This is a genomic window from Streptosporangium sp. NBC_01810 (assembly GCF_035917355.1).
Taxonomy (GTDB): domain Bacteria; phylum Actinomycetota; class Actinomycetes; order Streptosporangiales; family Streptosporangiaceae; genus Streptosporangium.
Map to the genome: position 1 here is coordinate 854461 of NZ_CP109070.1, position 230686 is coordinate 1085146.

Annotated in this window: 190 protein-coding genes, 4 tRNA genes, 2 rRNA genes and 1 pseudogene (2 of these 197 running past the window's edge); 123 read left to right on the forward strand and 74 right to left on the reverse strand. The window is 69.1% G+C overall.

Features of this window, described 5'->3' with window-relative positions:
• The 21 genes from OIE13_RS03975 to OIE13_RS04075 all read left to right on the forward strand — a co-directional run.
• Positions 1-389: ribosomal RNA gene (locus tag OIE13_RS03975) — 23S ribosomal RNA — on the forward strand (it extends 2737 nt beyond the left edge of the window).
• 71 nt (positions 390-460) lie between these two features.
• Positions 461-577 (forward strand): 5S ribosomal RNA (gene rrf / locus OIE13_RS03980).
• A 240-nt stretch (positions 578-817) separates the two neighbouring features.
• Positions 818-2110: a bifunctional folylpolyglutamate synthase/dihydrofolate synthase gene (locus tag OIE13_RS03985; RefSeq protein ID WP_326646867.1), complete on the forward strand. Its 1293-nt coding sequence runs from the start codon at positions 818-820 to the stop codon at positions 2108-2110.
• Between the two features lie 52 nt (positions 2111-2162).
• Positions 2163-2501, forward strand: a complete 339-nt coding sequence (locus tag OIE13_RS03990) for a DUF4233 domain-containing protein (RefSeq protein WP_326642775.1) — start codon at positions 2163-2165, stop codon at positions 2499-2501.
• Between the two features lie 11 nt (positions 2502-2512).
• A complete protein-coding gene (locus tag OIE13_RS03995; RefSeq protein WP_326642773.1) occupies positions 2513-4360 on the forward strand; it encodes a hypothetical protein in 1848 nt (615 codons plus the stop codon).
• Positions 4361-4451: 91 nt separating this feature from the next.
• Positions 4452-4862, forward strand: coding sequence for a nucleoside-diphosphate kinase (gene ndk, locus OIE13_RS04000; protein WP_326642771.1), 411 nt, complete (start codon positions 4452-4454; stop codon positions 4860-4862).
• Between the two features lie 191 nt (positions 4863-5053).
• Positions 5054-6085, forward strand: a complete 1032-nt coding sequence (locus OIE13_RS04005) for a rod shape-determining protein (protein WP_030924806.1) — start codon at positions 5054-5056, stop codon at positions 6083-6085.
• A complete protein-coding gene (gene mreC, locus OIE13_RS04010; protein ID WP_326642767.1) occupies positions 6085-6993 on the forward strand; it encodes a rod shape-determining protein MreC in 909 nt (302 codons plus the stop codon). Before OIE13_RS04005 ends, mreC begins: the two co-directional genes overlap by 1 nt.
• A gap of 4 nt (positions 6994-6997) precedes the next feature.
• Positions 6998-7525 carry a rod shape-determining protein MreD gene (mreD, locus tag OIE13_RS04015; RefSeq protein WP_326642766.1) on the forward strand — a complete coding sequence of 176 codons (528 nt, stop codon included), beginning with the start codon at positions 6998-7000 and terminating at the stop codon, positions 7523-7525.
• Positions 7526-7585: 60 nt separating this feature from the next.
• Positions 7586-9649 (forward strand): penicillin-binding protein 2, encoded by a 2064-nt coding sequence (gene mrdA, locus OIE13_RS04020; RefSeq protein WP_326642764.1) that lies wholly within the window; start codon positions 7586-7588, stop codon positions 9647-9649.
• An 88-nt stretch (positions 9650-9737) separates the two neighbouring features.
• Positions 9738-10892 (forward strand): rod shape-determining protein RodA, encoded by a 1155-nt coding sequence (gene rodA / locus OIE13_RS04025; protein ID WP_326646865.1) that lies wholly within the window; start codon positions 9738-9740, stop codon positions 10890-10892.
• Positions 10893-10947: 55 nt separating this feature from the next.
• Positions 10948-12858: a TIGR03960 family B12-binding radical SAM protein gene (locus OIE13_RS04030; RefSeq protein WP_326642762.1), complete on the forward strand. Its 1911-nt coding sequence runs from the start codon at positions 10948-10950 to the stop codon at positions 12856-12858.
• A 104-nt stretch (positions 12859-12962) separates the two neighbouring features.
• On the forward strand, positions 12963-13742 hold the full coding sequence (locus OIE13_RS04035) for a TIGR03936 family radical SAM-associated protein (protein ID WP_326642761.1): 780 nt from the start codon (positions 12963-12965) through the stop codon (positions 13740-13742).
• A 97-nt stretch (positions 13743-13839) separates the two neighbouring features.
• Entirely contained in the window at positions 13840-16611 is a 2772-nt protein-coding gene (locus tag OIE13_RS04040; RefSeq protein ID WP_326642759.1) for an Rne/Rng family ribonuclease, read from the forward strand.
• A gap of 334 nt (positions 16612-16945) precedes the next feature.
• Positions 16946-17248 carry a 50S ribosomal protein L21 gene (rplU, locus tag OIE13_RS04045; protein WP_030924785.1) on the forward strand — a complete coding sequence of 101 codons (303 nt, stop codon included), beginning with the start codon at positions 16946-16948 and terminating at the stop codon, positions 17246-17248.
• Positions 17249-17267: 19 nt separating this feature from the next.
• A complete protein-coding gene (gene rpmA / locus OIE13_RS04050) occupies positions 17268-17525 on the forward strand; it encodes a 50S ribosomal protein L27 (RefSeq protein ID WP_030924780.1) in 258 nt (85 codons plus the stop codon).
• A 105-nt stretch (positions 17526-17630) separates the two neighbouring features.
• Positions 17631-18983, forward strand: coding sequence for a GTPase ObgE (gene obgE, locus OIE13_RS04055; protein WP_326642753.1), 1353 nt, complete (start codon positions 17631-17633; stop codon positions 18981-18983).
• Positions 18984-19040: 57 nt separating this feature from the next.
• A complete protein-coding gene (proB, locus tag OIE13_RS04060) occupies positions 19041-20165 on the forward strand; it encodes a glutamate 5-kinase (protein ID WP_326642751.1) in 1125 nt (374 codons plus the stop codon).
• An 18-nt stretch (positions 20166-20183) separates the two neighbouring features.
• Entirely contained in the window at positions 20184-21473 is a 1290-nt protein-coding gene (locus OIE13_RS04065; protein ID WP_326642749.1) for a glutamate-5-semialdehyde dehydrogenase, read from the forward strand.
• Positions 21474-21708: 235 nt separating this feature from the next.
• The gene (locus OIE13_RS04070; protein WP_326642747.1) at positions 21709-21900 is read left to right on the forward strand and encodes a hypothetical protein; all 192 of its coding nucleotides are present in this window, start codon (positions 21709-21711) and stop codon (positions 21898-21900) included.
• A gap of 222 nt (positions 21901-22122) precedes the next feature.
• The gene (locus tag OIE13_RS04075) at positions 22123-23931 is read left to right on the forward strand and encodes a serine/threonine-protein kinase (protein WP_326829538.1); all 1809 of its coding nucleotides are present in this window, start codon (positions 22123-22125) and stop codon (positions 23929-23931) included.
• A gap of 237 nt (positions 23932-24168) precedes the next feature.
• Here OIE13_RS04075 and OIE13_RS04080 read toward each other — a convergent pair whose 3' ends face one another.
• Positions 24169-25194, reverse strand: a complete 1026-nt coding sequence (locus OIE13_RS04080) for a M48 family metallopeptidase (protein WP_326829539.1) — start codon at positions 25192-25194, stop codon at positions 24169-24171.
• Positions 25195-25268: 74 nt separating this feature from the next.
• Here OIE13_RS04080 and nadD point away from each other — a divergent pair, with 74 nt between their 5' ends.
• From nadD to OIE13_RS04100, 4 genes are all read left to right on the forward strand, one after another.
• Entirely contained in the window at positions 25269-25877 is a 609-nt protein-coding gene (nadD, locus tag OIE13_RS04085; protein ID WP_326642741.1) for a nicotinate-nucleotide adenylyltransferase, read from the forward strand.
• A gap of 406 nt (positions 25878-26283) precedes the next feature.
• On the forward strand, positions 26284-26691 hold the full coding sequence (rsfS, locus tag OIE13_RS04090) for a ribosome silencing factor (RefSeq protein ID WP_030924760.1): 408 nt from the start codon (positions 26284-26286) through the stop codon (positions 26689-26691).
• On the forward strand, positions 26688-27320 hold the full coding sequence (locus OIE13_RS04095; RefSeq protein ID WP_326642737.1) for a histidine phosphatase family protein: 633 nt from the start codon (positions 26688-26690) through the stop codon (positions 27318-27320). The genes rsfS and OIE13_RS04095 overlap by 4 nt, the downstream gene beginning before the upstream one ends.
• Before the next feature lie 125 nt (positions 27321-27445).
• Positions 27446-27518, forward strand: a tRNA-Ala gene (locus tag OIE13_RS04100).
• Positions 27519-27604: 86 nt separating this feature from the next.
• On the opposite strand, the gene OIE13_RS04105 is transcribed toward OIE13_RS04100, so the two are convergent.
• The 3 genes from OIE13_RS04105 to OIE13_RS04115 form a co-directional block, all read right to left on the reverse strand.
• Entirely contained in the window at positions 27605-27871 is a 267-nt protein-coding gene (locus OIE13_RS04105; RefSeq protein ID WP_326642736.1) for a hypothetical protein, read from the reverse strand.
• A gap of 120 nt (positions 27872-27991) precedes the next feature.
• Positions 27992-28669, reverse strand: coding sequence for a response regulator transcription factor (locus tag OIE13_RS04110; RefSeq protein WP_326642734.1), 678 nt, complete (start codon positions 28667-28669; stop codon positions 27992-27994).
• A gap of 494 nt (positions 28670-29163) precedes the next feature.
• On the reverse strand, positions 29164-29661 hold the full coding sequence (locus OIE13_RS04115; RefSeq protein WP_326642733.1) for a DUF523 domain-containing protein: 498 nt from the start codon (positions 29659-29661) through the stop codon (positions 29164-29166).
• 136 nt (positions 29662-29797) lie between these two features.
• Between OIE13_RS04115 and OIE13_RS04120 the strand changes: the two genes are divergently transcribed.
• The 5 genes from OIE13_RS04120 to OIE13_RS04140 all read left to right on the forward strand — a co-directional run bounded on the left by OIE13_RS04120 (position 29798) and on the right by OIE13_RS04140 (position 34034).
• A complete protein-coding gene (locus OIE13_RS04120) occupies positions 29798-30160 on the forward strand; it encodes a hypothetical protein (RefSeq protein WP_326642731.1) in 363 nt (120 codons plus the stop codon).
• Complete coding sequence (locus tag OIE13_RS04125) at positions 30157-30537, forward strand: hypothetical protein (protein WP_326642729.1); 381 nt, start codon at positions 30157-30159, stop codon at positions 30535-30537. Before OIE13_RS04120 ends, OIE13_RS04125 begins: the two co-directional genes overlap by 4 nt.
• A 524-nt stretch (positions 30538-31061) precedes the next feature.
• On the forward strand, positions 31062-32291 hold the full coding sequence (locus OIE13_RS04130) for a CynX/NimT family MFS transporter (RefSeq protein ID WP_326642727.1): 1230 nt from the start codon (positions 31062-31064) through the stop codon (positions 32289-32291).
• A gap of 220 nt (positions 32292-32511) precedes the next feature.
• A complete protein-coding gene (locus OIE13_RS04135; RefSeq protein WP_326642725.1) occupies positions 32512-33942 on the forward strand; it encodes an MFS transporter in 1431 nt (476 codons plus the stop codon).
• A gap of 19 nt (positions 33943-33961) precedes the next feature.
• Positions 33962-34034 (forward strand) — tRNA-Ala (locus tag OIE13_RS04140).
• Positions 34035-34335: 301 nt separating this feature from the next.
• Here OIE13_RS04140 and OIE13_RS04145 read toward each other — a convergent pair.
• Positions 34336-35535, reverse strand: coding sequence for a serine hydrolase domain-containing protein (locus OIE13_RS04145; RefSeq protein WP_326642723.1), 1200 nt, complete (start codon positions 35533-35535; stop codon positions 34336-34338).
• A gap of 337 nt (positions 35536-35872) precedes the next feature.
• On the opposite strand from OIE13_RS04145, the gene OIE13_RS04150 reads away from it, so the two are divergent.
• Genes OIE13_RS04150 through OIE13_RS04200 form a run of 11 tightly spaced genes read left to right on the forward strand, consistent with a single transcriptional unit; the run spans position 35873 to position 48442 of the window.
• Positions 35873-38548 carry a family 78 glycoside hydrolase catalytic domain gene (locus OIE13_RS04150; RefSeq protein WP_326642721.1) on the forward strand — a complete coding sequence of 892 codons (2676 nt, stop codon included), beginning with the start codon at positions 35873-35875 and terminating at the stop codon, positions 38546-38548.
• On the forward strand, positions 38545-39540 hold the full coding sequence (locus OIE13_RS04155; protein WP_326642719.1) for an ABC transporter permease: 996 nt from the start codon (positions 38545-38547) through the stop codon (positions 39538-39540). Before OIE13_RS04150 ends, OIE13_RS04155 begins: the two co-directional genes overlap by 4 nt.
• Entirely contained in the window at positions 39537-40409 is an 873-nt protein-coding gene (locus tag OIE13_RS04160) for an ABC transporter permease (protein ID WP_326829540.1), read from the forward strand. Before OIE13_RS04155 ends, OIE13_RS04160 begins: the two co-directional genes overlap by 4 nt.
• Positions 40406-41416, forward strand: a complete 1011-nt coding sequence (locus tag OIE13_RS04165) for an ABC transporter ATP-binding protein (RefSeq protein WP_326829541.1) — start codon at positions 40406-40408, stop codon at positions 41414-41416. The genes OIE13_RS04160 and OIE13_RS04165 overlap by 4 nt, the downstream gene beginning before the upstream one ends.
• A complete protein-coding gene (locus tag OIE13_RS04170; protein WP_326829542.1) occupies positions 41413-42372 on the forward strand; it encodes an ABC transporter ATP-binding protein in 960 nt (319 codons plus the stop codon). Before OIE13_RS04165 ends, OIE13_RS04170 begins: the two co-directional genes overlap by 4 nt.
• Before the next feature lie 38 nt (positions 42373-42410).
• The gene (locus tag OIE13_RS04175; protein ID WP_326829543.1) at positions 42411-44012 is read left to right on the forward strand and encodes an ABC transporter substrate-binding protein; all 1602 of its coding nucleotides are present in this window, start codon (positions 42411-42413) and stop codon (positions 44010-44012) included.
• 38 nt (positions 44013-44050) lie between these two features.
• Positions 44051-44887: an SDR family NAD(P)-dependent oxidoreductase gene (locus OIE13_RS04180; protein ID WP_326829544.1), complete on the forward strand. Its 837-nt coding sequence runs from the start codon at positions 44051-44053 to the stop codon at positions 44885-44887.
• On the forward strand, positions 44884-45813 hold the full coding sequence (locus OIE13_RS04185; protein WP_326829545.1) for an NAD(P)-dependent oxidoreductase: 930 nt from the start codon (positions 44884-44886) through the stop codon (positions 45811-45813). The genes OIE13_RS04180 and OIE13_RS04185 overlap by 4 nt, the downstream gene beginning before the upstream one ends.
• Positions 45814-45817: 4 nt before the next feature.
• A complete protein-coding gene (locus OIE13_RS04190; protein ID WP_326829546.1) occupies positions 45818-46762 on the forward strand; it encodes a zinc-dependent alcohol dehydrogenase in 945 nt (314 codons plus the stop codon).
• Position 46763: 1 nt separating this feature from the next.
• Positions 46764-47546 carry a hypothetical protein gene (locus OIE13_RS04195; protein WP_326829547.1) on the forward strand — a complete coding sequence of 261 codons (783 nt, stop codon included), beginning with the start codon at positions 46764-46766 and terminating at the stop codon, positions 47544-47546.
• A complete protein-coding gene (locus OIE13_RS04200) occupies positions 47543-48442 on the forward strand; it encodes an aldo/keto reductase (RefSeq protein ID WP_326829548.1) in 900 nt (299 codons plus the stop codon). The genes OIE13_RS04195 and OIE13_RS04200 overlap by 4 nt, the downstream gene beginning before the upstream one ends.
• Here the strand turns inward: OIE13_RS04200 and OIE13_RS04205 are convergent.
• The 4 genes from OIE13_RS04205 to OIE13_RS04220 all read right to left on the reverse strand — a co-directional run bounded on the left by OIE13_RS04205 (position 48424) and on the right by OIE13_RS04220 (position 52470).
• Positions 48424-49281: a fumarylacetoacetate hydrolase family protein gene (locus OIE13_RS04205; protein ID WP_326829549.1), complete on the reverse strand. Its 858-nt coding sequence runs from the start codon at positions 49279-49281 to the stop codon at positions 48424-48426. The two genes, OIE13_RS04200 and OIE13_RS04205, sit on opposite strands and share 19 nt — an antisense overlap.
• A 15-nt stretch (positions 49282-49296) precedes the next feature.
• Positions 49297-50076 (reverse strand): IclR family transcriptional regulator, encoded by a 780-nt coding sequence (locus tag OIE13_RS04210; protein WP_326829550.1) that lies wholly within the window; start codon positions 50074-50076, stop codon positions 49297-49299.
• Positions 50077-50214: 138 nt separating this feature from the next.
• Complete coding sequence (locus tag OIE13_RS04215) at positions 50215-51789, reverse strand: acyl--CoA ligase family protein (protein WP_326829551.1); 1575 nt, start codon at positions 51787-51789, stop codon at positions 50215-50217.
• Between the two features lie 183 nt (positions 51790-51972).
• Positions 51973-52470, reverse strand: a complete 498-nt coding sequence (locus OIE13_RS04220; RefSeq protein ID WP_326829552.1) for a hypothetical protein — start codon at positions 52468-52470, stop codon at positions 51973-51975.
• Positions 52471-52843: 373 nt separating this feature from the next.
• Here OIE13_RS04220 and OIE13_RS04225 point away from each other — a divergent pair, with 373 nt between their 5' ends.
• The 3 genes from OIE13_RS04225 (at position 52844) to OIE13_RS04235 (ending at position 54344) form a co-directional block, all read left to right on the forward strand.
• Positions 52844-53281 (forward strand): SRPBCC family protein, encoded by a 438-nt coding sequence (locus OIE13_RS04225; protein WP_326642692.1) that lies wholly within the window; start codon positions 52844-52846, stop codon positions 53279-53281.
• An 87-nt stretch (positions 53282-53368) separates the two neighbouring features.
• Entirely contained in the window at positions 53369-53530 is a 162-nt protein-coding gene (locus tag OIE13_RS04230; RefSeq protein ID WP_326829553.1) for a hypothetical protein, read from the forward strand.
• 61 nt (positions 53531-53591) lie between these two features.
• On the forward strand, positions 53592-54344 hold the full coding sequence (locus tag OIE13_RS04235; protein WP_326829554.1) for an SDR family oxidoreductase: 753 nt from the start codon (positions 53592-53594) through the stop codon (positions 54342-54344).
• A gap of 77 nt (positions 54345-54421) precedes the next feature.
• Here the strand turns inward: OIE13_RS04235 and OIE13_RS04240 are convergent, their stop codons facing one another.
• Positions 54422-54880 carry a serpin family protein gene (locus OIE13_RS04240; RefSeq protein WP_326829555.1) on the reverse strand — a complete coding sequence of 153 codons (459 nt, stop codon included), beginning with the start codon at positions 54878-54880 and terminating at the stop codon, positions 54422-54424.
• Positions 54881-57674: 2794 nt separating this feature from the next.
• Positions 57675-59444 carry an asparagine synthase-related protein gene (locus tag OIE13_RS04245; RefSeq protein WP_326829556.1) on the reverse strand — a complete coding sequence of 590 codons (1770 nt, stop codon included), beginning with the start codon at positions 59442-59444 and terminating at the stop codon, positions 57675-57677.
• A gap of 241 nt (positions 59445-59685) precedes the next feature.
• On the opposite strand from OIE13_RS04245, the gene OIE13_RS04250 reads away from it, so the two are divergent.
• Together OIE13_RS04250 and OIE13_RS04255 are read left to right on the forward strand one after the other, a co-directional pair.
• The gene (locus tag OIE13_RS04250) at positions 59686-61197 is read left to right on the forward strand and encodes a vWA domain-containing protein (RefSeq protein ID WP_326829557.1); all 1512 of its coding nucleotides are present in this window, start codon (positions 59686-59688) and stop codon (positions 61195-61197) included.
• 161 nt (positions 61198-61358) lie between these two features.
• Positions 61359-61431, forward strand: a tRNA-Ala gene (locus OIE13_RS04255).
• 58 nt (positions 61432-61489) lie between these two features.
• Here OIE13_RS04255 and OIE13_RS04260 read toward each other — a convergent pair.
• A complete protein-coding gene (locus OIE13_RS04260; protein WP_326829558.1) occupies positions 61490-61759 on the reverse strand; it encodes a DUF3224 domain-containing protein in 270 nt (89 codons plus the stop codon).
• On the reverse strand, positions 61744-63480 hold the full coding sequence (locus OIE13_RS04265; RefSeq protein ID WP_326642675.1) for an ABC transporter family substrate-binding protein: 1737 nt from the start codon (positions 63478-63480) through the stop codon (positions 61744-61746). The genes OIE13_RS04260 and OIE13_RS04265 overlap by 16 nt, the downstream gene beginning before the upstream one ends.
• A gap of 352 nt (positions 63481-63832) precedes the next feature.
• Between OIE13_RS04265 and OIE13_RS04270 the strand changes: the two genes are divergently transcribed.
• The 5 genes from OIE13_RS04270 (at position 63833) to OIE13_RS04290 (ending at position 69291) form a co-directional block, all read left to right on the forward strand.
• On the forward strand, positions 63833-65110 hold the full coding sequence (locus tag OIE13_RS04270) for an MFS transporter (protein ID WP_326642672.1): 1278 nt from the start codon (positions 63833-63835) through the stop codon (positions 65108-65110).
• A gap of 131 nt (positions 65111-65241) precedes the next feature.
• Positions 65242-66246: a hypothetical protein gene (locus OIE13_RS04275; RefSeq protein WP_326642670.1), complete on the forward strand. Its 1005-nt coding sequence runs from the start codon at positions 65242-65244 to the stop codon at positions 66244-66246.
• A gap of 214 nt (positions 66247-66460) precedes the next feature.
• Positions 66461-67054 carry a Maf family protein gene (locus OIE13_RS04280; RefSeq protein WP_326642668.1) on the forward strand — a complete coding sequence of 198 codons (594 nt, stop codon included), beginning with the start codon at positions 66461-66463 and terminating at the stop codon, positions 67052-67054.
• 111 nt (positions 67055-67165) lie between these two features.
• On the forward strand, positions 67166-67966 hold the full coding sequence (locus tag OIE13_RS04285) for an EI24 domain-containing protein (protein ID WP_326642666.1): 801 nt from the start codon (positions 67166-67168) through the stop codon (positions 67964-67966).
• 143 nt (positions 67967-68109) lie between these two features.
• Positions 68110-69291 (forward strand): DUF4192 domain-containing protein, encoded by a 1182-nt coding sequence (locus tag OIE13_RS04290; protein WP_326642664.1) that lies wholly within the window; start codon positions 68110-68112, stop codon positions 69289-69291.
• On the opposite strand, the gene OIE13_RS04295 is transcribed toward OIE13_RS04290, so the two are convergent.
• Positions 69258-69596: a hypothetical protein gene (locus OIE13_RS04295; RefSeq protein WP_326642662.1), complete on the reverse strand. Its 339-nt coding sequence runs from the start codon at positions 69594-69596 to the stop codon at positions 69258-69260. The two genes, OIE13_RS04290 and OIE13_RS04295, sit on opposite strands and share 34 nt — an antisense overlap.
• Before the next feature lie 145 nt (positions 69597-69741).
• On the opposite strand from OIE13_RS04295, the gene OIE13_RS04300 reads away from it, so the two are divergent.
• On the forward strand, positions 69742-70389 hold the full coding sequence (locus tag OIE13_RS04300) for a DUF1707 and DUF4870 domain-containing protein (protein WP_326829559.1): 648 nt from the start codon (positions 69742-69744) through the stop codon (positions 70387-70389).
• 31 nt (positions 70390-70420) lie between these two features.
• On the opposite strand, the gene OIE13_RS04305 is transcribed toward OIE13_RS04300, so the two are convergent.
• Complete coding sequence (locus OIE13_RS04305; RefSeq protein ID WP_326642658.1) at positions 70421-71947, reverse strand: ATP-dependent DNA ligase; 1527 nt, start codon at positions 71945-71947, stop codon at positions 70421-70423.
• Between the two features lie 244 nt (positions 71948-72191).
• A complete protein-coding gene (locus OIE13_RS04310; protein WP_326642656.1) occupies positions 72192-72566 on the reverse strand; it encodes an FKBP-type peptidyl-prolyl cis-trans isomerase in 375 nt (124 codons plus the stop codon).
• Between the two features lie 182 nt (positions 72567-72748).
• On the opposite strand from OIE13_RS04310, the gene OIE13_RS04315 reads away from it, so the two are divergent.
• The gene (locus OIE13_RS04315; protein ID WP_442816038.1) at positions 72749-72940 is read left to right on the forward strand and encodes a family 1 glycosylhydrolase; all 192 of its coding nucleotides are present in this window, start codon (positions 72749-72751) and stop codon (positions 72938-72940) included.
• 9 nt (positions 72941-72949) lie between these two features.
• Positions 72950-73408: a LacI family DNA-binding transcriptional regulator gene (locus OIE13_RS04320; RefSeq protein WP_326829560.1), complete on the forward strand. Its 459-nt coding sequence runs from the start codon at positions 72950-72952 to the stop codon at positions 73406-73408.
• Here the strand turns inward: OIE13_RS04320 and OIE13_RS04325 are convergent.
• Together OIE13_RS04325 and OIE13_RS04330 are read right to left on the reverse strand one after the other, a co-directional pair.
• Positions 73392-74390 (reverse strand): LacI family DNA-binding transcriptional regulator, encoded by a 999-nt coding sequence (locus OIE13_RS04325; protein WP_326829561.1) that lies wholly within the window; start codon positions 74388-74390, stop codon positions 73392-73394. The two genes, OIE13_RS04320 and OIE13_RS04325, sit on opposite strands and share 17 nt — an antisense overlap.
• Entirely contained in the window at positions 74387-75766 is a 1380-nt protein-coding gene (locus OIE13_RS04330; protein ID WP_326829562.1) for a GH1 family beta-glucosidase, read from the reverse strand. The genes OIE13_RS04325 and OIE13_RS04330 overlap by 4 nt, the downstream gene beginning before the upstream one ends.
• A gap of 193 nt (positions 75767-75959) precedes the next feature.
• Here OIE13_RS04330 and OIE13_RS04335 point away from each other — a divergent pair, with 193 nt between their 5' ends.
• From OIE13_RS04335 to OIE13_RS04345, 3 genes are all read left to right on the forward strand, one after another.
• Complete coding sequence (locus OIE13_RS04335; protein ID WP_326829563.1) at positions 75960-77315, forward strand: ABC transporter substrate-binding protein; 1356 nt, start codon at positions 75960-75962, stop codon at positions 77313-77315.
• Between the two features lie 82 nt (positions 77316-77397).
• Positions 77398-78372 carry a carbohydrate ABC transporter permease gene (locus OIE13_RS04340; protein WP_326829564.1) on the forward strand — a complete coding sequence of 325 codons (975 nt, stop codon included), beginning with the start codon at positions 77398-77400 and terminating at the stop codon, positions 78370-78372.
• 46 nt (positions 78373-78418) lie between these two features.
• Positions 78419-79369: a carbohydrate ABC transporter permease gene (locus tag OIE13_RS04345; RefSeq protein ID WP_326642644.1), complete on the forward strand. Its 951-nt coding sequence runs from the start codon at positions 78419-78421 to the stop codon at positions 79367-79369.
• Here the strand turns inward: OIE13_RS04345 and OIE13_RS04350 are convergent.
• The gene (locus tag OIE13_RS04350) at positions 79359-79655 is read right to left on the reverse strand and encodes a hypothetical protein (RefSeq protein WP_326830341.1); all 297 of its coding nucleotides are present in this window, start codon (positions 79653-79655) and stop codon (positions 79359-79361) included. The two genes, OIE13_RS04345 and OIE13_RS04350, sit on opposite strands and share 11 nt — an antisense overlap.
• 1184 nt (positions 79656-80839) lie before the next feature.
• On the opposite strand from OIE13_RS04350, the gene OIE13_RS04355 reads away from it, so the two are divergent.
• The 6 genes from OIE13_RS04355 to OIE13_RS04380 all read left to right on the forward strand — a co-directional run bounded on the left by OIE13_RS04355 (position 80840) and on the right by OIE13_RS04380 (position 92242).
• Positions 80840-88291: an RHS repeat-associated core domain-containing protein gene (locus OIE13_RS04355; protein ID WP_326829565.1), complete on the forward strand. Its 7452-nt coding sequence runs from the start codon at positions 80840-80842 to the stop codon at positions 88289-88291.
• 35 nt (positions 88292-88326) lie between these two features.
• Positions 88327-88803, forward strand: a complete 477-nt coding sequence (locus tag OIE13_RS04360) for a hypothetical protein (protein ID WP_326642640.1) — start codon at positions 88327-88329, stop codon at positions 88801-88803.
• Between the two features lie 96 nt (positions 88804-88899).
• Entirely contained in the window at positions 88900-90393 is a 1494-nt protein-coding gene (gene tnpC / locus OIE13_RS04365; protein ID WP_326829566.1) for an IS66 family transposase, read from the forward strand.
• Between the two features lie 202 nt (positions 90394-90595).
• A complete protein-coding gene (locus tag OIE13_RS04370; RefSeq protein ID WP_326829567.1) occupies positions 90596-91177 on the forward strand; it encodes a helix-turn-helix domain-containing protein in 582 nt (193 codons plus the stop codon).
• A complete protein-coding gene (locus OIE13_RS04375) occupies positions 91174-91728 on the forward strand; it encodes a transposase (RefSeq protein WP_326829568.1) in 555 nt (184 codons plus the stop codon). Before OIE13_RS04370 ends, OIE13_RS04375 begins: the two co-directional genes overlap by 4 nt.
• Before the next feature lie 10 nt (positions 91729-91738).
• A complete protein-coding gene (locus OIE13_RS04380) occupies positions 91739-92242 on the forward strand; it encodes a DUF4265 domain-containing protein (protein ID WP_326829569.1) in 504 nt (167 codons plus the stop codon).
• A 34-nt stretch (positions 92243-92276) separates the two neighbouring features.
• Here the strand turns inward: OIE13_RS04380 and OIE13_RS04385 are convergent, their stop codons facing one another.
• Positions 92277-92624: an IS66 family transposase gene (locus OIE13_RS04385; protein ID WP_326829570.1), complete on the reverse strand. Its 348-nt coding sequence runs from the start codon at positions 92622-92624 to the stop codon at positions 92277-92279.
• 534 nt (positions 92625-93158) lie between these two features.
• Here OIE13_RS04385 and ltrA point away from each other — a divergent pair.
• Complete coding sequence (ltrA, locus tag OIE13_RS04390) at positions 93159-94538, forward strand: group II intron reverse transcriptase/maturase (RefSeq protein WP_326829502.1); 1380 nt, start codon at positions 93159-93161, stop codon at positions 94536-94538.
• Between the two features lie 188 nt (positions 94539-94726).
• Here ltrA and OIE13_RS04395 read toward each other — a convergent pair whose 3' ends face one another.
• Complete coding sequence (locus OIE13_RS04395) at positions 94727-95671, reverse strand: IS630 family transposase (RefSeq protein WP_326829571.1); 945 nt, start codon at positions 95669-95671, stop codon at positions 94727-94729.
• Positions 95628-97028, reverse strand: a complete 1401-nt coding sequence (gene tnpC / locus OIE13_RS04400; RefSeq protein ID WP_326829572.1) for an IS66 family transposase — start codon at positions 97026-97028, stop codon at positions 95628-95630. The genes OIE13_RS04395 and tnpC (OIE13_RS04400) overlap by 44 nt, the downstream gene beginning before the upstream one ends.
• A gap of 96 nt (positions 97029-97124) precedes the next feature.
• Here tnpC (OIE13_RS04400) and OIE13_RS04405 point away from each other — a divergent pair, with 96 nt between their 5' ends.
• Positions 97125-97259 (forward strand): hypothetical protein, encoded by a 135-nt coding sequence (locus tag OIE13_RS04405; RefSeq protein WP_326642634.1) that lies wholly within the window; start codon positions 97125-97127, stop codon positions 97257-97259.
• A gap of 19 nt (positions 97260-97278) precedes the next feature.
• Here the strand turns inward: OIE13_RS04405 and OIE13_RS04410 are convergent, their stop codons facing one another.
• The gene (locus tag OIE13_RS04410) at positions 97279-98631 is read right to left on the reverse strand and encodes a helix-turn-helix transcriptional regulator (RefSeq protein WP_326829573.1); all 1353 of its coding nucleotides are present in this window, start codon (positions 98629-98631) and stop codon (positions 97279-97281) included.
• Between the two features lie 176 nt (positions 98632-98807).
• Between OIE13_RS04410 and OIE13_RS04415 the strand changes: the two genes are divergently transcribed.
• Positions 98808-99254 carry a hypothetical protein gene (locus OIE13_RS04415; protein ID WP_326829574.1) on the forward strand — a complete coding sequence of 149 codons (447 nt, stop codon included), beginning with the start codon at positions 98808-98810 and terminating at the stop codon, positions 99252-99254.
• A gap of 28 nt (positions 99255-99282) precedes the next feature.
• Positions 99283-99774, forward strand: a complete 492-nt coding sequence (locus tag OIE13_RS04420) for an ATP-binding protein (RefSeq protein WP_326830262.1) — start codon at positions 99283-99285, stop codon at positions 99772-99774.
• A 136-nt stretch (positions 99775-99910) separates the two neighbouring features.
• On the opposite strand, the pseudogene OIE13_RS04425 reads toward OIE13_RS04420, so the two are convergent.
• Both OIE13_RS04425 and OIE13_RS04430 read right to left on the reverse strand, forming a co-directional pair.
• Positions 99911-100237, reverse strand: a pseudogene (locus OIE13_RS04425) (general stress protein); the annotation flags it as partial.
• A 13-nt stretch (positions 100238-100250) separates the two neighbouring features.
• Positions 100251-101690, reverse strand: a complete 1440-nt coding sequence (locus OIE13_RS04430) for a GuaB1 family IMP dehydrogenase-related protein (RefSeq protein WP_326642628.1) — start codon at positions 101688-101690, stop codon at positions 100251-100253.
• A gap of 134 nt (positions 101691-101824) precedes the next feature.
• Between OIE13_RS04430 and OIE13_RS04435 the strand changes: the two genes are divergently transcribed.
• Positions 101825-102292, forward strand: coding sequence for a GyrI-like domain-containing protein (locus OIE13_RS04435; protein ID WP_326642626.1), 468 nt, complete (start codon positions 101825-101827; stop codon positions 102290-102292).
• A gap of 129 nt (positions 102293-102421) precedes the next feature.
• On the opposite strand, the gene OIE13_RS04440 is transcribed toward OIE13_RS04435, so the two are convergent.
• Positions 102422-103555, reverse strand: coding sequence for a CaiB/BaiF CoA transferase family protein (locus OIE13_RS04440; RefSeq protein WP_326829575.1), 1134 nt, complete (start codon positions 103553-103555; stop codon positions 102422-102424).
• A 228-nt stretch (positions 103556-103783) separates the two neighbouring features.
• Between OIE13_RS04440 and OIE13_RS04445 the strand changes: the two genes are divergently transcribed.
• The 4 genes from OIE13_RS04445 to OIE13_RS04460 all read left to right on the forward strand — a co-directional run bounded on the left by OIE13_RS04445 (position 103784) and on the right by OIE13_RS04460 (position 108432).
• Entirely contained in the window at positions 103784-105463 is a 1680-nt protein-coding gene (locus tag OIE13_RS04445; protein ID WP_326829576.1) for a serine/threonine-protein kinase, read from the forward strand.
• A 1-nt stretch (position 105464) separates the two neighbouring features.
• Positions 105465-105689: a hypothetical protein gene (locus OIE13_RS04450; RefSeq protein WP_326642621.1), complete on the forward strand. Its 225-nt coding sequence runs from the start codon at positions 105465-105467 to the stop codon at positions 105687-105689.
• A 110-nt stretch (positions 105690-105799) separates the two neighbouring features.
• On the forward strand, positions 105800-107158 hold the full coding sequence (locus OIE13_RS04455; protein ID WP_326642620.1) for an FAD-binding oxidoreductase: 1359 nt from the start codon (positions 105800-105802) through the stop codon (positions 107156-107158).
• Positions 107159-107172: 14 nt separating this feature from the next.
• Positions 107173-108432 (forward strand): cyclopropane-fatty-acyl-phospholipid synthase family protein, encoded by a 1260-nt coding sequence (locus OIE13_RS04460; protein WP_326642618.1) that lies wholly within the window; start codon positions 107173-107175, stop codon positions 108430-108432.
• A 211-nt stretch (positions 108433-108643) separates the two neighbouring features.
• Here the strand turns inward: OIE13_RS04460 and OIE13_RS04465 are convergent, their stop codons facing one another.
• Entirely contained in the window at positions 108644-110176 is a 1533-nt protein-coding gene (locus OIE13_RS04465; protein WP_326642616.1) for a long-chain-fatty-acid--CoA ligase, read from the reverse strand.
• Positions 110177-110342: 166 nt separating this feature from the next.
• On the opposite strand from OIE13_RS04465, the gene OIE13_RS04470 reads away from it, so the two are divergent.
• From OIE13_RS04470 to OIE13_RS04480, 3 genes are all read left to right on the forward strand, one after another.
• The gene (locus OIE13_RS04470) at positions 110343-111908 is read left to right on the forward strand and encodes a GMC family oxidoreductase (RefSeq protein ID WP_326829577.1); all 1566 of its coding nucleotides are present in this window, start codon (positions 110343-110345) and stop codon (positions 111906-111908) included.
• A 142-nt stretch (positions 111909-112050) separates the two neighbouring features.
• Positions 112051-112185, forward strand: a complete 135-nt coding sequence (locus tag OIE13_RS04475; protein ID WP_326642612.1) for an alpha/beta fold hydrolase — start codon at positions 112051-112053, stop codon at positions 112183-112185.
• A gap of 51 nt (positions 112186-112236) precedes the next feature.
• Entirely contained in the window at positions 112237-113469 is a 1233-nt protein-coding gene (locus OIE13_RS04480; protein ID WP_326642610.1) for a cytochrome P450, read from the forward strand.
• Positions 113470-113626: 157 nt separating this feature from the next.
• On the opposite strand, the gene OIE13_RS04485 is transcribed toward OIE13_RS04480, so the two are convergent.
• The gene (locus tag OIE13_RS04485; protein WP_326829578.1) at positions 113627-116113 is read right to left on the reverse strand and encodes a hypothetical protein; all 2487 of its coding nucleotides are present in this window, start codon (positions 116111-116113) and stop codon (positions 113627-113629) included.
• Between the two features lie 556 nt (positions 116114-116669).
• Here OIE13_RS04485 and leuS point away from each other — a divergent pair.
• Complete coding sequence (gene leuS / locus OIE13_RS04490) at positions 116670-119141, forward strand: leucine--tRNA ligase (protein ID WP_326646863.1); 2472 nt, start codon at positions 116670-116672, stop codon at positions 119139-119141.
• A 247-nt stretch (positions 119142-119388) separates the two neighbouring features.
• On the opposite strand, the gene lexA is transcribed toward leuS, so the two are convergent.
• On the reverse strand, positions 119389-120099 hold the full coding sequence (gene lexA / locus OIE13_RS04495; protein ID WP_326642606.1) for a transcriptional repressor LexA: 711 nt from the start codon (positions 120097-120099) through the stop codon (positions 119389-119391).
• A gap of 706 nt (positions 120100-120805) precedes the next feature.
• On the opposite strand from lexA, the gene OIE13_RS04500 reads away from it, so the two are divergent.
• From OIE13_RS04500 to OIE13_RS04530, 7 genes are all read left to right on the forward strand, one after another.
• A complete protein-coding gene (locus OIE13_RS04500; protein ID WP_326829579.1) occupies positions 120806-121078 on the forward strand; it encodes a LysM peptidoglycan-binding domain-containing protein in 273 nt (90 codons plus the stop codon).
• Between the two features lie 411 nt (positions 121079-121489).
• Positions 121490-121951 (forward strand): transcriptional regulator NrdR, encoded by a 462-nt coding sequence (gene nrdR, locus OIE13_RS04505; RefSeq protein ID WP_326646862.1) that lies wholly within the window; start codon positions 121490-121492, stop codon positions 121949-121951.
• Positions 121952-122033: 82 nt separating this feature from the next.
• Entirely contained in the window at positions 122034-126176 is a 4143-nt protein-coding gene (locus OIE13_RS04510) for a vitamin B12-dependent ribonucleotide reductase (protein ID WP_326642602.1), read from the forward strand.
• A gap of 274 nt (positions 126177-126450) precedes the next feature.
• Positions 126451-126720: a hypothetical protein gene (locus tag OIE13_RS04515; protein WP_326637189.1), complete on the forward strand. Its 270-nt coding sequence runs from the start codon at positions 126451-126453 to the stop codon at positions 126718-126720.
• A gap of 184 nt (positions 126721-126904) precedes the next feature.
• The gene (locus tag OIE13_RS04520; protein WP_326828604.1) at positions 126905-127996 is read left to right on the forward strand and encodes a tyrosine-type recombinase/integrase; all 1092 of its coding nucleotides are present in this window, start codon (positions 126905-126907) and stop codon (positions 127994-127996) included.
• On the forward strand, positions 127993-128313 hold the full coding sequence (locus tag OIE13_RS04525; RefSeq protein WP_326637185.1) for a helix-turn-helix domain-containing protein: 321 nt from the start codon (positions 127993-127995) through the stop codon (positions 128311-128313). Before OIE13_RS04520 ends, OIE13_RS04525 begins: the two co-directional genes overlap by 4 nt.
• Positions 128310-130628 (forward strand): hypothetical protein, encoded by a 2319-nt coding sequence (locus OIE13_RS04530; RefSeq protein ID WP_326637182.1) that lies wholly within the window; start codon positions 128310-128312, stop codon positions 130626-130628. The genes OIE13_RS04525 and OIE13_RS04530 overlap by 4 nt, the downstream gene beginning before the upstream one ends.
• Positions 130629-130919: 291 nt before the next feature.
• Here the strand turns inward: OIE13_RS04530 and OIE13_RS04535 are convergent, their stop codons facing one another.
• Positions 130920-131075, reverse strand: coding sequence for a hypothetical protein (locus OIE13_RS04535; protein ID WP_326642600.1), 156 nt, complete (start codon positions 131073-131075; stop codon positions 130920-130922).
• 807 nt (positions 131076-131882) lie between these two features.
• On the opposite strand from OIE13_RS04535, the gene OIE13_RS04540 reads away from it, so the two are divergent.
• The 4 genes from OIE13_RS04540 (at position 131883) to sthA (ending at position 138653) form a co-directional block, all read left to right on the forward strand.
• A complete protein-coding gene (locus OIE13_RS04540; protein WP_326829580.1) occupies positions 131883-135422 on the forward strand; it encodes a WD40 repeat domain-containing serine/threonine protein kinase in 3540 nt (1179 codons plus the stop codon).
• Between the two features lie 36 nt (positions 135423-135458).
• The gene (locus OIE13_RS04545) at positions 135459-136733 is read left to right on the forward strand and encodes a serine/threonine-protein kinase (protein WP_326642596.1); all 1275 of its coding nucleotides are present in this window, start codon (positions 135459-135461) and stop codon (positions 136731-136733) included.
• A 57-nt stretch (positions 136734-136790) separates the two neighbouring features.
• Positions 136791-137036 (forward strand): hypothetical protein, encoded by a 246-nt coding sequence (locus OIE13_RS04550; RefSeq protein ID WP_326642593.1) that lies wholly within the window; start codon positions 136791-136793, stop codon positions 137034-137036.
• A 213-nt stretch (positions 137037-137249) separates the two neighbouring features.
• The gene (gene sthA, locus OIE13_RS04555) at positions 137250-138653 is read left to right on the forward strand and encodes a Si-specific NAD(P)(+) transhydrogenase (RefSeq protein ID WP_326642591.1); all 1404 of its coding nucleotides are present in this window, start codon (positions 137250-137252) and stop codon (positions 138651-138653) included.
• 220 nt (positions 138654-138873) lie between these two features.
• Here sthA and OIE13_RS04560 read toward each other — a convergent pair whose 3' ends face one another.
• The gene (locus OIE13_RS04560; RefSeq protein WP_326829581.1) at positions 138874-139659 is read right to left on the reverse strand and encodes a DoxX family protein; all 786 of its coding nucleotides are present in this window, start codon (positions 139657-139659) and stop codon (positions 138874-138876) included.
• Positions 139660-139738: 79 nt separating this feature from the next.
• On the reverse strand, positions 139739-141298 hold the full coding sequence (locus OIE13_RS04565; protein ID WP_326642586.1) for an MFS transporter: 1560 nt from the start codon (positions 141296-141298) through the stop codon (positions 139739-139741).
• Between the two features lie 262 nt (positions 141299-141560).
• On the opposite strand from OIE13_RS04565, the gene OIE13_RS04570 reads away from it, so the two are divergent.
• The 6 genes from OIE13_RS04570 to OIE13_RS04595 all read left to right on the forward strand — a co-directional run bounded on the left by OIE13_RS04570 (position 141561) and on the right by OIE13_RS04595 (position 150494).
• Positions 141561-141893: a hypothetical protein gene (locus OIE13_RS04570; RefSeq protein ID WP_326829582.1), complete on the forward strand. Its 333-nt coding sequence runs from the start codon at positions 141561-141563 to the stop codon at positions 141891-141893.
• Between the two features lie 200 nt (positions 141894-142093).
• Positions 142094-144457: an AAA family ATPase gene (locus tag OIE13_RS04575; RefSeq protein ID WP_326829583.1), complete on the forward strand. Its 2364-nt coding sequence runs from the start codon at positions 142094-142096 to the stop codon at positions 144455-144457.
• 123 nt (positions 144458-144580) lie between these two features.
• Entirely contained in the window at positions 144581-145564 is a 984-nt protein-coding gene (locus tag OIE13_RS04580) for an ABC transporter permease (RefSeq protein WP_326642580.1), read from the forward strand.
• Positions 145565-145571: 7 nt separating this feature from the next.
• Complete coding sequence (locus tag OIE13_RS04585) at positions 145572-146480, forward strand: ABC transporter permease (protein WP_326642579.1); 909 nt, start codon at positions 145572-145574, stop codon at positions 146478-146480.
• A gap of 85 nt (positions 146481-146565) precedes the next feature.
• Positions 146566-148731, forward strand: coding sequence for an ABC transporter ATP-binding protein (locus OIE13_RS04590; protein WP_326830263.1), 2166 nt, complete (start codon positions 146566-146568; stop codon positions 148729-148731).
• A gap of 56 nt (positions 148732-148787) precedes the next feature.
• On the forward strand, positions 148788-150494 hold the full coding sequence (locus OIE13_RS04595) for an ABC transporter family substrate-binding protein (RefSeq protein WP_326829584.1): 1707 nt from the start codon (positions 148788-148790) through the stop codon (positions 150492-150494).
• 178 nt (positions 150495-150672) lie between these two features.
• Here OIE13_RS04595 and OIE13_RS04600 read toward each other — a convergent pair whose 3' ends face one another.
• From OIE13_RS04600 to OIE13_RS04620, 5 genes are all read right to left on the reverse strand, one after another.
• The gene (locus OIE13_RS04600) at positions 150673-151563 is read right to left on the reverse strand and encodes a biotin-dependent carboxyltransferase family protein (protein ID WP_326642575.1); all 891 of its coding nucleotides are present in this window, start codon (positions 151561-151563) and stop codon (positions 150673-150675) included.
• Positions 151560-152183 carry a 5-oxoprolinase subunit B family protein gene (locus OIE13_RS04605; RefSeq protein ID WP_326642573.1) on the reverse strand — a complete coding sequence of 208 codons (624 nt, stop codon included), beginning with the start codon at positions 152181-152183 and terminating at the stop codon, positions 151560-151562. The genes OIE13_RS04600 and OIE13_RS04605 overlap by 4 nt, the downstream gene beginning before the upstream one ends.
• A gap of 10 nt (positions 152184-152193) precedes the next feature.
• On the reverse strand, positions 152194-152949 hold the full coding sequence (locus tag OIE13_RS04610) for a LamB/YcsF family protein (protein WP_326642571.1): 756 nt from the start codon (positions 152947-152949) through the stop codon (positions 152194-152196).
• A gap of 7 nt (positions 152950-152956) precedes the next feature.
• Positions 152957-154468: a hypothetical protein gene (locus tag OIE13_RS04615; protein ID WP_326646860.1), complete on the reverse strand. Its 1512-nt coding sequence runs from the start codon at positions 154466-154468 to the stop codon at positions 152957-152959.
• Between the two features lie 208 nt (positions 154469-154676).
• The gene (locus tag OIE13_RS04620) at positions 154677-154919 is read right to left on the reverse strand and encodes a hypothetical protein (protein ID WP_442811634.1); all 243 of its coding nucleotides are present in this window, start codon (positions 154917-154919) and stop codon (positions 154677-154679) included.
• 546 nt (positions 154920-155465) lie between these two features.
• Here OIE13_RS04620 and OIE13_RS04625 point away from each other — a divergent pair.
• The 3 genes from OIE13_RS04625 to OIE13_RS04635 all read left to right on the forward strand — a co-directional run bounded on the left by OIE13_RS04625 (position 155466) and on the right by OIE13_RS04635 (position 160548).
• The gene (locus tag OIE13_RS04625; RefSeq protein WP_326642569.1) at positions 155466-157559 is read left to right on the forward strand and encodes a SpoIIE family protein phosphatase; all 2094 of its coding nucleotides are present in this window, start codon (positions 155466-155468) and stop codon (positions 157557-157559) included.
• Between the two features lie 244 nt (positions 157560-157803).
• The gene (locus OIE13_RS04630) at positions 157804-159459 is read left to right on the forward strand and encodes an RNA polymerase sigma factor (protein WP_326642567.1); all 1656 of its coding nucleotides are present in this window, start codon (positions 157804-157806) and stop codon (positions 159457-159459) included.
• Between the two features lie 168 nt (positions 159460-159627).
• Positions 159628-160548, forward strand: a complete 921-nt coding sequence (locus tag OIE13_RS04635; protein ID WP_326642565.1) for a hypothetical protein — start codon at positions 159628-159630, stop codon at positions 160546-160548.
• 87 nt (positions 160549-160635) lie between these two features.
• Here the strand turns inward: OIE13_RS04635 and OIE13_RS04640 are convergent, their stop codons facing one another.
• Positions 160636-161376 (reverse strand): YaaA family protein, encoded by a 741-nt coding sequence (locus OIE13_RS04640; RefSeq protein ID WP_326830264.1) that lies wholly within the window; start codon positions 161374-161376, stop codon positions 160636-160638.
• A gap of 45 nt (positions 161377-161421) precedes the next feature.
• On the opposite strand from OIE13_RS04640, the gene OIE13_RS04645 reads away from it, so the two are divergent.
• Complete coding sequence (locus tag OIE13_RS04645; RefSeq protein ID WP_326642563.1) at positions 161422-161799, forward strand: GNAT family N-acetyltransferase; 378 nt, start codon at positions 161422-161424, stop codon at positions 161797-161799.
• Positions 161800-161816: 17 nt separating this feature from the next.
• On the opposite strand, the gene OIE13_RS04650 is transcribed toward OIE13_RS04645, so the two are convergent.
• Positions 161817-162047, reverse strand: coding sequence for a DUF7455 domain-containing protein (locus tag OIE13_RS04650; protein WP_030920243.1), 231 nt, complete (start codon positions 162045-162047; stop codon positions 161817-161819).
• A gap of 241 nt (positions 162048-162288) precedes the next feature.
• On the opposite strand from OIE13_RS04650, the gene OIE13_RS04655 reads away from it, so the two are divergent.
• Positions 162289-164361 (forward strand): DNA gyrase/topoisomerase IV subunit B, encoded by a 2073-nt coding sequence (locus tag OIE13_RS04655; RefSeq protein WP_326642559.1) that lies wholly within the window; start codon positions 162289-162291, stop codon positions 164359-164361.
• Positions 164362-164581: 220 nt separating this feature from the next.
• On the opposite strand, the gene OIE13_RS04660 is transcribed toward OIE13_RS04655, so the two are convergent.
• Complete coding sequence (locus OIE13_RS04660) at positions 164582-165076, reverse strand: beta-class carbonic anhydrase (RefSeq protein WP_326642557.1); 495 nt, start codon at positions 165074-165076, stop codon at positions 164582-164584.
• Positions 165077-165243: 167 nt separating this feature from the next.
• On the opposite strand from OIE13_RS04660, the gene OIE13_RS04665 reads away from it, so the two are divergent.
• Positions 165244-165561 carry a hypothetical protein gene (locus OIE13_RS04665; protein ID WP_326642555.1) on the forward strand — a complete coding sequence of 106 codons (318 nt, stop codon included), beginning with the start codon at positions 165244-165246 and terminating at the stop codon, positions 165559-165561.
• Positions 165562-165756: 195 nt separating this feature from the next.
• On the opposite strand, the gene OIE13_RS04670 is transcribed toward OIE13_RS04665, so the two are convergent.
• Together OIE13_RS04670 and OIE13_RS04675 are read right to left on the reverse strand one after the other, a co-directional pair.
• Entirely contained in the window at positions 165757-168249 is a 2493-nt protein-coding gene (locus OIE13_RS04670; protein ID WP_326642553.1) for a DNA gyrase/topoisomerase IV subunit A, read from the reverse strand.
• 240 nt (positions 168250-168489) lie between these two features.
• A complete protein-coding gene (locus OIE13_RS04675) occupies positions 168490-169074 on the reverse strand; it encodes a GNAT family N-acetyltransferase (protein WP_326642551.1) in 585 nt (194 codons plus the stop codon).
• Positions 169075-169319: 245 nt separating this feature from the next.
• Between OIE13_RS04675 and OIE13_RS04680 the strand changes: the two genes are divergently transcribed.
• Complete coding sequence (locus OIE13_RS04680; RefSeq protein WP_326829585.1) at positions 169320-169769, forward strand: TauD/TfdA dioxygenase family protein; 450 nt, start codon at positions 169320-169322, stop codon at positions 169767-169769.
• A gap of 18 nt (positions 169770-169787) precedes the next feature.
• Entirely contained in the window at positions 169788-171857 is a 2070-nt protein-coding gene (locus OIE13_RS04685; protein ID WP_326646856.1) for a RecQ family ATP-dependent DNA helicase, read from the forward strand.
• Positions 171858-172029: 172 nt separating this feature from the next.
• Here OIE13_RS04685 and OIE13_RS04690 read toward each other — a convergent pair whose 3' ends face one another.
• Complete coding sequence (locus OIE13_RS04690) at positions 172030-172920, reverse strand: carbohydrate kinase family protein (RefSeq protein ID WP_326642547.1); 891 nt, start codon at positions 172918-172920, stop codon at positions 172030-172032.
• 207 nt (positions 172921-173127) lie between these two features.
• Here OIE13_RS04690 and OIE13_RS04695 point away from each other — a divergent pair, with 207 nt between their 5' ends.
• Positions 173128-175746 (forward strand): bifunctional acetate--CoA ligase family protein/GNAT family N-acetyltransferase, encoded by a 2619-nt coding sequence (locus tag OIE13_RS04695; RefSeq protein WP_326642545.1) that lies wholly within the window; start codon positions 173128-173130, stop codon positions 175744-175746.
• A 106-nt stretch (positions 175747-175852) separates the two neighbouring features.
• On the opposite strand, the gene OIE13_RS04700 is transcribed toward OIE13_RS04695, so the two are convergent.
• Positions 175853-176407 carry a hypothetical protein gene (locus OIE13_RS04700; RefSeq protein ID WP_326642543.1) on the reverse strand — a complete coding sequence of 185 codons (555 nt, stop codon included), beginning with the start codon at positions 176405-176407 and terminating at the stop codon, positions 175853-175855.
• Between the two features lie 236 nt (positions 176408-176643).
• On the opposite strand from OIE13_RS04700, the gene OIE13_RS04705 reads away from it, so the two are divergent.
• On the forward strand, positions 176644-177234 hold the full coding sequence (locus OIE13_RS04705; RefSeq protein ID WP_326642540.1) for a DUF5998 family protein: 591 nt from the start codon (positions 176644-176646) through the stop codon (positions 177232-177234).
• The gene (locus OIE13_RS04710) at positions 177231-178346 is read left to right on the forward strand and encodes an alkaline phosphatase family protein (RefSeq protein WP_326829586.1); all 1116 of its coding nucleotides are present in this window, start codon (positions 177231-177233) and stop codon (positions 178344-178346) included. The genes OIE13_RS04705 and OIE13_RS04710 overlap by 4 nt, the downstream gene beginning before the upstream one ends.
• A gap of 9 nt (positions 178347-178355) precedes the next feature.
• Here OIE13_RS04710 and OIE13_RS04715 read toward each other — a convergent pair whose 3' ends face one another.
• Genes OIE13_RS04715 through OIE13_RS04730 form a run of 4 tightly spaced genes read right to left on the reverse strand, consistent with a single transcriptional unit; the run spans position 178356 to position 183031 of the window.
• On the reverse strand, positions 178356-180869 hold the full coding sequence (locus tag OIE13_RS04715) for a CHAT domain-containing protein (protein WP_326642537.1): 2514 nt from the start codon (positions 180867-180869) through the stop codon (positions 178356-178358).
• Entirely contained in the window at positions 180870-181334 is a 465-nt protein-coding gene (locus OIE13_RS04720) for a hypothetical protein (RefSeq protein ID WP_326642535.1), read from the reverse strand.
• Positions 181331-181942 carry an RNA polymerase sigma factor gene (locus OIE13_RS04725; RefSeq protein ID WP_326642533.1) on the reverse strand — a complete coding sequence of 204 codons (612 nt, stop codon included), beginning with the start codon at positions 181940-181942 and terminating at the stop codon, positions 181331-181333. Before OIE13_RS04725 ends, OIE13_RS04720 begins: the two co-directional genes overlap by 4 nt.
• A gap of 21 nt (positions 181943-181963) precedes the next feature.
• Positions 181964-183031 carry a S8 family peptidase gene (locus OIE13_RS04730; protein ID WP_326642531.1) on the reverse strand — a complete coding sequence of 356 codons (1068 nt, stop codon included), beginning with the start codon at positions 183029-183031 and terminating at the stop codon, positions 181964-181966.
• 205 nt (positions 183032-183236) lie between these two features.
• Between OIE13_RS04730 and OIE13_RS04735 the strand changes: the two genes are divergently transcribed.
• Positions 183237-183731 carry a DUF3145 domain-containing protein gene (locus tag OIE13_RS04735; RefSeq protein ID WP_326642529.1) on the forward strand — a complete coding sequence of 165 codons (495 nt, stop codon included), beginning with the start codon at positions 183237-183239 and terminating at the stop codon, positions 183729-183731.
• Positions 183732-183970: 239 nt separating this feature from the next.
• Entirely contained in the window at positions 183971-185779 is a 1809-nt protein-coding gene (locus OIE13_RS04740) for a WD40 repeat domain-containing protein (protein WP_326829587.1), read from the forward strand.
• A 67-nt stretch (positions 185780-185846) separates the two neighbouring features.
• Here OIE13_RS04740 and OIE13_RS04745 read toward each other — a convergent pair whose 3' ends face one another.
• From OIE13_RS04745 to aceE, 11 genes are all read right to left on the reverse strand, one after another.
• Positions 185847-187268, reverse strand: a complete 1422-nt coding sequence (locus OIE13_RS04745) for an acyl-CoA carboxylase subunit beta (protein ID WP_326642525.1) — start codon at positions 187266-187268, stop codon at positions 185847-185849.
• Between the two features lie 12 nt (positions 187269-187280).
• On the reverse strand, positions 187281-188513 hold the full coding sequence (gene fabF, locus OIE13_RS04750; protein ID WP_326642523.1) for a beta-ketoacyl-ACP synthase II: 1233 nt from the start codon (positions 188511-188513) through the stop codon (positions 187281-187283).
• A 50-nt stretch (positions 188514-188563) separates the two neighbouring features.
• Entirely contained in the window at positions 188564-188803 is a 240-nt protein-coding gene (locus OIE13_RS04755; protein WP_030920149.1) for an acyl carrier protein, read from the reverse strand.
• Between the two features lie 65 nt (positions 188804-188868).
• Positions 188869-189825, reverse strand: coding sequence for a beta-ketoacyl-ACP synthase III (locus tag OIE13_RS04760; RefSeq protein ID WP_326642520.1), 957 nt, complete (start codon positions 189823-189825; stop codon positions 188869-188871).
• A gap of 7 nt (positions 189826-189832) precedes the next feature.
• On the reverse strand, positions 189833-190744 hold the full coding sequence (locus tag OIE13_RS04765) for an ACP S-malonyltransferase (RefSeq protein ID WP_326642518.1): 912 nt from the start codon (positions 190742-190744) through the stop codon (positions 189833-189835).
• A 117-nt stretch (positions 190745-190861) separates the two neighbouring features.
• Positions 190862-191971, reverse strand: coding sequence for a PucR family transcriptional regulator (locus OIE13_RS04770; protein WP_326646855.1), 1110 nt, complete (start codon positions 191969-191971; stop codon positions 190862-190864).
• Positions 191972-192264: 293 nt separating this feature from the next.
• A complete protein-coding gene (locus OIE13_RS04775; protein WP_326642516.1) occupies positions 192265-192756 on the reverse strand; it encodes a DUF350 domain-containing protein in 492 nt (163 codons plus the stop codon).
• A 22-nt stretch (positions 192757-192778) separates the two neighbouring features.
• Complete coding sequence (locus OIE13_RS04780; RefSeq protein WP_326642515.1) at positions 192779-193939, reverse strand: glutathionylspermidine synthase family protein; 1161 nt, start codon at positions 193937-193939, stop codon at positions 192779-192781.
• A gap of 10 nt (positions 193940-193949) precedes the next feature.
• Positions 193950-194378 (reverse strand): hypothetical protein, encoded by a 429-nt coding sequence (locus OIE13_RS04785; protein WP_326642513.1) that lies wholly within the window; start codon positions 194376-194378, stop codon positions 193950-193952.
• A gap of 172 nt (positions 194379-194550) precedes the next feature.
• Positions 194551-196107, reverse strand: a complete 1557-nt coding sequence (locus OIE13_RS04790; protein ID WP_326829588.1) for an alpha/beta hydrolase — start codon at positions 196105-196107, stop codon at positions 194551-194553.
• 93 nt (positions 196108-196200) lie between these two features.
• Positions 196201-198948: a pyruvate dehydrogenase (acetyl-transferring), homodimeric type gene (aceE, locus tag OIE13_RS04795; RefSeq protein ID WP_442811633.1), complete on the reverse strand. Its 2748-nt coding sequence runs from the start codon at positions 198946-198948 to the stop codon at positions 196201-196203.
• Positions 198949-199460: 512 nt separating this feature from the next.
• Here aceE and OIE13_RS04800 point away from each other — a divergent pair.
• From OIE13_RS04800 to OIE13_RS04845, 10 genes are all read left to right on the forward strand, one after another.
• Positions 199461-199868 carry a secondary thiamine-phosphate synthase enzyme YjbQ gene (locus tag OIE13_RS04800; protein ID WP_326829589.1) on the forward strand — a complete coding sequence of 136 codons (408 nt, stop codon included), beginning with the start codon at positions 199461-199463 and terminating at the stop codon, positions 199866-199868.
• A 123-nt stretch (positions 199869-199991) separates the two neighbouring features.
• On the forward strand, positions 199992-200420 hold the full coding sequence (locus OIE13_RS04805) for a DUF3052 domain-containing protein (RefSeq protein ID WP_030920118.1): 429 nt from the start codon (positions 199992-199994) through the stop codon (positions 200418-200420).
• An 82-nt stretch (positions 200421-200502) separates the two neighbouring features.
• Positions 200503-200961 carry a peroxiredoxin gene (locus tag OIE13_RS04810; protein ID WP_326642505.1) on the forward strand — a complete coding sequence of 153 codons (459 nt, stop codon included), beginning with the start codon at positions 200503-200505 and terminating at the stop codon, positions 200959-200961.
• Positions 200962-201023: 62 nt separating this feature from the next.
• Positions 201024-201335, forward strand: a complete 312-nt coding sequence (locus OIE13_RS04815) for a hypothetical protein (protein ID WP_326642503.1) — start codon at positions 201024-201026, stop codon at positions 201333-201335.
• A gap of 72 nt (positions 201336-201407) precedes the next feature.
• Positions 201408-202526, forward strand: coding sequence for an ROK family protein (locus OIE13_RS04820; protein ID WP_326829590.1), 1119 nt, complete (start codon positions 201408-201410; stop codon positions 202524-202526).
• A gap of 33 nt (positions 202527-202559) precedes the next feature.
• Positions 202560-202634, forward strand: a tRNA-Val gene (locus tag OIE13_RS04825).
• Between the two features lie 216 nt (positions 202635-202850).
• The gene (locus OIE13_RS04830) at positions 202851-203216 is read left to right on the forward strand and encodes a type II toxin-antitoxin system RelE/ParE family toxin (protein WP_326642499.1); all 366 of its coding nucleotides are present in this window, start codon (positions 202851-202853) and stop codon (positions 203214-203216) included.
• Complete coding sequence (locus OIE13_RS04835) at positions 203216-203524, forward strand: helix-turn-helix domain-containing protein (protein ID WP_326642497.1); 309 nt, start codon at positions 203216-203218, stop codon at positions 203522-203524. Before OIE13_RS04830 ends, OIE13_RS04835 begins: the two co-directional genes overlap by 1 nt.
• 185 nt (positions 203525-203709) lie before the next feature.
• A complete protein-coding gene (locus tag OIE13_RS04840) occupies positions 203710-204309 on the forward strand; it encodes a hypothetical protein (protein ID WP_326829591.1) in 600 nt (199 codons plus the stop codon).
• A gap of 843 nt (positions 204310-205152) precedes the next feature.
• A complete protein-coding gene (locus OIE13_RS04845; protein ID WP_326642494.1) occupies positions 205153-206046 on the forward strand; it encodes a slipin family protein in 894 nt (297 codons plus the stop codon).
• A gap of 152 nt (positions 206047-206198) precedes the next feature.
• Here the strand turns inward: OIE13_RS04845 and OIE13_RS04850 are convergent, their stop codons facing one another.
• Positions 206199-206369: a hypothetical protein gene (locus OIE13_RS04850; RefSeq protein ID WP_326642492.1), complete on the reverse strand. Its 171-nt coding sequence runs from the start codon at positions 206367-206369 to the stop codon at positions 206199-206201.
• Here OIE13_RS04850 and OIE13_RS04855 point away from each other — a divergent pair.
• On the forward strand, positions 206341-206739 hold the full coding sequence (locus OIE13_RS04855; protein ID WP_326830265.1) for a TetR/AcrR family transcriptional regulator C-terminal domain-containing protein: 399 nt from the start codon (positions 206341-206343) through the stop codon (positions 206737-206739). The genes OIE13_RS04850 and OIE13_RS04855 overlap by 29 nt on opposite strands.
• Here OIE13_RS04855 and OIE13_RS04860 read toward each other — a convergent pair.
• Positions 206717-206842 (reverse strand): hypothetical protein, encoded by a 126-nt coding sequence (locus OIE13_RS04860; RefSeq protein ID WP_326829592.1) that lies wholly within the window; start codon positions 206840-206842, stop codon positions 206717-206719. The two genes, OIE13_RS04855 and OIE13_RS04860, sit on opposite strands and share 23 nt — an antisense overlap.
• A 464-nt stretch (positions 206843-207306) precedes the next feature.
• On the opposite strand from OIE13_RS04860, the gene OIE13_RS04865 reads away from it, so the two are divergent.
• Both OIE13_RS04865 and OIE13_RS04870 read left to right on the forward strand, forming a co-directional pair.
• Positions 207307-207651: an MmcQ/YjbR family DNA-binding protein gene (locus tag OIE13_RS04865; RefSeq protein WP_326829593.1), complete on the forward strand. Its 345-nt coding sequence runs from the start codon at positions 207307-207309 to the stop codon at positions 207649-207651.
• 106 nt (positions 207652-207757) lie between these two features.
• Complete coding sequence (locus OIE13_RS04870; protein WP_326642488.1) at positions 207758-208021, forward strand: hypothetical protein; 264 nt, start codon at positions 207758-207760, stop codon at positions 208019-208021.
• A 95-nt stretch (positions 208022-208116) separates the two neighbouring features.
• Here the strand turns inward: OIE13_RS04870 and OIE13_RS04875 are convergent, their stop codons facing one another.
• The 4 genes from OIE13_RS04875 to OIE13_RS04890 form a co-directional block, all read right to left on the reverse strand.
• Positions 208117-209367 carry an amidohydrolase family protein gene (locus OIE13_RS04875; protein WP_326829594.1) on the reverse strand — a complete coding sequence of 417 codons (1251 nt, stop codon included), beginning with the start codon at positions 209365-209367 and terminating at the stop codon, positions 208117-208119.
• A 238-nt stretch (positions 209368-209605) separates the two neighbouring features.
• Positions 209606-209905: an NIPSNAP family protein gene (locus tag OIE13_RS04880; protein WP_326642484.1), complete on the reverse strand. Its 300-nt coding sequence runs from the start codon at positions 209903-209905 to the stop codon at positions 209606-209608.
• 1336 nt (positions 209906-211241) lie between these two features.
• A complete protein-coding gene (locus tag OIE13_RS04885) occupies positions 211242-212786 on the reverse strand; it encodes a serine/threonine-protein kinase (RefSeq protein ID WP_326642482.1) in 1545 nt (514 codons plus the stop codon).
• Positions 212787-212799: 13 nt separating this feature from the next.
• Entirely contained in the window at positions 212800-215937 is a 3138-nt protein-coding gene (locus OIE13_RS04890; RefSeq protein ID WP_326642481.1) for a type I restriction endonuclease subunit R, read from the reverse strand.
• A gap of 438 nt (positions 215938-216375) precedes the next feature.
• Here OIE13_RS04890 and OIE13_RS04895 point away from each other — a divergent pair, with 438 nt between their 5' ends.
• Positions 216376-218532, forward strand: a complete 2157-nt coding sequence (locus tag OIE13_RS04895; RefSeq protein WP_326642479.1) for a heavy metal translocating P-type ATPase — start codon at positions 216376-216378, stop codon at positions 218530-218532.
• A 281-nt stretch (positions 218533-218813) separates the two neighbouring features.
• Positions 218814-221780 carry an NACHT and WD repeat domain-containing protein gene (locus OIE13_RS04900; RefSeq protein ID WP_326642477.1) on the forward strand — a complete coding sequence of 989 codons (2967 nt, stop codon included), beginning with the start codon at positions 218814-218816 and terminating at the stop codon, positions 221778-221780.
• On the opposite strand, the gene OIE13_RS04905 is transcribed toward OIE13_RS04900, so the two are convergent.
• Together OIE13_RS04905 and OIE13_RS04910 are read right to left on the reverse strand one after the other, a co-directional pair.
• Positions 221735-222034: an NIPSNAP family protein gene (locus OIE13_RS04905; RefSeq protein ID WP_326642475.1), complete on the reverse strand. Its 300-nt coding sequence runs from the start codon at positions 222032-222034 to the stop codon at positions 221735-221737. The genes OIE13_RS04900 and OIE13_RS04905 overlap by 46 nt on opposite strands.
• A 69-nt stretch (positions 222035-222103) precedes the next feature.
• The gene (locus OIE13_RS04910) at positions 222104-224608 is read right to left on the reverse strand and encodes an ATP-binding protein (protein ID WP_326829595.1); all 2505 of its coding nucleotides are present in this window, start codon (positions 224606-224608) and stop codon (positions 222104-222106) included.
• A 160-nt stretch (positions 224609-224768) separates the two neighbouring features.
• Between OIE13_RS04910 and OIE13_RS04915 the strand changes: the two genes are divergently transcribed.
• Positions 224769-224993, forward strand: a complete 225-nt coding sequence (locus OIE13_RS04915) for a DUF6879 family protein (RefSeq protein ID WP_326829596.1) — start codon at positions 224769-224771, stop codon at positions 224991-224993.
• A gap of 9 nt (positions 224994-225002) precedes the next feature.
• Here OIE13_RS04915 and OIE13_RS04920 read toward each other — a convergent pair whose 3' ends face one another.
• From OIE13_RS04920 to OIE13_RS04940, 5 genes are all read right to left on the reverse strand, one after another.
• Positions 225003-225287: a hypothetical protein gene (locus tag OIE13_RS04920; RefSeq protein ID WP_326829597.1), complete on the reverse strand. Its 285-nt coding sequence runs from the start codon at positions 225285-225287 to the stop codon at positions 225003-225005.
• A gap of 100 nt (positions 225288-225387) precedes the next feature.
• Positions 225388-226068, reverse strand: a complete 681-nt coding sequence (locus OIE13_RS04925) for a hypothetical protein (protein ID WP_326642467.1) — start codon at positions 226066-226068, stop codon at positions 225388-225390.
• Entirely contained in the window at positions 226065-227279 is a 1215-nt protein-coding gene (locus tag OIE13_RS04930; protein ID WP_326642465.1) for an AAA family ATPase, read from the reverse strand. Before OIE13_RS04930 ends, OIE13_RS04925 begins: the two co-directional genes overlap by 4 nt.
• A 250-nt stretch (positions 227280-227529) precedes the next feature.
• Positions 227530-227769 (reverse strand): DUF397 domain-containing protein, encoded by a 240-nt coding sequence (locus OIE13_RS04935; RefSeq protein WP_326829598.1) that lies wholly within the window; start codon positions 227767-227769, stop codon positions 227530-227532.
• Positions 227760-228533, reverse strand: a complete 774-nt coding sequence (locus tag OIE13_RS04940) for a helix-turn-helix domain-containing protein (RefSeq protein ID WP_326829599.1) — start codon at positions 228531-228533, stop codon at positions 227760-227762. Before OIE13_RS04940 ends, OIE13_RS04935 begins: the two co-directional genes overlap by 10 nt.
• A gap of 132 nt (positions 228534-228665) precedes the next feature.
• Between OIE13_RS04940 and OIE13_RS04945 the strand changes: the two genes are divergently transcribed.
• On the forward strand, positions 228666-229127 hold the full coding sequence (locus OIE13_RS04945; RefSeq protein ID WP_326642460.1) for an ATP-binding protein: 462 nt from the start codon (positions 228666-228668) through the stop codon (positions 229125-229127).
• 72 nt (positions 229128-229199) lie between these two features.
• Here the strand turns inward: OIE13_RS04945 and OIE13_RS04950 are convergent, their stop codons facing one another.
• Both OIE13_RS04950 and OIE13_RS04955 read right to left on the reverse strand, forming a co-directional pair.
• Entirely contained in the window at positions 229200-230471 is a 1272-nt protein-coding gene (locus OIE13_RS04950) for a restriction endonuclease subunit S (RefSeq protein WP_326642458.1), read from the reverse strand.
• Positions 230468-230686, reverse strand: partial view of a type I restriction-modification system subunit M gene (locus OIE13_RS04955; RefSeq protein WP_326642456.1) — the 3' portion only. The gene runs 1794 nt beyond the window's last position; only the last 219 of its 2013 coding nucleotides appear in the window; its start codon lies beyond the right edge, outside the window; its stop codon occupies positions 230468-230470. The genes OIE13_RS04950 and OIE13_RS04955 overlap by 4 nt, the downstream gene beginning before the upstream one ends.

Genomic DNA, 230686 nt, shown 5'->3' on the forward strand with positions numbered 1-230686 from the left:
TCGTCGCATCCTGGGGCTGGAGTAGGTCCCAAGGGTTGGGCTGTTCGCCCATTAAAGCGGCACGCGAGCTGGGTTTAGAACGTCGCGAGACAGTTCGGTCCCTATCCGCTGCGCGCGCAGGAGACTTGAAAGGAGCTGTCCCTAGTACGAGAGGACCGGGACGGACGAACCTCTGGTGTGCCAGTTGTTCCGCCAGGAGCACGGCTGGTTGGCTACGTTCGGAAGGGATAACCGCTGAAAGCATCTAAGCGGGAAGCTCGCCTTGAGATGAGGTCTCCCACCCTGTGAGGGGGTAAGGCTCCCGGTAGACGACCGGGTTGATAGGCTGGAAGTGGAAGCGCAGTAATGTGTGGAGCTGACCAGTACTAATAGGCCGAGGACTTGACCACAAAGCAATTCTTGCTCGCGTCCACTAGGCAATTCTGAGACAGCAAACAGTGGTTTGTGTGTTTCATAGTGTTACGGCGGTTATGGCGAAGGGGAAACACCCGGTTACATTCCGAACCCGGAAGTTAAGCTCTTCAGCGCCGATGGTACTGCACCGGGGACGGTGTGGGAGAGTAGGTCGCCGCCGGACAATCTTTCATGTGAGGGCCCTCACCATTCGTGGTGGGGGCCTTCGTGTTTTCTGCCGGGAACCCGCACCGCCGGTTGGTGGGATTCTCATGTTTTCCAGGGGAGTCCCGAAACGGGACCGGCTTCGGGCCCTCGCCGGGTGGTGAGGGCCTTTTTTGCGTTGGGGGTACTCGTGTCCGGAACCTGACCGGGACGTCAGTAGGCTGGAGACGTGGACTATCGAGCGGTTGAACAAGCGATCATGCAGCGCGGGGTCGAGTGGAACTTCGAGCCCAGCCTCGACAGGATCGCCGCGCTTGTGGATCTGCTCGGTTCCCCGCAGCACTCCTATCCCGTCGTGCACGTGGCCGGTACGAACGGTAAGTCGAGCACGACCCGGATGATCGAGGCGCTTCTGCGCGAGCGCAATCTGCGTGTCGGCCGGTTCACCAGCCCGCACCTCGTCTCCATGCGCGAGCGTATCAGCGTGGACGGTGCTCCACTGAGTGAGGAACGCTTCGTCGAGGTCTACGAGGACATCGCGCCCTACCTGGAGATGGTCGACGCCCAGGGGCGACGGCTCTCCTTCTTTGAGACCCTCACCGCGATGGCGTTCGCGGCGTTCGCCGACGCCCCCGTGGATGTCGCGGTCATCGAGACGGGAATGGGCGGCATCACCGACGCCACCAATGTCGCGGACGGTGCTGTGGCGGTCATCACGCCCATCGCCCTCGACCACGTCGACTACCTCGGGCCCGATGTCGAGACGATCGCGGGAGAGAAGGCCGGCATCATCAAGGCCGGGGCGACCGCCGTGCTCGCGCAGCAGGAGCTTCCCGCGGCCGCGGTGCTGATGCGGCAGGCGGCCGACACGGGCGCCACCGTGGCACGCGAGGGGCTGGAGTTCGGAGTGCTGAGCCGGGAACTCGCCATCGGCGGGCAACTGCTCCAGCTCAAGGGCCTCAAGGGTACCTATGACGACATCCTGCTCCCCCTGTACGGTGCCCACCAGGCGAGCAACGCCGTCTGCGCGCTGGCCGCGGTCGAGGCACTGACCGGCGGGGACGAGCCTCTCGACGCCGAGCTGGTGCGGCAGGCTTTCCTGGGGGTGCGCTCGCCCGGCAGGCTGGAGGTGGTGCGCCGGGGACCCACGGTGCTTGTCGACGCCGCGCACAATCCGGCGGGGATGCGGGCCACTCTGGACGCGGTGCATGAGTCCTTCGACTTCGCGAAGCTCATCGGAGTGGTGGCGGTGTTCGAGGACAAGGACGTCGAGGGCATTCTGGAGCTGCTGGAACCGATGATGGACGAGATCGTGGTGACCCGGAACTCCTCGCCCAGGTCCATGGACGTGGACGATCTCGCTGCGCTGGCCGAGGAGATCTTCGGCCTTGACCGGGTGCACCAGGTCGAGCGGTTGGACAGTGCGATCGACCGGGCGATCGGCATTGTCGACGCTCTGGGGGAGTTCAGCGGGGCCGGGGTACTGATCACAGGCTCCGTGGTCACCGCCGGCGACGCGCGGCTCCTCCTCAAAGCGGACGAGACGCAGTAGTGAACGGCGAGTGCCAACGGCCGCCGACGGGGCGACTGAGAAGGAGTGAGAAATGATCACGGTCACTCCGGGCATGAGGCGTCTCTGCGCCAGCGTGCTCGGTATGGAGGCCATAGTCGTCGGGCTGTTCACGCCGGTGGCCATCAACACGCAGGGGATCGAACCGGCCGTCGCGGCCACCGTCGGGCTGGGCCTGGCGCTCCTCTGCGTGGTGGTCATCGGCCTGCTCAAGCGGCCTTTCGCCTACGTCGCGGGAAGTCTGATCCAGGTGCTCGCCATCGCCTCCGGCTTCATGGTCACGACCATGTTCTTCCTCGGAGCGATCTTCGCCGCGCTGTGGATCACAGCGATATTCGTCGCTCGCCGTGTCGAGGGCGTGACTTCTCGCTAAAGTCGGCCAACATGGCCGTCCCTCCCATTCAGCCGACTCGGGCGGTGGGCGCCGGGCCCACGGGCCTGGTGCGCGCACTCGGTGTCCCCTTGATGCTCGACGTCGTCCTCGGACTACTCGTCGCGGTAGTGCTGCCGTTGGCGATCGTCGCCATTCCCAACACCATCTCGGTGGTCGCCGCCCTCCTGCCGCCGGAGGTCTCGCAGATAGCGATGATCAGGGCACACGGGCTGGCGCTCCCCGCGATGGTCCTGACCATGCCGGTGGCCGCGGTACTGGTGCGCCGGGTGAGGGCGGCCCCGATGGTGGTCGCGGGGCTGACCCTGCTCGCCTTCGCGGACGCCGCCGGCGGCTATGCGGGGTCCACGGCGCTGGTGGGGATCCTGCGGGTCCTGCACGGTGTCGGCGCGGGCCTGCTGGTCCCCGCCACCCTGATGGCCGTCTGGGGGCGTTCCCCGTTCCTGCGGGTGGTGTGGGCGGCCACGCTGGCGGCCAGCCTCCTGGCCGCACAGGCGCTCGCGCTCTGGCCACTCGACCAGGTCGACTCCTGGCGCGTCACCCTCCAGCCGTACCCGATGCTCACCGGGGTGGCACTCGTGCTGGCCGCGCTCTACCTCGTGCTGTGGCTGAAGGACGGTGAGGGCGCTGCCGGCCCGGACCCGGGCGGCGCGGCGCGTGGGCGCACGCTGTGGGCGGTCGTGCCCGCCGCGGGCGTCGCGGCCCTCGCCCTGGGCAGCACGTTCGACTGGTCGGCGAGTCTCGTGATCCGCGCGGCCCTGGTGTCCGTCCTCGTGCTGCTCGCCCTGGCCTCCTCGGGTGCCTCACGGGGGGCCGTCGGCCGTGCGCCGGCCTACGCGATGGTCGCGGTCGGCGTCGTCGTCCTGCCCACCGCGGCTCAGGTCACCTACGTCGAGCTCGGTGGGCTGGGGGGTCCAGGTCTGTCCGGCCTGTGGTCGGCCTTCGCGATCGCCGCCGTGGTGGCTCTCCTGGCCGCCGCGCTGACGAACCGGCTGGGCGTCACGACCATGCCCATGGTCACCGCCGGTGGCCTGGTGGTGGTGGTCGCGGGCCTGTGTGCCGTACGGCTCTTCCTTCCCACCTCGGGCGGGCTCGCGCTGATCCTCCCGTTCGCGCTGCTCGCGGGGGGCACCTCGGTGGCCCTTACCGGCGCGCTGCGTTCCTGTGCCGAGGAGGCCGCGCTCCTGGCACTGTCGCTGTTCTTTCCTGCGGTGCTGGCGGGTTTCCTGCTGGGCAGCGGCGTTCAGGTCGCCCAGCTGCGGGAGGCCAGGACCCCGCAGGCACTGGTCGACGGGTTCGTGGGCGCTCTGCACCTGTGGACACTGGTCGGGGGTGGCCTGGTGCTCGTGGTGATCGTGCTCGCCGCCGTTCTGGCCCGTCTCCTGCCGGGGAGTCCGGACAGCCTGCCGGGGAGTCCGGACAGCCCGCCGGATGCCGGTACGGCGGACGTCTCGCCGATGGCGGGCCCCGCCTCCGGGCTGGTGCCCTCTCCCGCGGGGGAGGCCGATCCCGCCGGCGGAGCCTGGCAGGGAGCCGTCACGCGCGGACAGCCGGGGCCCACGGTGGTGCGGCCGCGCTCCGAGGCAGTGGCCGGTTCCCACACGCCGGCCCGCTCGAAGCCGGAGGCCAGGCCCATGAGCGGGTCCGTCGCCGCGGCCGGAGGAGGGACCGGGGCGGGCAAGGGCAACAGGTCCAGGCCTCGGCACGAGCCGGACCGCGTTCCCGAGAGCGACCCCGACACGGAGCCGGAGCCGGAGAAGGTGGTCGCGCCACCGGTGGTGGTGCCACCGCCCGCGCCCTCGCCGGAGGACGGCCCTGGGGGCGGCCCGGCCCTCCAGTGATTCCGTCGACCACGGGAAAGCGTGTGAAGGGCGGTAAACTTCGCGCGATTACCGCAGTCCGCGACCCATACATGTTCGAAGGAGAACTTCAGTGTCCGAGCGCACCCTTGTCCTGATCAAGCCCGACGGTGTGGCGCGTGGTCTCATCGGCGACGTGATCGCCCGTGTCGAGCGCAAGGGTCTGAAGGTCGTGGCGCTGGAGCTGCGTACCCTGGACGTCGAGACCGCCAAGACGCACTACGCCGAGCACTCCGAGCGGCCGTTCTTCGGTGAGCTGGTGGAGTTCATCACCTCCGGCCCGCTGGTCGCGCTGGTGCTCGAGGGGCCGCGCGCCATCGAGGCGTTCCGCTCCCTCGCGGGCCTGACCGACCCGGTCAAGTCCGCTCCCGGCACCATCCGCGGTGACCACGCTCTGGAGATCGGCGAGAACGTCGTGCACGGCTCGGACTCCCCCGAGTCCGCCGCAAGGGAGATCAAGATCTTCTTCCCGGATCGCTTTTAGGCGTCCGCTTTTATCGTGTTTGTCGGGCCCCGCCGTCCTTCTGGACGGCGGGCCCCGACGTATTTGGCTAACCCAAGATTTTGCTGCGGCAGGCCGGCTCATTGCGCTCAAGGGTGGGTGCGTCACGTTACGATTCGAGTGCGTTCCGTAGTTTTCGCCGACGACCTGACGGAAGGAGGCCGGCTTTCCTCATGGGCAGCAATCTTGCTTTTTTGGGCCGTGACATGGCAGTCGACCTCGGCACCGCGAACACCCTTGTGTACGTCAGAGGGCGCGGGATCGTGCTCAACGAGCCGTCCGTCGTAGCGATCAACAGCATCACCGGGAAGATCGTGGCCGTTGGCATCGAGGCCAAACGGATGATAGGCCGCACTCCGAGCAACATCATCGCCATCCGCCCGCTCAAGGACGGTGTCATCGCCGACTTTGATGTCACCGAGCGCATGCTGCGCTACTTCATCCAGCGGGTGCACAAGCGCCGCCATTTCGCCAAGCCGCGCATCATCATCGCCGTGCCGAGCGGGATCACCGGGGTCGAGCAACGGGCGGTCAAGGAGGCCGGGTACCAGGCGGGCGCCCGCAGGGTCTACATCGTCGAGGAGCCCATGGCCGCCGCGATCGGCGCCGGGCTCCCCGTGCACGAGCCCACCGGCAACATGGTGGTCGACATAGGCGGTGGCACCACCGAGGTGGCGATCATATCGATGGGCGGTGTGGTCACCAGCCAGTCGATCAGGGTGGGCGGTGACGAGCTCGATCAGGCGATCATCGCCTTCGCGAAGAAGGAATACTCGCTCATGCTCGGCGAGCGCACCTCCGAGGAGATCAAGATGGCCATCGGCTCCGCCTGCATGCTCCCGGAGGAGAGCCATGCCGAGATCAGGGGCCGTGATCTGGTCAGCGGCCTGCCGAAAACGATCGTGGTGTCGGCGGCCGAGATCCGCAAGGCCATCGAGGAACCGCTCAACGTGATCGTCGACGCGGTCAAGACCACACTTGACAAGTGCCCGCCGGAGCTCTCCGGAGACCTCATGGACCGGGGGATCGCCCTCACCGGGGGTGGGGCGCTCCTCAAGGGCATGGACGAGCGGCTGAAGGCCGAGACCGGCATGCCGATCCACCTCGTCGACAACGCACTCGACTCCGTGGCGTTGGGCACGGGCAAGTGCGTCGAGGACTTCGACGCCCTGCAGCAGGTCCTGGTTCCCGAGCCGCGGCACTGATGAAGGACACCCGCCGGGCACGGGTCAACCTGGGGCTGCTGCTGGCCGCCGCGCTCGTGTTCGTGACCATCGACCACCGTTCGGCCACGCAATCCCCGTTCGGGCCGCTCCGTACGGCCGGCACGACATTGTTCGGCACCGCGGAGAGTGTGGGGTCGGGGATCGTGCGGCCGGTCGGCGAGTTCTTCGAGACGATGGCCGAGGCTCCTTTGGCGCGTGGACGCATCGAGGAGTTACGCGCGGAGAACCAGCGGCTCAAGCGCGACCTGGCGGCGCAGAGCCTCGACCGGGGGCGATCGGAGGAACTGCGCAAGCTGCTCGGTGTCTCGGGCACCGGCGGCTACAAGATCCTGCCCACCCAGGTGATAGCTCGGCGCGGTGCTCCAGGTTTCGAGGAGGCCGTCGAGCTCGACGTGGGGCGCGCCGACGGGGTGCGCACCGAGATGACGGTGCTGAACGCCGACGGCCTGGTCGGCAGGGTGGTCCATGTGGGCCCGTCCACCTCGACCGTGGTCCTGCTCAGCGACCCCGCCTCGGCGGCCGGGGCCCGGCTGGAGGGAAGCAACGAGATCGGGGTGGTGCACGGGGTGGGGGAGAACGGCCGCCTGGTCCGTTTCCGGCTGCTCGACTCGACCGCGCCCATCATCCCCGGTCACCGCATCGTGAGTTTCGGTTCCCAGCGCGGCGCGCCGTACGTGGCGGGGGTGCCGATCGGAGTGGTGGAGCGGGTGGAGGCCACACCGGGTGAGTTGACCCGAATCGCGTACGCGCGGCCGTATGCCGACCTCACCGCGCTGGACGTGGTCGGCGTGGTGGTACAGGCGCCGCGCCGCGACCCGCGTGACACGGTGCTCCCCTCCGGCCGGGGAAAGGCGGCGGCTCCCCGCTTCCAGCGAGAGGGGCTCTGACGGGATGGGCCGCAACGCGATCTTCGTGACGCTGCTCCTGGGAATCATGATCTTCCAGGTGACCGTCGTCAACAGGTTGCCGCTGCCGGGACAGGCCGCGCCGGATCTGGTGCTGCTCGCCGTGGTGGGGTACGCGCTGGCCCGCGGGGCCGCGGCGGGGGCGGTCATGGGTTTCGCGGCCGGACTTCTCAGCGATGTGCTGCCGCCGGCCGCGCACCTGTTCGGGTACCACGCGCTGGTGCTCTGCCTCGTCGGCTTCATGGCGGGACGCGCGGTGGAGAGCCATCCGGGGGCGGGGCCGCTCGCGGCGCTGGCCTGCGCGGCCGCCGGTCCGGTGATCGCGGTGGCGGCCGGCGCCCTGCTGGGAGACCCGCGGACCGGCATGTCCATGCTCACGACGGCGCTGCCGCAGGCGGTGCTCTACAACCTGCTTGCCGCGTCGCCGGTGGTGTGGGTGGTGCGAAGGCTCGTCTGCGGGCCGGAGGCGCGCCCCGTCCAGGTGCTCGGATACGTCATGCGGAGCCGCTCGTGAGGCCGCGTACGAGGCACCTCGTGCTGCGGGACACGTGAGTGGCGGTGGGGAGGAACGGGCATGGGCCTGATGCGAGGGCGACTGGTCGTGGTGCAGTTACTGGTGGTGTCGATGCTGGCGCTGCTCGCCGTCCGGCTCTGGCAGGTACAGGTGGTGCGCGGCCCGGAGTACGTGGTGGCCGCCACCGAGACGCGCACGCGCGATGTCGTCGTTCCCGCGGTGCGCGGGCAGATCCTCGACTCGACGGGCCATCCGCTGGTGCGAAACCGGACCACACTGGTGGTCTCGGTCGACCGCACCCGCCTGAACCGGATGGAGGGCAACGGCAAGGAGGTGCTCGAGAAACTGGCCGCCGTGCTCGGCCGTCGCCCCGCCGAGTTGCGGGAGCGCATCAGGGCATGCGGGCCGGGGGTCACCCGTCCCTGCTGGCCCGGCTCCCCGTACCAGCCGATCCCCATCGACGCGGACGTCACCACGCGCGAGGCCCTGCAGATCCTGGAGCGGCAGGAGGAGTTTCCCGGGGTCACGGCCGAGGTGCAGGCGGTGCGGGAGTATCCGAGCCGGAGCGCGGGAGCACAGGCGCTCGGCTACCTGCAGCCGATCACGCAGGAGGAGTTGAACAGGCGCGACGGGCTCAGGGCGGCGTTCTCCGGGGTCGACCTGGTGGGCAGGGACGGCCTGGAGTCGGTCTACGACGTGTCCCTGCGGGGAACGCCGGGGATGCGGCGGGTGCAGGTCGATCGGCTTGGCAAGGTCACCGGGGTGGAGCAGCACGTGCCTCCGGTGCCGGGCGACACGCTCATCACCAGCATCGACTCCAAAGTGCAGGCAACGGCGGAGAAGGCGCTGGCCGAGGCGATGAAGGGCGCGCCCAGCGCCGACGGAGCGGCGGCGGTGGTACTGGACGTGAAGACGAGCAGGGTCGTCGCCCTGGCCAGCGCGCCGACGTACGATCCGGAGATCTGGACCGGGGGAATCTCCGAGGTGCACTACCAGCGCCTGCTGTCCGGCAAGGCGGGCAAGCCGCTGATCTCCCGGGCCATCAAGGGCGAGTTCGCGCCTGGTTCGACGTTCAAGGTGTCGTCGGTGGCGGCGATGCTCAAGGACGGCTACCCGCTGAACGGCCAGTACGACTGCCCGGGGTCCTTCATGGTGGGCGACCGGCCGTTCAACAACTTCCGGGGTATCGGGCTGGGAACGCTCACCCTGCACACGGCGCTGGTGAAGTCCTGCGACACGATCTTCTACCGGGCGGCCTACGAGCAGTGGCTGCGCGACGGCGGGCTCACCCCCAAGGCGAGGACCAAGGAGCCGATGGCGGCCATGGCGCGCGCCTATGGTTTCGGCCGCCCCACCGGTATCGACCTGCCGGGTGAGTCGGCGGGTCGGATCCCCGACCGGGCTTGGAAGAAGACGCTCTGGGCGGTGACCAAGGACACCAACTGCAAGCGGGCCAGGACCGGTTACCCGGAGGTGGCCAGGAGCAGTCCCAGCAGGGCCGCCTTCCTCAAGCGACTGGCGTACGAGAACTGCCTGGAGGGGTACCAGTGGCGGCCCGGTGACGCCGCCAACTTCTCCATCGGGCAGGGCGACGTGCTGGTGACGCCGCTGCAGCTGGCGGCGGCCTACGCGGCACTGGTCGGGGACGGCAGGCTGCGCAGCCCCCGGGTGGGCTGGGCGCTGGTGCGTCCCGACGGCACCAAGGTCAAGGAGATCGAGGTGCCGGTGGTGGGCAGGCTGCCGCTCTCACCGCGGGAGCGGGCCTACATCAAGGGGGCGCTGAGCGAGGTCGCCTCCGACGGCACCGCGGCCGGGGCCTTTGCCGGGTTCCCCATGGACAAGGTCAAGATCGGTGGAAAGACCGGCACCGCCGAGGTCTACGGCAAGGCTGACACGTCCTGGTTCGCCTCGTTCGCTCCGACGGACAAGCCGCAGTTCGTGATCGTCGCCATGGTGTCCCAGGGCGGGATGGGCGCCCAGACCGCGGCTCCGGCGGTGCGGAAGATCTACGAGGGCATCTTCGGGTTCAAGCCCGACGGCAAGCCGTCCTCCCCGATCCTGCCGAGCGGGCGCCCGGTGAGAGCGCTTCCGGTGATCGCGAAAGACGGGACGGTGGCGCGATGACATTCGCTGTGGCATCTGTGACACCGTCCGCGGTGAGGTCTGTGACGGCGTCGGCGGTGACGTCCGCCAGGAGGGCGGCGTGAACCGGATGGCGGCCTCGCCGCCCAGGGCGTCCCTGGCCGGCCGGATGGTGGCGGCGCTCTCCGCAGTGGGCCGGATGGACGGGATGATGCTGGTCGCCGTAGCCGCCCTGGGGGTGATCGGCACGATGCTGGTCTGGTCTTCGACCAGGACCTGGGCGGCCGGCTCCACGGGGCTGGTCAAGAAGCATATCCTCAACCTCGTCATCGGAGCCGTGCTGGCCGGTACGGCCGCGATGGTGGACCACCGGACGCTGAGAACCTTCGCGCCGCTGGTGTACGGCGTGACGCTGATCGGACTACTGCTGGTGATCACCCCCCTCGGCAGCACCGTGAACGGCGCACACTCGTGGATCATGCTGGGTGGTGGTTTCGCGTTCCAGCCCTCGGAGTTGGCCAAGCTCGGCCTGGTGCTGATGCTCGCCATGCTGCTCGCCCAGCCCGCCCGCGGCACCGACCGGCCGAGAAGTTTCGACGTCGTGATCGCGCTGGTGGTGGCCACCTTCACCATGGGACTGGTGATGCTCCAGCCCGACCTGGGAACCACGATGGTCATCGGGGTGATCACGGCCGGTGCGATCGTCGTGGCCGGCGCCCGCAAGCGCTGGATCGGCGGGCTCACCCTCGGCGTGCTCGGCGCGGGGGTCGCCGTGTGGTTCCTCGACATCCTGGAGCCGTACCAGATCGCCCGGTTCACCGCGTTCCTCAACCCGGCCAGCGATCCGCGCGGGGTCGGCTACAACAGCACCCAGTCGCTGATCGCGATCGGGTCGGGAGAGGTGTACGGCAAAGGGCTGTTCGGGGGTGGCCAGACCACCGGCCGCTTCGTACCCGAGCAGCACACAGACTTCATCTTCACGGTGGCGGGGGAGGAGTTCGGTTTCCTCGGTTCGGTCACCGTGGTGGCGCTGCTCGGGGTGATCCTGCTCCGGGGGGTGCGGATCGCGCGCGAGTGCGAGGATCGGTTCGGCGCGCTGGCGGCCGGATCGATCGTGTGCTGGCTGGCCTTCCAGTCGTTCGTCAACATCGGGATGACGGTCGGGATCATGCCGATCACCGGCCTTCCCCTGCCGTTCGTCTCCTACGGCGGTACCGCCACCTTCGCCAACATGATTGCCTTTGGGCTGCTTCAGGCGATTCACATGCGCCGACAGTCTTTCTAGCACCGGCATGGGCGACTGCCGATGGCACTCTCTCCAGGCGGATATTCTTGATGGCATGTCTGTCGAGTCGCTGTTTCCCCGCCTGGAAGCGCTCCTGCCCAAAGTGCAGAAGCCGATCCAGTATGTCGGAGGTGAGCTCAACTCGACAGTCAAGGACTGGGACGAGAGCACGGTTCGCTGGGCGTTGATGTATCCGGACGCCTACGAGGTCGGCCTGCCCAACCAGGGTGTCCAGATCCTCTACGAGATCCTCAACGAGCTGCCGGAGACGCTGGCCGAGCGGACCTACGCGGTCTGGCCCGACCTGGAGGCGCTCATGCGCTCCGAGGGCGTGCCCCAGTTCACGGTCGACGCACACCGGCCCGTACGGGCGTTCGACGTGTTCGGTCTCTCCTTCTCGACCGAGCTGGGCTACACCAACATGCTGACCGCGCTGGACCTGGCGGGCATCCCGCTGGAGGCGGCGGAGCGGGGCGACGACGATCCGATCGTCCTGGCCGGCGGCCACGCGGCGTTCAACCCCGAGCCGATCGCCGACTTTCTCGACGCCGCCGTACTGGGCGACGGGGAGCAGATCGCCATCGCGATCACCGAGGTCATCCGCGAGTGGAAGACCGAGGGCTCGCCCGGCGGGCGTGACGGGCTGCTGATGCGGCTGGCCGAGTCGGGCGGGGTCTACGTGCCGAAGTTCTACGACGTCGACTACCACCCCGACGGCCGCATCCAGCGTGTCGCACCCAACAGGTCGGGTGTGCCGTGGCGGATCCACAAGCACACGGTCATGGACCTGGACGAGTGGCCGTATCCGAAGAAGCCGCTGGTCCCGCTGGCCGAGACCGTGCACGAGCGGTTCAGCGTGGAGATCTTCCGCGGGTGTACCCGGGGTTGCCGGTTCTGCCAGGCCGGCATGATCACCCGTCCGGTGCGTGAGCGCTCGATCACCACGATCGGCGACATGGTCGAGGCGGGCGTGAAGGCCTCAGGTTTCAACGAGGTCGGCCTGCTGTCGCTCTCCTCGGCCGACCACTCCGAGATCGGTGAGGTCGCCAAGGGGCTGGCGGACCGCTACGAGGGCACCAACACCTCGCTCTCGCTGCCCTCGACCCGGGTCGACGCCTTCAACATCGACCTGGCCAATGAGTTCTCCCGCAACGGCCGACGCTCCGGCCTGACGTTCGCCCCCGAGGGGGGCTCCGAGCGGATGCGCAAGGTGATCAACAAGATGGTCACGGAGGAAGACCTGATCCGGACCGTCACCACCGCGTACACCCAGGGCTGGCGACAGGTGAAGCTCTACTTCATGTGCGGCCTGCCCACCGAGGAGGACGTCGACGTCGAGGGCATCGCCGACCTGGCCAAGAAGGTCATCAAGGCCGGTCGAGAGGCCACCGGGTCGCGCGACGTCCGCTGTACGGTCTCCATCGGCGGCTTCGTTCCCAAACCGCACACCCCGTTCCAATGGGCCGGCCAGGCCGACCACGAGACGGTCGACCGCAGGCTCAGGGCGTTGAAGGAGGCCCTGCGCGGTGACAGGGAGTACGGCCGGGCCATCGGCCTGCGCTACCACGACGGCAAGCCCTCGATCGTGGAGGGCCTGCTCTCCAGGGGGGACCGCCGGGTCGGGGAGGTCATCCGCGCGGTGTGGGCGGACGGCGGCCGGTTCGACGGCTGGAGCGAGCACTTCTCCTATCAGCGCTGGATGGACGCCGCCGCCAAGGTCGGCGTCGACGTCGACTGGTACACCACGCGTGAGCGCGAGGAGAACGAGGTCCTGCCCTGGGATCACCTCGATGCCGGCCTCGACCGCGAATGGCTCTGGCAGGACTGGCAGGACGCGGTCAACGACGTCGAGGTCGAAGACTGCCGATGGACCCCGTGCTACGACTGCGGTGTCTGTCCCACGATGGGGACAGAGATCCAGATCGGGCCCACCGGGAAGAAGCTGCTGCCACTGACGGTTGTCTGAGGTAGGCGGTGCGTGAGTACCGCCCACTGTAGAGATGACGACCACGACTTTGAAAGGACGACACCACCCTGAAACCCGCTCCTGACGGGCCGCCGCCCGCGCCAGTGGTGCAGCGCCTTCGTGTGCGCTACGCCAAGCGCGGCCGCCTGCGCTTCACCAGCCACCGCGACATCTCCCGGGCCCTTGAACGGGCGGTCCGGCGAGCCGATGTCCCGGTGGCGTTCAGCGCGGGCTTCTCGCCCCACCCGAAGATCTCCTATGTGGGAGGGGCCGCCCCCACCGGGGTGGCCAGCGAGGCCGAATACCTCGAGATCAGCGTGACTCGGGAGTGTGACCCGGAGTGGTTGCGAGCCGCTCTGGACGCCTCGCTGCCGCCCGGTCTCGACGTGCTCGACGTCGTGGAGGCGGGCCCCGCGAGCCTGGCCGACCAGATGGAGTGCTCGGCGTGGGAACTTCGGCTGCCTGAGGCCGATCTCGCCCTCACCGGGGTCGCGGTTGAGAAATTCGTCGCCACCGATCACGTCGAGGTCGAACGCCTTACCAAGAAGGGGATACGACGTTTCGACGCGCGGGAGGCGGTGCTGAGCCTCGCGGCATTTGAGGGCAAAGGGACAACAGCAGGTCAGGCGTCCAGTCGGCCATGTGTCATACTTCGCATGGTTGTACGGCACGCAACTCCTGCCGTTCGACCCGACGACGTTCTCACTGGACTGCGTCTTGTGGCTGACTTCGCGCCGCCGGTGCCCCCCGAGGTGACCAGGCTGGCGCAGGGCCCGCTGGACGTTCGCACCGGTGAGCCCGCTGATCCGTTCGGCCTGGACCGCGACATTACGCGCGGCGGCGAGACGGAACCGGTGGGCAGGCGCGTCGGCGGCGACATATAGGACTTGGCGCCGGGCTATGAGCCTGGCGGACAGTGAGAGACGAGAGCTCCCGCGCGGCGCGGAGACGCGCCCGGGAGCTGAACGGGAGAGCGCCCGCATGCTCGACAACGAGCCCAACGCCGAGGTCAACGGCCTCGGCGGGGATACGACAACAGAAGAGACGCAGCCACCGGCGCCCCGGCGCAGGGCCGCGAGCCGACCTGCCGGCCCTCCGCCGGAGGAGCCGGATTCGGTTCCCGAGGTCGTGTCGGCACCCGCACCTCGGGCGGCGTCCGACACCTCGCCGGAACCATCGCCGGCCGGTGCGGCCGTGCCCGCGGCGGAGTCCGCGGAGGCGGCGGCGGAGATGAAGGAGATGGCGCCCAAGCGCGCCATCAGGCGCAAGGCCGCCACGACGGACGGTGTCGCCACCACCGCGCGGCGTAGTCGTGCGAAGAAGGCGGCCGAACCGGTCGCCGAGCCTGTCGAGACGGGGATCGCCGGGGCGGAGCCCGCCGCCGTTCAGGAGCCCTTCGCCGAGCCCGCGCCGCAGGAGGCGCCTGCCGCCCCTGTCAAGCGCACTCGTACGCGCAAGAAGGCGGTCGTACGGGAGGCGCCGGCCGAGGCCGAGAAGGTCGCCGACAACGTGCCCACGGCCGTGGCGGAGGAGGTCGAGGCGGAGCTGCTGCTCGAGATGCCCGCCGACGAGCCGCTCGATGACGAGCCCGCCGGTGAGGACGTTGTCGAGGAGGTCGCCGAGGGACGGCGGCCGGGGCTGTTCGCCGACCCCTTCGGGCTGGTCGCCCAAGAACGTTCCGAGGTGCCCTCGGTGACCTTCCAGGCGCCCGCGGCGGTGTTCCAGCCGCTGTTCCAGGCCCCCGACCCGCAGCGGGCCACGCAGCCCGCCGCCCGGCCCGCGCCGGTCCAGCCTCCCGCGCCGCAGCCGGAGCCCGAGCCGGCCGTGGCGAAGGCCGAGATCGCCGAGGAGCCCGAGGACGACGACACGGACGGAGAGGACGACGACGCCGGTGGCCGTCGGCGTCGGCGCCGCAGGGGCGGTCGGGGCCGTGGCAAGACGCGCGACCTCGACGAGAGCGAGGAGACCGAGGCCGAGCCGGAGGAAGAGGACAGGCCCGAGGCCGAGCAGGACGACGACTCGGAGAGCGGCAGTTCGCGCCGGCGTCGCCGCAGGCGGCGCAGGGGCACCGATGAGACGGGCGAGGTCCCGGATGACCCGCCGAACACCGTGGTGCGCATTCGCGCGCCCCGCGCCGGGCGCAGCACCTCGGTGGACGAGGTGCAGAGTGTGCGCGGCTCGACCCGCCTGGAGGCCAAGAAGCAGCGCCGCCGCGAGGGGCGTGAGCTCGGCCGCAGGCGTCCGCCGATCATCACCGAGTCGGAGTTCCTGGCCCGCCGGGAGTCCGTCGAGCGCGTGATGGTGGTCCGTCGTACCGGCGGGCGCACCCAGATCGCGGTGCTGGAGGACGGCGTCCTCGTCGAGCACTACGTCAACCGCGAGGCGAGCCAGTCGTACGTGGGCAACGTCTACCTCGGCAAGGTGCAGAACGTCCTGCCGAGCATGGAGGCCGCGTTCGTCGACATCGGCAAGGGCCGCAACGCGGTGCTGTACGCCGGAGAGGTGAACTTCGACACCGCGGGGCTGGAGGGGCAGCCCAAGCGGATCGAGGTGGCGCTGAAGTCGGGCCAGTCGGTGCTGGTGCAGGTCACCAAGGACCCGATGGGGCACAAGGGCGCCCGCCTGACGAGCCAGATCAGCCTTCCTGGGCGCTACCTGGTCTACGTGCCCGACGGCTCGATGACCGGGATCAGCCGCAAGCTCCCCGACAAGGAGCGCACCCGCCTCAAGAGCATCCTCAAGAAGGTCATGCCGGAGAACGCCGGGGTCATCGTCCGCACGGCCGCCGAGGGCGCGTCGGAGGACGAACTGAGCCGCGACGTGGCCAGGCTGTCGGCGCAGTGGGAGAACATCCAGCGCAAGGCCAAGTCGGCCAGCGCGCCGGAGCTGCTCTCCTCCGAGCCGGACCTGACGGTCCGGGTGGTCCGGGACGTGTTCAACGAGGACTTCGCCTCGCTGGTCGTCGCGGGAGACGAGGTATGGGAGACGGTCGATGAGTACGTCCGTTACGTCGCCCCGCACCTGGCCGGCCGCCTCAGCAGGTGGGAGGAGGGCGGCGACGTCTTCGCCGCCTACCGGATCGACGAGCAGATCGCCAAGGCGATGGAGCGCAAGGTCTGGCTGCCCAGTGGTGGCTCGCTGGTGATCGACAGGACCGAGGCCATGACCGTGGTCGACGTCAACACCGGCAAGTTCACCGGCCAGGGCGGCAACCTTGAGGAGACCGTCACCCGCAACAACCTGGAGGCGGCCGAGGAGATCGTCCGCCAGCTCAGGCTGCGCGACATCGGTGGCATCATCGTCATCGACTTCATCGACATGGTGCTGGAGAACAACCGGGACCTGGTGCTGAGGCGGCTGCTGGAGTGCCTGGCCCGCGACCGTACCAAGCACCAGGTCGCCGAGGTCACCTCCCTCGGCCTGGTCCAGATGACGCGCAAGCGGGTCGGTCAGGGCCTCCTGGAGGCGTTCTCCACGGTCTGCGAGTGCTGCAACGGACGTGGCCTGCACGTCTCGGCCGAGCCGGTCGAGGGCAAGCCGGAGCCGCGGGGCACGCAGGGCAAGATGGCGGTCGAGAAGGCCGTCGCGGAGAAACTCGGCAAGGACGGTAGCCAGGCTGTGGCGGCCGGTGACCAGTCGGGTCGTGATACGGTGACCGATGCGCTTGACGGCGTCCAGAATGAGGACGGTCAGGCAGCACAGGCTTCTGGCCGGGGGCGGAGACGCTCCCGCAAGGCCAGGCCGGCCGAGTAGGTCCTGTCCCGCAGATCTTGCCGTGGCGAGGGTCTGCCGGGTGGTGTCTCGCAAGGCGGAAGAGGAGCTCATAGCGTGTTATGGGTGACGAAGCCGCCGCGGAGGCCCCGCCTGGGTGACCAAGGCAGGCAGAAGATCCAAGGAGCAGGACCTGGGGTCGGCACCCCCGACGTTCCGCCCGGTTCGACCAGGACACCGTCAATCCGGTACTCTGGTGAACCGGTGCGCTCATGGCGCGCCCTGTTCGCGCGCCTACCCGGTACGTCATCAATGACCATAGCCGGATGCGGGGCGCAGCATCCAGCGAGCAAGCAGTCAGAAGAAGGGTTCCGCGGTGTACGCGATCGTTCGTTGCGGCGGCAGGCAGCAGAAGGTCTCCGTCGGTGACGTCCTTGAAGTGGACAAGGTCGCCGGCGAGGTCGGTTCCACGGTTTCGCTGCCGACGGTCCTCGTCGTCAACGACGGCGACGTGACCACCGAGGCGGGCAAGTTCACGGTTGCCGCCGAGATTCTCGGTGAGACCAAGGGTCCGAAGATCCGGATTCTGAAGTACAAGAACAAGTCGGGGTACAAGAAGCGCCAGGGTCACCGCCAGCGGTACACCCAGGTGAAGATCACCGGCATCGACCAGGCCTGAGTTTCGGGAGTTTTGCGAGATGGCACACAAGAAGGGCGCGTCGTCCACTCGGAACGGCCGCGACTCCAACGCCCAGCGGCTCGGTGTGAAGCGCTTCGGTGGTCAGCTGGTCAACGCCGGCGAGATCATCGTTCGTCAGCGTGGCACCCACTTCCACCCCGGCGACAACGTTGGCCGTGGCAGTGACGACACGCTGTTCGCGCTGGCCGCAGGCCACGTTCTGTTCGGCGTCAAGCGCGGGCGCCGCGCGGTGAGCATCGTTCCGGTCGCGGAGTAGATTCGCACCGACAGACGTTGAGCGCAGGGGTGGATCGCATTCAGCGGTCCACCCCTGTTCGCGTTTTTCGTCGAAGTTCCCGTAGATAGAGGTAGGAAAGTAGACATGCCGGACTTTGTGGACCAGGTGGTCCTGCACATCAAGGCCGGTGACGGGGGAAACGGCTGCGCCTCTGTCCATCGGGAGAAGTTCAAGCCGCTGGGGGGCCCGGACGGGGGCAACGGCGGCCGCGGCGGCGACGTGATCCTGGAGGTGGACGCCAACACGGCGACGCTCCTGGAGTACCACCGCCGCCCGCACCGCAAGGCCGACAACGGCAAGCAGGGACATGGCGCCAACCGCGACGGCGCCAACGGTCCCGACATCGTCATCCCGGTTCCCGACGGCACCGTGGTCAAGGACGCCGACACGGGTGAGGTCCTCATCGACCTGATCGGCGCGGGCACCCGCTATGTGATCGCCGAGGGTGGGCACGGCGGGCTCGGCAACGCCGCGCTGGCCTCCACCAAGCGCAAGGCCCCCGGTTTCGCGCTGCTCGGTGAGCCGGGCGACGAGCGCGATGTGATGCTGGAGATGAAGAGCGTCGCCGACGTGGCGCTGGTCGGCTTCCCCAGCGCGGGCAAGTCCTCTCTCATCGCGGCGCTCTCCGCCGCCCGTCCGAAGATCGCCGACTACCCGTTCACCACGCTGGTACCCAACCTCGGAGTGGTCACCGCCGGCGCGACCGTCTTCACGGTCGCGGACGTCCCCGGCCTGATCCCCGGCGCCTCGCAGGGCAAGGGCCTGGGGCACGAGTTCCTGCGCCACGTCGAGCGTTGCAACACGCTGGTGCACGTGATCGACTGCGCCACGATGGAGCCGGGCCGTGACCCCGTCAGCGACTACGAGGCGATCGAGGCCGAGCTCGCGGCGTACGGCAAGCTGGAGGACCGGCCGCGCCTGGCGGTGCTCAACAAGTCCGACGTGCCCGACGCCCGCGATCTGGCCGACATCGTCGGGCCGATGCTCGAGGAGCGGGGGTTGCGGGTCTTCTCGATCTCCGCGGCCACCCATGAGGGGCTCAAGGAGCTGACCTACGCCATGGGGGAGATGGTCGCCGCGGCCAGGGCCGCCGCTCCGGTCCCCGAGCCGACCCGGCTGGTCATCAGGCCCAGGCAGCACGGGGACACGGGATTCGCCGTCCGCCGGGTCGACGAGGACACCTTCCAGGTCACCGGGGCCAAGCCGGAGCGGTGGATCCGCCAGACCGACTTCACGAACGACGAGGCCGTGGGCTACCTGGCCGACCGGCTGGAGCGGCTCGGCGTCGAGGAGGAGCTCACCAAGGCCGGGGCGAAGGCAGGGGCCGAAGTGATCATCGGTTCCATGGAGAACGGCTACATCTTCGACTGGCAGCCGACGCTCAACGCCGAGGCCGTGCGCCAGGGGCCGCGCGGATCGGACAACCGGCTCGGTTAGCGCGGTGCCGGGAACCCCGCTGTTCTTTCCAGTGATCGTCTTTGAAAGGTGCGTGTCGTGGACTCTGCGCGCGAACGGATCCGTACGGCTTCACGCCTCGTCGTGAAGGTGGGTTCGTCCTCGCTCACCACTCCGCAGGGAATGATCGACGTCGACCGGGTGGACGCCCTGGTGGACGTGCTCGGCGCTCGGCGGAAGTCCGGCACCCAGATCGTGCTGGTCTCCTCGGGTGCGATCGCGGCGGGCCTCGGCCCGCTGGGCCTGCCCGCCCGGCCACGCGACCTCGCCACCCAGCAGGCCGCGGCCTCGGTCGGCCAGGGCGTGCTGGTGGCACGCTACACCTCCTCCTTCGCCCGGTACGGCCTGCGGGTCGGCCAGGTGCTGCTGACCGCCGACGACATGATGCGCCGCTCGCACCACGTCAACGCCGAGCGCACGCTGGCACGCCTGCTTGAGCTGGGCATCGTCCCGGTGGTCAACGAGAACGACACCGTGGCCACCGACGAGATCCGCTTCGGCGACAACGACCGCCTCGCCGCCCTGGTCGCTCATCTGACCAGGGCCGACGCGCTGGTGCTGCTGTCGGATGTGGACGCTCTCTACGACGGCGATCCCCGCCGCCCCGGTGCCCGCCGGCTTACCGAGGTGCGCGGCCCCTCCGACCTCGTCGGGGTCGAGCTCGGCAAGGGCGGCGCGGTCGGCACCGGTGGCATGGTCACCAAGGTTCAGGCCGCCAAGATCGCCACAGGGGCGGGCGTTCCCGTGGTGCTGACCGCCGCCGCGCACGCGGCCCAGGCTCTCGCGGGAGCCGATGTCGGCACCTATTTCCATCCCGAGGGCCGCCACCCGGGCACCCGCCTGCTCTGGCTGGCTCACGCCACCACCGGCCGAGGCCGGCTCCACCTGGACTCCGGCGCCGTCGAGGCCGTGGTGAGCCGCCGCAAGTCACTGCTTCCCGCGGGGGTCACGGCGGTCGAGGGCGAGTTCGCGGCGGGCGACCCGGTGGATCTGTGCGGGCCGCTCGGCCAGGTGGTCGCGCGCGGCCTGGTCAACTTCGACGCGGGGGAGATTCCCGGACTGCTCGGCCGTTCCACCAGGGAACTGGCGGCCACCCTGGGGCCCGAGTACGAACGAGAGCTCATCCACCGTGACGACATCGTCATACTGGAATTCCACCACTAGTTCTTTTGGGAGCGCGAGATGTCCGAGGACTTCCTGAAGGTAGCCCTGGCGGCTAAAGAGGCCGCCGCCGAGCTGGCCCCGCTGCCGAGGGCGCCGAAGGACGCCGCGCTCCGTGTGATCGCAGACGCGCTCGTGGCCGGGTCCGCCGAGATCGTCGCGGCCAACGCGCTCGACGTCGAGAAGGCCAGGGAGAGCGGGATCTCCGAATACATGATCGACCGTCTCAGCCTTGACGAGGCCAGGATAGAGGCGATCGCCGAGGCGGTCCGCCAGGTCGCCGACCTTCCCGACCCGGTGGGTGAGGTGATCCGGGGCAACACGCTGCCCAACGGGCTGGAGCTGCGCCAGCTCCGGGTCCCGCTCGGGGTGATCGGCATCATCTACGAGGGCCGGCCCAATGTGACCGTGGACGCCGCGGCGCTCTGCCTCAAGAGCGGCAACGCCACCCTGCTGCGCGGCTCCTCCAGCGCGTACGAGTCCAACACGGTTCTCGTCAGGATCATGCAGGAGGCGCTGGCGGGCACCGAGGTGCCCGCAGGGGCCGTCCAGCTGGTCCCCGGATTGACCCGCGACTCGGTCAAGCAGCTCATCCGGGCCCGCGGCCTGGTCGACGTACTGATCCCGCGAGGCGGCGCCTCGCTGATCAATTCGGTGGTGGAGGAGTCCACGGTCCCGGTGATCGAGACCGGGGTGGGCAACTGCCACGTCTATGTCGACGCCGACGCCGACCTCGACCTGGCGATCCAGATCCTGATCAACGCCAAGGTCCAGCGTCCCTCGGTCTGCAACTCCGCGGAGACGTTTCTGGTGCACGCGGCCGTGGCCGACGCCTTCGTGCCGCGCGCGCTGGCCGCGCTGGCGGCGGAGGGGGTCACGGTGCACGGCGACGCCCGCGTCGCGGCGTACGGCGACGTGGTGCCCGCGAACGAGGAGGACTTCCGGATGGAGTATCTCTCGCTGGACATCGCGGCCGCCGTGGTCGACTCGCTGGAGGACGCGGTCGCGCACATCAGGAAGTACGGCTCGGCCCACACCGACGCGATCGTCACGCGCTCGGTCAGCGCCTCCCGCAGGTTCGTCGCCCTGGTCGACTCCGCGGCCGTGGCGGTCAACGCCTCGACCCGGTTCACCGACGGCGCGGAGTTCGGCTTCGGAGCGGAGATCGGCATCTCCACCCAGAAGCTGCACGCGCGCGGCCCCATGGGCCTGCCGGAGCTGACCTCGACCAAGTGGGTCTACACCGGCGAGGGCCATCTGCGCACCAGCGAGGGCACGGTCCTCGCCTCGGCCGAAACCGGCCCGAGATAGAGGGGGCCAGGTAGGCGACGGCCAAGCCCTGACCGTTTCAAACACGGGAACCGTAACCGGGAAGTGATTCAGCCGCCGGGTAAACCCGGCGGTCCCCTCGCTTCGCTGAACATGATGGTGAAGCCGGCATACCGGGGGGTTCGTCGGGGATCTCGTTCGGCGACCTCGGTGGTTGCCGAGCGTTACGGTGTGTCGCTCCGTGTGATAGCGGTCGCTTATGGTTTGACTGGGCTTCATGGAAATCGTAGTTGTATTCCTTTTCATAGCTTTTGTTCTTTTTGGCGTGGATCGGCTGCTGCTGTTTCTGGAGAGCCGCGGGCATGTCAACTGGCGCCGCACCCGGCGCCGCGACCTGTCGGCCGAACCCACCGCGAAGCTCGACAACCTGCTGGAAGACCCGGCCCGCGACCCCGGGCGCCGGCGCTGAGGTGCCCCGCCCGCGACCTGACCCGAGCCTGAGAATGCCGGCGGGGACGTGCGCGTCCCCGCCGTGCCGATCTTTTCGGGAGTCCGGCGTGCCATCGGGAAAACGTCACACTCGCCCGCTATGGTGTGGTCTCCTATGGCTGGACAGCAGGGAAGCGAGCGGTAGCGAGCGACCCGACAGGCGCAGCGGTCCCTGACCCATGTGGCCGACGCAGGAGGTCACATGGGTCGTCTCGGGCGGGTCGGTCCTTACACGTTGCTGGAGCGTCTCGGCCGAGGAGGCATGGGCGAGGTCTACCTCGCCACCTGCCGCCGTGGCGACAACGTCGCGCTCAAGGTCCTTCACGGCATGGTCGGCACCGACTCCGAGGCCCGGATGCGCCTGGAGCGTGAGGTCCGCGCCCTTCGCAGGGTCGAGAGCCCCTATGTGGCCCGAGTCGTCGACGCCGACCTCGACGGCGACCGGCCCTACCTGGTCATGGAGCACATCGAAGGGGAGACCCTGCTGGAGCGGGTGCGGCGCGGCGGTCCCCTGGAAGGCGGCCTGCTCACCCTCGCGCAGGGGCTGGCCACCGCTCTGTCGATCATTCACGCGGCCGGGGTCGTCCACCGCGACCTCAAGCCCGCCAACGTGCTGGTCAACGAGGACGACGAGCCCGTCCTCATCGACTTCGGCATCGCCCACGTCCTGGACGCCACCCGGCTCACCCTGACCGGCACCTTCCTCGGCACCCCCGGTTACGCCGCCCCCGAACTGTTCGCCGACGAGCCCGTGGGCGAACCCGCGGACGTGCACGCCTGGGCGGCCACCGTGGCCTTCGCCGCGACCGGCCGGCCCACCTTCGGCCGGGGCACGGTCGAGGCGCAGATGTACGCGATCCTCAACGGCCAGGCCGACCTTGAGGGGGTCCCGGCCGCGCTGCTGCCCCTGATCCGCGCGGCCCTGCACCGCGAGCCGGCCAAGCGCCCGACCGCGGCCCTCCTCGCCGGACGCCTCGGCCGCCTCGCCCGGGTGGTGCCGGGCGAGGCGGGGACCGCCCAGAAGGCGGACGACCCCGCCGGGGAGCAGCCCGGCCCGGCCAGGAAGCGGGAGAGCCGTTCCAAGCCCCGCGCCAAGGGCGACGAGTCCGCGAGGAGCGGCCGGCCGGCCAGGGCGGAGACAGGCAGGGGGAGGTCACCCGCCCCGGCGGACGGCTCCGCGGAGCCCGCGCGGGCCGTACGCTCTCCTGCCGCCTCGGAGGGCACGTCACGCGGCGGGCGGGCGGCGCTCGCCTCAGGCGAGGCGCCCCGCGCGGGGCGAGCGCTCCTCGCGGCGGGGGAGACGTCACGGGGTGGGCGTCAGGCTTCCCCGACCGCTGAGGTGCCCGGCGGCGGGCGTCCGGCCTCCGCGGCGGGGGAGGCCTCGCGGGGCGGGCGTCCCTCCTCCGCGGGCGGCAAGGCGACCCGGCGCCAGGCGGGCGGAAGGCGATCCGGCGGCGCGGCCGGGGAACTCCAGGCCCCGGGCCGGGCAGGGCCGCTGCCCACGGGTAACGCGGCACTGCTCCTGCTGGCCGTGCTGGCCGTGCCGTGCGTCGTGGCCACGGTCATCTGGCCGCCGGCCACCTTCGCCGTCACCGGCCTGTTCGCCACGCTGGCCCGCGCACTCTGGGCCGGGCACTGGCTGGTCAGGAAGCGCAAGTCGGCCAGGGTCCGGGTGGCCCTGCGGGTGCTGTGCTTCCCAGTGATCTTCGCCGTCTCGTTGCTGACCGTCCTGGTCTGGCCGGGGCTGCCGGCGGCCGCCCTCGCGGGTCTCGCGCTCTGGCTTACCCTCGGTGGCTCGCTGCCGCCGGAGTGGTGGCTGCACTCCGCCCCGGTCGCCGCCTCCGGGGTTGTGTTCGGCGTCGTCTGCGGCGGCCTACTCGGCAGGGAGATCGAGCGGATCGGCACCCGGCTCGTCGAGCTCCGGAAGGAGGGCCTGCGCGCGCTCGCCGTGCTGGGCGGCTTCGTCGCCCTGTGCTCCGCGGCCGTACGCGTGATCGCCCTTCTCGTGTAGGGGTCCGTCAGGGCCGTGTCCCGCCGCGTGGCCGGCGGTCACCGCGGCACGCCGCGGCTCCGTCCTCAGCCTCGCGAGGCGGCAGCCGACCGAACCTCGCCATGGCAGGATCCGTGGGACGGGGCCCAGGGACGGCAGGATCCGTGGGGCGGGGCCCAGGGTTCGGGGTCTCCACGCTCAGGGAAAGAGGAAAGGGTCCGGGGGCAGTCACCCGGACCCCGCTGGCGGAACCTTCCCTCAGTTTCCATCGCGGCGGGAGAAGCGGTTGAAGATGCGCTCCCCGGCGTTGACGGCACCCTCGGCCACGTCGCGCAGGACACCGATGAACGGGTCCTGGGACTGCGACCAGGATTCACGGTAGGAACGGGCGGCGGCCCTGACCTCTTCGGAGATCTTCGCGTTGGAGTCGTCGGTGCGGCGGGGGTATTCGCCGGCGACGATCGTGTCGTACTCGCCGCCGCGGCGCCACTTGTCGAGCTCGGCGACGCGGGAGACGGCGAACGGATGGGTGGTGCCCAGCAGGTTGAGGACCTTGAGCAGGCCGTCGCGGACGTCGCCCGCGGTGTCGTACTCCCGTGCCTGGTCGAGGAAGGCCTCGATGTTCATCTCGTGCAGGCGCGAGCCGCCGGCGAGCTTCATCAGGGCGCGCAGTGCCGCGTCGGGGTCCTGGCCGCAGAGCAGGCCGCCGCGGTCGGCGGAGAGCTCGGACTTGCGGTGCCACTCCTCCAGGCCGGCCACGATCGCGCGCAGGCCGATGTAGCCGAGCGGGATCCAGGCCACGCGCGAGGCCAGACGGGTCAGGACGTCGAGCATGGTGCGGTAGACCGCGTGACCCGACAGGATGTGGGCGGTCTCGTGGCCGATGACGAAGCGCTGCTCCTCTTCGTCCATCAGGTCGAGGAGGCCGGTCGTGACGACGATGAACGGGTCGTCGAAGCCGATCGCCTTCGCCTGCACCAGCGGGCTCTGCTGCACGTAGACCTCGGGAATGCGGTGGAGGTCGAGCGTGTAGGCCGCGTCGCGGCCCATGTCGTGCAGCGCTCGGAACTGCGTGTCACCGGTGCGTACGGCCGAGGCGAGGTAGATCAGGCGCAGGCGGCGCTCGCTGACCAGGCCGGACATCTGCTTGAGCACCGTGTCGAATCCGCTGAGCGATCGGAGGGCGACCAGCGCGGACCGGTCAGCGGGATGTTCGTAGGCGCGTGAGCTGATGCCGGGAAGCTGCACACGGTTGCGATCCGGGGTGGTGGTCATGTCCGGCATGCTACGTCGGGTCTGCCTGCCACGCGCGGGGGGTGATTAAAAGCTCTGTACGGCTTGCGCGTATGGTCCGTTTCATGATGAACGCGCCTACCGGGCAGGGGAAGCGGCGCCTGGGCGTCATGGGCGGGACCTTCGATCCGATCCACCATGGTCACCTGGTCGCGGCCAGTGAGGTCGCCCACCACTTCGACCTTGACGAGGTGGTCTTCGTGCCGACGGGACAGCCCTGGCAGAAAGCGGACAGGACCGTCTCCGCGGCGGAGGACCGCTATCTCATGACGGTCATCGCGACCGCCTCCAACCCTCGCTTCTCGGTGAGCCGCGTCGACATCGACCGCCCGGGACCGACCTTCACCATCGACACGCTCAGGGAGATCTCCTCCGCCTGGGGGCCCGACGTCGACCTCTACTTCATCACCGGCGCCGATGCCCTGGCCCAGATCCTGAGCTGGCGCGACGTCGACGAACTGTTCACCATCGCGCACTTCGTGGGTGCCACCAGGCCCGGCCACGTCCTGCACGACCCGGGCCTTCCTGAGGGCAAGGTCAGCCTGGTGGAGATCCCGGCGCTGGCCATCTCGTCGTCGGAGTGCCGCGAGCGGGTGGCCTCGGGCGAGCCCATCTGGTACCTCGTCCCCGACGGCATCGTCCAGTACATCAACAAACGTGGTCTTTACCATTGAGAGGGCGGCCGACCGGCGTTCGCATCATCCTTCCGCTGCCTTCGGGCATTTCCGGGAAGTTCGAGAGCCGCATTCATGATCGAATCCTCTCATCAGGTCGGATCCCGCTTGGATCAGGACGTGTTTCGCTGATTTTCGCTATGATTCGAGAAGTTTGCGTGGGACGAGTATCCGCAGCTCAACCGGCTTGATCGCTGAACGGTCCGGGCCCGTGCCCGTCCCACCGGAGATCGGCAAGCGCGGCCCCGACCGCGAAGGACGCCCCCGATCAGGCCGTCAATCCGTTTGCGGCACGGAATCGGGTGGCACACGATAGGCGTTGTTCAAACGGTGGCTCTTCAACGAGCGCCGAATCGGGCACCCTGATAGGTGACAGCGCCGACTAGCAGGAGGACTGACCCAAACCGTGACAGCAACCGACAGATCCATTCAGCTCGTCAGGCTCGCCGCCGAGGCGGCGGCGGACAAGCTGGCCGATGACATCCTCGCCTATGACGTGAGCGATCAACTCGTCATCACCGACGCGTTCGTGCTCTGCTCCGCCACCAACGACCGCCAGGTCCGCGCCATCGTCGACGAGATCGAGGACCGGCTGCGGATCGAGGCCGACGCCAAGCCCGTCCGCCGCGAGGGCGAGCGCGAGGGCCGCTGGGTCCTGCTGGACTACATCGACATCGTCGTGCACGTCCAGCATGAGGAAGACCGCACCTTCTACGCGCTTGAGCGCCTGTGGAAGGACTGCCCCTCCATCGCGCTGCCGGACAGCGTGACCCAGGTCGCCGCCCAGCGCGCCCGCGGGGCGGTAGCTGAGTGAGCCGTCGCGTCGTCTGTCTCAGACATGGTCAGACGCTGTGGAACGTCGAGCACCGCTTCCAGGGGCACAGCGACATCCCGCTCGACGAGACCGGGATCGCACAGGCCGCCCGCGCGGCCTCGCTGCTCGCCGCGCTCCGCCCGAGCATGATCGTTTCCTCCGACCTGCAACGGGCCTTCGACACCGCCTCGGCACTGGCCCGCGTCACCGGCCTGGACGTGGCGGTCGACAAGGACCTGCGTGAGCGGGGTGGAGGTCAGTGGGAGGGGCTCACCCGCCAGGAGATCTCCACCGGGTGGCCCCGGGAGTTCGCCGCCTGGGAGGCGCCCGGTGGTGAGGAGGTCGGCGACGTCGCCGACAGGGTGGCGTCGGCCGTGCGCCGCTGGGCGGCGCAGGTCGACTCCGACGGCCTGCTCGTCGTCGCCTCACACGGGGCGGCGATCCGGCTCGGCATCGCCAGGCTCATGAACCTGCCGCAGGAGTTCTGGCCCGCCCTGGGCGGCCTGGGAAACTGTTCGTGGTCGGTGCTGGAGGAGTCGCGCAAGGGCTGGCGCCTGCTGGAGCACAACGCCGGGACCCTCCCCGAGCCGGTCAGCAGCGACGACAGCCCCGAGGCCACCCAGGAGTGACCTCGTACGGTGCGGCTTGCGCCCCGGTGGCGGGCGCGGGCCGTGTGGCCGTCGATTAGGTGAACATGTCGGTGTCCTTATATGCTTCCCAAGCGCCGCGACGAGAGCACTCGAAGCGGTGACCAGGGGCTATGGCGCAGCTGGTAGCGCGCCTCCATGGCATGGAGGAGGTCTGGGGTTCGAATCCCCATAGCTCCACAGTTAAATGGCCTCTGACCTGCGCTTTGGTGCAGGTCAGACATCCCATGGCCGTTTGTGTCAAGCGGCCATGGGATGTGATGGCTTCACCATGCCGTCCGGTTCGCGCTCGCCGCGGATCTCGGCACGCCTCGCCGGGCCGACCGCGCGCCCGTGCTGAGCAGCGCGTGGGTCAACCGGGCCTCCTCGACGGTGATGGCCAGCACCGGGACCAGAGCCGACGCCTGCCGTTCGGCCTCGGCCATGGCCCGGCCGTGGGCGATCTCCCTGACGATGAGCCCGAGCGGGATCAGGAAGGCCAGGGCGATCATCGAGGTCCCGGCGACGGTGAGCAGGGCCAGGGTCCGTCTCACGGCGGTGTGATCAACATGACCCCCACACCGCGTACGGTGTGCAGGGCCAGGGTCCGTCTCACGGCGGTGTGATCAACATGACCCCCACACCGCGTACGGTGTGCAGGGCCAGGGTCCGTCTCACGGCGGTGTGATCAACATGACCCCCACACCGCGTACGGTGTGCAGGTAGCGGGGGGAGGACGCGCTCTCGCCGAGCTTGCGCCGCAGCCACGACAGGTGGACGTCGATCGTCTGGTCGTCACCGTAGGACTGTTGCCACACCTCGGTGAGCAACTCCTTGCGGGAGATCACCCGGTCGGTGCGGGCGGCGAGGTAGGCGAGGAGGTCGAACTCGCGTCTGGTGAGGGTGAGGGGGGCGCCGTCCAGGTGGGCCTCGCGCCGGTTCAGGTCCACCGACAGCGCGCCGACGCGCAGCAGCGGCGGTGGGGTCGCGCTCCGCGCCCGGCGCAGTACGGCGTCCAGACGGGCGTTCAGGTGGTCGCCGGAGAAGGGCTTCACCAGGTAGTCGTCGGCCCCCGCCCGGAGCAGGCGGACGATCTCCGCCTCGTTGTCCCTGGCCGTGGCGATGATGACGGGGACGCTGGATACGCTGCGGACCATCTTGAGAGCCTCCGCCCCGTCCAGGTCGGGGAGTCCGAGGTCGAGGACCACCGCGTCCGGGGGGTTCTGGGTGATCTCCCTCAGGGCGTCGAGGGCACGTCCCGCGCTGCGTACGGCATGCTGGCGCCTGCTGAGTTCCTGAATGATCGCGGATCGTACGTACTCGTCGTCTTCGACCACTAGAACTGTCGCCATGTCATGTAACGGTAGTGAATTATGGGACATATGACGCAATAATCCGTGACGTGCGGCAAACGCTGGGGTTTGTAGCGGTGTGGTGCGGGGCCACCGTCCTGGCGATCTCGGTCGCCTGGTTCGGCGTCCGCGACGTGCTCCGCAGCGAGGTCTTCGAGGACGCGAGCATCGAGCCCCTCAACGCCGTCGCCGGCCGTACCGGAGACTCCGGGCTCCCGCTGGGGGCGCCGACGGGCCGCAGACGGGGCCGCAGGTCGTCGGCGTTCCGACAGCCTCCTCGGCACCTGTCCGGACCCCGGCACCCCGTCTCACGCCGCCCGCGCGGGGTACCGCCAGGCCGCAGCCGGCCCGTTCCCCGTCGAGGACGGCCGCGCCGGTGCGCACGCGGGACACCGGGCTCTCCCGATCGGCGCCGTCCCCGTCGAGGCCCGGATCCGGCACGGCTCGGCGGTCTTCTGCATCGGTGGGGAGAGCCGCACGGACCTGTGGGAATACTAGGATTCGCCGATCTCGCGCAGCCGCGCGGCGGCCTCGGCGACACGATCCTCGCCGAAGACCGCGATGCCGTGCAGTTCGAGCAGGGCCGCGGTGACTCCGTGGCCGGGGACGCGCCGGCCACCGAAGGTGCCGTCGTAGACGGTCAGGCTGCCGCAGGAGGGGCTGCTCTCCTTCATGATCGCGACCTTCACGTCGAAGGACCTGGCGACGGCGAGTGCCGCCTGAGCGCCGGCGAGGAAGGCTGCCGTGACGTCGGTGCCCTCCGCGGTCAGCACCCGGGCCGCCCCCGAGAGCACAGCCGTGCCGCCGGCGCCGCCCTCGATCTCCGCGGCGGGACGTGGGACGGCCAGACCGCCCTCGACCTCCGGGCAGAACGGGATGAGCCGCCCCTGGCGCTGCCACGCGGCCAGCAGCGCGTCGCCGCTCGTCTTGGCGGCCCCGTCGTAGCGGACCTTCCGCCCCATCAGGCAGGCACTGACCAGGATCCTTTCCACGGCCTCAGAATAGGCGCCGCGAAAGGGAGACTGACCAGGATCCTTTCCACGGCCTCAGAATAGGCGCCGCGAAAGGGAGGGCGAGGGGGGCGGGCAGTAACCTACTGCCCATGCTTTTCGATCCCCTGAGGTCTCGATGATCGGCCCGCTCGCAACCGGTCTGATCCTGTTCTCTCTGGCGATCGGGCTGTTCAGCCTCCTGACCACCGCGCGGAACAGGGCGATGGGGAGAACGCTCCTCATCGCGCTCGGAGTGCTGGAACTCGGGCTGCTCGTCCAGGCCGGGTTCGTGATCGCCGCGATGGTGAGGGGCGAGGGGCCGGCGGGGACGGCCACGCTCATCGGCTACCTGGCGGGCAGTGTGGTGATCCCGCCGGTGGCGGCTTTCTGGGGGATCGGCGAGCGCTCACGCTGGGGCCCCGCGGTGATCGCGGTGGCGGGCTTCGCGATCCCCGGCATGGTCGGGCGGCTGCTCCAGATCTGGCAGGGACTGCCGTGAGCGAGCCGGCGATCGGCAGCGGACCCGGCCGCGCGCTGGTGGCGGTCTACGGTGTGTTCGCCCTGGCCGCGGGGGCCCGCGCCGTCGTACAGGTCGTGACGCGCCTTCAGGAGGCCCCGCTGGCCTACTGGCTGTCGGCGTTCGCCGCCGCCGTCTACATCGTGCTCACCGTCGCGCTGGCCAGGGGGAACCGGCCCCTGGCACTGGTCGCCTGCGGTATCGAGCTGGCCGGGGTGCTCATCGTCGGCACGCTCAGCATGGTCTACCCCGAGGCGTTCCCGCGCGCCACGGTCTGGTCGGGCTACGGAAGTGGATACCTCTTCATTCCGCTTGTGCTCCCGGTCCTGGGGCTTTACTGGCTTCTGCGGCGCCGCTAGTTAGATCCGGCCCGCACCGGGCAGGTCCGTCTCCCGAACCGACCAGACCGCAAGGGAGGCACGGTCGGCAAATACCTTCAGCGTGGAAACCTTGTCCTTGGGGATGGGAGGAAACGCGGCGCGGTGCCGCACGGTTCGGTATCGAGTCGCGCGGCGGCGAGACCGGTGCCTGGCGCGGGGATGTGCCGGGGCCGACACGAGCACTGCGTCCGTGTCGGCGGCACCGGCACGACAGGTCCGGGCCGTACGTCTGACGCAGGCTCGCCCGGTGTGACCCCAGGCATCCGGTGCCCGGACTGTCCGGGTTCTCTGGCATCGGAGCCGGAGTTGCGCCGGTGCGTGGGAGAGCCGGGCCACGCCCTGTAAAGGGGGGCGTGGCTCGGCTTTCACATTGTCAGCGGTTTCCGGTCACCTCCGGTCCGCCGCGCCGGTCAGGAACAAACAGCGGTTTCAGTCCTGTTAAAGTTGAGGTCAGCCAATCATCCTACGATTGGATGAAATCACGGAGAAGGACTGAAACCCGCATGAGCGTGCTAACCCATCAGACCAGGGGCCGCACAGGTGGAACGACAGGCTCGCTCGCCTGGCTGCTCGTGCTGGGAATCGTTCTCGCGGCGCTGAACCTGCGCACCGCCGTCACGAGCGTCGGGCCGGTTCTCGACCAGATAACCTCCGGCCTCGGCATGACCGCCCTCGGAGTCGGGCTGCTCACCACGCTCCCCGTGCTCATCTTCGCCTCGGTCGGCGCGCTGACCCCTGTGCTGGCCAGGAAGGTCGGCGAGCACCGCCTCCTGCTCCTCTCCCTCATCGTCCTGGGCGCCGGCCTGCTCATCCGCTCGATGGTGGACTCGGCCGAGGTGTTCCTCTACAGCAGTGCCCTGGCGCTGTCAGGCGGAGCGGTGGGCAACGTGCTCATCCCCAGCCTGATCAAGCGCCACTTCCCCGGCCGGGCCGGGACCATGACCACCGTCTACACCACGGCCCTCGCGGTGGGCACGATGCTCGCGGCCGCCGCGACCGTGCCCATCCAGCGGGCCACCGACGGCAACTGGCACGTTGCCCTCGGGGTGTGGGGGGCGCTCGCCGCCGTCGCCGCCATTCCGTGGCTTGCGCTCGCGCGCAGTGAGCCGGAACGGCGCGGCGCGGGCGAGGGAACGGGGGCCCGTGCCCTGCTCCGCAGCAGGCTGGCCTGGGCGGTCGCGGCCTACTTCGGCACCCAGAGCATGGTCGCCTACATCATGTTCGGCTTCCTGCCGAAGATCCTCATCGATGGTGGCTACACCAGCGGGCAGGCGGGTCTGATACTGGGCGTCTTCACCGCGATCGGTATCCCGGTCTCACTCATCGTGCCCTGGGTCGCGTCGAGGTTCTCCGACCAGCGGCCGGTGGTCGCCGCCTTCGTGGCCTTCTACACCGCCGGCTTCCTCGGTCTCTGGCTCGCGCCCGCCGGCCTGGCGTGGCTCTTCGCGAGCCTGGTCGGCGTCGGGATGGGATCCTTCCCGCTCGCGCTCACCATGCTCGCCATGCGCACCCGCACCCCCGAGGCGACGGCCGCGCTGTCGGCCTTCGGGCAGAGCACCGGGTATCTCATCGCGGGTGCCGGACCCCTGGTCATCGGCTTCACGCACGAGTCGACCGGCGGCTGGACGCTGCCGTTCCTGCTGCTGCTCGGGGTGGTCGCGGTGCAGTTCGTGGCCGGCTGGTATGCCGGTCGGCCGGCATACCTGGAGGACGAGCGGGTCCGCGCGCGCTGAGTCTCCTGTGCCGGTGCGGCTTGCGCCCTCTCGGGGGCGGCGCAAACCGCACCGGCATAGCGGTCAGGCGATCGAGTGCGGCTCCGGGGGCCCGCTCGCCGGATGGCCGCAGGGCGGATGACGTATTCACGGCCCTCCGGTGTGGCATAGCCCGGTAAACGGCTGTTTACTGCCGCGCTCTACCATGCGAGAGCAGAAGTCGGCAGCGAAGGAGCGTGCAGTGACGGGAACGATCGTCGCCGAACCGGACACCGCGCAGCAGGGCGGACATCTCTGGCTGACCCTGGTGGCGCTCTCCGCGGCAGGGATGGTCGTCTCCGTCCAGCAGACCGTGGTCATCCCGCTGCTGCCCCGGTTGATGGCCACCTTCGGTGTGTCGGTGGCCGAGGTCACCTGGGTCTTCACCGCCTCGCTGCTCGCCGCCGCGGTGGCCACGCCGCTGCTGTCGCGCCTCGGCGACATGTACGGCAAGAAGCGGATGATCCTGTTCACGGTCGGCCTGCTCGTCCTGGGCTCGTTGGTCTGCGCCCTGTCCGGTTCCCTCCCCGTGCTGATCGCCGGCCGGGCCCTGCAGGGCGCGTCGGCGGCGCTGGTCCCGCTGGCCATCGGCATGATCAAGGACACCTTCCCGCCCGCCAGGGTCATGACGGCCATCGGGGTGGTCAGCGCCACGATGGGCGTCGGCGGCAGCATCGGCATGATCGTCACCGGCCTGATCGCCGACCGCACCCCCAGCCACCACCCGGTCTTCTGGATCACCGCGGGGCTCGGCGTGACCGCGGCCGTTCTCATCGTGCTGAGTGCCCCCGGCGGCGGAACCGGTGCCGGAGGCCGCCCCGACCTCATCGGTGCGGCACTGCTGTCCGTCTGGCTCACCTGCCTGCTGCTGGCGATCTCCAAGGGCAACGACTGGGGCTGGGGTTCGGGAGCCGTCATCGGGCTGTCCGCGGGCGCGGGCGGATTCGGCGCCATGTGGGCCTTCAGCCAGCTGCGGCTCCGGGCGCCGATGGTACGGCTCCACCTGCTCGCCGGCCGCCACTCCCTCCCTGCCAACCTGGCCTCGCTGCTTCTGGGCTTCGCCATGTTCGGCTCCTTCACCCTGATCTCCAGCTTCGTCCAGACGCCCCCGTCCGCCGGGTACGGCTTCGGAGGGTCCGTCCTCGACGTGGGTCTCTACGCTCTGCCCAGCACCGTGACCATGCTGCTCTCCTCCTTCATGGCCGGCCGTCTCTCGGCCCGGTTCGGCCCCGCCTACTCCCTCGCCCTCGGCGCGGGCCTGTGCACGATCGGATTCGGCTGGTTCACCCTCTTCAACGACTCGGTACTCCAGTTGGTCGGTGCCAACGCGGTGCAGGGGCTGGGCTTCGGCATCGCCTACGCCGCGCTGGGCGCGCTCGCCGTGCAGCACGTGCCCATGGACCAGAGCGGTATCGCCAGCGGTATCAACTCCCTGGTCCGCTCCATCGGCGGCAGCCTCTCCGGCGCCGCCACCGCCGCGCTCCTCACCACCATGACCATCGCCGGCACCGCCGTCCCGTCCCGGGACGCGTACGTGATCTCCTTTGGCATCGTCACCGCGAGCGCCCTGGGGTCGGCGGCCGTCGCGCTCGTGTCCGGAATGATGGCGCGAGGGGTATCTGAAGTCGGTTAAGATTTCATCTGCATCGCAAGGGGCTATGGCGCAGCTGGTAGCGCGCCTCCATGGCATGGAGGAGGTCTGGGGTTCGAATCCCCATAGCTCCACAGTGGGCCGTTCTTGAGGCGGCGTGCAGGAAGTTGACGAGATCCCGTCCGGTCACCTCGACCGGACGGGATCTCGTTTTTCCGGGCCGGTGAGGCCGTCGGCGGGCTCGTCCGAGCGGGTGCGGCGACCGCGAAGAAGGGTGCCGGCGGTGTTCGGGAAACGATCATTCCTCGCACGGGAAGCGATCTTCCAGGGGGCCCGGTTCGGCCAGGTCACGCCCACTCGTGAACATCCCACAGTGTGATCGCGGGTCGGCAAGGGGCCCGGGATTTCCCCGAGGCCCTTTTTCGATCTTCCCGGTCAGTCCTCCAGCCCGGCGTGCAGAAGATGGCTGAGGAGGGTTCGGATGGCGGCGGTGTGGGGGGAGGGCAGGAGCTGGGTCAGGAAGATCACGGTCAGATGGTGACGGGGGTCGATGAGGAAGATCGTTCCGGCCGCGCCGGACCAGCCGTACTGGCCGGGGGCGCAGGTGATGCCGTGGGCGATCGGATCCAGGTCGGTGGAGAAGCCGAGGCCGAAGCCGAAGCCGTTGTAGCGGCCGGGGTCGGGGACCGTCACCGCGACCTGGGCGAGATCGACGCCGCCGGGCAGGTGGTTGGCGGTCATGAGGTTCACCGTGCGGCGGTCCAGCAGGCGGACGCCGTCGAGGGTGCCGCCGCCCAGCAGCATCTGGGTGAAGCGGTGGTAGTCGGCCATGGTCGACAGCAGCCCGCCGCCGCCGCACAGGAAACCGGAGCTCTTCAGCACCGTGTCCTCGGCGTGCTCGACCAGGTCGCCGCTCTCGTCAGGGGTGTACAGGCGGGCGAGACGGGCGCGCTGCGCCGTGGTCGGGGTGAAGGTGGTGTCGGTCATCCCCAGTGGCGCGAAGACGCGCTCGGCGAGGAAGGCGTCCAGGTCCTGCCCGGAGACGACCTCGATCAGGCGGCCGAGGACGTCGGTGGAGACGCTGTAGTTCCAGCGGGTGCCGGGTTCGAACAACAGCGGCAGCCCGGCCCAGGCGTCGGTGAGCTCGGCCAGGCCGCGGCCCGGCGGCTGCGGCGAGCCGAGGCCCCGGGCGCGGTACATCTCGTCCAGCGGGTGGTCCAGGAAGGCGCCGTAGGACAGGCCTGAGGTGTGCTGGAGCAGGTGACGGATCTGGATGGAACCCCGCGCGGGCTCGGTCTCGGGGGTGTCCGCGTCGCCGCCGGCGAAGATCCTCATGTCGTGGAAGGCCGGTAGGTAGCGCTCCAGCGGGTCGGCCAGGTCGAAGCGGCCTTCTTCGTGGAGGATCATCGCGGCGACCGAGGTGATGGGCTTGGTCATCGAGTAGATCCGGAAGATCGTGTCATCGCGGTCGTCCAGGCCGTGGGAGCGGCGGTGGACGACCTGCCCGTGCCGGCTCACCAGGAGTTGCCAGCCGGGCAGGACGCCGTGGTCGACGTACTCGCGTAGCCGCTCGTCGAGCGCGGTCAGGCTTGACGGGTCGAGGCCGTGGGAGGCGGGGTTCGCCGCGGTCTGCATGGGCCGGTTCCTCTCCGGGCGACGAGACGCGCCGTAATTGAAGCGATGTGCGCGATGCTGTCCCACAGCGCGGCACGAAGTCAAGAGTGTAGACGCATGTTCATATATGTGAACTAGAGAGCCCCTTTTATCTGCTTATGCCGCAAATCGGACATATGTGAAACTGATTATCAAAAATATGCATAGTAGATCAAAAGTGTACGGCAAGTTCATGTATGTGAACTTCGGTTCTCATGCTTGACAGTTCGGTGCGAGTTGGCGCACGATTCCGCTCGTGTGAACGGTGCGTTACCAGAGGCGCATTCCGGAGGGCCGTAAACCAGAAGGGCAGTTCGCGATGATGAGGCAGCAGACAGGCTCGGCGTTGAGTTCGCTGCGCACCGGGGGGCGCGTCGACCCGCTGGGGATGCCCGGCACACCGCCGCGCCTGTCCTGGTCGGTCGCACCGGACGCCGGGATCGATCCCGGCACGTTCTTCGAGGTGTCCGTCGCCGTCTCGGAGCGCGCGCTGCGGGACGGTTCGGTGCTGTGGTCGGGTGGCGGCGAGCGTCCCTGGGTGGGCTACGGCGGGCCGGAGCCCGCCGCGCGCCGGCGGCTGCACTGGATGGTCACCGCCTTGGATCGTTCCGGCCGGTCCCTGGCCAGCGACGTCGCGTCGTGGGAGGTCGGGCTGACCTCGGCCGCCGACTGGCGGGCTGAGTGGATCAGTGCCGAGCCGGTGGCGTTCCCACGCGAGAGCTGGGACCCCTGCCCGTACCTGCGGCGCGAGTTCGACGTCGAGGACGTGGGCTCGGTCCGGGTGTACGCGAGCGCGCTCGGCCTCTACCGCCTCTGGCTCAACGGCGTCGAGCTGACCTCCGGCGAGCTGTACCGGCCCGGCTGGACCGACTACGCCGTCCGCGTCCACCACCAGACCTTCGACGGCACGGCGGCGCTGCGGCGCGGGCGCAACACCCTCACCGCCGTCCTGGCCAAGGGCTGGTACGCGGGACGCCTCGGCCTGCTCCGCGAGCCCGGCTACTACGGCGACCGACCGGCCTTCCTGGCGCAGCTGGAGGTCGACGGCGTCCCCATCGTCGCCACCGACGGCGAATGGCGTACCGGGCACGGCGCGCTCCAGGCCTCCGACCTGCTGCGCGGCGAGATCCAGGACCTGCGGCAGGAGCCCGCGGGCTGGCACCTGAACGGGTTCGACGACAGCGCGTGGGCCCCGGCCCGGCCCTTCGCCGGGGCACCCGAACTGGTGCTGCCGCAGCCGCACGACTCGATCACCGGTTACCGGACGCACCCCGGCCGGCTGGTCCACGAGCACACGCGCGGCCCGGCCATCTTCGACTTCGGGCAGAACCTGGTCGGCTGGACCAGGCTCACCACGCCCTGCACGCCCTCGGTCGAGCTGATCGTGCGGCACGGCGAGATCCTCACGCCGGACCTGCTGGTCTACCGCGACAATCTGCGCGGTGCCTTCCAGGAGGACCGTTACACCGTTCCCGACCCGGGACCGCACCGCCTGGAGACCTCGTTCACGATGCACGGTTTCCGCTACGCCGAGGTGTGGGGGCTGCCGTCGACGACGCCGTACGGCGCGTACCAGGTGCTGCCGGAGACCTTGGTCGAGGCGCGTTCCGTCACCGGGCTGCCCAGCCGGACAGGCTGGTTCGAGTGCTCCGACGACCGGCTGACCCGGCTGGCGAGCAACGTGGAGTGGACCGTGAGGGACAACTTCCTGGAGGCGGCGACCGACTGCCCGCAGCGGGACGAACGGCACGGCTGGCTGGGCGACGCGGGTGTGATCGCCCCGACCGCCGCCTACCACTTCGACGTCTCCGCGTTCGTGGCCAAGTTCGCACAGGACGCGGCCGACACCCAGGACTCCGACGGGGGCATCCGCAACTACGCGCCGGCCGTGCCGCCGAGCACGTTGAGACCGGGCGCGCCAGGCTGGTCCGACGGCTTCATCCGGTTGGTGCACCTACTCGTCCAGCGATACGGCGAGCTGGCCGCCGCGCGGCGCCTGTTCGAGCCCATGGTGCGCTTCCTCGACCACGTCGACCGCGCCAACCCCGACGGCCTGCGGGTCAACCAGACCGGCGCGGACTTCGGGGACTGGCTGTCCCTGCCCGAGCGCGACGGGCTGGAGCGGCACACCGGGTTCGAATACACCGGCGCGTACTCGACCACGCCCCGGCCGATCGTCGGAACCGGGCACAGCTACCGTTCCTTCGTCCAGCTGTCCGAGATCGCCCATTGGCTGGGCGAGGACGGCGAGGCGGCCCGGCTGGCGGCCAGGGCCGAGCAGATCCGCGCCGCCTACCTGGAGGCGTTCCTGCTGCCGGACGGCAGCATCAAGGAGGCGACCCAGACCGCCTACGCCCAGGCCGTCGGGTACGGCCTGGTACGGGGCGAGGCAGCGTGGGCGATGGCCGACCGGCTCCGCGAGAGCATCGAGCGAATCGGATACGTGACCGCCGGGATCCACGGCGTCGAGCACGTGCTGCCCGTGCTGAGCGCCCACGGGCACGCGGACCTCGCCACCGGGCTGCTGCTCCGCGACCAGATGCCCGGCTGGCTCTACATGGTAGGCCAGGGCGCGACGACGATCTGGGAGAAGTGGAACGGCATCGAGCCGGACGGGTCGCTGGCCACTGCCGAGATGAACTCCTTCAACCACTGCGCCCTCGGTGCGGTCGGCCGCCACCTCTTCGAGGGCGTGGCGGGCATCGACGCCACCGAGACCACCTGGACCGGCGAGGTCGCCGTGCGCGCCCGCTACAGTCGCGAACTCGACTGGGTCAGGGCCGCCTACGACAGCCCGGTCGGCCCGATCCGCAGCCACTGGAAACGGTCCGGCGAGGTCGTCGAGCACGAGCTGGAGGTGCCCGGCGCCGCGTACGCGACCGTGCACGCACCGGTCGGTGCCGCGCTGGAGGCCGGGGGCGCGACCGCCGGCATCGGGCAGGTCCGGCTCGGCCCCGGCCGCCACACGGTCCGCGTGCACCTGGGTTCGCGATGAGGATGCGGACGGTCGTGCTGCGGCTGGCCCGGCTGGCGGCCGTGCTGATCGTGGTGTCGATGCTGTGCTTCCTGAGCCTCAACCTGCTGCCGGGAGACCCGGCCCGGGCGATTCTCGGCGAGTCGGGCACCCCCCAGTCGGTGGCGGCCCTGCGCCAGGAACTCGGGCTGGACCAGCCGCTGGCCGACCGCTACGTGAGCTGGCTGGGCAACATCCTGCAGGGCGACTTCGGCCGCTCCTACGCCAACCGGCAGCCGGTCGCCGACATCATCCTCCAACGGGCCCCGGTCACCGTCGAACTCATCGTCCTCAGCCAGATCATCGCGCTCGCGGTGGCGGTGCCCCTGGCCGCCGTCGCCGCGATCAAGCGGGGAACCGCGGTGGACCGCGGCATCAGCTCGCTGGTGTTCGTGGCCGTATCGGTGCCCTCCTTCGTCCTCGCGTTCGTGCTGATCTGGGTGTTCGCGATCAAGCTCGGGCTCTACCCGGCCAACGGCTTCATCCCGATCAGCGCCGGACTGGGGCAGAACCTCGGCTCGTTGTTCCTGCCCGCCCTCGCGCTCGCCGCCGGCCCGGCCGCGCTCTACCAGCGGGTACTGCGGGCCGACCTCGTCGAGACGTACGGACAGGAGTTCATGAACGTGGCCCGTGCCAAAGGGATCTCGCCGCTGCGGATGGCCGTGCGGCACGCCTTCCGGCCCAGCCTGCTCGGGCTCACCACCTCACTCGGCGTGGTGGTCGGCATGCTGATCGGGTCGAGCGTGATCATCGAGAACCTGTTCAGCCTGCCCGGTCTGGGGTCGATCCTGGCCCAGTCGGTCAGCGCCCGCGACTACGTCACCGTGCAGGGGGTCGTGCTGGTGGCCGCCACGTCGTTCGTGCTGATCAACGCGGCCGTGGACCTGTTGTACGGCTTCATCGATCCCCGGCTGCGGAAGACGCGGACGGTGGGCCGCCAGGTCAGGCGCGCACGGGAGGTGCCGGTCGCGTGAGCACAGGACTTCTCCCCGCAGTGGGCGCCGCCGGCACCTGGCGCCGGCGGTTGCGCGCCTGGCGGCTGACCGACGCGCTGTCGCTGACCTGGCTCGGGCTCCTCGCCCTCGCCGCGCTGGCGCTGCCGCTGTTCCTCCAGCTCGACACCGAGACCATGTCGGCGACCGAGCGCCTTGGCGGTCCCTCCGCCCAGCACTGGCTCGGCACCGACAACTACGGTCGCGACCTGCTCGCCCGTGCTCTGTCCGGGGCGCAGATCTCGCTCGGGATCGGGTTCGGCTCGGTCGCCGCGGCCGCCGTCATCGGGGTGCCGCTCGGCATGCTCGCGGGCTACCTGAAGGGCCGGGTGGACGCGGTCGTCTCCTTCGTGGTGGACGTGATCCTCGCCTTCCCCGGGCTGGTGCTGGCATTGGCGCTGGCCTCGTTCCTCGGGGCCTCGGTCGGCAACGTGATGATCGCGATCCTGGTGCCGATGACGCCGGTGTTCGTCCGGCTGGCCAAGGCGCAGACGATGTCGGTGGCCGGCCGGGAGTACGTGGAGGCGAGTCAGGTGATCGGCACCCGGACGTGGTCGATCGTGGTGCGCGACGTGCTGCCCAACATCCTCCAGCCCGTCCTGGCGTACGCGCTGGTCAGCGTGGGCTCGGCGATCCTCATCGAGGGCGGCCTGAGCTTCCTGGGGATGGGCGTGCCACCGGAGCAACCCTCCTGGGGAAGCATGATCAACAGCGGCCGGATCTTCATCAGCGAGGATCCGCGCCTGGTCGCGGTGCCGTCGATGTTCATGCTGCTGACCATTCTCGGCCTGAACCTGATCGCCGACCGCTTCCTGTCCCGTTCCGACGCCACGACGGCAGGTGTGCGATGACCTCCACTGTGACCTCCACCGTCAACGACACGCTGCTGAGCATCCGGGACCTGGTCGTGGAGTTCCCGACCGCCGCCGGGACGGTCCGTGCGGTCGACCATGTGAGTCTCGAACTCGGCTACGGCGAACGCCTGGGCATCGTCGGGGAGTCGGGTTCGGGCAAGAGCGTGCTGGCCCGCACCGCGATGGGGCTCACCCGATCGGGCACGGCCCGGATCAGCGGTCAGATCGTGATCGCCGGACATTCGGTGCTGGATCTCGGCGAGCGCCGCCGCCGGGCGCTGTGGGGACGCGAGGTCGCCATGGTCTTCCAGGATCCGCTGAGCGCGCTGCACCCGATCACCCCGATCGGCGAGCAGATCGCCGAGGCGGTCCGCCGAGACCCCCGGGTGACTCGCCGCCAGGCCGCGGCTCGGGCGGTCGAGCTGCTGGAGACCGTGGGCATCCCGCAGGCCGCCCGGCGCGTCCACGCCCGCGCTCATGAGCTGTCCGGCGGAATGCGCCAGCGGGTGGCCATCGCGATGGCCGTCGCCTGCCGGCCCAAGCTGCTGTTCGCCGACGAGCCGACCACCGCGCTGGACGTCACCGTGCAGGCCCGCATCCTCGACCTGTTCGACGAGCTGTGCGCGAGCTTCGGGATCGGGCTGGTGATGGTCAGCCACGATCTCGGCGTCGTCGGCCGCCACACCGACCATGTCGCCGTGATGTACGCCGGGCGGATCGCCGAGCGAGGGCCGGTGCGGGCCGTCTTCGCCCGGCCGAGCATGCACTACACCAGCTCCCTCATGGCCGCGATCCCGCAGCACCGCGCGGCGGAGCAGTCCCTGCCGCGGCCGATTCCGGGGCAGCCGCCCAACCTGCTGGACCCGCCACCCGGCTGCCGGTTCGGGCCCAGGTGCGGGCACGCCTCGCCACACTGCCGCGACGAGCAGCCGCCGCTGCTCGCGCTCGGCGACGTCCCCGGCCACGAGTACGCCTGCTGGCACCCAGGAAAGGCGAGCCGATGACGGAACAGAAGCAGCCGATCTTCACGCTGGAGAACGGCTCCGTGCGGTACGGCAGCGGCCAGCCCGAAGCCGTCTCGGGGGTCTCCGTGCGGCTCTACCGAGGGGAGATCCTCGGCCTGGTCGGGGAGTCCGGCTGCGGGAAGTCCACCACGGCACGGGCGATGCTCGGCCTGGTCCCGCTGAGCGGCGGCCGGTTGACGCTGCACGGCACGCCCGTGAGCGTCCACGAGCGGCGGCTGCGGGCGTCGGTGCAGGCGATCTTCCAGAATCCGGCCGCGTCGTTCAACCCGAAGAGGTCGCTGCTCGACTCGGTCGCCGAGCCGCTGCGGGTGCACGGCCAGGGCACCTCGAAGGAACGGCGCGCGCGGGCGCTGGCCGAGCTCGACCGGGTCGGCGTCACCGAGCAGATGGCGGTCCGCCGCCCGAACGAGGTCTCCGGAGGCCAGTGCCAGCGGGCCGCGATCGCCCGGGCCACGATCCTGCGGCCCGAGGTGCTCGTCTGCGACGAGCCGGTCTCCGCGCTGGACGTCTCCATCCAGGCGCAGATCCTGGAACTGCTGGCCGAACTGCGCACCGAGCAGGGCCTGGCCATGCTGTTCATCTCCCACGACCTGGGCGTCGTCGCGTCCCTGTGTGACCGGACCGCCGTGATGTACGCCGGGCGGGTGGTCGAGCAGGGTGCCGCGCCGGACATCGCCAACAGGCCACGCCACCCCTACTCGGTCGCCCTCCAGGACGCCGTGCCGTCACTGGATCTGACCGCCGACCCCGCGCCCCGGATCCGTACCAGGACCGGGACCGACGACGTGGACGGCCGGCTCCTGCCCGGCTGCCGCTTCGCCGAGCTGTGCCCGTCCGTCACCTCTGCCTGCACGGCCGCTCCGCCCGCGCTGGACGAGTTGTCCCCACGGCACGAGGTCGCCTGCTACCACCCGTTCGAGCCCGCCGTCCGCTGACAACAGCTTCATCAGTCCCTGAGAAAGAAGGCAACGCAATGCGCGTCCCATATCGGGGTAGCCGCGTGGGCAGGGCGATCGTCCTCCTCCTCGCGCCCGCCACGGCGATCACCCTGGCCGCCTGCACGGTGCAGGGCGGCACCACGCCCGGCGCCCCCGCCGCCACCGACGCCGCCCCGAAGGCCGGGGGAACCCTGACCGTCGTCGGCGGGGTGGACCTGACCACCCTCGACCCCTCCAAGGGCTCGGCCAACACGATGGCGCTGATCGGCTCGGCGGTCTACGACACGCTGATGGCGGTGCCGAAGATCGGCGATCGGCCGGAGCCGAACCTGGCCAAGTCGCTGGTCGAGAGCGATGACCAGATGAGCTGGGAGATGACGCTGCCCACGGGCGTCCAGTTCAGCGACGGAACGCCCTTCAACGCCGAGGCGGTGAAGTTCAACCTCGACCGGAACAGGGCCGAGGGCTCGACCGCGGCGGCGCTGCTGTCCTCCATCGACTCGGTCGAGGCCAAGGACGACAGCACGGTCGTCATCAAGATGAAGCAGCCCTTCAGCAACCTGCCGTACGTGTTCGCCTACGACGGCTCCGGCACCGCCGGGTACGTGGCCTCTCCGACGGCGTTGAAGCAGTACGGCGACGACTACACCGCGCACGCCGCCGGGGTCGGGCCGTACAAGCTCCAGTCGTGGTCGCCGGGCAGCCCGGTGGAACTGGTCCGCAACCCCAACTACTGGAACAAGAACAAGCAGGCCTACCTGGACAAGGTCCTGGTCAAGACCATCGCCGACCCGCAGAGCGCCTACCAGGCGCTGCTGGCCGGGGACGCCGACCTGATGGCGACCACCTCCTCGACGCTGATGAAGACGGCCAAGGCGAACACCCAGGTCAACTTCGTCCAGGGCGTCGGCGGCGACCAGGACAGCATCATCCTCAACGTGACCAGGCCTCCCTTCGACGACCAGCGGATACGCCAGGCGGTGTCGAAGGCGCTCAACCGCCAGGAGATCGTCGACCTGGCCACCGAGGGCCTGGGCAAGCCCGCCGTCAGCCTCTTCCCCGAGGGCAACCCCTTCCACGGCGCCGAGGCCAACCCGGAGTACGACCTCGCGGGGGCCAAGGAGCTGATCAAGGCGTACGAGACGGAGACCGGTAAGAAGGCCTCCTTCACCTACACCTGCAACAACGCCAGGGCGGCCACCGACGTCATCGTCTCCCAGCTCAAGGCGGCCGGGTTCGACGTGAAGCTGGACGCGCTGGAGGGTTCCGCCTGGCTGGCGCAGTTCTTCGGCAAGAAGTACGAGTCGATCTGCTGGACGATGGCCGGTTTCCTCACCCCGGACCTGCTGCCGTACCGGTTCCTGCACTCGAGCGGCGATCTGAACACCGGTGGGTTCAAGGACGCCGCCTTCGACGAGAAGGCCGAAGCGGCCCGCGTCACCGGGAGTCCGGAGGAGCAGAAGAAGCTGTGGAACGAGGCGGACGCCGTCCTGACCAGCCGGCTCCCGTGGGTGTGGACGACCAGCGCGCCGATCGGCTTCATCTGGTCCAAGCGGGTGCACAGCGTCGACCTCGACGAGCCGGGCCGGCTGCGCTACAGCGTGCCGAGCTTCCTGAACGCGTGGGTGTCGGGCTGACCTCGCGACCTGACGCCTGACCGAAAGGCAGAACAATCATGGACTGGACGGATCGTGTCGGCGTCGTGACCGGCGCCGCGTCGGGCATCGGCGCGGCCACGGCCCTGCGCTTCGCCGCGCGGGGCATGCACGTGGTCGGATTCGACGTCGACGAGGCGGGCCTGGCCGCCACTTGCGAGGCGATCGAGCGGGCGGGCGGCACGGCCACCGCCGAGGTGGTAGACGTCGGTGACGACGAGGCGGTACGGCGCGCCGTCGCCGGCATCGGGGCCGCGCACGGCCGCCTGGACGCGGTGGTCAACTGCGCCGTGAACTTCCTGGCCCGGGGTCTGGACGTGACACCGCCGGAGTGGGACCGGGTGCTCCGGGTCAACGTGCAGGGCATCAGCAACGTGGTGCAGGCGGCGCATCCGCTGCTGGCCCGCTCCGAGGCGGGCGCGATCGTCAACACCGCCAGCGTCTCCGCCCACGTCGCCCAGCCCGCGCGGTGGACCTACAACGCCACCAAGGGCGCCATCCTGACGCTGACCAAGTGCATGGCGATGGATCTCGCCCCGGACGGCATCCGGGTCAACGCGGTCAGCCCGGGATGGATCTGGACGCCCGAGGTGAGCCGGGCCGCGCACGGCGACCGGGCCGCCTGGGAACCGGTCTGGGGCCGCTTCCACCTGCTGCGCCGCCTGGGCGAGCCGGACGAGGTGGCCCGCGCCATCGCCTTCCTGTGCTCCAGCGACGCCAGCTTCATCACCGGCGTGGAACTGCCCGTGGACGGCGGCTATCTGGCCATGGGCCCCGAGGGCCTGGGCGAGGACTCCAGCTTCGCCGGATCCGCTCCGGCGACGCGCACCGACAGCGATTCGAGGGACCCGCGTTGAACACGCACATCGTCATCACCGACACCAACCTGGGGGACGGCTCCATCGAGCGCGACGTCCTGGTCCCCGTCTTCGAGGTGAGCCACCACGACGCCAGGACCGAGGAGGAGGTGCTCAAGGCCGGCGCGGACGCCGACGGCCTGCTGGTGCAGTGGGCGCCGCTGACCGAGCGGGTCCTTTCGGGGCTGCCCCGGCTGCGCGCGGTCGTGCGGTACGGGATCGGCCTGGACAACATCGACCTGGCCGCCGCCGCCCGGCTGGGCATCGAGGTCCGCAACGTGGACGACTACTGCCTGGCCGAGGTGGCCGACCACGCGGTCGCGTCGGTCTACGCCCACAACCGCAGGCTCACCGCGGCGAGCCGGTCCTACACCGTCAGGGGATGGACCACCGAGGGCATCGCCGCGCCGCTGCCCCCCGGCGAGGACCCGGTCGGCATCGCCGGGTTCGGGCGGATCGGCCGTGAGGTCGCCCGGCGCGCCACCGCACTCGGCTTCCCGGTGCACGTGTGGGATCCATACGTCACCGACCTGCCCTCCGACGTCACCGGGCACGCGACGCTGTCCGGCCTGGCCGCGGCCGTCAACCACCTCACGCTGCACGTGCCCTCGACCGAGCAGACCCGCGGCGTCGTCGGCCGGGCGGTGCTCGACGCGCTCGGCCCGGCCGGGCATCTGGTGAACACCGCCAGGGGTGCCCTGGTGGAGGAGGCCGTGCTGCTGGCCGCACTGGAGGCGGGCACGCTGGGCTTCGCCTCGCTGGACGTACTGGCCGGGGAGCCGCCGTCCGGGATCTCGGCGGAGCTGGCCGGGCACGACCGCGTGCTGGTGACCCCGCATGTCGCCTACCTTTCGACGCGGTCGCTGCCGATGCTTCAGCGGCGGGCCGCCGAGATCATGCGTGACCTGCTGACGGCGGCGGGCTGAGACGATGCGCGCTCTCGTCTTCACCAAGCCGAGCACCGTCGAACTGCTCGATGTCCAGGATCCTCCGCCGGTCGACGGTGAGGTCCTGGTCAAGGTCCGCGCGGTCGGCATCTGCGGCAGCGAGTTGCACGGCATCCGGGACAGCGGCTTCCGGCGGCCACCGCTGATCATGGGCCACGAGTTCGCCGGGACCACTCCCGACGGCCGTCGGGTAACGGTCAACCCCCTGCTCAGCTGCGGGGCGTGCGACCTGTGCCTGATGGGCCGCGACCATCTCTGCCGCGAGCGAGCGATCCTGGGCATCCACCGGCCGGGGGCGTTCGCCGAGTACGTCTCCGTGCCGGAGAAGGCCCTGCATCCGCTCGCGCCGTCCATGTCGTTCGAGACGGCGGCGGTGATCGAGCCGCTGGCCAACGGCGTGCACGCGCTGAACCTGGCCCGTCCGGCCGAGGGCGCCCGCGTCGCCGTGCTGGGCGCCGGCACGATCGGCCTGGTCTCCATGCTCGTGGCCAGGCGGTTCTCCGACCAGGTGGTGGTCTGCGACCTGTCGAGGGAGCGGCTGGAGGTGGCCGGGCGCCTGGGCGCGACCGCCGTCACCACGTCTCTTCAGGGTGAGTTCGACATCGTCGTGGACGCCGTCGGCGCGGCGGCGACGCACCGTATGTCGGTGCAGCACCTGCGCCCGGGTGGCACGGCCGTGTGGGTGGGGCTGCTCAGCAGCGACGCCGCCTTCGACGGGCAGCAGATCGTTCGCGAGGAGAAGCACGTCGTCGGTTCGTACTGCTACACGGCGGCCGAGTTCGCCCACGCGGTGAAACTCGCCGAGGAGATCGCGCTGGACTGGACGTCCTGTTTCGACCTGGCCGACGGCGCGGCCATCTTCGGTGAGCTGATGACGGGCCGCCAGGATGTCGTCAAGGCGCTGCTGCGCCCATGGGGAGAGGAGTGAGATGTTCGGTGTACGCCTGCTTCATCTGGGCGACGGAGACGTGCCGGGTCCAGAGGTGTACTGGATGTCGGACTGGGACCAGTGGTACCGGCTGGCCTTTCAGGCCGTGCTGATCCAGGGCGAAGGGGTCACCGCGCTCATCGGCACGGGACCGGCCGAGGACCTCGGCCCGATGAACGAACAGTGGGCCGGTTTTCTCGGCGAGCGCGCGGCGATGCGGCGCGAGCAGGGCCAGTGGCTGCCCGACCAGCTGGCCGCGCACGGGGTCGCGCTGAAGGAGGTCACCCACGTCCTGCTGACGCCGTTGCAGCTCTACACCACCTCGAACATCCCGCTGTTCCCGAACGCGCGGTTCTGCCTGACCGAGCGTGGTTGGACCCACTTCCACCGTGCCAAGCGGCACCCGCACGACGACCGCTGGTCCTGCCTGCCGCCGCACGTGCTGAGTTATCTCACCCACGACGCGTGGGACCGGGTCCGGCTGCTCGCAGACGAGGACGAGGTGGTGCCGGGGATCCGTACCTGGTGGACCGGCTCGCACCACCGGGCCTCCATGGCCGTCGAGATCGACAGCACGGCGGGCGTGGTCACGGTGACCGACGCCTACTTCACCCGCCGCAACCTCGACACCGACCATCCCATCGGGATCTGCGAGAACATCTACGAGGCGATGGCGGCCCACGAGCGGGTCCGCAGGGTGGCCGACGTGCCGCTGACCCTCTACGACGCCGACCAGCTCACCCGCTACCCGGACGGTGTCGTCGCGGCGGTCCCCGGTTCGTGACCGGGATCCGCCCGCCGAAGCCCCGGCTGATCGGATCGCGCCAGGTCGGCCCGGTCGGGCTGGGCGGCGCCCGCTGGTCCCTGGCCGCGGAGCCGGACGAGGCAGCCGCGCTCGCGACGCTGCACGCCGCCGTCGACGCCGGGGTGACGCTGGTGGACACCGCGCCCGCCTACGTCCCGGCCTCGCGTCCCGGGCGCAGCCACAACGAGGAGCTGATCGCGCGGGGCCTGGCCGCTCACCCGCGCGGCTCCTCGGTCCTGGTGGCCACCAAGGGCGGGCACTGGCGCGACCCGAGTGGCGGATTCCCGGTCGACGCCCGGCCGGAGACCCTGCGGCGGCACTGCCTGGGCAGCCTCGCCGCGCTCGGCGTCCCGCGGATCGACCTGTACCAGTTGCACTGGCCCGATCCGGAGGTGCCGATCGCCGACAGCGTCGGCGCGCTGGCCCGGCTGCGCGAGGAAGGTCTCGTCGAGCTCCTCGGGGTCTGCAACGTCGGGCTCGTTCAGCTGCGGGAGGCCACCGCGCGGACCCGGGTCGACGCGGTGCAGAACCGCTTCTCCGTGCTGGACCGCGCCGATCGCGCGGTGCTGGACCACTGCACCGCGCACGGCATCGCCTACCTCGCCTACTCGCCGTTCGGCGGGCCCGCCGGGGCGCGCGGCCTGGCCGGCCGCCTGCCCGCCCTTGGCGAGATCGCGCTGGCGCGTGGCGTGAGCGCGCACGAGGTGGCCATCGCCTGGCTGCTGGCCCAGTCCCCGATGATCGTTCCCGTCGTGGGCGCCGGGCGCCCGGCCAGCGTCGCCGCCGCCGTACGCGGGGCCGGGCTCGTCCTGAGCGAGGAGGAGCTGCGGTCGCTGGACCGGGCGGAGCCGCCGACTCAGGGGGCGGGCTGGTAGTCCACCACCTTCTGCTCCTGCCGGCCCAGCCCGTCGATCTCCATGCTCACCACGTCGCCGGCCTTGAGGTACGGGAAGCGACCGGAGAGACCGACGCCCTCGGGGGTGCCGGTACTGATGACGTCGCCGGGCAGCAGCAGCATGTGGTGGCTCAGATGCACGATGAGCTCGGGCACCGAGAAGATCATGTCAGCGGTGCTTGAGTCCTGCCGCGGCTCGCCGTTGACCCAGGAACGCAGCCGCAGCCGGTCGGGCCGGAGTTCGGCCGTGGGGCGCAGCACCGGGCCGAGCGGGTTGAACGTCTCGGCGCACTTGCCCTTGGACCACTGCCCGCCCGACACCTCAAGCTGGAACGCCCGCTCCGACAGGTCGTTGGAGAGCGCGTAGCCCGCCACGTAGTCGAGGGCCTCGGACGGGTCACTCAGATAGCGTGGCGTGCGCTTCATCACCACGGCGAGCTCGACCTCCCAGTCGGTCTTGACCGAGCCGGGAGGGAGGATCACCTCGTCGTCCGGGCCGACCACGCAGCCCGGGTGCTTCAGGAAGACCACGGGCTGCTCCGGGGGGGCCGCGCCGGACTCGGCCGCGTGGGCGGCGTAGTTCATCCCGATGCACACCACGGCGGCCGGTCGCGCGATGGGCGACCCGATCCGCTGCCCGGCCGTGTCGGCCTCCGCGAGCTCGCCCGCGGCCAGGGCGGTGGCGACCCGCTCGATGCCGTCGGCCGCGAAGAACGCGCCGTCAAGGTCGGCGGTCAGCGAGGTGAGGTGGTATTCGCGGCCTTCGTGCCGTACGCCGGGGCGTTCTGACCCGGCGGGGCCGAACCGGAAGAGTTCCATGTCAGTCCTTATGCCTTATGCGTTGCCGCTCGCGCCGTCCTGGTAGCCCATGCGCAGCGAGAGCTGGTGAGCGGTGGAGCGGACGTTGTCGATGGTCGTGGCGATGAGCGCCGGCGTCTTGCGCATCTCGGGGATCGAGACGCTGATCGCGGCGCGGCTGCCGCCCCGGTGGCCGCTGAAGGAGGCGGCGATGCAGAACACGCCGGGGGTGTATTCGGAGTTGTCGGTCGCGTAGCCGTTCTCGCGCACCTCGCGTACGGCGGCGAGCAGCTGGGGCAGCGACATGATGGTCTGCGGGGTGTACTGGACGAAGCGGATCTCGGCGAACCGTTCCCGGATCTCCTCGTCGTCGAGCTGGCCGAGCAGGGCCTTGCCGATCCCGGTGGCGTAGGCCGGCAGGCGGACGCCGACGCGGGAAGCGAGCCGCAGCTGGTGGTCGGGGTCGACCTTGGCGATGTAGACGTTGTCCGTACCGTCGAGCGTGGCCAGCTGGACGGTCTCGTTCAAGGTGTCCCGCAGCGTCTCCATGTACGGCAGCGCCGCCTGCTCCAGATCGGAGACCGCGACGTAGCTCTGGCCCGCCTGCCACAGCCGGATGCCGACGCGGAAGCGTCGCGTCTCGGCGTCCTGTTCCAGGAACCCTCGGGTGACCATCGTGACGAGCAGCGTGTAGGTGCTGCTTTTCGGGATCTCCAGCCGGCGCTGGATCTCGGTCAGGGTCAGGCCGTCGCGATGGTCGGTCAGCAGATCCAGAATCGCGAGGGTACGGTCTGCCGACTTGACAAGTGGGTTCATAACAATGGAAGGCCATTCATGTAGGTAAACCGGGGTTCGGTCAGTGGTACCTTACTCGGTTCGCTGACGCACAGGGAGAAGCCAGGAAAGGTCCGGCCGACCGCCCCGTGTGGGGGGCCACGCTCCCGGCCGGCGGCGCTAGCCGACATCGGCACGGGCCCGCAACAGCACCTTTCGGATCTTGCCGGAGGACGTCTTGGGCAGCTCCCCGAACTCGATCCGGTCCGGTGTCTTGAATGCGGCGAGCCGGCCGCGCACGTACGCGCGCAGCTCCTCCGCCGAGGTCTGCGCGCCGGGGCGCAGGGTCACGAAGGCCACCGGGCGCTCGCCCCAGCGATCGTCGGGAACGCCGACCACCGCCGCCTCCAGGACTGCCGGATGGCCGGCCAGGGCCGCTTCGACCTCGATCGAGGAGATGTTCTCTCCGCCGGAGATGATGATGTCCTTGGCGCGGTCGCGCAGTTGCAGGTAGCCGTCCGGATGCAGCACGCCGAGGTCGCCGGTGCGGAACCAGCCGTCGGGCGCGGCGGCCCGGGTGGCCTTCTCGTCCCGGTAGTAGCCGAGCATCACCGTGTTGCCCCGCAGCGCGACCTCGCCGATCGTCTCCCCGTCCCACGGCACGTCCAGGCCATCGGCGTCGAGGACGCGCATCGCGGACGACACCAGGTTCGAGACGCCCTGGCGGGCGCGCAGCGGCGCCTGCTCGTCGGCGGGCAGGGCCGACCACTCCGGCCGCCAGTCGCAGATGGCCGCCGGGCCGAACGTCTCGGTCAGGCCGTACAGGTGGGTGACGTCGAAGCCGACCCGGGCGCAGCCCTGGAGCAGGGTGGGCGACGGTGGCGCGCCGCCGACCGCGACCGTCACCCGGTGGCCGTCGAACGCCGCGGGGGCGGCCTCGACCAGGGAGATCAGCACGGTGGGTGCGGCGCACAGCATGGTGACCCGCTCGGCGGCGATCAGCTGCCACACCCGGGGTGGGTCGACTTTGCGCAGGCAGACGTGGACGCCGCCGGCGGCCGTGACCGCCCAGGGGAACGCCCAGCCGTTGCAGTGGAACATCGGCAGCGTCCAGAGGAAGACCGCCTCCGATGTGAGGCGGAAGTGACCGACCATCGCCAGGGCCTGGAGGTAGGCGCCCCGGTGGTGGTACATGACCCCTTTGGGGGGACCCGTGGTTCCGCTGGTGTAGTTCAGGGCCATCAGTGCGCGCTCGTCCGTCACGGGCACCCGGTGCGGCGCGGCGTCGGCGCGCAGCGCCTCGTACTCTCCCGGGTCCACGACTCTCAGGTCCTCCAGCGGTTCGGCGACCGCCGCGGCGAGTTCGGCGAACTCGGGATCGAACAGCAGCAGCCGGGCGCCCGCGTGCCGGATGATGTGACGCAGTTCCTCGGCGGAGAGCCTGATGTTGAGGGTGACCAGCACCGCCCCCGCGTACAGCACGCCGAAATGCGACTCCAGCAGCAGCGGGGTGTTGGCGGCGAGCACGGCGACGCGGTCGCCCGGCCGCACGCCCAGACCGGCGAGCGCGCCCGCCTGGCGCAGGCACCGCAGGTGCAGCTCGCGGTAGGTCAGCCGGAGCGGCCCGTCGATCACCGCTGTGCGGTCGGCGTGGACCGCCGCGGCCCGGTCGAGGAAGGCCGTCGGGGTGAGGGCATCGAAACTCAGGCCGGCGGCGATGCCCGCGCCGGGCGTCTGACTGACATGAGTCGACACGACAACTCCACCTCTCTTGCCGGACGTCGCGGCCCATTGTCAGTCGGGTTCCATATGCTGTCAAGCTGTTCATATATGTGAACTTTTCAAGGGCGTCGTGAGAGGATCCCGCGGTGCTCGTGGACTGTTCGGAGAGCAGGGGACCTGGGCGCCCTCGCGCCCTCCGGGAAAGGCGGGGCCGGGTCAGTCGTCGGAGGCGACGATGACGGCCAGGGAGCCCTCGCTCCGGTCGATCAGGACGAGTTCGTGGAACTCGCCGAGGATCCATCCCAGGTCGTCGTCGCGGGCCGCCTCGTCGAGGTCGCGGAGGCGGTAGCGGGAGGTGGCCGCGCGGATCAGCCGGTAGACCTCGGTCTCCAGATCGTGGGCGACGGCCTCGGGGAGATCGGTGTATCTGTCGGCCCAGGTACGGATCGTGGCGGAGGCGGTTTCCGTGTCGACGTCCTCGAAGGAGGCGGCCGAGAGCGAGTCGAGGCGGTAGGGGCCGTGCACCGACCCGTCGCCCTTCCAGGAGTCGGAGCCAAGGTAGTCGTCCCGGTACAGCTGGTGGGAGAGCAGTGCGGTGAGCAGCGGTTCGTCGTCCTGTCCGGAGGCGATACGGAAGTGCTTCACGTCCACCCAGCGGTAGGTCCTGTCCTTGAAGTTGACCAGGGTGGTCGAGGTGAACGCCAGTTGCTCCATGGTTGTGACGATAGTGACTTCCAGGACCTGTTGATCACCGATCGACCGAAGCGGACGAGCGGCCGGGAAACGAGGTGCCCAAGAGCAGGAAGGCGCCGAAGCAGGCACGGCCGGTCCGCGGTGACCGGGACGCTCGTCAGGTCGACGCCGATTCTCTCTTTTAGTCAACATTCATAACAAATGCAGACTCGATATGGTTTGCCGACTAATCGCTTATTGGAAAAGAGCGGCAATGACCGGTAGCCGTTGGACGGAGGCCGACGTCTCTGACCGCCCCCGGAGAGATCCGTTCCAGTGCCGGCTCGCACGCCGTCGCCGCCTGGACCCGGCTGCGGGCGAGGTCCGAGCGCCTTACAGGGATCGTGTACGAGCTGTGATCGACCTGAACGTGTCGATCGAGATGGCACATCCGGCGGCTGAGATATGGCGGATCATCGCCGACTTCGGCCAGGACCCCCGATGGCGCGCGGGCGTGACCACCATGGCACCGGACCCGCCGGGCCTCGTCGTCCCGGGCACCACCGCGGACGAATCCATCACTTTCGGAGGCCGTGTCCACCACACCGGCAGCGTGGTGACCTCGGTGGTTCCCGGGACGGAGTTCGCCTGGCGGATGATCTCGGGGATCGACGCCGAGGGCGGCAGGTCGGTCGTGCCGCTGGCCGGCGACCGGTGCCTGGTGACCGTTCACCTCAGGATCAGGCTCCGCGGCCTGCAGCGCCTGCGTGTCCCCTTTCTCAGACGCGGGCTCAGGCACAAGCTCCAGCAGGACGTCCGCCGCCTCAACGACCTGGTCATCGCGCGCGCGTGACCGTCACTCATCCAGGATCGAACGGACCTGGCGCAAGGTGAGGCCGAGATCCTTCAGGGCGCCGATCAGGACAGCTGGGACCGTTACGTGGCGAGCCAGTGGTGGACGCTGAGTGACTGGCTGCGTGACAACCCCGACGATGCCGACGTCGAGGAGGTGCGCGACTTCCTGGAGCGCTGCCGCCGCTCGCATGTCGAGTACGGCAGGAGACACCTCGGCTGGGGTGTCTTCGTGCTGCGCCGCCGTTGACGGCTACTGACGGGTAGGAATAGGTTCCCAGAGACCGGCTGGTCGCTTCGAGGGAGCTTGCATGCGGGTGCGGGACAAGGTCGTGGTGGTGACCGGGGCCTCGAGCGGGATCGGCCGGGCGATGGCCCGCAGGTTCGCCGCCGAGGGGGCCATCGGCGTGGTCGTGGCCGACCTCGACGCGGCTGGTGCGACCGCGGTGGCCAAGGAGATCGGTGACCAGGCGGTCGCGGTACGGGCGGATGTGTCGGTCGAGGAGGATGTGCGCGGCCTGGTCACCACCGCCGAGAGCGCCTTCGGCCCGATCGGGCTGTTCTGCTCCAACGCAGGCGTCACCACCGGTCGCGGGCTCGACGCCACGACCTCGGACTGGACCCGGACGATCGCGGTGAACGTCCTCGCCCACGTCTACGCGGCACGCGCGGTCATGCCCGGCATGGTCGAGCGCGGCGAGGGCTACCTGCTCAACACCTGTTCGGCCGCCGGGCTGGTGAGCTGTCCCGGAGACGCCCCCTACGCCGTGACCAAGTCGGCGGCGATCTCCTTCGCCGAGTGGGTGTCCATCCACTACACGACCAGGGGCGTCAAGGTCAGCGTGCTCTGCCCGCAGAGCGTGCGCACCGCCATGTTCGAGCGAGGCATCGCCGAGGACCATCTCAGCGCGAGGGCGGCGGGCGCGTCGGGACCCATCCTCGACCCGGAGGCCGTGGCCGACACGGTGGTCGACGGCCTCGCCGCCGAGCGGTTCCATATCTTCCCGCCCCCGAGGTCGCCGGCTTCGTCCAGCGCAAAGCCGAGGACCCCGACCGCTGGCTGACCGGAATGGCGTGTTTCGTCGACTCGTTGAGGACGTGATCATCGACGTCCGGCCCGCCTGCCCCGGCTCGACCGGGCTCAGTTCCCGGCGGTGGGGTCGCCGACCTGACCGATGAACAGCGGGGTCAGCGTCGGCCGGTGGACGATCGCGAAGGCGAAGCCCGGGACAGGATGGGGTGGCGGGTCCTCGGTCGTGATGATCTGCCTGGTGAGCGCGTTGAGCGAGGTGTGCGGTCCTGCTGAGGGGAAGCCGAAGACCCTGTCGAGCTCGGTCGCGGTGTCCTTGGAGGCACCCGCCCTCGCCAGGCCGAAGGCGTAACCGATGCTCAGGGGCGACAGGACCGCGTTGGCGCCGGGGCTCGCGGTCGCGGCGAACAGGGCGTGTCCGAAGGACGTCAGACCACGTACGGTCTCCGCGACCGGAGGGTTCTCCGGGACCTCCCGCCGCACCCCCTCCGCGGTGATCACGTTGGGCTCGGCCATGGCACACGACGAGAGGACGGCGACGGCCAGCAGGGCGGGAAACAGTCGGCGCATGCTTCTAACACGTATGTCGCCGCACGGTGGTTCACCATCGGTGTGGCGGGTGACGTCAGGTGAGTGCGGCGAAGGCGCCTGCCCCGATGAGGGCGGCCCCAGCAGCCGCCAGAGGCCGAAGGCGCACACCACGGCCGCCACACCGTACGAGACCGCTTTCGGCGGACAGACGGAGAGGTACGGGGGACATTGTCGCCCCGTACCTCTCCGTCTGTCGGTTCTATCTGTCAGTCGACGGCCACCTGTCCTGCGCAACCGTTCCCGAACTCCACTTTCTTGGTCCTAGAGACCTTCGGAGCGAACCACTGGGCCGGGAGGTGTCAATCGACCTGTTCCATGAGACCCCCTGGAGAACCTCAGCAGATTTTCATAGGAGCGCAGACATGCATGGGAGTCCAGATGACCGGGGCAGTGATAATCGGCACCCTGATAATCGGCGTCCTGATAGCCGGTGGCCTGGTCGTCGGGGTACTCAAAGTTCCCGATCCGGGCGGTCCGGGCGGCCCTTGCGGGCCTTCGGGTCCTTGTGGTCCTGCGGGTCCTTCGGGTCCGGGTGCGCCGTCGGCGCCTGCCGGTCCGGGTGTGCCGTCGGCGCCTGCGGGTCCTGTTGGTCCTTCGGGTCCTTGTGGTCCTGCGGGTCCTTCGGGTCCGGGTGCGCCGTCGGCGCCCGCGGGTCCGGGTGTGCCGTCGGCGCCTGCGGGTCCTGTTGGTCCTTCGGGTCCTTGTGGTCCTGCGGGTCCTTCGGGTCCGGGTGCGCCGTCGGCGCCCGCGGGTCCGGGTGTGCCGTCGGCGCCTGCGGGTCCTGTTGGTCCTTCGGGTCCTTGTGGTCCTGCGGGTCCTTCGGGTCCGGGTGCGCCGTCGGCGCCTGCCGGTCCGGGTGTGCCGTCGGCGCCTGCGGGTCCTGTTGGTCCTTCGGGTCCTTGTGGTCCTGCGGGTCCTTCGGGTCCGGGTGCGCCGTCGGCGCCCGCGGGTCCGGGTGTGCCGTCGGCGCCTGCGGGTCCTGTTGGTCCTTCGGGTCCTTGTGGTCCTGCGGGTCCTTCGGGTCCGGGTGCGCCGTCGGCGCCCGCGGGTCCGGGTGTGCCGTCGGCGCCTGCGGGTCCTGTTGGTCCTTCGGGTCCTTGTGGTCCTGCGGGTCCTTCGGGTCCGGGTGCGCCGTCGGCGCCCGCGGGTCCGGGTGTGCCGTCGGCGCCTGCGGGTCCTGTTGGTCCTTCGGGTCCTTGTGGTCCTGCGGGTCCTTCGGGTCCGGGTGCGCCGTCGGCGCCCGCGGGTCCGGGTGTGCCGTCGGCGCCTGCGGGTCCTGTTGGTCCTTCGGGTCCTTGTGGTCCTGCGGGTCCTTCGGGTCCGGGTGCGCCGTCGGCGCCCGCGGGTCCGGGTGTGCCGTCGGCGCCTGCGGGTCCTGTTGGTCCTTCGGGTCCTTGTGGTCCTGCGGGTCCTTCGGGTCCGGGTGCGCCGTCGGCGCCCGCGGGTCCGGGTGTGCCGTCGGCGCCTGCGGGTCCTGTTGGTCCTTCGGGTCCTTGTGGTCCTGCGGGTCCTTCGGGTCCGGGTGCGCCGTCGGCGCCCGCGGGTCCGGGTGTGCCGTCGGCGCCTGCGGGTCCTGTTGGTCCTTCGGGTCCTTGTGGTCCTGCGGGTCCTTCGGGTCCGGGTGCGCCGTCGGCGCCCGCGGGTCCGGGTGCGCCGTCGGCGCCCGCGGGTCCTTGCGGTCCTGTCGGTCCTTCAGGTCCTTCAGGTCCCTCAGGTCCGGTTGCGCCAGCGGGACCTCGTGGCCCCACCGGGCCTCTGGGGCCTACGGGTCCAGCAGGGCCCTGGACTCCATCAGGAATCCGGCATAGGAAGGTCGGCAGGCCCAGCCACTTGCACAGCGGGATGTAAGCCGAACCGCTCGTGGTCGGCTGCAACGCACCCTGGATGATTGCCTTGGTGCTGGAGACGTCGCGTGCGGTGACTAGTCCGGGGATGGAGACGAAGTTCGTGCAAATAGTGGAAATCGCCAGAAGACAGGGGTCAACCTGTGCCCCCCTGGCGGATTCGATGATCTCGTGACGAGCCTGCGCCGAAGTCGGAAGTTGCGAATCAGCTGAAACTGGGACAGGGGAGTGCAGAAGAAGGACGGCCCCGGCGAGCGCGCCGCCCGCAAGGGTCCGTTTCATGAAAATAGACACGTGCGTTGTCTCTCCTGTTGCATTCAGAGAAAACGCTTTGCGGCCATTCTTGGGAAGCTTAAGGGGTGGCGGGAGAAGCGTCGGTCGAATCAGGCGTGGAAGCTTGATAAGGGGTGCGCGTTTCTTTGCTTTCTGTAAAATTGAATCACCACATAAAAGCTCAATATACTTGTTGTGCTAATTAATTGGATAAGTGAATCATATTCACCAAAGTCGGATAATAGGGTGGCTAGACTGTGGTTGGACGCAGCTCTCGACGCCGTCCAGAACCGGCTGTGAGTCGAGGTCGGAGCCGTCGTCGTCGCCGTTGAAAACGCCCGCTCGCGGAATACGCTCCATCGTCGAGAAGTGTCCGTCATACATGATCTTCGTGCGTCGTACGCGTGACGTTGCGCGATATGCGCGGCTGGGAGATTCTCGGCCTGAATGGGGCGAAGCTTTTATGATTACGAGACGGAGGTGGAAAGTGGGCTCGCGTGGCAGGGCGACACCGGGGCGCGGAACGCCCGGCTATAGGCCGAGTGGGAGGTGCACATTGCCCGGCACCGGACACGCGGGTTGCGAAGATCGAAAACGAGTCGGGGAACGGAGTCGGTAAGGCGTGGTCTTCCCCGGCTTCAGCCGTGGGGAGGAGGTCAGGACGGGATGGGGATGTGGATCCTGGGCAGGCCCTTCGGCTCCTTGCCGGGATAGTCTCCACCCAGCATGGTGGCCACCGTGTAGAGATGCCAGGCCTGGTTGGGCTTCTTGAGGATGGGCTCGGCGAACAGCGTGCGAACCTCGTCGGGGTTGACGATGGGCGTCAGCAGGTCGAGGCGGCCCAGGACGTGGTCACGCATCAGGCCGGTCAGCTCCGCGCCGGGGCTGGTCCGCCAGTTCCAGCCACCGCCGCCGGTTTTCGGCGCGGTCAGCACCTGTGGTCTGCGCTGCCAGGGGTAGTACCGCTTCCCGGCGGTGAACCGCCACGGCTTGCCCTCGATCGGGATGTCCCTGAGCGACGGGGCCAGGACGCCGAGGAGCTCGTAGATGACCTCCTCCGACAGCCGCCAGGTCTGGTCGAGGCCCAGTGCGGCGCGGACCACCCGGTTGTCGAGGAACGGCCAGATCTGGTCGCCCCGGCGCAGCGAACCCGCCCGCGACCCCGCGTGCCAGCGGCCGACCTTGTAGGTGACGTACATGTGGTCGAGCGCCTCAAGCGGAGCCCGCTCTCGCCACGGCCCGGCCAGCTCGCGGGCGTGCTCGTTGGCCGCCTCGCTGAACAGCGCCGGATCCCGCAGGAAGGTCACGTCCACCCGGCGACGCAGCGCTTTCTCCCCCAGGTCGGACTGGAGTAGCAGCAGGCCGCCGGCCCGCAGGATCTCGCCGCTCTGCCCGGACATGGTCGGCCTGGCGCTGTAGGGGAGGTAGCCGACGACCGACTCGTACGCCGATGTCATCCCCTCGCAGGTGCGCAACGTCTCGTAGGCCCGCGCGAGCGGGTGCTCGACGACGATCGCGTCCTTCTTCTCGGCACGGGCCGGAGGGATGACCGTGTGCTCGATGCGGAGTGCCCTGGCGACGCGCCCGGAGAGGATCACGTCGGGGTGGGTGTCCAGGCCGTTGGTGGTCGCGCGCAGCGGGATGCCGGCCGCGTGCAGCACCGCGGCGATCAGGCGGCTGTCCCTGCCACCGGTGAGCGCGAGGTTCACCGGTTCACCGGCCGCGCGCAGCGGCTCCACGGTGGCCAGTAGCGCGTCGGCCAGCTCTCCGACGAGCTCCTTCTTTCGTCTGCGCGACTCCGGCACCGGCACGGCCGTCGGGAGCGGGGTCGTGGTGATCGTACGGGCGCCGCCCCTGACGGTCACCGACGAGGACGGCGGTAGCGCGCTCACCCCGAGGTAGGGCGTCTCGTCGGACAGGAAGTATCCCTGCCGGACCATCGACTGCAGCGCGAGCACGTCCCAGTCGACGCGCTCGCCGCAGGCGAGGTGAACCAGGAGCGCCCGGCTGCCGATCACGTGTACGTCGGGTGTCTCGGCGTGGTAGACCGGGCAGACCCGGTGGATCGCGGTGGCGGCCGACAGCTCGTCCTCCGTCGCCCGGAACACCGAGAAGCACCCGCCGACCGCCTCGGTGTCCAGTGTGGTCATGCCCGCCAGCCGGTTCACCTCGTCCGGTGCGGCCAGATAGCCGTTCACCCCGGTCACCCGGTCGTGCCCGGTCACCAGCGGAGGGGGCTGCCGCGAGTCGTCAGGCTCGTTGGTCCAGGCGAACAGGGTGACGCCGGGGCGGCGCCACTCGCGTGACCGGATGACCTCCGGCGGTACGGGGAACGCGCTGTCGATCGCGCTCCTGACACGATGCAGCATCGTCTCCGGTATTCCGGCTCCCGGGTGTTTGGCCGCGAGGCCGAGGTACACGCGCATGGTGCAGGATCCTATGTCGCGTTTTTTCAAGACAGTTAGGAGATCGGCCGGACAGCATGGCCGCCGTGAACGAGATCCGGACGCCTCGCCGTTCGAGCGGGCGCTCGGGTTCAGCGGACGGGATCCGGCCTGGAAGCCCTGATCACGTGCCGAACACGGTTTGCGCTCGCTTGGGTCAAGCTCCCGGCGGGTGGATGGAAGGAGCCGTCGTAGGGGGTGACATGCATCCCTAGGAGGCGACATGAAGTCACGCCCGCTTGCCACCGCACTCGTCGTGATCGCCCTGCTGTCCGCCGCCGCCTGCGGCGGGTCCTCGGACGGGGCAGGATCCGCCGGCCAGCCGATGCCCGAATCCGGCAAGCCGGTCCCGCAGCCCACCCTCGCCGAAACCGGTGACCGGGACACCGCCGAGGTTGAGGCCCCCGAGGCCGTCGCCACCAGGCAACGTGACACCGCCACCGAGCAGATCTCCACCTTCGCACTCGACGTGGACACCGCCTCGTACGGCTACAGCAGGCGGCTCCTCCAGGATGGCGGGCTGCCGGAGCCGGGCCAGGTCAGGCCCGAGGAGTTCGTCAACTCCTTCGCGCAGGACTACAGGGAGCCGGACGACGACGGCTTCACCGTGCACATGGACGGCGCTCGTACCCCAAAGAACGGCACCGCGCTGCTCCGCGTCGGCCTGCAGACCCGCAGGGCGGCCGCGGAGGCCCGGCGTCCGGCGAACCTCACCTTCGTGGTGGACGTGTCCGGTTCCATGAGCGAGCCCGGCAGGCTCGACCTGGTCAGGGAGGCCCTGCACAAGCTCGTCGACCAGCTCGGGCCCGGCGATCAGGTCGCTGTCGTGGCTTTCAGCGACCGGGCGGACACGGTCCTGTCCATGACCCCGGCAACTGACAGGGACCGGCTCCACGCCGCCGTCGAGCGCCTCGCCATAGGGCAGTCGACGAACCTGGAGGCGGGGTTGACCAGCGGTTACGCCGAGGCCGCGGAGAGCTTCAGGGCGGTGGCGGTCAACCGCGTCATCCTGCTCTCCGACGGACTGGCCAACGTCGGCGACACCACCTGGCAGGGCATCCTCGACCGGGTCGAGGATGCCGCCGGCAAGAAGATCACCCTGCTGTGCGTCGGCGTCGGCCGCGACTACGGCGACCGGCTGATGGAGCAGCTCGCCGACAACGGGGACGGTGCCGCGGTCTACGTCAGCTCCGTCGACGACGCGCGCAAGGTCTTCGTCGAGCAGCTCGCCACCAACCTCGACCTGCGTGCCCGCGACGCCAAGGCGCAGGTTGTGTTCAACCCCTCGGTCGTGGAGTCGTACCGTCTGATCGGCTACGAGAACCGGCAGCTCGCGACCGAGGACTTCCGTGACGATGCCAAGGACGGCGGCGAGGTCGGTCCCGGTCACTCGGTGACCGCCCTGTACGAGGTGCGGCTGCGCGGTGGGGCGTCGGGTCAGCTGGCCACCGCCACTGTACGCTGGCAGGACCCCGACACCCGCGACCCCGCCGAGGCCAGTCGCTCCCTCGCGGCCGGTGACCTGGCGGCCTCGCTGTGGCGGGAGTCCGCATCGAGGTTTCAGGTTGACGTGGTGGCCGCGGGCTTCGCCGAATATCTCCGCACGGGTGAGGGGATCGCCGGAGCGGCGCCCAAGGACCTCGCCGCCCACGCAACCCGCCTGGCCGCGTCCACCGAGGATCCCGCGGTGACCGAGCTCGCCACGCTGATCGAGAGGGCCATGTCGCTACGGTAGGCCCTCGCCCGTGCGTGCCCGCGCCGCCCGTGCGCGCCCCGCCGCCCGAGGCGAGCAGGCACCCGTGGGCGGGCCGCCCCGGCGGTTACAGGGTGTGGGGTGATTTCCTATACACTGGCGTGGACGCCGGGCCGGGCCCGGCGACATTCGGTTGACACCGAGGGGCTATGGCGCAGTTGGTAGCGCGCCTCCATGGCATGGAGGAGGTCTGGGGTTCGAATCCCCATAGCTCCACTCCTCACCGAAGGGCGGCCACGCGGCCGCCCTTCGCTGTTTCCCGGGACGATCGCTCTCAGCCGAGCTCGTAGTCGAGGTGGAAGGAGTGGGCGCCGTCGTCGTTGACGATCTGGCCCCCGCCCCGGATGCCCAGCAGTTCGCCGGTGCCCGAGTCGGGGAGGATCGTCCAGCTCAGCGCGGACTCCCCGGCGTGTGCCGTGGCCGTGTGATGGAGCACAAAGGTGCCCTTGCGGCCGTGCGCGGTGCCGGTACGTGTCCCCTTCGGGTACGGCTCTCCACCCGTGACCGCGACGGCGAGAAGGGGACGCCCTAGGAAAGACGCCATTTATCCATGTTCCAGGTGATGGTCGACTGTGCGGGGTTGGGGACGACGTTCTGGAGCGTCTCGTCCCACGCGCTGAGGCCCGGATGCTGGAACAGCGGGATGGTGGCCAGGTCACTCCAGAGCCGCTTCTCGATCTCGCCGATGATCGGGTCCTGGGCGGCCAGGTCCACCGTCGAGTTCAACTCCTTGATGAGGAGGTCGACCCGCCTGCTGGAGTAGCAGCCGTTGTTGTTGCCCTTGCTGTGGGCGTCGCACTTCTGCGGTGAGGTGAAGCTGGAGGCCCAGCCACTGACCAGGGACGAACCCGACCAGGCGAACAGCGCCACGTCGTAGCCGTTGGTCGGCATCACGGTGCCCAGGAAATCCTCGGAGCCCTTGTCGACGACCTTGAATCCGGCCTTGTTGCAGGAGTCGATGATGAGCTGCACCGCCGCGGTGCGGCGCGGGTTCGGGGTCTGGTAGCCGATGTTGACCTCCAGCCCCGTCTTGCCGGCTTTCCGCAGCAGTTCCCTGGCACCCGCGATGTCCTGTCGCGTGTAAACGTCGGCGCTGCCGCTGGCGGCCACGACCGCGGTGCTGTTGGTCTGGAACGGAGCCACGGTGCGGATCTGCAGGGGCCTGGCGGCGGGTGCGACGGGCTTGATCAGGCTGTCGACGATGAGCTGCCTGGGCACGCACCTGGCGAACGCCTCGCGCAGCCTCCTGTCGCGGAACGGACTGGAGTCGAAGTTGAAGTCCAGGTGCTCGTAGGTGTACTTGTCGGAGACGCTGACCTTCACCCCTCGCAGGGACTGCAACTGCTTGAGCACCTCGGGTCCCGGCTGTGGCTCGACGATCTGGACCTCGCGGTTCTGCAACGCCTGTGCCTGCTCGTCGAGGGTGATGAAACGCTCGACGATCGTCGGGGTCGCGGCGGGAGTGCCCCACCACCTGTCGTTGGCGATGAGGGTCAGCCGCTGTCCGGCGTCCAGTTTGGAGAGCTTGTACGGTCCCGAGGACGGGATCAGCCTGGCCTCGGGCAGTCTTCCCTCGGAGACCCAGCCGTCGTTGAAGAACCGGATGCCCTCGGCGAGCTTCTTCGCGTCGGTGTTCCTGACCGCCGCGATGAAGTCCTCCTCGGACAGGCCGTCCTGCTCGGCGACCACGTGGGCCGGCAGTATCTCGGTCGCGCCGGGGCCACCGGCCACCCAGTCCGCGAACGGCTTGTCATAGACCAGGGTGAACTCCTTGCCGCCCTTCTCGCAGTCGGGGACCTCGGTGTCCTGGACGCCGTTGGTGTCGGCGGAGGCGAAGCCCTTGACCTTGCCGGATCGGAAGGCCCACCACAGCATGACGTCGTCGCAGTCGATCGGGGTGCCGTCGGACCAGACCGCCTTGGCGTTGATCGTGTACTTGACGCTCAGCGGGGCGTCGGAGATCTTCTCGTAGGTTCCGAAGTCCCTGTCGGGGACGATCTCGCCTTTGTCGCCGTAGAACCAGAAACCCGTGCGCACCCGCTGCAGGGGCGCCGCGTTGCGCGTGGCGTTCTCGGCGGTGGTGTTGTTGTTGTAGGAGTGGAACTCCTGCTCGTACGCGTAGGTGATGGTCTCGGCCGGTCGGATCGACTCCGGGTCCGATGCCGTCGGGTCGTCCGCCGGATCGGTGTTCGCGCAGGCGCTGAGCAGGAGCGCGCCGCATGCCAGCAGTGTCAGGACCCCTGTCGGCCTTCGTGCGTGGAACACGGCACCACCCCTTCGGTCGCCCGTTCTCCGGCCGGCCCCGTACCGGTCGAGCGGAGCGCGAGCATCGTCACTCCCTCATGACCGGCGAGACCGGAGACCGGCCTCGCGTCTCCCCGTGACCATGCCGGATGCGAGACTCACAGTTGACGAGAATAGAAAAAACAGAACCTTTGAGCGAATTCTCCCAATATGTGAGACGGTCACTCCCGAACTCTGGACGTGTCCGCATACGGGAAGGGTGCCCGAGTAAGGGAACGCGACGGCACCGCCGGAGCGGATATGGCCCGATCCTTGTGGATGTTGACACTCGGGTCACTCGCGTGACGTGTTCTCCCCCTCGATTATGGGGCGCATGACAACGACTCTTCGGGCGCCCGACCGCAAGCTGCACCGCGCCTGGATCGTGGCGGGAGTCGCATTCGTGGCCATCCTCGGCGCGGCCGGGTTCCGGGCGACGCCCGGCGTGCTGATCACACCGCTCCAGGAGGAGTTCGGCTGGTCCCGGGGCACGATCTCGCTGGCCGTCTCGGTCAACCTCATGCTCTACGGGCTGACCGCGCCCTTCGCGGCCGCGCTCATGGACCGCTTTGGAATGCGCAGGATCGTGACGTACGCCCTGCTGCTGGTCGCCGCGGGCAGCGGGTTGACCATCCTGATGAACGCCCCCTGGCAACTCGTCCTGTGCTGGGGCGTCCTGGTCGGCCTCGGCACCGGCTCGATGGCCCTGGTCTTCGCCGCGACCCTCACCGAACGCTGGTTCGTCCGTCACCGCGGCCTCGTCACCGGCGTGCTCACCGCGGGCGGCGCCACCGGGCAGCTCGTCTTCCTGCCCGTCCTCGCGCACCTGGCGGCCGACAGGGGCTGGCGGTCGGCCGCGATCACGGTCGCCGTCGCGGCTCTGGTCGTGGTCCCCCTGGTCTGGTTCCTGCTGCGTGACCGGCCTGAGGACGTGGGCACCACAGCTCTGGGCGCCGACCCCGCCGCGCCCCCGGCTGTGCGGCCCACGCGGACCGGTGGCGCCGCCTCGCGGGCCCTCGGCGTGCTGTGGAGCGCCGCGCGGACGCGTCCCTTCTGGCTGCTCGCCGGAGGGTTCGCGATCTGTGGGATGAGCACCAACGGCCTGGTGGGTACCCACTTCATCCCTGCCGCCCACGACCACGGCATGGCCGAGCCGACCGCCGCCGGGCTGCTCGCGCTGGTCGGGATCTTCGACGTGGTCGGCACCGTGGCGTCCGGATGGCTGAGCGACAAGGTCGACTCGCGCGTCCTCCTCGGCGCCTACTACGGGCTGCGGGGTCTGTCGTTGATGGCCCTGCCAAGCCTGTTCGGGGCCACCGCCGAGCCCAGCATGCTCGTCTTCATCATCTTCTACGGCCTCGACTGGGTGGCCACGGTCCCGCCGACCGTCGCCCTGTGCCGCCAGATCTACGGTCCCGACGGGGCCGTGGTGTTCGGCTGGGTCTTCGCCTCCCACCAGATCGGCGCGGCGGTCGCCGCGGTCGCCGCGGGAGTCACCCGTGACCACTTCGGCGCCTACGACCTCGCCTGGTACGCCGCGGGGTTCCTCTGTCTCGCCGCCGCGCTCATGTCGGTGGTCATCACCAGGAAGCAGGCGTTCTTGAAGGCCTGACGTCATCCCTGTCCCGAAGGGATGGGCAGTTGGGGCACAGCCGTCCGGTGGGCCGGTGAGGAAGGTACTCGTTCCCGAAGTGTGATGGGGATCCCGCACGGGAAAACCGGATTTGTCGTACGCTCCCGATCGTGCTCGATGGGTTGGGTGGGACTCAGGGGACCCGGGAGACGGGTCCCGCGCCGACGTACGTGACCGCCGAGGCGGAGACGTCGGAGTTGCCGAAAATCGTGGCGGAGAGCCCCCCGAAGCCGTCGGACTCACCGGTGAAGCGGTCCCGTATCGGCGACCTGCCGATGCGAGTGATCTATCGCATCCTGGCCGTGGGCGTCGCGCTGGTCCTGGCCGCCGTCGCGACGGTGGTCGGTTTCGTCTCCTCGGGCTCCTCAGATCAACCGGGCGGGGGAAAGACGGGGCAGGTCGCCGCGCCATCTGCCGCGCCACCCTCGCCCGGTCCAGGCTCGCCGGAGCCGTCCGCCCCGGTGTCGGCGTCGGCTTCGGAGCAGGCGTCCCCATCGGAGAGCCCTGCCGAGACGGCCTCCCCCTCCCCCTCGCCTGAGGGCTGGGAGCCGGCACCCGACCGTAGCGCCGTCATCGCGGCGCTCGCCGACTCCCGGGTGCCCGCACTGCCGCGTGACAAGCGGCTCGGCCGGCTTCCCGGCAAGGTGTACAAGAGCAAGCGCCGCGTCGAGGACGACAGGTCGGGGGTGTCGCTGATCCGTTTCGGCAAGCCATGGAAGATCTTCGGTGCGTCGCCGTTCTCCACCAAGCAGGTGCTGCCGAAGGTGAAGGGGGTCGCTCACCGGGCGATGCTCGCGAGCTGTCCGGTGCCGATCCTGGTGCAGCGGAAGCCGAAGGACACCGCGCTGCTGGCGGCCCGGTGGACGCTCAACCACCATCCCAAGGGCAGCAGGATCGCGTGGGTCGCCTCGCAGCCGATCAAGGGCGGCTGGATGCTCGCCTACCGGGTGAAGTACAAGATCAAGAAAAAGACGCGCTCCTCCATGGCCGCCGTCGCCGTGGTCCAGGGTCCCGGCGCCAAGCCCGCGATGCTCTTCGTGACGATCCCCGACGCCCAGAGCAAGCGCTGGCGCGATATCAACACCGCGGTCTCCTCCCTCAGATTATTGAAGTAAGCCCCATCTGGGCAGGAATCGCGGTATCCGTGTGACCTGATGAAACTCGGCTGCCCGCCGGGGCGCCCGCCTTCGCCCCATGGCTGACCTTTGGCGGCCCCGTCGCGGGCCGACGCCTGGATGCGCTGCCCGCGGACCTCCGGCCGGACGCCCGTCGCAGGGGGTTTCCGCCTGTGGCGAAGGGGCGGCCGGAGCCGCGCTAGGCTCGGTCGGCGTGACCCGGATAGTCCTCGCCTCCGCATCCCCCGCCCGCCTCGCCCTGCTCCGCAGCGCCGGACTCGACCCAGGAGTGATCGTCAGTGGTGTGGACGAGGAGGCCGTCACCGCCGACAGCCCGAGCGAACTCAGCCTCGTGCTGGCCCGCGCGAAGGCGGCCGTGGTGGCCGAGGGCCTGACCGACGGCCTGGTCATCGGCTGCGACTCCGTGCTGGAGCTCGACGGCCGGGCCTACGGCAAGCCGTCCTCACCCGAGGAGGCGGTCGCCCGCTGGCGGGACATGCGCGGCCGCGAGGGCCGCCTGCTCACCGGCCACTGCGTGATCGACGCCGCGGACGGGCGCGAGGTGGCGGAGGTGGGTGCGACGGTCGTGCGCTTCGGTACCGCCACCGACGACGAGATCGCCGCCTACGTCACCACCGGCGAGCCTCTGCACGTGGCCGGAGCCTTCACCCTGGACGGCCGCGGCGGCTGGTTCGTCGACGGCATCGACGGCGACCACGGCAACGTCCTGGGCATCTCCCTGCCCCTGCTCCGTCGCCTCTTCGCGGCCCTCGGCGTCTCGGTACCCGACCTCTGGCAGCGCGCCTGACGTCTGCGGCCCCGCCCATCGGTGGCCTGCGTCCGCTTTCGCTCGCATACGGGGTATGAGGAGGAGACCGTACCCGTCCCTGTCGCCGTCCGATCCCGATAATCTTCCGGCATGGGTCATTTCCGCTCCTTTATGGACGGCATCGGGTTCTTCTTCCAGGGGCTGCGCTGGGTCGCGCGATATCCGCGCTGGTGGCTGTTCGGGGTGATCCCGGCTCTGATCGCGTTCGTCCTCTACGCGGTCGGCCTCTACCTCCTTGGCAAGAACGCGCTGGACATCGCCGCGTGGGGAACGCCGTTCGCCGACGGGTGGGGCGAGGCGGCGCGGACCGCGCTGCGCGCGCTGGTCGGGCTGGTGCTCTTCGGCACGGGGCTGGTCCTGTCCGTGGTGACCTTTACGGCGGTCACTCTCATTCTGGGCGATCCCTTCTACGAAAAGCTCTCCGAGAAGGTGGAGGAGACCTACGGGGAGGTGCCGACCGGCTACGAGCTCCCGCTGTGGAAGTCGATCCCCAGATCCATCAGGGACAGCCTGGTCACCCTCGGCTGGCTTTTGGTGTTCACGATCCCGCTGTTCTTCCTCGGCTTCGTGCCGGTGGTCGGGCAGACGGTGGTTCCGGTTCTGGGCGCCCTGGTCTCGGGTTTCTTCCTCACGATCGAACTGACCGCGCTGGCCCTGGAGCGCAGGGGAATGGTGCGCAAGAGCCGCTTCGGCCTGCTCCGTGCGAACAAGGCCCCCGTGCTCGGCTTCGGGGTCCTGCTCTTCCTGCTCTTCCTCGTCCCGTTCGTCGCGGTCATCGCGATGCCTCCCGCCGTGGCCGGGGCGGCCATCATGGTCCGCACTCGTCTGGCGCCGGCCGTCCTGTCGGCGGAGCGGGCGGACGGGGGGCCGCGCATCGACAGGGGTATCTGAGCAGCGCGGGTCTCACGCGAATCCGGGCTGCGTGGCCGTGAACCCCTGGCGGTGAACCCCTTTCTGTGGACGGCCACAGGCTCTGTCCACAGAAAGGGGTTCGGGCCGAAAGACGCGGGACCGGGTCCGGGAGGCTTCCGGCCATGACAACAGACAGCCAGGACTCGCCCGAGTCCCTGTTTCCGCCCGTCTCGCAGCCCCGGCTTCTGCTCGGTTCCACCGAAGACGTCCTGGGCGCGGTTCCCTACCTGCTGGGGTTCCACCCCGCGGAGAGCCTGGTCGTCATCGGCCTCACGGGTGGTCTGCCCAGAAGCAGGTTGCACCTCACCGTCCGATGGGACCTGCCCCTGGCGTCCGGCGGTCTCGGCGAGATCGTTCCGCTCTTCCAGAAGGAGGACGTCACCCAGGTCGTCATGGTCGGTTACGGCCCAGGCCCGCTGGTGACCCCGGCCATCGACGAGGCCGGGGCACTGTTCCGCCGGGGCGGTCTCACCGTTGTCGACGCACTCCGGGTGGAGGGCGGCCGTTACTGGTCGTACGGCTGCTCACAGACCGACTGCTGTCCGGTCGACGGTGTGCCGTACGAGCGGCGGGCCACCGTCGTCGCGGCCGAGGCGGTCCTGCACGGGCTGGTCGCGTGGCCGGACAGGCAGGCGCTGGAGCGCTCACTCGACCCGGTCGCCGGGCCCGCGCGGGCGGCCATGCGTGAGGCGACGGGCCGCCTCATGGAGGAGCTGAGCGGCAGACTGACCGGATGTCGTGACGCCGACGAGTTCGCTGTGGAGTTCGTCGCGGAGGGGGTGGCGAGGGTCCGTGAGGCGATCGCCACCTGCGCCTCGGGCGGTCGGCTCGACGACGACCAGGCGGTCAGGCTGGGGCTCGACCTGGCGGTGATCAGGGTTCGCGACGAGGCGTGGGCGCTGGTCGGCGACGACAGCCATGACGTGCATCTCAAGCTCTGGCACGACCTCACCCGGAGGCTGGAACCGAGGTTCGTGCCCCCGGCAGCCTCACTGCTCGGCCTGGTCGCCTGGCGGCGGGGCGACTCCGCGCTGGCGGGCGTCGCCCTCACCCGGGCGCTTGAGGCCGATCCCGGCTACTCGATGGCTCACCTGCTCACGCACGCGGTCCGCCACCTGGTCCCGCCACACGCCCTCAACGACAGGATGCCCAGCCCCGAGGAGCTGGACCAGGAGATGGGCAGCCCGAAGATGGCCTGGCTGCTCCCGATGGCCGCATTGCTGGAAGAACCCGGCGGTCCCGTTCACGATGCGACCACCGGGTTCCTGGCTCAGCTCTCCGCGCGTTTCTGGCGCTCGTTGTAGGCCCTCATCCTGGGGGGATAGCCGGTCAGTTGCACGTCGTAGACGGGCAGGGACAGGTCGCGGGCCACCTTGCGGATCACCGCGGGGGAGCCGACCCGGCGCCGGGTCCACTCGCCGTCGTCGGCGACGGCCACCGCCGTGGTGTCGGTCGCGAAGGTCTCTGGCTCGACGTAGAACTCCACGCCCCGGCGTGACTTCGCGAAGGCGATGAGCGTCTCGATGTCGGCGTCGGTCGCATCACGGTCGAACTTGGCGATTTTCGGCCCGCGCAGGCGCCTCAACCCATAGCGATCTCGCCATCTCATGTCTCTTTGTATACCTCTCCTGCTCGGTTCGCGGTGAAAGGCCAGGGGTGGATTTCAGGGGCCTATGGGGGTTCATCCTGATATACGGGGCCGACAATGTGGACGAGCATTGAGATCGAAGAGGCGACGAAAGGGTATCGGTCTCATGGCAGGCACAATGACATCGGCGGGCCAGGGGTACGGGCACGGGGGAGTGCCGGTGAGCGGCCCCGCTCCCGGTTACGCGGGGCTCCGGGTCGGCGACCAGGATCGTGAGCGGGTGGTCGAGCACGTCCAGGCAGCCTATGCGGAGGGAAGGCTCGACAGAGTCGAGTTCGACGACAGGCTGGAGCGGGCGATGACGGCACGCGTCCACGGCGACCTCATTCCGATCATGAACGAGCTGTACGGCACGCAGCCGGTCCGGCCCGCCTTCCAACCGCCGGCCACATCTCAGGCGGCGTACGGCCACCACGGGCACCTCGGCAGGCGGGATGGCGACACCGGAGCGGATCGTCTGGGCGCGGCGGCGGCGCACATGCTCTCGCTGGCCGGCCTGCCCATCCTCGGCCCGCTGGTCATGATGCTCACCGCGGGCAAGACCTCGCCCTACATCCGGGCGCACTCGGTGGAGGCTCTCAACTTCCAGCTGACGCTGATCGCGGCCACCATCGTGCTGGCGATCACGGTTGTGGGCGTCGTCCTGACGCCACTGCTCTGGATCGGCGGCGTGGTCCTGTCCGTGATCGGTGGCGTCGCGGCGATGGGCGACGGCGACTTCCGCTACCCCCTCACGCTGCGCCTTGTGAAGTGACACCCAGAAGGCCGGGGCTCGGGACAGGAGGTCAGAGCATGAGGGAGCGGACCGTGTCCACGGTGTCGGCCGTCTCCGCCGTCTTGTCGGGGCGGTAGCGGACGACCCTGGCGAAGCGCAGAGCCATACCGCCGGGGTAACGGCTTGACAGCTGCACGCCGTCGAAGGCGATCTCGACGACCAACTCGGGGCGGACGGCGACCGTCCAGCCGTCGGTGGGGCCCTCGGCGATGCCGAGGAAGCGGTCGGTCTGCCAGGCGAGCAGCTCGTCGGTCAGGCCCTTGAAGGTCTTGCCGAGCATGACGAATCCGCCGCTTCGCGGGTCGCGGGCGCCCAGGTGCAGGTTGGACAGCCTGCCCTCGCGGCGGCCGTGGCCCCATTCGGCGGCCAGGACGACGAGGTCGAGCGTGTGCCGGGGCTTCACCTTGATCCAGCCGGCTCCGCGCCTCCCGGCGGCGTAGGGCATCAGGAGCGACTTGATCACCACACCCTCATGACCGCTCCTGATCGCGTCCTTGAAGAACGCCTCACCGTCCGCGACGTCGCCGGTGACAAGGCGCGGGGTCACCAGCTCCGGGGGCACGGCCGCGGCCAGGGCCGCATGGCGGTCCTCGCCCGGCAGGTCGAGCAGGTCGGCGCCGTCGACCCGCAGCGCGTCGAAGAAGAAGACGCTCAAGGGGGTCTTCTCGCGTACTCGCGACACGTCGGTGCGGCTGGACACACGGCCGGAGGTGACCTGGAAGGGCTCGGGGCGGCCGTCGGGGCGCAGTGCGATGACCTCGCCGTCGAGAACCAGGTCGCTGGAGGGCAGGGCGCTCACCGCCTCGACCAGTTCGGGCACCTGGGTGGTGATGTCGTCGAGGGCACGGGTGAAGACGGACACCCGGTCGCCGGAGCGGTGTGCCTGGACCCTGACCCCGTCGAGTTTCCACTCGACGGCGACCGGGCCGCCGAGCTTGCCGAACGCGGTCGCGACGGAGGCGGCGCTCTGGGCGAGCATCGGCGACACCGGCCGGCAGACCTCCAGGTGGAAGGCACGCAGCGCCTCGACCCCGCCTGACAGGGCGGCGGCACCGACGGCGGGTAGCCGGCCGTGAAGCGTCAGCGCCCGCCTGACCTCGGCGGCCGGAACCTTGGCCGCCTTCGCCACGGCCTCGATCATCACCCCTTCGAGCGCACCCTGGCGCAGCTCGCCCCGGAGCAACCGTGACAGGAAGACCTGTTCCTGGCGGGTTAGGGCACCGAACAGCTCGGCGACGAGCGTCCTGCGTGCGTTCTGCGAGCCGGGACCGGCCAGGGACTTGACGCGGTCGAGGAGGTCGTGGACCTCGCGCAGGGTGGCGGTGGCGACCAGCCGGGGTTCGGGTGGATCCTGCAGGCTCGTCCAGCCCACACCGACGTTGCGCTGTGGCAGCTCTCCGGAGAGGTAGGCGATGGCGATCTCCGCCTCGTCCGGCTCGACCCGGCCGAGCAGCTCCGCGAGGTGGGCGGTCTTCGCCAGCCGGGCGGAGCCGGCGGCCACGGCCGCCGAGGTACGCGCGAGGTCGATCAGCAACACAGTGGCCAGCCTAAGAGCTGTAAGCGACATTTCGGTGAGGCGAGGGTCTGCTTTTCACGGGCCGTCGCATTCCCGGAAGGGGGGAGGAGCCCCTCGAAGCGCGTCACCCCCCGAAAACACGCGCGAAAACGGGTGGGCGGGCGGACCGCCCCCGTTACCGATGTTCGATGTCCGCTCGTGCGGGGACATCGGGATTCGGTGGTGAGGGCGGCCCGCCCGCCGGTGCTGTCTCGCCTCCCGGGCGTCAGCTCACGCCGAGCAGGTCCACGACGAAGATGAGCGTCTCGCCCGGCTTGATGCGGCTTCCCGCACCGGCGTTGCCGTAGCCGAGGTGCGGCGGGATGGTGAGGCGGCGACGGCCGCCGACCTTCATGCCCGCGACGCCCTGGTCCCAGCCCGCGATGACCCGGCCCCCGCCCAGCGGGAACTGGAAGGTGTCGCCGCGGTTCCACGACGCGTCGAACTCCTCGCCTGTCGAGAAGGCCACGCCGACGTAGTGCACGGTGACCTGGTGCCCCGGCTTGGCCTCCGGGCCGTCCCCTACGACGATGTCGACGATCTCCAGCTCCGAGGGCGGGGTGCCTTCCGGAAAGTCGATCTCCGGCTTCTCCAGTGCCACGTGGTTCTCCTTGGTTGGATACGCGCCGGTCGATTTCCGACCGGCCGGACGACTCTACGGGGTCCGGCGCCGCCACGAGAGCCACGGGGACCGGGTGGCTTCCGAGTCGTCCTCCGGAAAGGACCGTGCGGAGCGGCCGGGAGACGGGACGCACACGGGATTCACCACCGGAGTTGCGCGCCGTGCACGCCGCGATCGCGGACGGGGCGGACGTGCGTGGTTACCTGGTCTGGTCGCTACTGGATAATTTCGAGTGGGCCGAGGGGTACCGGCGGAGGTTCGGGATCGTACATGTCGACTTCGCCACCCAGCGGCGCCTGCTCAAGGACAGCGCACGGTGGTACCGCGAGGTCATCGCGCGCAACGGACTGTAGGGGAACACGATGAAACGACCCACCCCGGAGGCGGTCGCCGCCCGTGCCGGGGTCTCCCGGTCGACTGTCTCCCGGGTGGTGAACGGCCAGACCACGGTCACCGCCGACATCCGAGAACTGGTCATGCGCGCGGTGAACGAGCTCGGCTACGTCCCCAACGGGGCGGCGAGGAACCTGGCGACCCAGCGGACCAACTCGGTCGCGCTGGTCGTCTCGGAGTCGCCGAACCGGGTGTTCTCCGACGACCCGATGTTCTCCACGGTCATCCGCTCGGCCGGCCTGGAGCTGGAGGCCGTCAACAAGCAGGTCGTGCTGCTGCTGGCCGGGTCGCCGGAGAGCCACGCCCGGGTGGAGAACTACATAGCCGGCGGTCACGTCGACGGCGTCATGCTCGTGTCGAGCCATGGCGGAGGACCCGCCGAAACAGTGATCATGCCCACCGAACTGGCCGTCAGGGCATCGTCGTAGACCCCCTGACGATCAGCTCGGTGGGGAGCGTCACCTGCGCCTTCTCCTCCAGATCGAGCACCATGCGCGCGAGCCTCCGTCCCATCTCGACGGTCGGCTGCCTGACCGTGGTCAGCGGGGGCTCGGCGTAGGAGGCGGCGGGGATGTCGTCGAAACCGACGATCGCGACGTCGCCGGGGACCTGCCGCCCCGCCTGGCGCAGGGCCGGCAGCGCGCCCAGGGCCATCAGGTCGTTGGCCACGAACACCGCGTCGATCTCCGGGTCGTCGGCGAGCAGCTGCCGCATCGCGACCGCACCGGACTCGCGGGTGAAGTCGCCGACCGCGACGATGGAGCGTCGGTCGGAGTCGCGCAGCACGGCGCGGTAGCCGTTGAGCCGATCGATCCCGGCGATCATGTCCTGCGGTCCCGCGATGGTCGCGATCCGGCGGCGCCCCTGCTCCACCAGGTGCCGCACCGCGCGCTCGGCGCCGCCGGCGTTGTCCATGTCCACGTACGGCAGACTGCTGGGCACGCTGGGCCGGCCGCTGCACACCACCGGCACGCCGCGCCTGGCGAGGACGCCGGGCAGCGGGTCGGTCCCGTGCATCGAGGCGATGATCACGCCGTCCACGTGGCCGTTGGTGGCGTAACGCTCGACTCGCTGGTAGCCGCCCGCCAGGCCGGTGAGCATCAGCACGAGCTGCTTGTCGGCCTCCTCGATCTCCATGCTGACCCCGCGGATGATCCCGGAGAAGGTGGGGTCCTCGGAGAAGACCCTGGTCGCCGGTTCGGGGAAGACGAGGGCGATCGAGTCGGCCCGCTGGGTGACCAGGCTCCGTGCCGCCTGGTTGGGCACGTAGCCCAGCTCGTCCACGGCGCGGTTGACCGCCTCACGGATCTGCGGCGCCACGCGCGTGGAGCCGTTGACCACGCGCGAGGCGGTCGCTCGGGACACACCGGCTCGGGCGGCCACCTTCTCCAGGGTCGGACGGGCCCTCACAGTCCGTTCCGGCGTACGACCTTGCTGTACCACAGGGCGCTGTCCTTGGGGATACGGCGTTGAGTCCGGTAATCGACATGTACGACGCCAAAGCGTTTGCGGTACCCTTCGGCCCACTCGAAATTGTCCAGCAGGGACCAGACGAGGTAGCCGCGCAGGTCCGCACCCCCTTCGATGGCCGCGTGCGCCGCGCGCAGGTGCCCGTCGAGATACGAGAGGCGGCCGACGTCGTGCACCTCGCCGTTCTCGACGACGTCGTCGTAGGCGGCGCCGTTCTCGGTGATGATCAGTGGGGTGCCCGGATAGTCGCGCGAGAGCCGCAGGAGCAGGTCGGTCAGGCCGAGCGGCTGGACCGGCCAGCCCATCGCGGTCTTCGGCGCGTCGGCGAGGCCGAAGGCGATGCCCTCGCTGCCCGGGTAGACGGGGTTGGCGGGCTCGCCGACGCGGGCGGCCACGGTCTGCGGGTGGTAGTAGTTCACGCCCAGCAGGTCGATCGGCCGGCTGATGATCTCCAGGTCTCCGTCCTGGACGAAGGACCAGTCGGTGAAACGGCGGGTCCGCTCCACGACGTCGGCGGGATACTCGCCGCGGAGTATCGGGTCCAGGAAGATCCGGTTCTGCAGGCCGTCGACGAGTTCGGTCGCCGCGACGTCGTCGCCGAGCACGGGGGCGAGGTTGAGCGTGATGCCGACCTTGGTGGCGCCCGAGGCGCGCAGCGCCTGGACCGCCAGGCCGTGGCCGAGCAGTAGGTGGTGGGTGGCGGCGAAGCCCAGCGCGGGCTCGGCGAGGCCGGGAGCGTGGATGCCCGAGGCGTAGCCGAGGAAGGCCGAGCACCAGGGCTCGTTCAGGGTGGTCCACGTCTCGACCCGGTCACCCAGCCGGCCGTGCGTGATCGCGGCGTAGTCGGCGAAGTGCGCGGCGGTCTCCCTGTTGGTCCAGCCACCGCGATCCTCCAGCGTCTGCGGCAGGTCCCAGTGGTAGAGCGTCACGATCGGGGTGATGCCCGCGCCGAGGAGTTCGTCGACGAGACGGTCGTAGAAGTCCAGGCCGCGCGGGTTCACCGGGCCCGAGCCGTCGGGCTGCAGGCGGGGCCAGGAGATGGAGAAGCGGTAGGCCGCGAGGCCGAGGTCGCGCATGATGGCGACGTCCTCGGGGTAGCGGTGGTAATGGTCGCATGCGACGTCACCGGTGTGGCCCGCGTGGACCTTGCCGGGGGTCCGGGAGAAGGTGTCCCAGATCGAGGGCCCCCTGCCGTCGTCCCGGGCGGCGCCCTCGATCTGGTAGGCCGCGGTCGCGGCACCCCAGACGAAGCCCTCGGGAAACCTCGGCACGCCGGAGTCCCGAAGGTCGTAGGACTTTTCGGCGGACATGGTCATGTCCTCACCGTCCCATTCTGTTTGACTGTACCGTGAGAGCGCTCTCACGAGCATCACGGTATCGCAGGGATCGTGTCAAGAAAAATGAGACTGTAACCGTAATATCACAGTTCTTGACATTGCATGGTGCGCGGACAACTCTTCGAGAGAGCGCTCTCTCACTCCCCGGCAATGTACATATGGAGGAAGGTCCATGTCGCTCCTCTCTCGGCCCAATCGTGCCGTCCTGGTGGCGGGCACCATAGGGCTGGCGCTGGTCGCCACCGCATGTGGATCCACGGAGGCCAAGCCATCGGCGGGCGGCGGCAGCAGCACGCCCCCCGAATGCGCCGCCTTCAGTCAGTACGGTAAGCACGAGGGCAAGACCGTCAGCATCTACTCGCCGATCCGCGACGCGGAGGCCGACCTCTTCGAGCAGGCGTGGAAGCCGTTCGCCCAGTGCACCGGAATCAAGATCACATACGAGGGCACCGGCGAGTTCGAGGCCCAGATCCAGGTCCGCGCGGACGGCGGCAACCCGCCCGACATCGCCTTCTTCCCCCAGCCGGGTCTGCTGGAGCGCTTCGCCAAGGCCGGCAAGCTCAAGCCCGCCTCCGAAGAGGTCAAGAAGCTCACCGGCGAGGGCTGGTCGGCGGACTGGGCCAAGTACGCCACGGTCGACGGCACCTTCTACGGCGCTCCGCTGGGCGCCAGCGTGAAGTCCTTCGTGTGGTACTCGCCGAAGATGTTCACCGAGAAGGGCTGGGCCGTCCCCAAGACCTGGGACGAGCTCATGACGCTCAGCACCACGATCGCCGGCACCGGCGTCAAGCCGTGGTGCGCGGGCATCGAGTCCGGTGACGCGACCGGCTGGCCGGCCACCGACTGGATCGAGGACATCCTGCTCCGGGAGATCGGCCCCGAGGGCTACGACGACTGGGTGAGCCACAAACTGCCGTTCAACGACCCCAAGGTCGTCGCCGCGGTGGACAAGGTCGGCGCGATCCTCAAGAACGACAAGTTCGTCAACGGCGGCTACGGCCCGGTCAAGTCGATCGCCAGCACCGCCTTCCAGGAGGGCGGCGTCCCGATCACCGAGGGCAAGTGCGCCCTGCACCGCCAGGCGTCCTTCTACGCGAACTTCTGGCCCGAGGGCACCAAGGTCGCCGAGGACGGCGACGTGTTCGCCTTCTACCTGCCGGGCAACGACCCGGCCAAGAAGCCGGTGCTCGGCGCGGGCGAGTTCGTGGCGGCCTTCACCGACCGCCCCGAGGTCCAGACCGTCCAGGCATACCTCGCCTCCGCGGAGTTCCCCGCCGCCCGGATGAAGCTGGGCACCTACGTCACCGCCCGCAAGGGCGTCGACTCGGCCAACGCCCAGAACCCGATCGACAAGCTCTCCATGGAGATGCTGCAGGACCCGAGCACGATCTTCCGCTTCGACGGCTCGGATCTGATGCCGGCCGCGGTGGGCGCGGGCACGTTCTGGAAGGGCATGACCGACTGGATCAACGGCAAGGACACCAAGACGGTCCTCGACTACATCGAGGCCTCCTGGCCCAAGTCCTGACCTGACTGACGGGTCCGGTCCCGCGTGACGCGGGACCGGACCGTCGTTCCCCCCCGGCCCGATCCTCCCGGGAGATCCTCCGATGGATTTCGACTTCGCCGCAGAACTGCCCAAACTCGTCCAACTGCTGATCGGCGTCGCCGCGTTTCTCGTGGTGGTCGCGGTGATACTGGTGCTGGTCGACCGCGCCCCGATGCGACGGCGCGCCTGGACCCACGCCACCATCCTGCTGCTGCCCGCACTCCTGTTTCTCACCATCGGCCTGGTCATACCGGCCGTGAGGACCACCCTGCTGTCGTTCATGAGCGGTGACGGCAAGCAGTGGGTGGGCATGGACAACTACGGCTGGATGTTCACCCAGCCGGAAGCGGTGACCGTGCTGCGCAACACCCTCATCTGGGTGCTGCTCGTCCCGCTGCTGGTGACCTCGGTCGGGCTGATCTACGCCGTCCTGGTGGACCGCACCCGCTTCGAGTCGCTCGCCAAGTCGCTGGTCTTCCTGCCGATGGCGATCTCCTTCGTCGGCGCGGGCATCATCTGGCGCTTCGTCTACGCCTACCGCTCCGAGGAGCAGGACCAGATCGGCCTGCTCAACCAGCTCGTGGTCGCCGTCGGCGGCGAGCCGCAGCAGTGGCTCCAGGAGCCCCCCATCAACACGCTCTTCCTGATCGTGGTCATGGTCTGGATCCAGGCGGGCTTCGCCACGGTGGTGCTCTCGGCGGCCATCAAGGGCATCCCCGCCGAGATCGTCGAGGCCGCCAAGCTGGACGGCGCGAACCCGATACAGATGTTCTTCAGGGTGACGCTTCCCTCCATCCGCTCGGCCATCGTCGTCGTGATGGTCACCCAGTCGATCGGCACGCTCAAGCTGTTCGACATCGTCCGCACCATGACCGGCGGTCAGTTCGACACCAGCGTCATCGCCAACGAGATGTACAACCAGGCCTTCCGGTACGGCGAGACGGGCAAGGGCGCGGCACTCGCGGTCTTCCTGTTCGTACTGGTCACCCCGATCGTGATCTACCAGATCCGCCAGCGCAGGGAGGCCCTGAGGTGACCGGGCGAGCAGGCTGCGCGAGCACGCCCCGGACGAAGGAGGCCACGTGGCCACGTTGACCCAGAGCGCGGTGCGGAGCAGGGGGGAGAACGCGCCGCAACGCGTACGGCGGCGGCTGAGCGGCCGGGTCGCCAGCGCCGTCGCGATCGTCATCGCCGTCCTGTGGACCACTCCGACCTTCGGCCTGCTGCTCTCCTCGCTGCGCCCGGAGGACCAGATCAAGACCACCGGCTGGTGGATGTTCTTCTCCGACCCGCAGATCACGCTGGAGAACTACCAGGAGGTCCTGTTCGGCACCTCCTCGTCATCCGGCCAGATGATGAGCTTCCTGATCAACTCGATCGTCATCACGATCCCGTCGGTGCTCTTCCCGCTGGCGCTGGCCACCTTCGCCGCGTACGCGCTGGCCTGGCTGCCGTTCCGCGGGCGCGAGTGGATCTACATCGGTATCTTCGCGCTGCAGATCGTGCCGCTGCAGATGTCGCTCGTGCCGCTGCTGTCGTTCTTCTCCGAGGGCGTGGCCGTCTTCGGCGTCCAGCTGATGCCCGCCTGGGACCTGGAGGGCCCGGCCCGCTTCGTTCAGGTCTGGTTCGCCCACACCTGCTTCGCGCTGCCGCTGGGCGTCTTCCTGCTGCACAACTTCATGTCCGAGCTCCCCGGTGAACTGGTGGAGGCGGCCAGGGTGGACGGGGCCAGCCACGGGAAGGTGCTGCGCACGATCATCCTGCCGCTGGTCGGGCCCGCGCTGGCCACCTTCGCCATCTTCCAGTTCCTCTGGGTCTGGAACGACCTGCTGGTCGCCCTGATCTTCGCCGGCGGCACCCCGGACAGCGCCCCGATGACCGTACGGCTGGCGCAGATGGCCGGCACCAGGGGCAACGAGTGGCAGCGCCTGACCTCGGGCGCGTTCGTCTCGCTGGTCATCCCGCTGATCGTCTTCCTGTCGATGCAGCGCTACTTCGTCCGGGGCCTGCTGGCGGGCAGCGTCAAGGGCTGATCGGCGGTGCCCGGCTGTGCTTCCGAGCCCCGGCGGGCGCCCCGGTCCGGGGCAACGGCGCGATCCGGCTCGGCCGCAGCCCGCTGGGCGGTGGCAGCGCGATGGGCTCCGACACCATCTGCGCCGCGCTGCGCGCCGCCCGCCGCGACGGCGTCAAGGCCGTCGTCTTCCGGACCGACAGCCCCGGCGGCTCGTACGTGGCCTCCGAATCGTCCCGCTCGTCCTTCACCGTGACGACCGTCACCCCGGTCACCACCTGGGCCATGGACTCGACGAACTCGTTCATGCGGAAATCATCCCGGAGCCCGGCAGATGCTCCGCCCCCGCCCGGCAAGGCCGCCGTCTCAGGCTCTTGCCGGGCAGGACCGACTCCAGACGGAGTCGATCTTGACCGTGTCCGGTCACAGACTTCCCGCCACGCTCGTCACCGATGATGCGACGCCCTCATCACCAGCGGATGCCCGAAAATATGTCTTTCGTCATGGTTTCTCATGGATGCCGCCGCCTCTTACCAGGCGTGAGCTGGACTCTTAAGGAAACCGCTCCCAGGCGAGCCACGCGAGACGACCGAAGGTGATCACACCTTCCCTCCGCGTCGTCGTTTTCATCTCGCCACTCCACGACTATGCGTCACATCTCACTCACGTGTTCGATATCTCATCTCCCCAAACCTGACCGCCGCGCCCTTTATTTGTTCCTTATGGAGATCTTGCGGACTTAAGTGATCTATATGTACTTTTTGATCGTTTGCTTGCACCTGACGCACTCTGAACCGTCAGCTCCGGCCTCGTCCGGTTCCCATGACGAACTGGGGTAACGCGGGGACACTCGTTCTCGCGCTGACGTGTTCGGAGGATGACGGCGTATGCGCCGCTTGTTGTCATGGGGCCGTTCGTCTCGATCTTCAACCGGCGTGAGTCTCATCACCTTGGTGACGCTGATCCCCGGCCTCCTGCTCCTGCACGCGGAACCGGCGGTCGCCGACTTGAATCCGGCCATCGCGTCCCTTGCCGTGCGGGGCGAGCCGGCACCGGTTCAACTGTCCGGAACGGCAGCCGGTCTGCCCTCCCTCGTGGGAACGGACCGCACGGCGACAACGGTGCAGGTGAAATCCCCTTCGAAGGAAGTCGCCGCACCGAAGAAGGCGCTGCCCCTCGAAGGCCGGTTCGTCAAGGAAGCGGCGCCTTCCACCACGACGGCTCCCTCCCTGTCGAAGAAACAGCAAAAACAGCGAGAACAAGACACGTTGTCGATGCAGGCGCTCGCAGACCTCCGTGCGGAAGCGTCTCACCATGGCGGTCCAACTACGCGGTCGCGCAGGGGGATCGGCTTGCCTCGGCCGGCCGGATCTGGGAGGCGCTTCAGGCCATCGCGGGATGGGCCAATACGACGCCGCCGGAGAATGGCTTCTCATGGGTATGGGCGGACCGGGGAGCGTGTCCGCTGCCCCCCGCTCCGACGGTCACCTCCATGACCCCCGCCGACGAGGCACTGGCCATGACATTGCAGCCGACGCTGTCGGCGACGGTGACCTCGTGGGCCGGCGGCGTGGCCGGCTTCGACTTCCAGGTCTGTGACAGTCCGTCGATGTCGGGCAACTGCGTGAACTCCGACGACTACGACAATGTCTGCTGCGGACTGTCCGGCCAGTGGCCGTTGCCCGAAGGACTGCTGTCGTGGGGCAAGGAGTATTGGTGGCGGGTGTACGTCACCGACGCCTCCACCATCGGCGGTCAGGGCAGATACTCCTCGACGCGTTCCTTCACCATGGGAGTGCGCCAGCCCACGATCACCTCGAACCTGTCGGCCCGGGGTGTCAACGGCCAGGAGTTCCACCAGTCCACCGGTAACTACACGACGACCTTCACCGACGCGGTGGTCAACACCGCGGGGTTGCCCCTGTCGGTGGTGCGCTCCTACAACAGCATGGACCCGCGCCGTGACGGCGCGTTCGGGGCGGGCTGGTCGACCCGTTTCGACATGCGGATCGTGCCGGAGACGATCCGCGGCTTCGAGGCGCTTCTGGTGACCTACCCCGACGGGCGCACAGTGCGTTTCGCCGACAAGGGGGACGGGACCTTCCAGCCGCCGCCGGGCACCTACGCCACCCTGGCGACGGTCACCGGGGGCGGCTGGCGGCTGATGGACAAGTCGTCCACCTCCTACCTCTTCGACACCCAGGGCCGGCTGCTGCGGGCGACCGACAGCCAGGGCCGCGGCCAGGAGCTGACCTACGGCACCGACGGCAAACTGAGCGAGGTCACCGCGACCGGCGGCAGGTCCCTGTCGTTCACCTGGACCGGCGCGCACGTCACCACCGTGTCCACCGCCCCGGTGAACGGGGCGCCGTTGACCTGGACCTACTCCTACACCGGTGACCGCCTGACCGAGGTCTGCGCGCCGACGACCGCCTGCACCAGCTTCGAGTACGGCGCCGGATCGCTGTATCGCAGCTCGGTCCAGGACGCCGACCCGTTCGGTTACTGGCGGCTGGGTGAGGCCTCCGGCAATGCGGCCGATCTGGGCTGGGGCGCCGGTTCGGCCTCCTACTCCGGGGCGACCCGAGGGCGTCCGGGAGCGCCGGCCGGCAGTACCGACACCGCGGTCGAGCTGACGAGTTCGGGCTATGTGGAGCTGCCCTCGGGCCTCATGCCACGACTACATCAGCAGGGAGCGGTGGAGTTGTGGTTCAAGTCCACCGGGACGGGCCGCCTCGTCTCCTCGGGAGAGTGGAGCAGCACGCTGGACCCGGTGGTGCAGGTGGGCGCCGACGGCAAACTACGGGCCTCGCTGCGGCCGACCGCCTCGCCCATCGTCTCGACCGCCGTGGTGAACGACGGTGCGTGGCACCACCTGGTGTTCACCGTCGCCGCCGACAAGCAGACCCTCTACCTCGACGGCCTCCCCGCCGGAACGCTGACCCAGCCGGTGGCCGCCGACAACCGCGGCTTCACCCGGATCGGCGGGGGGCTGGCCGGGACCGTCGACGAGATCGCGGCCTATGACCGGCCGCTGACCGCGGCCGAGGTGGCGGCGCATTACGCCGCCCGGGTCGAGGCCCCGAACAAGCTGACGAAGATCACGCTGCCGTCGGGGCGGGTATGGGCGACCAACACCTACGACTCGGCAACCGAACGGCTCACAACGCACGTCGATGCCAACGGGGGCACCTGGCAGATCGGCGCCCTGGCCTACAACCGGACGACCGGCCAGTCCACCGTGACGGTCACCGACCCGCGCACCGAGACGCTGACCTACGTCTATGACGCCTGGCGTGGCTACCGCCTGGTCAGCCGGAGCGACCAGCTCGCCAAGGTCACCAAGTACGCGTACGACACCGGCGGCTTCCTCAAGACGGTCACGGACCCGAACAACAACGTGACAGAGCGCTTCTACGACAAACGCGGCAACCTTGTCGGGGTCAAGCAATGCCGGAGCACGAGTAGTTGCCAGACCGAGCGCCATGCGTACTACCTGAACACCAACGACCGGTTCGACGCCCGCAACGACCGGCCGATCGCCTCGCGGGACGCGCGCTCCTCCAGCGCCACCGACAACACCTACGCCACCAAGTGGGAGTACAACCAGCACGGCGAAACGCTCAAGCAGACCACCCCGGCCACCATCGACTTCCCCAACGGCCGGGCGACCACCTTCACCTACACCGACGGCACCGAACCCGCCGTCGGCGGCGGCACCACCCCGGCGGGCCTGCGCAAGTCGGCCAAGGATTCCAAGGATAACGAGACGACCTACCGCTACACCGCCGCAGGGGACCTGGCCGAGCAGACCAGCCCATCAGGATTGAAAATCCAGTTCGCTCATGACGCACTGGGGCGGGTGACCTCGCGCACGGAGATCTCGCAGACCCACCCCGGCGGGGTGGTCACGACCTCCACCTATGACGGGCTGGGCCGGGTGCTCACCCACACCGGTGCCGGAGTGAAAAACGAGATCACTGATGTGACGCACACCAGACAGACCCGTTACACCTACGACACCGACGGCAACAAGCTCACCGAGACGGCCGTGGATATGACCGGCGGTGATCCCGACCGGAAGATCAGTTACACCTACAACTCCGCCGGCCGGGTGGAAACGGTCACCGGCCCGGAAGGTGCCGTGGCCAGTGTCACCTGGAACACCGACGGAACCCGAGCCGGCATCACCGACGAGAAAGGGACGGTCTACACCTACGCCTACACCAAGCGCGGTGAACCGACCTCCACAACGATCAAGAACTGGACCGGCAGCCCGGTCGCGCCTCAGGCCGCGCAAGATGTGGTGCTGGAATCCTTCTCCTATGACCCTGCAGGCCGCCTGGCCGGTGAGGCCGACGCGATGGGTCGCAAAACCTCCTACACCTACTTCACAGACAACCGCCTATCACAGGTGATCGGCGACGACGTCCGGCTGAACGGTTCCACCACCACAACGGACGTGGTGCTGGAGGCCAACACCTACGACGCGGCCGGCAACCTCACCAAGCAGGTGACCGGCGGCGGCAAGGCCACCGAGGACCATGTCTACGACGCGGCGGGCCGCCTGACCTCCACCACATTCGATCCCACCACGCTCAACCGCAAGACCGCCTACACCTATGACGCGGTCGGCAACGTCACCAGAGAGGACCTCACCGGCGCGGGCAGCACCCGAGTGGAATCCACTCTCTACGCCTACAACGCCCTGGGCCAGGTGACCCGTCAGACCGTGGAGAACGGCTCCGACGACCTGGTCTCCACCTGGTCCTACGACGACCGCGGCCTGGTCACCGAGGCGACCGACCCGCGGGGCAACGCTTCTGGCGCCACGCCTGCGGACTTCACCACCACAATGCGCTACGACCTCGCCGGGCAGCTCGTGGAGTCGAAGTCCCCACAGGTGAAGATCGACAAGGCCGGATCCGCCACCAACGGGCGCCCCACGGTGAGATACGGCTACGACAGCGCCGGGCTCCTGACCCAGAACGTCGATGCCGAGGGGCGGGTCGTCACCTCGGCGTTCGACAGGGTCGGGCGCCTGACCTCAACCACCCTGCCGTCCTACACCCCGCCGGGCGGCGGTTCGCTGACCCCCCAGGTCAGCTACGGCTACGACGCCGCCGGCCAGATGACCAGCTTCACCGACCAGCGAGGCCATGTCACCTCAGCCGAATACGACGCGCTGGGGCGTCAGGTCCGGGTGACCGACCCGGGCCCGTCCGGGCCCGGCGGTACATGGGTTTCGGAATACGACCTGCTGGGCGAACCGCTCACGGTCATCGACCCCACCGGCGCGCGCAGAGAAGCCACCTACGATGATCTCGGCCGCAGAATCACCAACACCCAGATCGAGCGCAGGCCCACCACCACCGCGCTCACCACCACGTTGACCTACGACACCGCGGGCAACCTCACCAAGAGCGTCGCACCGGGTAACAAGACCACCAGCTACACGGTCAACGCCGCCGGGCAGGTCACCGCCATCATCGACCCGCTCCTCAAAACATCCGCCATCGGATACGACTTCCTGGGCCGAACCGCCAAGGTGACCGACCCGCTGGGTAACGCCATCGAGGCCGAATACGATCTCGCCGGACGCCAGATCGCTGCTAAAGACCTCACCAGCACCGGAGCAGCCGTTCGAACATTCGGCTTCGGCTACGACCTGGCGGGCAATCCGACCAGTCGCACCTCCGGCGAGGGGCACGTCACCCGCAAGGAGTTCGACGCGCTGGGCCGGATGACCTCGCTGATCGAGCCGGTCTCCGCCAGCACGTCGATCACCTCGACGTTCGGCTACGACGCCACCGGAGCGCGCACCCGCATCACCGACGGCCGCGGCAACGCGACCTGGACCGGCTACAACACCCTCGGCCTGGTCGAATCGGTCATCGAACCATCCACCGCCGCCCACCCCAATGCCGCCGACCGGACCTGGACCAGCCTCTACGACGCCTCCGGCAACGCCGTGGCCACCCTGCAGCCCGGCGGGGTACGCATCGACCGCACCTTCGACCCCCTGGGCCAGGTGATCGAAGAGAGCGGCAGCGGCGCCTCGGTGGCCACCCCGACGCGGAATTTCACCTACGACGCCGCGGGCCGCATCACCGCGATCGGTGACTACACCCTGGAGTACAACGACCGCAGCCTCCTGACCAAGGCATCCAAGGCGACCAACCAAATCGCCGCCTACACCTACGACGCCCTGGGCAACCCCACCCAGCGCATCGACGCCACCGGCACCGCGAACTACACCTGGGACAACGCCGGCCAGCTGAAGACCGCCGGCGACCCGGTGACCGGACGCACCTGGACCTACGGCTACGACGACGCCGGCCGGCTCACCAGCAAGACTTCTGCGAACCCGGTCAACACCCAGACCTACGCCTACGACGCCGTCGACCGGCCCACCTCCCAGACGTTGAAGAACAGCTCCGGCACCGAACTGTCGAAGATCGTCTACGGGTGGGACAAGGACGACAACCTCACCACCAAGACCACCACCGGCACCGCCGGCGCGGGCACCAACACCTACGGCTACGACCACGCCGGACGCCTCACCTCCTGGACCGCCCCCGGCGGCGCCACCACCGCCTACGAATGGGACGACTCCGGTAACCGCACCAAGGCCGGGGACGAGACCTTCGTCTACGACGAGCGCAACCGGCTTACCTCCGGCGCCGGCACCGACTACACCTACACCCCCCGTGGCACCGTGGCGTCGGAGACCAAGGCCGGCGTCACCCGCAACCTCACCTTCGACGCCTTCGACCGTCTGATCTCCGACGGTGACGCCTCCTACGGCTACGACGCGCTGGGCCGGATGACGTCGCGCACCAAGGGGACAGAGCAGCAGCGCTTCACCTACTCGGGCCTGGAAAACGACATCGTCGCCGTCGCCGACAGCGCCAACACCACCCTGGCCAAGTACGGCCGCGACCCCTTCGGCGGCCTGCTCAGCCTGCAAGAAGGCGCCGGGCCGGCCCTCGGGACCATGACCGACCTACACGGCGACGTGGTAGGCACCTTCTCCGGCACCGCACTGGTCGACTCGGTCGCCTACGACCCGTTCGGCGAGGTCACCCACCGCTCCGGCACCCAGCGCACGCTGGGCTATCAAGGTGAGTACACCGACCCGGACACCGGCAAGGTCAACATGCACGCCCGCTGGTACCAGCCCGGCACCGGCACCTTCGCCTCCCGCGACGACTGGACCCTCAATCCCAACCCGTCAATCCAGGCCAACCGCTACGGCTACGGCAACGGCAATCCATTGGTCAACGTTGATCCCAGTGGACATGCGCCCTGTTGGGCGATAGGACGGATATTCGGCCCCCTCTGGGGTCTTAATTGTAAGTTAATTACCGAAACCGAATGGGTGGGTCGTCTGCAACCCGCTGTTGCGACAGGCCCTTGCAATGGACCAATGGACCCGCGCCCGCATTGTCCCGGTGCTCCAGGTCCCGCTACTCCAACCGCAAGTTCTGGCTGCCAAACTCCAAGTTTTCCGGGGTGCCCGCCTAAGCAAACTGGCGGCAACAGCATAAAAGGTGGCACTCAAAGCGCTCCGACAGGCGGCAATCCCTGCCGCAGCTGTGGCAGTAATCCTGCGCCTACGCGGCCGAAGCCGAAGCCGGTAGAGCCACCATATAAACCTGATTTCGACCCAAATAGCAAGGACTTTATAAACGACCCGAATAACGCAAGAAAAGATCGGAATCCACCTACTCCTGACGAGCTCCACTGTAATTACGGTCGGGAACGCCCGAAGAACTTCGGCGGCTGTACAGGTGGAATCGATATCATCGGCGGAGGCGGAGGCGGAGGGATTCCTTGCGAGCAGTGGAATCCTGGAAACTGCGGCGAACCGAGCTCCGTAAAGCCGGTCGGTTACACGCCATCTGATTCTCCCACAACCCTGACCTATCCCCAGGAGCCTCCATCCACCCTGCAAAACCTCGCGGATGGATGCTCAGGAAGTTTCCTGTGCGACTTCTTTATCGGAGACGCACTCAACTGCGCAGCCAACCCATCCTTGGGCAGCTGCGCGATGGGGGTGATCGGATTCATCCCCGGCGGGAAAATCGCCACGACGGCAGCCAAGCTGGGCAGCAAGTTCGCCAAGGGAGCGCAGGGCGCCGCTAAAGCCTGCAAGCGCAACAGTTTCATAGCAGGAACTCTCGTCCTGATGGCCGACGGAACCCAAAAGCCGATCGAAGACGTGAAGGTCGGCGAGTACGTGCTCGCCACCGACCCCGAAACCGGCCGCACCGAAGCCAGAGCCGTCACCGTCCTGATCCCAGGAGAAGGCACCAAGAACCTCGTCAAGATCACCGTAGACATCGACGGCGACAGAGGTGACGCCACCGCCCCGATCACCGCGACAGACGAGCACCCCTTCTGGGTCCCCTCCCAGCGCGAGTGGACCGACGCCGACGAACTCCAGCCCGGCATGTGGCTGCAGACCTCAGCCGGCACCCACGTCCAGATCACCGCAATCAAAAAGTGGACCACCACCCAACGCGTCCACAACCTGACAGTCGACGACATCCACACCTACCATGTCCTTGCAGGCGACCAGGCTCTCCTTGTTCACAACACCATCCCGGACGTTGGTACCTATAGTGAGATGGCTCCATCAGGTCCAGGTAAGGAGCGACACCATATCCCGCCGCACTCGACGAGACCGGCTGGCAGTAGCTACGGCAAAGGCCCGGCGATCCGGATGGACAAGCCCGACCATCGGGCTTTGTACTCCACGGGCTCCTCACGGGAATCGCAGGCATGGCTACAGTGGCAAAAAGAACTCATCGGCGCCGGAAAACATTCCGACGCGATGGAAATGGAGTATCGCGATATCCAGCAACGTTTCCCGGGGAAGTACGACTCTGAGATCAACGCGCATCGCGCACGGTTCGCCGGGGGTGCCTCGTGTCCGTAGTGAGATTATGAGCCGACGATCGGAGGCGCGCAGCGATGGCTGAACGGATGCTCGAAGTCCACGTCGGCTCGGGACTGGACAGTCTGCGGTTCGGCATGGACGAACCACAGGTTAGGGCTGGGTTGGCCACTCTCGGGAATGTAGTGGACTCCACGGCCCCCGGGGGTGCACTCAAGCTTCGCACGGAAGGCCTCGATGACTCATTCTCCGTATACGCCAGCTTCGGGTCCGGCGGGTTCCTGTTTACCCTTGAGGTTTGGCGACCGAATGACACCAATTTGATCGACCTGAATCTGTATGGTATTCCGATCTTCGCTACTCCTGCCGACAGTGCCCTGGTCCAGCTTGCCGAGATAGGGCATCGGCTCGACTTTGAAGATAAGTATCACCCGGTACTACCTGAAGCGTCGATCGGCCTGGACCGTGAGAGCGGTGACGACTGCGACAACGACGGCCTTGCTCGCTATTTTCAGTCAATATTTATTGCTCCAGATGGTTATTATTCCAATTAGCCTACGACTGACTAGGGAACGTGACTGTTCAGGTGCCCTTTCCTCGTGAGGTTGGGCGTGGCATGGGCATGATCGGACTCATGGGATGATCTTCGGGTGATTCCGGCTGAGGGCGAGCGTCCGTCATACGGCGAGCTTGCCGCTTTGGTCGTGACGCTGACCGCCCGGCTGGATGTGCTGGAAGCGCGGGTCGTCGAGTTGGAGGCGGAAAACGCCCAGCTCAAAGCGGAGAACGCGGAGTTGCGGGCTGAGAATGCCGAGCTGCGGCGGCAGGTAGGGCGAAACTCGCGTAATTCCTCGCAACCTCCGTCGGCCGATGGCCTGGCCAAGCCACCGCCCAAGTCGATGCGGGGTAGGAGCGGACGTCGCCCCGGTAAGCAGCCCGGCACGTCGGGGACGGCGTTGATGCAGGTGGACTGCCCGACATGGACGGTGCCGCACCTTCCATCTGCGTGTGGCGGGTGTGGCGGGGACCTGACCGATGCAACCCCGGCGGGCGTTGCGGTGATTCGGCAGGTTTTCGACATCCCCGAGGTCAAGGCCGAGGTCACCGCGCATGAGTTGCACGCCCTGGCCTGTGGCGGTTGCGGGACGGTGACCCGTGCTGCGGCTCCGGCGTTCGCCACGGCCCCGGCGGTGTACGGGCCACGGGTGAGCGCGCTGGCCGCCTACCTGTCCGCCCAGCACCACATCCCGGTTGGGCGGGTCGCCGAAGTCCTCGCCGATCTGGCCGGGATCGAGGTGTCGACCGGGTGGATCAGCGACACGGTCACGAAGGTGGCCCAGGTCCTGGCGCCGGTCAACGCACGGATCCGTGACGCGATCGCCGCTGCGAGCGTCGCGCACTTCGATGAGAGCGTCACCCGCGTAGGCGGCAGGAACCACTGGCTGCACGTGGCCGCCACACCTGTGCTGACCGCCTACCACATCGACGCCCACGGGCGCGGCACCGAGTCGATCACCGCGTTCGGGATCCTTCCCCGCTTCACCGGCGTGGCCGTCCACGACGCCTACCGCTCCTACCAGGCATTCGAGGGCTGCACGCACGCCTTGTGCAATGCGCACATCGTCCGGGAGGCCGCCGGGATCGGCGAGTACGACCTTCGCGCGCGGGCCGATGGCTGGGCTGAGGCGCTGGTGCTGTTACTCGGTGACGGATACCGGTGGGTGGCCGCCTGGCGAGACAAAGGGCATGACCGCCTGCCGGACTTCAAGCTGAAGGACCTGTCCCAGCGCTTCGACGACCTGGTGGAACGAGCGTTGACCGCGCATTCCCCACGCGGAACGGGCAAGCAGAGCCCTGCACGTAACCTGGCGCTACGCCTGCGAACCCGAAAGAGTGAGGTGCTGCGGTTCGCCACCGACTTCACTGTGGCGTACTCCAACAACGTCGCGGAGCAGGCCATCCGTATGATCAAGACGAAGACCAAGGTCAGCGGTGGTTTTCGCACGCTCAAGGGCGCCCAGACTTTCCTGGCCTATCCGCGGCTACATCTCCACCGTCCGAAAGAACGGTCTCCGCGCCGCTCACGCGCTGCACGACGCGCTGCTCGGCAATCCCTGGATGCCCGCACTCACGCGATGACCTGAATAGTCACTAGGGAACGAGAGGGTTTTCAATTTCTGCGGGATAAATGTATAGCCAGGCCTTCCCGTTGCCGCCAGTACTACCGCCATGACTTAATGCCACTCTCCTCGCCGGACTTCCCAATGCCAGCGCCTACTGCTGCGTTCCTGAATGGGGCGGAGATCCCTGTTGGCCTGGGGTGATGATGGTCCCAGGGGGATTGTCATGCCGAAGCTACTGTATGCGCGTCCGCCGCTGGACGCTGACGAGGAACGCAAGATCCGTAAGCTGGCTGGAGCGCGGCACGCCCCGGGCGACTGGATCGTGCGGGCGCAGATGATCGTATTGAGTTGGCAGGGGCTGCGGACCAGCGCGATCGCGGCCAAGCTGGGCTGCCACATGCAGACGGTGCGCGAGCGGCTCGACCGGTTCAACGTCGAGGGCTTGGCCGAGTTGGGTGACCGGCCCGGAGTGGGCCGCAAGCCGCGGATCACCGAGGTCGAACGCGGACAGGTCATCGCGCTGGCGCGTTCGACCCCGCCCGGCAAGCCGGTCCGCGATGCGACCGGGGACCTGGTGGCGGCCGATGAGACCGCCCCAGCCGAGTGGACACTGAACACGCTCACCGCAGCCGCCCGCGCGGCGGGTATCGACATCCACCGCTCTCAGGTGCGCCGGATCCTGGTCACCGAACATGTGCGCTGGCGGCACACCCGCTCGTGGACCACCTCCACCGATCCGGACTTCGTCCCAAAAGAGCCGAGGTCGTCGGCCTCTATACCCACCCGCCGCCAGGCACCACGGTGATCTGCGCCGACGAACTGGGGCCGGTGACCCCGCGCACCTTCCCACCCGCGCCCGCCTGGTCACCTGACGGGCACCGGATCAAAGACCGACTGGAGTACGCGCGCGGCGCCGACAAGGCGTGGGTGTACGGCGGCCTACGTATCCGCGACGGCACCGAACTCACCTTCTGCGCGCCCTCGCGCAACAGCGACGGCTGGATCCAGCTGCTGACGCAGATCGCCGCTGCCAACCGGCGCGGCCCGATCGTGGTCATCACCGATAATCTGTCCAGCCATTCCAACTGGAAGGTTCGTCAATGGCTGCTGCGTCACCCGCGGATCCGCCAGGTGTTCATCCCGATCAAGGCGTGCTGGCTGAACCTGGCCGAAGGCTGGTGGCGGCTGCTGCGCAAGGCCGCGTTCGCCGGGCAGACCTTTGCCGATGCCACCGAGATCGCCTACGCGGTCGCCATCGCCACCGCCCAACTCAACGCCTGTGCCCAGCCCTGGATCTGGGGGCGACCACCACCCCAGCCCCGCCTCCTCCGCCGCACGTTCGTCTACCGGCTATGAGGAGCGCATCATGAGTGCTACTGAACCTAAGTTTCTCGTGCATGATACCCCGGCGAAGGCGGCTAAGCAGAACTATATTGCGCGCGTTGATCTCGCACCCTTCGGGTTCCCTAGCCTGTTCGAGCAAATGTGGCTAGGCGATCTAGGTGGTGGAATGTATGAAGTCCGATGCATTCCCTTTCGAGTTTACGGGCTTGCCTTGGGGGACGTGGTTAATATATCTTCCGACGGGTCGTTGATTAGTTCACTAGTGCGCCCGTCGGGGCGAAAAGTCCTTCGCGTTCTACTAATCCCGTCGCTTGGAGCTGAGCGCCTCTCTATCGTTATAAATTCAATTAATATGAAGGCCAGCGAGGCTGACCTTCTGTTTGAGTGGAATGGAGATCGACATATAGCCATAGACGTTCCCCCAGATATTAATTTCGATGACCTGATTGGCCTTGTAAGCGGCTATGTCGAACGAGGAGAAGCTTTCTGGGAATGGGGAGATGTCGAACCATTCAGGGCATCGTGAGGGTCTAAGGATCTTGCGAAGATGCGGTGACTATTCAGGTCATCGCGTGAGTGCGGGCATCCAGGGATTGCCGAGCAGCGCGTCGTGCAGCGCGTGAGCGGCGCGGAGACCGTTCTTTCGGACGGTGGAGATGTAGCCGCGGATAGGCCAGGAAAGTCTGGGCGCCCTTGAGCGTGCGAAAACCACCGCTGACCTTGGTCTTCGTCTTGATCATACGGATGGCCTGCTCCGCGACGTTGTTGGAGTACGCCACAGTGAAGTCGGTGGCGAACCGCAGCACCTCACTCTTTCGGGTTCGCAGGCGTAGCGCCAGGTTACTGAGCCGATCATGTGCGCCCAGTAGAACTGGAGGTGAAGCCGTGACATAGCGGCTGATCTGCATGTTCGTAAGCTCGTCGTCGCTTGCCGGTGAAAGTCCGGTCCGGGTAGCTGCCAGGAGGCCCGGTAGCAGGCTGGCGGCTTCGTCTGGAAACGGGCGGGGTCGAAGCCCAGCGTCAAAAGCCCTTAAGGGGGAGCGACGATGCGGTCCGTAGCATGACGCGAAGCCTGCGGCGTCGTTACTCAGCCGTCTTCGGACGGGACAAGGGAGAGCCGAGCCCCTCGTGATCGGGGTGAAGGCCATGGAAGCGGCGAAGAGCCTGGAAATTGCAGCCGCGAAGAACTCCCCGGCGTATGGGGCGCGGAACGTATCGATAGTGACGGCGGGAACTGGGGAGGCCCTCCCCGGCCCGGTGACCTGCGGAAGGTGTTACCGGAGCGTGGCGTCCTATAACCGGTCAACGCCGGGAAGTGGATTGCTGGCCGGGTGGGCGTCGGAGGCGGCCGTAGTACTGCTTGAGCCGACCGGACAACATAACCGGCGGTGAGGGAAGGGCCGCTACTTCGTCGATGCATATTGAGGTGGAGGAGGGGCTCGGTGAGTGCCGTTTTGGCTATTCCCGCCGCCGTGGGGCCGCGTGTTCCGCGTGATCCGGTCCGCGCCTTGCAGCATGTGCTCTACCGGGCGGCCAAGGCCGATCCCGGACGTCGGTTCCACGCGCTCATGGACAAGGTCTATCGCAGAGACGTTCTGGAGCGCGGGTGGGTCATGGTGCGCAGCAACAACGGCGCACCGGGCATCGACGCGACCACGCTGGCCGACATCGAGGAGTACGGGATCGTCCGGCTTCTTGAGGAGTTGGCCGCGGAACTTCGGCAGGGCCGGTATCGGCCATTGCCCGCGCGCCGGGTGATGATCCCCAAGCCTGGGCTGAAGGACGAGTACCGGCCGTTGTCGATTCCCGCTGTTCGGGATCGGATCGTGCAGGCCGCTGTGAAGATCGTGTTCGAACCGGTCTTCGAGGCGGACATGGCTGATTGCTCATTCGGGTTTCGCCCGAAGCGCTCAGCACACGATGCTCTGCAAGTGCTCATTGAGGAGCAGGCGCGGGGCCGCCGGTGGGTGGTCGAGACGGACATCGCCAACTGCTTTTCGGCGATTCCGCACGATGAGTTGATGCGTGCGATCGAGGAACGCGTCTGCGATCAGTCGCTCCTGAAGCTCCTGCGGGTGATTCTGCGCGCCGGGGTGATGGAGGACGGACAGATCCGGCGAGAGGTCACCGGCACGCCACAAGGCGGCGTGGTTTCACCCGTCCTCTGTAACGTCTACCTGCACCGATTGGATCGGGCGTGGGACGAGGCGGACGGCGTGCCGGCCCGCTATGCCGACGACGCGATCGTGATGTGCTGGTCCCGCGGTCAAGCCGAGCGGGCCCTGGCCCGCCTGACGGAGCTGCTGGCGGCACTCGGTTTGGAGCCGAAGGCCGCCAAGACCCGCATCGTGCACCTGGAGGTCGGTGGGGAAGGCCTGGACTTCCTGGGCTTTCACCACCGGCTGGTGCGCTCACGCGGGTTCAACGGGAAACGGCCGTTCGTTTTCCTCGCTCGCTGGCCCTCAGACAGGGCGATGCAACACGCCCGCGACCGGATCCGTGACCTCACGGACGGCCGCAGGCTGCTGCTTCGCACCGAAGCGATCACCAAGGAGGTCAACCTGTTCCTGCGGGGATGGGCTGGCTATTTCCGGTACGGGCATTCTGCCCGGCGCTTTAGCAAGATCAGAGAGTTCGCCTGGATGCGCCTGGCGCTGTTCCTCAGCCGAAAACACCGGCGCAGCCGGAGCTACGGCCGGGGCGTGCTGAAACGCTCGCTCAGCGATCTCGGCTTGATCAGCCTGTATGGAATCGTCGTCGCGCCCAGGGCGGGCAAGCCCTGGCGGGAAAGGCCGAATGCCGGCGGTGAACGACGTCGGTGAGCCGTGTGCGGGAGAACCGCATGCACGGATCGAGGTGGCGGGGGTTGGAAACGGAGCGAAGAACCTGGTCACGGCCACTGGGGTGGCACACCCGTCCGGGAAACCGACGGAAGGAAGGCCCCAGGCCCTCCCGCCAGGAGAAGCCACCGCGCCAGCCCCCGACCCTACAAGTTTTGGGACTATCGGCGTTATGCGCCGATGTAGGTCAGGTGCGGGTCGGTGAAGAAGGCCCGGACGATGTCGGGGCGTTTCTGTAGCCGGTGCATGCCGCTGTGCATGGCCGCGGCCAGTTCGTGTTCATCGGCGACCGCCTCACGAGCCACCCGGGCCTTGATGTTTTGGTTGACCCACTCATCAGGGTTGAGATCGGGGGCGTAGGCGGGCAGGAAGAACAAGCGCAACCGGCCGCCGGTACGTGCGATGAAATCACGCACCGCGGCGGCGGTGTGGATCGAGGAGCCGTCGACGACCAGGAAGATCGGCCCGATGACGGTGCGCAGCAGCTGCGCGCAGAACCCGAGAAACGCCCAGCGGTCCATCGAGCCGTGCCACAGCCGGTAGCGCAGCGTGCCGTCCGCGGCGACCGCCGAGAACATCTTCACCGACCGGCGCTGCGCCCCGGCGCACACCACCGGGGTCTGTCCGATCAGTCCCCAGGTGGTCCCGGCGCGGTGATCGACGCGCATGCTCATCTCATCGGCGAACAACACCAGCGCCCCCCGTGCCCGGGCCAGGCGACAGATCTGCGGCAACAGCACCGTCGTCCACCGGGTGACGGCCGCCGGATCACGCCGCCATGCCCGATAGGCCGGGCGTTGCGGCGACAGGCCCAGCCCGCGCAGCAACCTCCCGGCCGCCGCCACCGACAAACCGATCCCGAACCAGGCCGCGATCACCAACGCCACCAGCGCCCGCGTCCACAATGCCACCGCCGTCCCCAGTACCTGACGGGGGGTGACATCACGCACCACCGCCTTGACGCTCTGCTCCTGCCCAGGCGTCAGCCGCCGCGGCCGACCCGGCGCCTTCTTGATCCGCAGCGCCTCGTCACCACCTGCCCGGGCCTGGCGTTTCCACCGAAACACCGACTCACGGCCCACCCCCAGCGCCTCGGCCACCCGATCCGGTGACATGCCCTCCTCCAGCAACCGGAGGGCGAAAACCTTCTCCTCGAACGTCGCTCTGCGACCTTTTCTCGCCATACCCCCAGCATGCGCCTGCCGGAACTCGATCTCCCACCGCTACCCAACACGTACCAAAACTTACGATCGGCTCAGTACGTGCAGGGCTCTGCTTGCCCGTTCCGCGTGGGGAATGCGCGGTCAACGCTCGTTCCACCAGGTCGTCGAAGCGCTGGGACAGGTCCTTCAGCTTGAAGTCCGGCAGGCGGTCATGCCCTTTGTCTCGCCAGGCGGCCACCCACCGGTATCCGTCACCGAGTAACAGCACCAGCGCCTCAGCCCAGCCATCGGCCCGCGCGCGAAGGTCGTACTCGCCGATCCCGGCGGCCTCCCGGACGATGTGCGCATTGCACAAGGCGTGCGTGCAGCCCTCGAATGCCTGGTAGGAGCGGTAGGCGTCGTGGACGGCCACGCCGGTGAAGCGGGGAAGGATCCCGAACGCGGTGATCGACTCGGTGCCGCGCCCGTGGGCGTCGATGTGGTAGGCGGTCAGCGCAGGTGTGGCGGCCACGTGCAGCCAGTGGTTCCTGCCGCCTACGCGGGTGACGCTCTCATCGAAGTGCGCGACGCTCGCAGCGGCGATCGCGTCACGGATCCGTGCGTTGACCGGCGCCAGGACCTGGGCCACCTTCGTGACCGTGTCGCTGATCCACCCGGTCGACACCTCGATCCCGGCCAGATCGGCGAGGACTTCGGCGACCCGCCCAACCGGGATGTGGTGCTGGGCGGACAGGTAGGCGGCCAGCGCGCTCACCCGTGGCCCGTACACCGCCGGGGCCGTGGCGAACGCCGGAGCCGCAGCACGGGTCACCGTCCCGCAACCGCCACAGGCCAGGGCGTGCAACTCATGCGCGGTGACCTCGGCCTTGACCTCGGGGATGTCGAAAACCTGCCGAATCACCGCAACGCCCGCCGGGGTTGCATCGGTCAGGTCCCCGCCACACCCGCCACACGCAGATGGAAGGTGCGGCACCGTCCATGTCGGGCAGTCCACCTGCATCAACGCCGTCCCCGACGTGCCGGGCTGCTTACCGGGGCGACGTCCGCTCCTACCCCGCATCGACTTGGGCGGTGGCTTGGCCAGGCCATCGGCCGACGGAGGTTGCGAGGAATTACGCGAGTTTCGCCCTACCTGCCGCCGCAGCTCGGCATTCTCAGCCCGCAACTCCGCGTTCTCCGCTTTGAGCTGGGCGTTTTCCGCCTCCAACTCGACGACCCGCGCTTCCAGCACATCCAGCCGGGCGGTCAGCGTCACGACCAAAGCGGCAAGCTCGCCGTATGACGGACGCTCGCCCTCAGCCGGAATCACCCGAAGATCATCCCATGAGTCCGATCATGCCCATGCCACGCCCAACCTCACGAGGAAAGGGCACCTGAACAGTCACACCAGAACCTCAAGGCTCGGGTGGCTCGTGAGGCGGTCGCCGATGAACACGAGTTGGCCGCGACCATGCACAGCGGCATGCACCGGCTGCAGAAACGTCCCGACATCGTCCGGTCCTTCTTCGCCGACCAGCACTTGGCCTACATCGGCCCGTAACGCGAATAGTCCCAAAAAATTATGATCGGCTCAGTACCGCCGACTGGCAGAGGTCCTCGAATCTTCGGACCGCCGCGGTGTCCGCGAAAGGCCGGAGCCGGGACCGGATGAGCTCTATGCGGTCGGTGACGCGGGCTGAGTTGACCTTGACCGCCAGGTTCAACGACTTCGAGGCGGCCTCGGTGGCCTGCTCGATCTCGCGGGCCTGGGCGTAGGCGTCGGCGAGCCAGCTCAGATAGAGCGAAAGCTCCCGCGCACGCGTGGCGTCGTAGGTGTCGATGCCCTGGATGAGCAACGGTTCAGCCCTGAGCGGGCGGCCGAGTTCGGTGAAGCAGCGGCCGGCCATCACGTCGACCTCGCCCCGGTCCAGCCAGTAGACCCACTTCGGGTCCTCATCGCCCTCTCGGTGCAGCCCGAACACCTGATCAACCTCACCGAGCGCCCGTTCGGTGATCGCTGAATCTCCCGCTTTGGCGTGTGCCCAGGCCACTCGTTCCAACAGCAGAGCGCGGGTGAGCGGGGTGCTTGATCGCTCGGCGCCCTTGACCGCCGTACGGGCCAGCACGGCCGCCTTCCTGGGGTCTCCCACGTTGGCCATCTGGTAACTCAACGAGGACAGCAGATTGGCCGCCGTCGGCTCATCCCCGGCGACATGCGCGGCTTGGATGCCTTTGACGTAGTAAGTCCGGGCTCGACCATACAGTCCCGCGTCGGAGGTCACCCATCCCGCGAGCTGACAGAGCTCTCCCACGGCTTTCAGGAGTCGGCGGCCCACGTCCTCACGGTAGGCGGCCTCCCTGGCGACCGTGGCGGTGGCTTCCAACTCCTGGGAGACGAGCGCGTGCAGGTCCGTGCTGCCCACGTAGTCATCGAGGTGCCGCAAATGGTCGACCCGGGTTTCGATCTTGTCGATCAGTGGGTGACCGATACGACGTCCCGCCCGGATCTCATGGAGCTGCGGCGGCTCCACGATCAGCCACTCGTGGGCGACGCGAAGCGCGGACTCCTCCGACATGGCTTCGCTCTCGGCGACCAGCCCGGCGGCCATCGCATCGTTGTTCTCTCGCGTCCAGCCGTCACTGAACAGCGTCAGGCGATCGCCGTTCATGCTCGGCGGAGTGACGCCCAGTCGCTTGGCGCGGGACAGCACGACCGCCTGGTCCAGTACGGCCAGCGGGAGGTCCAGCACGATGCTTAACCACGGCAGCCAGGCCAAGGGCAGCCGCTTGCCGCGTTCCCAGCGGGAGACCTCGTTGCGAGTGATCGTGGACTGTCCGGACGCTCGGGCGAGCCGGTCGGCGAGGCTCGCCTGAGTGAGGCCCTTGGCCTGCCGGGACTGCTTGATCAGTTCCTCGATCGTCAGACCCTCCACGCCCTGGCTCCTTTCGCTCACTGCCTGTAGGCCAGGAAGCGGCCCCCTCGCGACTGATCTGGCCTTCAAGGCGGCCCCTCGGCGCGGGCCCCCACGAGGCTCCTTTCATCGTCACTCACCTGCGCTTCTCTTGAAAGGAAATTACACAGAGTTACTCGATCTCACTGGGAGAAGATATGCCGGGCGACCCCCCACTGGTGATCACCATGGATCCCTGCCAGGCCACCGAGCCTCCGCTTCCGCAACACACATCGCGGGACGACGAATACGACCGGGTGCCGCGCGCGCTGGCGCTGCGGTTCACCGGCTGGCACCTCTGGTACGGCAAGGCCACCGGACACTGGTGGGCGCTCTCCCCCGTCTGGTGCAGGCAGCGCATCGGCCTGATCGAGGCCGACACCCCCGCCGAACTGGCCGCCCAGATGCAGCACATCGAGAACTTCCACCCCCACCTCGCCCCCGACCAGCCCAACCGCCCCCTCTCAACGAAAGAAGCCCCGCACCCCGGGGGCAGCACGGACGTCAAGGTCGCCGGGAATCCCGAGCACAACGGGATCGCGAGCACGGGAGGTGACCGAGATGGCAACGCGCCTGCTGTCCGCACTCGTCGGCGTACTCGCTGACCGCTTCCGTACACCAGTCGGCGGCGCCATGCGGTCACCGCACCTGGGCCGAATCCCCGGCTGGTCAGCGCCTCTGGGCCACACGCCCGTCATCTCCCAACGGTTCGCGGCCACCCCCGACCAGGTCAGACCCGCACGCGTCTTCGTCGCCGAACTCCTCGGCGACGACCACCCGCTCCGCGACGACGCCATACTCCTCACCAGCGAACTCGCCACCAACGCCGTCGAGTACTCCAGCGGACCGGTCGACCGGCCACGAGAGTTCGTCGTTACGGTGGCCTTCATCTCCCACGGCATACTGATCACCGTTCAGGACTCCGGCACATCGGAGATTCCCTGTACGAGAAAGCCCGGCCTGGACGCCACCGGTGGCCGAGGACTCATGCTCGTCAACGACCTCGCCACCCGCTGGGGATTCCACCGCGATTCCAGTGGAACCCTGATCTGGTTCGAGCTCGAACAGAACAGCCCGTCTGGAAGGTGTCACAGCCGACCCGGTCCGGAGAACGGGAGGGGATGATCGCGCTGCGCGAGGCGAAGTCCCGCTTGCCGCGGGTGAAGGCGTGGTTGATGAACCCGAACGCGGCGCCCATCACGGCACCCCACAGGGCTGCCCAGAGCACGAGCACGATGAACGACAGCGCGGTCGAGGTGAACAGTCCGAGGAACATCCCGACCATGGCGCCGAAGGCCGCGCCGCTGCCCGCTCCGGTGAGCGCGGCCCGGCCGTCGGTCACCCTGCCGGTGACGGTCTCCTCAAGTTTCAGGTCGCTGCCGACGATCGCCACGTTCTCGACGGGGAATCCGGCGTCGGAGAGACCGTCCACGGTTCGCTGTGCCGCGAGGTAGTTGTCGTAGCCTGCCAGCACCCTCCGGTCCACCACGACCTGTGTGTCCAGGCCGGTGGGCGTCTCGTTCATGGGTGCTCGCCTTTCGGGGGTGGGGGACGAGAGGGAGGCGCCGCGGGGACGGCGGCGCCTCATCCCGGCGGGTGAGTCACCAGCTCTGGTGGAGCGGCATGCCCTCGGTGTAGCCGGACGCGCTCTGCACACCGATCACCGCGCGCTCGTGGAACTCCTCCAGCGTGGAGGCGCCCGCGTAGGTGCACGAGGAGCGCAGACCGGCCACGATGGCGTCGATCTGGTCCTCGACGCTGGGCATGGCCGGGTCGAGGTACATCCTGGAGGTGGAGATGCCCTCCTCGAACAGTGCCTTGCGGGCCCTCTCGAAGGGGGAGTCCTCGGCGGTGCGCAGCATCACCGCGCGGGCCGAGGCCATTCCGAAGTTCTCCTTGTACTTGCGCCCGTCGGGGGCGGTACGGGTGTCGCCAGGCGATTCGTAGGTGCCGGCGAACCAGGAACCGATCATCACGTTGGCCGCTCCGGCGGCCAGGGCCAGGGCCACGTCACGGGGGTGGCGGACGCCGCCGTCGGCCCACACGTGGCGGCCCAGCCTGCGAGCCTCCGCGGAGCACTCCAGCACGGCGGAGAACTGCGGGCGGCCCACGCCGGTCATCATCCGGGTGGTGCACATGGCCCCGGGGCCGACGCCGACCTTCAGGATGTCGGCTCCCGCGTCGACCAGGTCGCGCACGCCCTCGGCGGTGACGACGTTGCCCGCCGCGACGGGTACACCGGGGTCGAGCCCGCGAACCGCCCGCAGGGCGCTGATCATCTTCTCCTGGTGGCCGTGGGCGGTGTCCACGACCAGGCAGTCCACCCCGGCGTCGAGGATCTCCTTGGCCTTGGCGGCCACGTCGCCGTTGACGCCGACGGCCGCGGCGACGCGGAGCCTGCCCGAGTCGTCGACCGCGGGCTGGTAGAGGGTGGAGCGCAGCGCGCCGGTCCTGGTCAGGATGCCGACCAGCCGGCCGTCGCCGTCCACGACGGGGGCGAGCCGGTGGCGGCCCTCGTGGAGGCGGTCGAAGACCTCGCGCGGGTCGAGCCCGGCGGGCAGGGTGAGCAGGTTGTCGGACATCACCTGGGAGAGCTGCGTGTACATGTCCACGCCGGAACAGTCGCCCTCGGTGACCACGCCGACCGGGCGGTTCTCCCAGTCGACGACGATGATGGCGCCGTGGGCCCGTTTGGGCAGCAGGTTGAGCGCCTCGCCGACGGTGTCGTGCGGGGTGAGCGTCAGCGGTGTGTCGTGGATCAGATCGCGCTTCTTGACCCAGTCGACGACATTGGCGACCACGTCGATCGGGATGTCCTGTGGGATCACGGTGATCCCGCCCCGGCGCGCGACGGTCTCGGCCATCCGCTTTCCCGCCACGGCCGTCATGTTGGCGACCACGATGGGGATGGTGGTTCCGGTGCCGTCCCGGCTGGAGAGGTCGACGGCGAGCCGTGAGCCGACGGAGGAGAGCGACGGCACCATGAACACGTCGCTGTAGGTCAGGTCGTAGGCCGGGACCGACTCGTTGAGAAATTTCACGTTATTCCACCTTATCCCGTGAATTGCCAGAGATGAGCGTTCCCCCTTTCCACGCTCTCCAAGAGGATCCAGCAGGTCGGAGCGGAGGCTAAGATCCGGTTTGCGTGAATAATGGGTGGCCATGAGGAGGCGTTGTGATCCTGGTTGATCGGCCCGAGATGCTCGTAGTAGGTCATGCGGTACGAACATCGAACGCCGACGAGATGGAGCCGGGTCGGGGCAGGCTCCGCGCGCAGTGGGCGAGGGCGGGGTCCCCCGGAGCCTTCGCGCACGTGCCGGGACGGATCGACGAGAACATCTACGCCGTGCTCACCGACTACGAGAGCGACCACCACGGCGCCTACACCCAGATCGTCGGGGTCACCGTGCGCAGTGCCGCGGCGCTGCCCGAGGGCATGGTGGCGGTGCGGGTGCCCGGGGTGCCCTCGCTGAAGCTGGAGGCCCGAGGGCCGATGCCGGACGCGCTGCTGGAGGAGTGGCAGCGGCTGTGGAAGCACACCGAGACGGGAGGCACCCCGCCGAGGGCCTTCACCACGGACGTGGAGGTGCACCACCCCGGGGGCGCCGACATCTACGCGGCGGTCATGTCCCCGATGCGCTGAGCGGCTCGGCGCGGCCCCTGTCGCGCCGGGCGATCCGGGGCGGGTTAGGTCGTCGTCGTTCGGCGGGCCGGGCCGCCGGGACTCGGCCCTCCTGCCTCCAGGTGTCCCTGAAGGCGTCGAGGACGTCGATCAGGCCAGCATGCCCGCTTCGCGCAGCCGCGCCGCGGCCTCGTCGGACAGGCCCCAGGAGGTCAGGTCCGCCAGCCGGGTGGCGGGGGAGAGGTCCTGTTCCCCCACGCCGAGCAGGCGTGGCGCGGGGGCGGGCTGCCGGACGCCGCCGACCTCGACGAACGTGCCCCTGGCCTTGTTGTGCGGATGCTCTGCGGCCTCGCCCACCTCCAGGACGGGGGAGACGCACGCGTCGGAGCCGTCGAAGATCGCCTCCCACTCGGCGCGGGTTCTGGATCGGAAGGCCTCGGCCAGCCGCTCGCGAAGCGCGGGCCACTGCTTCCTGTCATCGCGGTCGGGCAGGTCCTCAAGTCCCATCAGCGTGACCATCTCCGCCCAGAACTGCGGTTCCAGCGAGCCGACGGCCACATGTCCGCCGTCGGCGGTCTCGTAGGTGTCGTACATCGGCGCGCCGGTGTCGAGCAGGTTCGTGCCGCGCGGGCCCCAGAGGCCGGTCTGCGCGCCGTGGTGGAACATCGCGAACAATGTCGCCGCGCCGTCCACCATGGCGGCGTCGATCACCCGGCCCTCGCCGGTCCGCTCCCGCTCGATCAGCGCGAGCAGCACGCCGTACGCGAGCATGAGGCCGCCCCCGGCGAAGTCGCCGAGGATGTTGATCGGCGGGGTGGGGCGCTCGCCCTCGCGGCCCAGCATCGACAGCACGCCGGAGATGGCGATGTAGTCGATGTCGTGCCCGGCGGTCGGCGCGAGCGGGCCGTCCTGGCCCCAGCCGGTCATCCGCCCGTAGACCAGGCGCGGATTGATCGCGTGCAGGTCGGCGGGGCCGATGCCGAGGCGTTCGGCGACCCCCGGCCGGAAGACCTCGACGACCACGTCGGCGTGGCGGGCCAGCTCCTTGAACGCGGCCACCCCCTCGGGGGACTTCAGATCCAGGCCGATCGTCCGTTTGCCCCGGTCCATCACATCGACGCGTGGCGCGTCCCCCGCCTTGGCGACGACGCTCGCGCGATCGACGCGCAGTACCTCGGCTCCGTGGCCGGCCAGCATCATCCCGGCGAACGGCCCGGGGGCCAGCCCCGCCAGTTCGAGCACGCGAACTCCGGCCAGCGGCCCCTTTCTGGTCACGCGCTCCATAGATATTCTCCTCGGGTGCGGTATCGACTCTAGTCCGGTACGGCTCACACAAGCAATCGCTCGGTAGGACGCGACACCGTTCCCTTCGCCTGAATAGAACAACATTCGGCTTTCTGTGGCAAGACACATCGCGAGTAGCCGCGTGGCGCCCGCGCGCGTATGGGAAACTTGCGCCTTCGCCGAATGGGACCTAGGGGTTTTGCGATGACATATCCGCACAGTGAACGGGTGGTCGCTGGGCGCTATCGATTGCTGCGGGAACTCGGCAGGGGCGGCATGGGTGTTGTCTGGGAGGGCTACGACACCCTCCTCAACCGCTCGGTCGCCGTCAAGGAGGTGCTCCTGCCGCCCAACCTCTCCCCGGCAGAGCACCAGCTCCAGCTGACCCGCACCTCTCGTGAGGCCAGGACCGCCGCCCGGCTCAATCACCGGGGCATCGTGGCGATCTACGACGTGGCGGAGCAGGACGGCCGTCCCTGGATCATCATGGAGCTGGTCAGGGCCCGCGGGCTGGACGAGGTAGGTCTGCTGCCGGTACGCCCTGTCGCCGACATCGGCCGTCAGGTCCTCTCGGCCCTGCGCGCGGCCCACGAGGCCGGGATCCTGCACCGCGACGTCAAGCCCAGCAACATCCTGCTGGAGGCCGACGGCCGCGCCGTGCTCTCCGACTTCGGTATCGCCACCATCGAGGGCGACACCTCGCTGACCCAGACCGGCATGGTGACGGGCTCGCCGAGCTTCCTGCCGCCCGAGCGCGCCACCGGCACCGACGCGGGTCCCTGGTCCGACCTGTGGGCGCTCGGCGCCACCCTTTACGCGGCCCTGGTCGGGCACGGTCCCTTCGAGCGTCGAGACGCCATCGCCACCCTCGGCGCACTCCTCACCGAGGAGCCCGACTTCAGCAGGGTGCCCCTGGAGATGCGCGCGGTGCTCACCGGCATGCTCCAGCGCGAGCCCGCCCACCGGCTGACCGCCCAGCAGGCCGACGCCATGCTGGCGGAGGTCCTCGACGACCCGTCGGCCGCGGCCCGGCGCACCGGAGAGAGGGCGGTCCACCGTACGGCACGGACCGGCGAGAGGGCGGTCCACCGTACGGCACGGACCGGCGAGAACCCGCGCGGCGCCGGGGAGCGAAACGGGCGCGAGATCGGAACCTCGCCGATGCCCGGCCGCCGGCGAGGTGGAGGGCGGAGCGGCGGGGCGCGGAGCGGTGGCCGGATCCCGCTGGTCCTGGCGGCCGTCGTGCTCCTGGCCGCAGGTGGCGCCGTCGCGGCCGTGGCGATGTCACAGCCCGAGGCGCAGCCGGTGGCGCGCGCCGAACTCGCCTCCCCGGAGGCGAAGCCCGAAGCCACGGAGGAGACCAGGTCGCAGACGCCCACCCCGAGCCCCACTCCCACTCCCACTCCCACCACGGCCAGAACCGTGGCACCCGCCGGAGGGTTGAAGGTATGGCGGGCCCGCCCGCCGGAGAACTGGTCCATCAGCTATCCGGCCGGCTGGAACGGCGACTGGGCGGCCGAGACGGGCTACACCCAGTGGTTGCGCCGGGACGGGGCCGCCCACCTGTCAGTGGAGGTGCTGGAGGCGGACGCCGACGGTCTGGAGTCCCTCCAGGAGATCGTCAAGGAGAACGTGGCCCAGTGGAGCGAGATCCACTCCGAGGACACGGCGAAGATCCCCCTGGCCTACGGCGCCGGGCTCCAGTGGGAGTTCACCTGGAGTATGAAGGACAACGGCGGAGCCCCCTGGGCCACCGCCGGGGTGACCTACCACGAGGTGCGGCGTTTCATCGAGGTGGGCGACGCGGTCATGGTGCTCAGCTGGACCACCCACGACGGCGACTGGGGTGCCCAGCAGCCCCTCATGAACCGGGTGTTCGGCAGTTTCCACCCCCGCGGAGGCGAGTGAGATGACCTGGAAGGTGCTCGCGCCGTCGCCGCTCCCGGAAGGTGCGGTGCGTAACCTGCTCGGCTCGCTGGGCGACCGGATCGCGGTGTCGGTCCCCGCGGCCCGCGATCGGGAGTCGCTGCTCGCCGCGCTCGGCGAGGCCGCGATCGACGGCCGTCCGGTGACGAACGTGGTCAACGGGGTTGATCCGGTGGTCGGCCGTAGGTTCCTGGAAGGACGGCCGTAGAGTTTTCCAGTGTTTAACGCGCCCCGCCTGGCTCCCGAGACATCCGAGATATAACGTGCCTAGGGGCGATCTTTCCAACGATGGTGATGGGGGTGATTACCGTGCGACAGATGACAGAAATGTCGGCGCACCGGCAAGCGGTGGAGCAGATCAGGGATTCCTACGCCGCCATTCCCGGCGACGCGGTGCCCCGGCTCGCCAAGGCCACCACGAACCTGTTCCGGTTCAGAGAGGGCGCCCGGTCGGCGAAGCTTTCCGCCAGGGACCTGGACCAGGTCATCGCGGTCGATCCGGAGACGATGACCGCCGAGGTTCAGGGGATGACCACCTACGAGCACCTGGTGGACGCCACGCTCGCCCACGGGCTCATGCCGTACGTGGTGCCGCAGCTGAAGACGATCACGCTGGGCGGGGCGGTGACGGGGCTCGGCATCGAGTCCACCAGCTTCAGGGACGGGCTGCCGCACGAGTCGGTGGAGGAGTTGGAGATCCTCACCGGCGACGGAAGGATCGTCGTGGCCCGTGACGACAACGAGCATCGCGACCTGTTCCGGGCGTTCCCCAACTCCTACGGCACGCTTGGCTACGCCCTCCGGATCCGGATCAAGCTCAAGCCCGTCCAGCCGTACGTCAGGCTGACCCACATCCCGTTCGGCGACGCCGACAAGTGCATGCTCGCGATGCGCGAGATCTGTGAAAGCGGCGAGCACGAGGGCGAGCGCGTCGACTTCGTGGACGGCACGTTCTTTGGTCCAGGTGAGCTCTACATCACCGTGGGACGCTTCGCCGAGCGTGCCCCGTACCTGTCCGACTACACCGGGATGCGCATCTACTACCGGTCGATCCAGACCAGGACCCGCGACTGGCTGACCGTCCGCGACTACCTGTGGCGCTGGGACACCGACTGGTTCTGGTGCTCGCGCGCCTTCGGCGTGCAGACCGCGCTGGTGCGCTCCCTGATGCCGCGCAAGTGGATGCGCTCGGACGTCTACCGCAAGCTCGTGGGCCTCGACCGCAAGTACGGGGTGATCGCCAGGATCGACCGCTGGCGGGACCTGCCGGTGCAGGAGTCGGTCATCCAGGACATCGAGGTGCCCGTCGAGCGCGGTGCCGAGTTCCTGAGTTTCTTCCACGACAAGGTCGGGATGGCGCCGGTCTGGATGTGCCCGCTGAGGTCCGAGGGCGAGTGGCCGCTCTACCCGCTGGAGCCCGGCCGGCTGTACGTCAACTTCGGCTTCTGGGGGACGGTCCCGTTGCCCCGGGGGCAGTTCGACGGTTACCACAACCGTCTCATCGAGAACCGGGTCCACGAGCTGGACGGTCATAAATCGCTGTACTCCACCTCGTTCTACCCAGAGGATGAATTCTGGCGGTTTTATAACGGAACCGCCTATTGGCCGGTCAAGCGGGCATACGACGGGGGTGGCCGGTTGCTCGACCTCTACGACAAGTGTGTTCGGGGGCGTTAGGAGAGGCTGATTCTGTGTTGCTCGCAGAGATCTTCGAAAAGGTGATGGGCCCCGAGGCGGATGTGCGCTTCGTCGCCTACGACGGAAGTAAGGCCGGCCCGGCCAGCGCCGACATCAGCGTCGAGGTGAAGACCCCGGCGGCCGTCGCGTACCTGGCACAGGCCCCCGGGGAGCTGGGACTGGCCAGGGCGTACGTGTCCGGCCACCTCGACGTCCAGGGGGACATGTACACCCTGCTGTCCCGGATGTGGTCGCTCACGATCAACGACATCCCCGTCGGGCAGAAGCTCGCGGCCGTCCGAGCCCTCGGGGTCCGCCCACTGCTCACCCGGATGCCGCCGCCTCCGCAGGAGGTGCGGCGCAGCATGCTCGCCCGGATGGGCAGCAGGCACGCCAAGCAGCGCGACGCCGAGGCGATCCACCACCACTACGACGTCTCCAACAGGTTCTACTCGTGGGTGCTCGGCCCCTCCATGGCCTACACCTGTGCGGTCTTCCCCGAGCAGGAGTCCACCCTGGAGGAGGCACAACTCGCCAAGTTCGAGCTGGTCGCCCGGAAGCTGGGCCTGAAGCCGGGGATGAGGCTGCTGGACGTCGGCTGCGGCTGGGGCGGCATGGTCATCCACGCCGCCCGTGAGTACGGGGTGCAGGCGCTGGGCGTCACCCTCTCGCGCCAGCAGGCCGAGTGGGCGCAGAAGGCCATCGCGGAGGCCGGTCTCAGCGAGCTCGCCGAGGTCCGTCACATGGACTATCGCGACGTGCCGGAGACGGGCTTCGACGCCGTCAGCTCGATCGGCCTGACCGAGCACATCGGCAAGGGGCAACTGCCCTTCTACTTCCGTTCCCTGTACGACAAGCTCGTCCCCGGCGGGCGGCTGCTCAACCACTGCATCACCCGGCCGACGGGCACCGAGAAGACCCTCAACGCCGGCGGCTTCATCAACCGCTACGTCTTCCCCGACGGTGAGCTGGAGTCGGTCGGCTACCTGGCCCGCCAGATCGAGGACACCGGTTTCGAGATCCGGCACGAGGAGAACCTGCGCGAACACTACGCGCAGACCCTCCGCTACTGGTGCGCCAACCTCGACGAGCACTGGGACGAGGCGGTCGCCGAGGTAGGGGAGGGCACGGCGCGGGTCTGGCGTCTCTACATGGCGGCCTGCGTGGTCGGCTTCGAACGCAACAAGATCCAGCTTCACCAGATCCTCGGCGTGAAGCTGGACTCCGAGGGGGCGGCCCACGTACCGCTCCGCCCCTCACGCGACTGGCCCTGACCCTCTGCGGACGCGCTCACGCCGGGTGCGCCCGCGCGGAGGAAGCTCATAGGGGATGTTCCCGTACGAGATCCCGCGCGGACGCGCTCACGTGGGCGCGTTCACCTCGGTCCACCCGGTGTGGCCACCTCGTCGGGACCGGGTTCCGGCGACACACGAAGGCGCCGGAACCCGGTCCCGAGGCTTTCTCGGCCCGGCGGGTGCGAACCGCTCAGCGGAGCTCGCGCTTGAGGATCTTGCCCGTCGCGGTCATCGGCAGGGCGTCACGGAACTCGATGATCCGCGGGTACTTGTACGCCGCCATGTTCTCCTTACCCCAGGCGATGAGTTCGGCCTCGGTGATCGTCGCGCCGGGGATGCGGATGACGTACGCCTTGACCTCCTCGCCGTGCGAGTCGTGGGCGACGCCGACCACCGCCGCGAGGGAGACCTCCGGATGGGTGATCAGGACCTCTTCGAGCTCGCGCGGGTAGACGTTGAAGCCACCCCGGATGATCATGTCCTTGGCCCGGTCGACGATGGCGTAGTAGCCGTCCGCGTCGCGGGTGGCGATGTCACCGGTGCGGAACCAGCCGTCCCTCATGACCTCGGCGGTCGCCTCGGGCCGGTTGTAGTAGCCCTTCATCACGTTGTGGCCGCGGATCGCGATCTCGCCGGGACCCTCGCCCTCGACGGTCTTCCAGTCGCCGTCGACCAGCTTCATCTCCACACCCCAGATCGGCGTGCCGATCATGCCGGGCTTGGCGGGCCTGCCCGGATGGTTGAAGCTGGCCACCGGGGAGGTCTCCGACAGGCCGTACCCCTCCAGGATCCCGATCCCGAAGGTCTTCTCGAAGTCCCTGAGCACCTCGACGGGTGAGGAGGCGCCGCCGGCCACCGCGACCTTGAGCGAGGTGGGCACCTCGTCGCCCTCACTGTGGATCTTTGTCAGCATGGCCCAGTACATGGTCGGCACGCCCGCGAACAGCGTGACGTTCTCGGTGCGCATCAGCGCGAGGGCCGGCCCCGGCTCGAAGCGCGGCATGAGCACGATGGTCGCCTGGCGCCGGAACCCGGCGTTCATGATGACTGTCTGCCCGAAGGAGTGGAAGAGCGGCAGCACCGCCAGGTAGGCGTCGCCGCCCTCGGCGCGGGGGAACATCTCATCCGAGACCATGGCGTTGAGCAGCATGTTCTGATGACTGAGCTCGGCGCCCTTGGGCTGGCCGGTGGTGCCGCTGGTGTAGAGGATCACGGCCGTGTCGTCGGGCGCGGTCTGCACGGTCTCGAACTCGCCGGACACGCCGTCGAGCGCAGCCCAGAAGGTCTCCCCGTACTCGGACTCGGTGGCGAACGCGGCGGCGGGCAGCACGAAGAAGTGCTCCGCCGACGATCCCTCGAAGCCCGCCTTGCCCCGCTCGCCGAGCGGCAGTTCTGGGGTGCCCTCGAAGCAGAACAGCACCTTGGCCTCGGAGTCGTCCAGGTGGTAGGCGATCTCCCTGGACTGCAGCAGCACGTTGAGCGGCACGACCGTGGCGCCGGTCTTGAGGATGCCGTAGTAGACGAAGGGGAAGTAGGGCAGGTTGGGGCAGGCCAGCGCGACCTTGTCCCCCTTCCCGATCCCCCTGGAGACCAGTAGGTTGGCAACCTGGTTCGCGATGGTGTTGACCAGGGAGTACGGCAGCCGCAGGTCACCGAAGACCAGTGCGGTGCGCTCGGGGTTCTCCCGGGCGCTGTCCTCCAGTGCGACCGACAGGTTGAGCATCGTGGGTCCTCCTCCGAGCGAGCTCTGACTCGCCCATACTCGCAGTCATCGAATACCTACTGGTAGGTAACTTTGGTTACAAATTGACGAGCAAACCGCGGGGGAGTAAGTAGATAAGAGCCCGCTTACGGGGAGGCGAGCTGACCGTCTGTGCGAGGAGGGGTCAGTGAGCGTGGAGTACGACTACGTCATCGTGGGCGCGGGGTCGGCGGGATGCGTGCTGGCCAACCGACTCTCCGCGGATCCGGGTACGAGGGTCGTCCTCATCGAGGCGGGCGGTTCCGACAGGAGGCTTGACGTCCGGATGCCGGCCGGCTTCGCCAAGCTGTTCAAGACCGAACACGACTGGAACTTCACCACCGCCAAGCAGTCCGAGCTGTCCGGCAGGGAGCTCTACTGGCCACGCGGCCGGATGCTCGGTGGATCCTCCTCGATGAACGCTCAGATGTGGGTGCGCGGGCACCGTGCGGACTACGACGGCTGGGACGTGCCAGGCTGGTCCTACGACGAGGTCCTGCCCTACTTCCACCGGATCGAGCGCCGTGCCGGCTCCAACCGGGGCGGTGTGTACGGCACGGAAGGCCCGACCCACATCTCGGAGCTGCGCTCCCCGAACCGGGCCACCGCACTCTTCCTTCGGGCCTGCGAGGAGCTGGGCATCGCCCGCCTGGAGGAGCTCAACGGCCCATCCAACGAGGGGTGCTCGCCGACGCCCGTCACCCAGCACAGGGGGCGCCGCTGGAGTTCCGCCGACGCCTATCTCGGACCCGCGGCCAAGCGGCCCAACCTCACGGTGCTGACCTCCTCACACGTGAGCCGGGTGCTGATCGAGGGCGGGCGCGCGACCGGCGTGCGGTATCACGGTGGCGACGACGACAGCGGTACGGTGGTGCGGGCGCGCAGGGAGGTCGTGCTGTCGGCCGGTGCGATCGGCTCCCCGCACCTGCTGATGCTGTCGGGCCTCGGCCCGGCCGACGAGCTGCGGGCCGCCGGCGTCGAGCCGGTCCACGAGTTGCCCGGGGTGGGCGCCAACCTCCAGGACCACCTCGCCTCGGGCGTCGTCCTGCACTGCCCCGAGCCGATCACGCTCGCCGGAGCCGAGTCGGCGGGCAACCTGCTCCGCTTCCTGGTCGGCCGCCGGGGCATGCTCACCTCCAACGTCGGCGAGGCCGTGGCGTTCATCCGCACCTCTCCCGAGGAGCACGCCCCCGACATCGAGCTGATCTTCGCTCCAGGCCCCTTCGTCAACCACGGCCTCACCCCGCCGTCCGGCCACGGCCTGACCATCGCCTCGATCCTGCTCCAACCCGAGAGTCGGGGCCGCGTCCTGCTGGACGGCCGCGACGTCGTGATCGATCCCGGCTACCTGACGGCGGAGGCCGACGTCCGGCGGCAGGTCGCCGGGCTGCGGAAGGCCGGGGAGCTGTTCGCCACCGAGGCGCTACGACCGCTCGCGGGGCCTCCGATGGACCCGTACTGGGGGGCGAGGACCACCGAGGAGCTTGTCCGCTGGATCCGCGAGCGCAGCGAGACCCTCTACCACCCGGTCGGCACCTGCCGGATGGGTGACGATCCCGAGTCGGTGGTGGACCCCGCCCTGAGGGTCCGCGGGGTCGCGGGTCTGCGGGTGGTCGACGCCTCCGTCATGCCGGTCATCAACCGGGGGCACACCCATGCGCCCACCGTCATGATCGCCGAGAAGGCCGCCGACCTCATCGCCACAGACAGCTGAGGCGCCCTCTTCGCCCCGAGCGCCGGCGTAAGGCGGTCGCGATGGCGGTGCCCCCGACGGGCGCGATGCCGCCGAGCAGTCCGCGACCGGCCGGGAGGTTCCGATCCTCTACCTGCACGGGGTCCGTGACGGCGGCCTGGGGGTGGACCAGATCGACCGGGCCGCGGCCTTCCTTCCGCCGGGCTCCAGGGGGGAGCATGTTCTCCAGGCAGGGCACTTCCTGCACCTGGAACGACCTCGGGAAGTCAACGACCTCGTTCTCGACTGGTTGAGCTGAGGATCCTGTGGCAGGATCGGTAAACCGAATGTGGTTCTAGTGGAGGCTGGCGTGACGGTTTCACTCGCGGACATCGACCTGTCGGACATCACTTTCTGGGAGCGTCCGATGGCCGAACGGGAGGCCGCCTTCGCGGTACTCCGCGCGCAGCCGGGCCCGATCCTGTTCGCCGAACCCGAGATCCCCTTCGCGCCGGTCGGTCCCGGCTACTACGCCCTGGTAAGGCACGCGGACATCGTCGAGGCCAGCCGTAACCCCGAGATCTTCTCCTCGGGCCGGGGGGCGACGTCCATCCAGGACCTCGGCCCCGACTTCAGCGAGTACTTCGGCTCGATGATCAGCATGGACGATCCCCGGCACGCGAGGCTTCGCCGGATCGTCTCCCGGGCGTTCACGCCAAAGATGATCAAGAAGTTTGAGGCCGACGTCGAGGCGACCGCCGTGCGGATCGTGGACGAGCTGATCGCCAGGGGCCCCGGCTGTGACTTCGTGACCGAGGTGGCCGCCAAGCTGCCCCTGAAGATCATCTGTGACATGATGGGTATCGGCCCCGAGCACTACCAGACGGTCTTCGACGCCACGAGCATCATCCTGTCGGGCGGCGACCCCGAGTTCATCGCCGACGTCAGCCGCGCGGCCGAGTTGCTCCTCGGAGCGGGGCAGCGGCTCCAGGACCTCGTCGTCTCCCTGGCCGCCGAGGGCGGAGACAACCTCACCACCTCCCTGACCAGTGCCAACATCGACGGTGAGAAGCTGACGATGCAGGAGCTCGGTTCGTTCTTCATTCTGCTGGTGGTGGCGGGCAACGAGACCACCCGCAACGCCATCTCGCACGGCCTGCACCTGTTCACCGAGAACCCCGACCAGCGGGCACTGCTGCTCGGGGACCTCGACGGGCGCCTGCCCGGCGCGGTCGAGGAGATCGTCCGCCTCGCCTCGCCCGTCGCCTGGATGCGCCGCAGCCTCACCCGCGACCACGAGATGAACGGTCACCTCTACCGAGAGGGCGAGAAGGTCCTGCTCTACTACTGGGCGGCCAACCGTGACGAGAGCGTTTTCACCGACCCGCACCGCTTCGACATCCTGCGCACCGAGGGCCCGCACGTCGGCTTCGGCGGCCCCGGGCCGCACTTCTGCCTCGGCGCCCACCTGGCCCGCCGCGAGATCACCGTGATGTTCCGCGAGCTGTTCACCCGCCTGCCCGCGATCCGCTCGGTCGGCGAGCCCGACCGCCTGCGATCCAGCTTCATCAACGGCATCAAGCACCTCGACTGCGACTTCTGAGGTCCTGCCACATCCTGCCGGTGGTGACGGGCGACGAGAGCACCGGCAGGGCGGCGGGCGACGAGAGCGCCGGCAGGGCGGCGGGCCCAGCGACTCCAGCCCGGTCAGAACACGGGATGCGCCCCCTGAGTGGTTCGAGCGGACTGAGCGGGCGAGGTCACCGCCCCGCCACGCGGATCGACTTGAAGACCGTGTTGATGTCGGGGAGCATTTCCTTCTTGCTGTCCGGCACCGACATGTAGACGATCGCCGGCAGGTCGGCGCCGGTGCTCACGGCCGCCACGACCATGATCGTCTTCGAATCGCCCGAGGTGATCTCGTACGCGGCGAGTTGGCCCGGCAGGCCGTTCACGGACAGGGTCTGCTGGGCGGTCTTGCGGGCGGTGTTGTCCTCGGGGAAGAACCTCTTGCGGCCGGTGGAGGCCACCGCGTTGATCACCGGGGCGAGGTTCTCCGGAGAGGTGTACCTGCTCTTCAAGCGAGGCGAGAGCGGGCCCGACATCAATTGCGCGTACTGGGCCTTGCCCGTGGAGTCCGTACCGGCCGGGAGATACTGGCGGGTCGTGAAGCCGTAAGTGGTGGGCACGCTGGGGCGCTGGTCCTGCCGCCACGGGGCACCGAGCTGGGCCAGGGTGATTCCCGCCGACTGGTCGGTGAGCGTACCGGCCACCGGCGAGGGATCGCCGGTGAATCGCGGCAGGCGACCGATGGCGGCGGGCTTGGAGGTCTTTTTGGGAGCCGTCGTCGCAGGCTTGGGCTCGGCGATCTCCTCCTCGGAGGAGGCCAGCGGCCCGGCCAGGAAAGCCCAGAGCACCACGCCGACCAGCGCGATGATCACGGATCCGGCCAGCGCGAAGATCCAGACCGGCCGGCCCCGCTCCTCAAGCTCGTCCTCGATGTCCCGGTAGTTGTCGCCGAAGACCGTGTTCCACAGCTCCTGCTGGCGCTCAGGCGGAGGTGTCTTCGGGCCGCTGATCTGGCCGGCGGTGACGAACGGTCTGTTCGGATCGGAGGGGTCGCGGCTCAGGTGATGGCCGGGTTGCCCCGGATGCTGGGGCTGTCCCGGCTGGGTCTGTGGCGCTTGAGGGCCGGCTCCGGGGTGAACGGAGGTTCCTTGGGGTGAGGGGGCCTGGGAGGCCGCCGCCGCGTTCGCCGCGGCCATGGCCCACATGGCGGGGTTGTCCGGCACGCCGTAGCTGCGCCGCGCGTTTCCGGCACCGGTTCTGTCGCCTCCCTCAGGGGAGGTGCCAGGGGCGCCGGGAGCCGCGCCCGAGGAGGCGTCGCCGAAGTGAGCGGCCGAGCCCTCGGAGGGAGGGGCGACCCAGGAGAACGTCGACGTCTGTGCCTCGGCGGAACCCGGGTTTCCCATGGGGGACGTGGGTGGCCAGGTGGCGCCGGCCGCCGGAGGGGTGGGCGGCCAGGCGGCGTTCTCCGCCGGAGGGGTGGGCGGCCACACGCTGTTCTCAGCCGTCTGAGCCGGAGGGCGGCCGGAGGCGTCGCGCGGGGGTGCGGCTTGCCATGCCTCGCCCGTCGTACCGGGAACCCGCTGCCCCTGCCCATCCCCCTGCGGGCCTGACGCGTGTGTCCGGCCGTCGTTCTGTGGGGTGGCAGCCTGTGCCCAGCCGTCGTGCGAGGGTGCGGTGGCCTGTGCCCAGCCGCTGCCGCCGGAGGAGGTCTGGCCGCGGGGGTCCGCCTGGGGGGTGGAGGTGGGCTGCGGCCACCCGTTGCCCGGAGAGGAGGGATTGTGGTCGCCGGCGCCGCCCTGCGGGCCCGATGTCTGCGACCAGCCGCCACCCTGCGACGGCGTGGGCTGCGGCCACCCGTTGCCGGGGGAGGTCTGGTGCCGGTCATCGCCGCCCTGCGGGGTGGACGCCTGTGCCCAGTTGTCGTTCCGGGGGCTGAAAGCCTGTGCCCAGGTGTCGTTCTGTGGAGTCGAGGCTTGTGCCCAGGTGTCGTTCTGCGGGCCGGTGGCCTGTGCCCAGCCGTTGTTCTGCGGATCGGAGGCCTGTGCCCAGCCGTCGTGCGTGGGTGTGCCGGCCTGTGCCCAGGTGTTGTTCTGCGGATCGGAGGCTTGCGCCCAGCCGTCGTGCGTGGGTGTGCCGGCCTGTGCCCAGGTGTTGTTCTGCGGATCGGAGGCTTGCGCCCAGCCGTCGTGCGTGGGTGTGCCGGCCTGTGCCCAGGTGTTGTTCTGCGGGCCGGTGGCCTGTGCCCAGCCGTCGTTCTGCGGGCCGGTGGCCTGTGCCCAGCCGTTGTTCTGCGGATCGGAGGCTTGCGCCCAGCCGTCGTGCGTGGGTGTGCCGGCCTGTGCCCAGGTGTTGTTCTGCGGGCCGGTGGCCTGTGCCCAGCCGTCGTTCTGGGAGGCCGAGGCCTGTGCCCAGCCGCTGTTCTGCGGATCGGAGGCCTGTGCCCAGCCGTTGCCGCCGGGGGAGGTCTGGCCGGGAGAACCGGTCTGCGGGTCGGAGTCCCGCTGCCCCCCGACGCCTGGCGAGGTCTGCCAGGAGCCGTTGCCGCCCTGTGGCTCCTCCTGTGGGTGGGGGAGCCTGGGGCCGGTGCCGAGGGGATCGTTCGTCCACGGCGGTGGCGGTTCGGCAGCCTCCGGCCATGCCGGAGGCAGGTGGGACTGGCTGGACTGCTCCGAGGCCATGCTTTCCTTACCTCCCGCGCGGGTGCCCGAATTGGGCGTATTGGGCATGATCTCACGTGAGACGGGGGGGCTCGCAGGGAAACTGGAGAACGCCCCTCTGAACTGGAGTCCGGTTGGGTCGGTCGGTGGGTCCTGCATGGGCAGGCCGACCTCCAACGGATCCGGGCCCCGCCCCGGCTCTACTGAATGTGCCACGGTGAAAAGAGTAAACGCGAAGGACGTACGAGGTCACAACAGGTGCATAGCCATCGGGTCTCGTTCGCTCCGGAGAGCACGGAAATCCTCATTCTGTCGACCTGCTCGGACGCCTGTCTCCTGTTTGCCGTGATCGGGCCTGTTTCCCCAGGCCACGAATATGCCTTGCGGGCTGCGATAGTCTTGGTCTATGCGTGCCGCGACCCTGCTTATCGGGCCGCATCGGCCTCCCTGCCCCTGAGCGCCCTGCCGATGCGGCCGCCCTCCGCGTGAGCGGGGGGTTTTTGCATTGGGCCAGGCGGGTCAGACCATCCACGCAGACATACCCCGAGGGAAAATCGACGTGAGCGAGCGAGCCGACATGCAGAGCGACGAGCAGCACTATGACCCGCAGGCCCTGCAGGTCAAGTGGCAGCGCCGGTGGGAGGAACTGGACCCCTTCCGGGCCGGTGACGACCCCGCCGACCCGCGTGAGCGGCGCTACATGCTCGACATGTTCCCCTACCCCTCGGGTGACCTGCACATGGGACACGCAGAGGTGTTCGCCATCGGCGACGTCGTCTCCCGCTATTGGCTGCAGCGCGGCTACAACGTGTTGCACCCCATCGGCTGGGACTCCTTCGGCCTGCCCGCGGAGAACGCCGCGATCAAGCGTGACGCCCACCCCGCCGAGTGGACCTACGCCAACATCGAGACCCAGGCCAACTCCTTCAAGCGCTACGCGATCTCCTTCGACTGGTCCAGCCGCCTGCACACCAGCGACGCCGAGTACTACAAGTGGACTCAGTGGCTGTTCATCCGCTTCTTCGAGCGCGGCCTGGCCTACCGCAAGGGCGGACTGGTCAACTGGTGCCCCAACGACCAGACGGTGCTGGCCAACGAGCAGGTCAAGGACGGCAGGTGTGAGCGCTGCGGTGCCGAGGTCATCCGCCGCGAGCTGACCCAGTGGTACTTCAAGATCACTGACTACGCGGACCGGCTGCTGAACGACATGGCCCAGTTGGAAGGGGGCTGGCCCGAGCGCGTGCTGACCATGCAGCGCAACTGGATCGGCCGCTCCGAGGGTGCCGACGTCAATTTCGTCATCGAGGGCCGTGACGAGCCGGTCACCGTTTACACCACCCGCCCCGACACCCTGTACGGCGCGACCTTCTTCGTGGTCGCCCCGGACGCGCCGCTGGCCGAGGAGATCGTCGCGGAGGACCGGCGCGAGGCATTCGAGGCGTACCGGGCCGAGGTGTCGAAGCTGTCCGACATCGACCGGCTGTCCACCGAGAAGGAGAAGACCGGCGTCTTCCTGGGCCGGTACGCGATCAACCCGGTCAACGGTGAGCGCATGCCGGTCTGGGCGGCCGACTACGTGCTGTCCGACTACGGTCATGGCGCGATCATGGCTGTGCCCGCGCACGACCAGCGCGACCTGGACTTCGCCCGCGCCTTCGACCTGCCGGTACGGGTCGTCGTACACACCGGCCTGGCCGACCCCGGTGAGACCGGCATCGCCACCGCCGGGAACGGTGCGATGGTCAACTCCGGCCCGCTGGACGGTCTGACCAAGACCGACGCGATCCGGAAGATCATCGAGGTGCTGAGCGAGCGGGGCACCGGCCGCTTCACCGTCAACTTCCGGCTGCGCGACTGGCTGCTGTCCCGCCAGCGCTTCTGGGGTTGCCCGATCCCGATCATCCACTGCGCCGACTGCGGCGAGGTCCCCGTCCCCGACGAGCAGCTGCCCGTCACCCTGCCCGACCTGCGCGGCGAGGCCCTGGCGCCCAAGGGCGTCTCCCCGCTGGCCTCGGCGGAAGAGTGGGTCAACGTCTCCTGCCCCAAGTGCGGCGGCCCGGCCAGGCGCGACACCGACACGATGGACACCTTCGTCGACTCCTCGTGGTACTTCCTGCGCTACGTCAATCCCTCCTACGAGGACGGCCCGTTCGACGTCGAGGGTGTCCGCAGGTGGGGCCCGATCGACCAGTACGTCGGGGGCGTCGAGCACGCCGTGCTGCACCTGCTGTACTCCAGGTTCTTCACCAAGGTCCTGTACGACATGGGCATGGTCGACTTCGTCGAGCCCTTCACCCGCCTGCTGAACCAGGGGCAGGTCATCAACCAGGGCAAGGCGATGTCCAAGTCGCTGGGCAACGGCGTCGACCTGGGCGAGCAGATCGACGCCTACGGGGTCGACGCGGTCAGGCTGACCGTCGTCTTCGCCGGCCCGCCCGAGGATGACATCGACTGGGCCGACGTCTCGCCGGCCGCGTCCCAGAAGTTCCTGGCCCGGGCGTTCCGCGTCATGGCCGAGGCGGGTGCGGCCTCCGCCCCCGGTGTCGACTTCGCAGGCGGAGACCTGGATCTGCGCAAGGTCGTGCACCGCACGGTCGACGAGGTCACCAGGCTGGTCGACTCCCACCGCTTCAACGTCGCGGTGGCCCGGATGATGGAGCTGACGAGCGCGACCCGCAAGGCCATCGACTCCGGGCCCGGCGCCGCCGACCCCGCGGTCAGGGAGTCCGCCGAGACGCTGGCGGTCATGCTCTCCCTGGTCGCGCCGTACGCGGCGGAGGAGGGCTGGGAGCGGCTGGGGCACAGCGGCTCGGTCGCGGTCGCGGGCTGGCCGGTGGCGGATCCGGCGCTGCTCGTCCAGGACTCCGTCACCTGCGTCGTTCAGGTCGCGGGCAAGGTGCGCGACCGGCTGGAGGTCTCTCCGGAGATCTCCGAGGGAGATCTGGAGGCGCTGGCGCTGGCATCGGAGAAGGTCCGGTCCTTCCTGCCCGGCGGCACGCCGCGCAAGGTCATCGTCCGAGCGCCCAAGCTGGTCAACATCGTCCCGTAGACGTTCGAGAGGGGACGTTCGAGAGGGGCGCCCGTCCGGTGTGCGCCCTCCGAGCTTTCATGGGCGGGCCGACCTCTGGCCCGCCCGGCTCGGGCTCTGCCGTCCGGTCGTCGCACCGCCACCCGAAAATCGTCGCACCGCCACCCGAAAACACGCCGGGCGACCGGCACCCCGATATCGGGGTGCCGGTCGCCCGGCGTTTCGCGCGTCCCTTGGAGTGTTGACGTGCAGGTCGAAGGTGCGTGCTTCAGAGCTTGCGGAGGACCGCCACGACCTTGCCGAGCACGGTGGCCTCGTCACCCGGAATCGGGTCGTAGTTGGAGTTGTGCGGGACCAGCCAGACGTGGCCGTCCCTGCGCTTGAAGGTCTTGACCGTGGCCTCGCCGTCGATCATCGCCGCGACCACGTCACCGTTGTCGGCCACCGGCTGCTGGCGTACGACCACCCAGTCGCCGTTGGCGATGGCGGCCTCGATCATCGAGTCTCCGGTCACCTGGAGGAGGAAGAGCGTGCCCTCGCCGACGAGTTGCTTGGGCAGGGCGAAGACATCCTCGATGCTCTCCTCGGCGAGGATCGGGCCGCCGGCGGCGATCCGGCCGACGAGTGGCACGTAGGCGGCGGTCGGGCGGCTGACCGGGGTCTCGTCCTCACCGGAGTCGGGATCCACCCACAGCACGGGCTCGCCGGGAAGGCGCACCTCCAGGGCACGGGGGCGGTGCGGGTCACGCCGCAGATAGCCCTTGCGCTGCAACGCCGTCAGCTGGTGCGACACGCTGGAGGTGCTGGTGAGCTGAACGGCCTCACCGATCTCCCGCATGGACGGCGGATAACCGCGCTGCTGCACGGAGTCGCGGATCACCTCAAGGATCTTCCGCTGCCTGGGGGTGAGGCCAAGGGAGTCACGCCTTCGCACCGCCAGGTCGCTGGCGGCCGAACCGTTCTCGTTGTGCTGGCTCATACGAACTCCTCGCCTCCCGGTCTGTATCTGATGTGTCGCACACAGCGACCATATAATGGCCGAAGATCATACTCAAACAATTGTTCGAATGTCCTCGATATCGGCCACGCCGTGGTGTACAACATCGTACGGGAGTTCGATCGACATCGTGTTCGATTCACCGATCTTTCTTCGACATGTGTTCGGCCAGGTCGAGGGGATGGGGGCCACCGTGAAACCGACCGCGACGACACCACGATCCATGGCTGTGCCGAGACCCCGGACGGCGCGGCGATCATCGGGGGCACCGGGAGTACCGCGCCTACGCCTTGTGCCGCCACCGAGACCGGAGCCGGAGCCCACGCCGGAGCCTGCGCTGGATCCCGGCAGAGGGGCCGGGGGCGGGCGGGGCGCGGAAGGCGGAAGGGGGCCGGGGCGGCTCGGGCGGGAGCAGGCGGTCGGGCGGCCGCGCGATCCGAAGGCGAGGTCGGGGGCCGGGTGCGAAGCGGGGCCGCGACTCGGGCGTGGAGCGAGAGGTGGGCCCGGGCGAGAGCGGGGAGCCGGGCGAGAGCGGGGAGCCGGGCGAGAGCGGGGAGCCGGGCGTGGGGCAGGGCCGAAGCGGGCGCCGGGATCGGGGGCGGCTCGTGCGGGGGGTGTACGCCGCCCGGGGGTCACCCGCTCCCGGACCGTCGGGCGGCCGCTCCGGCTCACCCGGCGTGGGAGGATCGTGGCGGTGGTGGTGCTCGCGCTGTTCACCCTGGGGGTGCTCTGGATCGGCGGGCGCATCGACACGGCCCTGGCGGGCGAGCGGACAGGTCCTGAGGGCCTGCCCCGGATCACGGTGCACGCGGGCGACACGCTGTGGGAGATCGCGGACGCGCTGACGCAGGAGGGTGACGCCGGTCGGACGGTCCGCCACATCGTGGACCTCAACGGGCTGGCCGGATCCGCGGTGCGGCCCGGAACCCGGCTCTATCTCCCCGAGGGTCTCATTCGCTGAGAAGGGGGGGCGGTCGGTGGGGCGCGTGGGAGTGATGGGCGGGGCCTGGGGAAGGTGTGGGTGGGCCATGCGAAGAGGGTTCGCCGGGGCTCCTGCCTGACAGATCGGCCGGGACGCGTGTGAGGGAGGGGGTGTGCGGGGTGGAGGGCATTGCCCGATGGGCGACACGCCGAGACGTGACGGCTGATCAGCGACTTCGCGTGGCGGGGTCCTTTCAACTTGCGTTCATGGTCGCGCACTTCTACCGTTAGACCACAACATCTAGTGGCTGCACCGCAACACTTCACCACAGATTGTGTTTCCATTACCGCATCTCGACTATTCGAGGGGCGTGCGCGAGCGTCTCGACACGCACGTCGTGGGGCAGGTGAGGTGGGTGAGCCGCTCCCGCAGGTCAAGGAGGCGACGCGCGTGCACTGTCCGTTCTGTCGTCATCCGGACACGCGAGTCATCGACAGCAGGGCCACCGAGGACGGTGGTGCCATCCGCCGCAGGCGCACGTGCCCGGAGTGCGGGCGCAGATTCACCACGCAGGAGACGGTCCTGCTCATGGTGGGCAAGCGCAGTGGCGTGACGGAGCCGTTCTTCAGGGACAAGGTGATCGCCGGGGTTCGGCGGGCCTGCCAGGGGCGGCCCGTCGGCGAGGACTCCCTGGCGCAGTTGGGCCAGCGGGTCGAGGAGAGCATCCGGGCCACCGGATGTGCCGAGATCGCGGCTCACGAGGTCGGGCTGGCGATCCTGGGTCCACTCCGCGAGCTGGACGAGGTGGCGTACCTGCGGTTCGCCTCCGTCTACCGGGGGTTCGAGACCCTGGCCGACTTCGAGGCGGAGATCGAGCAGCTCCGGGCGGGGCGCTCCAGCGAGCAAGACTGAGAAAGACCCTGGGCGCCGGGGGTGAGCGGCGTGTTGGTGTGGTCCGATTTGAGGGCTCGCGGAGCCCCAGGAGGGGGAAGTCATGACGGAGACCGCCGGTGCGGTGGCACGTGGGAGCAAGCGGCCGCGCAAGGGCCTGAGGATGAAGCGCATCTTCACCACCCCAGGCGTGCATCCTTATGACGAGTTGCCCTGGGAGCGCCGTGACGTCGTCATGACCAACTGGCGCGACGGCTCGGTCAACTTCGAGCAGCGCGGCGTCGAGTTCCCCCAGTCGTGGTCGGTCAACGCCGCCAACATCGTGACCACCAAATACTTCCGCGGTGCGGTCGGCACCCCGCAGCGGGAGTGGAGCCTCAAGCAGCTGATCGACCGGGTGGTGGGCGTCTACACCCGTACGGCGGTCGAGCACGGCTACTTCGCCGGCGAGGAGGATGTCGAGATCTTCGACCACGAGCTCAAGCACGCTCTGGTCAACCAGGTCTTCAGCTTCAACTCCCCCGTCTGGTTCAACGTCGGCACCGCGTCGCCGCAGCAGGTCAGCGCCTGCTTCATCCTGGCCGTCGACGACCAGATGGAGTCGATCCTCGACTGGTACAAGGAAGAGGGTGTGATCTTCAAGGGCGGTTCCGGTTCCGGCGTCAACCTCTCCAGGATCCGCTCCTCCAAGGAGCTCCTCTCCAGCGGCGGCACCGCCAGCGGCCCGGTCTCCTTCATGCGCGGAGCGGACGCCTCGGCGGGCACCATCAAGTCCGGGGGCGCCACCCGCCGCGCCGCCAAGATGGTGGTCCTCGACGTCGACCACCCCGACATCGAGGAGTTCGTCGAGACCAAGGCGCGCGAGGAGGACAAGATCCGCGCCCTCCGCGACGCCGGGTTCGACATGGACCTGGGCGGCAAGGACATCGTCTCCGTCCAGTACCAGAACGCCAACAACTCCGTGCGCGTCTCCGACGAGTTCATGCGCGCGGTGGAGAAGGGCGAGGAGTTCGGCCTGCGCGCCCGCCTCACCGGCGAGGTCATCGAGAAGGTCGACGCCAGGAGCCTGTTCCGCAAGATGGGCAAGGCCGCATGGGAGTGCGCCGACCCCGGCCTCCAGTACGACGACACGATCAACGACTGGCACACCAGCCCCGAGACGGGCCGTATCACCGCCAGTAACCCCTGCTCGGAATACCTGCACCTGGACAACTCCTCGTGCAACCTGGCGAGCATCAACCTGCTGAGGTTCCTGAAGGACGACGACACCTTCGACATCGCGAACTTCGTGAAGATCACCGAGCTGATCATCACCGCGATGGACATCTCCATCACCTTCGCCGACTTCCCGACCGAGAAGATCGACGAGACCACTCGCGCCTACCGTCAGCTCGGCATCGGCTACGCCAACCTCGGCGCGCTGCTCATGGCCACCGGCCACGCCTACGACTCCGAAGGCGGCCGGGCCCTCGCCGGAGCCATCACCTCGCTGATGACCGGCGTCTCCTACCGCCGCAGCGCCGAGCTGGCCGCGGTCGTGGGCCCGTACGACGGCTACGCCCGCAACGCCGAGGCGCACAAGCGGGTCATGCGCAAGCACAACGACGCCAACGAGGCGCTGCGCACGTTCGAGAAGATGGACGGGGACATCCACCACGAGGCCTCGGGGCAGTGGGCCGAGTGTCTGCGGCTCGGCGAGAAGAACGGCTACCGCAACGCCCAGGCCTCGCTGCTCGCGCCCACCGGGTGCCTGACGGGTGAAACACTGATTACCACGGACCGAGGGCTCGTCCGCCTGGCCGAGATCGCGAACGTGTACGGCGATCGCTGGCAGGACCTCGACATGATGGTCTCCACCGACGAGGGGCCGCGCCGGGCTACGAAGTTCTTCGTCAACGGCGAGGAGCCCACCCGTCTCATCCGCACCCACGGCGGCTACCGCGTCCAGGGCACGCTGACCCACCGCGTCAAGGTCGTCGACAGCGCGACCGGAGTGTGGGAGTGGAAGCGCCTGGCCGACATCGAGCCGGGTGACCTCGTCCCCATGCAGCTGCAGACCCTCGTCGGTGAGCGCCGTGCGGTTCCCCTGCCCGTGCTCGACCAGGCGTACGGAGCCGAAGACCGCTCCATCGTCGTCCCCGACACGGTGTCGCCGGAGCTGGCCGAGCTGGTCGGCTACTTCATGGGTGACGGCAGCCTGCACGCCAAGGGCGTCCGGTTCTGTGTCGCGGACGCCGACCTCGATGTGGTCGAGCGTCTCCGCATCCTGTCCAAGGAGCTTTTCCACCTCGAACCGGTGCTCACCCAGCGGGAGGGATACCAGGAGGTCGTCCTCCAGTCGGTGCGGCTCGCGCGCTGGTGGCAGGCCTCCGGTTTCGCGAAAGAGCTTCCCGGTATCGACCACTCCGGCAAGGGCTGGACGCCGCGGGTCCCCTCGGCGATCCTTGAGACCAACGACAGCGAGATCTACGGTGCCTTCCTGCGTGGTCTCTTCGAGGCAGACGGCGCCGTCCTGGAGGGCGTGCCGAGCCTCTCGACGGCTTCGGACTCCTTCGCGGGTGAGATCCGGACCCTGCTTCTCGCCCTCGGCATGGCCACCACGACCCGTGAAACGGTCAGTGGCTTCGGCGGGCCGATCTTCCAGGTGCGGTTGCGCAACGTCGACCACGCCCTGAGCTTCGACGAGATCGTCGGGTTCATGGGAGACCGCAAGAACAAGCTCATGGCCGAGCTGGAGCCTGAGCGGTCCGCCAGGAAGGACCAGGTGTTCCTGCCCCGAGAGGTGTGGGAGACGATCCTGCCCGAGGGGCATTCCCTGCGCGGGACCGTGCTCCAGTCGGTTCGCAGGAGCGGCGGTGTCGCTCGCATGCCGGCCAAGCAGATCTTCGCCGAGTTTCTCGACGAGCGGCTCGGCCACGCGCTCGGCTACCTCTTCGAGCGAGTCGAGGCGAACGAGGACGGCGGAGTGCAGCCGACCTATGACCTGTCCGTCCCGGACAACGTCACCTACGTGGCCAACGGTATGGTCAGCCACAACACCATCGGCCTGATGATGGACTGCGACACCACCGGCATCGAGCCCGACCTCGCCCTGGTCAAGTTCAAGAAGCTCGTCGGCGGCGGCTCCATGCAGATCGTCAACCAGACGATCCCGCGCGCGCTCCGGCAGCTGGGCTATCAGGAGGAGCAGGTCGAGGCGATCGTCGAGTTCATCGCCGAGCACGGCCACGTCGTCGACGCCCCCGGCCTGCGCCGCGAGCACTACGAGGTGTTCGACTGCGCCATGGGCGAGCGCGCGATCGCTCCCATGGGTCACGTCCGCATGATGGCCGCGGCCCAGCCGTTCCTGTCCGGTGCCATCTCCAAGACCGTCAACCTCCCCGAGTCCGCCACCATCGAGGACATCGAGCAGGTCTACATGGAGGGCTGGAAGCTCGGTCTGAAGGCCCTCGCGGTCTACCGCGACAACTGCAAGGTCGGTCAGCCCCTTTCGGCCTCGGGCAAGAAGACCGAGGACAAGAGGATCGAGGACAGGAGGATCGAGCAGCAGGAGGCTTCGGCCGAGCCGGAGATCCAGGTCGTGGAGATCAGCCGCCCGACCCGTCGCCGGATGCCGAACCAGCGCCCCAGCACCACCACCCGCTTCACCGTGGGCGGAGCCAAGGGCTACATGACCGCCTCCTCCTACCCCGACGACGGCCTCGGCGAGGTCTTCCTGAAGATGTCCAAGCAGGGCTCGACCCTCGCGGGCGTCATGGACGCGTTCTCGGTGGCCATCTCCATCGGCCTGCAGTACGGGGTGCCGCTGGAGACCTACGTCGGCAAGTTCGTCAACATGCGCTTCGACCCGGCCGGCATGACCGACGACCCGGACATCCGGATGGCGGCCTCGGTGATGGACTACATCTTCCGCCGCCTGGCCCTGGACCACCTGCCCTACGACGACCGCGCCGCCCTCGGTGTCTTCTCCGCCTCCGAGCGCGCCGCTCAGCAGCGTGGCGAGGACCCGGCTCCGATCCACACCGACGAGGTCATCGCCGAACTCGCCACCTCGGCCCCCATCGAGGAGCCCCAGCCTCGCCCCGAAGCGGTGCCGGTGGAAACCCCGCGGCGGGTCGGCTCCCTGGAGTCCCACCAGGGCCGCACCGCCGACGCGCCGCTCTGCATGACCTGCGGTACCAAGATGCGCCCCGCGGGCAGCTGCTACGTCTGCGAGGGCTGCGGCTCCACCAGCGGCTGCAGCTGAAAATGGGCCGAGTTGCATCGGATACAACGTGCTGAATGTCCGTTGTGGGGGATGGCTCGGCCTGGTTAAACGTGGTTGTCCTTTGGCTTCGCAGCCGGAACCGGAGGATTGCCCAGGTTCGTCTCAGCCGCTGATAGTTGGCGGCTGAACGGCGAACGCCTGGCCTTGTAGGGGCCAGGCGTTCGGTGCGGCACTGAACTGATGTCAATGCGCTGGGTCAGATCACGCATGACATCAGCTTTCGGGTCGCGATGCAAATTAGACCCGGAGGGGGGTGTTGATCATTCCAAAGAATCCTCGTCAGACCGGCGCAAAGGCTGCTTCAGCCGCTGCTAAGGCCCTGACCAGCGCGAATGCGACCAAGGCGGAGAAGTCCGCTGCGGCCAGCGCACTGTCGCAGGCTCCCAAGAGCACCGGCCAGACCGGCGCGAAGGCCGCTTCGGCCGCCGGCAAGACGCTGGCGAACCCGAATGCGACCAAGGCGGAGAAGGCTGCCGCAGCCAGCGCGCTGGCGCAGACGCCGGTCCGCCCGAAGAAGAAGTAGCACGCGGCTGCTCGGGGCCTACACCCGGGCAGCCGCCCCGCTGAACGCCGTCTCCGACGGCTGCTCCGCATACTCAGAGCTTGCCGTGTCCTTGTCTTTTGATCACATCAACCACAACAATGTTGCGGTGAATGCAACGGAAGCTCGTGAGGGTCATGTCAGCCGCTTGGCCGGGTCCGCCGGCTTGGAACTCGTCGATGGAGTGGTCCACCTCGACCCTTCAAGCGCGGTGTTCGAGGCGATGCTGCTGGGCTGGGCACGCCAGCAACGCACTCGTTTCCTCAACGAGGAGACGACGATCAAACCGCGGATGTCGCTGGTGCGGCGTTTGGCTGACTTCACGAACCAGTACCCGTGGCAGTGGCAACCTGCCGATGGTGAGGCGTTCATAGCTCACCTGCGGTCCCCGAACCGCAAGAAGCCGGTCGTTCTGTCGACAGGGCGGGGCTACGAGACCACCCTCGCTCTGTTTATGGACTTCATCACCGACCGCCGCTACGGATGGGCGGCGGAGTGCCTGGAGCGGTTCGGACAGACCCCGCAGCAGATCTTCCACGAGGACAATCGTGTCGCCCACGTGGCCGAATACGAGGGCCAGCCTGATCGCCGCCCGTTGACCTACGACGAGGTCCAAGCCCTGTTCGACGCCGCCGACAGCCGAGTTGAGGAGGCCCAGACTCGGGGCCGCAAAGGCGCGTTGACCGCGATGCGCGACTCCGCCCTGCTCAAGACGGTCTACGCCTACGGGCTGCGGCGCAACGAGGCGCGGATGCTCGACCTCGCCGACCTTCGGCGGGCTCCGAAAAGACCGCAGTACGGCAAACACGGCGGCCTCTACGTCCGCTACGGCAAGGCCTCCAACGGCAGTCCGCCCAAGCGCCGCACGGTGTTCACGGTCAAGGAGTTCGACTGGATCGTTGACGTGCTCGACCACTGGTGCACCGAGGTCCGCCCCGCCTTCTCACCTGGCAAGCTCGCCGCACTGTTTGTCACCGAACGCTCCAGCCGCATGTCCCTGCGCGGCGTCAACATGGCTTTCACCACGGCCAGAGACGCCGCTGGCCTACCGCCCGAACTGGATCTGCACTGTCTGCGGCATTCGTACATCACGCACCTCGTGGAGTTCGACTATCCCGAGAAGTTCGTGTCCATGCAGGTCGGCCACAGCTACGCCAGCACGACCGCGATCTACACCGGTGTGTCCGACGAGTACCGCAACCGGGTGATCCAGCGCGCCCTGAAGGACCGCCACCCTGACCTCTGGGAGAGTCAATGATCAAGAAAATGGGGATCACCTGGAACCTGCGCAAGCTCATGGCCGACCGCGACATGTTCCAGACGACGGACATGGTCCCGCTACTCGCCGAACGAGGCGTCCATCTCTCCCGCGAGCAGGTCTTCCGGTTGGTCACCCAGCCCCCGCAGCGGCTGTCGATGGACACCCTCGCTGCGCTCTGCGACATCCTTCAATGCACCCCGAACGACTTGATCGAAGTCGAGACGGTCAATGCCCAGGTCAGCAAGGCTGTCGGAGACACGGACCGTCCTGCGCCGCAGGTTCGGCGGACCACGATCCGTCGACCGGGCCAGTGAGCCGCACCCGCGACGAGCGCAGAGTCGCAGAACGCCACGAACGACGCGTCCGGATCATCAATGCGCTCACCACCCGCCTGCCTGACCTGGACGCGGAGGCCGCGTCGGACGCACTGCTGCAGGCGCGGGCCGAACGCGGCGTCGCCCAGCGGGAGCTCGACGAGCACTTGGCCGCGCATCCGGACGCGCTCACCTCCGGCGATCCACGTTGCCCGGCCGTGATCGTGCGCCTCGCGCAGGCCCTGCTCGCCGCCGGACACACCGGTGTCACCTCGCCCGGTTGCTCGGAATGTCGACGCACCGGCATCACGCTGCCCCGCAGCGGCCCGGGCGGCCGGATCTGCCAGGCATGCGCCGCACGAAGCTCCCTGAACAAGAAGCCGTGCGGGCGCTGCGGTCGCACCGCCAGGATTTCCGCTCGGCGCGACGAAGGTGGCATCTGCTATTCCTGCTACCGCAAGGATCCGCAGGTCACCGAGGACTGCGCGGGCTGCGGACGTTCGCGGATGCCCGCCACCCGGCGCTCGGATGGCAAGCCGCTCTGTGAAGCCTGCTGGACTCCGCCCGCGCATACCTGCACCGCCTGCGGTCGCGTCGGCCGCGCCCATTCCCTCGGCTCGGCCGGGGCGCTCTGCCCGACCTGCTACCGCCACCTTGCCCAGCCTCGCCGGACCTGCGGGAACTGCGGCAGGCACCAGCAGATTGTCCGCCGAGCCACTACCAACAGCCCTGACCTCTGCTGGAACTGCGCGACCCCGGCCGCAACCCCGTGCTCAACTTGTGGGCAGGTCCGCCCCTGCACCAAGAACTCTCAAGGGCGGCTCGTCTGCCGCACCTGTCGGCCCCGGCCCACCAGTGTGTGCTCTGCTTGCAGCCAGGTTCGCCCCGTGCACGCCCACTGGCCCCGCGGACCGGTCTGTGGCGCCTGCTATGTCCGCATCCTCGACCACTCCGATGAGTGCCACCTCTGCCACGAGCAGCAACCTCTGATCGCAAGGGACGACAGCGGTCACAACATCTGCGGCCCATGCGCCGGCATGCCCGGCATCTACACCTGCCTGGCCTGCGGCAAGGGCGGACGCCTCTACGCTGATGGCCGCTGCCCCCGCTGCGTGCTCTTGCTCCGCCTCGAAGAACACCTCGCTGGACCCGATGGCCAGGTCTCCTGCCAACTCCGTCCGCTGCAGGACGCGCTGGCCGCCGCAAACGACCCCCGCGGTGTCCTGTGCTGGCTGCGGCGAAGCCCGAACGCACACCTACTGGGCGAACTTGCCGCAAGCGGAAAGCCGCTTAGTCACGACCTTTTAGACGAACTCCCGCCCAGCCGCTACGAGCACTACGTCCGGCAGACTCTGGTTCACACCGGCGTGCTGCCCGAACGCCACGAAGACCTCGACCGGATCCCCGCCTGGCTGGATCAACTCCTGGCCGACCGGCCTACCCAGCACGCCGCCCTGATCCGACCGTTCGTCCACTGGTTCCTGCTCAAACGGGCCCGCCGCCGAGCCGCCCACCGGGGACGACCCGCCATGGCGGGCACCTACGTCCGCACCCGGGTCCGCGTCGCCCTGGAACTGCTGACCTGGCTCGACGAGCACCGACTCGCGCTCGGGGACCTCACCCAAGACCGCCTCAACCAGTGGCTCGCGGACGGCAGCACGCGCAACTACTCCATCCGCTACTTCCTAAGCTGGGCCGCCAAACGCGACCTCCTGCCGGAGATGACCATCCCGTCCATCCCTCGCCAGGATCCAACGCGGATCTTGGACGAGGATGAGCGCTGGCACCAGCTCAGCCTCTTGCTGAACGACGCCACACTGCCGCTGGACGTCCGGGCCGCCGGCGCTTTGGTGCTGCTTTTCGGGCTTCCGACCTCACGCATCCGGCATATCCACACCGGGCACCTGCACGAGCATGACGGTCAGATGCACCTCAACGTCGGCTCACCTGCGTTGCTGATCCCGCCCAAGCTGGCCAGGCTGTTGAGCCAACTCGCTGAAGGCCAGAGCCGACAAGCCAGGATCAAGACCGACGGCCCCGGGCAGCGTTGGCTCTTCCCCGGCCTGCTACCAGGGCGCCCAGCCGCCCCGTCTGGGTTCAGCCGCAAGCTCCTCGACCACGGGATCGACGCTCGGCCGGCCCGCAACGCGGCCCTCATCGCGCTCCTGGAGGATGTTCCGCCCCCGATTCTGGCCGATCTCCTCGGCCTCCACATCAACACCGCAGTTCGATGGGCCAACATCGCCAGACGCGACTGGACCGACTACCTTGCCGCCCGCGACCAGGACACGACGAATACCGCACCCTCTGAATAAGTGCACGTCCCCAGTATTCCAGGCAGAAAAGCAGCGTTGGACACGGAAGCCAAATCTGCATAGTGCCCGGTAGCAAAGGGGGTCGGAGTTGAGTCCGGCCCCCTTTTGGCGTTTTCCGATGCGTGCCGACCCCGGTGATCCTGCTGTTCCTCACCTGGAAGGCCTCCGGCGGCGAGTAGGCCCGAGACCACCGGCGACCGGGCCGTGGACGTGGCGGCGGTCGGCGCCGGGGCGTGGGAAGGGGCCGGAAACGGAGAAAGACCCGCCCGGGCGGGTCTTTCGCGATGGAGGTCAGGCGGCGGAGGTGGGGCCGCTCGTCTGTGGAAAGCGCAGAACGTTGCGGCCGGTGTAGGCGTTGAGGTCGACGACCTTGGCGTCGCCGGTCACTCCACGGCGTGTCGCGGAACGGATATCCCTGATCTTGAGCCGTGCGACATATGGTGGCACGACCACAAGTCTCTTCATTGAGCCCCCCGGCGTGATGGTTCCGTTATATGAAATATCTACAGATCGCCGCATAAGACTGCCGTAAAGACCGGGTCAATAGGGGAGTGGGCGACCTGAGGGAGATCTCAGATCCAGGCCAAAGGCGCGGGCGGGACGGTTTGTGCTCCGCCGCCGGATGATCCTGATGCGTCGAATGATCTTCCTCCCCTCCTTGGGCTCGCCGTGCTATGCGTCACCTGACACCGGCGTGCCCGAGGCTTGCGGGCCCGGCACGCGCGAAAGTCCGTGCAAGCCAACCTAGCCCGCCCCCGCCCTGTGGATCAACCGGTTTGGCTACGGAGGGCTTCGGAGGTCATGCGTACGGTGATGGCGGTGCGGGTTCGGAGGTCATGCGTACGGTGTTGGGTGGTGCGGGTTCGGACGTTGATCGCCGAGATCGTCACGACTCGCGTCGCCGGCACCTCGGGCCGGCCGCGGCGGCCCGCTCCCGGCCGCCACGACACGACGTGTTTTTCGCGGTGTAGGCGCGCCGGACGCGGCATGCCCGGTGCCGGCCCGGATACTGTGGCGACCGGCCGGCCCGTGACGTCCCCGATCTCCGAACGGTCACCCCGCCCAGCCGGAGGCAGGCATCCTGGTCGGTGTTCCCGGCCTCGTCGACGCCGCCCAGCGGGCCACGGGCCATGTCGTCCGCGAGAGTTTCGTCACCGTTCACGCAAGGAGGACGAGACGTGTGCAGAATATCCGGCACTCCGCGAACTTCGTCATCCTCCAGGGCGTCCAATCTGCCGTTGAACGGAGTGTGAGTTGAGCACGACACTTATCGACGGTGATCCGCAGCGGTTGGGCGGTTACTGGCTGGCCGGGCGGTTGGGCGCGGGTGGTCAGGGTGTGGTCTACGAGGCGTACGACGCCGCCGGCAGGCGTGTCGCGGTGAAGGTGTTGCACGGTGACGCCGGGAGCGATCCGGAGCTGCGTGAGCGGTTCGGTCGTGAGGCCGCCGCGGCGCGCCGGGTGGCCTCGTTCTGTACGGCGGGGGTGCTGGACGCCGATCTGGCCGGGCCCAGGCCGTACATCGTCAGCGAGTACGTCGAGGGCCCCAGCCTGCGCAGGGCCGTCGCCGAGGGGCGCCGCTTCACCGGAGGCGACCTGCACCGTCTCGCGACGGCGATCGCCACCGCGCTGACCGCCGTCCACGAGGCCGGGGTCATCCACCGCGACCTCAAACCCGACAACGTCCTGCTGGGCCCGGACGGCCCCCGCGTGATCGACTTCGGCATCGCCCGCACGGATGACATGTCACTGACCGCGACCGGCATGGTGGCGGGCACTCCGACCTACATGGCCCCCGAGATCTTCATGGGCCGGCGCGCGAGCGCCGCCGTCGACGTCTTCGCCTGGGGCGGGATCATGGTCTTCGCCGCGACGGGTGCCGACCCGTTCCGGGCGGAGAGCCTGGGCGGGATCATGCACCGCGTGCTGTCGGTACAGCCTCAGCTGGACATGCTCCCCGAGCACCTGCGGCCGTTCGTCGCCGCCTCGCTCGCCAAGGATCCCGCCTCCAGGCCCACGGCGAGGGACCTGCTGCTCGCCCTGGTCAGCGGGGACGGTGCCATCGACACACCGAGGCTGCTGGCGGCGGGCAGCGACGCCGGGGCCCAGATCCGCGCGGCCTCCGCCGACCCCGCGCTCGGCACCCTCGCCGAGGACGCCTACGTCGCGCTCGGCCCCGCCGAGCGGGAACTCGCCCCCGAGATCTTCCTGCGGCTGGTCACCGTGACCGACGACGACCAGCTGGTCGTACGGCAGGCGCGGTGGGCCGAGCTCCTCGACGGGCGCGAGGAGGGTGAGGTGACAGCGATCCGGCGCCTGGTGGAGGTGTTCTCGTACCTGATCGCCCACGACGAGCAGGAGGTCTGGCTGTCGCGGCCCGCACTGCCGCAGGCCTGGCCGAGGCTGCGGATGTGGGTCCAGGCCAATCGGGACGGCCTGGCCGTGCACCGCGGCATCCTGACCGCGGCGCGGCGCTGGGAGGCCCAGGGGCACCGGGACGGAGACCTGTTCCAGGGCAGCAGCCTGGAGAACGCCATGCGGTGGGCGGCCACGGGGCGCCGCAACATCACGCTCAGCCCGGTCGAGCGGGACTTCCTGGAGGCGGGTGCCGCCCTCACCCGGCGCCGCGCCCGCCGGGGCCGGGTGCTGTCCGGCACGCTGGCCGTGCTACTGGTCGTCGCGCTGGTCGCCGGGGTGCTCGCCGTGCAGCAGAGCAGGGTGGCCGACGCGCGCAGCGACGTCATCGCCTCCCAGCGTGACCAGGCGACGGCCGCCCGGCTCGCCGCGACGGCCGACGCGCTGCGGATCGCCGAGCCGGTCAGGGCCATGCTGCTCAGCGTGGCCGCCTGGCGGCTGGCGCCGGTGACCGAGGCCAGGGCGAGCCTGGCCGGTTCGCTGGCCCAGCGGGAGACGGCAGCCTTCCACGACCCGGCCGCGGGAATCCAGACCCTCAGGGCGCTGAGCGCCGACGGGCGCACGCTCGTCAGCGTGAGCGACGGCGAGGCGCGCTTCTGGGACGTGCGGACCGGAAGGCGCACCGGCGGTTTCACCGGCCTCGGCGACGACCTGCGCGGCATCGCGCTGAGCCCGGGCGGCGGGCTGCTGGCCGTGATCAGCGGCCTGAGGCTGAAGGTCTGGAACGTGCGGACCGGCAGGCCGACGGGGTTCTCCATCGCCGTCCAGGGGCGGACCGCGGGCGGTGACACCGGGGTGTTCTTCGGGCAGTCCGACGACTGGCTCGTGGTCACTCAAGGGCAGGGCCTCTCTCTCTGGAACGTCGTGACCGGTAAGGAGCTGTCGCCGCCCGTGGCCACCAGCGGCTTCGACATCTCGGCGGACGGGCGCGGGTTCGCGACCGGCGACCTCGACGGGGAGGTGGCGGCCTTCACCCTGGAGGACCTGCGCAGGATCCCGCTGGGCAGCCGCTGTAACGGCTGCGGGCCGCGCGTGGCCTACAGCCCCGACGGCGCGACCGTCGCCGTGGCCAGAGGCAGGCGGATCGAGTTGCGCGACGCGTCCACCGGGGCCGACCTGGATCGTTTCTTCGAGGAGGGTGCCACCGGCGGCCTCGTCTTCAGCTCCGACGGGCGCTTCCTGGCCTCGGCGCTCGATACGGCCCTGCGGGTCTGGCGGGTCCAGGACGGCCGGCTGCTGCTCACCCAGAAGATCGACGCGTACCAGCCCGTCGTGGCCTTCGACCCGGACGGGCGCACCCTGCGCTACCTCACGGAGGACTCGGTGACGAGCCTCGACGTCTCCGCGCTGACCAGGCCCGTCACGCTGAAGGGTCCCGGGACCGGCTGGGCAGCCCTCAGTCCCGACGGGAGGCTCCTCGCCTCCAGGGACGACAGGGCGAGCGAGGTCGTGATCCGGGACGTCCGGCGGCGCGCCCGCGTGGGCTCGCTGGAGGTCGGGCCCGAGGGCGCCGACGGCTTCTTCGAGATGGCCTTCAGCGCCGATGGCGGGCGGCTGGTGGCCAACACCGGAGGGGACGGTTCCCGGCTGACCGTCTGGGACACGGCCACCTCCAAGCGGATCGCCGCCGTCGCCACCGCCCGCGCGGGCCAGGTGCCCGCCGTGGCCATCAGCGCCGACGGCACCGCGGTGGCCTCCTACACCCTCTACTACGACTCCGACGAGGCGCCCGGCGGGGAGATCCACGTCTGGGACGTGCCCAGCGGCCGACTCCGCTGGTCGCGGGCGCAGGAGCTGGTCGATGGGCTGGTGTTCACCCCGGACGGCAGGGCGCTCGCGGTCGCGGGCGGCGACCACCGGTTGCTGGACGCGAAGACCGGCGAACCGTTCGGCGACACCTACGGCTCGCCCGGCGTCGGCATCCCGACGATCGCGCTGGCCTTCGGCGAGGACGGAGCCCGCTTCGCCATCGCCGATCAGGTCGGGCGGATCTCGGTGTTCGAGACCCGGGGCAGGGACCGGGTGGGCACCCTGATCCGGAGCGAGCGGGGCGCGGGGGCCGCCCTGACGTACTCGCCCCGCGGCGATGTCATCGCCGCGGCGGTGAACGAACGGTCGGTGGGGTTGTGGGACGTCGCGACCGGGCGCCGCCTCGGCCAGCCGATCGTCGCGCAGACCGGCGATCTCCAGTCGCTGGCGTTCAGTCCCGACGGGGCCAGGCTGGTCGTCGTCGACTCGGCAGGCACCCTGGACGAGTATCCGGTCGAGCCGGAGGCGGTGGCGCGGGCGGTCTGCGAGCGCGCGGGCCGCACCCTCTCGCGCGAGGAGTGGCGCACCTACCTCGGCGACCTGCCCTATCGCAACGTTTGCCGCGGTTAGAGAAACTTTTTCTCCAGGAGTCGCATCAAACACCGCATGAGAGTGGCGCGGGAACTGATCATGGGTGATCCGCAGCGGTTGGGCGGCTACCGGCTGGCCGGGCGGTTGGGCGCGGGTGGTCAGGGTGTGGTCTACGAGGCGTACGACGCCGCCGGCAGGCGTGTCGCGGTGAAGGTGTTGCACGGTGACGCCGGGAGCGATCCCAAGGTGCGTGAGCGGTTCGGTCGTGAGGCCGCCGCGGCGCGCCGGGTGGCCTCGTTCTGTACGGCGGGGGTGCTGGACGCCGATCTGGCCGGGCCCAGGCCGTACATCGTCAGCGAGTACGTCGAGGGCCCCAGCCTGCGCGGGGCCGGCCGGATCTTCGGTGGTGACGACCTGCACGCCCTCGCGACGGCGATCGCCGTCGCGCTGACCGCCCTCCACGACGTCGGGGTCGTTCACCGCGACCTCACCCCCGACAACGTGTTCCTCGGCCGGAGCGGACCCCGGATCGTCGGATTCGGGGTGAGTCCCGGCTTGAGAGCCTCGCTGACCGCCACCGGGCTCAGGCCACGCGCGCCGTCGTACACGGCGCCCGAGGTGTTCACCGGCGGCGAGGTGGGTCCCGCCGCCGACGTGTTCGCCTGGGGCGGGATCGTGCTGTACGCCGCGAGCGGCACGGATCCGTTCGCGGCGGGCAGCCTGGGCGCGGTGATGCATCGGATCCTCGCCCTCGATCCCGACCTGAGCCCGCTGCCCTGCCCGCTGCGGACCCTGGCCGCCGCCGCGCTCACCAAGGACCTCCGCGCCAGGCCCGCCGCCCGCGACCTGCTGCTCGCACTGATCGCCGCCGGGCCGGCCGCTCCCCGGACGGACGCGCCGGGGCTCGAGACGGCCTCGCTGCTGCGGGCGGGTGCCGAGGTGGCGGCCAGGGTCCGCACGGCCTGCGACGATCCTGGGCTGGGCGCGCTGGCCGAGTCGGCGTTCGCCGCGCTGGACCCGGCGGACCGGGAGCGTGTGCCGGCGGTGTTCCTGAGACTCGTCGCCATCGGTGCCGACGGGCAGGCGGTCGCCCGCGAGGCCAGGGCTCCCGCCGGGTCCGAGGGCGTCCTGCACGGCTTCGCGGGGCTGGTCGAGCACCGGGGCGACAGGGTGTGCCTGGTCCACCAGGCGCTGCCCTACGCCTGGCCCCGTCTGGGGGAGTGGATCGACGCCAACCGCACCCGGCTCGTGGCGCGTGAGAAGTTCGCCCGGCTGCTCCCCTTGCTGCTGGCCGCCTCGGCGGTGTTCGCGCTGGTCGCGGGAGTGATCGCGCTGGGATGGATTGACTGACCGGCGAATACCTGGGTAGGACTTCACCGGAAAAGCCGCGAGTTTTCGGGGGGAAACATGGCGAAGTGTGAAACATGCGGTAACGACTATGAGATGAGCTTCGAGGTGCATACCCAGGGCAAGGTGCACATCTTCGACAGCTTCGAGTGTGCGATCCAGCGGCTGGCGCCGATCTGCGAGCACTGCGAGGTCCGCATCGTCGGACACGGCGTCGAGGCGGGCAGGCGCTGGTTCTGCTGCGCCAACTGCGCACGCCAGGAGGGCGCGACCGCGATAGTGGACCATGTGGGGGCGACGGTGTAGGGCGGTAACGACGCGGGGCGGCGGCGTGGGGCCGTGTGACATCGGACGCGGTGCGGATCAGCCGGAGGGCGAGGCGCCTGGGGCCCCGCTACGAGGCGGGGTGCCGGTGCGCGGAGCCGGCGGAGGCGGCGTGAGGCGGTATTAACAAGACCGCCATGGTGCGGACCGCAATGACTATGGCTGAGATCGCCTCATGCGTTCACACTGATCCCTATGTGGGATTTTGATGTCCTTGTTCTTGGTTCCGGGCCAGGTGGGCAGAAGGCCGCGATCGCCGCCGCGAAACTCGAACGGCGCGTCGCGCTCGTCGAGCGGCGCAACATGCTCGGCGGAGTGTGCATCAACACCGGCACCATCCCCTCCAAGACGCTGCGTGAGGCCGTCCTGCACCTGACCGGCCTCAACCAGCGTGGCATGTACGGCCAGAGTTACCGGGTGAAGGACGAGATCACCGCGGCCGACCTGGGCATCCGCACCCAGCACGTGATCGGCAGGGAGATCGACGTGATCCGCAGCCAGCTGTCGCGCAACCACGTGGCGGTGCTCAGCGGGATGGGCCACTTCGTCGACCCGCACACGGTCGGCGTCGTCGACGAGCACGGCCACGAGACCAAGGTCACCGCCGACAAGGTCATTATCGCCACGGGCACCCGGCCGGCCCGCCCCGACACCGTGGAGTTCGACGACCACACCATCATCGACTCGGACGGCATCCTGAAGCTGCAGGACATCCCCGACTCCATGGTGGTCGTCGGGGCCGGGGTGATCGGCATCGAGTACGCCTCGATGTTCGCCGCACTGGGCACCAAGGTGACAGTGGTGGAGCGTCGCGACCGGATGCTCGACTTCTGCGACCTGGAGATCGTCGAGGCGCTCAAGTACCACCTGCGCGACCTGGCGGTGACCTTCCGCTTCGGTGAGACCGTCGCCGCGGTGGAGCGCCGCTCCAGGGGGGCGCTGACCGTGCTGGAGAGCGGCAAGAGGATCCCCGCCGAGACGGTGATGTACTCGGCCGGCCGCCATGGCATGACCGACGAGCTCGCCCTGGAGAGCGCGGAGCTGGCCGCCGACGCCCGAGGCCGTATCCAGGTCGACGAGCACTACCGCACCACAGTGCCGCACATCTACGCCGTCGGCGACGTCATCGGCTTCCCCTCCCTGGCGGCCACCTCCATGGAGCAGGGCCGGATCGCCGCCCACCACGCCTGCGGGGAACCGCTGCGCGGCATCCACCACCTGCAGCCGATCGGCATCTACACCATCCCCGAGATCAGCTTCATCGGCCACACCGAGGACGGGCTGACCGCCTCCCACGTCCCCTTCGAGGTCGGCATCTCCCGCTACCGCGAGCTGGCCAGAGGCCAGATCATCGGCGACACCTACGGCATGCTCAAACTCCTGGTCTCCCCGGAGACCCGCGCCCTGCTCGGCGTGCACGTCTTCGGCACCGGCGCCACCGAACTGCTCCACATCGGCCAGGCGGTCATGGGCTGCGGCGGCACCATCGACTACCTGGTCGACGCCGTCTTCAACTACCCCACCCTGGCCGAGTCCTACAAGGTCGCCGCCCTGGACGCCATGAACAAACTCCGCCGGGTGGCCCGCTTCGAGCTTTGAAGCACGCCGCACCCGTCGCGAAGGTGAGGGGCGGGCAGCCCTTCCCAGCCGTCAGGGCGGCCTACGCAGGACGGCGTCGAGGGCGTCGCCCCGTGAGTCGCCCCGTGACCTGCGTTTCGCGCCGCCTGCGGGAGCCGTGAGCGTCGCAGGAGAGGAGACGGCGGCGCCGAAGTGATCAAAGGGCCGCACCGCTCATCGTGGGCCGTACCGTCCAGGGGGCTCAGCTTTCGGACGGGGCGTCCTTCCGGCCGGCCACGAGGGTGTCACCGGCCTTGCCGGGTGCGGGCGGCGCGGAGGGTGCGGGCGGCGCGGAGGGTGCGGAGGGTGCGGGCGGCGCGGAGGGCGCGGGCGGCACGGAAGGTGCGGAGGGCGCGGTACCGGAGGAGGGCTTGCGGGTGCGCGTGCGCGGACGGGGTGCGGCGGGGAACTCCGCGGTGTCGACGGTGCTCTCGGCGGCGGTCGGAGCGGGCTTGTCGGTATCGGCGGGCTTCTTCCCGGCGGCGGGCAGGGCGGGCGCCGAGGGGGTCTCCGGCTCGCGCAGCGCGGCGATGACGTCGTCGGCCTCGGTCTCGGCGGCGAAGTCCTCGGCGGCCTCGGCCTCACGGCGCTTGATCACCACCATGTGGTCGACCGACAGGCGGCCCGCGCCGCCGACCGCGAGCAGTATGGAGGCGGCCCCGAGCGCCACGATCAGCTTGACGTCGCCCCCGGTTAGCGGCAGGCCCGTCTCACCGCTGGCCAGCACGAACACGGCTAGGGCCTCGGCGAACAGCAGCAGTCCGCACGCGGATACGGCGAGACCGGCCACCAGCAGCGCGCCGCCGATGAGCTCCGTCAGCATGGTGGTGGCGGCCCACACGCCTGGCGCGGGTGCACCCAAGGTCGTGAACTGCCCGGCGGTGGCGGTCAGGCCCGCTTCGAGCTTGTGCCAGCCGTTGGCGAAGAAGATCCCGCCCACCCCCAGCCTGGCGGCCAGGGAGGCGAGATCATGGAGGGTTCGTCGCACGGTTCCTCATTCTGGTTAGATTCACCGTTCCTGCCCAGGCTTGACCGATAGATGACCGAGCGAGGGACTTCCAAACCCTTCACTGGGAGTCACTCTCCTCTCTGTCGGAACTGTCGGAACGGCGGGGCACCAGGAGCATCACGGCCAGCGCGGTGGATCCGAGCAGGAGCACGCTCACCAGGATCGTCGAGTGCAGGCCCGAGACGAACGCGACGCGGGCCGAGGCGAGCAGCGTCTCCCCGACGCCGCCGCCGATCTCCCGCGCCATGTGCGCGGCGGAGGCGAGTGACTGGCGGGCCTGGTGCATCGTCTCGGGGGCGACGCCGGGGACCGGGGCCAGCGAGGGGGCGTACACCACCGTGGTGATCGTGCCGAGCACCGCGACCCCGAGCCCGGCGCCCAGCTCGTAGGCGGTCTCCTCGATCGCGGCGGCGCCGCCCGCGCGTGACTCCGGAGTGGCCGACATGATCGTGTCGGAGGCGGCCAGCAGGGTGACCTGGATGCCGAAGCCGATGCCGATGAAGCAGAACGTCAGGGCCATCGGATGTCCCTCGGTGCCCCAGGCCAGGGTGGGGGCGAGGGACAGGGCGGTCAGCGCCAGCCCGCCGCTCATCGTGATGCGCAGGCCGAACCAGTGCAGTAGCCGAGCCCCGGCCAGACCGCCCGCGACCGAGGCGATCATGAGTGGGAGCATCCGTACGGCCGCCCCGAGCGGGCTGTCGCCGAGGACCAGCTGGAGGTACTGGGCGAGCATGAGCTCCAGCCCGACCAGGGCGAAGACCGTCAGCAGCACACAGCCCACCCCGGCGCAGAACGCCCGCCGTCTGAACAGGCCCAGGTCGATCAGGGGGAAGGTCAGCCGCCGCTGCCTGCGTACGAACCACACCAGCATCCAGATCCCGAACACCAGGACCGCCACCCCGCCGAGATGCCCGGCTCCCGTCTCCTTCAGGCCGAAGGCCACCCCGAGGATGCCCAGCACCGACAGCAGCGCGCTGAGCGCGTCCCACGGCCGGTCGGTGCGCCTTCGGGACTCGGGAAGGAGTCTGATGGCTGCGGGCAGCAGGAACATCAGGATGGGGACGTTGATCAGGAAGACGGCGCCCCACCAGAAGTGCTCGATGAGCAGCCCGCCGACGAGCGGGCCGACCGCGGCCCCGGCCGCCGCCACCGCGCTCCACACACCCAGCGCGACCGCTCGCTCGCGCCGGTCCGTGAAGACCTGCCGGATGATGGAGAGGGTGGCCGGCATGATCATGGCTCCGCCGACGCCGAGCAGCGCGCGCGCCGCGATCAGCGTGAGCGGGGTCGGGGCGAAAGCGGCAGCCGCCGAGGCGACGCCGAAGACCAGGTACCCGGCCAGCACCAGCCGTTTGCGCCCGTAGCGGTCACCGAGCGTGCCGAAGGTGAGCAGCAGCGGCGCGACCACCAGCGAGTAGACGTCGATGATCCACAGCAGCTGCACGGAGGTCGGCTCCAGGGCCGCCGTCAGCGTGGGTACCGCGATGTGCAGCACCGTGGCGTCCACCGCGATCAGCAACAGGCTGAAGCAGAGCAGGACGAGGATCGACCACCGGCTGGCCCCGGGTGCCCGTGGGCCGCCGTCCCCACCCCTGGCTTTGGCCATGATGGTGGTCATGGGCCGCTCAGGAATTGTCAGCCTGGACGAACATACGTCGCAGCCTAGGCGAAGTGCGGCGGTGCGCGGGGTGGCATTCGATGATGGATTTACATGGATATGTGTACCTTGCGGCTTGCGGTCGGTCGGCAAGCCGTGTTTTCGGCGACACTGTGAGTGACCTCTCTAGAGAGATACAGGCATATACCGCTATCTAGGCAAATGGTGATCTCCCACGGACCATGGCGGTCGTGGGGAGTCAGCGTGAGGCCCGTGAGCCGCCGTGGTGACCGGGTCCGGCGGGCACGATCCCGCCCCGGTGCCGCCGCCCCGAGACCCCGCAGCCCCCCGGCAGTGGTGTGCCGTGGCCGCCGCATGGCTGAACAGTGACCATCCCGAGGCCGCGCTGGAGGCCGCCCGCAGGGCGCTGGACCTCGACCCCCGATCCGAGTCGGGGGCCGACTGGGGATACCGCCTCGCCAGCCTCGCGTTCGAGCGGCTCGGCCGCGACGCGGAGGCGGTGGCCGCCGCCGAGGAGGCCGTACGCCTCGCGCCGGGCTCCTGGGCCGCGCGGATGCGCCTGGGGGCGGCACTGCGCAGGGTGCCGGGCCGCTGACGCGAGTCACGGGCGCAGGCGGCACAGGGAAGGGTGTGGCCACCGGTGCGGCACCGGTCGGAGCTAGCTACCTCGAACGTGGATTCATCCATTCTCGTCCACATATCTGATCGTGCCCGCGCGACGGCGTGGCGCGACGCTCAGGCACGCGCAAACGTCCCCCCGGTGCGATATAACCGGGGGCGGACCGGGGAGGCGTGATGCGGGAATCCAGCAGGGCCCGGCCGGCGGGGCGCGCGGCCGCACGGGATCTGTTCGAGCGGGTGCGGCTGGGCTACTTCCGGCTCTCGCCGCCTCTGCGCAGACTGATCTACGTCGCGGTGCTGGTCGGAGCGGTCGTGCTGGCGTTCGGGCTCGGCTGGCCGGCGCTCAACACGTTCTTCGTCACGCTGACGCTGCTCGGCTTCGCGGCGCTGACCCTGAGCTTTCCCCGCGCCGCCGCCACCCTGCTCGTGGTGCTCGCCTGGCTGGCGGTTCTGATGATCTTCCAGGGCGCGTCCGGCTGGAACTCGCCGATCCCGACGGCGCTGATGATCCTCGCCCCTGTGGTGGCCGGCGTGGCCCACCTCATCCGCTGGGTTCCCCCGTGGGTGAGCACGGCCATGGCGCTGGTGCCCGCCGGACTGGTGGCCGTCCTGCTCGGCGTGGTCATCACCGGGTTCGTGCCCGCCGTCGCCATCTGGGCCGCGTACGCCGTGGCGGCCGGGGTGCTCGTCCAGCGGTTCCTCCAGGCCCGCCGGGTGCGAGTGGCGCTGGCGGCGGAGGAGCGTGGCCAGGCCGGGCTCAGGGGCCGCGGGGGCGGGGCGCCCGCTCCCGCCGCCGCGACCGGCGAGCGGGACGCGCCGCCGCCCATCTCGGTGGAGGAGGCGCTCGGAGAGCTGGACGCCATGATCGGCCTGGCCCCGGTGAAGGAGCAGGTGCGCTCGATCGCCGCCTCGATCGAGGCGGCCAGGCTGCGCAGGGAGGCCGGATACTCCACCGAGCCGCCGATGCGGCACTTCGTGTTCGTCGGCCCCCCGGGCACCGGCAAGACCAGTGTGGCCAGGACCGTCGCGAAGATCTTCTATGCCTTCGGCCTGCTGGAGACCCCCTACGTGGTCGAGGCCCAGCGGGCCGACCTGGTGGGGGAGTTTCTCGGCGCCACCGCGATCAAGACGAACGAGCTGGTCGACCGGGCGCTCGGCGGCGTGCTGTTCGTCGACGAGGCGTACAGCCTGATCAACTCCGGTGACGGCCAGCCGGACAGGTTCGGCGCGGAGGCCGTGCAGACGCTGCTCAAGCGGGCCGAGGACGACCGCGACCGGCTGGTCGTCATCCTGGCCGGATACGAGAAGGAGATGGCCACCTTCCTGTCGTCCAACCCCGGCCTGTCCAGCCGGTTCGCAAGCCGGGTCCGCTTCCCCAGCTACGCCCCCGACGAGCTGCTCCAGATCACCGAGCTGCTGCAGCGGCGCCGGGGCGACCGGATGTCGCCGGAGGCCGTGCCCGCGCTGCTCGCCCGATTCGAGGACATCCACCGGCGCGCGATAGTCGACGACCTGGGCAACGCCCGGTTCGTCCGCAGCCTCGTGGAGGCCGCCGCGCAGGCGAGGGACGTGCGCGTGGTGGGGGCGGGCGGCGCGCCCACCACCGAGGACCTGGTCACCACGGTCCCGGGCGACGTCGTCAAGGCCTTTGACGAGCTCACCGCCCGCTACCGGGGCTACCAGGCCACGCCCACTCTTGAGGAGGCGCTGGCAGACCTCGACCGTATGGCGGGTCTCGAGCCGGTCAAACGGCAGGTGCACGCGATCGCCGCGCAACTCAGAGTGGCCAAGATGCGCCAGGAGCGGGGACTGCCGACCCCGACGCAGATGCGGCACTTCGTCTTCGCCGGGCCGCCGGGTACCGGAAAGACCACGGTGGCACGCATCCTGGGCCGTGTCTTCGCCGCGCTCGGCCTGCTCGCCCAACCGGACGTGGTGGAGGCCCAGCGGGCCGACCTGGTCGGCCAGCACCTCGGCGCCACCGCGATCAAGACGAACGAGCTGGTCGACCGGGCGCTCGGCGGGGTGCTGTTCGTCGACGAGGCCTACGGCCTGGTCAACTCCGGCTACAGCGGGGGTGACGCCTTCGGCACCGAGGCCGTGCAGACGCTGCTCAAGCGGGCCGAGGACGACCGCGACCGGCTGGTGATCGTCCTGGCCGGATACGAGCGGGAGATGGACGCCTTCCTGTCGTCCAACCCCGGCCTGGGCAGCAGGTTCAGCCAGCGGGTGCGGTTTCCCTCGTACTCCTCCGAGGAGCTCACCGAGATCGCGGTGCTGCTCGCCGACTCCTCGGGCGACAGGTTCGACGACGACGCCCGGCGTGACCTGGCCGAGGTCTTCACCTGGGTCTGCGACGAGGGTCTGATCGACGGCCTGGGCAACGGCAGGTTCGCGCGCTCGCTCTTCGAGCGCGCGGCGATGCGCAGGGACGTCCGCCTGGCCGCCCTGGGCGGTGCCACCGCCACCGCGGCCGATCTGACCACCATCACCAGCATCGACCTGCGCGCCGCCGTGGACGAACTCTCCGGAAAGTGATTCCGGGCCCGACCGGCGGCATCGTTCACCGAGATCCCTCCGATTCGGTACGCTATGCAGCCCATCGGTCGCCGAGTGTAGCAAGATGGTCACCGACAGCGGCGGGGCTCCGGAGGAGGAAAGATGACGGGATTCCTTGCCCGCAGGCTGCTCAACTACCTGGTGTTGATCGTCGTGGCCACCAGCCTCGCCTACATGCTGGCGGCCTCCACGCTCGACCCGCGATCCAACTATGAGGGCCGCAACCCTCCGATTCCCCCCGCGGTCGTCGACGCGCGCCTCACCGAGCTCAACCTCAACGACCGCACCCCGCTGTTCGAGCGCTACCTGACCTGGGTGGGTGCCCTCACCCGAGGCGACTTCGGCAGGACGGTGGCCGGAGGCTCGGTCGGCGACGACCTCGGGCGCCGGATAGGCGTCACCCTGCGCCTGATCACGGTCGGGCTTCTCGTCGGCAGCGTCACCGGCGTGCTCGTCGGTGCCTACGCCGCGGTCAAGCAGTACGGCGCCTTCGACCGGCTCTCGACGGGTCTTTCCTTCGTCGTCCTCGCGGTCCCCACGGTGGTGCTGGCCAACATCCTGATCATCGCCGCGGTCCGGTTCAACGAGGCCGTCGGCACCCAGATCCTCCTCGTCAGCGGAGAGGCGACCCCCGGGCTCCAGGGCGGGGTCGCCGCCGCCGCGGTCGATCGGATCCAGCATCTGCTGCTGCCCACGCTGTCGCTCTCGCTCGGCCTGGCCGCCGTCTACAGCCGCTACCAGCGCAACATGATGCTCGATGTGCTCGGCGCCGACTTCATCCGCACGGCCATGGCCAAGGGGCTGAGCCGCCGCGCCGCGCTGACCCGGCACGCACTGCGCACCGCGCTGATTCCGGCGGTCACCTACTTCGCCTTCACCTTCGGGGCGCTGCTGGTCGGCACCACCTTCACCGAGAAGATCTTCGGCTGGCACGGCATGGGAGAGCAGCTGGTCGACTCGATCTCCACCAACGACATCAACACCGTCGCCGCGATCAGCTGCTTCGCCGCGCTGGCGGTGCTGCTGGCCGCGCTGGCCTCCGACGTGCTGCACGCCGTCCTCGACCCGCGCGTCCGGGTGGGGTGAGCCGGAGATGAGCATCGCGGAGGAGGAGCTCACCGAACAGCGGGCGTCCGTCGACAGGATCAAGGCGCCCTCGCGGCTGCGGGTGGTCATGGGCCGCCTCCTGCGCTCGGGCCGGGGCCGGATCGGCTTCGTGCTCCTCGTGCTGATCTTCCTGCTGGCCTTCGCCGGCCCCTACCTCACCCGCTGGACCTACACCGCCAAGGACTTCACGGCCTTTCTCGCGCCGCCGTCGGCCGAGCACTGGTGGGGGACCCTGCAGACCGGTGCCGACGTGTACGCGGTCACGCTGCGTGGCATGCGCAGGTCCCTGGTCGTCGGCCTGCTCGCCGCGGTGGTCGGCACCGCGCTCGCGGCCGTGGTGGGGGCCTTCGCCGGATACTTCGGGAGCTGGACCGATCGTTCACTGACCTGGGTGACCGACCTGCTGCTCGTGCTTCCCGCCTTCCTGATCCTGGCGATCATGTCCCCGCTCTTCGCCGGGGGACAGTGGCCGATGTTCGTGCTGGTGCTGGCGCTCTTCCTCTGGATGGTGACCTCGAAGATCGTCCGGAGCATGACCATCTCGCTCAGGGAACGGGAGTTCATCCACGCGGCCAGGTTCATGGGCGTGCCGCCGACAAGGATCATCTTCCGGCACATCATTCCCAACATGTCCTCGCTGCTGGTCGTCGACGCCACGCTGAACGTCAGCGCCGCGATCCTCACCGAGACGTCCCTCTCCTACTTCGGCTTCGGCATCCAGCCGCCGGACGTCTCGCTGGGCAGCCTCATCGCCGACGGCGCCCAGACGGCGCTCTACGCCCCCTGGACGTTCTGGTTCTGCGCGGGCCTGTTGATCGTCACCGTGCTCGCGGTGAACCTGGTCGGCGACTCCCTGCGCGACGCCTTCGACCCCACGGCCCGCAGGAGTGGGTGAGCGGATGACCAGCGAGCGAACCGCGGGCGCGAGATCCCGGATCGGCCGGACCGGCGGGCGCGGCGCCGGGGCCGACCCCCTGTCGATGGGGGCCGGTCCCGTGCTCACCGCCCCGGTGCTCGAGGTGCGCGACCTCGACGTCACCTTCGGCCCGGGCCCTGGAGCGGTTCGCGCGGTCCGGGGGATGGGCTACGCGGTCCGTCCGGGCGAGGTGCTCGGGATCGTCGGTGAGTCCGGCTCCGGCAAGTCGGTCACCTCGCTGGCCGTGATGGGGCTGCTCCCGCCGCACGCCCACGTCACCGGGTCGGTGCGGCTGCGAGGGCAGGAGATCCTGGGGGCCCCGGAGAGGACGCTCACCACGTTCCGCGGTAAGAGCATCTCGATGGTCTTCCAGGACCCGCTCTCCGCGCTCACCCCCGTCTACCGGGTCGGTGACCAGATCGCCGAGGCGGTCCGCGTCCACCAGCGGATCGGCGCCGAGCAGGCCGCCAGGCGCGCGGTCGAACTGCTCGACCTGGTCGGCATCCCCGACGCCGCGCAGCGCGCCAGGGCGTTCCCGCACGAGTTCTCCGGCGGCATGCGCCAGCGCGTGATGATCGCGATGGCGATGGCCAACGACCCCGACGTGATCCTCTGTGACGAACCGACCACCGCGCTCGACGTGACCGTCCAGGCTCAGGTGCTGGAGGTGCTGAAGACGGCGCAGCGGGAGACGGGCGCGGCGATCGTCATCATCACCCACGACCTGGGGGTGGTGGCCGGGTTCGTCGACCGGGTCCTCGTCATGTACGCCGGGCGCCCCGTCGAGGTCGGCTCGGTGGACGAGGTCTACTACCGCACCCGCATGCCGTACACCATGGGCCTGCTCGGTTCGATCCCGCGCCTCGACCGCGGCCGGGAGCGGCCGCTGGTGCCCATTGCGGGAAACCCGCCGTCACCTGCGGCGCTGCCGCCGGGCTGCCCGTTCGAGCCGCGTTGCCCGATCGCCGTCCCGGCGTGCGCCGAGGCCGAACCCGAGCCGGTGCAGGTGGGGTCGCCCGGCCACCTCGCGGCGTGCATACGCTCCGGTGAGATCGAGGCGAAGGGCTGGTCACCCGCCCAGGTCTACGGTGTGCGTGCCATCGCCGGGGAGGCGGCGGTCCGCCCGGTCTCCGGTTCCGTCCCGGGTTCCCCCGTCGGTTCCGTCCCGGGTTTCCCCGTCGGTTCCCTCCCCGCTTCCCCCGTCGGGGAGCGGCCACGGCCGCGTGGCGAGCGTGAGGTGGTCCTGGCGGTCGACGGCCTGGTCAAGCACTATCCCCTGGTGAAGGGGAGGCTCCTGCGGCGGCGGGTCGGCACGGTCCGCGCGGTGGACGGTGTCAGCTTCGACGTCCGCGAAGGCGAGACGCTCGGCCTGGTCGGGGAGTCGGGCTGCGGCAAGACGACCACCCTGATGGAGATCCTCGAACTGGCCGCACCACAGGGCGGTGCGATCACGGTGCTGGGCCGCGACACCTCGCGGATGAGCGCCCGTGACCGGATGGCCGTCCGGCGCGACATGCAGGTCGTCTTTCAGGATCCGCTGGCCTCGCTCGACCCGAGGATGACCGTCTACGACATTCTCGCCGAGCCACTGCGCGCGCACGGCAGCCGTGACCCTGGGCCGAGGGTCCGCGAGCTGCTTGGCCTGGTCGGCCTGGAGGCCGGTCACGCCGCCCGTTATCCGCAGGACTTCTCCGGGGGCCAGCGCCAGCGCATCGGCATCGCCCGCGCTCTTGCCCTGGAGCCCCGGCTGGTCGTGCTGGACGAGCCGGTCTCGGCGCTCGACGTGTCCATCCAGGCCGGGGTGCTCAATCTGCTGGAGGAGCTGAGGACCCGCCTGGGCCTGTCGTACCTGCTCGTGGCGCACGATCTGGCCGTGGTCCGGCACGTCGCGGACCGGGTCGCGGTCATGTATCTCGGCAGGATCGCCGAGATCGGGCAGGTCGGCCGGGTGTACGACGCTCCGATGCACCCCTACACGCGGGCACTGCTGTCGGCGATCCCGCTGCCGGATCCGATCATGGAACGTTCCAGGAGGCGCGTCCTGCTGGAGGGGGACCTGCCAAGCCCCGCCGATCCCCCCTCCGGCTGTCGCTTCCGCACCCGCTGCCCCCTGTTCAGGTCCCTCGACGAGACCGTCAGAAGGCGTTGTGTGGACGAGGAACCCCAGGTGCGCCGGCTAGGAGACGACCACGGAGTCTCATGTCACTTCGCCGAGAGGCTCGACGCCTGATGATCCAGTCGAGTGCCCTTCCGTTCGCCCAGTCGTATCCTCCGGGGAGGAAAACAGTGACATCGATCCGGCGCGTGGGCGCGCTCGCCACCGCGCTGGCCGTGGTCCTGGCGGTCTCGCCGGTTCTGACCGGCTGCGATGGCAGGGGCGGGACGGGGAGCGGGTCCACCTCGGCGATCAAGGCCTACGACGTCAACCCTGTCGCCCGTGACCGGGTCGTGGACGGAGGGGTGCTCCGCTGGGGGCTCAACGAGTATCCGTCCAACTGGAACCTCAACCATGTCGACGGCAACCTGGCGACGGTCAAGAAGGTCATGGACGCCCTCATGCCCTCGCCGTTCCGCTCCGACGCCAAGGGGCAGATCTCCCCGAACACCGACTACCTGTCGGCGGGCAGGGTCACCTCGGACGGCCCCAAGCAGGTCGTCACACTGACCCTCGACCCGCGTGCCAAATGGTCCGACGGCACCCAGATCACCTGGGAGGACTACCGTGCCCAGTGGCAGGCGATGAACGGTCGCAACGGCGACTACCGGGTGGCCGGCACCACCGGCTACCAGGACATCGAGAAGGTGACCAGGGGTAAGGACGCCCACCAGGTCGTGGTGACCTTCGCCAAACCCTTCGGTGACTGGCAGTCGCTGTTCGCGCCGCTGTACCCCCGAAGCACCAACGCCACCCCGGAGGCGTTCAACAACGCCTGGCTGAACCGCGTCCCGGTGACCGCCGGCCCGTTCAGGTTCGTCTCGTTCGATCCGACCGCCAAGACCGTCACCATCGCCAGGGACGACCACTGGTGGGGAGAGCGGGCCAAGCTGGACCAGATCATCTACCGCTCCCTGGAGAGCGACGCACTGGTCGGAGCCTTCAGCAACGGTGAGCTCGACACCTTCGACATCGGTCCGTCCGCGCCCGACTACGCGCGCGCCAAGGCCACCCCGGGCGCGATCGTACGGCAGGCGGCCGGACCCGACTTCCGGCACATCACGATGAACGGCGAGAGCGCCGTCCTGTCCGACCCGAGGGTCCGCAGGGCCGTGGCGACGGGTATCAACCGCCAGGCCATCGTCCAGTCCGACCTTCAGGGCCTCGACTGGCCGATCGTCCTGCTGAACAACCACTTCTTCATGAACACCCAGGAGGGCTACCGGGACAACGCAGGTGAGATCGGCAGGTACGACCCCGGTGCGGCCGGGCGGGAGCTGGACGACGCGGGCTGGAAGCGGGAGGGGCGGATCCGCAGGAAGGACGGCAGGGAGCTGAACCTGCGCTTCGTCCTGCCGTCCAGCCTGCAGCTCACCAAGTCCGAGGCCGAACTCGTCCAGGACATGCTCGCCCAGATCGGTGTCGGGGTCACTCTCCAGTCGGTACCCACCGACGACTACTTCACCAAATACATAATTCCCGGCAATTACGACATCACTGCTTTCGCGTACATGGGCACGCCGTTTCCCGTCTCCAGCGCCTACGGCCAGTACGCCGACGCCACCAGGCGCCCGGACGACACCGGGCAGTGGAACGCCAACCTCGGCCGCATCGGCTCCCCGCAGATCGACGCCGCCATGAACAAGGCGACCGCCGCCCTCGACGCCGGCCGTGCCATCGCCGACACCAACGCCGCCGACAAGCTCATCTGGCAGGCGGTCAACGTGGTGACGCTCTACCAGCGGCCACAGAACGTCGCGGTCAAGAGCACCGTCGCCAACTTCGGCGCCCGCGGCTTCTACGACCTGAGATACCAGGACATCGGCTTCACCCGGTGACGCGGTCGTGTCTGCCGGCGGAGGTGCCCGCCGAGGCCCTCGCAGCCGAGACCGAGCGGGTGTCCGGGCTGCTGCGCTGATGGCTCCGGCTTCGAAAGCCGTCACAACCAGGACTTCCGTGGCCGAAAGCCGAACCCCGTGCCCGAAGGCCCTCCCCCCGGATCCGGTGGAGAGCGGTTCAGCCGCGGCGGAAGCGTATCCGGTCGCCGGGGCGGAGCTGGGCGGCCTCGGCAAGGCTCGCCGAGGTCAGGACGGCGATGACCGGGTAGCCGCCGGTCGGCGGGTGGTCGGCGAGGAACACGATCGGCTGGCCGCTGGGCGGCACCTGGACGGCCCCGGCCACCATGCCCTCGCTGGGCAGCTCCCCGTCCCGGGCCCGTTCCAGGCGGGCACCGCGCATTCGCACGCCCACCCGGTTGCTGTCCTGGCCGACCTCGTACGGCTCCGCACACAGGGTGGTCAGGGCTCCGGGGACGAACCAGTCGTCCCGGGGACCCGGCAGGAGACGCAGGACGCCCGCTCCGAGTTCCGGCGAGGGCGCCGCGTCCACGGTGATCGGCGGCAGGCCGTCCGTCGGTCCCACGGGCAGAACCGTTCCGGCACGGAGCGGGGGAGGGCCGAGCCCGGACCGTGAGTCGGTCGACCGGCTCCCCATCGTGACGGGGGCGTCGAGACCTCCCCGGACGGCGACGTAGGTGCGCAGACCGGTTTCGGGCGTCCCCGCGCGCAGTTCGCCGCCCGCGGGCACCCAGAAAGGCGCGCACACCCCCTGCGGGGCCATCACACCGGGAGTCGCGTCGTCCGGGGCCGTCCCGCGCGGTCGTAGGAGATCCAGCGGGCAGGCGGCCCCGGTGACGGCGACCCAGGCACCGGCGGTGAAGCGCAGCCGGGCGCCGCCGAGGGTCAGCTCGATTCCCGCGGCGGCCTCCGGGTTGCCGACCAGGCGGTTGGCCAGCCTCAGGCTCGGCTCGTCCGCGGCACCCGAGCGGGGCACCCCGAGATGGGCGTACCCGGGCCGGCCGAGATCCTGCACCGTGGCGTACGGACCCGGTGCGATCACCTCGATCATGGCCCGCCGACCGACAGGAAGCGCACCCGGGTCCCCGGCGTGAGCAGGGCGGGCGGGTCGGCGGTCACGTCCCATACCGCCGTCGTGGAGCGGCCGAGCAGCCGCCACCCGCCGGGGGAGGCCGAGGGGTAGACCGCCGAGTAGGGGCCGGCGACCGCCACGGCTCCGGCGGGCACCGAGGTTCGCGGGGTGTCCAGCCGTGGGACGCGCAGCGCCGGATCCAGCCCCGTGAGGTAGGCGAACCCGGGGGCGAAGCCCAGCCAGCCCACCACCAGTTCCCGCCCGGTGTGCCGTTCGACCACCTCCCGGGGGGAGAGGCCGCTCAGCGCGGCCACCTCGTCGAGGTCCGCCCCGTCGTACACGACGGGGAGGGTGACGGCCGGTGCGGGCGTGGCGGTGCTCGCGCCGACGGTGGCCTCCGTCTCCAGCAGGCGAAGGAGCCGGTCCCGCAGACGCGTCAGGTCGGCCCCCGGGGCGGTGACGAGGACCGTGGTCGGGCCGGGCACGATCTCCACCACCCCGGTCGGCCGATCGGCCCGCAGCAGGGCGTCCAGCCGGTGGGAGACCTCCAGGGAGCCGGTCTCCACCAGCAGAGACCGCTCCCCGGCCGGTCGGATCACCGTCGGCCCCTCAACTGAAGGACCTCAGCGTCACCCCGGCGTCCACCAGGCCGTCGCGGACGGCCCGGGCCATCAGCACGGCGCCGGGGGTGTCGCCGTGGACGCAGATCGAGCGCGCCTCGACGGGGACCAGCGAGCCGTCCACCGCCTCGACCACCCCCTCGGTCACCATCCGCACCGCACGGGCGGCGACCGTACCGGGGTCGTGCAGCACGGCGCCGGGGGAGCGGCGGGAGACCAGTGTTCCGGCACCGGTGTAGGCACGGTCGGCGAAGGCCTCGACGACCGTGCTGACCCCCTCCCTGGCGGCGATCTCGTGGACGGCCGAGTCGGGCAGGGTCAGCAGCGGCAGGCTCCGGTCATAGTCGGCGACCGCCGCCACGACGGCCTCGGCCTGCTCGGGGTCGCGGCAGATCCGGTTGTACAGCGCGCCGTGCGGCTTGACATAGGAGACCTGGCCGCCCATCGCCCTGGCGATGCCGTCCACCGCCCCCAGCTGGTAGAGCACCTCGGCGCAGAGCTCCTCCGGGTCGACGTCCATCTCGCGGCGGCCGAACCCGGCCAGGTCCCGGTAGGACACCTGGGCGCCGATCGCCACCCCCCGGTCGACCGCCGCCGCGCACGTGCGGCGGATGGTCAGCGGATCACCGGCGTGGAATCCGCAGGCGATGTTGGCACTGGTCACCAGGTCGAGCAGGGCCGCGTCGTCGCCCAGCCGCCAGATCCCGAAGCCCTCACCCAGATCGGCGTTGAGATCGATCATCATGGCTCACCTACACCGGAGGCTCGTCGGGAATGTCCGCGATGTCGTCGAGAGCGATGGCCAGCTCCTCGGGGTCGTCGCCGATGCGCTCGGCGATCTCGATCAGCACGTGCAGCACGTCGTGCCGGTCGTGGCCCAGGTCCAGCAACCGCTGTGCGGCCTCCCAGAGTTGCGGCGGGTCGCCCTCCCACAGCCGGGCGGCGATCTCCTCGTGCCAGGCGAGGTGCTCGTCGTGGCCGGGCCGGGTGATCTCGCCCACGTGGTCGATGCCCAGCAGGATCCGCCGGTCGGTGTCGTCCGCGGGGTTGAGCAGGCCGAGCTGGATCTCGCCGTGTGTGCCCTGCAGAAAAGGGAACGCGAACACCCGCCTGGCCAGTGCCGACAGGTCGCCGTCCGGAAGCAGCCGGTCGAGCAGGCCGCGGTCGAGCCCGAAGGTCGTCGGATCGCGGTAGGACTCGGCGAACTTGCCCGTCGCCTCCCAGACCGCGTCGAGCGTGGCCCGCAGCCCTTCGTCCGGCAGCCCGGTCCGGCCGGCGGCGAAACGCGCCCAGGCGCCCAGCACGTGCGGCACCGCCTCCTGCTCGGCGGTGCTGAGCATCACCTTGCGCGGCAGCCAGTCGAGAAGGAACGTCTCGCACTTGGTCGGGCTGACCCGCAGTGGGCGGCCGAAATCCTGGTCGCAGCCGTAGTCGATGATGTGATCGGCGCATCGGGAGGCCGCCGAGGGGTCGGACAGGTGCTCGGCCGCGTCCGAGGAGAGGAACTCGGCGGCCAGCATCGCCCGGCGGTCGCGGCTGTAGGGGGCCTCGCTGTGCAGCGGGGCCGGCCGCTTCCGGCCGGGCGGCAGCGCCTTGATCCGGGACCTGGCGAAGGCGTGGTAGGCGCTGTAGCTGTCGCTGACCGGAGCGGTCGTCTTGCGGTGGCCGTACTCCACGGTGGCCTTCATCGCCGATTCGAGCAGCGCCCGGGCCTGCTGCGGCTCGATCTGGCCGAACCTGAGCATAGGGTTGTCCTCAGCCTCGGCCCTGGCCTGCTCCAGCAGCTTGTCGACGTGCGATGAGACCCAGGCGTCGCGGGCGATGCCGCGCATGTTGTAGTCGACGATCATGACCAGCGCATGCCGGTCCTCGCCGCTGTCGGCACCCCGGTAGCCGAAGGTGCACACCACCGTGTCCTGGTCGCCGTAGGCGTCGCGGGAGACGAAACAGCCGGTCGTCTTGACCGCGCCCAGCCGGTCGGCCCAGCGGGGCCTGGCCACGCCGCGCTCCATGAGCGCCAGCGCGGCGCCCTCCGCCTTGGCTGCCTGGCGGGCCGTGCCGAGGTAGGCCAGCGCGATCAGCAGGGTGAGCGCGGCGGGAGAGCCGGCCTTGGCCGCGTAGTCGACCAGACCCTCGCCGAGGACCTGTTCGGCGTCCCCGCGTTTCAGCCGGCGCCCCCACCAGGCTCCGACCATGTCGGAGACCATGAGTTCGGCGTCCAGTGGGCTGCGGACGGCCAGCAGCTCGCGAGCGGCGAGCAACATCTCGGAGAAGACCGCCTCAGGGGACTGGCTCTCCCTGGGGTCTCGACGGTGTCGCCGACTCAAGCAGTCTCAGCCTCCCCCGTCGGCCGCGTGAGCTCATCGCGGTCGTCGCCGTGCGGATTGGCCCGCCCGCTTCGCTCGCTCACGTCCCAACCTTCTCGCATTCCCGGTCCAAACGGTGCGTAGAAGACGGCCGGGTTCCCCGATGTTACCGGGGACCGCGGGGCGGCGGCGCGGAGTTGACAAGGGCGAGCAGATGCTCGCGGGCTACACGCTCGACGATCTCGGGCGTCGTCTCGATGCCGAGGTGCTCTGCGCAGGCGCAGACCTCGGCCACGCACTTGCCGACGGTGTCGACAGGGACGGTCAGGAACTCGGCGGCCAGGTGAGATGTCATCGGCTCGTGGTGGGTCGTCGAAGGCCCGGTGAAGCGGGTGGCGAGAACGGGCATGGATGTCGCATTCCTCCGGAGTTTCCCGGGAGCATCCCCCGGATGTGTTCGGCGGGGACGTGCGTTCTCATTCCACAACTTATCTCGGGAGTGTCAACCCTCAGCGCCGTGATATGGGAAGCTGACCCCGTATCTTGACTGAATCCTGCAACGGTGGAGTAAGCGAGTGTCCCCGAAGAGGGGGCCGAATTGACGGCGAGTCAGTAGCCTGATCTCGCCTGCAAGCCCGACGGAGATGAGGTGGGCAGTTGCCGGGACGGTCCGGCGCGATCCTGCTAGGGTCCTGGCCGCAAACGTTCGAAGGCGCAACGCCGACTGGTCGCCGCCCGTACGGGAGCCCCGGCGTGTCGGCCCGGGGGTTCCGGTCATCGGAGCGGCGGCGTTCCCGGGGTGTGCTGACCGCATCTTGGGCAGGGCTTCCGTCCGCACCTGCCCATCGCCGATGATGTACTCCAGGATCCGGTCCCCCGGAGCCGCGCTACGCCAATTCGCAAGTTTGGAGATGTGCCTCGTGGGAGACCCTGGCACGCGACGGAGGTGCCGACCATGAGCGCCGAAACCTCCGTGCCCCGTCCCCGGGAGTCGGGTGTGGACATCTCAGACTCCGGCCTGTTGCAGGGCTTGCTGTCCCAGTCGCCGTTCGCCTTCGCGTTCTTCGACCCCGGTGGTCGCTTCGAGCGTGTCGACGAGGTCTTCGCCAACGTGGTCGGCCTGCCCGCCGAGCGCCTGGTCGGCCGGGCACCCGGAGAGCTGCTCTCCGCCGACCTGACCGCCCTGATCGAGGGCTCGGTGCGGAGCATGGTCGCGGGATCCGCGGTCGAGGGCGATCAACGGATCCGGGTGCGCACCGCCGGCGGCGAGACCCACCACTGGTCGCTGACGTTCTCCCCGGTCCACGACGACAAGGGCACGTTGCGCGCGATCTGCCTGGTCGGCGTCGACATCACCGACAGCAGGCAGGTCGAGGAGGATCTCAGGCGCAGCGAGGAGCGATATCGCTCGCTGGTCGAGGCCCAGTCCCAGCTTGTCTGGATCACCGCGCCCAACGGCGTCGTGGAGGAGGACGCGCCGCAGTGGCGGGCCATCACCGGTCAGGGGCTGGAGGAGTACCTGACCCACGGCTGGCTGGAGGCCGTCCACCCGGACGACCGCCCGCACACCGAGGAGGCGTGGCGCGAGGCGCTGCGCGGCCGGATCATGTTCGAGTGGAGCTACCGGGTCCGCACCCGGGCCAGCGGCTACCGGCACTTCGAGGTGCGCGCCGTCCCGATCATCCGGCACAACCGGGTCGTCGAGTGGGTGGGAGCCAACACCGATGTCACCCCGCAGCGCGAGGCCGAGGAGATGCGGGGCCGCCTGACCGACCAGCTCGGCGCCGCTGCCCTGCGGACCGCGCGGTTGCAGGGCGCCACGGCGCTGCTCGCCGAGGCGCTCACCGTCGAGCAGGTGGTCCAGGTCATCATCGACGTGGGTCGTACGGCGCTGGCCGCCGACCGGTCGGCCGTGGCGCTGCTCGACGTCGACCGGGCCGCGCTGAAGCTGGTCAACAGCGGCGGCATCCCCGACATTCCGGGCGCGCCCGGTGAGGAGATCCCGCTGTCGCACTCCAGCGTGATGACCATGGCGGTCAACAGCCGGCGCCCGGTCTTCGCCGAGTCGCCGGACAGCCTGCGGTCCCAACTGGTCGACGCGGGCGGCGATGACGAGAGCATCACAGGTTTCATCACCCACAGTGACGAGCGAGCCTGGGTGGGCCTGCCGTTGCTGGCCGCGGGCCGCGCGCTCGGGGCGCTGAGGTTCTCCTTCACCCGCCCGCAGAAGATCTCCCAGGAAGACGGGGTGTTCCTGGAGGCACTCGCGGGGCAGTGCGCCCTCGCCGTGGAGCGGGCCACCCTGTTCGAGCGCGAGCACCGCACCGCCGAGACGCTCCAGCGCAGCCTGCTGCCCGACCGCCTGCCGGTGGTCAGAGGTCTGGTCCTCGCCCAGCGGTTCCGCTCGGGAAGCCGCCACGTGCAGGTCGGCGGCGACTGGTACGACGCGTTCGTGCTCCAGGACGGCCGGGTCGCGGCGGTGGTCGGCGACGTCATGGGCAAGGGGGTCAAGGCCGCGGCGGGGATGGGCCGCATCCGCAACGCCATGCGGGCCCTGGCGTTGACCAACCCGCCGCCCGCGGCGGTTCTCACCGGCCTCGACCGGGTCTTCGAGGCAACCGAGGAGGAGGAGCAGGTCACGACCCTCGCCTACATGGTCGTCGAGCCCGGCACCGGAGAGGGCACGCTGGCGCTCGCCGGTCACCCGCCGCCCCTGCTGGTCTCCCCGGAGGGCGTGCCGATCCTGTGCGACGGCGAGCCGGGCACCCCACTGGGCTGGCCCACGAGTCGCAGGCAGTTCAGGTTCTGTGTCCCACCGGGCCACACCGCCGTCCTGTATTCGGATGGTCTGGTGGAGAACCGGAAGCGTGGTCTCGATGCCGGGCTTGCTGATCTTTGCTCTGTTGTGACCGAAGCCCCGGCTGAAGTGGTCGGAAGCCCTCACATGTTGCTAGATTTCCTTGTCGACCGCATGTTGTCCGGGTATGAGCAGGATGACGATGTCACGGTGCTCGCGATTCACGTTCCCCCCGCCACGAAGAGTGACTGAATGAAACAGTCATAACGGTTGCTTTCGGGTATCGGTGCCTCGCTTCCGTACGCACTACTCTCTTGGTCGGCCTAGGGTGGAGGGCAACCGCCAGGAGGCGGCCGTATGGATCACGGTGTCATGCCACAATGCTGGACAGGTGCGTCGCGGTTCGCGCGGCCTCGCTAATCACAACTAGAGGCAGAAGTGCCCCTGGTTGGGCATCTGGGTCCATTCTCGTCTCGCTTTCCTTCGAGAGGTGTTCGTGTCGCCTGCAAGTTCGACTCGCTCGAAGCCATCCGAGCTGAACGAGCCCGTCATTCAGCAGCTGATGGAGCGGGGGCGCTCGCAGGGGTTCCTCGAGTCCGAGGATGTCCGCAAGGCCGTCGAGGAAGCGGACATTCCGATGGCGCAGGTCGCTGGAATCCTGCGAAGCCTCAGCAAAGAGGGCATCACCGTACGGCTGACTGCCGAGGACTCCGCGGCTCCCAAGAAGTCCCGCACTCCGCCCAAGCGCCGCGCTGCCCCGGCCGCGCCCGCCGCCGTCAAGAAGACCAAGACCGCCGCTGCGGCCAAGGAGCAGCCGGAGACCGTCACCGCGGTCGTCGGCGGCTCCGAGCTCGCGGCCGCGGCCAAGAAGCCCGCCCCGGCTGCCAAGAAGCCGGCGGCGCCGGTCAAGAAGGTCGCCCCGGCTGCCAAGAAGCCGGTTCCCACTCCGCCGAAGAAGGCCGGTTCCGAGGTCGCCGCTCCGGCTCCCGCGTCCGAGTCGAAGTCGCTCGCCGGCGATGACGACGAGGTCGTCGACCTCGAAGACGTCGAGATCGAGGACTTCGAGCTGGAGGCCGTCGCCGAGGTCGAGGTCGAGGTCGAGGTCGAGGTGGAAGCCGAGGTCGAGGCCGAGGCCGAGGAGGAGCCCAAGGTCGAGGCCGTCGAGGTCAACGAGGACGAGGTCCTCATCCTCTCCGATGACGACGATGACGCCCCGGTGCCGCAGGTTGCCGCCGCCGGCGCCACCGCCGACCCGGTCAAGGACTACCTCAAGCAGATCGGCAAGGTTCCCCTGCTCAACGCGGAGCAGGAGGTCGAGCTCGCCAAGCGGATCGAGGCCGGTCTGTTCGCCGAGGAGCAGCTGGGAACCGACGGCGAGAGGCTCCCGGTCGACGTCCGCGCCGAGCTGGAGTGGATCGCCGAGGACGGCCGCCGGGCCAAGAACCACCTGTTGGAGGCCAACCTCCGCCTCGTGGTCTCGCTGGCCAAGCGCTACACCGGCCGCGGCATGCTCTTCCTGGATCTGATTCAGGAGGGCAACCTGGGCCTGATCCGCGCGGTGGAGAAGTTCGACTACACCAAGGGTTACAAGTTCTCCACCTACGCCACGTGGTGGATCCGGCAGGCGATCACCCGTGCCATGGCCGACCAGGCGCGGACCATCCGCATCCCGGTCCACATGGTCGAAGTGATCAACAAGCTGGCCCGCGTCCAGCGGCAGATGCTCCAGGATCTGGGGCGCGAGCCCACCCCCGAGGAGTTGGCCCGCGAACTCGACATGACCCCCGAGAAGGTCGTCGAGGTCCAGAAGTACGGTCGCGAGCCGATCTCCCTGCACACCCCGCTGGGTGAGGAGGGAGACAGTGAGTTCGGTGACCTCATCGAGGACTCCGAGGCCATCGTCCCCGCCGACGCGGTCAGTTTCACGCTCCTGCAGGAGCAGCTCCACTCCGTTCTGGACACGCTGTCCGAGCGCGAGGCGGGCGTGGTCTCGATGCGTTTCGGCCTGACCGACGGCCAGCCGAAGACGCTGGACGAGATCGGCAAGGTTTACGGGGTGACGCGCGAGCGCATCCGGCAGATCGAGTCCAAGACCATGTCCAAGCTCCGTCACCCGTCCCGGTCGCAGGTCCTGCGTGACTATCTTGACTGAGATCTCCTGAGAGGGATTTCTTGACAGAGGGCCCGCACTGTCCGGTGCGGGCCCCGCGTCGTTAACGCGGGCTTAACAGGTCGGTAGCGCGGAGCGTGAAACGCACTTCTAGGCTGCCGCCTCATGGGTGTGGCCGAAGTTGACAGTATTCGCGCCCGGAGGCTTCGGGTGATCGTCGATCGTCCGTGGGCGGACGCGATGCTCGACGATGCGGTCGCCGCTGTGTGCCGAAGGGTGTTCGAGCCCGGTACGATCACGCTCGGCGCGGCCCGCGGCGATCCGGAGAGCCGCGCGCTCAGGGTCGAGGCGCTGGCCAGGGCGGCCGTCGGCCACAGCGGTGCCATCGAGGCGCTGGCGGTCCGCGACCGGGCCAACCCCGACCTGTGGCTCTGGCTCGGGCGTACCCGTATCGAGGAAGCCTGGGCGATCAAGCCGGATGTCAAGGCCCGGGCCGTGCAGGCGCAACGCCTGCAGGCGTTCCAGGCGGCCATGGAGAGGGCCAGGCAACCGCTCTTCACCGCGGCGGCGCTCGTGCCGTCCGATCCGGTGCCCTGGGAGTCGATCATGTGGCTCTTCCTCGGCCTCGATCGGCCGCGCTGGGAGAAGGACGCGGTCTGGTTTGAAACCGCTCGCCGTTATCCGACGCTGTTCCCCGCCAATGTGGCCAGGCTCATGACGTTGTCCCCGGCCTGGGGTGGCAGCGCCCAGGAAATGCTGGAGTTCGCCAGGCAGGCCGTGTCGTGGGCGCCTGACGGGGATCCGATGGCAGCCCTGCTGCCGCTGGCCCACTTCGAGCAGGTGGCCGCCGAGCGGTCGCCGATGTCGCGCGGCGGCTGGTTCTCGGACGAGGCGTTGCGCGAGGTCGTCTCGCACGCGGGCCGCTGGCTGGGCAACGACGGCCATCCCCGGTCGATCGAGGCGCACAACCTGTTCGGGGCCGCCTTCTACCTGACCGACCTGCGTAGGCCCGCGCGTGGGCACCTGATGCGTACGGGGGGCAGGGTCAGCCGGTTGCCGTGGTCCTATCTGGGTGATCCCGCCCAGCAGTTCCAGCGGGCCTGCGGTCGGCTCCACCTTGTCCCGGTGTGAACGGGGCACCGGGGCACGGTCGTTCACCTCGGGTTCAGCGCTCGCCGCCTCTCCCGACGCGAGGACGTGAGGGAAATGTGGTGAAAATCACACCGTAACGTTGAGTGTCCATGACCGTCTCCCCGCGGGCGGTGGACAGAGAGTGACGGAGTGTCCAAGGTGGTCCAGGACCTTCGCGAGCTCATCGGGGCTTTGCGGATCGACGCCCCCCTCCAGCAGCGAGCGGGCGATCACGCCGCGGGTGGCCTTCGCCATGTGACTGACGACCTTCCCCTCCTTGAGCACCTGCACCGCCACTGCCCTGCCGCCCGGCTGCCACGCCGCCGCGTAGGTGCTGGAGCGCAGATCAACGACCAGGCCGGGCTCGGCGTCGAGCAGCGGGGTGACCGATCGGCGCCAGAAGGCACCAAGACCGCCCAGCGGCGGCAGTCTCGTCCCCATCGACAGCCGGTACGGTGGCACACGGTCGCCGACCCGCAGCAAACCCCAGAGGCCGGAGAAGATCAGCAGCCTCTCCGAGGCCCGTGCCCCGGCCTCGGGGGACAGCGAGGCAAGGTGAAGGTTGTCGTAGAGCACACCGGTGTACAGGTCGGCCGCGGCCAGCGTGGGCGCGGTCCGCAGGAGCAGGTTCCTGCCGATCTCACCGGCCTGTCCTGGCGACAGTCCGAGCACCTCCCGCGCGGCGGGACCCTCGCACAGAGCGGTCAGCGCGTCCAGGACGAGTTGTCTGGACGTGCCGAGAGAGGGGAAGCTCAACCGGGACAGGTCGAGGGCGGGGCCGTCACCCTGCGCGGCCTTCCCCTCGGACGGAGGCAGCAGAATCAGCACAGTCACCGAGCGTAGTGCGGCGATCGAGGGTTAGGATCCTGCAGCATGATCGATGAGGTCTTCGACCGGTTGGTCGACCAGGCCTGGCCGGCGATCCACCGGGTGGACGCGGGAGGCTGGACCCCGCGTGCCGCGGATAAGGTGACCAAGCGGGCCAACGCATACGCCTCGCTTGGCGGAAAGGCCGTGGGGCGGGGCGTGGTCCAGGGGGAGTGGTTCGGGATCTACTCCATGGCCGTGGTGCCGCATGCGCGGCGCAGGGGTCACGGACGGAAGGTGTTATGTGCCCTGCTCACACATGCGCGAGAGCAGGGCACACCGCGGGCATATTTAGTGGTGGTGGAGTCGAACACGGTGGCCAGGACGCTCTACGAGCGCCACGGCTTCACAGTGGCGGCCCGATATCACTATCGGGTCCGATGATGGCTCCGACCGTCTGGTTATCGTTCGTCGTTGCCTGCCGTTGCCGGAGCGTCGCTGAGACGCGCAGACTCGTCCTGGATGTTGGCGCCCTTGTCTCTCAGCACGGCTACGTGCTGACGCCCGTGGTGGGCGCAGAACAGCAGCTCCCCACCTACGGGCAGGGTTGCGCGGATGTAGGCCTGGGCGCCGCACCGGTCACAGCGGTCCGCAGCGGTCAGCTGCTTGGCGGGGGCGAGGGTTCCAGTCACGTATCGCCTTTCAGGTCATCCCCTGAGGTGGAGGATCTGGCGTCAGTCACTTGAGAGAACATCTAACCCGATACGAACGTTCCCAACCGACCCCCTGCTACGCCCAGAGCGGAAAGCGGCCGAAAGTAACGATGATCACACTGGATGTAACGCCGTTGTCCACCGGATGGCAAGCTTGTACGCGTGGTGGCGGGAAGAACGGTAAGCTGCGCACACATGTTCGACAGAGCTGGGAGTGGGCGTGACCGCAGTTAGCGCGGAGACGGGTTATACGGCCCGCCACCTGTCGGTGCTGGAGGGTCTCGAAGCCGTCCGCAAGCGCCCCGGTATGTACATCGGGTCAACCGACAGCCGCGGTCTCATGCACTGTCTGTGGGAGATCGTGGACAACGGGGTCGACGAGGCCCTGGCCGGCTATTGCACCCGCATCGAGGTTGAACTCCACGCCGACGGCTCCATCGAGGTCCGTGACAACGGCCGGGGCATCCCCGTCGACATCGAGCCCAAGAGCGGTCTGGCGGGCGTCGAGCTCGTCTACACCAAGCTTCACGCCGGTGGGAAGTTCGGCGGCGGCTCCTACGGTGCCTCCGGCGGCCTGCACGGGGTCGGCGCCTCCGTCGTCAACGCCCTCTCCTCGCGGCTGGACGTCGAGGTCGACCGTGGCGGCCGGATTCACGAGATCAGCTTCCGCAGGGGCGTTCCCGGCGTCTTCGACGGCGACGGGCCCAAGGCCAAGTTCAAGAAGAAGTCGGGGCTGCGTGACGGCGGCGACGCCGCGAAGAACGTCACCGGCACCCGCGTGCGCTTCTGGGTCGACCACCAGATCTTCCTCCCCGAGGCCGAGGTCTCCCTCGACGAGATCCATGTCCGCCTGCGCCAGACCGCCTTCCTGGTCCCCGGCCTGACCCTGGCCGTGCGCGACAGCCGCGGCGAGGAGGCGGCCGAGGAGGAGTTCCACTTCGACGGCGGCATCTCGGAGTTCACCGAGTTCCTCGCCCGGGACGAGGCGGTCTGCGATGTGCTGCGGCTGCAGGGCGTGGGTCACTTCCACGAGACGGTTCCGGTCCTCGACGAGCTGGGGCACATGACCCCGACCGAGGTCCAGCGCGAGCTCACCGTGGACGTGGCGGTGCGCTGGGGCAAGGGTTACGACAACACCGTCAGGTCCTTCGTCAACGTGATCGCCACCCCCAAGGGCGGCACCCACGTCAACGGCTTCGAACGAGCCCTCGTCCGTACCCTGAACGAGCAGCTGCGCGAGACCCGCCTGCTCAAGAACGGCGATGCCCCGGTCACCCGTGAGGACATCATGGAGGGTCTCACCGCGGTGGTGACCGTCCGGGTGCCCGAGCCGCAGTTCGAGGGCCAGACCAAGGAGGTCCTGGGCACCTCGGCGGCCTCCAGGATCGTCGCCCACGTCGTCTCGCGCGAGCTCAAGGAACTGCTCGCCAACCCGTCGCGCAATGCCAAGCCGCAGCTCCGTGCGGTCCTGGAGAAGATCGTCGCGGCGGCCAAGGCCCGCATCGCCGCCCGGGAGCACCGTGACAACCAGCGCCGCAAGACCGCACTGGAGAACTCGGCGCTCCCGGCGAAGCTGGTCGACTGCCGAAGTGACGAGGTCGACCGCAGCGAGTTGTTCATCGTCGAGGGTGACTCGGCGCTGGGCACCGCCCGGGCGGCCCGCGACTCGGAGTTCCAGGCGCTGCTGCCGATCCGAGGCAAGATCCTGAACGTGCAGAAGGCGTCCGTCGCGGACATGCTCAAGAACGCCGAGTGTGCCGCGATCATCCAGGTCATCGGGGCGGGTTCCGGTCGATCCTTCGACATCGAGGCGGCCCGCTACGGCAAGGTCATCCTGATGGCCGACGCCGACGTCGACGGGGCGCACATCCGTTGTCTCCTGCTGACCCTGTTCCACCGCTACATGAAGCCGATGGTCGAGGCCGGGCGCGTTTTCGCCGCCGTGCCGCCGCTGCATCGGATCGAGGTCATCAACCCCGGCCGCGGTCAGGGCAAGTACGTCTACTGCTACTCCGACGCCGAGCTGCACAAGGTGCTGCGTGATCTGGAGCGCCGGGGCAAGCGCTGGAAGGATCCGGTCCAGCGATACAAGGGCCTGGGCGAGATGGACGCGGACCAGCTGGCCGAGACGACCATGGAGCCCCGCCATCGCACCCTGCGCCGGGTCCGCATCCAGGACATCGAGGAGGCCGAGCGCATCTTCGCCCTCCTGATGGGCAGCGACGTGGCCCCGCGCCGGGAGTTCATCGTGGGCAGCGCGGCCGAGATCGACCGCGACCACATCGACGCCTAGGGGCGGCGGCATCATCGGGCTCCCGGCCATTTCGCGCCAAGGCCGTCTCTGAGTGCCTTGCCGCCGCTGACCGGCCCCGCTGACCGGCCCCGCTGACCGGCCCCGCTCAGCGGGGCCGGTCACCTGGCGGGCGCCCCCATGACGTCGGCGCCGGGCGTGGCGCGGGAAGACCGGTTCCGTCCGGGCGGGGCCGGGCGGAACCGGGAGCGGATCCCGAGGCTCAGATCTCGACCGGCATCAGCTTGCCGGTGTGCACGTCGTAGACGGCGCCGCCCACCGGCATGCCCGCCGGAAGGAACGGGCTGGTCCTGATCCGGGTGAGGTCGTGGCGCAGCGCAGCGTCCTGGTCGGGGACGGTGTGGAAGTCCAGGCTCCGGGTGTCGACGCCGCGCCGGGCGGCGATCGCATGCACCTCGCCGTCGGTGACCTTGGTCATGCCGCAGTCGGTGTGCGGCATGACCAGCACCCGCTCCACCGCCAGCAGGTTGACCGCCAGGACGAGTGTGCGCAGCACGTCGTCGGTCACCCTGGCCCCGGCGTTGCGGAGGATCTTGGCGTCGCCCGGCTTCAGCCCGAAGAGACCCAGCGGATCGATCCGTGAGTCCATGCAGGTGACCACCGCGAGGCCGCGAGCGGCCTTGCCGGTCAGCTCTGAGTCGGTGAACGTGGCGGAGAACTCCTCGTTGGCGGCCAGCAGGTCGTCAAAGGCACTCACGTACGTGTATCCCTCGGTCGATGGAGCTAACGGATTAATGATGCGTCATACCCGTTTGGCGAGAGTCGTCGGGGGCGCATCGAGTGACGACTTCACCAAGATCCCACCGCCGACACCCACAGTGGGTGATGATGTCGTCACTCAAAGTCCGGGAGTTGGGGAGGGTAATGAGCAGGACCGAATCGCTGGCCGACTATCTCCGTGACCAGGGCAGGCGGAAGCTGGACCGTGTGGAGGCCAGGGACGGGGGGCGCAACGCGCGCTCGGCACTGGCCCTGCTCGACGCGGCGGCCTATACCCGGTCCCTGAAGGACGACGACCCGTTCGTGGCCGTCCTCGTGGAGGCGGGGTGTTTCGGCCCGTACGGGGCCGGTGAGTTCGATCCGCCGGATCGAGTCGCCAGGGTCGTCCGCTTCTGGGAGTCGGGCGAGCCCTGGCAACTGCTGATGGCCATCAGGTTCGCGCTCCAGGGGGCCCTCACCTGAAGGTCCCGGGCGGATTCTGAGCGCCGCGCGGGAGGGGACGCGCATCCGGAACCCGAGATCTGCCGGGCGGCGTCGCCGGGTTCCGGGGACGCGACGTCGGCGCTCGGTGCGCGGGACCCGTCACCCCTCCCCGGCCCCGCGGAGCCCACGCCGTCCTGGCGGGGGCTCCGTGGGGTCCCACACGGGGGGTGAGGGTCATTCCGGGGGGGTGTCGGCCCCCTGGCCCTTCCGGTCGCCTTCGGCGCAGAGAGCGCCGCCCACGGCCGCCACGGTGTGGGTGAGCCGGACACCGGAGCCGTCGCGGCGGCCCGGCTCCTCGGGGAGCGGCGCGGGCTTGCCGACGGACGAGACCGCGCGAGCCGGGCCGGGGCCCGCCCAGGCGAGCAGCAGGACGTCCTCGCCCTTGAGGAACCGCTGGACGCGGACACCGCCGGTGCCGCGGCCCTTTGGCGGGTATTCGGCGAAGTCGGAGACCTTGGCGCCGCCGATCTGGGTGCCGGGCAGTGCGGTCGAGGAGCCGGCGATCGTCACGACCTGCGACTCGCGGGAGGGGTCGACCGCGCCGAACCAGACCACCACGGCACCTCCGTCCAGCCGCACGCCGGCCATGCCGCCCGCCGGGCGGCCCTGCGGGCGGACGACGGAGGCGGGGTAGCGCAGCAGCTGGGCCTCCGAGGTGATGAAGACCAGGTCATGGTCCTCACTCGTCAGCTCCACCGCGCCCACCACGCTGTCGCCGTCCTTGAGGCCGATGACCTCGAAGTCGTCGCGGTTGGCCGGGTAGTCGGGGACGACCCGCTTGACCACGCCCTGCGCGGTGCCCAGTGCCAGGCCGGGTCCTTCGGGGTCGAGCGAGCCGACGCCGACGACGGTCTCGCCCGGGTTGAAGGTGACGTACTCGGCGACCGGGTGGCCTCCGGACAGCGACGGCGGGTTGGCCGAGCGGGGCAGCGTGGGCAGGTCGACCACCTGGACCCGGATCATCCGCCCCTGGTTGGTGACCACGCCCACCTCGCCCCTGACGGTGCTCCGCACCGCGGAGACCAGCACGTCGTGGGCCGAGCGGTCGCCGTCGCCCGCCAGTGGCGAGGCGTCGGTCGTGCGGGCCAGCAGCCCGGTGGACGAGAACAGCACCAGGCAGGGGTCATCGGCCACCTCCAGGGGAGCCGAGACGTTCCTCGCGACCCCCGAGGACTCCAGCAGCACCGTGCGGCGCGGGGTGCCGAAGGTCTTGGAGATCTGGGCAAGCTCGTCGGAGACGACCTTGCGGAGCCTGTCGTCGGAGGACAGGATCGCGGTCAGCTCGGCGATCTCGTCGCGCAGCGTCTGGCTCTCGCGGTCGAGCTCCAGCTTGTCGTAGCGGGTCAGGCGGCGCAGCGGGGTGTCGAGGATGTAGTTGGCCTGGATCTCCGACAGCTGGAATGCCTGCGTCAGGCGCTCGCGGGCCTGGGCGGAGTCATCGGAGGAGCGGATGACCCGGATCACCTCGTCGATGTTGAGCAGGGCGATGGCGAGGCCCTCGACGAGGTGCAGTCGCTCCTCGCGCTTGCGCCGGCGGTACAGCGAGCGGCGGCGGACCACGTCGATGCGGTGGTCGACGTAGACCTGGAGCAGTTCGCGCAGGCCCAGCGTGCGCGGCTCGCCGTCGACCAGCGCGACGTTGTTGATGCCGAAGGTCTCCTCCATCGGCGTGAGCCGGTAAAGCTCCTCCAGCACGGCCTCGGGGATGAAGCCGTTCTTGATCTCGATGACCAGGCTGAGGCCCTTGTGCCGGTCGCTGAGGTCCTTGAGGTCGGAGATGCCCTGGAGCTTCTTGGCGGTGACCAGCTCCCTGATCTTGGTGACCACGCGCTCGGGGCCGACGTTGAAAGGCAGTTCGGTGACGACGATGCCCTTGCGGCGGGGGCTGACCTGCTCGACGGCGCACTTGGCGCGCATCCGGAAGGTGCCGCGGCCCTTGGCGTACGCGTCGCGAATGCCGTCGAGGCCGATGATCGTGCCGCCGGTGGGCAGGTCGGGGCCGGGGACGAACCGCATCAGGTCGTCGAGGGTCGCCTCCGGCTTCTTGATCAGGTGGCGGGCGGCGGCGACGACCTCGACGAGGTTGTGCGGCGCCATGTTGGTGGCCATCCCGACCGCGATGCCGGTGGCCCCGTTGACCAGCAGGTTGGGGAAGGCCGACGGCATGACCGTGGGCTCGGTCTCCTGGCCGTCGTAGTTGGGTTTGAAATCGACGGTGTCCTCGTCGATCGACTGGACCACGGCCATGGCCGCCGAGGCCAGCCGGGCCTCGGTGTAACGCATCGCGGCGGGCATGTCGTCCGGGGAGCCGAAGTTGCCGTGCCCGTCGATGAGCGGCAGGCGCATCGAGAACGGCTGGGCCATGCGGACCAGCGCGTCGTAGATGGCGGTGTCGCCGTGCGGGTGGAGCTTGCCCATCACGTCGCCGACGACGCGCGAGGACTTGACGTGGCCCCGGTCGGGCCGCAGGCCCATCTCGCTCATCGAGTAGAGGATGCGGCGCTGAACCGGCTTGAGGCCGTCCCTGGCGTCCGGCAGCGCGCGCTGGTAGATGACCGAGTATGCGTATTCGAGGAAGCTGGTGCGCATCTCGGTGGAAACGTCGATGTCGACGATCCGCTCCTCGAAGCCCTCGTCGGTCGGGGGTGTGGTCGTCCGTCGAGCCATCTGATTTCCTGCGCGCGCGCCCCGGCCGTCAGGCCGGGGGGGAGGCGCATCCTCCTTCTGTCTTCGTGGGCGAACCGCCTGCACCGGCTCCCCGGGGAGCCTCGGGACGGGACGTCCGGCGGGAGAGCGGTGACAGGGCGACGGTATGGTACCGAGACTCGATACCATACCCAGCTCATCCGACACCTCCGGGCCTTTCCCGGCCTGCCGCCGGGGGCCACCGCCGTTCGAGCGGGGTGTTCAGGGGGTGTCGCGGGTCCGAGGGCCCGCTCCGGGCCAGGGGCCGGGGGTCTCGCCTTCGTACTCGTCGCCGGGCACGTTCAGTTTGGTGTCGTAGATCTTGAAGCCGCGTGCCCGATAGTTGGCGAGCGCCGCCGGGCTGTCGAGGGAGCAGGTGTGCAGCCACACCCGCCGGGTCGGTTCCCGATCGGGCTGCCGGTCGGCCAGGTCCCAGGCCCTGGCGGTGACGACCTCCAGCAGATGGCCGCCGAGGCCTCTGCCGATCGCCCACGGCAGGAGGCCGAAGCAGGTGATCTCGACGCTCGCGCCGTCCTGGGGGGCGAGCTCGACGTAGCCGACGGGGGTGCCGCGGTGGTAGGCCACCCAGGTCTCCACGCCGCCCTCCAGCCAGTCGCTCCACTCGCGCCAGGTCCACGGCAGCCGGTTGGTCCAGTGCCACTCTCCGCCGACGGCCGTGCTGAGGAACCGGCTGAACTCGGGCGAAGGCACCTCGGCGTGCACGATGTCGACCTCGATCGACGGCGGTTTCGCGGGCAGCAGGTCCGAGCGTGAGGTCTGTTCGAGATACCAGGTGGTGACGTCCATAGTGGATGCATCAAACCACGGAGCGGAGCCTGCCAGCTCCCTCGCTCCCCGCCGACCCGGTGTGACTTCCTCACGAGTGTGTCCACGGCGGCCGGGGCCACTCTCGGCGGGCACCGGCCCGCGGCATGTTTTTGACCAAGTGATTGCTTGATTTATTGGGCCGGGCCAGGCTCGGAAAGAGGGGAGGGTAAGGATGACCCAACCTTCGCGAATGTCGTACGGCCACGATGGAGGGGCGTCCGAAAATGATCGAGTTCAAGCCCGTGACCAGGCACATCGGTGCCGAGGTGAACGGCGTCGACCTGCGCAGGCCACTGTCGGAGGGGGAGGTCCGGGAGATCCGGCGAGGCTGGCTGAAGCACAAGGTCCTCTTCTTCCGCGACCAGCACATCAGTGACGAAGAGCACATCCGCTTCGCGGAGAACTTCGGTTCGATCAACCACCACGTCTTCAGGAAGGACGGCGGCACCGCCATCCACGTCCTCGACCAGACCGACCCCAAGGGCGAGGGCGGCGACGAGTGGCGCAGCGACAACACCTTCGAAGCACCTGGACGTTCAGGAGCCGCGGGCGCGGTAGGCCGCGACGGCGGCCGCCGTCAGCGCGGACAGGGTGGAGGTGGTGCCGACCGACAGCGGGCGGGAGGTGCCGACCAGCGCATAAGTGAAACAGTCGGCGAGACCTGGTACCAATGACCGGTGAGCGAAGAGCAGATGCTGCGAGAAGAGGCCGAGGGGCGGCTGCGGGCGCTCGCCGGGGAGCACGCCCGGCTGCGCGAGGACCAGTGGTCGGCCATCAGGGCACTGGTCATGGACCGGCGCCGGGTGCTCGTGGTGCAGCGCACCGGCTGGGGCAAGTCAGCCGTCTACTTCATCGCCACCGCGCTCCTGCGCGAGCTGGGTGAGGGGCCGACCGTCATCGTGTCCCCGCTGCTGGCCCTGATGCGCAACCAGATCGCCGCCGCCGAGCGCGCCGGGATCAACGCGGTCACGGTCAACTCGGCCAACCCCGAGGAGTGGGAGCAGATCTACAACCAGGTCGCCGAGGGCGAGGTCGACGTGCTGCTGGTCAGCCCCGAGCGGCTCAACAACCCCGACTTCCGCGACCACGTGCTGCCCGAGCTGGCCGAGAGCGCGGGCCTGATCGTGGTCGACGAGGCGCACTGCATCTCCGACTGGGGCCACGACTTCCGCCCCGACTACCGGCGGCTGCGCACGATGTTCGAGGAGCTCACCGAGGGCGTGCCGATCCTCGCGACCACCGCCACGGCCAATGCCAGGGTCACCCGCGACGTCGCCGAGCAGATGGGCGAGGAGACGCTGGTGCTGCGCGGCGCGCTGGAGCGCGACAGCCTCCATCTCGGGGTCGTGCGCCTGCGCGGCGCCGAGCAGCGCCTGGCCTGGCTCGCCAGTACGCTGCACGAGCTCCCCGGCTCCGGCATCGTCTACACGCTCACCGTGGCCGCCGCCCAGGAGATCGCCGCCTACCTGCGCGAGCAGGGCCACGAGGTGGCCGCCTACTCCGGGCAGACCGAACAGGCCGAGCGGCTCGCCGCCGAGCAGGCACTGCTGGACAACAAGATCAAGGCACTGGTCGCGACCTCCGCGCTCGGCATGGGCTATGACAAGCCCGACCTGGGATTCGTCGTCCATGTCGGGGCCCCGCAGTCCCCGGTGGCCTACTACCAGCAGGTCGGAAGGGCGGGCCGAGGAGTCGAGCGGGCAGAGGTGATCCTGCTGCCCGGTGCGGAGGACCGCGACATCTGGGCGTACTTCGCCTCGCTGGCCTTCCCGCCCGAGCCCGTCGTGCGGGCCGTGCTGGCCGCGCTGGAGGAGGGCGGAGTGATGTCCACGGCAGCCCTGGAGAACCGGGTGGATCTCAGCCGGAGCCGCCTTGAGACCATGCTGAAGGTCCTCGACGTCGACGGCGCCGTGCGCCGGGTCAAGGGCGGCTGGGAGTCCACCGGCGAGCCCTGGGAGTACGACGCCCCGCGCTACGCCAGGGTCACCGCCGAGCGGGAGGCCGAGCAGCGGGCCATGCTCGACTACCTCGACACCACCGGCTGCCGGGAGGAGTTCCTCCGCCGCCGCCTGGACGACGACACCGCCGCCCCGTGTGGGCGCTGCGACAACTGCACCGGCACGCACCGCTCGCCCGAGGTGGACGAGCAGGCCGTGCGGTCGGCGGCCGATCGGCTCCGCAGGCCCGGGGTGGAGGTCGAGGCGCGCAGGCAGTGGCCGACGGGGCTGACCGATCTCAAGGGCCGGATCAGGCCGGAACTGGGCGCCGAGCCGGGGCGGGTGCTGGGCAGGCTCACCGACATCGGCTGGGGCAACCGCCTGCGCGGCCTCCTGGCCGACGGAGCCGCCGACGGGCCGGTTCCCGACGACGTCTTCGCCGCCGTGGTCAAGGTGCTGTCGTCCTGGGAGTGGGCACAGCGCCCGGTCGGGGTGGTCGCGGTGCCCTCGGGAAGTCGCCCGCAACTCGTCCGCAACCTGGCCGAGCGGCTGGCCCAGGTGGGGCGCCTGTCCTATCTGGGCGACCTCGGCTACCGGTCGGGCCCGCCCGGACGGCAGTTCAACAGCGCGCAGCGCGTCCAGGCGATCCGGGGCACCCTCGCCATGCCCTCCGCCCTGGGCGCGGCCGTGGTCTCGGCCCAAGGGCCGCTCCTTCTGGTCGACGACCGGATCGACACGGGCTGGACGATGACCCTGGGAGCCGCCATGCTCCGTCACGCCGGAGCCCCCGCCGTGCTGCCTCTCGCCCTGGCGGTCACCAGCTAGAGAGCCGGTCAAGTAACCGCACAGAGCGTTGATCAACACCAGATGCGGCCAGGCCGACCTGTTGCGACCCGGGTTTACCGAAGGCCGGACACCGCTTGGTCCTTACTTGACCGGTGCTCTAGGCCCTGGCGGTCACCAGCTAGGAGAGTCCGCCCGACCAGGTGGACCCTCGCTAGAGGCGGGGGCGGGCGCCCAGGTGGGAGATGGCCCGGGAGGCCAGGTGGCAGCCGGAGGCCAGGGCCTCGGCCGGGGGTTTGCCGCCGAGCCATGCCGGCAGGAAGCCCGCGGTGAAGGCGTCACCGGCGCCGGTGCCGTCGACCACGCGCTCCACGGCCCCGGCGGGGACCTTGATCGGGTCGGGGCGGTTGCCGTACCAGAGCGCGCCCTCGTCACGGAGCTTGACGACCACCTGAGGGAACCAGGCGGTGAGGACCTTGGCGGCGGCGGCGGGATCGTCGCGGCCGGTGAGGACCTTCGCCTGGTCGGCGTTGGCGAACAGCAGCTTGGCGCTCTGCGTCCACTCCAGGAAGGGCTCGGCACCCGTGCGCTCCAGAGGAGCGGAGGAGGAGCAGTCGACCGAGACGGACATCCCGGAGCGGCGAGCCATCTCCAGCGCCGCCATACCGGCCTCGCGTGAACCCTCGTTGATCAGCGTGTAGCCGGACAGGTGCAGGTGCCCACCCTGGGAGAACAGGTCACGGGGCAGATCCTCGGGGGACAGGGCCGCGTTCGCGCCGGGGTCGGACAGCATGGTGCGCTCGCCCTTGTGGGTGACGAGCACCACGCAGGTGCCGGTCGGCCGCTCGGGATCCATGACGAGGCGGGCGTCGACGCCGTAGCCCATCAACTCCATGTCGCGGTTACGGCCGGTGATGTCGGCGCCGCGCCGCCCGATGAAGGCGACCTCCGTGCCCTCGACGGCGAGCCAGGAGGCGATGTTGGCCCCCGAGCCACCGCCGTGCATGGTGACGACCGCCGGTGTGTCGCTGGCCCTTGCCAACGGGTAGCGAGCTCTCGCGACCGCATCGGTCATGAGATCGCCCACCACGACCACCCGCGTCATGATGTCACCACCTTGCTGCCTTCGATGCCGACGTGCCTCTGGCCGTGCTTCAAGCCGTACCTCTAGACCTCTAGCCGCGAAAAACTTAACAGCTTCCGGCCAGGCTATGGGGTCTTGACCAGACACCGGACCATAGTCGATGCACAAGCGTTGCGTGAATTCGTGCCGCTGGTCCGTCTTGTGAGATTCGCGTCTACTCTCGGGGCTGTGGAGGCTGCTCAGTACCCTGCCCACTGGGAGGCGGACGTCGTCCTGTCGGACGGCGGCACCGCCCATGTACGCCCGATTCGGCCCGCCGACGCCGACCGGTTGCGTTCCTTCTACGGCCGGCTGTCCAACGAGTCGATCTACTTCCGCTTCTTCAGTCCCCGGCCGCGGCTGTCGGATCGGGAGATCACCTGGTTCACCAACGTCGACTACGTGGACCGCGTGGCGTTGATCGCCACGATCGGCGCCGAGATGGTGGCGGTCATCAGCTACGACCGGATCGAACCCGGCGAGGCGGAGGTCGCCTTCCTCGTCGAGGACGCCCACCAGGGCCGGGGGGTCGCCTCGGTGCTCCTCGAACACCTGGCGGCCACCGCCAGGGAGCGGGGGATCGCCTGCTTCGTCGCCGACGTGCTGCCCGCCAACCAGAAGATGATGGGCGTCCTCAAACAGGTCGGCTACACCGCGCAGAGTAGTTTCGCCGACGGCGTGGTCCGGATGACCCTCGACCTCACCCCGACCGAGACCGCCCAGGAGGTGACCACCGCCCGCGAGCACCGCGCCGAGTCCCGCTCGATCGAGCGCCTGCTCTCGCCTGGCTCGGTGGCGGTCGTCGGGGCGGGGCGCGAGCCGGGCGGCGTCGGCCAGACCGTGCTGCGCAACCTGCTCGGCGCCGATTTCACCGGTCCGGTCTACCCCGTGCACCGCGAGGTGCGGGCCGTGGCCGGGGTGCGGGCCTACCCGAGTGTGACGGCCATCGACGGGGAGGTGGACCTCGCCGTTCTCGCCGTACCCGCCGACGGGGTGATCGACGTGGTCAAGGAGTGCGCGGAGAAGGGGGTGCGCGGGCTGATCGTGGTCTCCTCCGGGTTCGGCGAGGCCGGCCCCGAGGGGCGGGCCAGGCAGGACGAGATGGTGCGCATCGCCCGCGCGTACGGCCTGCGGGTCGTCGGCCCCAACTGCCTCGGCATCGCCAATACCGACCCATCGGTGCGGCTGAACGCCACGCTCGCCGCCACCCTCCCCGGGCGCGGCAGGGTCGGCTTCTTCAGCCAGTCCGGAGCCCTGGGCGCCGCGCTGCTGCAGCGGGTGGCCCAGCGGGGCATGGGCATCTCCTCGTTCGTCTCCGCGGGCAACCGCGCCGACGTGTCGGGCAACGACCTGCTCCAGTACTGGGAGGAGGATCCGCGGACCGACGTGATCCTGCTCTACCTGGAGTCGCTGGGAAACCCCCGCAAGTTCGCCCGCCTCGCGCGGCGCATCTCGCGCCGCAAGCCGATCGTGGTCGTCAAGAGCGGCGGCACCACCCAGGGCGTGCCCACGGGTCACGCCGCGCCCGTGCTCGGCCTGCCGGACCCCGCGCTCAGCGCGCTGTTCGAGCAGGCGGGGGTGATCAGGGTGGACGACCTGATCCAGCAGTTCGACGTGGCGCAGCTGCTGGCCTACCAGCCGCTGCCCGCCGGGCCCAGGGTCGGTCTGGTCAGCAACTCCGACGCGATGGCGCTGCTGGCCGCCGACGCCTGCGCGCGGGTCGGCCTGGAGCCCAGGCCATCGGTCAACCTCGGCGCGCGGGCGGGCGCCGCCGAGTTCGGTGCGGCCCTGGCCTCGGTGCTCCCGGACGTGGACGCCGTGGTGGCGATCTACATGCCGCCCATCCCCGGCAACGCCGAAGAGGTCGGCGCCGAGCTGCTGCGCGTCTCTCGCGACTGCGGCAAACCGGTGCTGGCCACGTTCGAAGGCAAGATCGGCATGCTCGGGGAACTGCGGGTCGGCACCACTCCCGAGCGAGGCTCCATCCCCTCGTACACCGCGCCCGAGGAGGCGGTCCGCGCGCTCGCCCACGTCGTGCGGCACGCGCGCTGGCTGGAGCAGCCCGCAGGGGTGCCCGAGGAGATCGAGGGCGTCGACACCGGCGCGGCACGGAGCCTCGTGCTCGCCGGGCTGGGCGACGCCCCGGCCGAGATCGACGCCTCGCGGCTGCTCGCCCGCTACGGGGTGGAGGTCTGGCCGTCGGAGACGGTGGGATCGCCCCAGGAGGCCGTCGACGCCGCGACGAGGCTCGGCTGGCCGGTCGTGCTGAAGGCCGAGGGGTCCGAGGCGGCCAAGCATGCGGGGACCGTGCGTCTGGGGTTGTCGGGACCCGACGGGGTACGTGACGCCTACGCCGACCTGACGCGCCAACTCGAACCCGGGGCCGTGCTCGCGGTGCAGCGCATGGCCCCGCAGCCCGCGGTGCCGACCGTGGCCGGGGTGATGGACGACCCCGCCTTCGGCGCGGTCGTCTCCTTCGGGCTCGGTGAGATCACCGCGCGGCTGCTGCACGACGAGGCGTACCGGCTGGCCCCGCTGACCCGTGAGGACGCGGCGGCACTGGTGAGGTCGCCGCGCGCCGCCCCCCTGCTCCTCGGCGAGTACGGCTACCCGCCGGTCGCGGTCGAGGCGCTGGAGGACCTGCTGATCCGCCTCGGACGGCTGGCGGACGATCTCCCGGAGGTGGCACGGCTCACTCTCGACCCGGTGCTGGTGGGGCAGTCCGGGGTGACCGTGCTGGGCGCCCGGGTCGTGCTCCGCGACCACGAGGGCCCGCGCCCCGACGACGGCCCCCGGCGCCTCGGCTGACGCGGACCTCTCCCGTGGTCCGCGCCGCCCGGCCGGGTCCACGGCCGGAGAGCGCGGGGCATCCCGCCGGGTGAACGTTCCCGCCCGGCGTACCCGGCATGTCCTGTCAGGTCGCGGACGTCGCCGCAGGGAGGATCTGGACCGTGCTGGCGACGGTGTCGGACGCGTGGCCGGTCCCGGTGGGGACGGCCACGGCCTCGACGGCCCTGCCGGAGGCGGTCAGCGTGCCGGTGGCGTCCCTCGCCACGGTCACGCCGATCGTGATCCGGGGCAGCTGGAAGCCGGGAGAGGCCAGGTCACGCGTTTCGCAGTCGACGCTCCTGGGCGTTGTCCGGCATCTCCAGCCCGCGCCCGAGGCCCGTACCGGGGTCAGGTCCGCGGGGAAGTAGTAGGTGACCTCGGTCGGGTATCCGATCCCGATGGAGGCGGGGTCGGCGGTGACGTCTATGGAGAAGGTGCCGGTGCCACCGGCCTCGAAGGGGCCGTCGTGGACCGTGGTGAGGATCAGGTCGGCGGGGAGTCGCGCTCCGAGGGCGGGCGGTGCGGTGGCGGCGGCGATGGCCGCCACAGTGGTCGTGACGGTCACCGCCACGGTGGCCGCGATGGTCACCGCGAGGGCCATCCCGGCCCGCTCCGGCGAATCTGGACGTTCATCGGCCATATCTCCTCATCCCTGGATTCCGGGTTCCGGACCACCACTGCTCCCGGTAGCCCAGAAAAGATCACGTCAAACCAAACGGAGGTAAAAGTCACGGACCGGAACCGGACACCGGGCGCTTCCGGTGACGCTTTCGCGGCCGGAAAAGACCGTCGCGGGCCGGATCACGATTTGCACCACCTGCCAAAGGGGGCGCGCTCCCGGTGAAAGCGCTGCCCCGGACAGGGCAGGATGGACCCATGAGGGAAACCCGACTCTCGTCCGCCGGCCTGCGCGACGCCATCGACCGCAGTGGCTACTATCCCGATCTGGTCGCCGACGCGGTCGATTCCGCGCTCGGCAAGGAGCAGGTGGGCGCCTACGTCGTGCATCACGAGGCCACCTTCGACCCGGCCATGGAGGTGCGCAGGCACGTCACGGTGCTGGTGCTCTCCCCCACCCGGCTACTCGTCTGCCACACCGACGAGCACCCGCCCGTGGAGGGGGTGTCGGCGTCACACGCCTCCACGACCACCGAGGCCGTGCGCCTCAGCCGGATCCAGTCGGTCGCGGTCACCAGAGTCGTCCCCGACCCCGCCTCCTACGTTCCGGGCGTGCCGCCCACGGAGGTCACGCTCACGATCGGCTGGGGCGCCATCTCCCACGTCGACCTGGAGCCGGCCACCTGCGGCGACGAGAACTGCGAGGCCGACCACGGATACACCGGCGCCATCACGGCCGACGATCTCTCCCTGCGGGTGAGCGAGGCGGCCGACGGACCAGAGGCCGTCTCCCATGTGCTGGCCTTCGCCAAGGCACTGTCGGAGGCCACCGCCCGCACCGCCTCGTGATCCCTCTGGTCCCCGCCTACGGGACGGCCTCGCTCGCGGACCTGTCGTCCTCGTTGCTCGCCTCGGTCGGGATGGACGGCGACAACCCGCTGGGCCTCGCCCCGGCAGAGCGGGTCCTGCTGTTCCTCGTCGACGGCATGGGCGCCGAACTGCTCGCCGCCCACCCACTGACCGCGCCGTTCCTGTCCGCCAGGCTCGGCAGGGTGCTGACCGCGGGCTTCCCAGCCACAACCGTGACCAGCCTGGGCACACTCGGCACCGGTCTGCCACCGGGCGAGCACGGCATGCTCGGCTACCAGCTCGCCGTGCCCGGCGCCGGCTACATGCTCAACTGCCTGCGCTGGACCGCCAAGGGCCCCCTCGTCGACCCCGGCGACTGGCAGCCCGCCCCGACCGTGTACGAACGTGCGGCGGCGGCCGACATCCCGGTCAGCTACGTCGGCCCGGCCAGGTTCGAGACCACCGGTTTCAACAGGGCCGTCTACCGGGGCGTGCGCTTCGTCGGTGCCGACGAGGTCGACGACCGGATCGCCGGGGTCCGCCACGCGCTGGCCGAGCCCCGCGCCCACGTCTCGGTCTACTACGGAGACCTCGACTCCGTCGGCCACCGGACCGGCTGGGGCTCCCCGGCCTGGCTCGACCAGCTCGCCCTGGTCGACCGGATGGCCGAGCGGCTGGCCGAGACGCTCCCGCCCGGCTCGGCGATGTACGTCACCGCCGACCACGGCATGGTCAACGTCACCGATCGTGTCGACGTCGACACGATCGGCGTGCTGCGCGAGGGCGTCGCCCTGCTCGGTGGGGAGGCCAGGGCCCGTCACGTTTACACCGTCCCCGGCGCCGCGGAAGCGGTACTCGACACCTGGCGTGACATCCTCGCGGGAAAGGCCTGGGTGGCATCCCGCCAGGAGGCGGTCGAATCCGGCTGGTTCGGCCCCAGGGTCCGCTCCGAATGGCTGCCCAGGATCGGCGACGTCCTCGCCGTTCCGTACACCGACTGCGCCATCGTCGCCTCGGTCGCCGAACCGCAGGAGGCGGCCTTCGTCGGCTGTCACGGCTCGCTGACACCCGCCGAGCAGCACGTTCCCCTCCTGGAGGTGAGCACCAGATGAGCCCGCGCCCTACGCCGGGTCGCGGGCCGGTCGAATGACCGATTCCCCGGGGCCGGGCGCCACCGGCTGATCCCCGCACCCGAAGCAGACGAAGCCCGCCACACCGGTCTTCCCGCTCGCGGTGGCCAGTGCCCGCGCGGGTGGGGCGCCGGCGGCCAGCGACCTGTGGAAGACGGTCATCAGAGCCAGCGTCTCCTCGTCGCGCACCGGCACCAGGCTGGCCACCACGCACCGTGTCCCCAGCGACAGGAACGTGCCCGCCAGCCCCAGGGGCGCCCCGTCGGCCGGGGCGTGCGCCATCCCCGCGTCGCACGCCGACAGCACCACCAGCCAGGGCGGGGTGCGCAGCCGGAGCAGGTCGTACGCCATCAGCGGGCCGTCGTCGAGATCGATGCTCGACAGCAGCGGGCTGCGCGGGGAGAACATCCCGTGCGCGGCCAGGTGCGCCACGTCCGCCCGCTCCAGTGCCGCCATCACCTCCGCCCGCCGCGCCGCCACCCGCTCCGTCCCCGGGTGGCACTCGCCGACCATGCGAGCCTCGGTCTCCGAGCACCGCAGCCCCGGCCCCGCCACGGCCACGACACGCCCGTCCCGCACGGCCGGCACCTCCCTGCCGGCCAGCCAGGCGGCGGCACTGGCCGCCACGCTCACCGGCCGGTCGGAGTTCATGGGCAGCAGCGGCCAGGGCAGGATGTGCAGCGTCCCCGTCGGCACGATCACCAGCGGCCGGTCGCCCAGCCGGTCGCCCAGCGGGCGGAAGAGGAGCCGTTCCAACTCCGCGGCCTCCGCACCGGGCTCGGGAGCCCTTCCATCGAGCAGGTGCGCCCTGCGTAGCCCGTACCGCAGGCGGACGACGGCCTCGGCGACGGTCGCGAACGGGCCGAGGCGGCGCAGCGTCACCCGGTCCCGGGTGACCGCGACGGCGACCAGTTCCGCCTCATGGCGGACGAACTCCACCAGGGCCGACTCTCCGAGCGCCGCTCGCAGCGCGGCCAGGCAGGGCGCGAGCGGCCGGCCCGCACCTCCGGTGACCGCCCGCCACCGCTCGGCCCACGCCAGGACCGTGCGGCCTCGTCCGGTTCGCATGGCGAGGGCCAGCCCGAACCCGGCCAGCGGCTCACCCGCCCTGGCGGCGTGCGCGCGCACCATCGGGTCCTCGAACGCCTTCGTTTCGGAACCCACCTCCGCGAGGCCTGCCAGCACCGCCGCGAACGCCCCCCGCCGGTCGCCGGCCAGGAACCGCCGCAGCGCCGTCGCCTGGCGGGCGACCAGCCCGCGACCCGAGCGGGAGAGGAGGGCCAGCTGGCCGTCGGTGGACGGCCGGTCACCCAGCCGGAGCGCGACCTCGGCGGCGCTGAGCCTGAGCGCCGCCGAGGTGTTCAGGTGGCCGGTGGCATCGAGTGCTTCGGCGCACGCGAGCATCTCCGGCACCGTCGCCGGTAGCTTCGCGGAGGACGGGTCCAGTGCGAGCCGGGCCCGCAGCAGGATCTCGTCGGCGAGCGGTGCCAGGACCGCTCGCCCCTGCGCGGCCAGCTCGTGAGCGGCCAGCTCCGCGCTCTCCCGGGCGCGGCGCGGATCTCCGGTGCGCAGCTCGACCCTGGCGAGCAGAAGGCGGGCCTCGGCCAGGGCCACCCCGGCGCCCGCCGCCGCCAGCTCGGGAACCGCCATGTTCAGCAGCGCTCGCGCCTCGCCGGGCAGGTGGGCGGTGACCAGCGCCTCGGCCAGGTCACAGCGGACCGTCGCCAGCCGCTCCGGGTAGTCGAGCAGGATGTCCTGGGCACGCCGGTAGGCGGTGAAGGCGGCGGGCAGGTCGCCGCGCCGCGCGGCCAGGAACGGCAGGTTGCCCTCGGCGAGCGCGAGCACATGCGTGAGGCCCGCGCCTCTCGCCAGCTCCGCGCACCGGCCCAGGTCGGCCTCCGCCGCCTCGAACTCCCCGAGGAACACCCGGGCGAGTCCGCGGTTCAGCATCGCCCCGGCCAGGAACCTGACGTCGTCGCCGAGGACGGCCACGGCCCGGTCGCAGTGGGCGACGGCCTCGCGGTAGCGGCCGAGCCTCGCCAGGGCCATCGCGCGATGCACGCCGAGCTTGCCCAGCTCGGCCGGGGTCAGGCCGGGTTCGGCGTCTGCGGCGATGGCCAGCGCCTGCTCCGGGTGGCCCAGCTCCGTGCGGATGTGGACCAGTGACAGGCGCGCCTGGGCCGCCCGGTGCGGCAGCCCGGCCCGCAGCGCGATCTCCACCGCCCGGTGCAACCGCTCCTCGGCGAACGGCAGGTCGCCGAGCTCTCGCGCCGCCACCGCCAGCGCCCGGTGCGCCACCGCCTCCGCCTCGCAGTGCCGGCAGCCCGGGCTCCGGTCCGCCACCGCGCCGCCATCGTCCGGATCACCCGTCGGGCCGGTCGTTCCCGGACAGGACGCGGGGAGCGAGGCGAGCAGGGTGCGGGCGAGAGCGAGGGCGCGGGCCGGGTCGCTGCCCGAGAGGTCGACCGCGTGCTCGGCGGCGGCGAGCGCCTCGTCGAAGGTCAACTACGGGCGGATCCGGGTCCAGCTGGTGACCACCGGGAGATCTTCCGGCCGGTGACACACCACACTGAACCAGCCCGGCGGCAGGCCGGTGACGGCGAACCGGCCCGTCGGGGACAGTGCGCGCGACTCGGTGAGGTGCGGCGTGCGGATCTCGACCAGCGTGCCCGCCTCGGGGCAGGGGGAGATCTGGCCCGCCAGGTCGACCAGGCCGTCCAGGGAGGTGACCTCCAGCTCCACCGTGAGCTCGGCGGCGACGAACTTCAGCAGCCGGGGACCCTCGGCGGACCGAACGCCCTGTGGTACGGGCGTGACCACGGAGCGGGCCGTGGTGGCACCGGGCAGTCGCAGACCGAAGACCGCACGGGCGGCGGCCGTCACCTGGGCCGGTACCGGGTCGCTCCCGGAGGCCAGGCGCAGCGCGGCTATCAGGGACTCGTCGTCGATCGTCGTCGGATGTCGTGTCACGGTGTCGCCTCCCGGGTGGTGAGCATGGTGCGTAGTCGGTTCAGGCAGCGACCTCGGGTGGGACCGTAGCTGCCGCTGGGCATGCCCAGGCGCCCGGCCAGCTGGTGGACGCCCGCGTCTGGGGCGGTGGCCATCAGCCGGAACAGCGAGCGGCACGGCTCGTGCATCTCGTCGACGGCCTGCCACAGACGGCGGCTCTCGTCGGCGGTCAGCACGGCCAGCGCCGGATCGGCGTGGACGTGCCCGGCGTCGGCCGGTGTGGAACGCGCGTGCCCGGTGTCCACCGGGTCGGCGACCAGCCGTTCGCCCCGGTGCCGCCGGCGGAGCAGGGACGCCTCGCGCTTGGCAGTGGTGAACAGCCAGGGGCCGATCCGGTCCGGGTCACGAATGGTGTGCAGGCTTTCGAGCAGCCGTAGCCACGTGCCCTGCACCGCGTCGGCGGCGTCCGCCGGGCTCAGGTCGTAGGCGCGCACCGCCGACCACAGCGGGCCGGTGAAGCGGGTGACCAGCGCGTCCCAGGCCGCCTGGTCGCCGGCCAGGACGGCCTCGATCGTGGGCTGGTCGCTCACCGGCACCTCCGAGCCACATAGGACACTCTGAGTGTTCACGCGAATACTTTGAGTGAGACTTTAGCCGGGTGTGGGCACGACGACTCCCAAATCGGGGATCCGCCTGGCTCCCGCCGGGGCGAGGACGTGTTCCACGGCCTCCTGCGACGGCCGGTCCGCGGACGCCGCGGCGATCGCCCCGCTCACCAGGGCGGCGGCGAAGGAGGTCCCGCTCCAGCACGCGTAGCCGCGGAACGCGCCGTGTTCGAGGAAGGTGCTGGACAGCCACTCGCCGCGGGCACACGCGTCGACCCACGGGCCGTACGCCGAGAACGGGGCCCTGTCCCGCTCCGCCGCGTCCAGTGCTCCGACGGCGATCACCCTGGGCGAGGCGGCGGGCCAGAAGGGGCGGTCCGAGGCGGTGTTGCCCGCGCAGGCCACCGTGACCGTGCCGGCCAGTTCCGCCAGGGCGGCCTCCACCAGCGGGGAGGGCCCGTCGTCGAAGGTGTGACCGCCGAAGGACAGGTTGAGCACCCGGGGTGGTTCGGCCCTGAGCCGCTCCAGGACGTGTAGCAGTCCGGCCTCGTCCCCGATGCCGTGGCCGCTCAGCATCCGGATCGGCAGCGGCCTCGCCGCCGGGGCCGACCGCAGGAGCAGTCCGGTGATGAACGTGCCGTGCCCCGCCTGGAGGTCCAACTCGCCGTCACCGTCCGAGTCGGGCACCTCTGCGGAGTCCTGTCCCTGCTCCAGAAACCATGGGCTCTTTCGCCACCACGGGTGCGACGCCAGGCCCGTGTCGGCCAGTGCCACCGTCACGGCGGTCGTGGCGGGCCCGTCCGCGGCGGGCTCGGGCATCGGGAGGGCGGGGCTGGGGAAGGGGCGGGAGGCCGGGCCTCCGAAGTAGAGCGGCTGGCCTGTCAGCACGTGGTTGGGGGAGGCGGGAAATCCCCGCTCCCGTACCGATGCCACCAGGTCGCAGACGTCCACGCCCGACGAGAGCCGTACCCGGTAGATCCCTTGGGTCTCGGTGACGGCGTCGGCCCAGCGGGCGGTGGCCGCCATGCCCGAGGCGTCGGTCAGCAGCTGACCTTTTCTGATCAGAGCGGGCGATCCGGGGATGGGTTCGACCCGTTCGATATCGTTGTCCATCTGGTCCTCCGGGGGTGCTCACCAGCTTGCGGGGTTTTCTTCGCTCCCGAGGATGCCCTGGCCAAGCGTCCGCGTCGCAACATCTTGGTATGACCCCCCTCTGGTGCGACGTCACGACCGACGGTAGTCTCTCCTTCAGTCACTTGTGATCATCCTGGTACGAGGCCGTTGGGGAAGGCGCACCTCGTACGAAACGGGAGGTCCGGTGTCTGCTCGTGGCGTGCTTTACGTCCACTCAGCTCAGCCTGCGCTGTGCCCTCATATTGAATGGGCGGTCGCAGGTGTTCTTGGCGTCCCCGTAGACCTGACATGGACTCCACAGCCCGCCGCGCCCGGTCACGTGCGCGCACAGGCCGAGTGGGAGGCCCGTGTGGGTACCGCGGCGGCCGTCACCTCGTCCCTGATGGGCTGGCAGCGGATCCGCTTCGAGATCACCGAGGATGCCTCACCGGGTGTCGACGGGTCCCGGCACGCCTACACCCCGTCTCTCGGGGCCTTCACGGCCGTTGTCGGAGCCACGGGCGACATCCTGGTCCCGGAGGACCGGCTGCGCTCCGCCATGCTGATGGCACGCCAGGGCCGCGTGGTGCTGGAGGAGGAGATCGACCGCCTGCTGGGCAAGCAGTGGGACGCCGAACTGGAGTCGTTCCGCTACGCGGGGGAGGGCGCGCCGGTCCGCTGGCTGCACGCCGCCGTCTGACCCCGCCGTCTGACCTCGCCGTCTGACCTCGCACGTCCCGCCGGACCCGGCCGGTCCCGCGCCCACGTCGATGTGACCGGCCCGTATCCGCCCTGACGACCGCCCTCTGCCGGGGCAGTGGCCGATCATGCTCACGTCGTGCCGAAGGACACATCGGAGTTTCTCGCCGGATTCCGCAACTTTCGATGCCTTTATCGCGACATAGAGGGGTATCGGAATCTGGATCGTCGGGAGTGGGCGTGTCACTGCGTGTCGGAGACCCTCAGCGGATCGGTGGCTACTGGCTCGCGGGGCGCCTGGGTGAGGGCGGGCAGGGAGTCGTCTACGACGCCTACGACGAGACGGGCGGCAGAGTCGCGATCAAGGTTCTGCGTGCCGGCGGCAGGGCGGATCCGCAACTGCGGGGACGCTTCGCCAAGGAGGTCGCCGCCACCCAGAAGGTCTCCTCCTTCTGCACCGCGAGGGTCATCGAGGCCCACCCCGAGGCGTCCCCGCCCTACATCGTCAGTGAGTTCGTCCACGGCCCGACGCTGAAGCAGGCGGTCACGACCGCCGGGCCCTATCACGGCGACGGGCTCCACCGCCTGGCCACCGCCACGACGGTCCACGCCCTGAGCCCCGACGGCCGGATGCGTGCCGACGTGAACGAGAACGAGGTCCGTGTCTGGGAGGCCGGCACACGCGAGCTACTCCACACCTTCACCACGACCGGCAAGGCGGCCTTCGCAGCATCCCTGAGCCCGGACGGCACCAGGCTCGCCACGGCCGCCGGTGACGGGTTGAGGCTCTGGGACCTCGCCTCGGGAAAGCAGGTCGGCGCCGCGTTCGGTGACGCGTCCTACCTTGAGCACGCGGAGAAGCTGGAGTTCGGCCCCAGCGGACGCCTGCTCGTGGTCAGCGATGGCGGCGAGCTGCCGCAGGGCCAGTTGTGGGACGTGGACAGCCGGCAGCGGATCCTGCCGCCGACGACGCTGACCTACCTTGACGTGGTCGCCCTGTCCGTCGACGACAGGGCCGTCATATCGGGTATCCCGCCGACCGGCGTCAGCGACACGGGGCCGACGACCGAGCTGTGGGATCTCCGCACCCGGACGCGGGTGCCGGCACCGTGGCTTTCCCAGGGCGGCTCCTTCCCCATGGCGTTCAGCCCCGACGGCAGGACGCTGGTGAGCACGACGTTCGACCAGGCTCGGACGGAGTGGCGGGCGGAGCTGTGGGATGTCGCCTCCGGCCGGCGGTCGGCCGGAAACCTCACGCGGTCGCGGTCGATTCCGCGGTTCGCCTTCAGCGCCGACGGCCGCTTCCTCGCCTCCTCCGACGACGAGAGCGCCAGGGTGACGCTCTGGCGGGTGAGCGACCGTCGTGAGCTGGCTCGCTACCCGCTTTCCGGCCTGGGGAGCGTGACGCCCCGCTTCGGGCCTGAGGATCGCACGCTCCGTCTGCTCGGAGACTGGGGTTCGGTGCTGACCCTCGACATCGAGGCCTACACCCATCCGCTGCTCAGCGGCGCCCCCGGCCACGACGCGGTGTTCAGCCCCGACGGGCGCGTCATGGCGGTGGAGGGCAGGGGAGAGGTCCGGTTGTGGGACACGACGCTGCGCAGGCCGCTGGGCGATCCCATCCGGGTGCCGGGGGAGGATTTAACGGGCGGTGACCTGGCGCGGGCCGCCGCGACCTTCAGCAAGGACAGGAAGACCCTCGTCGTCGGCTACGGCACGATGGTGAGCGTGTGGCAGGTCTCCACCCGGCGCATGCTCGCCTCCTTCCCCTACAGCGAGAAGAAGCCGCGGACGGACGCGGCGGTCAGCCCGTACCAGTACGACGGCATCGAGGAACTCGCGCTCAGCCCGGATGGCAGGACCCTCGCCGCCACGTTCTATCTCACCTGCGCGGAGTGCACCGGGCCATTAGGGGCCCTCGCGATCTGGGACCTGCCGAGCGGGCGCCCGATCCGGCTCATCGAGAACAGGAACGTCGCACGCGGCAACAGGCCCGACCTGCCCTACCGCGAGGTCTGCCCCGCGACCGGTACGAGCGCGGGCGCGTGAGGCCAGGAGCCACAACGGGGGAGCCCCCGCCCCGGCTGGACCGGGGCGAGGGCTCGACGAGCCACGTTCAGAGCGGGATGTTGCCGTGCGCGCCCCGGGCGGGGGTCGCCTTGGCCAGGACCTTGGCGATGGCGCCCCGGGTGTCCCCGGGCTTGATGACCTCGTCGATCACGCCGAGCTCGATGGCCCTATCGAGGCCGCCGGCGAGGATCTCATGCTCCTCGGCGAGCCTGGTCTCCAGGGCGGCGCGCTCCTCTTCGGGGGCGGCGGCGAGCTCGCGGCGCTTGAGGATGCGGACCGCGGCGACCGCGCCCATGACCGCGATCTGGGTCGTCGGCCAGCCGAACACCTTGGTCGCGCCCAGCGAGCGGGAGTTCATCGCGATGTAGGCACCGCCGTACGCCTTCCTGGTCACCAGGGTGATCCGCGGCACGGAGGCCTCGGCGAAGGCGTGCAGGAGCTTGGCGCCGCGGCGGACCACGCCGTCGTGCTCCTGCCCGACGCCGGGCAGGTAGCCGGGGACGTCGACCAGGACGACCAGCGGCACCCCGAAGGCATCGCACATCCGGACGAACCGTGCGGCCTTCTCCGCCGAGGTGGAGTCGAGGCAGCCGCCCAGGCGCATCGGGTTGTTGGCCACCACTCCCACGGTCCGGCCCCCGAGGCGGCCCAGAGTGGTGACGATGTTGGGCGCCCACTTGGCGTGCAGCTCCACGCCCGGCTCGTCGAGCAGGCCCTTGATGAGCGGCTTCACGTCGTAGGCGCGGCGCACGTTCTCGGGCAGCAGACCGGAGAAGTCGACCTCTTCGACCTCGGTGCGAACCCGGCCCTGGTGGCCGAGGAGCACCGCGAGGCGGCGGGCCTGCAGGTAGGCCTCCGTCTCGGTCTTGGTGACCACGTGGACGACGCCGCTGCGCTTGCTGTGCGGCTCGGGTCCCCCCAGGCCGGCCATGTCGATCTGCTCGCCGGTGACGCTGCGGACCACGTCGGGACCGGTGACGAAGATACGGCCCTCGTCGGCCAGGATCACGATGTCGGTCAGCGCCGGGCCGTACGCGGCGCCGCCGGCGGCGGGGCCCACGACGACGGACAACTGCGGGATCACGCCTGAGGCACGGGTCATCGCGGCGAAGACGAGGCCGACCGCGTGCAGTGACTCGACACCCTCGGCGAGGCGTGCGCCGCCGGAGTGCCAGACGCCGATGATCGGTACCCGCTCGCGGACCGCGACGTCGTAGGCGTGCACGATGTGCTCGCACCCCTCGCCGCCCATCGCGCCGCCCTGCACGCGGGCGTCACTGACGAACGCGACGACCGGCACGCCCTCCACACGACCCGTCGCGGCGAGCATGCCGCTGCGATCGACCGGCGAGATCAGCCGCAGCGAGCCCTCGTCGAACAGAGCGGAGAGGCGCACCTGGGGGTCACGGGGATCAAGAGACTCCTGTTCGGAGGCCTCGCTCACCACCCCGCTGTCGAGCACAGTCATCACGAGCTCCTGTCAGACGCTGGTGAAGGCCACGGCGACGTCGTGTCCGCCGAACCCGAAGGAGTTGTTGATCGCGGCGATCTGGCCACCGGGCAGAGCACGTGGCTCACCGCGCACGATGTCCACCTCGACGCCGTCGTCGAGGTCGTCCACGTTGATCGTTCCGGGTGCGCGTCGCTCGTGCAGCGCGAGGACGGTGAAGACGGACTCGATGCCGCCGGCACCGCCGAGCAGGTGGCCGGTCATCGACTTGGTGCCGCTGACCAGCGGATGGTCGCCGATGACCTCCTTGATCGCGAACGCCTCCACCACGTCGCCGGCGGGAGTGGAGGTGGAGTGCGCGTTCACGTGCTTGATGTCGCCGCCCGTGAGGCCGGAGTTCTCCAGGGCGCGGCGCATGGCCAGCATGACCCCGGCACCGGTCGGCTCGGGCTGGGCGATGTGGTGGGCGTCGGCCGAGTATCCGACCCCGGCGGCCACCGCGTAGATCGTGGCGCCACGCGCGCGGGCGTGCTCCTCCGACTCCAGCACCAGGATGCCGGCGCCCTCGCCGAGGACGAACCCGTCACGGCCCTTGTCCCACGGCCGGGAGGCGCGCTGGGGCTCGTCGTTACGGGTCGACATGGCGCGCATGGCGGCGAAGGAGCCGATGTTCAGCGGGTGGATGGCGGCCTCGGTGCCGCCTGCCACGACCACGTCGGCCCGGCCGGAGCGGATCATCTCAATGGCGTACCCGATCGACTCGGCGCCGGTGGCGCAGGCGCTCACGGTGGCGTGGACGCCGGCGCGGGCGCCGACCTCGATGCCGATCCAGCCCGCCGCGCCGTTCGGCATCAGCATGGGCACGGTGAACGGTGAGAGCCGCTGCCAGCCCTTCTCCTTGAAGGTGTCGTAGGCGGCGAGGATCGTGGTGATGCCACCGATACCGCTGCCCACGACGACACCGAGCCGCTCGGGGTCGATCTTGTCGATCGCGGCGTGCGCCCATGCCTCGCGGGCCGCGACCAGTGCGAACTGTTCGGTCCGGTCCAGCCGCCGGGACTCCGGCCGAGGCAGCACCTCGGTCGGGTCCACCGCGGCGAAGGCGGCGAACTTCACCGGGACGGAGTCGACCCAGTCTTCGGTGATGTCGCGGACCCCGGACTGACCGGCGAGAAGCGCCGACCAGGACGAGGCGACGTCGCCACCGAGGGGCGTTGTCGCGCCGAGCCCGGTGACGACGACGCGTACCTGGTCTGTACTCACGTTCTGCGCTCCTTGTGAATCGCTGGTCTAGGGGCAAAGGCCGAGACGTCTCAGTTCTGGATGAAGTTGATGACGTCCTTGACGTTCTTGAGGTGCTTGAGCTGGTCGTCCGGGATCTCCACGCCGAATTCGTCCTGGGCGGCGACGGCGATCTCGACCATGGACAGCGAGTCGATGTCGAGGTCGTCGACGAAGCTCTTCTCCGGGGTGACCTCGGAGGCCGGGATTCCGGTTATCTCGTTGACGATCTTGCCAATGCCGGCGAGGATCTCCTGCTCGGTCAGAGCCATGTCGCGTGTTCTCCTTGAAATGGGTTTTCTTCTGGCTTTCCGTGCGGCGGGGCCGTGCGGAAGTTCTAGGGGATCTCGATGACCTGACCGGCGTAGGTCAGGCCCGCGCCGAAGCCCAGCAGCAGGGCGAGCCCGCCGGACCGGACCTCGCCGCGTTCGATCATCCGGGACAGGGCAAGGGGGATCGAGGCGGCCGAGGTGTTGCCCGCCAGGACGATGTCCTTGGCGATGACGGCGTTCTCGGCGCCGAGCTTGCGGGCGATCGTCTCGATGATGCGCAGGTTGGCCTGGTGGGGCACGAAGGCCGCGAGGTCCGCCGGGTCCACCCCGGCACGCTCGCAGATCTCCTTGGCGACGGGGTGGAGTGCGGTGGTCGCCCAGCGGAACACGGTCTGGCCCTCCTGGTGCAGGAAGGAGTCGCGGTCCTTGATGATGATCGCGTCGAACTTGTCGCCGGCGCTGCCCCACACCACGGGACCGATCCCCGGAGTGTCGGAGGGGCCGACGACCGCCGCGCCCGCGCCGTCGGCGAAGATCACCGCAGTGGCCCGGTCGGTCCAGTCGATCCACTGGGAGAGCTTCTCCGTGCCGATGACGAGCACGTTGGTGGCCGAGCCCGCGCGGATCGCGTCGTTGGCGACCGCGAGCGCGTAGCAGAAGCCCGAGCAGGCGGTGTTGACGTCGAACGCGCCGGGTGCGTCGATGCCCAGCCGCGTGGCCACCCGGCCGGCGGCGTTGGGGATCTGCGTCTCCAGCGTGCAGGTGGCGACGATCACCAGGTCGATGTCGGAGACCGACAGGCCGCTCGCGGCGAGGGCCTTGCCGCCCGCCTGCACGGCCAGGTCGATCTCGGACTCGCTGTCCGGGGCGATCCGGCGTTCCTTGATGCCGACGCGGCTCTGGATCCAGGCGTCGTCGGTCTCCATGGTCGCGGCCAGGTCGTCGTTGGTGACCACCTGGGAAGGCTGGTAGTGGCCGAAGGCCAGGATCTTCGCGCCCGGAGAGCCCTGAGAGGTCTTCATACGTCGGTCACCGCTCCTCATTCGACTGGAGAGCGGCTCGTGCGGCTTCCAGATCGTCGGGGGTCTTCAGGGCGACGGTCGTCACCCCGCGCAGAGCACGCTTGGCCAGGCCGGTGAGCGTGCCGCCGGGGACAAGTTCGATCATGGTGGTGACGCCGAGTTCGGCCATCGTGGCCATGCAGGCGTCCCAGCGCACCGGGTTGGCGACCTGGGTGACCAGACGCTCCAGGAACTCGGCGCCGCTTGTGACCGCCGCGCCGTCGTTGTTGGACAGCAGGGTGACGGTGGGGTCGGCGGGGTCGAGGCCCAAGGTGGCCTCACGCAGGCTGTCGACGGCGGAGGCCATGTGCACGGTGTGGAACGCGCCGGCGACCGACAGCGGGATCACCCGGGCGCGGGCGGGCGGTTCCGCCTTGAACGCCGCCAGCTGCTCCAGCGTGCCGCCGATGACGATCTGCCCGGCGCCGTTGACGTTGGCCGGAGTGAGCCCGTTGGCGGCGATGGCCGCGAGGACCTCCTCCTCGACCCCGCCGAGGACGGCGGACATGCCGGTCTCGGTGACGGCCGCGGCCTTGGCCATGGCCTGGCCGCGCTCACGGACGAGGCCGAGGGCCTGTTCGGGAGTGAGCACCCCGGCCAGGGCCGCGGCCGTGAACTCGCCCACGCTGTGCCCGGCGACGATGTCGGGAGAGGCCCCCAGGACCTCGGCGACGGCCAGTCCGGCGGCGACGAGCAGGGGCTGCGCGACGGCGGTGTCACGGATCTCGTCCGCGTCGGCGGTGGTCCCGTAGGCGATCAGATCGAGTCCGGCCAGCTCTGACCAAGCGGTCAGCCGGTCGGTCACGCTCGGCAGTTCGAGCCATGGACCGAGGAAGCCTGGAGTCTGGGCACCCTGGCCCGGAGCGACGATGACGAGCACGAAATCCAGCCTGCCCTGTAGAAGTCCAATACACGGATGGAGATCCAGACGAAGTTTGTCACCACTTTTTTGTAGGGAACCTACAGGGGGAGTTTCGTGGAAGTTAAGTAAAGCCTTCTAGGTAACCGGTGCTTCCGATAGGCGTCCGAGAATCAGTCCCACCTGCAGCGTGAAGGCGGACCGGCCCTCCGTCGGCTGGTAGCCGGTCAGCTCGGTGATCTTGCGCAGGCGGTAGCGCACCGTGTTCGGGTGGACGAACAGCAGCCGGGCCGTCGCCTCCAGGGAGGTGCCCTGTTCCAGGTAGGTCGCCAGGGTGTCGAGCAGTGGCGTGCCGATCAGCGGCAGGTAGACGTTCTCGATCAGCTGTGCCCTGGCGTCGGCGTCACCGTCGAGGGCCCGTTCGGCCAGCAGGTCCTCGGCGTGGACCGGCCTGGGCGCGTCCGGCCACCCCGCGGCGGCCCGCAGCCCGGCCATCGCCGCCCGCGCGGATCTGGCGGCCGAGTGCAGGTCCGCCACCTCGGGCCCGATCACGATCGGCCCGTCTCCGAAACGCGGCACCACGTGCCTGGCAGCGGCGGCGACGCTGTCCGCACCGCCCACGATCACGATCAGCCGGTCGCCCTGCACCCCGGCCAGCATGTCCAGACCAGACCTGCGGCCCCGGTCGCGCAACGTGTCTATCACCGCCTGCGGGTCGTCGTCGGGTGTCTGTCCCGCCAGCACCACGACGGGGGTGGAGGTCCAGCCGAGCGCGGCGGCCCACGAGTGCAGGCCGTCGTCGACCTCCCCCCTGACCAGGGCGTCCACGATCAGCGCTTCCAGTCGAGCGTCCCAGGCGCCGCGGGCCTCGGCCTCCCGCGCGTACACCTGCGCGGCGGCGAACGCGACGTCGCGGGTGTAGCGGAGCATCGCCTGCTGGAGCTGGTCATCCCCGCCGGGCGCCGCCAGTTCTTCGGTCTGTGCCTCGACCACCTCGACCACGACCCGCACGATGTCGACCGTCTGCTGCAGCGAGATGGACCGCTTCAGCTCCCTGGGCGCGGTGCCGAAGAACTCGATGCTGGGCGTCGGGCGGCCTTCGCCGGCGTGTTGGAACCACTCCACGAAGGCGGCGATCCCGGCCTGGGCGACCAGTCCGACCCAGGACCTGTCCTCTGCGGAAAGGGCGCGGAACCACATCAGCCGGTCGTCCATCCGGGCCATGGCGGCCGTGCTCAGCGTGCCCATGGCCCGCTCCAGCCGACGTGTGGTGTCCTCCCTGACCCGGTCGGAGTCGAGATCTCTCCCGTCCGACCCGGCCACGACGTCGCTGTGCCTGACCGCTCGCTCGATCCGTTCCCTCACGTCACCAAGAGTGCCAGGTCGTCGGAGATGCGCCAGCCACTGTTCCGGACAGCGCAGCACCCTCGATCTTGTACATCCGGTATGACCGGGTCCCCTACGGCGGACGCGGCCGAGTGGCGGCCGACCGCGCTCAGCCGACCACGTGCTCATATGGCCGTGCTCAGCCGACCGTGCGCTCAGACGACCGCGACGGCGGTGATCAGTCCGATGGCCAGGTGGGTGACCGCCAGCAGCCGGGCGCCTGGCTGGAGCTCCGCCTCCTTGACCAGATCGCGTACCGAGATCCCCGCCACCCTGTCGAACGCGATCATCGCCACGGTCTGCACGGCGATGCCGACCAGGCCGAAGACCAGCGTCGCGAGCAGGCCCTCGTGCAGGGCTCCGCCCGAGGACCAGATGGAGGCCGCGACGATCAGCCCGACGGCGGCCAGTCCCGAGCAGGCCAGCAGTGTGGCGTTGGGGTTACGGTCCTCCTTGATCAGCCGGCTGAGCTTGCCGGGGATGGCCATGTCGATCACGTAGAAGCCGATGATCAGCAGGATCACGCCGAGGGCGGCGTAGGAGGCGATCGCGAGCGCGCCGCGCCCGAGGATTTCGGCGATTGAGAGCGTCTCGCCGCCGGTCACGGAGGGCGGGAGCGTCACGGCCGGGATGGGGGTGGGACTCATGGCTTGATTCTCTTTTCAGGACTCAGAGCTCGATGCGGTGCGGAACGAATGACGACGTGTCGTCGGTGATGAACCCTGAGGTCTCGCGGATGCCGACACCCGCCGCCTCGTCGTGGACCACCCAGGCGCCGAGCACGGGGCGCCAGCCGTCGAAGACGGGCAGCGCCTGGAACTCCTGGTAGACGTGCCCTTCGGCGCCGTAGCCACCCGAGGTCTCGACGCGCTCGCCGGGGGCGACGATCCGCATGCTCGCGCCCTCGCGGCCGAGCAGCGGCTTGGCGATGTACGAGGACATGCAGCGGGGGCCGTCGAGATAGGCGGGCAGCAGGTTCGGGTGGTCCGGATACAGCTCCCAGAGCACCGCGAGCAGCGCCTTGTTGGACAGCAGCATCTTCCACAGTGGCTCGATCCAGGTCGTGGAGACCTGCTGGCGCACCGCCCGCGTGCCGAACGGGTCGGCGATCGCCCACTCCCACGGGTACAGCTTGCAGAGCGTGCGGATCACCCGGCGCTCCATGTCGACGAAGCGGAGGTTGAGGTCGTCCCAGCCGATGTCCTCCATGGCCACCGCGACGGTCTTGAGCCCGGCCTGGTCGGCGGTCTCCTGCAGGTAGGCGAGGGTCATCGCCTCCTCACCTGAGGCGTCCATGTTGGTCCAGGCGAAGTGCGCGGGCCCGGTGGGCAGGCTGGTCGAGATCTGCTGCCACCTGGCGATCAGTCGTTCGTGTATGGAGTTCCACTGGTCGTCGTCGGGGTAGCGGTCGCGCAGCCAGAACCACTGCACCACCGAGCTTTCCAGAAGGCTGGTGGGGGTGTCGGCGTTGTACTCCAGCATCTTGGCCGGCCCGGTCCCGTCGTAGCGCAGGTCGAACCGGCCGAACAGGTGCGGGTCGTTCCGCCCCCAGGAGGCGGCGATCTCCGGGGCCACCCAGTCCGGGATCGCGAAGTCGGCGTAGCGGTTCTTCTCGATGACGTGCTCCACGGCGTGCAGGCACATCCGGTGCAGCTCCTCGACCTGGTTCTCCAGGTCCAGGACCTCGTCCATGGAGAAGACGTACTGCACGGTCTCGTCCCAGTACGGGCGGACGAGGCCTTCGGGGTGTGCCGAGCGGTGGTAGGCCAGTCCGTGGCCTTCGATGATGCTCTCCCAGCCGTCGCGGGGGAGCGAGGTCTCGCGTCTCATCTGTGCCGGATCAGCTCCCGCCGCCCGACCCGCTGCGCCCGCCGAAGCCGCCCCGCTGGATCACGGTGCCCTTCCGGCTGGTGATCTTGACGTCCGAGGGGCGCACCGTGGTCCCCTGCTGGATGTAGGCGCCGCTCCTGACGCCGCCGTAGTACCAGCTGTAGGCGCCCCGTGACCCGTGGTAGCGGTTGTCGTCGCAGAGGTCCTCGTCCACCACCTCGTACGTGCCGTCCGGCTGGCGGCTGTTGAGGTCGACGCACTCGGCGCCTACCTCCTCGTAGTCCTGCTGCGCGGAGCAGTAGCCGACCAGAAGCAGCGACACGACGCCGATCCCGGTGATGGTGACCACCTTGGAAGCCTTGAACCCCGAGGGCTTGGCGGGTGGTTTGCCGGGAAGATTCTGTGGTGCGGCCAGTGGGTGTTTTGGTGGTTGGGCCATTGAGCTCCAATGAGATGCGTCGCACTAGGGTATCGATGCTGTTTTGTCGGTTCAACCACCGTATGGAGCCATGGCGGAGCCGCCGGTGTTCGCGCATGGAGAATCGAGCTCCATCGGCTCGGCGAGACCGCACTGCCCCGCCTGGAGACCTGCGGGCACTGGGAAGGGCGCGTCAGGAGTTGGGGCAGGTGATCCCCTTCGCCGGAACCTTCCCGTCGATCAGGTAGGCGTCGGTCACCTTTCCGATGCAGGCGTCGCCGGACAGGTAGGCGCCGTGCCCCTCGCCCTTGTAGGTCACCAGCACGCCCGTCCTGAGTTCCGAGGTCAGTTTCGGAGCCCACTCGTACGGTGTGGCGGGGTCGCCCGTGCCACCGATCACCATGATCGGAGCCGAGCCCGTGGCGTTGACCCGCCTGGCCTCGTCGCTGCCGGGAACCGGCCACATCGAGCAGATCAGACCCATGCCGGTGCCGCCGAACAGCGGGGAGACCCTCATCGTCTCGGCCTCCAGGGCTGCCAGCTGCTCGGGAGTGGGCCGTTCCGCGGTGTCGACGCAGCTGATCGCCGGGAAGCTGCTCATGAGCGTCGTGTAGCTGCCGTCGGGCAGGCGGCCGTTGTAGCTGTCGGCCAGCGCCAGCAGGATCCGGCCGTCATCCTTGATCGCCTGACCCAGCGCCTGGTCCAGCAGCGGCCAGGTCATCTCCGAATACAGCGCGGCGGCGATGCCGGTGCCCGCCAGCCCCTGCGTCAGGGTACGGTCGCGGACCTCGAGCGGCTCGTCCTTCAGGTCGTCCATGAGTTTCACGACGTTCTTGTTCGCGATGGTCGCGTCGGTGCCGATCTCGCACTGGCCGGGCTCCTTCACGCAGTCCTTCAGGAAGGCGTTGTAGGCGTGCTGGAAGCCCTTCGTCTGGACGAGCGTTCGATCGGCCATGGACACGCTCGGGTCCAGCGGGGCGTCCAGCACGAACCGGCCCACGTTCTTCGGGAACCTGGTCGCGTAGACCGCGCCGAGCTGCGTCCCGTACGAGATGCCGAAGTAGTTCAGCTGTCTTTCGCCCAGGGCCTCGCGGAGGCGGTCCATGTCCGCGGCGGCGTTCACGGTGCCGACATAGGGCAGAAGCCTGCCCGAGGTCTGCCCGCAGGCCGTCACGAACTCCTTGGTGGTCAGCCGGATCTGGGCGCGTTCGGCGTCGTTGGTGGGCAGGGTGTTCATCGAGGTGAACTTGTCCATCATCGCGTTGCCGTCGCACCTGACGCCCGAACTGCGGCCGACTCCGCGGGGATCGAAGCTGACCAGGTCGTAGCGGCGGTTCAGATTGGTGAAGGCCTTGGCGGCCTGGGCGAGGGTGTCGACGCCCGAGGCGCCGGGACCGCCGAAGTTGAAGACCAGCGAGCCGATCCGCGCACCGGGGCCCGTGGCCTTGACGCGGATGACGGCCATGTCGATGGACTCGCCGTTCGGTTTGGCGTAGTCGAGCGGGACCTTGAGCCTCCCGCACTGCTGCGTGCGGTCGGGCGCCGCGGGGGGCTGGCCGCCGGGTCGCTGGATGTCGGTGCAGGGACCCCAGACGATCGTCTTCGAGGGCGTCTTCGAGGGCGTGACCGTTGCCGCGGTGGCGGTCGGCGCGGAGATGTCCGAGACGGCGCGGTTCCCGTAGCCGCCGCAGGCGGCGAGCGCGGTTGACAGGGCCGTGACCGTCGCGGCCGCCCTAAGGATTCTTGCCATGAAACAGCTCCCCCTGGAATCGTTCGCCGGGGGAAGCGATTCCACCCTAACCGGGCGGGCCCCCCTGGAAAAGGAGAACCCGCCCGGAAAGGATCACACTCCCATGGACTGGGTGTCGTTGCTCTCGGCGCCCCCGGCCTCGGTCACGCCGTTCTTCAGGTGGTACATGGCGATGGCGTCGCCCAGCACCTCGGAGTCGAGCTCACCGCGCTCGACCAGCTGGGTGAGCACGGCCAGGGTGATCGAGGCCGCGTCCACGTGGAAGTGGCGGCGCAGCGCCGACCGGGTGTCCGACAGGCCGAAGCCGTCGGTGCCGAGCGAGCTCCAGTCACCGGGAACCCACTGGGCGATCTGGTCCTGGACCGCCCGCATGTAGTCGCTCACGCCCACGAACGGCCCCTGGGCCTTCGACAGCGCCTGCGTGATGTACGGCACGCGCTTGTCCGCCCCGGGGTTGAGCAGGTTGTGCTCCTCGGCGGCGAGCGCGTCACGGCGCAGCTCCGTCCAGGAGGTGGCCGACCAGACCTCCGCCGCCACACCCCAGTCCTCGGCCAGCAACCGCTGGGCCTCCACGGCCCACGGCCCGGCCACGCCGGACACCAGGATGTTGGCCTTCGGCCCCGAGACGGCCGGAGCCGGGGCGAACCTGTACAGACCCTTGAGCAGGCCCGCCACGTCCAGGTCCGCGGGCTCGGCGGGCTGGAGGTAGGGCTCGTTGTAGACGGTCAGGTAGTAGAAGACGTTCTCCGGTTGCTCGCCGTACATCCTCCGCAGGCCGTCCTGGACGATGTGGGCCACCTCGAACCCCCACGACGGGTCGTACGAGACCGCCGCCGGGTTCGTCGAGGCGATCAGCGGGGTGTGGCCGTCCTCGTGCTGCAGGCCCTCGCCGTTCAGCGTGGTGCGGCCTGCGGTGGCGCCGAGCAGGAAGCCGCGGCCCATCTGGTCGGCGAGCTGCCACATCTGGTCGGCGGTGCGCTGCCAGCCGAACATCGAGTAGAAGATGTAGATCGGGATCATGTGCTCGCCGTGCGTGGCGTACGACGAGCCGACCGCGATCGTGGAGGCCATCGAGCCCGACTCGCTGATGCCCTCGTGCAGGATCTGGCCCTCGGTCGACTCCTTGTACGACAGCAGCAGCTCGCGGTCGACCGCCTCGTACGTCTGGCCGTGCGGCGAGTAGATCTTCGCCGTCGGGAAGATCGCGTCGAGACCGAAGGTACGCGCCTCGTCAGGGATGATCGGCACGAAGCGGTGGCCGATCTCCTTGTCGCGCATGAGGTCCTTGAGCAGGCGGACGAACGCCATGGTGGTGGCGACGTTCTGCTTGCCGGAGCCCTTCTTCAGCTGTGCGTAGGCGGCGTCGCCGGGAAGTTTGACCGGCTTGGCGCGCATCACGCGCTTGGGCAGGAAACCGCCCAGGGCCGCGCGCCGCTCCTTCATGTACTGGATCTCGGGGTCGTTCTCGCCCGGGTGGAAGTACGGAGGAAGGTCGGCTTCGAGGGCGGAGTCGGGGATCGGCAGGTAGAGCCGGTCGCGGAACTCCTTCAGGTCGGCCTTGGACAGCTTCTTCATCTGGTGCGTCGCGTTGCGCGCCTCGAAGTCCTTGCCGAGGGTCCAGCCCTTGATGGTCTGGGCGAGGATGACGGTCGGCTGGCCGACGTGCTCGCGGGCCGACTTGTAGGCCGCGTAAACCTTGCGGTAGTCGTGGCCGCCGCGCGACAGCTTGCGGATGTCCTCGTCCGAGAGGTGCTCGACCATCTTGCGCAGCCGCGGGTCGTCACCGAAGAAGTTCTCGCGGATGTACTCGCCGGACTCGACGGAGTAGGTCTGGAACTGGCCGTCGGGGACGGTGTTCATCTTGTTGACCAGCACGCCGTCGACGTCGGCCGCCAGCAGCGGATCCCAGTCGCGGCCCCAGACGACCTTGATGACGTTCCAGCCGGCGCCACGGAAGTAGGACTCCAGCTCCTGGATGATCTTTCCGTTGCCGCGCACCGGGCCGTCGAGACGCTGCAGGTTGCAGTTGATGACGAAGGTGAGGTTGTCGAGTTCCTCACGGGCCGCCAGGCCGATCGCGCCGAGCGACTCGGGCTCGTCCATCTCGCCGTCACCGAGGTAGCACCAGACGTGGCTCCGGCTGGTGTCCTTGATCTTCCGGTTCAGCAGGTAGCGGTTGAACCGGGCCTGATAGATCGCCCCGATCGGCCCGAGACCCATGGAGACCGTGGGGAACTCCCAGAAGTCGGGCATCAGGCGGGGGTGCGGGTAGGAGGGCAGGCCCTTGAAACCGTGCGAGAGCTCTTGGCGGAAGGCGTCGAGCTGGGCCTCCTTGAGGCGGCCCTCAAGGAAGGCGCGGGCGTAGATGCCCGGTGCGGCGTGGCCCTGGAAGAAGACCTGGTCTCCGGACTCGCCGTGATCCTTGCCGCGGAAGAAGTGGTTGAAACCCACCTCGTAGAGCGACGCGGCCGAGGCATAGGTGGCGATGTGCCCGCCGACGTTGGTGCGGGCGTTGGCCCGGGTCACCATGACCGCCGCGTTCCAGCGCGTATAGGCGCGGATCCGGCGCTCGACGTACTCGTCGCCCGGGAACCAGGGCTCACGTTCCGGCGGGATGGTGTTGATGTAGTCGGTGCTGCGCAGGCCGGGCACACCGACCTGGTGCTCCCGGGCCCGTTCCAACAGCCGAAGCATCAGATAACGAGCACGAGTGCGACCTTCCGTCTTGATGACGTTGTCGAGCGACTCGAGCCACTCCTGGGTCTCACTGGGGTCGACATCAGGAAGCTGGCTGGGTAGGCCGTCGCTGATGATCGAGAAACGCTGGCGTCCGGAAGCCACTGGGTCTCGCCTTCCGAGGATGGACTTTTGTCTGGTGTAGGTCGTCTTCCATCCTGGTCGCTTACCCCGGAAAGTGCATCTCTACTTACCGGTAACCAGGAGATCCCTGCTGGCAGGGGCACAAAAGTGGCCTAGACCACCGATGGTAGGATGAATCGCCGTCAAAGGTTACAACGAGGTTCCCTACTTTTTACAGGGCCTCTCCCTGGAAATCCGGGGTCTCTCCCCTTGGGACTCCGGGCCCGCGGTCCGGACGAGGCCCGAAACCCTGCGGCAGGAAGGCTTTCCGGGCTCGGGGACGCCGCCGGGACCGATCGAAATCTTGCATATATGTAACGGGTGGCCCTCCCCACATAGTGCCCTCCGTACCCTTTTCATGCCCTCATGGAGGGCAGGAGCATCCCAAATAAGGTGATCTACCCAGGGCGGGCGTGTGACGGATGGGGCCCTGATGCGCTCCGGACCGGGGTGCGGTCGTCGTCGCAGCTCACGATGGATCGTAGGATCGGTATGTGAGATCTCAGACGATCGAGGTGGTAACGGGTTCCCGGGATCGGGTGCACGACATCACCTCCGAGTGCGAGAGCTTCGTCCGGTCATGTGGGGGCGACGGCCTGTTGAACGTCTTCGTGCCCCATGCGACCGCCGGGGTCGCGCTGCTGGAGCTGGGTTCAGGCAGTGACGACGATCTGCTCGCGGCCTTGGAGGCTCTGCTTCCTGCCGATGACAGATGGAGGCATGCGCACGGTTCAAGAGGGCATGGACGGTCGCATGTCATGCCCGCCCTCATTCCGCCGTACGCCACCGTCCCGGTCCTGTCGGGACGGCTCGCGCTGGGAACCTGGCAGTCCATCGCCGTGGTGGATCTCAACATCGACAATCTGGAACGCCAGGTCCGTTTGTCATTTTTGTCGGACTAATTCATACGTAGCCCAGTCGTTGCCGTGGCGACCGTTGACGACTAAGGGTCACAGCGTGTGGACTGTGCCGAAGCACTTTGAGCACCGTGTGATTGCGGGGCCATCCAAGCAGGAGGGACAAACGTGAGCGCGACCGCGGGTCAGGCCCAGGGCGAACGCGGCCTGGCCGAACGACTCGGCCTCAAGCAGGGTCAGGTGGTGCAGGAGGTCGGATGGGACGAGGACGCTGACGACGACCTGCGCGACTCCGTCGAGGAGCTGACCGGTAACGAGCTGGTCGATGAAGACTTCGAGGACGTCGTCGACGTCGTGCTGCTCTGGTGGCGCGACGGTGACGGCGATCTGTTCGACGCCCTGAGCAGCGTGGTGACCAACCTCACCGATGGTGGCCAGATCTGGCTGCTCACTCCCAAAGCCGGCCGGGACGGGCACGTGGAGCCGAGCGACATCGGGGAAGATGCCACCACTGCGGGTCTCTCGCAGACCAGCAGCATCAGCGCGGCCCCCGACTGGTCGGGGACGCGTCTGGCGACGCCCAAGGCGCGCCGCTAAGGGTCCGCCCTGCCGTACGGCTCGCGTGAGCCGTACGGCAGGATGATGGCGCATGCCTCATGCGACGAAAGGATCCCCGGCCATGGCGATCGAGGTGGGCACCCAGGCTCCCGGCTTCGAGCTGAGCGACCAGCACGGCACTCCGGTCAAGCTTTCCGACCACCGGGGTAAAAAGATCGTGCTGATCTTCTACCCTCTCGCGTTCACCGGGGTCTGCAGCGGCGAGCTCGACGCCATCCGTGACGAGTTCATGGCCGACATGCCCGAAGACGTTGAAGTTCTTACAATCTCGATTGACTCCATCTTCGCCCACCGTGCGTGGGCGGATCAGAAGGGCTACACCTTCCCGCTGCTCTCCGACTTCTGGCCGCACGGACAGGTCGCGCGGGCGTACGGTGTTTTCGATGAGGAGAAGGGCTTCGCGGAGCGCGGAACCTTCATCATCGACGGCGAGGGCGTGGTCCGCTGGCGTGTCGTGAACTCGATTTCACAGGCCCGCGACATCGCCGAGTACCGCAAGGTGCTCGCCGAACTTCCCTAAGCGGTGATCCGGCGGCCGCCCGCTCGCGCGGCGCCCGCCGGTCCAACCTCTCGGAGGCGATCATGCCCTGCTTCTCCTGCGGGGCCAGGCAGACCGACCCGATCCGTGGTGCCAGCCCGTGGACGCGCGGGGTACGCGACGAGACGCAGGTGCTGATCTGCCCGGACTGCCGGCGCACCCATGAAGTCGAGCTCGACACGTGCTCCTCATGCGGCTCCGTCGGGCTCATCTGCCGGCTCGGCGAGGTGGAGTGCCGGTCCTGCGGCTCGGTGCGACCCGCCCGCGCCGACGGCCGACCGGCCGTCGTCTGTGCCCCGGGCCTGGCCGACGAGGTGGAGGCCGCCCTGGCCAGGGTCCTGCGCCGGGTCCCCTGAGGGGCCGTTGAGGTGTGCGCCGTGCGCTAGGGTCGGGCTCGGTCCCGCTTCTTCGAGCCGCTGGATGGGTGCATGAGCTCCTTCGTTGTTGCCCTTGACGTCGGTGGAACGTCGATGAAGGGCGGCCTCGTCACCCGTTCCGGCGAGATCATCCGCACCGACCGCCGCGCGACCCCGCGGGATCGGGGCCCTGCTGCCGTCGTCGCGACGATCCGATCATTCATCGACGACCTCGCCACCGCGGGCGGCGGCACCCCCGCGGGTGTCGGACTCGCCGTGCCCGGCCTGGTCACCGCCGACGCGGCCCTCTACTCCGCCAACATCGGCTGGAGGGACGTCCCCGCGACGGATTTCGTCCCGCTCGACGTCCCCGTCATACTCGGCCACGACGTCCGCACCGGCGGCCTCGCGGAAAGTGTCTTCGGCGCCGGTCGCGAGCTCTCCGACTTCCTGTTCCTGCCCATCGGCACCGGCATCGCGGGCGCCGTGATCCTGCACGGCGAGCCGTACGGCGGGAGCGCCGGCTGGGGCGGCGAGATCGGCCACACCCCGGTCCTCCCCGAGGGCGAGCCGTGTGCCTGCGGTCAGATCGGCTGCCTGGAGACCTACGCCTCCGCCTCCGCCGTAGCCCGCCGCTACTCAACCCGCGCCCCCTCATCCGCCTCCTCCACCACCATCGCCCCCGCCTCCACCGCCCCCGCCTCCCCCGCCCCCGCCTTCTCCATCACCGCCTCGCCCGACACCACCACTACCGCCTCGGCAGCCTCACCCACTGCTGCGTCGCCCGCCACCGCCACCGCTTCGCCCGCCACCGCTGCCTCGCCAGCTCCTGTCACCGCCGAGCAGGTAGCAGCCCTGACCGCCTCCGGAGATCCTCTGGCCATGGAGATCTGGGGCGAAGCGGTCGAGGCGCTCTCCCCGGCCCTGGCCACCTATACGCTCCTGCTGGACCCCTCAGCCATCGTCCTCGGCGGCGGCCTTGCCGAGGCGGGCCCTCTCCTCTCCGTCCCCCTGGCCGAACGTCTTCAGAAACGCCTCGCCTTCCGCGACGCACCACCTCTGCGTCAGGCCGCCCTCGGCATGTCAGCCGGCATGCTCGGCGCCGCCCTCCTCGGCTGGCGCGCCGCCGGTTTCGCCGACGCGGGGGCCGCCTGGTCTCCCGATGTGCTGAAATCCCCCCGAGTGGCGTAAGGTGTTGTCCCGTCTGTCCAACGGGATCACCTCGGGCGCTTAGCTCAGTGGTAGAGCGCTCGCCTTACAAGCGAGATGTCACTGGTTCGAACCCAGTAGTGCCCACCACGAGCCCCTCACCTGCGAAAACAGGCGAGGGGCTTCTCTTTTTTTACCGCCAAACCGCCTCGCCACATCGCTTGGCCAGATGTCGCCTCAACACATGAGCACACGCTTGTGTCATGTCCCCTAGGCGGCTCGGGCGGGACGAGGCGACTCTTCGACCGTTGCCGTCGGCAATGATTCGCTACTCTAGGTGAGGTGAGTGCGCGGAGGGAGTCTCAGGTGCACAAGCCGTATGGTTTTGAGATCGAGCCGGAGGTCCGTGAGTGGCTCGACAACCTGAGTGACAGCGACTTCAAACGGGTTGACGAGGTAGCTGGTCTACTGGCGGAAAAAGGGACTGAGCTTGGCGGTCCATGGTCGGACCATCTGGAAGGGCCAGTCTGGGAACTACGGGTTCGGCTCCGTGATGTTGCAGCTCGGGTGACGTACTGGTGTACTCCGGATAGGAAAATCGTGTTGCTCACGGCTTTCCGCAAGACCAAGCAGCACGATCAACGGCAGATCGACAGGGCGGTCCGGGCGCAGAAGATCTGTGAACGCGACCACCATGGGTCGGTGGCCGAGATCTATGAGAGGAAGGTGTGATGACTGGTTATCACACCCGCTGGGTGCGACCTGAACCTGAGACCGAGGATCCCGAACGGATCATGATCCGTGAAGCGTTGGCTTTTGGTAAGGCGCTGTATGACCGGCGTGGTGCGCTTGGGCTGACGGTGGCGGAGTTGGCCGAGCGCGCGGGCATGACCGAGGATGAGATCGAGTGCATCGAGGAGGGCGGAACCACTCCAACGATCGCCTTGCTGCGGCATCTGGCTGCGGCACTGAATGCTGACGTTCGTCTCACCTCCGGTCATGATCTGGGCTCGGTGTGGTTCGAGCCTCACGCGGCTTGATCGACGGATATCGATCACCTGACGTGAAGAAAGGCTTGTTTGCCCGGCACAGGGTGATTGATTGGATCAGTTGCTAGCGGCCACGCCAAACTTGCCCACAAACGGCCCGCAGAACTACGCCAAATGCACCATCCGGGAAATGCTGCGATCATGAGATGCCTTGGTCGCCCCTGGTTGGAGTTGCCGTGACGTTGAAAGAGCGGTCCCCGAGGAGTTCGACCGGCGCACCGGGTCTCCCTCTGGTCGGCTCGCTGGCGGTCATCGGCCTCCTGCTCCTGTACCAGGCGAGCTTTCCCGGTATCGGCCCTCTTTGGGTACTGCCCGCGCTGCTTGTGTTCTTCGTGCTCGGCGTGGTTTGGTTCGTTCGCCTCGCCGCAGCGCTCTTCAACCCGGCGAGCCGGCCAGGTGTCGGGCGGAACCTTTTGCGCTGGGCGGCACCACCGCTGATCGGGATCCTGGTGCTTACGTTGCCCGCCGTAGGAGAACTGAAGAAGTCCAGGTTCGCTCTGTCCGCAGAGAGCTTCGAGACGGTCGCACGGTCGGCGGTGGCGGGAAGCGCCGACTGGAAGATGGGCACGGGAACGCTGGGGCTGTTCGATGTCTCCTGGGCCGCGCGGCATGGGAACACGGTGCGCTTCGCGCTGGCCGGTGGGGGAGACGACATCCATCAGCAGGGCGTCATATGGAGCCCGCATGGTGAACCACCGCTGCCGGAAGAAGGGGGGTACGAGCCCGACGTCGAGCACTACTACGGCCCCTGGTACCTATGGCGCGAGAACTTCTGAATCCGTAGGGGACCAACCGGGTGACAACGACCCCGGACGGGGCCGGACGACGGTGGATCACTGTGGACTGTAATCGCAGGTCAGCGCAAGTATAGGCCCAGGTCGGCCCCCCATCTCGATCGCCTTACAAGCGAGATGTCACTGGTTCGAACCCAGTAGTGCCCATCAGCCGAAACGTCTCGTTATCGTTGGAAACGAGACGTGAGTGACTGACTCGCGAAGACGTCGTTCCTGGCCTCCGCGTCCTGCATGAGGACCGGCCGCGGGCTCGAAGCCGAGCCCTGTCGCCGCTGATCAGCAGGTCGGCCGCTGGGAAAATCACCTGCTCGGCGCTCAGGAGCCTGAGCGTGCCGGTGACCTTCCTGGTCGCGGTGTCCACCACCCTGAGCGCGCCGCGGTCCACGATGATCACCCGCTTGCCGTGCTGACCGTACGAATCGATGTCCTCATGCCCCTACGACGGGCTGAACCGGCGCGAGGTTCGGCACTACTCGGCCGTACGATCAGCGGGCTCGTCGCCGACGCCGTGGGCGGGGGCGCCACCGTCGACCAGGCTAATCGGGGCCGCGTGTGGGCCGCTTGATCTGTTCGGCAAAAGGCGCATATCGGACATCTCTGATCGCGCTACGATAGAAAGGTTCAAACGGGAGAAGCGGAGTCGCCGGGACGACACCGGTCATCGGCGGTTGCCACGGCCCACGCTGTGATCCCGGGTGCCGCAGCGGCTGCCGCCGTCGCCCTGTGTGGTCGGCCCACCCCGCCGCAGGCGGGACCCGCGAACCGGCTATCGATCTGAGAGGCCTTTGGATCGGCGGGACCGAGGGGAGACGTGGGGAGGCTGAAATGATCACTACCGTCATCGCTGTACTGATCGCGATCCTCGTGCTGGGCGCGATATGGCTGAAGGCCGGTGTACGAGTCGTCAAACAGTTCGAGCGGGGCGTCGTCTTCCGGTTCGGACAGGTCCGCGCTGAGATCCGCGCTCCCGGGCTCGCCCTGATAGTGCCGGTCGCCGACCACCTGCAGAAGGTCAACATGCAGGTCGTCACCATGCCGGTACCCGCCCAGGATGCCATCACCCGCGACAACGTGACGGTTCACGTGGATGCCGTCATCTACTTCCGGGTCGTCGACCCGGTGCGTGTGGTCGTCGGCGTCCAGGATTACGAGTCCGCCATTCGCCAGGTCGCGCTGGCCTCGCTGCGTTCGATCATCGGCAAGAGCGAGCTGGATGACCTGCTGTCCAATCGGGAGAAGCTCAACCAAGGCCTGGAGCTGATGATCGACAGCCCGGCTGTGGGCTGGGGCGTGCACATCGACCGCGTCGAGATCAAGGACGTGGTGCTCCCCGAGTCGATGAAGCGGTCCATGTCGCGGCAGGCTGAGGCAGAACGTGAACGGCGCTCCCGCATCATCACCGCCGAGGGCGAGCTGCAGGCCTCGAAGAAGCTGGCCCAAGCCGCTGAAACGATGAACATGCACCCCGCCGCGTTGCAACTACGCCTACTCCAGACCGTCGTCGAAGTCGCCGCCGAGAAGAACTCCACCCTCGTGCTGCCTTTCCCTGTCGAACTGCTCCGCTTCCTGGAACGAGCGACGCCTCCCGAAGCGGGCCAGGCCACCTCACACTCCACCCCGGCAGTGTCCGACCGCTTGTCGGCAGTGTCCGACCGATGCCTTCCAGACACTCACATCCCCAACCAGGTCGCCCCCAACGGTGCCGAAACCGGCCGGTAGGTCGTACCCGAGTGACCAACGGGTGATGTCGTACCCGAGTGACCAACGGGGTGACAAGGAGCATGGGCGGGGGTTGGAAGCCGACGGATCGTCGTGGACTGTGACTCCAGGTCAAGGGCGGGGTGGTGCCGGACCGGGGCCTCTCACGGCCGTCAGTTCTGGTCGAGGCGGACGGCCTGGGCGATGTAGTCGCGCAGTATCGTCCTGAACACCACCGGCCAGGTCGACACCCTCGTCCAGCTCGTCACCCAGAGCCTCGCAGAAACCGATGACCTGGAACGCGACCTGCTGGAACTGGCCCACCGCTTTGTCGCCGCGCTCATGCGCCCGGAACTACTGGCGCTACGCCGCCTGGTCATCGCCGAGGCCGAACGCTTCCCCGCCCTCGGGACCGCCTGGTACCAGCAGGGCTTCGAACGAGTGCTGGCCGGCCTCGCCGGCTGCTTCGACCGCCTGGCCAGGCGCGGCTCCCTGACCGTGGACGACCCCGCCCTGGCCGCCAACCAGTTCGTCGGCCTGCTGCTGTGGATACCGATCAACCGCGTCATGTTCTGCGGCGGCAGCTATCCGGCCGACGAACTGTCCCGTATCGCCGACGGCGCCACTCATATGTTTCTGGCCACCTACCGGCCGGCCGCCTCCACCGGGACCGCGGCGACGCGATCCGTGCTCACGCCTGATGGTGATCACTGACCGCGACCCCGCGGATGGATGCCTGCAGTTCGGCCTTCTCCTCGTCGCCGAGCGCGTCGCCGAGCGCGTCGCCGAGCGCCGCCACGGCAACGTGGCGGCTCACCGATCCGCACTGACGAACACCGAGAATCAGCGAACGGCTCGTCTGGAGCCTGTCGGTATCGGCCGCAGACCGCCGGAGGCCGTCCGGGCGCCGGTGAGAAAACCTGTTTCCCGCCCGGGGAGGTTTCAGTACACTCGCCGCGAATCACACGCTGCCGCGACACCGCGGCGCGGGCCTTGACGAACGAGGGGAGCCGGCCGTGCGCTACAGCGCCGCTGTTGTCATTCCCCGGTCACGGTACGAGGTGATTCTGGTGTCTTCGTTGGTGCCCGGTGCCCGGTGCCCGGTGCCGGCTGCGCGGGATGTGCGATACCTGATCCGAGCAGATGGCGGGTGCGTGAGAGGCTTCGGCGAGAGGGGGCGTCCATCCGCCTCGGGTGTCCCGGCCGGGCCATGATCGCGGTGGCGTGCAACGGCGGGGCGGTTTCGCGGGGATTGTCGTAGCGCTCTGATACACGTGGCTCATGGGTGTGAGCGTTGGTGAATTCCTGGAGATGCTGGACCGACTTCCCGAGGTTCAGCAGAGCGATTCCGGCAGCTGGACCTCGCTGAAGGTCCGAGGCAAGGGTTTCGGCTACATATGGGGAGATGCGGAGACCGTGGGTCTCAAGGCGACGATCGATGAGCAGATCGCGCTGGTGGCGGAGCGGCCGGAGGTGTTCGAGGTCCAGTTCACCGCGGGCCGGTTCGGCTGGGTCGTGGTGCACCTCGCGAAGATCGATCCGGATGAGCTGTTCGAGCTGGTCACCGAGGCGTGGTGCCTGACGGCCCCCAAGGGGCTGGTCGACGCGCACGAGGCCGGGAGGTAGTCTGCGATCTCGGGTGGCCTCGCGGGGCCACCCACGGCCCTGTCAGTTGTCGATCCCCGCGCCGCCTCTGTTGCCGGGGGTCCTGTGGCCGTTGATGCTGCCACCGATGCCGACATTGCCCCGGCCGATGCCGATGCCGACACCGTCGATACTGCTGTGCTCACCGCTGCGGGACCCCTGGTTCTACGTGCCGTGGTGCCCGCTCCTGGCACGGCACCTCTCGGGGTTCTTGTGTTCGCGGCACGGCTTCTGGGCGGAGGTGAGAGTGGTCGGGGTGGTCGAGTGGGCGGAGGTGAGACTGGTCGGGGTGGTCTGCCTCGCACGGCTTAGAGGGGGCGCCGAACCCGCTCGGGCGGAGACCCTCCGGTAGGAGGATCCCCGCCCGAGCGGTTCCCAGCGCTTGTTCACCCGCAGGGACACGACCGTCCCCGGGGGAAGGGGGGCCGTGGAGGTGACTCCCGCCGGTCAGTGGGGGACACCGGCTCCGAAGGCGGTGTGCCGGGTGGACGAGGCCACGACCCGGCCCGCGACGACGACGTGCCGGGGCGGCGCGTGCCGGGTCAGGGCCTCGCGGAGGGTCCGTCCCTCAAGGACGACGAGGTCGGCGGGGGTCCCGGGCTCCAGGCGGTGGGCGGGCAGGCCGACGACCCGCGCGGCGTCGACGGTCACCATGTCGTACAGCCGTTCCAGAGCCGCGTCGGTACGGGCATCGAGCAGGTGCGCGGCCAGGAACGCCACCTCCAGGAGGTTGTGCCGCCCGAACGGGTAGTAGGCGTCCTCGATGTCGTCCTGCCCCAGCGCGACCGGAACCCCGGCGCCGGCCAGCTCGAAGACCGGCAGGTGGAGCGGTCCCGTGTGCGGGTCGCTGACGAAGCCGAGCCCCGCCGCGCGGCACAACCCGGCCAGGCGCCGCAGGTACGGCTCGGGATAGAGAGCCATCGCCCGGGCGTGCTGGGCACTGCCGCGCCCGATCATGTTCTGCTCCAGCAGCTCCCGTGCGAGCATCTCGGTCGTACGCAGCCCCGGGTCTCCGGCGTCGTCGACCAGCATGGCGACACGTAGCCCGTGCCGTCGCGCGAGATCGACCATGCGCCGTACGTGCTCGGCGGCGTCGGCGTCGGTCCATTCGATCCACGGAATGCCGCCCACCACGTCGGCGCCGCGCCGTACGGCCTCGGCGACCAACTCCTCGGTGCCGGGCTCGCGGAGCAGACCGTCCTGCGGGAACGCCACCACCCGCACGTCGACCACGCCGCGGAACTCCTCGCGTAGCGCCAGCAGCGCCTCCACCCCGGTGAGCCCCGCCTCCGGGTCGATGTCGGCGAAGGCCTGCACGGCCCGGACACCGTGTCGCACGGACTCCACCAGCACCGGACGGACCCGCTCCAGGACGGCCTCCCGCGTCTGACCGGCCTTGACGGCGGCGGCCGTCTCGATGGCGCCCATCGCGGCTCCCATGGTGCCGCCGGTGTACGCCGACAGCGCGGCGGGCCCGGCCGCATCGAGGGTGTGCGCCTTGCATAGATGCAGGTGGGCGTCCACGAACGGCTCGGTGACCAGGGCGCCGTCGGCGTCGATGGTCACACCGCTCGCCGGGCCGAGATCGGGGTCGCCCTCGGCGACGAGGCCGATGAGCCCGCCCGTGGCCGCCAGCGACCACCTGCCGGGACGGCCACGGAGGGAGGCGTTGCGGATGAGGAGATCTGGGGTGTCCATAGGACAGCACGGTAGAAGCGCACCCGCGAGATCCGGGACGGCCAGACCTGCCAGATCACGTGCCGCGAAGCGGTAGGCGTTGGGTGACGGTCGGACTGAAGGCTTACGAGCGTGCGGGGAGAGCCGGGATGGGCCGGGGACGGACTGGGGACGGACTGGGGACGGACTGGGGACGGACTGGGGACGGACCGGGGGATGGGCCGGGGGATGGGCCGGGGGCGCTGCCCCTCGCCGGCCGTCAGGCGACGGGGGTCACTTCGCGGACCACCCGGTTCATCAGGTAGAGCGACGGCTCCACACCCGTTTCAGCGCGGGTGAGAGAGTCCCAGTACTGCTGATTCCGCTCCCGGAAGCTTTCCGGGCCGTCATACGAGAGGACCACGATGAACTGGTTCCGCTCGTGATCCACCCAGGCGCCATGGATCTCGAACCCGAATTCACGGCGGAGCGGCGCGACCTTCGATCGCCACTTCTCCAGCCATTCCTCCATCAGGTCCTCCTGGATCGTGTAGGTGCGATGTTGAAAGGTCCTGGCCATGTCATCGCCTTCCGTGCCGGGCGGATACGGGGCCGCCGTGCGGTGGGGATCGTACGGTTACCGGAGTGGGGCAAACACGGGGCCACTCCGGCCTGTTCCAGGCTCGATACGAGATCAGGACCAGAAGCGGAGGGTTGGATCGGCTTACGTCGGGTTCCAGGGTGAAAGTTTCATTGTTCATTGACACTGGGAAAGCGATTTCCTGTGATCGCTCGCCGACGTTTTCGCATGAGGGGTCAGTGGCTGAGCCGGTCCAGGTTCTCCAGCTCGGGTCGCGTCCACGGATGTGGTGTACGAGCATCCGAATCCGGTAAGCCGGTCACGGTGGAAAGCGCGGCGTCGTCCGTGGTGAAAAGCGCGGCGAGGGGGGTGGAGTGGTTCAGGGCCGCTCGTCGGTGTCGCGTCGTGCGGGGTCGAAGGTCAAAAGCGCGCCGAGGACCGTGGAGTGGCCCCAGACCGCTCATCGGTACGGGTCCGCCGCGGTACGGAAGGATCCGGGGCCGCTCCTCGCCGCTGCTCGCCGCCGCCTCGCGCGGCGCTCTCGCCGTGCGGGGTACGAAGGTCCGCGGGGCGTCCGGTCACGGGTCGCCCCCGGCCGGGTGCGGGGATGAATCGGGCCTTCCACCACGAAAGGCGGCCCACCCGAGGGGGCGGGAGTGGCGCTTTCCTTGATCTGGGTGAATCCGCACGCCCCCAGCGTGCCAACTCACCCAGATCATGGAAAATCCCCGATCGTCACCACCACGGCCCCGCCTCCACGCCCGCCATGACCCGCTTTATCCCCTCCCGGAGCCCACCGGCCCGCCCTCTTAACCCACACCCGCCCAACGCCCGCCACCACCCCGCACGATGCGTTACCGGTGAGCGGTCCCGGGCGACTCCACGACCCTCGCTGCGCTTTTGATCTTTGACTCCGCGCGGTGCGTTACCGGTGAGCGGTCCCGGGCGACTCCACGACCCTCGCTGCGCTTTTGATCTTTGACTCCGCGCGGTGCGTTACCGGTGAGCGGTCCCGGGCGACTCCACCGCCCTCGCTGCGCTTTTCCCCACGGACGACGCCGCGCTTTTCAACGGCGATCAGCCAGGCGCGACGCGGGTACCGATCTCAAACACTCGTACACCACCTGCGCGGACGCGACCCCAGCTCGGTGGTGTTCAACCCGAGCGCCCGGTCGTAGAGCCCCGCACCCCTTTCAACCAGCCCGTCTTGAAAAACACAGACTCGATCGCGGCTTCGAAGACCTTCTACGGAAACCGTGGGTCTCAAGGTGGCGATCGACGAGCAGATCGCGCTGGTGGCGGAGCGGCCGGAGGTCCACCGTACCGAGCGGCGGGTTCAGTGCCCGAGTTGGTCCAGGTTCTCCAGCAGGGTCTGGACATGCCGGGTCTCCGGATGGTCGGGGCCGAAGACGGCGGTCAGGTCGGGGAGCAGGGCGCGAAGATCGGCTCGGGCCCGCTCGTGGTCGCCCGTCCTGGCCAGCAGCTCGCCGATCTCCCGGCGGAGCTCCAGCGTGAGGATGTCGTGCTCGTCCAGTGAGGTACGGACGTCGCCGAGCAGACCGGTCATCTGCTCTCGCGCCGTCTCGTTCCACCCCAGGGCGGCCGAGCTGAGTGCCTGGTTGTACCGGCACTCCAGGACGACCCGGTGCCCGGCCCCGAGCATATCGGTGAGCGCGGGGATCAACTCCTCGAAGTCGTCCAGGGCCGTCGGGTAGTCGCGGGCGGTGAACCGGGCGTTCGCCAGGTCCATCTTCAAGGCGATCAGCAGCCGGCGATCCCCGGCGGGCGGCGCGCAGGCGGCCACGGCCTCCTTGAGGATCTCGATCGCCTGGCTGAGCCGGCCCTCGACCGCGAGTTCCTCCGCCCGTTCCCTGGCCGCGACCAGATCACCTCTGGACAGCCGAGGTGGGGGAGTCGTGCGCGGGACCGGGATTCGCGGGCCGACCAGGGCGGTCTCGGCGATCCGGCCGACGACCGTCGCGTACATCCGGCCCGGGTCCGGCGACGGTGCGACCGCCGTCGTGCCCGGCAGCGGTGGCAGGGCGACGATGTACGGCAGCAGCCGCTGGTAGACCTGGGCGGCGTCGCCGGGCCGGTCGGCGGGGTTCTTGGCCAGCAACGCCAGGACGAGTTCCTCGATCTCGGCGGGCACGTCCGGCCGCCGGGACCGCAGGGGCGGGGGCGCCTCGGAGTAGTGGCGGGCCATCTCGGCCGCCGGGTGGGCGGACTCGAAGACCCGCTTTCCGGCGAGGAGCTCGTGCAGCACGCAGCCGAGCGCGTACAGGTCGCTGCGCGCGTCGGCCTTCCCGGTGATGGCCTGCTCGGAGGGCATGTAGCAGTAGGTGCCGACGCCCTGCCCCACCTGGGTGATCTTTGTGATGTTCGGGGAGTCGAGGACGGCGACGATGCCGAAGTCGAGCACCTTGACCGTGCCGTCGCCGCACAGCATGAGGTTCACCGGCTTCAGGTCCCGGTGGATCAGCGACCGGGCGTGGGCGACGGTCAGCACGGCGCAGATCTGGGCGGCGATCGCCGCCGCCCAGGCCACCGGAAGGGGATCGTGCGCGTCGATCAGATGGTCGATGCGATAGCCCTCGACCAGCTCCATCACCAGATAGAGCGATCCGTCGAGGTCACCCACGTCGTGGACGACCGGGACGCCCGGGTGCCGGATCCTGGCCGTGACCCGGGCCTCCCGGCGGAACCGCTGCTCGGCCTCGCGGCGTTCCCCGGGCGTGGGGAAGCTCTCGGCGCGGATGAACTTGACGGCCACGTGCCGGTCCAGCGACTGGTCGAAGCCTTTCCAGACCTCGCCGTGGCCGCCCTCGCCCAGCCGCATGACGAGCTCGTATCGGCCGCCGACGACCGTTCCCGCATCCACGATCATGCTTATATCACTCGATCCCGGTGCTTTCCCGGATCATCTTGTAGACCTGTTTCCGGCCCAGCTCGGTGATCCGGGAGCGGAAGAGCGAGTCGTCGAAGAACCGCTGGACCAGGCCGGTGTTGCCGGTGTGCCGGTCCACCACGACCTTCTCCAGGTGGTCGGCGAAGACCTCGCCGAAGTTGGCCTCGTCGTTGACCAGCGCGGCGGCCTTCAGCGAGTCGTTGACCACCGCCTCCTCGAACTGCTGCTCCACCCAGACCTGGTCGGCCTCCGACAGGCCCAGGCCGTACTTGTCGTTCACCGCCGCGATCAGCGCGTGCAGCGACGTCATCTCCGGCTCGGCCGCCACGCCGCCCGCGCCGGACGGGGCGGGCAGCGTCACCTCACCGCCGGGCGTGGCGGACAGGCTGACGTCGTGCTCGCCCGTCTTGGCGATCTTCAGGTGGGTGAGGTCGATCTCCCCGACGTCCACCGCCGGGTCCTCCCGGCGCGGCAGCCGGTTCAGCAGGAACCGGCCGAACAGGTAGAGCCGCTCCAGGTCGTCGTCGGTGTAGGGCACGACCTGCGACAGGAACCCGTACATCCGGACGAAGGACTGCAGGTCGCCGCGGAACCGCTCGGCCGAGTCGTCGTCGCTCTCCTTGTCCTGCCCCTGCCGCTCGACGAAGCGCGCCACGGCGGGCTCGGTGAACCGGTAGAGGGCCGCGTGCGCCTTCTCCCAGTCGCGCTGCGTCGCCGAGGCCCGCTCGGCCCGCAGGTAGGCCTCGGTGAGGGCCTGCATCTCCGACTCCACAAGCAGCGCGTGCCCCGCTACGGCGCCCGCCCGCGTGTAGAGCAGGTTCGGATCGATGGTCTCGGCCGCCGTACCCTCGAAGTAGGGCTGGAACTCGGCCTGGATGTCCTCGGCCTCGTTGGCGAAGTCGAGCACGAACACGTCGCCCTGCGACTTGAGCCGGTGCGTGCGGTTCAGCCGCGACAGCGTCTGCACCGCCGCAACTCCGGCCAGCTTCTTGTCCACGTACATCGTGGTCAGCAGCGGCTGGTCGAACCCGGTCTGGTACTTGTCGGCGACCACCAGGATCCGGTACTCCGCCTTCTCGGCGGCGTTGGGCGCGCTGTCGTCGGCCCGGCAGTACGCGAACCGGTCCGGCAGCTCCTTCTCCCCGAAGCCGTTCAGCCCGGCCTCGGTGTACTCCGTCTCCACCCCGTGCTCGTCGGTGACCTTCAGCGTCTGGGAGAAGGCGATGAGCGTGCCGCAGCCGGCGTATCCATTCGTCTCCACGTAGTCGCGGATCGCCTGGCCGAGCCGGAGCGCGTGCTCCCGCGACCGGGTCACCACCATCGCCTTGGACCGGCCGCCCAGCTGCGGGGCGGTGTGCCTGCGGAAGTGCTCGACGATGATCTGCGCCCGCTGCTGCATGCTCGTCGGGTGCAGCTCGGCGAACCGCGCCAGCAGCGCCTGCCCCTTACGCCTCTGCACCTGGCGATCTTCCGGCTCCTGGCTCATCAGCCGCCAGAGCGTCTTGTAGGTGACGTAGTTCTTCAGCACGTCGAGGATGAAGCCCTCCTCGATCGCCTGGCGCATCGAGTAGATGTGGAAGGCGCGCGGCTTGCCGTCGCTCCCGGGGGTGCCGAACAGGGTGAGCGTCTTGCTCTTCGGCGTCGCGGTGAACGCGAAGTACGACAGGGTCTCGTGCCTGCCCCTGGCCAGCGCGGAGGCGGTCAGCAGGTTGCCGTCCTCGTCCACGTCGTCACTGCCGAGCCGGCGCAGCACCCGCTTGAGCGCGGCGGCGCCCTCGCCCGACTGCGAGGAGTGCGCCTCGTCCACGATGACCGCGAACCGCTTGCCGCGCAGCCCCTCCACCTGCTGGAGGACGTGCGGGAACTTCTGCAGCGTGGTGATGACGATGCGGGCGGACTCGCCCTGGAGCGCCTCGGCGAGCTGGGCGGCGTCCTGGTCGATCCGCTTGACCACGCCCGGCGTGTGCTCGAACTGGTAGATCGTCTCCTGCAGCTGCCGGTCCAGCACCACCCGGTCGGTGATCACGATGACCTTGTCGAACACCGGCTGGTTCGCCCGGTACCCTCGCTCGATCGCCTCCGGGTCGATCTCCGCGAGGCTCGCCGACGTGTGCAGGTTCGACAGCGCGTGCGCGAGCCAGGCGATCGTGTTCGACTTGCCGGAGCCCGCAGAGTGCTCGACCAGGTAGTTGTGCCCGGAGCCGTGCCGCCTGGCGTGCGCGGTCATCTCCCGCACCGCGTGCCACTGGTGGTAGCGGGGGAAGATCATCGGAAGCCGGTGCGCCTTGCCCGGGTACGTCTTGCGCCCCCGGCCCTTGCGCACGTCCTCGTCGTCCACGTGCAGGAACCGCTTGAGCAGGTCCATCCAGGTGTCCGGCGCCCAGATCTCCTGCCACAGGTAGGCGGTCCGGTAGTCGCCGACGAGCGGGACGCGCGGGTTGCCCGCGCCGCCCTTGTTCCCGGGACCGCCGTCGCCGGTGTTGAACGGCAGGAACCTGGTCTTCTCCCGCGCCAGCCGGGTGGTGACGAACACCAGGTCCTGATCCACCGCGAAGTGCACCAGGGTCCGCCGGGCGAACAGCGGCTCCTTGGGGTCGCGGGTCCTGCGGTACTGCTCCTTGGCGTCCTCGACGGTCGTGCCGGTGAGCGTGTTCTTCAGCTCGGCCGTGGCGACCGGGATGCCGTTGACGAACAGCACCAGGTCCAGCTCGTCCTGCGTGGTCTCCGAGTAGCGGAGCTGGCGGACCACGCTGAGGATGTTCTTGCTGTACGGCTCCAGCGCGTCGGCCGCGATGGTGTGCGCGGGCCGGAAGTAGGCCAGTTTGAAGGTGATGCCCCGGTCCTTCACCCCGTGCCGGAGCACCTCAAGGGCGCCCTCGTTGTCGATCGCCTTCGCCACCGTGTCGGCAAGCCGCTGCGCGGCTCCGGCGTCGTCCCCGGCCTGCATGGTGACCAGCCGTTCCCACTCCTTGCGCTGGCTCGCCCGCACGAAATCCAGCAACTCGGTGGTGTTCAACCCGAGCGTCCGGTCGTAGGCGCCTCTCACGCCCTTCAACCAGCCCGCTCCGCGCAACGCAGACTCGATCGCGTCCTCGAAGACCTTCTCGTGATGTACGGGGGACACGATCACATTCCCTTCGGCGCTGATCCGTCACGGGCGTGCCCGCCGTCGCACCGGTCGGCCTTCGGCCTTGGCGGAGGAGGCAAGGTCACGTGAACACGGTACACAATCAAGCTGTGTTGTGTGGAGTGATGGCGACATCGTTATCGAGATTCCTGCCGCCGTACGCGAGACGGGTTCGACGGCTACGGCGAGTGATCGGAATCGGTGATCTCATGGATCCCGGTGACGGCCGCGCGCCCACTCGGGTCATCGGGGTATTTCCCCGGTGCGGACATGACCCTCACCTTTCCGGGCCGATGGCCCCCTCTTCGGTGCCGACCCCGAACGGTACGTGGGCGCCGCCTGAGCGCTGACTGTCGGTCTCCGGTCGCCACTCGCATGTCGGTGACCGGAACCTCTACATTCGACAGATACCTAGGGGGGGTATAAGTTAGGGCCATGAATGACCGCACTGAACAGCACCTGAAGGTCCATGTCCACAAACCAGACGACCAGGACGACCCGCACGCCGGTCACGACCACGGCAACCGTGAGGGACACGGCGGGCACTCTGGCCACTCTGGCCATGGAGGCCACGGTGACCACGGCGATCATGTGGGTCGGTTCCGGCGGCTGTTCTGGATCATGCTGGTCCTGGCGGTGCCGGTGGTGGGCTTCAATGACATGTTCGCCCATCTCGTGGGCTACCGTCTGCCCGACGCACCGTGGGTGTGGTGGGTGTCGCCGGTGCTGGGGACGGTCGTTTACTTCTGGGGTGGTTGGCCGTTCCTGACCGGCGCGATCAGTGAGATTCGCTCACGCAAGCCCGGGATGATGCTGCTCATCGGGTTGGCCATCACGGTCGCCTTCATCGCCTCGTGGGGCGCGAGCCTGCACCTGCTCGATCATGAGCTGAACTTCTGGTGGGAACTGGCGCTGCTGGTCGTCATCATGCTGCTCGGGCACTGGATCGAGATGCGCTCGCTGGCCCAGACCACCTCCGCGCTCGACTCGCTGGCTGCGCTCCTGCCCGACGAGGCAGAAAAGGTCGACGGCGACGATGTCGTCAAGGTCGCACCTGCCGATCTGGTGGTCGGTGACGTGGTGATCGTCCGCCCCGGGGCCTCGGTGCCGGCGGACGGCCGGATCGTTGGTGGCTCGGCGAGCATGGACGAGTCGATGGTGACCGGCGAGTCGAAGTCGGTGCGCCGCGAGCAGGGCGACCAGGTTATCGCCGGAACGGTCGCCACCGACTCCGGGCTACGCGTGGAAGTCACCGCCACCGGTGACGACACCACCCTTTCCGGTATCCAGCGGCTCGTGTCCGATGCCCAGGCGTCGTCATCGCGGGCCCAGCGGATTGCCGACACCGCGGCGGGGGGGTTGTTCTGGTTCGCGCTCGGCGCGGCGGCGATCACCGCTGTGGCCTGGAGCGTCCTCGGGATGCCCGATGCCGGTGTGGTGCGCACCATCACAGTGCTGGTCATCGCCTGCCCCCACGCCCTCGGGCTGGCCATCCCGCTGGTGGTCTCCATCGCCACCGAGCGGGCCGCCCGCGGAGGGGTCCTCATCAAGGACCGTCTGGCCCTGGAGAGCATGCGCGCCGTCGACTCGGTCCTGCTCGACAAGACCGGAACCCTCACGAAGGGTGAGCCGACCGTCACCGCGGTCCAGCAGGCCGGTGACCGCAGCGAGGAGGATGTGCTCGCGCTGGCTGCCGCTGCGGAAGCCGACAGCGAGCACCCACTCGCCAAGGCGATCGTTGGTGCCGCCCGCACCCGAGAGCTGGACGTCCCAGCCGCGAGCGACTTCTCGTCCTCGCCGGCGGTCGGCGTCAAGGCGAATGTCGACGGCACCACGATTGAGGTCGGCGGTCCCTACCTGCTCAAGCAGCACAACCTGGACGAACTGTCGGTGGCCGACGCGTGGCGCGAGGAAGGCGCCATCATCCTGCACGTCCTCGCCGACGGTCAGATCGTCGGCGCGCTGCGCCTGGCCGATGAGATCCGCCCGGAGTCCCGCGAAACGGTCGATGCCCTGCACGCGCTCGGCGTCCAGGTCGTCATGATCACCGGCGACGCCCAAGCCGTCGCCGACTCTGTCGCCGCAGAACTCGGAATCGACCGGGTCTTCGCCGGGGTCCGGCCCGAGGACAAGTCCGCCAAGGTCGCCGAACTCCAGGCCGAGGGCCACAAGGTCGCCATGGTCGGCGACGGCGTCAACGACGCCCCCGCCCTCGCCCAGGCCGATGTGGGCATCGCGATCGGCGCCGGAACCGACGTGGCCATCGCCTCGGCCGGTGTCATCCTCGCCGGCTCCGACCCCCGCTCGGTGCTCTCGGTGATCGAGCTGTCCCGGGCCGGCTACCGCAAGATGAGACAGAACCTGTGGTGGGCCGCCGGCTACAACCTCATCTCCGTACCTCTGGCCGCCGGTGTCCTGGCACCCATCGGTTTCGTTCTTCCCATGAGCGTCGGCGCGATCCTCATGTCCGCCTCAACCGTCGTCGTCGCCCTCAACGCCCAGTTGCTGCGACGACTCGACCTCACGCCCGAGCACAGCGCAGCACGCGTCCTCGACGAGCGCGCCGGAGGCGATCGACATCCGCATCGGTGACGGCGAGTGTCCCGGTTCCCCGTCCTGTGGGCGCTTCTGCCGGAGTGTCACGCCAGTCAAGGCGGGTTCGACACCTACGGAGAGTGATCGGAGCCGGTGAACTCGTGGATCGCGTCGACGGCAGGGTGGGCGAGCATGAAAGGAGGATCAGGATGGACCGGAAAATGTCGGTGATCAGATCCGGCAGACCGAAGATGAACATCCTTGATATACGTCCATAGGACAGGAAAGCAACGATACAGCGGGAGAGGTCGAATGCGTGTCTGCTCTGGAGGGCCACGATGAGCAGACGTCGGTGGTCGACATTGTTTCTGCAGCTCGTCCTGGTTGTGGTCGCCGCACTTCTGGGCATCGTGACGAACTACGCGACCAGTGTGGAGAACGGTCCGTTCTTGTTGCAGATTCTGCAACAGATCGCGGCTCCGGCCATCGGGGTGCTGATCCTCATCCTGATCGCGGGCACTATTGTGACCTATCGCCTGGAGAACCCTCCGCTTCCCAAGCGGGTATGGGATTTCAGCCGTCCGCCGTATCCCGGGCTGGATGCTTTCAAAGAGGATGAAGCGGCGGTTTTCTTCGGCCGTGACCGACAGATCTCCGATCTCGTACGGCGGTTGCACAACTCCTCCATCGCGCCGGATGACCGGTTCGTCGCGCTGGTCGGCGCTTCCGGAAGCGGTAAGTCCTCACTGGTGCAAGCCGGGGTGATACCGAGGTTGCGAGAGCGGCGCTGGTTGGTGCTGCCTGTCATGACGCCCGGAGGCAACCCGATGGCGGCACTTGCCACAGCCCTGTCCGATGCCGAGGGCACGGTTGAGGCCCCTGCCGTACTGCGGCGTTTACGGCGGTCGCCGGATGACCTCGCCCATCATGTCCAGCGACTGAGGACGACGACCGGGCGCCGCTTCAGCCGGTTGCTACTGGTCGTCGACCAGTTCGAGGAGCTGCTCACGTCAACGGGAGAACATGAGCGGGATCTGTTCCTTTCCGCCGTGCGCACAGCCCTTGAGCGGGATCGAAGACTCTGGCTGGTGGCCACGCTGCGTATCGAGTTTCTCCGTGACTTTCTGGAGACCACCCAGGCGGGGCTTTTTGAGAACCCCATGGCCATCGGGGCGATCGGACACCCCGAACTGGCGCAGGCCGTCGAGGAACCCGGTCGACTGGCGGGGATGCGGTTCGCACCCGGCCTGGTGGATCTCATCGTGAAGGAGGCCGGAACCAGCGACGCACTACCGCTGCTGGCGTACCTGCTACAGGAGCTGTACGACTTGGTGGGCTCGGACAGGATGGCTGACATCGAGCACTACCGGTCACTCGGCGGTGTGGGCGGGGCCATGGCACGCCAGGCGGACCAGGCGGTCGTGGCATTACACGGGGAGGCCGGCATCGAGCCGGTTCTCGCGGTGCTGTTGAAGTTCGTGACCGTCGAAGGACAGGAGGCGGCCAGGCGCAAGGTCGTCCTGACCGAACTGCCCCCTGACGAACGGCGGATCGTCGAGGTGTTCGTCGAGGCCCGGCTGCTCGTCACCGACGTACGAGACGATCGGCCGGTGGGGCAGGTCGCGCACGAGGCCTTGTTCCGGCAGTGGCCACCACTCCGGCAGGAGGTCGAGACCCGTGCCGAGCAGCTGCGCCGACGCGCTGAACTGGAACGGTGGGCGGTCGATTGGCGGAGATCCGGGCGCAGTGACGATTACCTTCTGACCGGGAGCCGGCTCGTGCTCGCCCAGCGATGGCTGACCGGCCTGGTGGATTCCGGCCAGGCCACCGAAGATACTCGTGAACTGGTCGAGGTCTCCCAGCGCCGGGATCTGGCGTTCTTGCGGCGGATCTCGGATGGCATCGGCAGGCATGTCCTGACCTCCGCCGAGCGGGCACCCGAAGAGTCCCTGTTGCTCTCGCTGGCAGCCCTCGACGAGTGCGTGACGACCCAGGCCGCACTGCGTGGCCTGATGACCGCACTGGTGTTCAGCCACTCCACCCTGTCTCTGCATGAGCACACGGACGCGGTCCGCAATCTGGCATGGTCACCTGACGGGACACGCATTGTCACCGCCTCCCGTGACGGTACCGGCCGGGTGTGGGATGCCGTCACCGGTCGGACGCTGGCCGTACTCTCCGGTCATGGCGGAATGGTCGAGATGGCCTCATGGTCGCCCGACTCGGCCAGAGTCGCGACCGCCTCGCGAGACCAGACAGTCCGCCTCTGGGATGCCGTGACCGGCGAACTTCAGCGGATTCTGACCGGTGCGGCGGACGTCGTACGAGGCGTGGCCTGGTCACCGGATGGCCTGCACGTGGCGGGCACCTCGCGGGATCTGACCGTGCGGATCTGGAACGCGGAATCAGGCGAGATCATGCGTGAACTACACGGCCACTGCGACAACGTGCTCGGTGTGGCGTGGTCCCCCGACAGCAGTCGTCTGGCCACCGCATCTCATGACCGCACGGTGATCATATGGAATGTCGCAGACGGTACGGCGGACCTGACCCTTAAGGGACATCAGGACTACGTCGAAGGGATCGCCTGGTCGCCCGACGGGACGAGGCTGGTCACCGGCGGCCACGACTGGTTCATTCGCGTCTGGGACGCGGCCGACGGACGACAACTCACTACCCTGACCGGTCACCAGGACTGGGTCATCTCGCTAGCCTGGTCCCCGACACAACGAATGCTGGCCTCCACTTCCGACGACCGCACTGCCCGCATCTGGAACATTGCCGCCGGAGAGCAGCACACGGTCCTGCGCGGGCACGACAGCTGGGTCGACTGCGTCTCCTGGTCCGCTGACGGGACCAGCGTGGTCACAGGTTCGGCGGACCGGACCGCACGCATCTGGGACGTCGCCTCCGGCAGGCAGACCGGTGTCCTACGTGGCCATGAAAGCCGAGTCCATGCGGTCGCCTGGTCGCCGGACGGCACCCGGATAGCCACCGGATCCGACGACTGCACCGTACGGGTCTGGGACGCCGAGCGCTGTGAGGAGATCACCATCGCCGGTGTCCACCGCGGAAAGATCAGCTCCGTCGCCTGGTCCGCGGACGGACGGGCGCTGCTCACCGCGTCATTCGACGGCACGGCGCGAATCTGGCAGGCCGAGCCCGACCTGTCCCGGCTGCAGGCCCTGGCGCGAGGCCGCGTCTATCGGAGCCTGACAGTGGAAGAACGACGCGGTCACATGTTGCCCCTCCCCGCCCGTCAGGAGACGGCCGCCACCTCGCGGACCACCCGGTCCACCAGGTAGAGCGACGGATCCACGCCCATCCGGGCGCGCTTGGGAGAGTCCCAGTACTGCTGATTCCGCTCCTGGAAGCTCTCCGGTCCGTCGTACGAGAGCACCCAGATGAACTGGCTGCGCTCGTGATCCAGCCAGGCACCGTGGATCTCGAACCCGAATTCGCGGCGGAGTGGCACGATCCGCGATCGCCACTTCTCCGCCCATTCCTCCAGCAGGCCCTCTTGGATCGTGTAAATGCGATGCTGAACGGTCCCGGCCATGTCATCGCCTTTCGCCTTGGGTTGGATATGGGGCCACCGTGCGCTGAAGATCGTACGACTGCGGTCTCCTCACCCCTGATTCGTGAGCGGGAGGCGGAGGATGAAGCGCGCGCCGCGGGTGGGCGGGGCTTCTACGTGCAGGGTCCCGTGGTGGGAGTGGGCGATGTCGCGGGCGATGGCCAGGCCGAGGCCGGTGCCTCCTGTGTCGCGGCTGCGGGCGGTGTCCAGCCGGGCGAAGCGCTGGAAGATGTTCTCGCGTTCTGACGCTGGGACTCCCGGGCCGTCGTCGGTGACGGTGAGCTCGGCGCTGTCACCGCTGCGGCGCAGCCCGACCTCGACGCGGCGTACCGCGTGACGCTGGGCGTTGTCGAGCAGGTTGGTCAGTATCCGGCCGATCTGCCCGGGGACGGCGTCGACTACCACGCCGGGTTCGAGCCGGAGCCGCATCGGGTGCAGATCGTGCGCGCGGCGGGGCACCTCGGTCTCGATCAGCCGTGCCAGGTCGACGTTCTCCAGCGCGGCGGCCTGGTCGGCCCCTTGCCTGGCCAGCTGGAGGAGGTCGGTGGTGATGGCCTGCAGCCGGTCCACATCGCCCAAGGTGTGTTCGAGCAGGTCGCCGAGGTCGGTCTCCTCGGGGTGGAGTTGCGCCTCCTCCAGCTGGGCCCGCAGTCCGGCCAGCGGGGTGCGCAACTCGTGGGAGGCGTCGGCGGTGAAGCACCGCTGCCGTTCGAGGGACTCCCGCAGCCCCGCCTGCAGGTGTTGCAGCTCCTGGACGCGGGTGTGCTCCACCTCGTAGAGGCGGGCCCGCACCAGGGCCTGGGAGATCAGCCCGCTGAGCGCCGTGAGCAGCGTACGCTCCTCGCCAGGGAAGCGGTGGGGCTGGTCGAAGGAGATCACGCAGCACCCCCGGTACTGGCCGGGCACGAGCAGCGGCAGAATCGCCCAGGCGTTCTTCTCCGAGTCGTCGACGCTCCTGCGGGCCATCCAGCGGGCGAAGTTCGGATAGCGCTTGTGGTGCTCGGCCCTGGAGGTGATGAAGACCGGGGCACGCGATCGCAGGGCGTCGGAGAGGGGGGACGGCTCCACGGGCACCTGGTCCTCCAGCCGGTCAAGGATGTCCGCGGCGTGGTTGAAGGCTCCGGCCACGTGCAGGCGACCGTGGTCGACGGTCAGCATGATCAGTCCCGCCGCGCCGAACGGCGGCAGCACCCGCTCGGCGATGACCCGCACCAGGTCACGGGCGGTCACGGCGTCGCCGAGGGCTCGGGTCAGCTCCTGGACCCAGGCGGTCCGCTCGGCGGCGGCCTGCTCGGCGGCCTCGCGCTCGGCGTCGCGCAGGCGCTTGTCGGTGACGTCGGCGAGATAGAGGGTCAGGCCGTCGGGCACCGGCACCAGTCGCACGCGGTACCAGCGACCGTCGGTCGGCCACCGCATGTCGAGAGTGGCGGGCTCCCGCCCGGCGGCGGCCCGGTGGCACGCCGCCCGCAGGTCGGGCGACTTTCCTGTCGGCAGGTCCCACAGCACCTGACCGTAGGGGTCGGTGACCCCCAGGAGGCGCTCGGCGTCGAGGTTGACGAAGGTGATCCGCCAGTCGCGGTCCACCGCGAGGAAGGCGTCGCTCATGTAGCGCAGCGCGCGGCTGACCGACTCGCGGGCGATACGGCTCTCCGTGGTGTCCCAGACCGTGCCGATCATGTGTGTCGGCTCGCCGGCCGCATCCAGCACCACCCGGCCGCGTTCCTGCACCCAGCCCGTGGTTCCGTCCGGGCGGCGGGCACGATACTCGGCCTCGAACAGTCCCCTGGTGCGGACGGCCTCCTCGGTTGCGGTCATCACCCGGGGATAGTCATCTGGGTGGATGAGGTTGACCCAGTAGTCAATGGTGTGGGGGCCGCTGTCCACATCGATCCCCATCACGGTTAGGCCGGCCTCGTCCCAGCGCAGTTCGCCGGTCAGGATGTTCCAGTCCCAAGATCCGATCCTGGTCGCCTTCAGCGCCTGCCGGAGATGAGAGCCGGTGGAGAGGTCCTGCCGCCGCGGGTATCCACCGTCTGAGTCGGTGCCGGATCCGGCCAGCCGCTGGGCCAGCCAGTCGGCCAGTGATCGCAGGAACGCCCGCTGGCGGCCGGTGAGCTTGGCGGGCCCGCAGGAGAGTACGGACAGTACGCCGACCGGCGCGTCGCGGACGCGCAGCGGCACGGCCGTCAGGGTCGCGGTGGGCGGTATGGCCGCGGCCGTCTCCTTGGCGCTCTCGCGCCCGGCGCCTGGGGCGACGGACGTGCACACGGGCGCTCCGTCGCGCAGCGCCCGGACGACGACGTCCCGGATCGCCTCCCCCCACGTCTGCAACTGGGCGGGAGGCAGCCCGGAGGCCACCAGCAGGCGCGGTCCCCCGCGGTCGACCCGCGCTCCGGACCAGTGCACCATCCCGCTCAACCCATGCAGTTCGGCGACCGCCTGGTCCAGCGCGTACTTCAGCACCTCGATCTCGCCGAGGCCGACGGAGGTGAGCGCGAGAGTACGCAGCCGCTGGTTCTCCTCGGAATCGGCGCCCCAGGTTTCGTTCCTCGCCATCCTCTTGCCCCCCAACTGTCACAACAGAGGCACGGCGCCGGACAGATGTTCTTCGCGCTGCCGACAGCGGATGAACTATTTTCCAAATTTATCATAGTAACGACTGATTTTCAGAAAAAAGCAAAGCCTCTGGCAAGCGGAGACCTGGCCGGTTCCGACCATGCCATTTCAAGACGGATCTTTTGCGAATTCATCATTGACATCCCAATTTGACTTCTTATTATTCGACCGGCATGCGGCATTGATCCATGATTATGGTGAGATCGGTCTCCAATCCGGTGGTTGGATGACGCACGATCCCGTCGTCATCTCCTCGCTGGAGAAGAAGGCGATCGGGCTTCGGACGGCGGCTGTTCCGTTCGAGGATTTCCTCGCGGGCGTATGAAATCTCGCCTCACTGTCTGTCCTGCCGGTCTTCGCTGAGAGCACGGTCGATGTCGGTCGTGCTGTCGCTTTCCGCCAGGTCGTCGGTGCTCTCCCGATCCTTGAACTCCTGTTCGGTGAAGAGCGTGACGTAGACGTACTCGTTCAGACCCTTCTCGGCCGCGAGCTGGTTCACCTGCCTGCGAAGCGAGTGCGTCAACTCGGCGGGCCAGCCGCCTTCGTACGCCCCCTCGACAACGATCAGAGCCTTGAGCGCCGACTCCCCGTCCGCGTCCAGGTATGGCTCGACGGACACCTTCCTGATTGACGACGAGCCAGGGATCTCCACCCCATGTATCGCTCGCGCCAGCTCTTCCAATACTTTGCCCCGGCGGTCAATGCTCATGTGTGAGGGATCACCTTGAGGTGGGACCCACGTGATCGGCACAACAACGGGCGGCGTCTTCTCGGAACTGTTCGTAGGAGCGGTTTCGGCCTGCGGGGTTCGTCGCCAAGCCCATCATCGCGGCCTGGCCGAGAACCTCCGGTGCGTCGGCCTCCCGATAGCGGCGGCCTGAGCCGCTGACCTCTCGCATGAGCACCCGCTTGGGATCGGCCAGCCGTCCGGTGTCCCTGCCACGATGGCGGGCGGGCACCGACCACGAGCCGCATACGGCAGTGAGTGCGTCAGGAAACAGCAGTAGCCAGGACTCGATCTCTGCCACAGCCAGGGCATAGTGCGCCGTACCCAGTGCTGCCTCCAATGCCTTCTCCACCCGCAGGCGAATGGCCGGATACCGCTCGTCGTCGACCGCGTCGAGATCCTCGTGAACGAACACGCACGCCACCGTCGTGTCATCGCGTACGGCTCTCGCGCGGACCTTGCGCGCGAGGGTCTCCGCGCGGGCGGCGAGGTTCGCACCGGTGGCCTGGTGCAGTCGCACCGGATCGCCGATCTCCACGATCCGTCCGCGCATCTCCGGGCAGAACTCCTCCAAGAGGATCCGGAGGCTGAGCCGGTCGTTCCGATCCTCACCGGCGACGACCACGATCGGCTTCCTGGTCGGCCGGATGCGGGTTCCCCCGCGCCTGCTCACAGATCGCCCCCCAGCGCACCGGAGAACCACAGCTCTCCCAGGGGCATCCCCTCGCTGGCTCGCACGATTTTCTCAACCTGGGCGGTCGAAACCGCCGGGATGACGGAGGAACCGTCCTCCGCACGCTCGCACACGATGAGTTCCTCTGGCTTGAGCCGGTCGGCGAGGGCCGGCGAATGTGTGGCGATGATGAACTGTGTTCTGTCGCTCGCCTCCCGGACCCGCTCGACGAGGATCTCCAATGCCTGCGGGTGCAGGCCGTGATCGATCTCTTCGACGCAGGTGAGCGCGGGCGGGCTGGGATCGTAGAGCATCGCGAGAAGACCCAGCAGGCGGATCGTGCCGTAGGAGGCGTCGAGCAGCGAGGTGGGTTCGCGCAGCCCACGTTCCCTGAGGACCACGACGACGGAATGAGCGCCCCCGGACCGGTAGTCGAAGTCGAGCGCTTCGAGTTGGGGGAGAACCTCCACCGCGTCGGCCTGGAGCCGCTCCCACGCCTCTTCGTCGGTATCCCGCAGAGTCAGCAGGAACCTCGCCAGGTTGGAGGCGTCATCCGCGATCGCCTCATATCCGCTCCGAGGAACACGCGACGGCAGGCGCGCGCGGTGCACGTCGACGTCGAAGACGCGGAAGGTGGTGAGGAAATCGGCCAGGGCCACCACCTCTCGGCCGCCGAAATTCTCCGACAGCCGGGGCAGAGTGGACAGGCCGGTGCTGAACGGCTGGATTCCGACCTCCATCACCGCGGTGCGCCGCTCGGACTCGTCATCCGAGATCACCTCGTCGGCCCCGTACTGTGAACTCGCGGCTCGCTCACCCGACACTTCGATCCGGTTCCGCCAGCCGCCGGCCCGGCTGAGGTGAAAGATCTCCTCCCGTGCCGGAGGACTACCGTTGATCTTCAAGCGGTACACATCAAGCGGGCACCCGGATGTCTCGGGGACGGACCAGTGTCCCTTCAAGCCGATCTGGATGTGATTCGGCCTCAGTTCGCCGCCCCGGAACACCAGCTCGTCAAAGCCGCCCCGGTCCTCAAGCGCCGGTCCCAGGTCGGTCCGGACGATGTCGGCCAGGAAGTCGAACACCCGTAGCACGTTCGTCTTGCCCGCGCCGTTGGGCCCGACCAGCACGTTGACCGGTCCCAGCGGCAGCGACACCTTCCGCAGGCTGCGGAAGTTCTCCACTTCCAGCTCTACCAACCGCCCAGCCATCAACCCCACCTCTTCCTGCCCGGCGCCGACGAGAGTCGTCCGGCGAGCCGCTTCCCGAGCCATCTTTCCTGTTCTCATGGCACCGATCCGGCGAGATCACCGAGAACCCTGCCGGGTGGTCGGTGCCTCGGACCACGACGCGAGCAGTCAATCATCCGGCAGGCGATCCCCATGGACGGCAGGGCACGAGGTCGGAGAGCACCTACCGGCCGCCCTGGTGCGTGGTCGGGCGGCCGGTAGGGGAGGTCGTTCAGCCGAGGTCGAAGTCGTCGGCCTTGATGCCGTTGATGAAGGTGGTCCACTCGGTGGGGGTGAAGAAGAGGTTGGGGCCGTGGGGGTCTTTGGAGTCGCGTACGGTGATCAGGTGGGGGTGTCCGGTCTTGTGGGCTGGGCCTTCGGTGAGGTTTTCGAGCTCCGCGACCTCGACGCAGTTTCCACCGTTGTTGCCGCTGAGGCTTGACTTGCGCCACCGTGCCTTGCTCAGGTCCATTTTTCCTCCGTTGTTCGCTTAATAAGGTCCGTCGACATGTTCAGCGGCAGGGCCTCGATGCGAATGGCCTCGAACCGCTGGACGGTCATTGTGATGTCGTCCCGATCGCCGGTCGTCAATCCGCGAATGGCCGTTTCCAAATACGCTACCTCGCTACCGTCTTCCAGGGTCGCGATCGCGAATCCCGCCAGCAGGCCGGAGCGGACGTAACCGGAGGGAACGACCTGAACGCTGAGTTGAGGGCCGGTGATCGCGACGAGGTGTTCCAGTTGCTCGCGCATGACATCCGGGCCTCCCACCAGCAGGTTCAGGACCGTTTCGCTGATTACGCAGCGGAGGGTCGGTGGCTTCTCGCGGGTCAGAATGTTCTGACGCTCCAGGCGGGCTGTGACGGCTTCGTTGTCGCCCAGCAGAGCGTGTGCGTATGCCTCGGTCTGGAGCAGGCCGGGGACCATCAGCGGCTCGTATGTCCGGAGCGTGACGGCGGCGCTTTCCTTGTCCCGCCACTTTCCGAACCAGGAGGGGAAGACCTGGCCCTTTCTCCAGTCGAGGAGTCGGAGGAGGGCGCCGCCCGTGTTGAGGGCGAAGTCGCACGCCTCGGCGAATTCCGGGCTGGCCGGGAGGTGCCCCGTCTCCACCCCGCTGATCAGGGACTCGCTGAAGTGGATCTTCTCGGCGAGCTCTCCCTGGGTGAGGCCGGCTGCCTTCCGGTAGTAACGCAGCTCCCTGCCCCATATTGCCTGAGGCGTGTAGAGGTCGGCCACAGTGCCCTCCTAACCGGAGTTCAACAAAAGCCTTGTGAACTCCAATGCGTGCCCTTCGTAATCGTTCCGCTACCAAGCGTAGTGATGTCTCGGCAATCTGAACATACAAAATCCGAGACAGGAAGAAAAATCATGGAAGAGGCCATCAAGGCGAGTGCGGCACTGACCGAATGCCGCTATACGATGAATCCGGCATTCTCCCCATTGGGGGAAAAGTGGATACCTCGTGATCCCAGAAACGTCGCCTCGGCCCGCCGATTCGTGCGTGACCTGGCAGCCGACTGGAACGCGGCGGAAGACGTCCCGGAAATCGCCGAACTCCTGGCCTCGGAACTCGTCACCAACGCCATCGCGTACGGCTCGGCGGACGTCTCCGATGCGAGCCCGATCCGCATCACGGTCAGCGGGGAGAAGGACCTGCTGACCGTGGACGTCTACGACTCCTGCATCGAGATCCCACGGATGAAACAGCCCGACGACCTGGAAACCTCCGGCCGTGGCCTCGCCATTGTCCAGGACCTCTCCCACAACTGGGGTTGGACCCTGAACCCTTACGGCAAATCCGTCTGGTTCCAACTGGTGGCATGGCCGTAGAGGTCGAGAAGAACAAACCCGCCGCTCTCATCCGCTACGGCCACCGGCGGCACTGGCCGGCAGAGCTGTCACTCACACCTTGACCTGTTGTGCCGTCGCCATATCAATCCGCCCGGTCACCGCCATCGTGATCAGTGCCTGCCGTCGCTCGGTAAGGACTTCCAATTGCTTCTCTAATGCTGCTCTCAGGAGTCGGTTCCTCTTGGTGGCTTCATCTAGATTACGAATAAGGCGGTCCTGGACTTCCCGCTCAGGGAAAGGGAATCGATGAACGGCGAGTTGCTCGCCGGTGAGGTGGGTCATTGTCGTGCTGTTGCCTTCGACCTCGAAGACGCTCATGGCCCGAGCGACACGGAGGCAGTAGTACAACCAGCGCACCGAACTGCGCCCGCGAGATCTGGCTCTATGTAGAGCCTTTTGGTAGTAGATCTCTGGGATTTGTCCTTCCCAGATGGCGGCTCGCCCTGGGTAACTTCCACCCTCGCAGATAAGGAGATCGCCGGGGAGAACCTCGTAGCGCTTACGCTCGCTGCGAGGAAAGTTCATCTGGGCGAGGTCTTCGACATCAATGTCATCCCACTGAACGTTGAGAACGCGTAGGTAGGGTTTTAGATTCGTACCTCTGGTGCGCTCCTCGTTGAGCATCTTCCCCAGCTGAATGTCGAACTGACTGGAAACGGAGGCGACCGGCCACGAGGCTGGGATCTCTCTCAACCAATCAAGGCCACTTGTTTTTCGTTCACCTGGTTCGTCGGCTCCGCGTAGCGCGTCATAAATACTGGAAAGCTCTCGTTCCTCGATGAGGTGAATCTGGCGCCTGTGGGCGGAGATGAATTGATCGATTCGAGACGTTTCGGTGTCTAGGAAGTCAGCGATGTTCCGCTGTTCTTCGAAACTGGGAAGAAGTAGAGAAAGATTTCCCACCTGCTCGGCATTAAGGTTGTTTTGAGTGGTGCTTCGCGCCATGGAAAGTAGCGTTGGACGTAGACTCACAAGGGAGTAGTTGAGAAATCTTGGGTCCACTCCAAGGGCTGGAGTAATCCCTAAGATTGCCTGGTTCCAACATCCAGGCTCTCCGAGAATTGCTGTATGCCCCAAGCTTGCATACATGCTGAATAGGAGGGTTCCGGGAGGAGCTAATTTTAGTCGGGCATTGCGCATTCCTTGACTTGATATGCGACGACTTGTGGATTCAACTACTGAGCGGTTTGACATATCACCTATTGCTACCCAGGCGTAACCATGAGTATCTGATTCCACCCAGTTATCTGCATCGCTAACATCGGGAGTTCCCCCGGAGGTGAGATGGGCAATGCGCTTAAGCTGCACTCTTTGCCAGTTCATCCAGTCACCTCGCCCAGGAGCTTCTGGATCTCGGCCTCCAACGCCTTGAGTTCCGCGTCGATCTCTTCCAGCGGCCGAGGTGGTGTGTACACGTAGAAGTGCCGGGTGAACGGGATCTCGAAGCCGACCTTCGTCTTGGAGTGGTCCACCCACGCCTCCGGGACATGCGGGAGGACCTCGCGCCTCATGTACTCCTCGATCTCGGCCTCCAGCTC

Coding starts and splice junctions, on each gene's coding strand:
- mreD (WP_326642766.1), top strand. CDS start 6,998: ATGGGCCGCAACGCGATCTTCGTGACGCTGCTCCTGGGAATCATGATC.
- OIE13_RS04580 (WP_326642580.1), top strand. CDS start 144,581: ATGACGGGATTCCTTGCCCGCAGGCTGCTCAACTACCTGGTGTTGATC.
- OIE13_RS04180 (WP_326829544.1), top strand. CDS start 44,051: ATGGACTGGACGGATCGTGTCGGCGTCGTGACCGGCGCCGCGTCGGGC.
- OIE13_RS04250 (WP_326829557.1), top strand. CDS start 59,686: ATGAAGTCACGCCCGCTTGCCACCGCACTCGTCGTGATCGCCCTGCTG.
- OIE13_RS04730 (WP_326642531.1), bottom strand. CDS start 183,031: ATGGACAACGATATCGAACGGGTCGAACCCATCCCCGGATCGCCCGCT.
- obgE (WP_326642753.1), top strand. CDS start 17,631: ATGCCGGACTTTGTGGACCAGGTGGTCCTGCACATCAAGGCCGGTGAC.
- OIE13_RS04175 (WP_326829543.1), top strand. CDS start 42,411: ATGCGCGTCCCATATCGGGGTAGCCGCGTGGGCAGGGCGATCGTCCTC.
- OIE13_RS04950 (WP_326642458.1), bottom strand. CDS start 230,471: ATGAACTGGCAAAGAGTGCAGCTTAAGCGCATTGCCCATCTCACCTCC.
- OIE13_RS04645 (WP_326642563.1), top strand. CDS start 161,422: ATGATCGATGAGGTCTTCGACCGGTTGGTCGACCAGGCCTGGCCGGCG.
- OIE13_RS04850 (WP_326642492.1), bottom strand. CDS start 206,369: ATGAGCGCGGCGACAAAGCGGTGGGCCAGTTCCAGCAGGTCGCGTTCC.
- OIE13_RS04755 (WP_030920149.1), bottom strand. CDS start 188,803: ATGGCTCTGACCGAGCAGGAGATCCTCGCCGGCATTGGCAAGATCGTC.
- OIE13_RS04835 (WP_326642497.1), top strand. CDS start 203,216: ATGACTGGTTATCACACCCGCTGGGTGCGACCTGAACCTGAGACCGAG.
- OIE13_RS04770 (WP_326646855.1), bottom strand. CDS start 191,971: ATGGGCACGCTGAGCACGGCCGCCATGGCCCGGATGGACGACCGGCTG.
- OIE13_RS04930 (WP_326642465.1), bottom strand. CDS start 227,279: ATGGCTGGGCGGTTGGTAGAGCTGGAAGTGGAGAACTTCCGCAGCCTG.
- OIE13_RS04155 (WP_326642719.1), top strand. CDS start 38,545: ATGAGGATGCGGACGGTCGTGCTGCGGCTGGCCCGGCTGGCGGCCGTG.
- OIE13_RS04600 (WP_326642575.1), bottom strand. CDS start 151,563: ATGATCGAGGTGATCGCACCGGGTCCGTACGCCACGGTGCAGGATCTC.
- OIE13_RS04350 (WP_326830341.1), bottom strand. CDS start 79,655: ATGAACGAGTTCGTCGAGTCCATGGCCCAGGTGGTGACCGGGGTGACG.
- leuS (WP_326646863.1), top strand. CDS start 116,670: ATGCAGAGCGACGAGCAGCACTATGACCCGCAGGCCCTGCAGGTCAAG.
- OIE13_RS04415 (WP_326829574.1), top strand. CDS start 98,808: ATGCCGGGCGACCCCCCACTGGTGATCACCATGGATCCCTGCCAGGCC.
- OIE13_RS04130 (WP_326642727.1), top strand. CDS start 31,062: ATGAGCGTGCTAACCCATCAGACCAGGGGCCGCACAGGTGGAACGACA.
- OIE13_RS04620 (WP_442811634.1), bottom strand. CDS start 154,919: ATGCCCGTTCTCGCCACCCGCTTCACCGGGCCTTCGACGACCCACCAC.
- OIE13_RS04065 (WP_326642749.1), top strand. CDS start 20,184: ATGTCCGAGGACTTCCTGAAGGTAGCCCTGGCGGCTAAAGAGGCCGCC.
- OIE13_RS04040 (WP_326642759.1), top strand. CDS start 13,840: ATGCTCGACAACGAGCCCAACGCCGAGGTCAACGGCCTCGGCGGGGAT.
- OIE13_RS04360 (WP_326642640.1), top strand. CDS start 88,327: ATGGCTGAACGGATGCTCGAAGTCCACGTCGGCTCGGGACTGGACAGT.
- OIE13_RS04455 (WP_326642620.1), top strand. CDS start 105,800: ATGACAGAAATGTCGGCGCACCGGCAAGCGGTGGAGCAGATCAGGGAT.
- OIE13_RS04205 (WP_326829549.1), bottom strand. CDS start 49,281: ATGGAACTCTTCCGGTTCGGCCCCGCCGGGTCAGAACGCCCCGGCGTA.
- OIE13_RS04485 (WP_326829578.1), bottom strand. CDS start 116,113: ATGGCCTCGGAGCAGTCCAGCCAGTCCCACCTGCCTCCGGCATGGCCG.
- OIE13_RS04915 (WP_326829596.1), top strand. CDS start 224,769: ATGCCATTTCAAGACGGATCTTTTGCGAATTCATCATTGACATCCCAA.
- OIE13_RS04070 (WP_326642747.1), top strand. CDS start 21,709: ATGGAAATCGTAGTTGTATTCCTTTTCATAGCTTTTGTTCTTTTTGGC.
- OIE13_RS04690 (WP_326642547.1), bottom strand. CDS start 172,920: ATGACGCGGGTGGTCGTGGTGGGCGATCTCATGACCGATGCGGTCGCG.
- OIE13_RS04790 (WP_326829588.1), bottom strand. CDS start 196,107: ATGGCAAGAATCCTTAGGGCGGCCGCGACGGTCACGGCCCTGTCAACC.
- OIE13_RS04120 (WP_326642731.1), top strand. CDS start 29,798: ATGATCGGCCCGCTCGCAACCGGTCTGATCCTGTTCTCTCTGGCGATC.
- mrdA (WP_326642764.1), top strand. CDS start 7,586: ATGGGCCTGATGCGAGGGCGACTGGTCGTGGTGCAGTTACTGGTGGTG.
- OIE13_RS04615 (WP_326646860.1), bottom strand. CDS start 154,468: ATGTTGCTCGCCGCTCGCGAGCTGCTGGCCGTCCGCAGCCCACTGGAC.
- OIE13_RS04210 (WP_326829550.1), bottom strand. CDS start 50,076: ATGAACCCACTTGTCAAGTCGGCAGACCGTACCCTCGCGATTCTGGAT.
- rpmA (WP_030924780.1), top strand. CDS start 17,268: ATGGCACACAAGAAGGGCGCGTCGTCCACTCGGAACGGCCGCGACTCC.
- OIE13_RS04295 (WP_326642662.1), bottom strand. CDS start 69,596: ATGAGATGGCGAGATCGCTATGGGTTGAGGCGCCTGCGCGGGCCGAAA.
- OIE13_RS04290 (WP_326642664.1), top strand. CDS start 68,110: ATGACAACAGACAGCCAGGACTCGCCCGAGTCCCTGTTTCCGCCCGTC.
- OIE13_RS04170 (WP_326829542.1), top strand. CDS start 41,413: ATGACGGAACAGAAGCAGCCGATCTTCACGCTGGAGAACGGCTCCGTG.
- OIE13_RS04700 (WP_326642543.1), bottom strand. CDS start 176,407: ATGGCCGATGAACGTCCAGATTCGCCGGAGCGGGCCGGGATGGCCCTC.
- OIE13_RS04030 (WP_326642762.1), top strand. CDS start 10,948: ATGTCTGTCGAGTCGCTGTTTCCCCGCCTGGAAGCGCTCCTGCCCAAA.
- OIE13_RS04545 (WP_326642596.1), top strand. CDS start 135,459: ATGAGAGTGGCGCGGGAACTGATCATGGGTGATCCGCAGCGGTTGGGC.
- OIE13_RS04165 (WP_326829541.1), top strand. CDS start 40,406: ATGACCTCCACTGTGACCTCCACCGTCAACGACACGCTGCTGAGCATC.
- OIE13_RS03985 (WP_326646867.1), top strand. CDS start 818: ATGCAGCGCGGGGTCGAGTGGAACTTCGAGCCCAGCCTCGACAGGATC.
- OIE13_RS04905 (WP_326642475.1), bottom strand. CDS start 222,034: ATGGCCGGGACCGTTCAGCATCGCATTTACACGATCCAAGAGGGCCTG.
- OIE13_RS04340 (WP_326829564.1), top strand. CDS start 77,398: ATGGATTTCGACTTCGCCGCAGAACTGCCCAAACTCGTCCAACTGCTG.
- OIE13_RS04575 (WP_326829583.1), top strand. CDS start 142,094: ATGCGGGAATCCAGCAGGGCCCGGCCGGCGGGGCGCGCGGCCGCACGG.
- mreC (WP_326642767.1), top strand. CDS start 6,085: ATGAAGGACACCCGCCGGGCACGGGTCAACCTGGGGCTGCTGCTGGCC.
- OIE13_RS04865 (WP_326829593.1), top strand. CDS start 207,307: ATGGGTGTGAGCGTTGGTGAATTCCTGGAGATGCTGGACCGACTTCCC.
- OIE13_RS04300 (WP_326829559.1), top strand. CDS start 69,742: ATGGCAGGCACAATGACATCGGCGGGCCAGGGGTACGGGCACGGGGGA.
- OIE13_RS04870 (WP_326642488.1), top strand. CDS start 207,758: ATGCCGACATTGCCCCGGCCGATGCCGATGCCGACACCGTCGATACTG.
- OIE13_RS04785 (WP_326642513.1), bottom strand. CDS start 194,378: ATGGCCCAACCACCAAAACACCCACTGGCCGCACCACAGAATCTTCCC.
- OIE13_RS04820 (WP_326829590.1), top strand. CDS start 201,408: ATGAGCTCCTTCGTTGTTGCCCTTGACGTCGGTGGAACGTCGATGAAG.
- OIE13_RS04190 (WP_326829546.1), top strand. CDS start 45,818: ATGCGCGCTCTCGTCTTCACCAAGCCGAGCACCGTCGAACTGCTCGAT.
- OIE13_RS04550 (WP_326642593.1), top strand. CDS start 136,791: ATGGCGAAGTGTGAAACATGCGGTAACGACTATGAGATGAGCTTCGAG.
- OIE13_RS04220 (WP_326829552.1), bottom strand. CDS start 52,470: ATGGAGCAACTGGCGTTCACCTCGACCACCCTGGTCAACTTCAAGGAC.
- OIE13_RS04685 (WP_326646856.1), top strand. CDS start 169,788: ATGCTGCGAGAAGAGGCCGAGGGGCGGCTGCGGGCGCTCGCCGGGGAG.
- OIE13_RS04675 (WP_326642551.1), bottom strand. CDS start 169,074: ATGGACGTCACCACCTGGTATCTCGAACAGACCTCACGCTCGGACCTG.
- OIE13_RS04110 (WP_326642734.1), bottom strand. CDS start 28,669: ATGGCGACAGTTCTAGTGGTCGAAGACGACGAGTACGTACGATCCGCG.
- OIE13_RS04450 (WP_326642621.1), top strand. CDS start 105,465: ATGACCTGGAAGGTGCTCGCGCCGTCGCCGCTCCCGGAAGGTGCGGTG.
- nadD (WP_326642741.1), top strand. CDS start 25,269: ATGATGAACGCGCCTACCGGGCAGGGGAAGCGGCGCCTGGGCGTCATG.
- OIE13_RS04900 (WP_326642477.1), top strand. CDS start 218,814: ATGAGCAGACGTCGGTGGTCGACATTGTTTCTGCAGCTCGTCCTGGTT.
- OIE13_RS04585 (WP_326642579.1), top strand. CDS start 145,572: ATGAGCATCGCGGAGGAGGAGCTCACCGAACAGCGGGCGTCCGTCGAC.
- OIE13_RS04370 (WP_326829567.1), top strand. CDS start 90,596: ATGCCGAAGCTACTGTATGCGCGTCCGCCGCTGGACGCTGACGAGGAA.
- OIE13_RS04610 (WP_326642571.1), bottom strand. CDS start 152,949: ATGATGATCGATCTCAACGCCGATCTGGGTGAGGGCTTCGGGATCTGG.
- OIE13_RS04895 (WP_326642479.1), top strand. CDS start 216,376: ATGAATGACCGCACTGAACAGCACCTGAAGGTCCATGTCCACAAACCA.
- OIE13_RS04525 (WP_326637185.1), top strand. CDS start 127,993: ATGATCAAGAAAATGGGGATCACCTGGAACCTGCGCAAGCTCATGGCC.
- OIE13_RS04385 (WP_326829570.1), bottom strand. CDS start 92,624: ATGCAGATCAGCCGCTATGTCACGGCTTCACCTCCAGTTCTACTGGGC.
- OIE13_RS04150 (WP_326642721.1), top strand. CDS start 35,873: ATGATGAGGCAGCAGACAGGCTCGGCGTTGAGTTCGCTGCGCACCGGG.
- OIE13_RS04625 (WP_326642569.1), top strand. CDS start 155,466: ATGAGCGCCGAAACCTCCGTGCCCCGTCCCCGGGAGTCGGGTGTGGAC.
- OIE13_RS04440 (WP_326829575.1), bottom strand. CDS start 103,555: ATGGAGCGCGTGACCAGAAAGGGGCCGCTGGCCGGAGTTCGCGTGCTC.
- OIE13_RS04235 (WP_326829554.1), top strand. CDS start 53,592: ATGCGGGTGCGGGACAAGGTCGTGGTGGTGACCGGGGCCTCGAGCGGG.
- OIE13_RS04380 (WP_326829569.1), top strand. CDS start 91,739: ATGAGTGCTACTGAACCTAAGTTTCTCGTGCATGATACCCCGGCGAAG.
- OIE13_RS04080 (WP_326829539.1), bottom strand. CDS start 25,194: ATGCCGGACATGACCACCACCCCGGATCGCAACCGTGTGCAGCTTCCC.
- OIE13_RS04260 (WP_326829558.1), bottom strand. CDS start 61,759: ATGGCGTCTTTCCTAGGGCGTCCCCTTCTCGCCGTCGCGGTCACGGGT.
- OIE13_RS04665 (WP_326642555.1), top strand. CDS start 165,244: ATGAGCAGGACCGAATCGCTGGCCGACTATCTCCGTGACCAGGGCAGG.
- OIE13_RS04670 (WP_326642553.1), bottom strand. CDS start 168,249: ATGGCTCGACGGACGACCACACCCCCGACCGACGAGGGCTTCGAGGAG.
- OIE13_RS04355 (WP_326829565.1), top strand. CDS start 80,840: ATGACCCCCGCCGACGAGGCACTGGCCATGACATTGCAGCCGACGCTG.
- OIE13_RS03995 (WP_326642773.1), top strand. CDS start 2,513: ATGGCCGTCCCTCCCATTCAGCCGACTCGGGCGGTGGGCGCCGGGCCC.
- OIE13_RS04465 (WP_326642616.1), bottom strand. CDS start 110,176: ATGCTCAACCTGTCGGTCGCACTGGAGGACAGCGCCCGGGAGAACCCC.
- OIE13_RS04775 (WP_326642516.1), bottom strand. CDS start 192,756: ATGAGTCCCACCCCCATCCCGGCCGTGACGCTCCCGCCCTCCGTGACC.
- OIE13_RS04395 (WP_326829571.1), bottom strand. CDS start 95,671: ATGTCACCGGATCGGGTGGCCGAGGCGCTGGGGGTGGGCCGTGAGTCG.
- OIE13_RS04330 (WP_326829562.1), bottom strand. CDS start 75,766: ATGACCATGTCCGCCGAAAAGTCCTACGACCTTCGGGACTCCGGCGTG.
- OIE13_RS04510 (WP_326642602.1), top strand. CDS start 122,034: ATGACGGAGACCGCCGGTGCGGTGGCACGTGGGAGCAAGCGGCCGCGC.
- OIE13_RS04705 (WP_326642540.1), top strand. CDS start 176,644: ATGAGGGAAACCCGACTCTCGTCCGCCGGCCTGCGCGACGCCATCGAC.
- OIE13_RS04005 (WP_030924806.1), top strand. CDS start 5,054: ATGGGCAGCAATCTTGCTTTTTTGGGCCGTGACATGGCAGTCGACCTC.
- OIE13_RS04760 (WP_326642520.1), bottom strand. CDS start 189,825: ATGAAGACCTCTCAGGGCTCTCCGGGCGCGAAGATCCTGGCCTTCGGC.
- OIE13_RS04910 (WP_326829595.1), bottom strand. CDS start 224,608: ATGGCGAGGAACGAAACCTGGGGCGCCGATTCCGAGGAGAACCAGCGG.
- OIE13_RS04590 (WP_326830263.1), top strand. CDS start 146,566: ATGGGGGCCGGTCCCGTGCTCACCGCCCCGGTGCTCGAGGTGCGCGAC.
- OIE13_RS04810 (WP_326642505.1), top strand. CDS start 200,503: ATGGCGATCGAGGTGGGCACCCAGGCTCCCGGCTTCGAGCTGAGCGAC.
- sthA (WP_326642591.1), top strand. CDS start 137,250: ATGTGGGATTTTGATGTCCTTGTTCTTGGTTCCGGGCCAGGTGGGCAG.
- rodA (WP_326646865.1), top strand. CDS start 9,738: ATGGCGGCCTCGCCGCCCAGGGCGTCCCTGGCCGGCCGGATGGTGGCG.
- lexA (WP_326642606.1), bottom strand. CDS start 120,099: ATGAGCCAGCACAACGAGAACGGTTCGGCCGCCAGCGACCTGGCGGTG.
- OIE13_RS04270 (WP_326642672.1), top strand. CDS start 63,833: ATGACAACGACTCTTCGGGCGCCCGACCGCAAGCTGCACCGCGCCTGG.
- OIE13_RS03990 (WP_326642775.1), top strand. CDS start 2,163: ATGATCACGGTCACTCCGGGCATGAGGCGTCTCTGCGCCAGCGTGCTC.
- OIE13_RS04845 (WP_326642494.1), top strand. CDS start 205,153: ATGATCACTACCGTCATCGCTGTACTGATCGCGATCCTCGTGCTGGGC.
- OIE13_RS04335 (WP_326829563.1), top strand. CDS start 75,960: ATGTCGCTCCTCTCTCGGCCCAATCGTGCCGTCCTGGTGGCGGGCACC.
- OIE13_RS04565 (WP_326642586.1), bottom strand. CDS start 141,298: ATGACCACCATCATGGCCAAAGCCAGGGGTGGGGACGGCGGCCCACGG.
- OIE13_RS04680 (WP_326829585.1), top strand. CDS start 169,320: ATGATCGAGTTCAAGCCCGTGACCAGGCACATCGGTGCCGAGGTGAAC.
- OIE13_RS04245 (WP_326829556.1), bottom strand. CDS start 59,444: ATGCGCGTGTACCTCGGCCTCGCGGCCAAACACCCGGGAGCCGGAATA.
- OIE13_RS04745 (WP_326642525.1), bottom strand. CDS start 187,268: ATGACTGTGCTCGACAGCGGGGTGGTGAGCGAGGCCTCCGAACAGGAG.
- OIE13_RS04420 (WP_326830262.1), top strand. CDS start 99,283: ATGCGGTCACCGCACCTGGGCCGAATCCCCGGCTGGTCAGCGCCTCTG.
- OIE13_RS04780 (WP_326642515.1), bottom strand. CDS start 193,939: ATGAGACGCGAGACCTCGCTCCCCCGCGACGGCTGGGAGAGCATCATC.
- OIE13_RS04195 (WP_326829547.1), top strand. CDS start 46,764: ATGTTCGGTGTACGCCTGCTTCATCTGGGCGACGGAGACGTGCCGGGT.
- OIE13_RS04145 (WP_326642723.1), bottom strand. CDS start 35,535: ATGCAGACCGCGGCGAACCCCGCCTCCCACGGCCTCGACCCGTCAAGC.
- OIE13_RS04945 (WP_326642460.1), top strand. CDS start 228,666: ATGGAAGAGGCCATCAAGGCGAGTGCGGCACTGACCGAATGCCGCTAT.
- OIE13_RS04880 (WP_326642484.1), bottom strand. CDS start 209,905: ATGGCCAGGACCTTTCAACATCGCACCTACACGATCCAGGAGGACCTG.
- OIE13_RS04285 (WP_326642666.1), top strand. CDS start 67,166: ATGGGTCATTTCCGCTCCTTTATGGACGGCATCGGGTTCTTCTTCCAG.
- OIE13_RS04320 (WP_326829560.1), top strand. CDS start 72,950: ATGAAACGACCCACCCCGGAGGCGGTCGCCGCCCGTGCCGGGGTCTCC.
- OIE13_RS04075 (WP_326829538.1), top strand. CDS start 22,123: ATGGGTCGTCTCGGGCGGGTCGGTCCTTACACGTTGCTGGAGCGTCTC.
- OIE13_RS04935 (WP_326829598.1), bottom strand. CDS start 227,769: ATGGACCTGAGCAAGGCACGGTGGCGCAAGTCAAGCCTCAGCGGCAAC.
- OIE13_RS04875 (WP_326829594.1), bottom strand. CDS start 209,367: ATGGACACCCCAGATCTCCTCATCCGCAACGCCTCCCTCCGTGGCCGT.
- OIE13_RS04240 (WP_326829555.1), bottom strand. CDS start 54,880: ATGCGCCGACTGTTTCCCGCCCTGCTGGCCGTCGCCGTCCTCTCGTCG.
- OIE13_RS04815 (WP_326642503.1), top strand. CDS start 201,024: ATGCCCTGCTTCTCCTGCGGGGCCAGGCAGACCGACCCGATCCGTGGT.